This window comes from Pedobacter sp. Bi27 (assembly GCF_918698255.1).
In the GTDB taxonomy this organism is placed as follows: domain Bacteria; phylum Bacteroidota; class Bacteroidia; order Sphingobacteriales; family Sphingobacteriaceae; genus Pedobacter.
This window is the reverse complement of the sequence record NZ_CAKKMW010000001.1, coordinates 57,672-288,357: the sequence shown is the minus strand read 5'-3', so window position 1 is coordinate 288,357 and position 230,686 is coordinate 57,672. Positions and strand designations below refer to the sequence as shown.

The window sequence follows — 230,686 nt, the reverse complement described above, 5'->3', positions numbered from 1 at the left end:
TTATTGCCAATGTTAATGAATGGCCAGGTTACTGTAAAAGATGTCTATGAAAGAGTAGAAGAGGAGTTAGGTATGGTTGCGGAAGAAGAGGTAAATTATAATGTAAAAACTGAATAAATTAAATTGTTACGAAAAAATTTAGAATAAAATCTGTGTCAATTTTCTTTTCAAAGGATGAAAATTACGAGCTAATTTTTGAAATTGCTCCAGCTGATAAAAATCAAGTAGCAGATTTTGATCTTTTGAAAGCGGATTTAGAAGCCATAAAAAACGAAAAAGAAAAATTGTCTATACAACATAATGCTACACTCATTTACTGTAGTTATAATAGAGTCGATAATTATAGTATTTATTTTATAAATCCACTTTTAAGGTCTCTTGAAGACATCAATTGGGTTGACGACATTCCTGTTTCGGGAGGCATTACTACTTTTAAGTCTAATAAATTCGACAAACCAATAAAAATAGATGTTAAGTTTACTTTTATTGGGGGTGATGTGAGAAGTGAGTTTGAAATTAGTGATGTTTCTTTAATGCGATTTAAAGATTGATCTAAAAATTAAAATGAGAGATACATGATCTTATAGAATTGTAACAAACTTGAGATAACTCACTAATGCCATTGGTAACTATAGACTAAACTATATTAGTATTAACAAATTAAAATCAATTGACGCTCAATATAAATAACAAAATTAATGCTTTCCTTCATAGTGAAGAGGCATTTAATATACTTAATTGTAAAGATTTCTATTTCCAAAATGGACAAGACTCACTCAGAAAATTTTTAGATTACGAACTCACAGAAGACTTAAAAGATTATTTAAATCAAAACGTCAAAGAGTATGAAGAATTAAAAGATTTCTTTGAAAATTCTCCGGATCTGCAAGATTTTGGCAAACTTTTATTTTCTTTGATTAGTTACTGCGATTCCAATGCTTATAGAAAAAAAGAACTCAATCAATATCCTGATAAAAGAGTATTGGCATTTGCTTTCGTAAGAATGAATAATTGGGTCGAACAACTTTTATCCTATAAGTTTGGTTTACCTATTCCAGATGGTTCTCCAAAAAATGCTATTGAATATCTAATAAATCCTGCAGATAATTTCACTATGCTAAGTGAAAACCATAGAGAGCAGCTTTCGGAGAATCTATTTAATAAGAAGTACAGCAAAACTGCATTTAAAGAAGAAGTCTTTAAATATTTCGAAGCATTAGCGCTTCAACCTAGCAACTCTCAGAATTATTCTCATTTGTTAAGCAGGCTTTGTTATCAAATAGAAACAGAATGGAAGCGGAGTATAATTGGTATCGTTTCTCCTGATAGGACTGGTTGGCAAGAAGATGCAATTAATATTACTAAAGAAGGAAACTATATTGCTTTGTGGAATCATAAACGACCTAACGGAACTGATGATACTTTAAAAGGCCTTAGGCACTGTATTTATGATAAAGGATATTTTGAAATATTCTACACATCAAACTACAACGTAAATTATGTTGCTGAAATTGTTGATTTTGTTTCGAACCAAAAAGAGTTACATAACGCTAAATGGCTGGATAAGTTTGGTAATGTTGAATGGTATCATGATAATTTTGCAGAATATAATGATAAAAAAAAGTACGCACGTTGGATTTATTTGGCTAAAAGAATTTATAAGGTTGAAGCTGAAAGTTTAACAAACTATAAATTTTATAAAGGTAATAATTATCCAAGTGTTGGAGGCCAATCGCCAATTGTTTCTATTAATCGTGCTTTAGTATTAAAAAATCAAAAAGAAATGGAAGATAAAATAAACCTTCTTAAATATAAAAAACAGATAATTTTACAAGGTCCTCCGGGAACAGGTAAGACAAAATTAGCAAAGAAGCTTGCTAGTGAATTAATTGGTACAAAACCAACGATTGCCCTTGATTGGCAAAAATTCATTAGAGGTTTAGATGAAAATCAAAAAATTAAGTCAATACATAAGGATGTATTTTATACTATTAGAAATGTAGTAAATAATGATGTTACTCTATCATTTCCTAGTACTAGCGACGAGATAATATCATATGATAAAATAAAATCTATTTATGATTTAAAAAGCTGGAATAATAATAATTCATTAAATCATAAAGACTTAGGGGCTGTTTCTTTAGCAAAAGCATTGTTTGAAAAATATAACTTTTCTGGTGATATATATTCATCAAATGAACAACTAAAAATAGTTCAGTTTCATCCATCTTACACATATGAAGATTTTGTTAGAGGGGTAAGTGCCGAATCCAACGGAGCGAGCATTGAATATAAAAACGTTAATAGAACTTTAGGGTTATTTGCTAAGGAAGCGCTTTTAAATTTTTTGGATAGTAAAAAATCCAAATCACGTTTAAAAAGTGATTTAACTTTTAATGAGAAATTTAACTCGTTCAAGACCTCAGTCATTAGTAGTTTGGCAGAAGGGAAATACTTTAAAATTCCAAATACTACAGCTCAAATTATCGATGTTGATGATATCCAATTCAAATATACTTTTAGTACTAATCCTAGTTACAATTATTCATTGTTGTTTTCTGATTTCTTTAAATTATATGAATTAGGGGGAGATTTTAAAACATCTTCTGACATAACAAGATTAGAATCTCATTTGACCAGACTTTCAGTCGGAACATATTATTTCCATCTTTATAAACTTATAGAAAGTCAATCGGAGATTGTTGAGGATATTGAAGTTCCACCACTTGAAAATTATGTGTTAATCATAGATGAAATCAATAGGGCCAACTTATCATCTGTATTGGGTGAATTAATTTACGCATTGGAATATCGTGGCGAAGCGGTGGAAAGCATGTACGCAATAGACGGTAATAATAAATTAATATTACCTCCAAATCTTTATATCATTGGCACAATGAATACAGCTGATAGAAGCGTAGGACACATTGATTATGCAATTAGAAGAAGATTCGCTTTCGTGGATGTATTGCCAAAGGATTTGACAATGGAGGAGGGGATAGTATTTAAAGAAGATATATTTAAACAGGTAACTAGTTTGTTTATAAATAATTACGATCCTGAGATTGATTACAGCAGTGATTTTGCAGTTATCGAAAAATCAGTCTATTTAACTGCTGATTTTGAGCCCAAGGATGTTTGGTTAGGACATTCGTACTTTATTCAGCAATATGAAAAGGACCAAAATGGAGATGATGACCTAAGTAAGCCTATAGATTTTAGTTTAAGAATTAACTATGAAATAAAGCCTATTCTAGAGGAATATATCAAAGATGGCATTTTAAAAGAGACAGCGAGAGAAGTTATTATGAATCTAGCTTAATCGAAAACGGATGCTTAAGATCTCTGAACATTTCGAATATTATTATAGTGACCATATCAATACGCTACATAAATTGGCTAATTGGGAAAGCTATTATGACCTAGAGGATAAAACTGACGTAATTTTTTTCGATCCAGAAGAGCAATACGCTTGCGTTTCCTTAAGATTGAGGAAAGAAAATGAGCAGCATCAATGTTCAATTACATCATCCTATTATATCGGTTTAGATAAGTTTTCAAAATTTAAACTACCAGTTTATATCCAACCGAAACTTAATAATGAAGATTATCAACTAAACTATATTCAAATGCTTCTAGAGGCATTGAAAGAGCCAGAAAATTTTGAACATTTGGAAGGTTTGCTATTGGTTAAGTTTGATGATCCGTGGATTGAAATAGAAAATGAGCTTTTGCCAGAACTAACACCATTTTTAATTGCACAGTTTTTAGCAACAGTTAAGTTATTAGTTAAAAAAGGGTTAAAGAAATCTTATTATCATAAAACAGAAAGTCTTTCTGGCAGGATTAAGGGTAAGGTTTTGATTGGTAGACAGGTCAAAGAGAATATCTTGAAAAACAGGTTAACCCGAACCATTTGCCAATATCAAGAGTTTGGATTTGATACGGAAGTTAATCAATTCTTAAAATATGTTTTAAGTTTATTACCGCGGCATTTCGGTGATTTTGATGTAAAAGGAAATATCAGATTAAATCTAGAGGAAATATGGCGTTTTTGCCAAGCTGGTTTTCAGCAAGTAAGCAAAGGAACATTTACTAAATTACTATATAAAGAGAATAACCCTTTTTATAAACAGTACAATTTAGCTATACAATTGGGTAATCAAATATTAGCGTTACAAGACTACAATATATCAAGAAATGCTAGTCAAACTATTTGTAAGCATCCGCCATTTTGGATAGATATGAGCAAATTATTTGAACTTTATGTGTTTAAGGAATTAAGAGTGAAGTTTAAAGATGATAATGCTGTACTTTATCATCAAAAATATCATAAACAAGAACTAGATTTTATTATTAATGCTAACGGCTTTAAAGTTGTAGTGGATGCAAAATATAAGCCCAGGTATGCAAATGGTAATCCGAATATTGAGGATGCTAGGCAGTTGTCTGGTTATACCAGATTAAATAAAGTATACGAAGAGTTAAAGATTAATGATAATTCATTAATACCTGCTTATCTTATCTATCCTTCAAATTTACCAGCGATTGTTGAAAAAAATAGTTCAGAAACTAAAGATGTTTTTGAGGAACCAGCAGAAGCATCTGATCAACTGCTAAAAGGCAAAGTCAGAAAGTCTACTATGTATAGAGAGCTGTATTTACAACAAATTAGTTTGCCAGTTATCTAATAATGCTTTGCAAAATCTTCTTCAGTTATTACTGAGTAAATCTCCTTAAAAAAATTAACCGAGTATATTGCATTTTAGTTCAATTCAGTGCTGGGATTGACTAGCGCCTTCTTCTTCAAGTTAGTCGAAGAGCTGCCTATTTATCATTTGACTTAGAAAAATCCAGTAAATCAGATACCGATATTTTTAAATGGTCAGCAATCAATTTAAGGCTGCTGATAGAAACGTTAGTTTCAGCTCTTTCAATACGACCTATTTGCCTAGTATCAATTCCGGTTAACTCTGTTAGCTTCTCCTGTGTGATTTTTCTAAGATCACGGATTTCCACAATGCGTTTTCCAATTTTGACTAAATACTCTTGATCCCGATATTGTTTTCCCACAACGCAAAATCCACATATTATTGAAAAAATATTAGGACTTATTTGTCCTTTTGTTTTAGAGTTATTATATTTGATTAATTAATAAAGAGTTATAAATAAGAGTTTTGCAGCTCCACATCTCAGGCCGTTGATGCAAAACAGTAGATTTATAGCCCATTCTTGTGTAGTTTATGCTATTTTAGCATTTCTAAATGAGAGTGGGTTTCTGCTGTAATTCCATATCAACGTAAGGCCTGAGAAACTTTAAGGAGCTATGGTAGGTAGAAGCCCACTTTTATATTTTACCCCAACAAGACTCGTAGAACCATACGAGTATGATGAATAAACCAATTACAATTGCAGGGAAACCACTTTCGCAGTTTTACAAACTGCCTTTTGAAAAAGGGAGCAGGGTATTAAGGTTAGAGGTGCTTGAACTGCACAGCACATTTAAGGTGCGTAAAAACCCTAACCTGATAGAAAAAAAAATGCTTTCTTTTAAGCAGGGTTTGTTAACTGTTAATGTTAAATTGGAAAATGAGGCTCCAGAAAGGGTTTACATTCGGGTAGCATACGATCATCTGCTGGTGAGCTGTAGTGTAGATACTGATGAAACGTACCTGGGGCGTTATGCTTACCACACCTTGCGGGCCATGCTGTGGACGGGCTGCCTTGATTTTAAGGAATATTACTGGCCCGAATGTTTTGGGGTGAATACCGAGCGATCTAAATATGTAGATCTTATTAAGAAACCTAACGGACCGCAGATTAGATTAAAGAAAAAGTTTATCGGTTTATTTAGGCCTGGTGATTATTTTCCGGAGGTTAAGGAGCGGGTGCTTGTGCCGCGGGCAACAGGGGCTAAACACACCGTTGCTGATTTGGCACCGATGGGTGTTGGCTATTGTTTTGCCAATACAGATCTGCAGAATTTCCACAGCAACCATTATCCTTTTCTTATTCCTTATGTTTATGCTGCCACTGCTTACCTGAAAACGGTAAAATCGTACAAAAGTTTCGTGTTTAATGCGCAAGATGTGGAGGGGATAAATGTATCGGCACAACAGCAAGAGCTGAACAGCATTTGCTTTGCCATGAAGCAGCTAGCTTCAATACGTTTCAGTGCATACACTGCGCTACCCGAAACCGTGGCCGAAATTAGCAGGATTAATGAGGCTAACCACCTCGAAATTTTTAAGCTATGGAACATGGCCTTACCATTATTGGTACAGCAACCTTTTACGCATTACCTATATACGTATGGCATGCGGAATGTTGCGGGCAAACCAGTAAGGAGGGATATGAAATTGGCTTTTTTCTCGATTGATATTCCTGTTTTAAGCTTTGTATTAAGGGATAAGGGAGATTATTACGAACTGCAGCTTAGGCTTAAGGTGAAAGGGAAGCTGTTGAAATTAAGTAACGATAGCTTTGGGCTGTTTTTGGTTTGCGATCGGGTTAAAACGTATTTGTGGTATTTGCTTGGATCGGAAATGGATTATAGATTGGTGTGGTTCTTTAGTAAGGTAAATTTTAGGGTACAGGTACCGAAAGGGTATTATAAAGCGCATTTTGAGAGGTATGTTGAGGGGATTGAGCGGTGTTATGTGGTTAAGAGGGTTTAATGGCGGGTGTTTGGTTTTTGCAGTATCTCTAATACGGTCGTCATTCCCGCGCAGGCGGGAACCTTAAAGCGGTCGCTATTCTTTACCTCAGGCTCGGGGCTTGCCTCGGCTCACCGCCGCCGAGGGGCTCTTACTTTTGGCTTGATCCAAAAGTAACAAAAGATCAAGGCTTGGAACTGATGTCGGATAAGCTAGTCGAAACTTTATTTGCAACAGCGGCTAGGAACGAAGAAAAATCGTTCTTGCCTCTGTTTTGGTTCTTCGGGTCAGGGAAAGATTGTGCACAAGTTTCAACTGCTTCTCCTTCCATCATTTCCTAGGCCGGATAGCAGGGTGCAGATCGCATGGTGCACACTGCAGGGTGCGGTAATTTGTTTTTTAGTCCTTTCCCTTTCAGGGGAAAGGTGCCGATAGGCGGATAGGGGTTTAAGGCGCTCGCTATTATACGGTCGTCATTCCCGCGCAGGCGGGAACCTTAAAGCGGTCGCTATTCTTTGCCGCTGGCTCAGGCTTGCCTCGGCTCACCGCCGCCGAGGGGCTCTTACTTTTGGCTTGATCCAAAAGTAACAAACCTGAGCGCAGCGAAAGCATGCCTACCTTTAAAACAACAAACACTAAGGCATAACTGAAAGGCTTGGAACTGATGTCGGATAAATTCGTCAAAGCTTTTTTAGTCGTCAGCACAAGCCCCCGATGAAGGATTGGGGAGGGCGTGCTGCCTCTGGTTAGTGGTAGGTTGAGAGGAGGTGCTAAAGCTTTAACGTTTTCTCCTTCCATCATTTCCTAGGCCGGATAGCATGGTGCGAATAGCAAGGGGCATATTGCAGGGTGCGGTAATTTGTTTTTTAGTCCTTTCCCTTTCAGGGAAAAGGTGCCGATAGGCGGATAGGGGGCTAAGGCGCTCGCTATAATACGGTCGTCATTCTCGCGCATGCGGGAATCTTAAAGCACTTGTTATGTTGTTGACATTGCACTGTTTTGCCCTTCGCGCAGTCTTGCCTCGGCTCACCGCCGCCGAGTGGCTCTTACTTTTTCCTTGATGAAAAAGTAACAAACCTGAGCGCAGCGAAAGCATGCCTACCTTTAAAACAACAAACACTAAGGCATAACTGAAAGGCTTGGAACTGATGTCGGATAAATTCGTTAAAGCTTTTTGGGTCGCCAGCACAAGTCCCCGATGAAGGATCGGGGAGAGCGTGCTGCCTCGGGGTAGTGGTAGGTTGAAAGGAGGTGCTAAAGCTTTAACGTTTTCTCCTTCCATCATTTCCTAGGCCGGATAGCGAGGTGCAGATAGCATGGCGCACACTGCAGGGGGAGGTAATTTGTCTTTTAGCCCTTTCCCTTTCAGGGGAAAGGTGCCGCTAGGCGGATAGGGGTTTAAGGCGCTCGCTATAATACGGTCGTCATTGCGAGGCACGAAGCAATCTTAATGCGCTTGCTATTTTTTTCTTACCCCTTGCTGGGGCTTGCCTCGGCTCACCGCCGCCGAGGGGGCTCTTTCTTTTGGCTTGGCCCAAAAGAAACAAAAACCCAAGGCTTGCATCTTTTCTTGTAAAAACCTACGGAAATCTTTATTGCGGCAGTATCGAGGCTCTTACCCTGGCTTATCCCATCGCACCCGCTTGATCCTGCCTTGGGCTGTGGGGTTATGAGGGGAAGTGCACAGATTTCCGTGCTTTTTCCTGCGAAAATCTGCTAGGCCGTATAGCAGGGTGCAGATCGCATGGGGCATATTGCAGGGTGCGGTAGTTTGTTTTTTAGTCCTTTCCCTTTCAGGGGAAAGGTGCCGTTAGGCGGATAGGGGTTTAAGGCGCTAAAATTAACGCTTGTAATCGCGTTCTTTGCGAAAAACTTTGCACCCTTTGCGGTTAAATATTAGCTTAATCTTTACAACGAATCTAAAAAATCTAAATACAAAGGAACGCTTTCTTCTATCCATTTTTTCGACGTGTTATGCTCCATTCCATAATATGCAAATGGGGGTTGGTAATCGGCTTTTACATATTGGAAGGAGAGTTCGTACGGACGGGTTAATTCTGCTAATGTATATTTATATTTTTCTGATGGACGCAGTTCGTGTTCTTCAACGCCTAATGAAATGGCCAGGGCAATTTTCTTTCCAGACAATTTATAACCGCTTTTGCTGCCATAAGCCCATCCATGAGTAAGTACTTCATCCATCCATTTTTTTAAAAGTGAGGGGCAATTGAACCAATAATAGGGGAATTGGAATACGATTTTATCATGTTGTTCAACCAGCTTTTGTTCTGCCAATACATCAATTTTTTCATCTGGATAGGCCTCATACAGTTGATGGACTACATATTTATCGGGGTATTTATTTAATTCTTCAATCCACCGTTTGTTGATTGCGGAACTTTTAATATCGGGATGGGTTACAACGATTAGTGTTTTCATTTTTACGGATTTTGATGATTATAAAGCGCAAAAATAGATGCATAACCGCTTATTTTGTAAATTAGCAACCAATTGTAAGGTACTATAAAAAATGTAAGCATGTCTAAAATCAAGGAAACCTCAACCAACTACGCAAACAAACAAGCTCTAGCTGATGAGTGTTTAGAAGTTTATACGGCCAACATTATTGGCGGTCAATGGGCTTTAGCGATCTGTTCGTGGTTAATGAACGGTAAACTCAGATTTGGAGAGTTAAAAAAAAATCTGCCCAATATTACCGAGCGAATGCTCACCTTACAGCTACGTAAATTAGAGGCAGCTAAAATTGTTAAGCGAACCATATACGCCGAGGTTCCGCTACGGGTGGAATACGAACTAACCGAAATTGGCCTCGAATTGAGGCCAATCATTAATGCACTCGAAAGTTGGGGTGTAAAACATAAAAGTCTGTTAGGGGAGTAGCTCGCCTGGTTTATTTAAGGTCAGCATCCAAAACTTAATGCTTATCTCTTTTATTCGAAGCGCATACCCCGAGGGGTGAAGCGGAAGGTTGAGAACGATAGGCGGATAGGGGTTTAAGGCGCTTGCTATAAAACGGTCGTCATTGCGAGGTACGAAGCAATCTTAATGCGCTCGCTATTTTCTTGGCCCTTGCTCAGGCTTGCCTCGGCTCACCGCCGCCGAGGGGCTCTTACTTTTTCCTTGATGAAAAAGTAACAAAAAATCAAGGCTCGCATCTTTTCTTGTAAAAACCTACGGAAATCTTAATCGCGGCAGCATCGAGGCTCTTACCCTTGCTTATTCCTAACGCTCCCGCTTTGATCCTGCCTTGGGCTGTGGGGTAATGAGGGGAGGTACAAAGATTTCCGTGCTTTTTCCGGCGAAAATCTGCTAGGCCGGATAGCATGGTGCGGATAGCATGGGGCAGTGGACTTATTGCGTTCTTTCAATCGCGGTCAATTCATCATCGTTGTATTTTTCTCTGGTTTTTTGTCATCCTGAGCGGAGTCGAAGGACCTTCTTCCATCATCTGCTAGGCCGGATAGCAGGGAGCATATTGCAGGGTGCGGTAATTTGTTTTTTAGTCCTTTCCCTTTCGGGGGGAAGGTGCCGATAGGCGGATAGGGGTTCTGTGCCCCTCTGTGTTTTACTTTGTGTCCTCTGTGGTTAAATTGCCTTCTGTGGTTAACCCTTTAGCTTTCACCGATTTCAAAAACACAAACCCCACCACGCCCGATAGGATCGAAGCCGTTAAAATTGCAAACTTTGCTTCCGAAACATGGAGCACTTCGCTAAAAGAGAGCAGCGCAATAAAGATCGACATGGTAAAACCGATCCCCGCCAGCATACCCAGGCCTAAGATGTGTTTCCAACCTGCTCCGGTGGGTAAATCGGCCCATTTCAGTTTCACGGCTAACCAGCTGAAAAAGGTTACGCCAATGGTTTTACCCACGAATAAACCTACGATAATGCCCAGTCCGAGAGGGGAAACCAGTCCGGCGAGCATTTCTTTTTGAAAAGTGATATTGGTATTGGCTAATGCAAAAATGGGCATAATGATGTAGTTTACCGGCGTGGTTAAAAAATGTTCCAGTTTTTCAAGTGGCGATTCTTCATCCGTTTCGTTAGTAGGGATGGTGAAAGCCAACAGTACCCCTGCAATGGTGGCATGGATGCCAGAGTGGTGAATGAAATACCAAAGGAATATGCTTGGAATGAGGTAAAATGCCAGTTTCTTTACGCCGAAATAATTCATCAGTCCTAAAAGAACAAGGATGCCTCCGGCCATGGCCAGGTATTCGAAATGAATCTGGTTAGTATAAAAGATTGCGATGACCAGGATGGCACCAAGATCATCGACAATGGCTAAAGCGGCCAGGAATATTTTTAAACTGGTGGGTACACTTTTACCGAGCATGGCAATAATGGCAAGGGCAAAGGCGATATCGGTTGCCATGGGGATGCCCCAGCCTGATGCCGAGCTTTCTCCTTTGTTAAACAGGCTATAAATTAAGGCAGGGACGAGCATGCCGCCGAGCGCTGCAATTACGGGTAAGGCTGCGCTTTTAACGGAAGATAATTCTCCTTCGAGCAGTTCGCGTTTGATTTCGAGCCCTACGAGCAGGAAAAATATAGCCATTAAGGCGTCGTTTATCCAGGCTAAAATGCTGTAGTTCACTTCACCAAAGCCTAATTTGATTGCTAAAAATGCTTCGAAACTTTCTTTTGAAGCGGTGTTGGCGATGAGTAAGGAAATTGCCACGCAGATCAACAATAAAAAACCACCTACTTGTCCGGAGCGAAAGAAACGCTGAAATACTTCTAGATTGATTAGTTTAGCCATAGGGGTAAAAATAGTGAAATAAGGGGGAAAGGGGGTGGTTTTTGTGAGGAAATTTGTTATTTAACGTGGTCGTCATTCCCGCGTATGCGGGAACCTTAAAGCAGTCGCTATTCTTGCCCTTCGCGCGGGCTTGCCTCGGCTCACCGCCGCCGAGGGGCTCTTTCTTTTCTCTTGATAGAAAAGAAACAAAAGATCAAGGCTTGGAACTGATGTCGGATAAATTCGTCAAAGCTTTTTTGGTCGCCAGCACAAGCCCCCGATGAAGAATCGGGGAGGGCGTGCTGCCTCGGGGTAGTGGTAGGTTGAAAGGAAGTGCTAAAGCTTTAACGTTTTCTCCTTCCATCATTTCCTATGCCGGATAGCAGGGAGCAGATCGCATGGTGCACACTGCAGAGTGCGGTAATTTGTCTTTTAGCCCTTTCCCTTTCAGGGGAAAGGTGCCGATAGGCGGATAGGGGGCTAGACGCTCGCTATAACACAGTTCAAAGATTTCTCCATTTCGCTATGCTCCAGTCGAAATGACGATAATTCTTCTAAAATAAAAAGCTGCAGATCCTTCGGTCTGCAGCTTTTCGTTTTGTTGCATTAAGATCCCCGCATGCGCGAGGATGACGACAGTCGCTTTAATTAAGGTTTCTTGCCAATATTTACCCTGATATTCACTTCAAAATCGCCATCGGTATAACCACTAATTGCGGAAGTTGCGGTGTTGTAATAAGCCATAAAATAAAAGGTCGATTTGTAGTTCATGCCGAAACCAAAGGTGGCGTTTTGGGTATTGTGGTACATGGCCATTGCGTATAACTTATCGTTAGCAAAATTTGCATTTAAACCGGCATCCCATAGGTTATCGTAATTTTTAATACCCCTGAAAACACCTTTGGGTTCGAGGCTGATTCCGTTTATACCTGATCCCAGCATGAACTTATAACTCACCGCCGAATAAAACGTGGGTTTGTCGGCAAAGTTTAAATCGTCTTTTCTGAAAACGGAACGCATGTTCGGTACGGCACCTTCAACGGTTAATCCCTTCGAGGTATAAGAGATCCCGAAATCGCCATCTACATAATAACCGCGATCGTTAAAACGGGCGATGGAAGGGTCGTTAATATCGCTGTTTCTTACGCTGCTTAAATCCAGTTTATCCTGACTGGCACCAAAAGAGATTCCGAAGTTTAATTTCTGGTCGTCGCTGTTTAGCGGAAGGTGATAAGCAAAGGTTCCAACGGCTTTAGTGCGTTGGATACCACCCGATTTCTCGTTGTAGATGTTTACGCCCCAACCCACTTTGTTCACCTGTTGATCTAAGGTTACACTCTGGGTAATGGGGGCACCTGGAATGTTAGACCATTGCTTGCGGAAACTTCCGTTGATGTTAAAACCTTCGTTTATACCAGCCATTGAGGGGTTAACAAGGTAACGGTTCTGAAAATATTGTGCATTGAGTGGAAGGATCTGCGCTTTAACCGAACCTAAAAATAATGTGCCTGCAGCAAATAGAAACGTTACGCGACGCATTTGCTTTATGTTTTTTGTAATTGCTCTCATGTCTGTAATTAGTCTCTAATGATGTTGATATAACCTTTAAAAGTACCTGTGCTGTTACCCAAATCGATGATGTAGTAATAGGTACCCTCGCTTAACGGACTGCCGTTTATGGTTCCGTCCCAATCGTTGGCATAGGTATGTTTGGTGTATAAAATCCGTCCGGCCTTATCAAATATCTTCAAGGTATTGTTTGGATAATAATCGATGTTCTTCACGATGAATTTATCGTTATAACCATCGCCATTAGGCGTAACTACAGTACTGGCTTCTAGTTTATAATCGTCCATTACGGTAATGGCAATGCTTTGATCGCTCACACAGCCACTTGCATTGCTTACGATTACTTTATAGGTGCCGCTTTGTTTCGGTCGGATGGTAAGCGCTGAAGTGCTTTGTCCGCTAACGATATCCGAGCCTGTCCAGCTGTATTGCGTACCGCCGGTAGCCGTTAAAACGATGGCATCGCCTTTAGAAATCGATAAACCTTTGTTGCTGCTGATAGAAACTACAGGTAAAGCGTTTACCGTTACCGTGGCTGTTCCGGTTTGCGTTTGGGTAGCATAGGCATCGGTCACGCTTACTAAATTGTAGGTAAATGTACCTGTTGCGCTGGTTGGCACACTAACCGTTGCAGTAGTTGAGCTTGTGCTTACCGTACGGTTACTGCCGCCATTTACCGTATAAGTAAAGGTATAAGGTGCTGTGCCGACTGAACCTGTGAAGGTAATATTTGGTGATGAACCGAAGTTACATACGGATGTATTGCCTGCAATGGTGGCTACTGGTAAAGGACGAACTGTTACCGTGGTTGAAACATTTTGTGCCTGTGCACTAAAAGCATCGGCAATGTTGGTGATGGTGTAAACGAATGTGCCCACCACATTGGTTGGTGCCGTTACTGTTGCGGTATTGCTTGTTGCCCTCAACGTTTGGCTGTTACCGCCATTGATATTATAAGTGAATGTAAAGGGGGCTGTACCTGCAGTTGCCCTAAAGGTAATAACCGGAGCAGTGGCGTTTTGTGGAACAGCAACACTGGCACTTATTGCGGCAACCGGTTTGGCGTTTATATGAAGATTGGCAGCATTGTAGTTGATGGTGTAATTGCTACTTAAAGCCAGCGTTCCCTGCTGAATGGCATAATCGCCTGCGGTTTCGCCCGGCACACGGCTTAATGCTCCTGTAAAAGCATCGGTGCCGATTAATGCAGGGCTGGAAACATAGGTAAATGCGGGATCAGCTGTTCCTTCTAGCTTGGTTTTGGCATCTGCCGTTACCGTAATGCCTTTAGGGGCAATGGTTAATACCTGTTGTTTGGCAACTGCCGGGTTAAAGAAAGTATCGCCAGGTTGATTGGCTGTAATGGTTACCGTACCTGCTTTTACAATGTGGATATCGTTATTGCTGATGGTGGCAATATTGGTATCGCTACTGGTATATTCGATGTTAATGGCCGTATTGTCGCTCGTAGCCCCTGCAACCAAATCAGGGTCGCCATAAGTAGCGGTTCTGGTAGCGGTAAAGGTAATGTTCTGGTCTTTCTTAACGGTTGCATCATCCCTGGTGTACCAGATGGGGGAGGTAATGATCCGGCTTCCGTCTGCCTCTACAATATCAGCATAATAATAGCCTGTGGCCAGGTTGGCCAGGGCATTGTCGGTATAGGTTAAACTTGCGGTTGCACTGGTGGTTAATTCTACCGGGTTGATGCCGCTTCCAGGTGTTCCGTATAAAATTTTAATACTTGTTACCGCACTTGTAGTAATCGAACTCACCGAGAGCTGTGGCGCACCAGCGGTTTTAAAGACACTGCCTACCGGTTGTTTGTTGATGGTGAATACGACTTTCGCGGCCGAATCTTCAGAAGCGTAAAAACGCATCTTTTTAATGGCATCCAATAAATCGTTCTCGGTAAGGGCAGGAGCCAATACCACCAACCGCGCACGGGTGTGTTTACCAAAGGTTAAATTGTGGTTATCATGATCGATGGTTGCACCAAGGTGATAACCCTTAGCCAGCATGCGGTTATAATAGCTTAAATAACTCATTGAGCTGGCGGGATCGGAATAGGTAACATTGGTCGAAAATGCAGGACCACTTTCTAAGGCCGCACCTACAATAGCACTATCTGCACTTAAATCGTAAGTTGCAGAGATGTTATTGTAATCTGTTGTATTGGGGTGAGCCAAAGTAGCTACGGCATTTAAACCATGGCGGTTAATGATCCTGAATAAACCCGCTGGCCCAGTATAAGTGCTTTTAGGTACATAAATCTGGTTTTCGCCGGGCTCCCAGCCGATCAGTGAATCGATACCGTACACAATTACGTGTCCGCCGCCACTGATTACGCCCCACTCCATACCGTGCAAAGCAACAAAAGTAGAAGTGGTTGCATTTTTGGCTGCAATGATACCCGGTTGCCAGTTGGCTAAAGACATGCCGGCCTGTGTATGGTTATGCTCTGATATCCCAAGGAAATCGAGGTTCATCGCCGTTTTGGCAAAAGCATAATCATCCTCTGGTTTTTTTGTTAAATCGTCTTTGTTTCCGTCAGAATAACTGCTGTGACTGTGTAAGTTACCATAATAGAAATTGAGTTTGTTTACATCAAGGATGCCGGTTTTAAAGTTTCCTAAAAGCGGCTGTGTGGTTAAATATAAAGGGCCACCGCTGCAGGCACTGTTTACCGCATAAGTGAAAAAGTAATAATTGGTGTTCTGGGTTAAACCATTTCTGATAAATGAAGTGCCCGTTCCTCTTTTCACCACGATACCACCACCTAAAGCATCGCCTACATTATAAACCGTTTGGTTTACCGGTGCTGCGGTTAAGGTGTTGCTGGTACTCATCACCACCAGGTATTCATCAGTTGCGCTGGCGGCGGTGAAAGAAGCCTGGATAAAGTTATAGTTGGAAGAAGTAATGGTAAAACCCGTAGGCTGTGCCGTTGGAGTGGCACAAGGCAATAAGGTTTTAGTAGTTTGTGCTGCGGTTAAAATATTGGTGGTTAAATATTTCGGTCCGCCGGTACAAGAAAGATTGTTTAATGGAACAATAAAATAGTTATAATTAGTAGAACTGTTTAAATTGTTATCGGTAAAAGTATTGCTCACAATTTTATTGATTACCGTGCCTCCACCAAAAGAAGAACCAATGGCATAAGCGGTACCATCAACCGGAAGTGCGCTTAAGGTGGCATTTAAACTTCTGATGATTAGGTATTCGTTGGCATCGGCCGATTTAGTGAAAGTAGCGGTGATGCTGCCTGTGGTTACGGCGCTAAAAACCAAAGCGGTCGCGGGGCTGCCTGGTGCGGCGCAGGCAGGTAAGTTAGGTGGAAAATGTACACCCAATCTATTGGCATCGTCATCATCAATGGCATTTTGGACGGTGGCCAATGGTGTTCTGGTCCAATCGTCGTCTACATAAGTTGGGCTAGGGGCCGTTACATTCAAACTTCTTACATAAGAAACATCTTTAGCGTTAACACCCTGACCGAAGGCATCGATAATGTTGTTATTGGCATCTAAAAGGGCCACACCATCGTTACCGTTAAAGTTGATTACGGTGTTGCTGTTTAATATGGCACTGGCAGGACTTAGGTAAGGTACTTCAGTATTGCTGTTACCCGTATTGCCCAAAAGTACGGAGCCGTGGGCCGGGATGGTGAAGTTTAAATTTACTGTTTGCGAAGGTGTACCCGTGATGTTGATGTTACCCGCATCGCCCGAAATATTGTATAAAGCTAATTTTAACTGTGGTGATGCAGTATTGATCGGGGCATTGCTCAGGTTGGTTAATTCGATCCACTTGTTTACAGAGGTGCCTTCGTAATATTGACTGATGATTACGGGTGCGCTTACCAAAGGAGGATTGGCCGTGGTAGCATCAACCGTGGCAACTGTGGTTTGTAAATTGCCTGCTGCATCCTGTGCCACAACATATAAGGTATAACCGGTACCGATTGTTAAACCGGTGATGGATGCACTGGCATCGGTGTTGGCCGTATTGGCAAATGATCCCGATTTTAAAGCTGCAGATCCGCTTCCATCCTGTGCGGCTTTCACCTGTGCAGGTGTTGGGGCAGTACCGCCAGTAAGCGCTAGCACATAATAAGTGGTACCTGCTTCGTTAATGTTGTTTGCAAAAACTACCGAGGTAGTGGTAACCGTTGTTGTTTTGGGGTAAGTGGCTGCCGTTACCGGTGGGGTAACGTCGCCTACAATACCAGTACCTGTAAGGGCAACATTTATAAGATTTGCTCCGGTACTCGAAATTTGGACGTTGCTTGAAGATGGGCCAGTAACCGTTGGACTATAGCGTACGTAAACCGTTGGCGAAGCCGAAACTTCGGCAACACTGTAGGCTACAGTTGTGCTGAAAGTGCTATTATCTTTGGATACTGTAAAAGGTAAAGTTGTGCTAACGTTGGTATTTGCTGTGGTATTGCTGCCGCTTAGGGTGAAGCTCTGCGCAGTAGAATTTGTTGCAATACTTTGGTTGCCAAATGCCAAACTGGTTGGCGATGCTGATAAAACCGGTGTAGTGGACCCACCGCTTTTCGGTGTGATGCTAAAATTGTCGATCGTGTAAATACCGTCGCTTCCTGAATCATCAGTATCTGTCCAACGGATATAAAGTGTGGTACCATTTGTCCAGGTAATGGCGGTGATACTTCCCGAAATAGCCGTTTGATTTGCAGGTAGGTTTCCATCAATACCAGCCGCTGCGGTAGTTGTGGTTAACTTTTCGTTAAGGTCCATGCTACTAAGTGGTAGCCAGGTGGCCGATGCATCGGCAATGCTTGTGGCATTGAAACTGTATTCGAAATTTAGTTTTTCGTTAACCGTTGCTGTTGAGCCGCTTCTCCACTGTTCCATCACACCCGATAAATCGATTGAAGTGACAGTTGCGCCGGTGTTATTCTGGAATCCGGCACCAAATCTTGGTACCAACGAACCAGAAGCCAGACTTCCTAACGATCGGTCAGCCGCTCCGGCTGTTCCTGTGTTGTAGGCAGCACCGGCATTTGACGAAGCGGTGTAAACCGTTAATGTTAAGGCTGAACCAACGGCTACGCCGCTTGTGCCACTGGCTTTAACGGCGCTCCATCCGGCAACTGTTGAAGTTCCGGTTGCAGTCATGCCATCAAAATTTTCTAATCTAGCTGTATTTATTGTCGTTAGTGAGACTTGGGCAGATAAATAATTGGAGAAAATCAGAAAAAATAAAATGAGAAGTAAAGGTCTTTTCATATAATAAGTTTTGTTTACAACAAATGTATATGCAAAAGCCTTATAATCAGATTAACTTAATGTTAATTTGGGCGATTGTGGAAAAATAAACATAATAAGGAATAATTTTTTGATTGGGATGACGTTGATATGCTTTTTTTTGGCGTTTTGGTTTAAAGATTCGACTTACTATCATTGACAGATACTAAAAATCGGCAACATCTCGACCGGAGCGATTGATACGGCAGTAACTTGGTCATTTTTGCTGCTAAATAATTTTCTATCATCCTGAGGCACGAAGGATCTTTTGCCGAAAGATTCTTCACTGCGTTCAGAATGACAATTGTAGGTTTTGCCCTAGGCTTGGGCTTGCCTCGGCTCACCGCTATAATACGGTCGTCATTCCCGCGCAGGCGGGAACCTTAAAGCGGTCGCTATGTTGTTGCCCTCCACGCTGTCTTGCCTCGGCTCACCGCCGCCGAAGGGGCTCTTTCTTTTGGCTTGGCCCAAAAGAAACAAAAACCCAAGGCTGGGAACTGATGTCGGATAAATTCGTTAAAGCTTTTTTGGTCGCCAGCACAAGCCCCCGATGAAGGATCGGGGAGGGCGTGCTGCCTCGGGGTAGTGGATGGTTGAAAGGAGGTGCAAAAGCTTTAACGTTTTCTCCTTCCATCATTTCCGAGGCCGGATAGCATGATGCAGATCACCTGGAGCACATTGCAGGGTGCGGTAATTTGTTCTTTTAGTCCAATCCCTTCGGGTGAAAGGCGCCGATAGGCGGATAGGTGTTTAAGGCGTTCGCTATAATACGATCGTCATTCCCGCGCAGGCGGGAACCTTAATGCTTTGCTGTTCTGCTGTCCTTTTCTATTTTGCCCCTTGCTCGGGCTTGCCTCGGCTCACCGCCGCCGAGGGGCTCTTACTTTTGGCTTGGCCCAAAAGTAACAAAAACCCAAGGCTCGCATCCTTTCTTGTAAAAAACTACGGAAATCTTAATTGCGGCAGTATCGAGGCTCTTACCTTGGCTTATCCCATCGCACCCGCTTGATCCTGCCTTGGCTTGTGGGTTAATGATGGGGAGTGCGCAGATTTCCGTGCTTTTTCCTGCGAAAATCTGCCAGGCCGGATAGCATGATGCAGATCGCATGGCGCACATTGCAGGGCGCGATAATTTGTTTTTTTAGCCCTTTCACTTTCAGGGGAAAGGTGCCGATAGGCGGATAGGGGTTTAAGGCGCTCGCTATAATACGATCGTCATTGCGAGGAGGAACGACGAAGCAATCTTAATGCGCTCGCTAGGAATTGTGCGCCATTTTATTTTGCTTTGTCATCCTGAGGCACGAAGGATCTTTTACTGAAAGATTCTTCACTGCGTTCAGAATGACAATTGTAGGTTTGCCCTAGGCTTGGGCTTGCCTCGGTTAGCCACCGAAGGGCTTTTACTTTTTCCTTGATGAAAAAGTAACAAACCTGAGCACAGCGAAAGCATGCCTGCCGTTAAAAACAACAAACGCAAAGGCATAACTGAAAGGCTTACATCTTTTCTTGTAAAAACCTACGGAAATCTTTATTGCGGCAGTATCCAGGCTATTACCCCTTGCTAATCCTAGCGCACCCGCTTGATCCTGCCTTGGCTTGCGGGTTAATGATGGGGAGTGCGCAGATTTCCGTGCTTTTTCCTGCGAAAATCTGCCAGGCCGGATAGCATGATGCAGATCGCATGAAGTACATTGCAGGGTGCGGTAATTTGTTCTTTTAGTCCAATCCCTTCGGGTGAAAGTTGCCGATAGGCGGATAGGGGTAAGGTGCTCGCTATAGTCGCTCGCATCCGATAGCTATCGGATCCCGCGCAGGTGGGAATCGCTACAAATACTCTTCAATATTTCCTTTACCCTCACGGATCACCTCGAACTCGCCTGTGGTACAATCGATTACTGTAGAGGCATCGTTATCGCCGTAACCGCCGTCGATTACCAGATCAACCAGGTCTTCATATTTTTCGTGGATCAATTCCGGGTCGGTAGAATATTCGATTACATCATCGTCATCCTTTATTGAAGTAGATAGGATGGGGTTACCCAATTCTTTTACAATACAACGGGCAATGTTGTTATCGGGTACACGGATACCCACTGTTTTTTTATTGGAACTTAATAATTTGGGTACGTTGTTGTTCGCATTAAAAATAAAGGTAAACGGACCCGGTAGTGCTTTTTTTAACACCCTGAAAGTGGTATTGTCAATTGGTTTAATATAATCGGAAATGTGTTTTAAATCGTGACAGATGAAAGAGAAATTGGCCTTCTCAGGTTTGATACCACGTATTCTGCAGATTTTTTCGATCGCTTTCGGGTTGGTGATATCGCAGCCCAAACCATAAATGGTATCGGTTGGATAGATGATCAAACCACCTTTCTTCAACACTTCAACAACTTGTTCAATGGCTCTTTCGTTCGGGTTTTCTGGATAGATCTTAATAAGCATAGCGTAAAAATAACAAATTAATGGTGTCAGTTGTTTAATAATCCTAATCTTTGTACCAACAAAACATACGCTAATCTATTATTATGAGAAAAGCTTTCGTTGCGATTGCCGCATTTTTAATTGCCCTAACCATTATGCTGGGCCTTTACCATCCGTTTTTATGGTGGACATTCATCTTCACTGGTCCTTTTGTAATTCTTGGTATTTACGATTTGTATCAGCCCAAGCATAGTATTGTAAGAAATTACCCGGTTTTTGGCCGTTTAAGGTACTTTATGGAAGAATTGAGGCCAAAAGTTTACCAGTACTTTGTAGAAAGTGATACCAACGGTACGCCTTATAACAGGTTAAACCGCTCATTAATTTATCAACGCGCTAAAAAGGATAACGATACCATTCCATTCGGAACGCAGTTAAATGTTTACGATAATGGCTACGAATGGTTAAGCCATAGTATTGCCGCCATTTCTCACCACGAATTAAATTTGGATCCACGTGTTATCGTTGGTGGACCAGATTGTAAAAAACCTTACTCTGCGAGTATTTATAATATATCGGCCATGAGTTTTGGCTCCTTAAGTCAGAATGCTATTCTGGCTTTAAACGGTGGTGCTAAAATGGGCAATTTTGCACACAATACCGGTGAAGGTGGAATCAGCGATTATCACCGTCAGCCAGGAGGCGATTTAATCTGGCAGATTGGTACCGGTTATTTCGGTTGCCGTAATGGCGATGGTACCTTTAATTACGATGCTTATGCAGAAAGGGCAAAAACCGACCAGGTAAAAATGATCGAAATTAAACTTTCACAAGGTGCTAAACCTGGGCATGGTGGTATGCTGCCTGCAAAAAAGGTAACGCCAGAGGTAGCCAGGATCCGTTTAGTGCCCGAAGGTAAAGATGTATTGTCGCCACCTGCTCACTCGGCATTTAATACCCCGATCGGTCTGTTGGAGTTTGTGAAGAAACTCCGCGATTTATCGGATGGTAAACCAGTAGGATTTAAACTTTGTATCGGTCGTAAAAGCGAATTTTACGCCATTTGTAAAGCCATGGTAGAAACCGGTATTTATCCTGATTTTATTACCGTTGATGGTGGTGAGGGCGGAACAGGTGCTGCTCCACAGGAATTTTCGAATTCGGTAGGCATGCCATTGCGCGAAGGTGTGGCTTTTGTGTACGATGTTTTGAATGGTTTTGATCTGAAAAAACACATTAAAATTATCGCCTCGGGTAAAGTGGCAACAGGTTTCGATCTGGTTAAAAATATCGCCCTGGGTGCCGATATGTGTAATGCTGCCCGTGGAATGATGTTCGCTTTAGGCTGTATTCAGGCTTTAGAATGTAACAGCAATACCTGCCCAACAGGCGTAGCTACACAAGATCAGAGTTTAATGAAAGGTCTTGTGGTAGAAGATAAAACCGTTCGGGTTAAAAACTTCCACAACTTAACCGTGGCCAGTGCTGTAGAATTATTGGGCGCTGCGGGTTTAAGAGAAACGCATCAATTAAGCAGGGCGTATATCAACAGGCGGGTGAGTCCGAGTGTAATGCAGAGTTATTTAGAGAGTTTTCCATATATCCCGGCAGGCAGTTTGTTAAAAACGCCTTATCCAACGCGTTACGAACTGGGCATGGCGCTGAGCACTTCGGCCAGTTTTGCCCCAACCGATTATAAGGTTTCGGCGGTAGATTATGCACATGCCAATCCGTACGGAGATAGTATGCATGATGACGGGCGATAAATCTGGGGATGACTTCCGAAGTTTTAATAGGTTGAGCGTCGGCAGAACTTCGTAAATCTAGCATATGGCAACTCATTAGTTTTTTGGAAAGCAAGGGCAGTGGTATTTAGGCTTGTTTAGTCCTGCTTTTTGCTTCTGCCGATGAAAAATCGGTATCCGCGTCAATCAGGTTTAGGTGGCCAGAAATGAAGAGGTATTAACGGGTAAATCACCAAACGTTCCTACGGAACGAAACCGCCAATTGTACAATTGGCTACCCATGAGGCGTCCCACTGGGACGATTTTTCAAAATTCTTGATTTGTTTAGCTTACATTAATTCGGTTGTGTTCACACTGTGAGGGCATCGTCATTGCGAGAAGGCTTTTTCAGCCGACGAAGAAATCTTTATAGGACGATTACTAGCATGAAAGATTGCTTCGTCGTTCCTCCTCGCAATGACGACCCTTATATTGAAGTCTGTAAGGTGTTTTATCTCAGGGGCTTAAGAATACAAAATAGCATGATAGATACTGAAACAAGTTCAGTATGACGGGATTCGTTCCCTCGATCGTCACCCTGAGTTTATCTCAGGGTCTTAATAACGCAAAAAAAAGAAGTCAAGTTTTTAAAACTTGACTTCTTTTTTTTGCGTTATTTGTTTTCCCTAAACCCTCTTAAAACTCTGCGTTTTTCGGGAACCTTGGGAAAGCAATTACATCACGGATGTTGGTCATTCCGGTTACAAACAATACCAAACGTTCGAAACCTAAACCAAAACCCGAGTGCGGGGCTGATCCAAAACGGCGGGTATCTAAATACCACCAAAGTTCTTCCTGTGGAATGTTTAAATCTTCCATACGTTTAGTTAAACGGTCTAAACGTTCCTCACGTTGCGATCCGCCAATCATTTCGCCAATACCCGGGAATAAGATATCCATCGCTGCAACAGTTTGTCTGCCTTCAGCATCAGGCTCATTCTGGCGCATGTAGAACGATTTAATATCAGCAGGATAATCTGTTAAGATTACCGGTTTTTTAAAGTGTTTTTCTACCAGATAACGTTCGTGCTCACTTTGTAAGTCTGCACCCCATTCATCAATCAGGTATTTAAATTGTTTCTTCTGGTTTGGTTTAGAAGATTTTAAAATCCTGATCGCCTCCGTATAGGTTAAACGCTCAAATTCGTTGGCCAAGCAGAAATCCAATTTCTCCAACAAGCTAAATTCACTGCGCTCGTTCTGCGGTTTTTGTTTGTCCTCTTCGGCCAAACGGGTATTTAAGAATTCCAATTCATCCTTGCAGTTATCTAAAGCATATTTAATTACATACTTCATCATATCTTCTGCAAGCTGCATGTTGTCTTCTAAATCGGCAAAGGCAACTTCAGGCTCAATCATCCAGAACTCGGCCAGGTGACGTGTAGTATTTGAGTTTTCTGCCCTAAAAGTTGGGCCGAAAGTATAAATCTGTCCGAAAGCCATTGCTGCCAACTCGCCTTCCAATTGACCAGATACAGTTAAGTTGGTTGCACGGGCAAAGAAATCCTGCGAGAAATCTACCTTACCATCATCTGTACGTGGTGTATTGTCGAAATCTAAAGTGGTTACCTTAAACATTTCGCCGGCACCTTCTGCATCACTTGCGGTAATTACAGGCGTGTGCATGTACACAAAACCACGTTCGTTGTAGAATTGGTGAATGGCAAATGCCAAAGCATGACGTACTTTAAAAACGGCATTAAAAGTATTGGTACGGAAACGCAGGTGTGCAATTTCACGTAAAAACTCTAAACTGTGTTTTTTTGGTTGCAACGGGAATTTTTCAGGATCGCTATCACCCAAAATTTCTAAAGTTGCTGCCTTAATCTCAACGGTTTGACCTTTACCAAGCGATTCGATCAATTTACCTGTTGCAGAAATGGCTGCACCGGTAGTTATTCTTTTTAACAGCTCATCAGGTAAATTATTAAAATCGATCACAACCTGGATATTGCTCATGCAAGATCCGTCATTTAATGCAATAAACTGATTATTACGGAAAGTTCTAACCCATCCCATAACCGTTACTTCTGTGTCAAATGCTGTCGACTTTAATAAATCTTTAATTTGCTGTCTCTTAATCATATTGTTATTTGTAAAAGGCGCAAATTTAGAAAAAAACTTTATCAGTTGGCAGTTTTCAGTACACAGTTTTCAGTTTTTTAGCATTAAGCAACTACCAACTGAAAACTACCTATTGTTGTTTCAAATAAATTCTCATCCTCAAATGATTTTAATATCAAAATTAATTTTACCATATTCAATCTATATTAACTTATTTTTTAGTTGATTGTTGAATTCGTTTTAATGTTAAAGAGGCCTCATGAATAAATTTGATATTGATAAACAAACCTTAACCGACTTAAATATATTTGAGGCTTATGGCCTGGATAAAAGTGTTTTTTCTTTATTCAATTTTACTTCGACAATTAAAGGCAACGATAAACTGATCGAAATTTTCAGAACACCATCAACAGATATTAAGATAATCAATGAACGGCAGAGGGTAATAAAATATCTTTCAAACTACTCAGGCGATTTAAGTTTAGATCGTACCAATATGGATTTTGTGGAAAGCTACCTGACACAAAATTCTAAAATCAAGTCTTATTCCAGAATATCTGCATTAACTAAATTTGTACATTATTTCTTTTCTCCCAATCAGGGCTATTATTTAAAAGAGAAAGGTGTAAAAGAAATCATTTATTTGCTTAAAAAGCTGAGCGGAGTTTTTGCGGGATTGAATGATCAGGATAAACCTGAGCTGGCTAAAGAATTTGATGAAGTTGTGATTATCTTATTTAAACAAGAATTAGTTAAAAACATTGTTGAACGTAAGGAAAAGAAGATCAGCATATTCGAATTAGAAGAACTTGATTTTATTTTTAAGAAAATTGAACTGAAAACAATCAGGAAGTTTTTAGATATCATCTATCAGGTAGATGCTTATTTTTCTATTGTTCTGGCCGCCAGAAAGTTTAATTTAACCCTGCCGAATGTCAATCGTAAAGCACGTCATTTTTACATCTGTGGCGTTTTTCATCCTTTTTTAAGTAATCCTGTTGCTAATGACATTGAATTCGGAACCGAGAAGAATGTCTGCTTTCTTACGGGAAGTAACATGGCTGGAAAATCTACTTTTTTAAAGTCTGTAGGTATATCCGTTTATTTAGCGCATTTAGGGCTTCCGGTTCCTGCAAAGTACATGGAAACAGGTATTTGGCAAGGGCTAATATCGACTATAAATTTGCCCGATAACTTAAATCAGGGATATAGTCATTTTTACAATGAGGTTTTAAGGGTAAAACATGTTGCGGAGAAGATTAAAACCGCTAAAAATATTTTCGTGATTTTTGATGAGCTGTTTAGGGGTACAAATGTAAAAGACGCTTTTGATGGCTCTTTAGCTATAATTAAATCATTTTCTAAAATAGAAGATTGTTATTTCATGATTTCAACCCATATTATTGAGGTTGCCGAAATGCTGAAAGATAATAAAAACATCATGTTCAAATATCTCTTTACCGAAATGAAAGACAACAAACCTACATTTACTTATAACCTGATGGATGGGATTACCGATGAACGAATAGGGATGTGGATTATTGAAAACGAAAAAATCGATGAAATTTTAAACAGTAGAGATTTGAAATAGATCTCTACTGCTTTTATTCCTGATGATTTGAAACTGTTAACTGCCAACTGCAAACTGAAAACTGCCTACTGTTGTTGTTGCTGCTGTTGTTGCTGAATGGCTTCCATATATTGCTGATAGCTGTTTTGTGTTCTTGCAGTGGTTATTGTTCCAGATGGTTTAGTGTAATTCACTTCTTTTGGCTGGAAATAAGTTTCATTATCATTAAAATCTTCATCATTATAACCTACTGAAACGTTAACTTCCATAATATGCTCGAAACCACCTTTGTAAACCCCTTTTACAGGGGAGCAATCGGTAAAATTGCGGCCTACTGCCAGGCGTACATGGTTTTCGTTGGCAATGCAGTTATTGGTGGGGTCTAAGCCCAGCCAGCCGTACTCGGGTAAATATGCCTCGGCCCAGGCATGCGTTGCGCCTTCACCCCGCATGCCATCTCTATTGGGGCAGATGTAACCGCTCACATATCTGGCAGGAATCCCGGTTAAACGCAACATGGCTGTTAATACATGGGCGAAATCCTGACAAACACCTGCCTTGATGTTTAAAATTTCATCAATAGTAGTGTCAACTGCAGTTACCCCTTTAATGTATTCGAAATTGTTGAATACATGAGCGCAGTATTTTATTGCGGTTTGATAGGGGGTATCTTCAGCATCTTTAATCTTTAGCGCTGTTTCTTTCAGGTGGCTAATGCCCTCGAAACTTTCTTGTCGCAAGTAATCGATATATGGCACTTCGAATTTTAGAACGTTTAAACTGTTCCACTGCTCGCTGCTAAACATATCGTCTTGCGGCAATGGCTTCGGGAAGGTTTCTACACTTACTTTGGAGAAAATTTTCAGCTGGGTATGCGGTTCATTTTGGGTAAATGTGCCCACTTCATTGCCGTAATAATCGATAAAAATTTCAATTTCCGGGCTTCCGGAGATATTCAGGTCGTGTTTAACCACCTTTTGAAAATCATCCTTAATCGGAAATAAAATAATCTGATTTGCACTGTCCCGAACAGGCAATTCGTATTTATAATTGGTGATATGTTTGATTTTGAAAATTGGCATATTGGTTTTTATTATTATAGGTTACCACAGATGAAAAATCAAAAAAGGAAATAGTATCTGTGTTGATCTGTGCTCATCTGTGGTTGAAAATTTATGAATTTGCGAAATAATATTCATTTAACAGGTTTCCGATGCCGAAAAGTTCAGCTCTGATCTCTGTAAGGTAATGGTGCAGCTGCTCTTCGTTCATGGTATTTACCGAGCTATAGGTAATCATACTTTTTAAACGCCCAATTTTAAAAGATAAGTTGTTGTAATGTTCGATATTGCTTTCGCTCTTTAACCGGTTAAAATACCTTTCAATATTGTTCATGGCGTACAGTACCGACCGTGGAAAATCATTGTTGAGCATCACTAATTCGATGATGTTTTTTGCATCGAAACCTTGCCTGTAAGTTTTTAGGTATAACTCATAACCACCTAATGAGAGCAATAAATGTTTCCAGTAGGATATATCCGTCAGCAGATCTGGATTGCTGCTTATCGAGCTGAATTTAATGTCGAGAATATCGACTGACTGTATGCTTCTCTCCAGGTGTTTGCCAATATTCATAAAACTCCTGCTTTCTCCGCGCTCCATCACACTGTCGGCAGTTCCGTTGTATAACATTACCTGTTTAATCAAGACATCGAAGGCTGTAACAGGATCATCCTTTTGTACGTACCACAATAATTTCTCATCTTTTACCGCATGGTAATATTCGTTTAAACTCTGCCATAAATCTTTAGGGATATGTTCCTGAACACTCCGCGCATTTTCCCGGGCCAGGGTAACGATGTTTAAAATTGAATTTTGATTCTCGCGGTTTAACAAGAGGTATTCTATCACGGCACGGCTATCATGCTGGATATTCAATAATTCATTTTCGTCATCTGAAGAAAAAATCCTGATTACGGGCTTCCAGGTAAATTCCTGTATGGTATCTTGTGAGGAAGCATAATTTGTTTTTAACATGCGCAGCATACCATCGCTGCGCTCAACATATCTGCTTAGCCAATATAAGCTTGATGCAACTCTACTTAACATATTTCTGTATTCTAAGAAGTTAAAACCCATGTATCTTTACTGCCGCCACCCTGCGAACTGTTTACCACCAGCGAACCTTCTTTTAAAGCTACCCTGGTTAAGCCACCCGGCACAATTGAAATGCCATCTGGTCCGTTTAAAGCGAAAGGGCGAAGATCGATTCTGCGTGGAGCCAGTTTTCCGTTGATAAAACAGGGGGCAGAAGACAGGCTTATGGTAGGTTGGGCAATAAAATTGCGAGGATCTTTCAATACTTCGATTTTATATTCGTCTGTTTCCTGCTCGCTGGCAGCGTGGCCCATTAACATGCCGTATCCGCCACTTCCATTGGTTTTTTTAATGACCATCGTATTGATGTTTGCAAAAACATAGTCGAGTTCATCTTTATTGCTGAGCTGGTAGGTGGGTACATTCTTGAGTATGGGTTCTTCGTTCAGGTAATACCTGATCATATCTGGTACATAAGTATAAACGGCTTTGTCGTCGGCTACACCGTTGCCTATTGCATTAATAATGGCTACATTACCTTTGCGATAGGCACCCATTAGGCCTGCAACGCCAAGTACGCTGTTCGGATTAAAAACCAGTGGATCAAGATAGTCGTCATCTACACGGCGATAAATCACATCAACCTGCTGCAGGCCAGTAGTGGTTTTCATAAATACCTTTTGATTTTTAACCACCAGATCACGTCCTTCTACCAGTTCTACCCCCATTAAGCGGGCCAGGGTAGTGTGTTCGTAATACGCAGAATTATACATGCCCGGGCTCAACAGTACAATTGTTGGGTTAGAAACAGCTCTGGGAGAGAGGCTCATTAAATTTTTATATAATATGGCAGGGTATTCGGTTACACTTCTTACGCCGCACTGCGGAATAAGGTCGGGGAATAATCTTTTGGTAATTTCTCTGTTCTCGAGCATATAACTCACCCCAGAAGGTGTACGCAGGTTGTCTTCTAATACATAAAATGTTCCATCGTGATCTCTTATTAAGTCTATTCCGGCTATATGGATATAGATATCGTGTAATACGTTAACATTGTGCATTTCTCTTAAAAAATGCGGACAAGAATAAATTACATTTATGGGTACAATCTGGTCTTTTAGGATAAATTGATTGCTATAAATGTCTTTTAGAAAAAGATTAAGCGCTTTTAGGCGTTGTTTTATTCCTTTTTCTATAAAACTCCACTCTGTTGAGGTGATAATTCTTGGGATAATATCAAAAGGAAAGATTTTTTCGATCCCTTCGCCGCTATCATATACCGTAAAGGTGATACCCTGGCTCATGAACAGCTTTTTGGCCAATTCTTCCTTTTTGTTCAGGTTCTCGAGAGATTCTTTAGAGAAATTGTTGATGAAGTTTGAATAATGATCCCGGTAATGATCGCCATTTAGGAACATTTCATCATAAGTTTTGGGATGATTTAAGTAATTTTTTATAAAATCTTCTATCATTTTGCTTAAATATTTCTTTAAATTATGATTTTGTAAGGAAAAAACTAATGTTTTTGTGTTAAAAATTAATTTTTTATATGATTTATATCTATTTAGTTTGTTTTTTGTGTCTTTATTTTAGTGTTTTATCTATTTTTTATTAAAATATTTAAAATTTTTAATAAAAATACTTGCTAATATGAATAAAGTTTGTACTTTTGTAATGCTCGTTAATTATTATTATATATTTGGTTTAAAAAAAGCGCTGGCAACGGCGCTTTTTTTACAAAAAGCATTAAGACTTATTCATAATCAACATAAACTAAACATCCTAAACCAATAAGCTCCAGTTTTGCTGGAGCTTTTCTTTTTATTATCGGTTGTTAATCTCGATCCGATCGTAATCGGATGAAACATAGTAAATGGAGCGTTCTCAGAGAAAGTCGTAATCGCGAGAAGGCTTTTTTCAGCCGACGAAGCAATCTTATAACTATGGATTGTAGCGATCGTTGTAAGATTGCTTTGTCGTTCCTCCTCGCAATGACGACCCCTCGTTTGGATTCTAAGTGCATAAAAAAAGCTATCCTGATTTAATCGGGATAGCTTTTCAATATATGTTTTGTTGTTGTTATTCTTCCGAATAGGTGATTTTGTTCACATGTTTATCAATTTCCCATCTTCCTGTGCCTTCTTCGCCAATCACTTCGAACAATTCTAATGCCCTGCGGGCTTTGTATTCTTCTTCGCGTTGCTCTTTCAAGAACCAGTTTAAGAATTCCATCGTTACAAAATCCTGCTCTTTATGGCATTTAGAAGCCAGGTTTTTAAAACTTTGGGTAATGGCGATTTCTGCTTCTAAAGCATCTTCGAAAACTTCTCTAAATCCGGCAAATTCGGTTTTGATGCCAGAAACTTCCGGAGATATTGCGTTTCCGCCCATATCCAGAACATATTTGAACAATTTAAGCTGGTGTACTCTTTCTTCTTCAGATTGCTTTAAGAAATAATCTGCTGAAAAGTCGAATCCATTTTGGTCACACCAAGATGACATTGATAAATATAGTGATGAAGAGTGAGCTTCTTTTTTGATCTGTTGATTTAATAATGTTTCGATATCCTGTGATATTAAACATTTGATGCGCATTAAGTCTTTCATAATTTTCTTTGCTTAACTAATGATACAAAGGTAACATCAAATTAACCATATTGTGTGATTTATTTGCTATATGAAATTAGTCTAAATTGCTGATAATTAGTTATTTGTAATCAGTTTAAATAAGAAGCGAGGATGGAACGGATAGCGGAATAACGCCAAACGGATAGTGCTTGAGGATCAGAAGGATAAAGCTCGGTTTTTAGTTGGCAATTTTCAGTTGGTAGTTTTCAGCGAATTAAATCTATGCAAATAACTGAGGATTAAAGAATGAGACAGTATATTAAAAATTTTCCTCGTGATCGTCACCCTGAGGATTAATTTATTGTATAAAAATCAGTATTAATTAATGACAGGGGATTGAACGAAGTGATAGGCCGCGAAGAATCGTCATTGCGAGAAGGCTTTTTCAGTCGACGAAGCAATCTCACAACGATCGCTACTAGCGTGCGCATTAAGATTATTCATTTTTTCAGTTGTTTTAAAGGCGTTCATGAGCTCACTTTCGTTCGGTTATCTTCGTTCCTCGCAATGACGACCCTTCTTAAGAGATCTGTCATTGGTAGTTTATCTCAGGATCTTTCCAGTATGACGAACTGAATAGAATTGAGCGAAAAAAGGATGTAATTAATACAATACAGTTTCAGTTGGCAATTTTCAGTTTGTAGTTTGATGTAAGCAGTTAACCAGTTTAGGCAATTAACCTATTAACCAATCTGAACTTACCAATGAACTAATTGCTAATGAACAACTGAACTAATGACTAATGAACCACTAAACTAATGACTAATAAACCAATCTATAAAGGCAGTCGCTGATGAGGTGATTTAGTTTAAACATGGTAAAAGTACCTTGCAACAAATCTTTTAAAGCGATAATTTCTAAAGCACTTAATAAATAGATGTGTTCACAACCATTAAAAGTAACCAGTTCGAAATCGGCTTTGTGGGTGTTTAAAAGGAGTGCTTCAATATCAATATCTTCCACAACCTTTTTTAATTTTTGAAGCGACAGGCAATTAAAGCGAGCAAATTTGCCGCCAAAATCTACATAAAAGCAGTTTAATTTATCTGATTGATAAATAGAACCATGGGTATTTGAGAATACGTTAACCAGTTCGTTAATATCGATACACGCTTTTTCCATCGGTTACAAAAATTGGCATTATTTAGATTAAATACAAATAAAAACGAAAAAAAAATTTGGAAGCGCAGGGCGTGGAGCGTTTGGCGGTACAAAAACGATATTGGGAAGGTTATTTATTTGATCTTAAAGACCATATGATGGTATAGTCCGCCCATAAATTGTTTGTCATTTTGAATAACAAAGCCCATATTCTGGTAAAGCTTTAATGCCCGGTTATTGTTTTGTTCTACCAATAAGCCGATGTGGTGGTGGCCAAGTTGTTCAGCCCAATCCATTCCTGCTTTAATGAGCTGTTTTCCTATTCCCTTTCCCTGAGTATTTGGATTAACACTAATGGTGTCGAGGTAAAATTCCCCGCTTTGCGTCTCGGTACCTTGATCGGTGTTGTTTGCCTGGTAATGCTCAGCCAGGTATGCTAAAAATGGCTGGCGGAGCTGTAGGAGTTTTCCTCCATTGTAGGCATTTAAAGATCCTAGAATTTTGCCCTCATCTTCAAAAACCAAGGTGTTTTCGTAACTGTATTGGTTGTGCTCTTGTTGGAAGAAATGTTTAAAGATCCGATTAATGATTTCATCATCTTCAACATTGGTTAATTTCTTCGCCAGCTTGCCCATTGCCTGAATAATCAGTGGTACAACTTCTTCTGCATCTGTGGGCCTGGCTGGTCTGATCATTTAAATATCGCTTAGGTTAAAAGTTTCTTCCACGCGGATTCCTTTTTCTGTTCTTTGTAAAGTGCAGCATTCGTTAATTGGATCGTGTTCAAGATATAAGATGTAGTTGTTGTTTATGGCTTCCTCTAAAAAGGCTTGTTTCTCGGTCAAGGTTTTTAACGGAAACATATCATAAGCCATTACATAAGGTAGCGGAAGGTGCCCAACTGAAGGTAAAAGATCGGCCATATACACAATGGTTTTTCCCTTGTAACTGATTTTAGGCAACATCATGGCATCGGTATGGCCATAGGCGAAACTGATATTGATATTTTTTTGCCATTCGATATTTTCTTTTTCATCAATAAATTTAAGCTGTCCGCTTTCCTGGATCGGCAGAATGTTTTCTTTTAAAAAAGAAGCTTTTTCCCTCGGATTTGGCGCTACTGCCCATTGCCAATGTTTTTCATTACTCCAATAATGTGCATTTTTAAAGGCTGGTATCAGTTTCTCGTTTTCTCTTACTATTGCCCCACCAACATGATCAAAATGAAGGTGTGTGAGGAAAACATCAGTAATATCGGCCGTACTGAAACCCAATTGCGCCAGCGATTTTTCCATCGAATCATCCCCATGCAGGTAATAATGACTGAAAAACTTTTCATCCTGTTTATTTCCAATTCCGGTATCCACTAAAATCAATTGATTACTTTCTTCAATTAATAGGCAACGCATGGCCCAGGTGCAAAGATTATTCGCATCAGCAGGGTTTGTTTTTTGCCAGATGGCCTTGGGTACAACGCCGAACATGGCGCCGCCATCTAATTTAAATAAGCCTGTGTTTATGGTGTGGAGTTTCATTTTTAGTATCAAGTAGTTAGTATCAAGTATCAAGACTGGAATTGGTTAAAAATACAAAAACCCTTCAGCTTTAACTAAAGGGTTTTTGTAAATGATATTGGTTTTACTTATCGATGTGGCACCTTATGCCTTCCACCTTTACCATCTACCTTATAAGTGTATCACTTCTCCGTATGCATCAGCTGCAGCTTCCATTATGGCTTCGCTCATGGTAGGGTGAGGGTGAACAGATTTAATCATTTCGTGACCAGTAGTTTCTAATTTACGGGCAACTACGATTTCGGCGATCATTTCGGTAACGTTTGCACCGATCATGTGTGCGCCTAATAATTCTCCGTATTTAGCATCGAAAATTAATTTTACAAAACCATCTTTAGCACCAGCAGCACTTGCTTTACCTGATGCAGAGAATGGGAATTTACCAATTTTTAACTCGTAACCAGCTGCTTTTGCTGCCTTTTCGGTATAACCTACTGAAGCAATTTCCGGGGTGCAATAAGTACATCCCGGGATGTTATTGTAATCTAATGGCTCGGCGTGCTGACCAGCAATTTTCTCTACACAGATAATGCCTTCTGCAGAAGCCACGTGGGCAAGTGCCTGACCGCCTACAACATCGCCAATTGCATAGTAACCTTTAACTGAAGTATTGTAGAATTCGTCGGTAACGATTTTGCCTTTCTCCGTTTTGATACCGGTTTCTTCTAAACCAATGTTTTCGATGTTGGCTACAATACCTGCTGCCGAAAGTACGATGTCGGCCTCAATAGTTTGCATGCCCGAAGCTGTTTTAACAGAAACTTTACAGCCTGCACCGCTGGTATCAACAGATTCTACGCTAGCTGATGTCATGACATCGATACCTACTTTTTTCAGGCTGCGCAACAATTGTTTAGAAACGTCTTCGTCTTCAACCGGAACAACGTTATCCATAAATTCTACGATGGTTACTTTTGTACCCATAGTAGCGTAGAAATAAGCAAATTCTACACCGATAGCACCAGAACCTACTACTACCATGCTTTTTGGTAGTTCAGGAAGTACCATTGCCTGGCGGTAGCCAATAATTTTTTTGCCATCTTGTTTCAGGTTAGGTAATTCTCTTGAACGGGCACCTGTAGCAATGATGATATTTTTAGCACTTAGTTCTTGTTGAGAACCATCTGCACCTTTAACTTCTAATTTGTTTCCTGGTTTTACTTTACCAGTTCCCATAATGACGTCAATTTTATTTTTTTTCATTAAAAATTGAACGCCTTTACTCATGCCATCCGCTACACCACGGCTGCGTTTTACCACAGCAGCAAAATCTGCGGTTGCACCGGCAGTAGTAATTCCGTAATCAGCAGCATGATTAATATATTCGAAAACCTGAGCACTTTTTAAAAGTGCTTTAGTAGGGATACAGCCCCAGTTTAAACAAATACCACCTAATGATTCACGCTCAACAATTGCAACTTTTAGTCCCAATTGAGAAGCTCTGATTGCAGCTACGTAACCACCTGGGCCGCTGCCTAAAACAATAACGTCGTAATTCATCTGTTTTTTAATCTATTTTAAAGAGATTTGTTTTTAATTGTTTGTATTATCTGTAATCGTGTGGCTTCATCCCATAATCGTGGCTGCCTACATCCGGATTACAAAAAGTTAAAGGATCTTCATCCTGCAACAATCGTTCAAAACTAAAAAAAAAATGTCAATTGCTGAGCTCAATGTTGAGATAACAGTTAAAATTTACAATGATTGAATATTGTTTTAACCGTTCTGTTTAAAAATGATAAATACAATCAGGTGGATTTACAGAATAATGTATGGATAAGGTGGCAAAAAGTTAAATAACAACGATGTTTATGGCTTAAAAAATGTTGTTAACATGTGTTATTTGAAAAATACCAATGTTAACTTAGGTTTTCTGCTTAAATTATAATCAACTGATGATTTCATTATTAAATATTTAGTTTTATAAACAATGTATTGATAAACTGAAAGTTATTAGCACTGCAATATGTGTTAAATGTTGAAAAGTTTTGCCTGACTTAATAATTATTTAACATTGGATGTTAAAATGTGTTAAATTTTATTGGGTACATTTGCGGCATAATATCCCTATTAGATTTATTATTCAACAACAAAAACATTTAAAAAACAAAGTATGAAGAAATCTTTACTTTTAAGATTAGTACTGGTTATTGTTGCATTTGTAGGTTTTACCGTTGGTGCAAATGCGCAGGTAACCTCATCATCAATGACAGGAACAATTAAGGATGCCAAAGGCGCCTTACCTGGGGCAAGTGTTAAAGCAACACATACACCAACTGGTACAGTATATTCTGTGTCAACAAATAATGATGGCCGTTTTGTAATTAATAACATGCGTGTAGGTGGCCCTTATATTTTCGAAATCAGTTTTGTTGGCTATCAACCAGAAAAAGTAACTGGAGCAATGTTAAAGTTAGGTGAGCCTTACTTATTAAACCTTGTTTTAAGTGAAAATGGTAAACAACTACAAGAAATTGTGGTTGCTGGAAAAAGAGATGCCGTATTTAGCAGTAAGAAAGTAGGTGCTTCTACCAACGTTAGTAAGGATCAAATTCAAAACTTACCATCTTTATCACGTTCATTACAAGACTTTACACGTTTAACACCGCAAGCTAATGGTAATTCATTTGGTGGTATTAATAATCGTTTTAATGGTTTAACTATTGATGGAGCTGTAAATAATGATGCTTTTGGTTTAGGAAGTACTGGTGCTCCAGGTGGTCAGGCAAATACACAACCGATTTCTTTGGACGCGATTCAAGAACTTCAGATTGTTTTAGCTCCATTTGACGTTACAAATAGTAATGCAATTGGTGGTGGTGTTAATGCTGTTACCCGTTCTGGATCAAATACAGTAGAAGGTTCAGCTTATTTTTTTGGTAGAAATCAAAACACAATTGGTAAAAGTGTTGATGGTACAAATACCAAAGCATTACCTTTCCATAATTTTACGTACGGTGCAAGAATAGGTGCTCCGATTATTAAAGATAAGTTATTTTTATTTGTGAGTGCTGAAAGACAGAGTATCGTTCAACCAACCACTTTTAACTCAGGTGATGTAGGTGCGGTTTCTACAGCTGAGCTTTTAAGAATCGCTAAAGTTGCTAAAGATCGTTACGGCTATGATGCTGGTGGTATTGATGCATTTGATGCAGAGACTAGAAGTGATAAATTATTTGCACGTTTAGATTGGAATATCAATTCAAAGAACCAATTAACTTTGCGTCATAACTACATTAAAGCTTATGATGATAACATTTCGAGAAGTGCAACATCTTTCCGATTTGCAAGTAACCTATATCGCTTTAATGACCAACAAAATAATTCAGTACTAGAATTAAGAAGTGCTATTTCAAGTACTTTATCTAATAATTTAATTATTGGTTATTCTAGAATTAGAGATACAAGGGCTACTGTTGGCGATTTATTCCCTCAAATCAGAATCAATGGTTTAGGTACTGGTAGTCAGTCTGCTGCACTTGGTTCAGAGGCTTCTTCAACAGCAAATGAATTGGATCAGGATATTTTTGAATTTACTGATAACTTTAAAATTTTTGCAAACAAACATACTTTCACTATTGGTACACACAATGAGTTTTATAAAATCAGAAACTTATTTGTAAATAATTTAGCTGGAAGTTATGCATGGAATAACTTGGCAGATTTTGAAGCTAATACAAAACCTTCTGCTGCTACTAGTACTTCAAAGATTCCTGGAGATCCAAGACCTGCAGCTAAATTTAGCGCTGCTCAGTTAGGATTTTATTTCCAGGATGAAATAGATGCCTTTAAAGGTTTTAAATTAATTGCTGGTTTAAGAGTTGACGTACCGTTAATTTTTGATACTCCATTAGCTAACCCTGATGTTGTAGCTACTTTCCCTAATTACAAAACCGATCAGGTTCCTAGCGGTCAAATACTTGTTTCTCCACGTTTGAGTTTCAACTGGGATTTAACAGGAGATCGTTCGGTTCAATTGAGAGGTGGTGGTGGACTATTAACAAGTCGTGCTCCATTTGTATGGATATCTAATCAATTCTCAGGAAATGGTATGTTAACCAGTTCCGTTAGTGCACCGATTGGAACAGGTACCTTTATTCCAGATGTAAACAACCAATCAGCTGCTGGTGGTGTTGCTGGTACAACTTCACAAATTAGTTTAATTGATAATAATTTTAAATTACCTCAGGTTTTTAGAGCCAATTTAGCAGTTGATTTTAAAATACCTGGTGGAATTCAGGCAACTATTGAAGGGTTGTATTCTTCAACGGTTAACAATATTTCATATAAAAACTTAAATATGAAACCTTCTGTTGCCCCAATCAACCCGTCTTTATCTGGTGGTGCTGATACCCGTCCTCTTTTTGTTAATACAACAGCAGGTAGGGTAAATGGAGCAAAATTTACTGAGGTTTATTTATTACAGAATACAAGAAGTGGTTCTGCTTATAACATAACTGCTCAGTTGCAAAAATCATTTGACTTTGGATTATATACTTCAATTGCCTATACTTATGGAAAATCACAAGATATTAATTCAGGTTTTAGTAGTACCGCAAGCTCTGGCTTTGGAGGTGTATTGATTTCTGGTGATCCTCAAAATCCACCATTAGCTTACTCTAATTATGATCTTCGTCATAGAGTGGTAGGTGCATTAAATTATTCGATTAAATACGGCAGAAATAAAGCTTCAGCGACTACTTTCTCATTATTTTATGTAGGTAAGTCTGGAACCCCATTCTCTTATATTTATAATGGAGATTTAAATGGTGACAATTCAATTTCATCTGGTAACCCAAGTAATGATTTGATTTTTGTACCTCGTACACAAGCTGATATCAAATTGGTTACTATACCTGCAGTTACTACTGGTTCTAATCCTACCCCAGCAATATCTCCTGCAGAACAATGGGCAGCCTTAGATAACTATATTAATAATGATCCTTATTTAAGTAAAATTAGAGGCCAGTATTCTGAGCGTAATGTTGCAAGGATGCCTTGGGAACACCAATTTGATGTTCGTATTATGCAAGATTTAGGTATTGTGTTTAAAGGCACTAAAAATTCGTTACAGCTTTCTGTAGACATTATAAACGTAGGCAATCTGATCAATAAAGATTGGGGAAAATCTTACTTTATTAATAATACAGCCTATTCGCTTATTAACTATGCTCCTGCGAATGGTGGCGGTTTTACATTTAGAGCGCCAACTGGTGGTGTTCCTTATGCATTGTCTTCTTTTCTTTCAAGATGGCAAGGACAAGTTGGAATTCGTTATAACTTTAACTAATAGCAAAATACATAGATAACAAAAAATCCCCGATCATTTGATCAGGGATTTTTTGTTATCTATGGACTTTTTTTTAAATGCTATTTATTATATTTTAGAATCTGTTTAATCCGGTAAACTTCTATGGTGATTAATAGAATTTTTTATTGTAGCGTTTATTAACCATGATACGTTTTTGTTATAAAACTAAATAATATGAAAAATCTCATCTATTTAATGCTCTTGTTTTTATGTTTTACCTCTTGTAAAAAGCTAACGGTAAAAGAAGAAAAAACATTTTATGAAATTAATGTGCCCAAATCTGATGGATATCTTACCAGTGCGATACGCGTTACCCTCATGGTAGATGGCAAAGCAGATATAGTGCCAGGTGGCGATGTAGCATATAGAGGTACTTACAAAATCAAGGGTAAAAAGCTTACTGTTACAGCAGAAAAGGAATATGAATTTGCAATCACCTCTGAGACAGAAATTAAGTATGGTGAACGGATTTTGAGGTTACAATAGTGCATATAGATACTTAGATGTTTTTACAAATCCGCGGTCATTCGATCGGGGATTTTTTATTTATATCAACTTCTGAAGTATTTATAAATTCAGATTGTTTAATCTATTGTTTTTTTAATCTTTGCAGGCACACCCGCAATCATCACATGCGGCGGAACATCTTTTGTAACGCAAGCTCCGGCGGCTACATAGGCTCCCTTTCCAATGGTTATGCCTGGAATTATTGTTGCTCCCGCACCTATAAAAACGCCTTCGTTAATGTTTACGTTTCCGGCAATGGTTACGCCGGGAGAAATGGTCACATAGTCTTCTAGTATGCAATCGTGACTGATGTTGCAGTTGGAATTAACAATACAGTGGTTACCGATACGCACATTTGCATTGATTACACAGCCTGGGGCAATACAGTTGCCGTGGCCAATTTTAATAGATGGACTGATGTAGTTGTGTTGATGGATAATATTAATGAATTGATAGCCTTTGTTTTCTAATGGTTCAATAATAGATTTTCTTTCATAAGTGCCTATTGCACCAATTAATGCAATATTTAAAGCAGCAGGATGTTTTTCTAAAAAAGATGGTAAGGAAATAACTGGCATGGCTATATTTGGATGGTTAATGGCATTATCCAGGTTTATTACGTATCCTGCTAATTGATATTCGTTATTGCCGTTAAAATACTCGCTCAGCTCTGTAGCATGTTTGCCTGCACCAAGAAGATATACATTGATCATAACGTTATTCCTGTTTGGAGTGATTTATTTAAAGTCAATATACATTTATCTCAGCAAAATTAAATGATGTACCGTAAACTTAATAATGTGTCGATACGGTAGCTAGTGTGTATTAGATTAAATTATGTCTTAGCGATGTTTTTTATTATAACTAAAACCATTTCTGCCAAAAAATGATTTTAATATTAGTCTATTTATTTAAAACTAATATTTAAAACAATGAGCACTTCGAAACAGACCCATGATCATGCTACAATAAAAGCCTGGGCAGAGGAACATGGCGGTGTACCGGCAATAGTTGCAGATACAGCAGAAACCAAAGGTGGTGGCATTTTAAGGATTCATTTCCCAAAGCATAGCGACAGTTCTTCAGACCTAAAGGAGACAGATTGGGATACCTTTTTTAAAACCTTTGATGACAACAAACTCGATTTTTTGTATCAGGATAAAAAAGCAGATGGAGAGGAGAGTACCTTCCATAAATTTGTAGAACGTGAGTAATAAATAAAGGCTGCTGAATTTAATTTTCAGCAGCCTTTTTAAATTGTATCTCAAAACTTAGTTATAAACGAAAGTTCCTTTTTCGCTTTCGATAGTCACTTGTTTTTGATCGCCTTTTTCTACGCGACCGATAATCTGTGCATCGATATTAAAGCTTTTTGATATTTCGATAATGCTTTCGGCAATCTCCTGAGGAACATATAATTCCATGCGGTGCCCCATATTAAATACCTTATACATTTCTTTCCAATCGGTACCCGATTGTTCCTGAATCAATTTAAATAGGGTAGGGATAGGAAATAAGTTATTCTTGATGACGTGGATATCATCATTGATGAAATGTAATACCTTGGTTTGTGCACCACCACTGCAATGTACAATACCATTAATCTGACTGCGATGACTTTCTAAAATCTTTTTGATTACAGGTGCATAGGTACGCGTAGGGGATAAAACCAATTTACCTACCGTAGTTTGGCCAAATCCTTCAATAGCTATTTCTTCTGTTAATTGTTTTTTTCCGGAGAAAACCAGATCAAATGGAACAGCCGGATCGAAACTTTCAGGGTAACTGTTGGCTACTGTTTTATCGAAAACATCATGACGGGCAGAGGTTAATCCGTTCGATCCCATACCACCATTGTATTCGGTTTCGTAAGTGGCTTGTCCGGATGAGGCTAGTGCCACAATTACGTCGCCTGGCTGAATATTATCGTTGCTGATGATATCTTCCCGCTTTAATCTACAGGTTACCGTAGAATCGACGATAATGGTCCTCACTAAGTCGCCAACATCGGCAGTTTCGCCGCCGGTAGAATAAATCGAGATGCCTTGTTCGCGCAGATCGGCCAAGATTTCTTCTGTACCGTTAATTACAGCAGCAATCACTTCGCCCGGGATCAGGTTTTTATTCCTTCCAATGGTTGAGGATAACAAAATGTTATCGGTAGCACCAACACAGATTAAATCATCGATATTCATGATGATGGCATCTTGTGCAATACCTTTCCAAACCGAGATATCTCCGGTTTCTTTCCAGTATACGTAAGCTAAAGAAGATTTGGTACCTGCGCCGTCTGCATGCATGATATTGCAATATTCCTCGTCACCACCTAAAATGTCAGGGATGATTTTGCAGAATGCTTTAGGGAAAATTCCTTTATCTATGTTTTTGATGGCATTGTGCACATCTTCTTTTGAGGCAGAAACGCCACGTTGATTGTACCTGTTATCACTCATGTTGGCGCAAAGATAAGGTTTTAAGGGGAAAGACTAAAGCTAAATACTTAAGGTTTTTTATGGCCAAACGGCAAGGCTTTTTTACCACCTTAGGCACCTGAGTTTGTTTACCACGAAGGCACAAAGCGCACAAAGATTTAAGGTGTAAAAGGTAGGGATTCGTTTTTTTTTGAAAGCGAAGGTTGGTCTTTGGCGGCTTGCAGCCCCGCTTTTCCTGCTGCCGTTAAAGGTGGAATAAATAGGAGATTTAACTTAATAAAACGGCATCCGTACAATCGGGCTTAGGTAAAGCGGGTAGGTTCTTCGTTGCGGTTTTTTCCTTGCACAAGCCTGGTTTAAAAAAACCTGATTGGATGGATGCTGTAAACGATGCATTGAAAATCTTGCGAAAACTTTACAGCAGGAAGGAAAGCAGGGCCTGGTTAACCGATGAGCACTGGTATTGCTTTCAAAAAAAAGCCTTTGCCAACGTAAAGCAATTTCGATTAGATCCTGAACCAAGTTCAGGAGGACGCTTTGGTGGGGATAATAGTAGCTAATTAAGAGGTTTTGAAGTGAACGTTCGTATTCCATGGCAGCTTTCAGCCCCGCTTTTCCTCCTGCCGTTTTAAATTTTGAGAATTAAAAAACTGTCGATTAAAACGGCATCCGTACAATCGGGCTTAGGTACAGCGGGAGGTTCTTCGTGGGCGGATTTTTTCCTTGCACAGGCCTGGTTTAAATAAACCTGATTGGATGGATGCTGTAAACGATGCATTGAAAATCTTGCGAAAATTTTACAGCAGGAAGGAAAGCAGGGCTGGATTAATCGATGAGCACTGGTATTGCTTTCAAAAAAAAGTTGACAGTTGTCAATTGCCAGTTAAGCCATTTAAAACAATTAACCGTTCTAATAACCAATGAACTAAAAGAAAAGGGCGTAAAGTTAAACCTTACGCCCTACACCTTAAACCTTACGGCTTAAAATCTATTTCATGAATAATAATTCTCTGAATTTTGGTAAAGGCCAAACGCTATCGTCAACAATCTGCTCTAATTTATCAGCGTGGTAACGGATGATATCGAAGTAAGATTTAACTTTCTCATCGTAAGCAATCGCTTTCTCGCGGGTATCTTCGATTTTGTTGGTTAATTTACGTTCTTCTAACATCGCATCGATATTGGTTTTGACAATTTCTAAATGCTCTGATAATTTTTTAACGATATCGATAGAAACTTTGCTATCTACACCAATTGCTTTTAATCCTTGTACGTTTTCGATTAAAGAGTTTTGGTAAGCAATTGCAGCTGGGATAATGGCCGTGTTAGCCACTTCGCCCATTACACGTGCTTCGATCTGTAGTTTTTTATAGAAGTTTTCTAACATGATTTCATGACGGGCATGGATCTCACGTGCGCTATAGATACCTGTTGTTGCAAATAACTCAGCAGATTTTTCAGTTAAATAAGCATCTAAAGCTTTTGGTGTAGTTTTGATGTTTGATAAACCGCGTGCTGCAGCTTCATCTTCCCACTCCTGGCTATAACCATTGCCTTCAAAACGGATGTTTTTAGATTCTTTGATGTATTTTTTGATCACGGTTAATAAAGCGATGTCCTTTTTATCACCTTTTTTGATCAATTTATCAACTTCAGCTTTAAATTTAACCAATTGCTCAGCCATAATCGCGTTTAAGATCGTCATTGGTGCAGAAGAGTTTGCTGAAGATCCAACAGCTCTAAGCTCAAATTTGTTACCTGTAAATGCGAAAGGAGAAGTACGGTTACGGTCGGTATTATCTAATAAAATCTGAGGGATTTTAGGAATACCTAACCAAAGTGCGTTATCTTCTTTGATTTTTTTGCTGATACGTGAGTGCTCAATCTCATCTAATACATCGTTCAACTGAGAACCTAAGAAGATAGAGATAATTGCAGGTGGCGCTTCGTTAGCGCCTAAACGGTGATCGTTGCTTACTGATGCAATACTTGCACGTAATAAATCGGCATGCTCGCTAACGGCTTTAATTGTGTTTACAAAGAAAGCAAGGAACATTAAGTTGTTTTTAGGTGTTTTACCTGGTGCCAACAAGTTTTTACCTGTATCGGTAATTAACGACCAGTTGTTGTGTTTACCTGATCCGTTGATACCTGCGTATGGTTTTTCGTGTAACAATACACGGAAATGGTGACGACGGGCAACTTTTTCCATCAAATCCATCAATAATTGATTGTGATCGATAGCCAGGTTGATTTCTTCATAAATCGGTGCGCACTCGAACTGAGATGGTGCAACCTCATTGTGACGGGTTTTTAAAGGAATACCTAATTTTAAAGCTTCATTTTCGAAATCTACCATGTAGCTGAAAACACGCTCAGGGATAGAACCGAAATAATGATCTTCTAATTGTTGGCCTTTAGCAGACATGTGTCCGAATAAAGCACGGCCTGTTAATAATAAATCGGGACGGGCATTGAACAATGACTCATCAACCAAGAAATATTCTTGTTCGATACCTAAAGATGCATTTACTTTAGTAATGCTTTTATCGAAATATTGGCAAACATCAACAGCAGCTTTATCAAGCGCAGCTAATGCTTTTAATAAAGGTGCTTTATAATCCAAGGCTTCTCCGGTATAAGATACGAATACTGTAGGGATACATAGTGTTTTACCTGCTTTGCTTTCCATGATAAAAGCTGGAGAAGAAGGATCCCAAGCAGTATAACCACGAGCTTCGAAAGTATTACGGATACCACCGTTAGGAAAACTAGAAGCATCTGGCTCTTGTTGAACTAAAGCACTACCTGCAAATTTCTCGATAGCACCATCGCCACTTGGCTCAAAAAATGAATCATGTTTTTCAGCAGTTGTGCCAGTTAATGGCTGGAACCAGTGCGTGTAGTGCGTTGCGCCAGCGCTCATTGCCCAAGCTTTCATAGCTGTAGCAATTTGGTTAGCATCGTCAGAATTGATTAATTCACCTTGGTTGATAGATGAAATTAATTTTTCATACACGTCCTTAGATAAGAAATCTCTCATTTTTTTCTTATCAAATACATTCGAGCCGTAAAAATCAGAAATTTTCGCCGAAGGAGATTTAACTTCTGGTGAAATTCTGTTTTGAGCCTCTTTTAATGCGATGGTTCTTAAGCTTTTCATTAATTTGTTATGTTTTTTGTCAAAAATAGTATATTTTATTAATTCTCGTAAAAGAATCGTATTATTTTTATCAATTTTATTGAAAATGAAATAAAAAAATGTTTTTCAGATGAAAAATTTCATTTTTTGTAAAGAAAATAGATTTTTTAAATGTTTTATGGAATTGCTGATTTTGCCGCATCATGCTATAAAACTAAAAGCTATGTTCAACTCTTTAATTAACGTATACAAAACCGAGTGGCTCGATCTTGTATTTGCAGACCGCAACAAAAATTATGGTGCTTATGAATTAAGGTCTAAATCTTCATCGATTATGACAAGAGCACTTTTCGTATCTGGTAGTCTATTCTTATTGTTGTGTTTTTCTCCTTTGATTTATGCAAAACTGTTTCCGAAAGATGTAATTGTTGATACCGTTACAACAGTTACCGAGACAACTTTGCCTGATCAAATTCATCAGATGAAAAAAGACGAACCTAAACCCGAGAAAAAACCTGAACCTGCAAAAGCCGATCCGGTAAAGGTTAAAACAATAGCGCTTCCATCGCAAGTGGTGGTGGTTAATAAAACAGAGCTTCCCCCTCCTCCGACAGTTGATGATATAAAATTAGCAGTGATCAGCACTAAGACACAGGATGGAGTAGTTGCGCCTGCTGCAATAGTAACCGACAATAAAGGTAAAGGTAGTGGTGATGGTTCAGGAACTGCTAAAGAAGGTACAGGAACACCCGAAGATAAAGAGATTTATTTAGGCGCTGATGAGTACCCTGAATTTACCGGTGGTACCAAAGCGTGGTCTAAATATATGGAACGTAATTTAAGGTATCCTTCAAGGGCACAGGAAGAAGGTGCTGGAGGAAAAGTATTTGTAAGCTTTGTCGTAGAGAAAGATGGTTCGATTACCGATGTATCTGTAATTAAAGGGATTGGGTTTGGTTGTGATGAGGAAGCCATTAAAGTTATAAAAAAATCACCGCTATGGAAACCAGGGAAAAATAAAGGAGTTCCGGTGCGTGTAAGGTATAATATGGCGATTAATTTTCAGATGATGTAAGCGGGATGGATGATGTAAAACGAATAATGGGGGATGCTTTCTAAGCTGCATGATAGATGCTGAATCAAGTTCAGTATGACGATACTGCCCTCCATAGGAGTCCGTTGGACAGAATGACATCTCTTTTTAATAATTAAATGATTTTTCTATTAATGCGCTTATAGAAAAATGTGAGGTTGGGTAAATTGAAACGGTTTGGGCGGTGTCCAGGCCGTTTTTTTTATTTTAATATCGTAAGATTGTCATTCTGAACGCAGTGAAGAATCCTTCAGCTATGGAAAGCTTACTATTATTGTTTTCCATTTCAACGCCACGAAAATTAAAGCAAGTAGCTATCTGTTAGAGATTCTTCATGCCTCAGCGTGACAATTTATATGATTTATTTGTACCTGAGCTTAGGTGTTCAGTGACTAATTAGCATGATAGATGCTGAAATAAATCCGATAGCTATCGGATCAGCATGACGATCCAACTATAGAATGATGATTAACAAAAAAAAGGATGATGGTTTTAATTCCATCATCCTTTTATACTTTCCATCAGTTTCTTATCCCTTGTTTTCAATCCACTTGCGTGCATTTACGAAGGCTTCCATCCACGGCGAAACTTCGTCTTTACGGCCTTGTGGGTAATTTGCCCAGTGCCATTGGAACAATGAACGCTCAATGTGTGGCATCATGACCAGGTGGCGACCAGTTTCATCACATAACATTGCGGTGTTGTAATCTGAGCCATTGGGGCTAGCCGGATAAGTTTCGTAAGCATATTTAGCTACGATTTTATATTTGTCTTCTGCGTACGGCAATGAGAATCTTCCTTCGCCATGCGATACCCAAACACCTAAAGTGCTTCCGGCCAGGGTAGATAACATGACAGAATTGTTTTCTTGTAAGGTTAACGATGTGAAAATACTTTCGTGCTTACCACTCTTGTTGTGGAGCATTTTAGGTTTTTCTTCGTGGTCTTTATTAATTAAGCCCAACTCTACAAATAACTGGCAACCATTACAAACCCCAACTGATAAGGTATCAGGACGGGTAAAGAATTTTTCTAATGCTACCCTTGCTTTTTCGTTGTATAAAAATGCACCTGCCCAACCTTTCGCCGATCCTAAAACATCAGAGTTAGAGAAACCGCCAACTGCACCTATAAACTGGATGTCTTCTAAAGTTTCTCTTCCGGTAATTAAATCGGTCATGTGTACGTCTTTCACATCAAAACCCGCCAAATACATGGCATTGGCCAGTTCGCGCTCAGAATTACTTCCTTTTTCGCGGATAATGGCTGCTTTTGGTCGTGGTTTAGTCGGATCGATTACAGGTTTCTTTCCATCAAATTGTAATGGAAAAGTGTAATTTAATACGTGGTTTTTATAATTGTCGAAACGTTCTTTCGCTAATCCGTTTCCGGTTTGTTTACTGTCTAATAAGTACGAAGTTTTGAACCAAACATCACGTAAATGGTCGATATCAAAGCTGAAGCGATCAGTAGCATTTTTAACTTCCAGTTTAGCCGATTGGGTAACCTCACCAATTTTATGGAAAGCAACGCCGGTTTGTGCAAAGGTATCTTCAACCGAAGCATCAGCCTGGAATACAATACCAATGTTCTCTGCAAATAATACTTTAATGCTATCTGCTTCTGCCAGTGAAGACAAATCGATCGAAGCGCCCAAATCGCGGTCGGCAAAACACATTTCCAATAGGGTTGTGATTAAACCACCGCTACCAATATCGTGACCTGCCTGGATTTTGTCAGCTTTGATTAATTGCTGAAGGGTATTAAAAGCTGTTTTAAATTGATCAGCACCTTTAACATCAGGTGTTTCTGTGCCGATTTTGTTTAAAATCTGTGCAAAAGATGAACCACCTAATTTATAGGTATCATTAGAAAGGTTGATGTAATAAATTGATCCACCGTTTTTTTGAAGCACCGGCTCAACCACTTTGGTAATATCATCGCAATTTGCTCCGGCAGAAATAATTACTGTTCCCGGTGCAATTACATCACCATCTTTGTATTTCTGTTTCATCGATAACGAATCTTTTCCGGTTGGGATATTGATTCCTAAATCGATGGCAAAATCAGAACAAGCTTTTACTGCTGTATATAAACGGGCATCTTCGCCTTCGTTTTTACAGGCCCACATCCAGTTGGCAGAAAGTGAAACACTTTTTAAGCCATCTTTTAGCGGTGCCCAAACGATATTCGAAAGTGATTCTGCAATCGCATTGCGGCTACCCGCTGCAGGATCGATCAAGGCCGAAAGTGGTGCATGGCCAACTGAAGTGGCTATACCTTCTTTCCCCTGAAAATCTAAAGCCATTACACCACAGTTGTTTAAAGGCAATTGTAGTGGGCCTGCACATTGTTGTTTGGCTACACGGCCACCCACACAACGGTCTACTTTATTGGTTAACCAATCTTTAGCTGCAACCGCTTCCAATTGAAGCACCTGTTCTAAGTAGTTGTTTAATTCGTTGTTGTTATATGTTACAGCTTCATATTTACGATCGATGGTTTGATCGTCCATTACGATTTTTGGTGAACTGCCAAACATGGCGGCCAATTCAAAATCCATAGGTTTTAAACCTGTTGTTGCAGATTTAAAGGTAAAACGGTGATCGCCGGTTACTTTACCTACGGTGTACATAGGTGAGCGTTCGCGGTCTGCTATTTTTTGTAAGGTTTCGATATGCTCGTTGCCGATCACCAAACCCATTCTTTCCTGCGATTCGTTTCCGATAATTTCTTTGGCCGAAAGGGTAGGGTCGCCCACTGGCAATTTATCAAGATCTATTAATCCACCAGTTTCTTCAACCAGCTCTGATAAACAGTTTAAGTGACCGCCTGCACCGTGATCGTGGATAGAGATAATCGAATTGTGATCGCTTTCTACCATACCACGCACCGCATTTGCAGCACGTTTTTGCATTTCAGGATTTGACCGCTGGATGGCATTTAATTCGATGCCGCTTCCGTGCTGACCAGTATCTGCGGATGAAACGGCTGCACCGCCCATCCCGATCCTATAATTTTCTCCACCTAGAATAACGATGTTATCGCCTTCTTTTGGTTTAAGTTTTTGCGCCTGACTGGCTTTGCCGTAACCGATACCACCTGCAAGCATAATTACTTTATCGAAACCCAGTTTTCTGGAATCTTCTTCATGTTCGAAAGTTAAAACCGAACCCGTAATTAGCGGTTGACCGAATTTATTTCCAAAATCTGTGGCACCATTAGATGCTTTGATCAGGATATCCATCGGGGTTTGGTACAACCATGCTCTTTCTTCAACACCTTTTTCCCATGGGCGATTATCCTCTAAACGCGAAAGCGCAGTCATGTAAACGGCAGTTCCTGCTAAAGGCAAAGAACCTTGTCCACCTGCTAAACGGTCTCTGATTTCGCCACCCGAACCTGTTGCTGCGCCATTAAAAGGCTCAACAGTGGTGGGGAAATTATGGGTTTCTGCTTTTAATGAGATTACCGATTCAAAATCGCTTGTCGTATAATAATCTGGCTCATCGGCACGTTTAGGTGCAAATTGTTGCACTTTCGGGCCTTTGATAAAAGCTACGTTATCTTTATAGGCCGAAACAATATCATTAGGATTTTCTTCTGATGTTTTGCGGATCAGCTTAAATAAAGAAGTAGGTTGCTCTACGCCATCGATTACAAATTTACCATTGAAAATTTTATGGCGGCAGTGTTCCGAATTCACTTGGGAGAAACCAAAAACTTCAGAATCGGTTAGCGGTCTTTCTAATTTTTGCGCTAAAGTATTTAAATACTCAACTTCTTCATCGCTTAAAGAAAGCCCTTCTTGTTTGTTGTAAGCCGCAATATCGGTGATTTCTAAAATCGGTTCAGGTTTGATATTGATGGTATATACCTCTTGATCGAGCTTGTCGTATTTTTGAGAAAGCATCGGGTCGTAATCCGCAAAACTTTCGTCAACCTGCTTAAATTCTTCAATCCTGATGATTCCCTGCATGTCCATGTTTTGGGTAATCTCTACTGCGTTGGTACTCCATGGAGTAATCATTGCTGCTCTTGGCCCAACGAAAAAGCCTGTTAGCGCTTTTTCTTGCGAGATTTTGGCACCGCCAAATAACCATTCAAGTTTAGTAATATCAGTGGTAGAAAGCGCTTTGTCTGTTTGTAGAACAAAAATCGCCTGCGATTGACTAAGGAAGAAATGAATCATGCTTTTTTTTTGAAGTTGCAAAAATAGCTTTTTTATATGAAAAAACTGGTGTGATTACAGGATTGAATGAGAGAATTTTGAATGATTGAATGTCAAAATATAATGATCGAATGAGAGAATTATTAAATGAGAGAATGGCTGATGATAGAATGAGTGAATTTTGAATGAGAGAATGTTGAAATAATTATTGGTTGATTCAATTATAGAATGTGCAAATTTGCCTAAACGCTAACTCACTCATTTACTCATTCAAAATTCAGTTATTATTTATGCTTCGCATCCACCACATTGCCATTATCTGTTCAGATTATGAAAAATCGAAAGATTTTTATGTGAATAAATTAGGTTTTACCGTTTTGGCAGAGGTTTACCGGGCTGAAAGGAAATCGTATAAATTAGATCTTGCGGTAAATGGTGTATATCAGATCGAGCTGTTTTCTTTCGAAAACCCTCCTGCAAGGCCATCGCGGCCAGAGGCTCAGGGTTTACGTCATTTAGCTTTTGAGGTTGATGATATAGAAAAAGAGATTTCGCGTTTAAATGATCATGGCATTATTACCGAACCGATCCGTATTGATGAGTTTACCGATAAACGCTTTACTTTTTTTGCTGATCCTGATGGTTTGCCTTTAGAGTTGTACGAAATTTAGGATGAGTATTTTCAAGTTCAAACAGTTTGAAGTCGACCAAACGGGTTGCGCCATGAGGATCAACACGGATGGTGTTTTAATTGCGGCGATGGTAAATCACGAAAAACCTAAAAGTATATTGGATATTGGAACGGGAACCGGTGTAATTGCCTTGATGTTGGCTCAACGTTTTCCGGAAGCAAATATACAAGCTGTAGAAATTGATGAACAGGCCGCACAAACTGCTGGAAAGAATTTTCAATTATCTGTTTTCAGTGAGCGGTTAACCATTAACCACACAACAATTGAACAATATAACTATGCTCAGCAATTCGATCTGATTGTCTCTAATCCACCCTTTTTTGTAAACGATTTAAAAAGTGAGGCATTTAGAAAAGGAATAGCCCGGCATGCAGATAAAGACTTTTTTAGCATGCTCATTAAAAAAACGAGTGGGTTATTGGCCGATGAAGGTATGATTTGGTTAATCCTTCCGGTAAAACAAGCTGATGAGGTTATTGGTAATGCTGCACATTATAATTTATCGCTTGCAGAGCGGATACATATTCATTCTGATCAAAGCAAACCAACCTTTAGGCAAGTGATCTGTTTAAAAAAAGGTAAAGCGGTTTTGAAGGAAAATGATTTTTATATTTATGAATCGTTAAAAGCGCATACAGCTGCTTATAAAGAATTGCTGAAGGATTTTTTTCTGGCCTTTTAGCTTATGGTTTTTGGATGGATGGCGGGGTAGGGAACAATGGTAACATTGTATAATCGCTGTCGTGTTTTTTTATAATATTTAATCACCATTTTTAAAAGATTTGTCAACCCTTTGAGGATTTGTTTTAGCGAAAAGTGGTCGAAAGATTTTGCCAGTCCTGTAAATTAAGGGGCACAATTAAGTTTACATAATGAAAAAAATAGGATTAATTTCTGATACACACGGTTTTTTAGATGATGCGGTTTTTAAACACTTCGACGGGGTAGATGAAATTTGGCATGCCGGAGATTTTGGCCCTAATGTAGCCGAGCCTTTGGCGGCGTTTAAACCTTTGCGTGGCGTGTTCGGAAATATAGATGATAGTGCAATTAGAGCGGAGTTTCCAGAGCAAAATCGATTTAGCTGCGAAAGGGTTGATGTTTGGATGACGCATATAGGTGGATATCCAGGAAGATACTCATCTTGTGTTAAGCCTGAAATATACACTAACCCTCCGAAATTATTCATTACAGGGCATTCACATATTTTGAAAGTAATGTTCGATGAAAAAATAAAATGTCTGCATATAAACCCCGGTGCGGCGGGAAAACACGGTTGGCACAAAGTGAGAACCCTCATTCGTTTTTGCATATCTGATGAAAATATTCATACCTTAGAGGTTATAGAGTTATCGGGTAGATAATGTAAAATTTACACTAAGTATGGTTTGTGGCGTTAAAACACTAGGACAATTTATTATAGAAAAACAAGCAGATTTCCCATATGCTAAAGGAGAGCTTTCGAGGTTGTTAAGGGATATTGGTATAGCTGCAAAAATTGTAAACCGCGAAATTAATAAAGCTGGTTTGGTTGATATTTTAGGCGATATGGGAACCACCAATATTCAGGGTGAGGAACAAAAAAAGCTAGATGTTTATGCTGATGAACAGTTTATTGCTGCGTTAACCAGTGGTGGCGAATGCTGTATTGTTGCTACCGAGGAAGAAGATGATATTATTCATATCGAATCGCCGGTTTCTCAAAATGCCAAGTATATCGTCTGTATCGATCCTTTAGATGGTTCATCCAATACCGATGTAAATGTTGCTGTAGGGACAATTTTCTCTATTTATCGCAGAAAATCGGTTGATGGCAGAGCCAGTATAACGGATGTGTTGCAAAAAGGTACAGAACAGGTGGCGGCGGGCTACATTATTTATGGTTCATCTACCATGTTGGTTTATACCACAGGGAAGGGCGTTAATGGTTTTACATTAGACCCCTCTATTGGTGAATTTTGCCTTTCTCACCCCCAGATGAAAATACCTGAAACAGGTTATATGTATTCTGTAAACGAAGGCAATTATGTTCATTTTCCTGATGGCGTTAAAAAGTACATCAAATATTGTCAGGTAGAGGATGAGGCCACTAAACGCCCCTATACTTCACGTTATATTGGTTCTATGGTTGGCGACATCCACCGGAATTTAATTAAGGGTGGGATTTATATTTACCCAACCACTTCGCGCTCACCTAATGGGAAATTAAGATTATTGTACGAGTGTAACCCGATGTCTTTTATTATTGAGCAGGCTGGGGGCAAAGCCAGCACAGGTTTTGAGCGTATACTCGAAATTGAACCTACAGAATTGCATCAGCGAGTTCCGATTTTTATCGGGTCAAAACATATGGTAGAAAAGGCTGAAGAAATGATGTTGTTGTATACAGCAAAATCAATCTCGATTGATGCCAATGTAGAAACGAAACTAGAGAATTTAAATGTAGTTGGCGGAATTGATTAAGATTGGTTATATCTTACTTCTCTCTGCTTCAAAAAAAGTATCTATAGCCAGGTTTTGTTTGTCTTGTGACGCAAAAACAGCTAAACGGTCGCAACGCTCATTCTCAGGATGATCGTTGTGGCCTTTAATCCAGATGAATTTCACTTTGTGAAGTTTATACAGTTCCAGGAATCTCAACCACAGGTCTTTGTTCTTTTTATCCTTAAAATTTTTGGTTACCCAGCCAAAAACCCATTTCTTCTCCACAGCATCTACTACATATTTCGAATCGGAGTAAACGGTTACTTGTTGATTTAGGCTTTTTAACGCCTCTAATCCTTTTATTACAGCCAATAGTTCCATGCGGTTATTGGTGGTCATTCTAAAGCCGCCACTTAATTCCTTATAGTGCTGTCCTGCCCTTAAAATTGTACCCCAACCACCTGGTCCTGGGTTTCCGCTAGCTGCTCCGTCTGTATAAATTTCGATCATAAACGCCGTAAAGTTATGTTTTTAGGTTCAAAATAGCTTGTTTTATCTGCTTCTGAAATTTTTTTTCGATTTCAAATAATTGAATGTTAAGGAATTAAAAATTAGTTGTAAAAACTTTGAAAAAAATATTTGCAAGAAATATTAAAAGTCGTACTTTTGTGACACTAAAAAATACGGTGGCTGTAGCTCAGTTGGTTAGAGTATTGGTTTGTGGTGCCGAGGGTCGTGGGTTCGAGCCCCATCAGCCACCCGTAATGGGACAAAGACATTTTCGAATGATTTTGTCCCTTTTTTTTGCTCCTAATTCTTTGTTTCTCAGTAGATATGTTCAGCAGTTTCATTGACTAAATTGTTCGATATCATTCTCCATTGTTACCTTTTTTCAGGAAAAAGGCAATTAACTAAGTATCTTTTACCTTCACCCTGTCCGGATTACTTACAAAAATCTCACGCTTAAATCTTATTCCATCTTGTACATAAGAGACCGCAACAAGTCCTCTGTTTAGATCGAGCTCCTTCCGGTAGTTAGAATACCTTTTGTTGGATTTAAAATCAAATCGAAGATCGCCTTTGTCTGGTAACAACCATAAGGCTTGCCTCCCGAGCCAGGGCCTTAGCTCGACGAGAGGGATAGGTTAGCATGGTTTAGTTATAAATTCCATAGCATAGCTTTGTCTTATCTGATTGCATATTTGAAATTATCCAGTATTACCTCTCCTTTTCCTGCAGAAATAAATCCAGGTCTCAATGCAAAAAAACCACCATATTTGTTGTGGTTTAAGCCTGATACATCCAAGTCAGATTGAAGCGCTATCCAACTTTTGCCATCTTTGCTGGCTAGCATGTCACATCTGTTGCGTTTGTTTACAATTTTAAGATAAAAACGCTCTCCAAACCGGCTAGCCTTGTTTGATTTTTTACCTGCATTTTCATAGACGATAAAATTCTTTCCATCGGAAGCGATGCCAGCAAAAGCTTTCTCATTGTAAAACAAAATCAGTCCGCCTGTACTTCCTCCTTTTAAAGTGACCTCGACCTGGGTTTCATAGCTTGTATCCGGAGCAGTAGTTAGCAAAAGTTGTGCATCCGCAGGACTTATACCTTTAGCTTTTAAATAAAGGCTACTATTTTTCAACTCAATAGCATTCGAATCATAACCTTTCCAGGCCATCCATTGCAATCCAAGCGTCTTTTTATTGAAATTATCTGATAGCGTAAAGCCTGATGAAAGTACTTTTTCTTTTGTTCCAGAGTATATCTTTCCTTTTGCTGTTTTGAACCAACCATCTGTTGTCCATTCAATGGGTTCAATTAGTGTTTGCCGGCCAAGGGTATGGTATCCATTTTCATAGGCATGATACACGATCCACCAATTTCCTTTTACGTCGTCAATCAATGTTCCATGTCCTTTAGACCACCATTTTTCATCTGATGAATAAGTATGTACTATCGGATTATATGGTGAGTTTTCCCAAGGACCCTGAATGCTTTTTGAGCGCGCAACTATAACCATATGGCTCGTTGCAGGACCTGCTGTGCCACCTTCGGCTGTTACCATGTAGAAATAACTGCCTTTTTTTAAAATCTTTGGAGATTCAAGGCACTTGCATTCAGTAATCCAGCTTTTAGGATATTCCCATCCTTTATAAACTTCTTTCAATGTGTCAGTGACAGAAAGCCCATCGGTCGCCAGGGGAGCCATACGACCTTCATTAACGAACAAATAACGTTTGCCGTCCTCGCCTACTGCATGGCTTGGATCAATAAAGGGGACTTTTAAATCAATCGGTTTACTCCAGGGGCCTCGTATATCATTTGCCCATATTACCCAGTTGGTTCCGCTAGCCGGAAAATATATATAATATTTACCGTTGTGTTTCAGCAGATCGGGCGCCATGGCAGAACCAACCAGGTCTGGCATGGCTCGTGTTATTGGTTTCCAGTTAAACAAGTCTTTCGAATGCCATATTAAAAATCCAGGAGAATAGGTAAAGGGAGAATGGGTCATATAAAAATCGTCTCCATCACGCATAATACTTGGGTCGGGATAATCACCTCTTAAAATAGCTTTTGGGTATTCTTGTGCAAGCACACAAAATGTAAGCCTTGCAAATACCAGTAAAAGAGTGATCTTTTTGAAGAAATTAGGTGCAGTCATATTTATTTTATAAAAGTCTTTGTTTAAAGTTTCAACCCCCAATGAACGGCAAGCTTTTTGGCTTCCTTTTTGGTAAGATGAATAACGGCCGCATGTTTAGGCGACGTGAAATTTGTTGTTTTCATTACGCCTTCGTTGAAATGCCCCAGATCTTTAAAATTCACAAAATCTGAAGTTTCGCTAAAACCGAAATTATGCGGATTGATGCCATAAATATCGTACATCAACACATATTTATCAGATCCAATACGCTTCCAAACGTTAGGAGCTTCGCAGGCTTTGGGTTCAGGATCATACCACTTAGCATCGTATACATAGCCAGTATTGATCGAATCGGATACCGCCTGTTTAATACCGGCACCTACATCATGGGGTACATAAAACATATGATATTTATTACCCACCTTGGTAATATCCGCATCGATATAAGACACCTCTTTAGGATATTCAAACAGAAGTTTCGGCCTGGCTTCCATTTTTGTGAACTCATTGTTCATGTACGAATAGTAAACCTTGTCTTTACCATCGCCGAAACGCATGGTAAAATAGATCATCATTTTTTTCTTCTCCTCATCGTAAATGGTTTCCGGAGCCCAGGCACAGCCAATTTCTTCTAATCCGGGAAAAGCCTGATCTACACGCAAAATTGTTCTTGACCAGTGTATGAGGTCGGTTGACTTCATTAAAACCAAAGAGCGATTATTGCCCCATCCGTATTGATTACCATCCCGCTCCCATTCAGTATCACGAAGGCCTGCTTTTTTAGCAAAAACATGCAGGTCAGTCAAGGCCAGGTAGAATGCTCCATCCGGTCCGCGAGTTATATGAGGATCGCGGATTCCTTTTTGAAGTGCGATAGTATCACCTGCGATTACAGGTTTGCCCTTGTTAACATCTGTAAATGTGTAGCCGTCTGGGCTGAGTGCCATGTGTAAGCCATGCGTGTCGTCTTTAAAGTAAACCATCAGATAGGAACTCATATCCTTTTCCTGAGTAACTTTGGTCTTTTTCTGAGCGGAAGCTGCGCCAGCAATTAGCAACAAGGTTATAAATCCAAATTTCATAAATAATATCTATTTCAAACGGTTAAGCGTTCTGCGATTATAATGGAGCTTTAAACGGCATATTTAGCTTCCTTAAGTTGTTTGGCGGCGCTTTTTTTTATGTACCTAGCAACTTCCCTACAAGTAAATAATCGTTTTATTTTGTGAACTTTAAAAATTCCATCCGCTTATTAATTAAAGACGCACTTATTTGAGTTATATACTCTAATTTCAAAAAAAACAAATATGCCTTAGTAGGATAGGGAATATGTGACTCGTCCTGCTATAGCTTGTCGTTTTTGAGTTATAATACTAGAATTAGTTTACATCTTCTAAGTGTTGTAGTCAGATTTTCAAACGTTTTTTAAATACTGTAAATAAATCCGCTACCTTTTATCTAGCGATTTGATGACTGTCAGATCATCGGCGGTGGCAGAAAAGTTTAGCTATCGGCGAACACTATATTCTAAAAATGATAACTGTTTTTTCTTCGCTGAAATCTGACTTATGTTATTCTTTATTGCATGTCATTCTTCCGGTTGTATTTGCTTTTATAAAATATTAATTTATATTTGTTAACGTACACGATTCGTTTAAAGCCGCTTTTCCCCGTCGTTTCTTCATTAATCAACCTTATTTAAAACAAATTACGTTCAATTTACGTGTACGTTAACGTTTTTTTTGACTTTTTTAAATATCTACCGATAAGCATACCATCCAAAATAGATTTAACAACAACCTAAAACCAAAAACAATGAAAAAGAAAAATTTAAAATCCCTAATACTGGCGCTGGCAGTGTTGGTAACCGCTGCTTGCAGCAAGCAAAAAGAAATCCCATTAAGTACTAGCGACGAGGACCTAAAAGTATCTGGTGTGAATATGCTTGCAGGTAGCCAGGCGCTAGTCACTAATCCCGACAAAGTAGTAATCGGTTATGTGCCTGGCTGGGTAAGTAGCGTTTCTAACTTGGCCAATTCGATAGATTTCGGTATTGTAACCCACGTTAACCTCGCTTTTTTTGCACCCAGTTCCAGTGGCGGTATGATGGCCAATGGGCAACCCTTGTTTAGCGATTTTACTGCTGCAGAAATTAACGCGGTAGTAAGCAAGGCACATGCAGAGGGAAGAAAAGTACTGGCTTCGATAGGTGGGGGAGATCCGGATACAGCTGCCGGTGATATTGCCGTGCAGTTCCGCGTTGCCAACCGTACCAACTTTATCAACAACCTTGCTTCTTTTGCTACCTATTTCAATCTCGACGGCATAGACATCGATGTGGAGGGGTCAACGCTAAATCAGATCAAAGCAGAACAAAACTTTGCCCCTTTTGTGGCGGCATTGAGGGCCAAGATAAACCCGCTTGGCAAACTGGTTACCGCGGCAACCGCTGCATTTAATGGTGGAGAAATCCCAAGTTCTTCCTATGCCTATCTGGATCTGATCAGTATTATGTCTTATGATAATGGATGGGGCGGCACCTCGAACCACTCTTCATATGATGCGGCCATCCAACATATCAATAAGTTTCTCACGCTTGGCGTTCCTGCTTCCAAATTGGTATTGGGCGTTCCCTTTTACGGTTATAAACCTACTGTGGGTGCTGGCTACAAATCCTGGGCGCAATTAATTGCCGATTACGGCGCTTCGGCGGTAGCCTATGTAGATACCTACGATGGCTATAAATACAATTGTATCACCGCTATAGAAGCGAAAACGAAATATGCAGCCCAAAATATAAAAGGGGTAATGATCTGGGAACTATCACAGGATGTTACCGGAACGTATAGCCTGCTGCAGGCCGTAGGAAGGAAAATTAATACACCGGCTCCCTAACTCAATTCAAGGTATGCTTATCTTATATGCCAGAAACCGTTTTTGCGGTTCCTGGCATAATTAAGGCACTTATATAACCTCATAACCCTCAGTGTAATCCAAACTTTATCAGGTTATTATTCAATTTCTTCTATGCCACTGATTTTTTAATTTACTATCCGTTAACGTTAACATTTTAGCGCTTATACCATTGTTCTGTTCTTTAATTATCTCTACATTTGTTAGGGATGAAAAAACAAGCTGAAAATAGCACGGGCATAAGAGAGATAGCAAAACGTGCCAACGTTTCTATCGGAACCGTTGATCGGGTGATCAACAACAGGTTAGGGGTTTCGGCGAAAACGAAGGAAAAGATCCAAAAAATTATCGAAGAGCTTGATTACCAGCCCAACATTATGGCACGGATGCTTGCCTCAAAAAAAGTAATTAAAATTGCTGCTTTAATCCCATCCGTTTCCAATGAAACCGGCTATTGGAACGCTCCGTTGAAGGGAATAAACCAGGCTGCTTCAGAAATCAGGAATTTCGGAGTGATGGTTGAGCATTACTTCTTCGATCAAAATGCCAAACAAACTTTCATCAACCAGGCAGATATTATCCTTAAAAAAGGTTATGACGGACTGCTATTGGCGCCCATGTTCGAAAAAGAATCGATTAATTTCTTGGCGCGTTGCAGACAACACAATATTCCATTCGTCTTAATCAATTCGGATCTGGCCAATCAGGCTAACATAGCATACATCGGTCCAGACCTCTTTCAAAGTGGATACCTGGCCGCCCACTTGTCTAAATACCTCATTTCCCCGTCACAGCGGGTACTATTGGTTAACATCTCTAGGGAGATTGACCTGCACCATCACCTTTTAAAAAAAGAGGAAGGTTTCAGGGCCTACTTTGAAAAAGAAAATATAGTAGTTGATATAGATAAAATTGATGTAAACGAAACCGACTATAACTCCCTTCAAAAAATCTTAAAACAGCAATTCGAAAAAAACAGGCCCAATCTGGTTTTCGTGACCAACTCCAGGGTATCGTCTGTAGCGAAGTTTTTTAACGAATACAAAATTAAAGATGTAAAGCTAATGGGATATGATTTTCTAGAAGAAAATATAACCCACCTGAAAAATGGTACCATTGATTTTCTGATCTGCCAAAAGCCGCAGGAGCAGGGTTACAAAGGGGTGATGTCTATCTATCAGCACCTGTTGCAGGCCACGGTAGAAAGCGTACAATATATGCCAATCGACATCATTACCAAAGAAAACTACATTTACTATAAAAACTAGCTATAATTTTTTTATAAAAAAAATGGCTGTAAAATTTGCTTTTGAAATAATATTCAATATATTCGTGTACGTTAACGAAATAGGTAAACGAAAATGTTCATAGGAGTTTAAAACCCTTCTATGTTTTTTTTGACCAAAGAACGTGTACGTTAACGGTGAATACTGACGGTAACCAATTATAAACGCATCCCTATCGTAAAACATTTTAGTACAGCTGGCTTATGGGTATCGCGCAGCCCGAGAAAATAGCTATTTTAATTTTGAAGAACCACAACAACTAAACATTTTTAAACCAACAAACTATTAAAATGAAACGACTTTTACAAATGACCAGGGTTTTTCTCGGTTTCATTTTCCTGTTTCTGTTAGTGACCTTTCCCAAAACCATGTTTGGGCAAACAGGGGCATTTAATGTAACCGGGATAATTTCCGATGAACATAACTTCGCATTGCCGAATGTTAGTGTGCTGAATAAAAAGACCAAACAGGTGGTCAACACTAATGCGTCTGGTGGATACTCGGTGAGGGCCAGCAATGGGGATACCATTCAGGTAAGTAGCGTGGGTTTGGCTACCCAGTTCTTTGTGGCACGCGACTCCAAAAAACGGGTTGATCTCCGGCTAAGAGAAGATGTAACCACTTTGAATACCGTCGAGGTAAGAACCGCTCTCGGTATCAAGCGCAGCGAAAGAGAACTCGGTTATGCCGTTACACAGGTTAACGGAGATGATATTAATAAGGCCAAAGAAACGAATGTAATCAATTCGCTTGCAGGTAAGGTGGCCGGATTGGTTATTACAAGTACTGCTGGTGGTCCGGCAGGTTCATCAAGGGTTGTACTCAGGGGTTCAACAAGTATTACAGGAAATAACCAGCCTTTGTATGTAATAGATGGTATCCCGATGGACAATTCTAATTACGGCCAGGTAGGGACCGATCAATTCGGCGGCGGGGTAGATATGGGAGATGCAATTTCTGCAATCAATCCTGATGATGTGGAATCGGTAACGGTACTGAAAGGCCCCGCAGCAACGGCACTTTACGGAAGTTTGGCCGGTAACGGTGTAATCTTAATTACGACCAAAAAAGGTGCTAACAGCAAAGAGCTCGGGATAGATTTTAACAGTACCAACTCGATAGAAACACAATTAACGAAATATGATGATGTCCAATATTTATACGGACAGGGAAGAAACCAGTTATTACCGGTTGATCAGGCTTCGGCTTTCAATAGTCTTTTCATCAATTTCGGTCCACGCTTGGATCCAGGAATCAATCTGGTGGGTTTCGACGGTGTAAGCAGGCCTTATGCGCTGGTTAAAGATAACATTCAGAACTTTTTCCGCACAGGTTCATCCTTTAATAATACAATAGCCCTGAGCAGTTCTACAGATAAATCGAACTTCAGGTTTTCTGCAGCAGACTTGCGGTATAAGGATATTGTGCCAACAAGTGACATCAAAAGAAATACTTATACTTTTTCGGGACGTTCGAAATTCGGCGACAAGTTCTCGCTTGATGTACGGGCAACTTATATGAACGAGAAAGTGAACAACAGGGCCGGACTGGGCGATTCTCCTTCCAATATCGGCATGAACTTCAATGGTCTGGCCAATAATATAGATCAAGAACTGTTTAAAACAAACTACAAAACAGCGCAGGGCGATTATGTTGATTGGGGCGGTGGCCAATTCCGTATCAATCCTTATTGGGTAATCCAGGAAATGTATAACAAGACGACTAAAGAGCGGCTTACCGGATCGTTAAACGCAACCTATCAGTTTACCAAGAGTTTTAGTTTAAATGCTAAAGCAGCAACTGATGTTACGTTTCTGGACTATGAAAGCTATAGGCCAAAAACGACACCCGGGGCATTGGGCGGACAGCTTGATCAGGTTAACCAACGTTACACGACCAATCAGGTAGAAGCTTTGGCAAGTTATACCAGGCAGATTGGCAAAGACTTTAACATCTCCGCACGCTTAGGTGGAAGCATCAATAACCGCATTCGGAAAGGCACCACATCTGCTTTCTCAAATATGATTGTTTTAGACGCCATCAGTGCCAGTAGTTATTTAGATAAATCGGTGATTCCCAACGATATTCCGCGTACCATCAGGTCTGTTTACGGACTTATAACGGTAGGTTTTAAAAAATATCTTTATCTAGACGCTACCGTAAGAAGAGATCAATCTTCAACCTTGCCCGAGCATAACAATACTTACACTTATCCATCACTTTCTACCAGCTTTGTATTTACCGATGCTTTTAAAATTAATAGTAACATTTTATCGTTCGGTAAGTTAAGGGCATCGGTAGCAGAGGTTGGAAATGATACTGATCCTTTCTTATTGGATTTGTACTATTCACTTAATCAGCTTCCTTTTAACGGGGCATTGAATGGCAAAATTTCGTCCCGGGTGATTCCACCGATCGACTTGAAACCAACCAGAACGAGGTCTTTCGAAATTGGTACCAACCTGAAGTTTTTTAAAAACAAAGTTAATTTTGATGCGGCTTACTATAGTTCAAAATCAAGAGACCAGATCAACATCGTACCTGCTGCGTTCTCATCAGGCTATCCACAACAGCTGATAAACGCGGGCGTAATCGCCAATCATGGGATCGAATTATTGGTTTCGGCAAGTCCGCTGTCTGATAAAAGCAGAATCAAGTGGGACATCAGTGTCAACTTCGCCAGAAACGTAAGTAAAGTAGCGTCTTTGTCTGACCGGGTAGGCGAATACCTCTCGCTATCAGAGGCGCGTTGGGCAGGCTTACGGGTGGTAGCCAAACCTGGAGAGCAGTACGGAACTTTAATGGGATACGATTTTATGAGAGACCCGGATGGCAACGTGATCTTAAACTCTACCAACCTGTTGCCCATTATCGATCCTAAAATGAAGGTTCTGGGCAAGGGGGTATTTGATTGGACCGGCGGGGTAACCAGTCGGATTTCTTATCGAAACTTCAGTTTGAACGCCAGCTTTGATGTGAAATACGGTGCAGATCTATTTTCTATGACCAATCTATTTATGCATGCCAGAGGCTCTGCAACAGCAACCTTAGCGGGAAGAGACGAGTGGATCTTATCTGAAGAAAACCGTTTGGCCGCTAAAAAAACCGCTGCAGAATGGGCCTCGGAAGGAAAAGTAAGGGGATTTGTGCCACAAGGCGTAATCAATACCGGTACTGCGGCTAATCCGGTTTACACGGCGAATACAAGAGCTATGGATCCGACACTGTACTGGACAACCTTTGCTACCGACGGTTCTAATATTGCAACACCATTTGTTTATAAGGCTACTTATGTGAAGGTGAGGGACCTGACGCTTACCTATACTTTATCACAGGCATTGAATAAAAAGCTGGGACTGAAAGGCTCGTCGCTAGGCCTGGTGGCAAGAAATCCTTTTATCATCTATAAGGATGTACCCAATGTAGATCCTGATTCCAATTACAATAACAGCAATGGCCAGGGCCTGGAATATGGTTCACTTCCCACCCGGAGAGGTTGGGGTTTTAACCTCAATGTTAAATTCTAAAGATGTCGATCATGAAACAAAAAATAACATATATAGTAATGCTCCTGCTGATCCTGACTTCACTGGGGTGCAAGAAATTTGGTGACCTGAATGTAGACCCTACCAGATCATCTAATTTAGATCCTGCCAGTCAGCTGATGTACACCCAGGTATATTTTTCGGGCGATTTGGGCATACAGGAGCGCACAAACTATTTTATGCTCATCCCGATGATGCAGCAGTTTGCAGGTGCTTTTAATATGAGTTTTGGTGCGGTGTACAAGAAAACGCCTTCTTACCTCTGGCGGATGTTCGATGAGAGCTATCAAAACGATGTGGTTAACATTGTTGATGCGGTAGAACGCAGCAAAGGGGTGGCCAACCAAACCAACCTCAACGCCATGTGCCGGATCATGAAGGTGTATATCTTCGCCCGGTTGACTGACACCTATGGTGATATCCCTTATTTTGAGGCAGGGAAAGGATCTACCGGGCAGATCAGGCCGAAGTTTGACGCGCAGAAAGATATTTATTACGATTTCTTTAAGGAATTGGCCGAAGCGTCTGCCCAGTTAGATGCGGCTAAAGATAGGGTGCCCAACGAGTATTTTTACAAAGGCAATATCTCCGCCTGGAAAAAGTTCGCCAATTCACTCCGGTTGCGTTTGGCCCTTCGCCTGGCGAAGAGAGATCCGGAGAAGGCCAAAGCTGAAATCCAGGCAGCTTATGCCGGCGGTGTTTTCACAAGCAATGCCGATATCTGTATGACCAGGCATGAGAATGTTCCCAACAGTTATCAGGATCCACGCCCGAACGGAATTTCAGCAGCCTGGAACAGTAAAAATGAAATGGGCCGTGTAGTAAACACCTTCTTAAATGCATTAACGGTTACCAATGATCCGCGTGTAAACCATCTGATTAAATGTTACCGCGAATTCAATCCGGTAGCCCCGACCAGATTCCTGGAGCGGGAAGATATTACCGCACAGGTAAGAGCTAAAATAGGCTTGGTAGGCGCAATCCCGGGCCGTTATAACTCTGATGATGTGTTAAGCACCACTGCCATTACATTGGCAAACGGCACATCTTACACACCCAGAAGCATAGACCTTAAGCCACAGTTAAACCATAACTTACTGAGAAACGATGCACCATTCTTCCACATTACGTATGCTGAGGTAGAACTGCTATTGGCCGATGCGACACAGCGTTTCGGTTTGAACTTAGGTGGCACTGCACAAGAGCACTACTACAAAGGCGTGGAGGCAGCCATGCAACAGCTTAGCTTATATCCAGGTGGTCCGGTGGTAACGGCAACCGAAATCAACAACTTCAAGACCGCCAATCCCTTAGTTGTGGGCAGAGAATTAGAGCAGATTAATACTCAGTTGTGGATTGCCTTGTTGTTAAATGGAAACGAAACCTATGCCAACTGGCGCAGAAGCGGATTTCCGGTATTGGTACCGTCGCCTACTACCGAATCGGTATCACAAACCATACCCAGAAGATTTGAATATCCACTATCCGAGAAACAGCAGAATGCCGCTAATGTAGAAGCCGCGATTAAAATTATCGGTACAGACGATTGGACCAAACGCGTTTGGTGGGATCAGGAATAATAAACATCATTAATAATGATCGTAGAAAATTTAAAGAGATGAAAAAAATAAAATTATTAATATACGCCTTATTTGCTGTGGCCCTCTTTTTTGGTTGTAAAGAAAACGAGGTAGCCCAACAGGAAAAGGACTATGATTATGTGCCAAGAATTATTGGCGGAGACATTGCATCTATTTTCCCAACTCCCAATGCAACCCAAGTATTGGAACCGGGAGAAATTATTACATTCAATACACTGCAATTTACGCCTGCAGGAAAGGTGCAAGTGCTTTGGAAGGTAAACGACAAACAAGTAGCTACTGGCGAAAAATATGCTTTCACGGCTACAGCCGCTGGCGATTATCGCATAAAAGTAGAAGCCACTTATAACGGAACCACGGTAAGCCGGTTTAAAGATGTGTTTGTATTGGCTGCTGCTGGAACGGCATTTACGCCTAAAAGCTACACCAAGGTGGTGATGTCGTACCTGGGGGAGAATGGCGATATCAGCAACATGAACTGGAATAATGTAACACATGTTACCTTCAAGGCGGGCTTAATTAATGCTGCCGGATTGTTGGATGTTTCTAAAGGAGAAACGGGCAGGAAATCGCAGGAAATTGTGACCAAGGCACACCTGGCTGGTGTTCCGGTGCTACTGGGCATTAGTGCCACACTTTCGGCGAACGGCTGGAATATTTATGACAGTAATACTTTTGGTTCGGCATTGAAGAATGCAACTCAGCGTACCGCACTGGCACAGGCCGTTAAAGATTACCTGGCCTTACGAAACATGGACGGGGTAGATGTAATGATGGCCGATGTGGGCAATACCGTAGAAGCAACTACAACAGCTAACATGGCTGCAACGATAACTTTTATCAATGAGTTGCGCAATGCATTGGGCACTTCCAAAATCATTACCCTCACTGTACCGGTAAATTACACACACAGTAACTACACGGCTGCAAGTCTGACCAATGTAAACTGGGTTCATGTTCGTGCTTTTGAAAGCGGTTTAAATACCGGTACGGGCAAGCCATTGGGCAATCCTTCAGGCTACGATTACATGGTAAGCAGTGCCAATGTTTGGAAAGCTAAACTGCCGCTTAATAAAATCGTAGTAGGCATCCCGGCTATGGGATTAAGGTACACCGCAGTTGATGCCAATGGCAACAATGCGAGCTTTACCTCATTCAACTATATTGCCTATAAAGATATTCTGGCTTTATATCCTACAGCTTTCGATAAGGAGAAAGTAGATTTGACACCGGCTCCCTTGGCAATTTATTTCAACGGCGTGCCATTGGTTACCCAAAAAGCAAATTTCATTAAAACAAGCGACTTTTTGGGTGCCTATATCTGGCAGGGAGATTTTGATGTATCAGGAAACAATTCTTTAACCCAGGCGGTTTACAATACCCTTAAATAATACCCAGTTGGGCCAGCGCTGGTAAATGATTGGCGCTGGTTCCAGAAAAAAGCACATAATAACTTTTGCAAAAGCTATACAAATGATTTACAGCAATAACAAAAAATGGATCTGTGGCTTAATGCTTTTGGTCCTGGCCACCGTTAACCCCTTGCATGCCCAGTTTAAAGTAATCGGTTACATCTGGTCGCGGGCAAATATGGTGAAAGACCTGAAGAAAGTTGATCTGGGGAAAATAACACATCTCAATATTGCTTTCATCAACCCCGGTCCAGACGGAGTTTTTAAAGATGTACCTGGCTTAGATACGGTAGTACAAATGGCACATCAGCGGAATATCAAAGTGCTGTTATCTTGTGGTGGGGGAAGCAGCCATGCTTATTACGCCAAATTATTGGGAGATGAGCATAGGAAAGCTTTGGTTACCAACTTTATTGCTGTGCTGGATAAATATAACCTCGATGGCATTGATGTTGATTTGGAGGGGGACGACATTGATGCCAACTACGAGGCTTTTGTTGTTGGGTTAAAAAAACAACTGAACAAAAGAAAGAAGCTCTTATCAGCTGCTGTGGCCTGGTGGACCAGAGACCGGATAACTAATTTAGCTTTAGCGCAGTTTGATTTTATCAATATTATGGCCTATGACAAAACCGGTCCCTGGAAACCTGAAGTGCCCGGGCAACACGCACCAATATCTTACGCGATGGATCATCTGGATTATTGGCATAAGGAGCGGGGTATGAAAAAGACGAGTCTTAACCTCGGACTTCCATTTTACGGTTATGGTTTTGGTGAGTTACCAGGTAAAGACAGGACCTTTAGGCAAATGTCCTGGCAAGATGTGCAGGCGAAATATACTGAACGGATGGATTACGACGAAATTGTCTTACCAGAAAATGGTGGCACAATTTATTACAACGGAAAAAACACCATTAAAGACAAAACTATATTGGCTACAAAAGACGGTGGTGGAGTAATGATCTGGCAACTCTTATACGATAGCCAAAATGAAAACTCGCTACTGAGCCTCATTGATAAAACCCATAGAGAAGCCCTGAAGTAAAAAATATCCATATGAAGAAAATATTGAATTTGCTCTGCATGCTCCTTTTTGTGTTGGTATCATGCAAGGGCAAGCAAACGGCAGCGCCGCAAGAAGGGCAGCTACCTGTAAATAAAGACAATCCGTTTGTTATTAACGGAAGGTTAAAGGTAGTGGGAACCACGCTCATGAACCAGCAGGGGAAAGCCATCCAATTGAGGGGCATGAGTACCCACGGCCTGCAATATAGGGGTAATTGCTATAATGACCAGTCGCTCGATCTGTTGACCAACAATTGGGGTGCCGACATTTTGCGTATTTCCATGTATATTCAGGAGGGAGGCTATGAAACCAAACCAGAACATTTTACACAGTTTGTAGATGACCTGGTTGAAAAATGTTATCAAAGGGGAGTTTATGCACTTATTGATTGGCATATGTTGCATCCGGGCGATCCAAATGCCAACACGGCAATGGCCAAAACATTTTTCGAACACGTATCCAAAAAACATGCAGCCAAAGGGAATGTGCTTTACGAAATCTGCAATGAACCCAATAGCGATAAGTATCCGGTTACCTGGCAACTGATTAGAAATTATGCGGAACAGATTATTCCGATTATTCGCAATAACGATCCCGGATCTATCGTGATTGTAGGCACTCCGGAATTTGCCTCAAGGCCCGACCATGTAATTGGCAAGACATTAAACTTTAACAATATCATGTACACCATGCATTTTTATGCCGCTGACCAAAACAAACCCAGTCAGGATGCCCGCATGGGCTTTGTACAGGCTGCACTTGATGGGGGAATTCCGGTTTTTGTAACCGAATTTGGCACCCAGGATGGATGGGGTGATGGAGAAAATGATTTCATAAAGTCGCAGCAATGGCTCAGATTTCTTGCAGATCGAAAAATATCATGGGTGAACTGGAACTTTTCTGATAGTCCGCGCAGTGGCGCAGCCTGGAAAACAGGCACCTGCCCGGATGGCCCATGGACCGATGAGAACCTCAAAGAGGCTGGCAAGTGGATCAGAACACAGTTGAGCAGTCCGCCAGATAGCTGGAAGTAAAAGATAATGGAGAGAAAATGATATCTTGAGTAATAAAATATTGAAAGTGAACAAGAGGATAAATAAAACAAAGTGGGTTTTTGCATTGGTTTGGCTCATTGCTACCAGTTATGCCTATGCCCAAACATCTGAGCAGAGGAATGACTTTGCCATTAAGGGTTTTCATCTTGATTTAAGGATCCAGGTGATGAAGATGCCCGCCTTAAAGGAATTTGCGCTTCGGCTCAGCAAAAACGGTATCAATACCCTGGTGATGGAATGGGAGGGAACCTACCCATTCGAAAAACATGCGGTTATTGCCAACAAGTACGCCTATAGCAGAGCTGAAGTGAAATCGTTTATTACCTATTGTGATTCATTAAAAATTGATGTGATACCACTGCAACAAAGTTTTGGCCACGTCGAATACATCCTTAAAAATTACAGGTACAAGGCGTTGAGGGAAGATCAGAAAGATTACTCACAGGTAAACCCGATGAAGGAAGCGCTTTGTAAAGCCTTGTTCACTGATTTATATACAGACCTCATCAGTACCCATAAATCTAAATATTTTCACATTGGTGGAGATGAAACTTATCTGTTAGGCAAATCACCAGAATCTAAGCGCAAAGCAGATTCACTTGGTATGGGCAGGTTATATGGCGACTATATCAAAATGCTGTGTGAGCTTGTGGTGAGTCTGGGGAAAAAACCAGTAGTATGGGCAGACATCGCCCTTAAATATCCTGATGCCTTAAAATCATTGCCAAAGGAAACCATCTTTATCGACTGGAATTATGGTTGGGAGTTAGACCGATTTGGCGACCATGAGAAGCTGATGAAGAGCGGCTTCGAAATTTGGGGATCTCCGGCATTGAGAAGTAGCCCGGATAACTATTTTTTAACCGATTGGGAAAAGCATTTCAATAACATGAAAGTTTTTATCCCTCAAGGCAGAGCGCTCGGCTACAAAGGAATGATCATGACATCGTGGTCTACTTCCGGCATCTATTCGCCAATTGCCGAGTCGCATAGTGATATTATGGATCTCCATGCGATCAGACGGGTGTATCCACTTTCGGGTTTTAACCTTTTGGTTGATGCATTTTTTAAGGCCCTTTCAAGTAAGCAAGCAATTGCACCTGCTGATTTTGTAGCCAACTATGCCGCCGATAAATACGGCCTGTCAGCATCAGAGGCGAAACAGTTCTGGAATGCATTAAAACTAGCCCCCTACGAGGTAAATCAAGGAAAAGTAAGTAAGCAAGGTTTTACGGTTAAGCAACTCAGGGATAGTGCTAGGTATGTATTAAATGCGTTCAGATCTTTTAAAGTTAATAAAGGCCAAAAGGAATATGCACATTATGTGCTCATGGCCAATATCCGGTACAATTACCTGGTTTGTATGGAGGTTGAAAGCGAACTAAACAGGCAAGGTTTTGATAAAAAGCAGGCGGGAACGCTATTAAAGCAATTGCTCGAACTAAACGTATCAGAAGTCAATGCGGAATTTGCCAGGTTAAACAGCCATTTTTTGTATGATATGGAAATTGCAGAAGAAGGTCGATTGCGGAATTTCAGGTATTTAGACCTGCTTGCCCGGTTACAGAAAATTAACAACACACCTTAATATCTTTATATGTCATTACAAAACAGCCCAATTCAGGTGTCTTCGCTTACCAGGAAGGATATGTTGGTTTCAATTTCGATCATTGGCCTGCTATTCTTCATTTTTGGCTTTGTAACCTGGATCAACGCCATCCTTATTCCATTTTTCAAGATTGCTTGTGAGCTGAACAACTTTGAATCTTACCTTGTTGCATTTGCCTTTTATATTGCCTATCTGGTTATGTCGCTACCTGCAGGCTATCTGCTTAAAAAAATCGGGTTCAAGAAAGGCATGATGTGTGGTTTTTGGGTGATGGCCTTAGGCGCTATGTTGTTTATACCCGCCGGGCTAACCAGAACATACCCGCTATTTTTGAGTGGACTTTTTACCCTTGGCATTGGCCTTGCCATCTTACAAACTGCCGCAAACCCCTATATCACTATCCTCGGTCCGCAGGATAGCGCCGCACAGCGCTTCAGTATAATGGGTATATGCAATAAAATGGCTGGAATATTAGCGCCTTTACTCTTTGCAGCGGTAATTCTGCGGCCAGAAACAGATAACGAACTGTTTAGAAAGGTAGCATTGATGGTCGGTACTGAAAAAGAAGTTATGCTCAACGAAATTATTGGACGTGTGGTGATACCCTATGCCGTAGTTTCCCTGGTATTGTTATTGCTCGGATTTTTGGTGCGCTATTCTCCCTTGCCCGAAATAGATACCGAACACGAAGACTCGCACATTGCCGTTGATAATGCCGATAAGAAAAGCATTTTTGACTTTCCACACTTAGTGTTCGGTGCGGTTGCCATATTTTTCCACGTTGGTTCTCAGGTGATCGCTGTTGATAGTATTGTGAACTATGCCTCACATCAGGGGATGGCTTTTATGGAGGCCAAAACATTCCCTTCTTACACGCTTACGGCAACTATTATAGGTTACTTGTTGGGTATCTCCTTTATTCCGAAGCTTGTTTCGCAGCTTACCGCCCTAAAAGTGTGTACGGTGCTCGGATTGATACTCAGCCTGTGCATTCTAGCTTTCGAAAGAAGAGTAGCCTTTTTTGGTCATCATACCGACATCTCGGTTTGGTTTATTGTGTCGCTAGGTTTTGCAAACTCTATGATCTGGGCCGGCGTTTGGCCACTTGCGCTCAACAACCTGGGGCGTTTCATTAAAACAGGTGCTTCCCTCCTCATTATGGGGTTATGCGGCAATGCCATCATGCCATTGCTATATGGCTATTGGGCAGATCAGCATAGTTTACGCGAAGCCTATTGGGTATTGCTGCCTTGTTACACTTACCTCATTTTCTACGCTTTTTATGCGTACCGGCTTAAAGACTGGAAATTTACAACGAACTAATTTATGAACTATACTAAAATATACAATGGCAATATCATTACCCCATCTGGCTTAATTAAGGACGGGACGGTAGTAATTGCCGGAAATAAAATTGAGGAAGTAACAACCGATAACGTTTCCGTTCCCAATGCCCTGGAAATTGACGCCAAAGGGAAATATGTTGCTCCAGGCTTTATTGATATGCATGTGCATGGTGGTGGTGGGCACGATTTTATGGACAATACACTGGAAGCATTCCTTGAAATTGCACGCACCCATGCCAGGTTCGGAACCACCTCGATGATGCCGACGACATTGAGCTGCGAAAAACAAGATTTATTGGCGACCATTGCTGCTTACGAAAAAGCACATCCATTAAATACTGATGGAGCCCAGTTTGTGGGCTTGCATATAGAAGGCCCTTATTTTGCGATGAGCCAAAAAGGCGCCCAGGATCCGAAATACATCAGAAATCCCGATCCTGTCGAATATCTCGAAATACTATCTTCCACCGGGGTGATCAAAAGGTGGAGTGCCGCGCCTGAATTGCCTGGAGCGCTACAGTTCGCCGAAGCACTAAAAGCAAAAAACATTCTTGCTGCAATTGCCCATACCGATGCTATTTACGAAGATGTAATAAAAGCATATGAAGTTGGATTTACCCATGCAACCCACTTTTATTCGTGCATGTCTGGTGTATCCCGTAGAAATGCCTACCGCTATGCCGGAGTGATAGAAAGTGCCTATCTCATCGATAATATGACGGTGGAGATTATTGTTGACGGCAGACATCTGCCCATACCTTTATTAAAACTGGTGTACAAAATCAAAGGAGCCGAAAATACTGCATTGATCACCGATGCGATGCGTGCAGCAGGTACAGGCGCAGACAAAAGTATTCTGGGTAGCCTCAAAAGTGGGATGGAAGTGATTATAGAAGATGGGGTGGCCAAACTGGTTGATCGTAGCGCTTTTGCCGGTAGTGTGGCAACAGCTGATCAGTTGGTTAGAAACATGATCAATCTGGCAGATATTCCATTGTTCGATGCGGTTAAGATGAGCGCTGAAACTCCCGCCAGAATTTTAGGTATCGATGACTTTAAAGGTTCACTTACCAAGGGGAAGGATGCTGATATTGTGATATTTGATCAGGATATTAACATAGACACCACTATTGTAAACGGTAAAATAGTTTATAGTGCATCACAACCGCCAGCCACAGTTCTTCATCTACCATAAAACAAACTATTTATATCGAAATACCCCGTGAACAAGCTAGAAATCCCCTATATTAAAACCTCAGACTTCACTACGGCAGATGAGCTGGTGTTGGCCGTACAGCAACTGCAGCGCATGCCGATATCATACAGTCCATGGCCAGAATTTAAAAGCGACACCAAGGCCAATTTTGTCATTGCCCATAATACCGATGCGATAATTCTATGGTACCAAATTGAAGAACGTTATCTTATCGCCGACGAACTGAACAATGGAAATATCCATAACGACAGTTGTGTAGAGTTTTTTATTGCTTTTGATAACGACAAGGCGTACTATAACCTTGAGTTTAATTGTTTGGGCGCTACCAAGATCGGTTATGGTAACAGGCGGAGCGGTCGTGAACTGCTTCCTGCAGAAGTAATCGGTAAAATAAGCTTCTCCTCCAGGATCAATTCAAAACTGGGTAAGAAGCAGGAAGGGTTCGACTGGGAAATTGTTCTCATTATCCCCAAAGAAATATTTGTTCATCACACCATCAGCTCATTTAACCTGTTAAAAGCAAAGGGAAACTTTTATAAATGTGGCGATGGACTACCAGAGCCTCATTTTTTAACATGGAATATGGTTACAGGCACTAAGCCGAACTTTCATAAAACAGATTGCTTTGGAGCGTTGGAATTTGCGCAGGGGGGCTAAATAATCCCACACGCATGCCTGGTAGTAAAAAGCCCTCTTTAGCTATTAAAGGCGGCTTTTTTTGGTAATCTTACTTATATGCTTTTACAGCCGTTCCGCCCAAGCTTGTTAAAAGCTTTTATCGCAAGTTGTTAGTGTATGGAGAACTATAGATATACTCCGTAAATTTATACTTTGACATAGATTTTCCGTTTATCCAAAACCCAACACACTAACCACATTAACAACATATAGGCAAGGGCAAATGCCAGTGATGCATTTTTAGGCTCCATTGCTGACAGAAATAGGTTGCGGTAGGCTGATGATGCTATCGATAACCGACCGAGCTGTATCATGTACAGTACTTTTAACACCATCCAGGAGATGATGTAAATGAAAAGCGGATTTTTACCAAATACGGCAAAGAAGTATGTCCACTTGCGCAGGTTGGCCAGTTCAATGAACACAATAAGCACAGCAAGGATTAAGAGGTCTAAGCCGACCGTTAAAAGAACGTAAGAACTGGTCCAGATTGCTTTATTGATTGGGAAGGAGGCGTTCCAGACCATCGAAACTGCGACTAAGACTGCGCCGATAATAGTTGTTTTGATGACCTTGCTTTTTGTTGTTCCTGGGCTTTGCACAAAAAGCCCGATCAGATAGCCGGCCAACACGTTTACTGTAGCAGGTAAAGTGCTCAACAAGCCTTCGGGTTCAAAGGGGATGCCAAAACCTTGATAAAGATTCTTGGCGTTAAACAGCAATAGGTCTACCGTTCTCACTAAATTGCCCTGCAGGCTATATGGATCGTTTGGATTACCTAGATAAAGCACCGCCCAATAGCCGAGCAGGGTACATATACTTAAAATGATAATCCCTTTTTTATGGAGATAGTGGATCACAATGCTCGCTAATAAGTAACAAACCGCTATTCTTTGCAGCACGCCCCAGAGCCTTACATCAAGAGGGCTGATGAAAATGAGTTTGCCTTCTTCGATTTTAAAGGAAGGAAAGTATAACAGCAAGAAGCCGATCAGGAAGATAATGGCGCTTCTTTTCAGTACTTTTTTATAGAACTCCGCAGTGCTTACTGCCCCGATTGCTTTCTTGGTAAAACTCATGGAATTACCTACAGCAAATAAAAATGTGGGAAAGACCAGGTCGGTTAGCGTAAAGCCGTGCCATTCTGCATGCCTGAAAGGTGCGTATATATCGTTCCAGCTCCCTGGATTGTTTACAGTGATCATCAATGCAACGGTCATTCCCCTGAGTACATCTAAGGGCAGGTTACGTTGCTTATTACTCATAACGTTTGTCATAATTCTCTTTTTGGTTTACTGTTCTTTCAGGTGTAAGTTAGGTAAATATAAATATTTTCGTGTACGTACACGAAAATATTTGCTACATTAGCAAAAAAGATGTTAATCTAATTTGTTTACTATGTCATTATCTATAGAAAATACCATTGATGTGAGGGTTTACGAATCACGTAAAACAATGGGGGCGGCTGCTGCCGAACGGTTTGCCAGGGAGGTAGACCACCTGCTGTCGTCAAAAAAAGAAATTAATGTGATTTTTGCGGCCGCACCATCGCAAAATGAATTTTTAAATTGCCTGTATGATTGTAATTTGAATTGGAGTAAAATAAATGCCTTTCATATGGATGAATACATTGGCCTGCCATCAGATGCTTCACAAGGCTTTGGTAACTTTTTAAGGGAACGTTTGTTCGGAAAGTTTAAGTTTAAATCTGTTAACTATTTAAACAGTAATGCCCAAAACCTTCAGGTAGAATGCATGAGGTACACCGAGCTTCTGGCGCAATATCCTGTAGATATTGTTTGTATGGGGATAGGCGAGAATGGACATTTAGCCTTTAACGATCCGCCTGTAGCAGATTTTAATGATATCCATGCCGTTAAAGTTGTAGAACTTGATCAGGACTGCAGGACGCAGCAGGTAAATGATGGCTGTTTCGAGCATATCGGTCAGGTTCCTACACACGCCTTAACTTTGACTATCCCCAGCTTAATGAAAGCAGATTTCATAAATTGCGTCGTTCCAGGAAGTGCAAAGGCGATGGCAGTTAAAAATACCCTCGAAGAACAGGTAGATACGAAATATCCGGCTACCGTCATGCAGCGGCACCCAAATGTGGTTTTGTTTTTGGATTACGAAAGTAGTAGTTTATTGGCAAAAGCTTGGAAGATTACCAATAGAAAGTGAAGGGGTGATACTTTCTGGAGATCGCCTTCACTTTTCCTTTGATATTTTGCATTGCTGTTAGTATTTATTTGTCCAATTTGTTTTTCTAAAAATTCAGGATAGTGGTCGCCTACCAATGTAATTCTATTACTGTTGAGTGTTTTTTTGTAGATGCACAGGTAAAAGCGTCAACTGGGAAATTGATATGAGATTTTATCCAGGAAGGATATCACTGCTTATCGTTTTTTACTTCGCACTAGAGGTTTGTCTGGAAAGCCTATATTTCAATGGTGATACTTTCATATATCTAGTAAAAAGACGTGAGAAATAATATTGATCATCATAGCCCAGTTAAGTAGCAATATCTTTCACCTTAATTTCTGTAGTAAGCAATAGCAAGCAAGCTTCTTGTAATTTTAAATGGATAAAATAATCTAATGGTGACATGCTGGTGTGTTAACTCACTACGGGTCCAAAGCTTTTCACCGTTTCATCTGGCCATCATACCAATCAAGGTATCTGTGCCTTTCTTGATTTTCTTTTGGTTCTGATTTTTTTCTTTTTGTCTACGACTGTTGGAATTATCTTTTCTCGTTCTTTTCGCAAAACAAAATCACTAGTGTCCGGTATAAACTGAAATACATAATTAACCACAAAAAATTTTTGGTCTAAATGATGGATAGTGATGAAAAAAGAATGGGAATGGGGCCACAAACTATCCTATTTTGTGGTAAAGATTTTTAAAATGTGCTTTAGGTGATATAATGATCAGCATTTCATTATTTGCTGCTTCTTTTTTTAGTTACTTATGATCTTCAGATTTGCCACTTAATCATAACAGCTTATGTTATTCCAGCCCGGCGCTAAAGTCGATTCCAAAATTAAAATCCAGAAGTTCTGTTGGATGGATTTTTAAACCTATTGCCAATCTCAATAATGTAATAAAACTTGGACTGGTTTCTCCATTTTCATATTTAATAATATCTCCGGTATTAACCCCGCTTCTCTTGTAAAATTCGCGATAAGAAAGTTCCTGTTTCTCTTTTAAAGATTTTAAGTGCTGACCGAATCTTTTCAGCATTATTTTTTCTTTCTCACTAATCATTTTATTGCTAATAAAAATATAATTGGCAATGTCTTTTATATTTTATTTAAAATCGTCATGTAATTACTTGACATTAAGCTTTTTTTTATTTACATTTACGTAATAAAAAAATAAAACCAGTAAGGTAAAATTAAGAGTCTTGCAACCTCAAATCTCACGCCGTTGGAGCAGGACAGCAGATTTTATCCCATTTCTTATAGCGGAATTGCTATCTTTAGCTTTCCAAAATAAGAGTGGGCTTCTGCTGTAATTCCATTTCAACGTAAGGCGTGAGAAACATTATGAGGTTATGGTTTGGGAAGCCCACTTTTTCCTCTCTCCGCCAAGACTCATAACATACGATTATGAGCAGACAAAAAATAAGTTGGATTAACTGGTTGGTACTTACTGAGGTGAGTATGCTCCAATATGTTGTTTTAATTGTTCATCATTTCCAAGCATTTTTATACCAATCTCTATTAACTTGTCCGTTTGATCGGCTTTATGCCTTGAAGCCCAAGAACCCTGAATAGTTTTTTGGATGGGGCAGGTTGACCTTTATGGTTCAAGATAAAATAGGTTCTTAATAATGATGACCTGCCTCATTTTTTGTTGCTTGGAGCTTAGGCCTGGTTTATTGGGATGTTTTTTGCCCATCTTTCCTCTATTTTTTGTGTTTTAAAGAATAAACGGATTTGCCGTAGTGGGATTGGAATATCTGGATTTTTGAGCCAGGGTGGGAGTTTTTCTGCCACTTAGCCTCTTCCACAATTGGGTACTTTGGGCGACTGCCTTTGATCAATTTTTAGTTTAGCATTTTTAATCCTGTTATATGAAGACCAATAGTAGTTATTTGCCGTTTTTTTTTCTCTGTTGGGCTTTTTTATATAGCTCATTGGCGGTATGGAGCTTTTGGCCTATAGGTCGTAGCAGGCAGGGACTGATTAATAAAAATAAGTATGAGTCCGGGCAGGTACCGCGGAATATAGGCGGAGTGAAGTCGGGGCCGGATGATTTGACATGTTTCTGTTGTATTTATGGCAATGTGAGCTTGGTTATATATTCTTACATTGATTTTATTTCACCTTCGCTCCAAAATCCTATCAAAAATATTATTAAAGGTCCGGAATAGATCTGTCTTAGCAGCCGAGGTTTTTCAATTCTTGCAAAAATCAGGTTGCCATATTACTGTAAAGTAGTCAAACTTTGCGCTTGCTTTAATCAACTAACAATTTCTCCTAACCATCAATTCATGACCTTGTCTGATTATAATTCTAGAAACCTTTCTTTGAAAACAGCTCAACAGGTGCTGGAATCATTTTATGAACACTATAATGTTGATAAAATAAAGCTGACGTTGTTGGAGTCGTTTCAGGGTTATGCCTTGAATGAGAAGAAGGGTTTCCTGGAGCTTAAAATCAGTGAGCAGGAAGTTAGTGATGTTTTCGATAGCCTGATCGATTTGGTCACGGCTGTGCGGACGCTGATGGAGCAGGGGAAGATTGAAGGAGTAAGGGCATAGGAGCTACTTTACGGTTCAATTTCTAATTTTTTTACGTTTTAAATCAATCAAAATGAAGCTTAAATTATGCTTCCTGCTACTGCTATGCCCAGTTTTTTGGGTGCATGCCCAGGATAAAAATACATCTGTTACCAGTGTGGCTGCGTCTGCGGATCATCGGGGGATTTCTATCGGTCAGCAGGTGCCGGATGTACTGATAAGGAATGTTTCCGGTCTTAATGGGGCGGGTCAGAATTTGGCAGTCTTGCCGCTTTCTGCTTTTAAAGGCAAACTGGTGATCCTGGATTTCTGGGCAACCTGGTGCTCGCCCTGTATCGCCATGATCCCTAAAATGGAGGCTTTGCAAGAAGAGTTTAAAGGGCGTGTCCAGTTCCTCCCGGTAGCTTATCAGTCCTTTAAAGAGGTAGATGCCTTTTATAAAAAGCTGCAGCAGCAAACTGGTAACGCTTTCTCGCTGCCGATGGTTACAGCAGATACGACACTGGTCCGGCTTTTTCCCCATCAAACGCTCCCACATTATGTATGGATAGGTGGTGATGGTGTAGTAAAGGCCATTACCGACCGTGAGGCTGTGTCTGCTGAAAATATCAATTCCTTATTAGCAGTAGGGTCGCTGGAGCTGAAGGTCAAAAAGGACGAGAAAATGCTATATGATACCAGTAAGTCTTTATTTTTCGAGGGAGCGGATTTCGATAACGGTATTTTTCGATCTCAGCTTTCAGGTTATATCACCAATATCGGCCGTGGGATCTATAAAGACGTAGAGGTAGAGGCAGGCGGACCAGTGAGACGCATTACCGGACGTAACCTGACCATTCCTGAATTGTTCCGAATAGCCTATAAAAAAGGGAAAAAAGAAACGGTGCTGGAAGATGGACTTTCGAAAGCATTTGAGCCTGGAAAATTAACCGGCGCAAATTTTATGGACTGGCTGAAGCAGGGCAGGGCATATTGTTATGAGCTTATGGTCAATCAACAATCCAGTGATCGGACATATGCACTGATGCAGGATCAGTTAAAGGGATTTTTCCCCGATTACCTGGTGGGGCTGGAGAAACGGAAAGTAAAGGTACTGGCTCTGGTGCGTACCTCTTCGAAAGATAAACTCCGCACCTCTGGCGGGCAGCCCACGGTTAACCTTGATGGCTTTGGGTGCAAAATGACCAGTTGCTTTCTCGCTGTTTTCATAGACCGGTTGAAGATTCCTTTTCAGGCGAGCCCACTTCCGGTGATTGACCAGACCGGATATACAGGAATGGTGGACCTTGAGCTCACTGCAAATATGAGCAGTATCGAGCAGGTCAATAAAGCCCTCGCCCGCTATGATCTGCGCTTTGTCGAAAAACCTGCAGAGATCGAAATGCTCATTATCCGTAAACGCTAAACACAAATTTTAGTTATGAAGAAAATTATTATACTATACCTCGCCATGCTGTTTCTGCTTTACAGTCTACCGCTCAATGCCCAGCAGCCAACAAACGAAATAAAGGGTAAGGTTGTGGCGGCGGGCGGACGCATTCCCTTGTTTGGGGCCACTGTTAAACTTAAAGAGTCAGGGGTCATGGTGCTGACTGATGAGGGGGGCGATTTTACTTTAAAAACGGGCCTTTCGAAAGTGACCCTGCAAGTGTCCTACCTTGGCTACGAGCAAGCCAGCCTTAGTGTATCGGCTGGTGATCAACCGCTCGTCATTATACTGACTGCCATAGAAGCACAGTTAAAGGAGGTTGTCGTTTCCACAGGTTATCAGACCCTTCCGGCCGAAAGGGCTACTGGTTCTTTTGTTCAGGTCGATAATAAACTGCTCAGCCGGAGGGTGAGTACAGGCGTGCTAGACCGGTTGGAAGATGTTACTCCGGGCCTGCTTTTCAACAAAGGCAGGTCGGCAGGGGCAGGCCTGATCAGTGTTCGCGGGCAGAATACCATATATGGGAATTCCAGTCCATTGATCGTACTGGATAACTTTCCATATGATGGTGATATCAATAACATCAACCCCAATGACGTAGAGAGCATCTCGGTGCTCAAGGATGCTGCGGCGGCTTCCATCTGGGGTTCCCGTGCCGGAAACGGCGTGATTGTCATCACAACTAAAAAAGGACGTTATAGCCAACCCCTGAAAATAGGTTTCAATGCCAACGCCACGATCGGTGATAAACCGGATGTTTTTTATCAGCCCAGGATGTCTGCTGCGGATTTTATTGGCATCGAAAAAGCGCTTTTTGATAAGGGCTTTTACCAAAATGCCGAAACGGGTTTCAATAATCCGGCGATTACGCCGGTAGTGGAACTGCTGATTGCCCGCAGGGACGGTAAAATCACTGCCGGTCAGGCTGATGCACAGATTAGTGCTTTGGCTTCAAACGATGTGCGGAGTGATTTTGAGCACTATTTTTACCGTAAAAGTGTTAACCAGCAATATGCCCTGAACTTCAGCGGTGGCAGCGAAATCCAGCGCTTTAACCTGTCGGGAGGGTATGACCATAACCATGATAACCTGGTGGGAAACAGTTTTGATCGCTATACTTTCAATGGCGGACAGTCCATCAACTTACTGAATAAAAAACTGGAGATAACGACTGGATTTTATTATACCCAGAGCAATACCACAGCCAACAATCCCGGGACAAGCCTGATTGGACTCAACACAGGTAACGGCCCTTCGCTATATCCCTATGCCAGGCTTGCCGATGCTGTGGGAAATCCCATCGCCATAACCCACGACTACCGTCAGGGATTTATTCAGGCTGCGCAGCAGCGCGGACTGCTCGACTGGAGCTATAAACCCTTGGAAGAAATCTTTTTGGCGGATAAAACCCGAAAACTGATAGATTACCGGCTGAATTTTGGCGCCAGTTATAAAATCAAGCCTTATCTTTCACTGTCACTATTGTATCAGTATGGCCAGAGCATCGCTAACGGCCGGAACCTTCGGAGCGAAAAAACCTATTTTACCCGGAACCTGATCAATAATTTTTCGGCAGTTGATGCTAATGGGAGACTCTCTTACGCTATTCCGCGTGGCGCGATTCTAGATATGGACGAGCTCACTGCTACCAGTCAGAGCATTAGAGGGCAGTTGAATTTTAACCGTCAATGGAATGATAAACATAACCTCACGGCATTTGCCGGGTATGAACTCCGTGATTTCCACACGGTGGGCAACAGCAACCGATCATATGGTTATGATGACAGCCATGCGATCGCTCTAGGGGTAGATTACGTTACACTGTTTCCACAGTTTGCCATCGCTGGTTCTTCGACAGCCATTCCTTTTTATAACAGCATGACCGACCTGACCGACCGGAATATTTCTTATTATTCGAATGCGGCATATACTTACCTTGACCGCTATACCCTGTCTGCCAGTGCGAGGCTCGACCGGAGTAACCTGTTCGGGGTGAAAACCAATCAACAGGGGGTGCCCCTTTATTCGGCGGGCCTCGCCTGGAATATTGATAAAGAGCCTTTTTATAACCTGGATTGGCTTCCCTATTTAAAAATGAGGCTGACCTACGGCTACAATGGAAACGTGAATAAAAGCCTTTCTGCCTTTACAACTGCGCTGTACCTGACAGGCAATGTTATCAATACCACCTACGCGCAGGTCATCAACCCGCCGAACCCCGAGCTGAGGTGGGAGCGTATACGCCTGATCAATATGGGGATTGATTTTGCAACTAAGAATAACCGGATCAGCGGCACGGTAGAGCCTTACTTAAAACGGGGCATGGATCTGATCGGGGATATCGCCTTTGCACCCTCATCGGGCATCACCACCTTCCGGGGCAATACGGCAAATACCCGTGGAACAGGAATCGACCTTAGTGTAAACAGCCGGAATTTGGTCGGTGAATTGGGTTGGCAGACCAGTTTCTTTTTTAGCCATGTCAAGGATCAGGTTATAGATTACGCCCTGCGGCAACCGGCAAGTAGATATGCACAGTTTTCCGACAGCGAGGTTTATCCTTTACAGGGAAAACCCTTTTACGCGGTATACAGTTATGCCTTTGCAGGTCTGGACGCCCAGAACGGCGACCCTCAGGGTTACATCGGTGGCAAAATAAGCAAAGATTATGGGCAGCTATTGTCTTCGGCGACTGCGGATAACCTGATTTACAGTGGCCCTGCCCGTCCGGTTAACTATGGCGCCCTGCGTAATACATTCACTTATAGGCAGTTTTCCCTTTCTGCAAACATCAGCTATCGCCTGGGTTACTATTTTAGGCAACCGGGCATTTTGTACTCCAGCATCCTTTCCGGACAGGGTTACTTCCAGGGGAGGTACAGTGAGCGATGGCAGAAGCCTGGGGATGAACTGATCACGACCGTCCCATCAATGCCTGCCGGCATCAACGCCGCAAGGGACAGTTTTTATAATTTGTCAACTGCAACTGTCCAAAAGGCTGATAATATCCGCTTGCAGGATATCAGCCTTTCTTACGAATTTGGTAAAAACGTACTGCAGCATCTTGCACTTAGTAAACTGCAGGTCTATCTCTATGCCAATAACATCGGGATCATCTGGAAGTCGACCAAAACCGGTTTTGACCCGGATTATCCCGTCTTTGACTATCCGCCGGCCCGCACGGTCGCACTTGGCATTAAAGCTGATTTTTAAATGTTAATCACGAAACTGAATATTATGAAACCATTATTTTTGCTCATGGCCCTATTGCTCTTCGGCCTGCTTTTTACTTCCTGCCAAAAGGAATTCCTAGACAAAAAGCCAGATAAGGCGCTGCTCATTCCTACTACCGTGGATGATTTTAATGCCTTGATGGACAACCTGACCGTATTCAACATCAGTCCCGCGCTGCAGGAAATTTCAGCTGATGACTTTTACGCTACAGATGCCGACGTGGCTGGGTTTACCTCTGTGATCCAGAAAAACAGCTATTTATGGTCCGCAGATATTTATCAGAACCAATCTTGTACAGACTGGAACCGTCCTTATCAGCAGATCTTTTATGCCAATATCATACTGGACGGACTTCAGGAGCCTGAAGGGGCTGGAGGATCAAAGACCGACTGGAACACCACAAAAGGCAGTGCGCTTTTTCACCGGGCATTTGCCTTTTATAACCTGGTGCAGCTGTTTTCCAAAACCTATGACAAGAACACCGCCGGCGTAGATCCGGGGATACCCCTGCGCCTCACTGCAGATGTGAATGCAAAGGTTGGAAGGGCTAGCGTGCAGCAGGTATATGACCAGTTGATTGGTGATCTGCTGGAGGCAGAAAAGTTATTGCCACAAACGACCCGGTTTAAAAATCGTCCTTCCAAAGCTGCAGCAGATGCACTACTGGCGCGGGTGTACCTGAACATGGAAAATTATGAACAGGCCGGTAAATATGCGGCAGCATCGCTTGCGTTGAACCGTTCCTTGCTGGATTATAATACCATCAGCCTGAGTGCAACCAATCCATTTCCTTCTTCTCCAACAGTAGACAATCCTGAGGTAATATTTTATGATATGCTTGTAGCCCATGGATTTACCTCCTCCACCAGGACCACGGTTGCTGATGAGTTATACCAGCTCTATGCAGACAAGGACCTGAGAAAAAGCATATTTTTTGCAGGCAGCGCTCCCTTTTATTTCAAAGGACGGTATACCGGATTCCGCCTGCAGCTGTTTGGCGGATTGTGTGTGGATGAAATGTACCTCATCCGCGCCGAATCACTGGCGAGGATGGGCAGTTTTGCCGAGGCCATGAAAGAGTTGAATACCCTGCTGGTCACGCGCTGGACCAAAGGCACCTACCAGCCCCTCTCTGCTGCCGATGCGGAGAGTGCCCTAAAGATTGTTCTTCTGGAAAGGCGTAAGGAGCTTGTCTTTCGTGGACTTCGTTGGGGAGATCTCAAGCGGCTCAATAAAGATCCACGCTTTGCTAAAACTATAGTCCGGACGGTTTCAGGGCAGGTATTCACATTGATCGCTGGTGATAAACGTTATGTGCTGCCCATTCCGGCCGAAGAAATTTCTGCCAGCGGTATGGCGCAGAATGAACGGTAAATAAAAAAGCAACCGGCGCGATGCCGGTTGCTGGTTAAAAGGGTGAACAAGATGCTACTGAGCAAAAGTACCAACCTCTTCGTCAAGGTAGCCGCTTGGATTGATGTTGGGATTTTGGCCTTGAGGATAAGTGCGGGTACAGGTTAGGTCCGACTCTATACAATTGTAGTTGCCGGTTACCTCTACATACGTGCTTCCATTCAAACCCCATTTAACATTGGCTTTTTGAGCAGTAGATGCTACTGCTATGCCTGTTCCAAGTAGGAATGCGATAGCAGCTAAGTTTAATTTGATCCTTTTCATAGGAAACGAATGCTTTATTACATCAAAAAACATTCAGAAAAACTTTAGTGAATAAATGATGCTTACTCTGTTCGCAGGTTTTCAGCTTGCCCTGTTTGGCTGTTGGTCATGTTGTTGACCTTATTTAATTCCTTCGGTTCGAAAGTATAGAGATATAAAGCGAGAAGGTTTAGGATCAGAAAAATACTGTTGAATATAAGATGTGCGGTCCAGCCCATTTGGTTCAGAATGCCTCCACATGAACAGGGAACCCTGTCCCAGAAATGGAGCATGACCATGGCAATGTAGGATGTGAAGGCCAGCAGCAGTACAGCTGAAAATAACAGACCAGATATGATGGTCCGCTTGAAACATAGCAGCAGCGCAGTGATGATTTCTGTAGGGATCAAAAAATACAATAGGAAATCAGCAAGCCAGCTGGGAAAAGACTGGTTGTGAAGCTGCTGGTCAAAGTCTGAAAAAGTAAAGAACTTGCTCAAAGCAGCATATACAAATAGCAGTACGAGCAGTGGTGGAACGGTTGATTTTAAAATTGCCTTCATGGTAAAAGAATTATAGAAACAAATTAATGGCGAATAGAAAAGCCAAAACAGTATGAGATGGGTATTATACCCTTTAAAGCGACGAAGAGATGAAAGAAGATAAGTCAACGATGTACCGGTTTTTACCGCAGTTGTTTTTACGGGCACCGTACTATAGCTTTACAGGCTATGATCTCTCGCGGGTGCCGGAAGTATTGCAGGAACAGGCTTTTCGCAATGCAGTTTTTTTGGCGAGCGCCGGGTTTTATGCCTTACTTGAAAAAAAGGAATTTGATTTCGATAAATTATCAGATAAGGAAAAACATACCCTTTATAAGTATTATAACCGGATGTGCTTCAGACCAACCCCTTTTGGAAGCTTCTCCTCCTTCACTTTACTCCAATGGGGAAGCGGTGGCCAGGTCAGGCTTGCGGGAAGCGACGAGTCGGTACTTCATCTATTGCCTGACCAGAATTTTTTGAGAAAATTGAAAAATAGGGCGGAGGCTGATCTGTCAGACGGATTGATGGTCAACCCTGCGTTGTACCGGTTTAATGACGTTTTCCGCTACACCAAATCATCTTTAGATGATAAGGGCCGATTTAGCTTTTCCCTGGAAGGGATTGCAGCCGTAAAATTCAATATACAGCTATTTTCATTTTTATCTTCAAAAAAGGCTTCCAAAAATATCCTCTTGAGGTGGATTATGGCGCACGGTGAGTGCTCAGCTGCAGAAGCGGAAGAATACATCCAGTTTCTCCTTGACGCCGGTGCGGTTTTCAATGGCACTCAGGGCAAAGTGATCAGTAATGAGGTCATGGAAAACTCCTTTGGCTTACCTGGCTGGAATGACTTCTGGAAAAATTACACAATGATTCCTTTATCGGGTGACGCATCCCTGTCGGCTTTGGCCGGGAATATCGGGGAAATAGCAAAGGAAAATAAACCTATTGGTCAGCCATTTTATGCGGCCCTAGAAAGGCCGAACAAAACTGGGGGACCAGATATTGCTGAACAGGTGGAACTCTCCAAAGCTGTCCATGTGCTGCAGTTATTGGCAAATGCTGAACAGCCTGCTGATCTGTCGCGTTTTATCCGTGATTTCCGTACCCGCTTTGATCAGGAAAGGGTACCTTTGCTGACGGCCTTAGATCCCGATGGAGGACTGCATTATGGCGAGATGGAACCCTCCATGCCTGATCAGGATATCCTGGAGAATATTCCTTTCCCTGAGCCGGAAGAAGAAAACAGGACGCTTGGATGGCATGCCTCCCAGCAGTTTATCTTCAAACTCTGGATAGGGGACACCCTACGCGATCCCTGGTCGCCCCTGCAGATCAGCGAAGATGATTTGATTAAACTGGAAAATCATAAAAAAGCAGTATTGCCTTTGCCCCAGACGCAGGCGCTCATGTACCGGTCGACTGGAGAGCACCTGATCATCGAAAGCTCGGGCGGAGTTACTGCCGCATCGCTGATTGGAAGGTTTTCATGCTTTAGTGATCTGGTACACCAATTTTGCCGCGAGCTTGCCGCAAAGGAGACTTCCTCAAATCCCGAAGTTGTTTTTGCTGACATTGCCCAGCAGTCTGATAGCCATGTGGATAATATCAATCGTCGTAAGCCGATTTATTCACACGAGATACCCTTGAACGTATTTCCCACACAATCGGACGAAAAGCTCATACTTCCAAGCGAAGTCATGCTTTCTCTTAAAGGCGGTGAATTGATATTGGAGTCTTCTAAGCTTAACTGGGGATTTCGCTAAAAGTGTGCACCAGTTTTCATTCCAAACTGTACACCCCGCTTTTTACCATCCGGTCTTGATGGAATCGTAAAGACTGAGCCAAATATATTAAATCCTCCCAGATTCCTTCCCTTCATTTTCCAATCTATCTTTCCTGCATTTGATCAACCAATCCTCCACAGAAGATGGTTTTGCAACAAAAACGGCCTTCCAGAACAAGATTTACAGCAAATCAACCCGCTTTTAAAAACACATTAGAATAAGAAATATAATTTTTGATTTTAAGGCTATTAGAACATCTCCGTTTCGATTTCTCTAGGCGAAACAATCATTGAATCCACCCCCGCTTTTCAGAAGCTTAAAACCGCTTAAAATGAGCCGAGTGGCCACTTTCAAGCGAAATCTAGTGAACAATATAGGCCGAAAAAGATGGCCACGATGGATGAAAACCAGTGGCCACTTTTAGCGGAACCCCCACCCAGAACAATCTTTGCACCATTTTTAGCTAATTCCATGGCGATGGCTTTGCCCATTCCGCTGCTTGCGCCTGTAATGGCTATAACTTTTCCTTTAATATTTTGCATTGCTTTTGGTTTTTACTTGTCTATTTGTTTTTCTAAAAATTCGGGATAGCGGTCGCCAACAAGTGTAATTTCATTGACTGTTGTGTCAATTTTGGTGAGTTCATCGGCTGTTAGTGCAATATTTATACTGCCGATGTTTTCTTCTAAACGATGCAGTTTGGTAGTTCCGGGGATGGGTGCGATCCAAGGCTTTTGCGCTAAGAGCCAGGCCAAAGCCAGTTGTCCGGTCGTAACATTTTTTTGTTTGGCAATTTCAGAAAGTGCTTCTACTAAAACCAGATTGGCCTTTATATTTTCTTCGCTGAAACGGGGAATAATATTTCTGCGGTCGATAGCCTCTAATTTTTTGTTGATGATGCCCGTGAGAAAGCCTTTGCCCAAAGGACTGAAGGGAACGAAACCAATCCCCAATTCTTCCAATGTTGGTATGATTTCATCTTCAGGCTCGCGCCAAAACAAAGAGTATTCGCTTTGCAATGCTGATACAGGTTGTACTGAATGCGCTTTCCGGATCGTTTTAGTACTTGCTTCCGATAAACCGAAATATTTCACTTTGCCCTCTTGTATCAGGTCTTTTACTGTCCCTGCAACATCTTCTATCGGGACATTAGGGTCGACTCTGTGCTGATAAAGCAGGTCAATGTAATCTGTCTTTAATCGTTTTAGAGATGCTTCGGTAACTGCTCTGATCGTTTCGGGTCTGCTGTCTAATCCTACTGCAGGTCTGGCATCTTTACAACCGAATTTTGTAGCTATCACCACGTCTTTTCTATAAGGCTGTAATGCATCGCCAACAAGTTCTTCATTGGTGTAAGGTCCGTAAGCTTCTGCGGTATCAAAAAATGTAATCCCGCTTTCAACTGCGTTGTGCAGTAGCGTTATGGCATCTTTTTTATCAAGACCTTTGCCATCCAGGAAATTTAAACCCATACAGCCAAAGCCCAATGCGGAAACTTCTAGTCCACTATTTCCTAATTTTCTCTTTTGCATAATTCTTTTTTGATTGTTTCTAACATTGAATAAATCTCATTACAAAACTCCTGATTGTCGTTCTGTAAAAAGTAGCCCAATTGGTAATTGTTGTAGTCAGATTGGCAATCGTTTTAAATGCTGCAATAAGTCCTATACCTTAATCTAGAGATTTGATGGCTGTCAGACCATCAGCGGATAACTCAAAGTCAGATACATTGAAATTTTCGTTTGCCCTTTCACAGGGTAAAAGGGCAAATTGAATATTTGGGATTGATATATTTTTTGATGCTTATGGCATTAGATTTTTCAGGGATTAGTTGCTGTTCAGAAAATTTGATCACTGGCAGACGGTTTTCAGTCTTTGCAAAGCTATCGGCAATGTATTTTCCCTTCATGGTAATAAATCATCTTGAATACTGATATTTATCAGTTTCAGTCGACTGGATTTATTTGGAACTTTGGGGGACAGTTTTATGGCCTTGCTTTAAATTGCTTTCCAATCCTAGAAGGTTTTACCATTTATGATTTTAAACCGGCCATATCACTTCTCTTTAGCGGGTATGTCATGGAGCGTAATTTATTTGGGCGCGATCAGATTTCATTATAATGCTTAGACACTTAGGACCAAAAAGAACATATGAGCATAATCTCAGATTGGCAAGCTTGTTAGGCATGACTGCTGGTTTTGTCAACGCTGAAGGCTATCTTGGATTTAACATTCTTACCACAAACGTAACAGGACATGCTGCACTTTTTGCTGAGAGGATAGCCTTTCAGGATTGGGGAACAGCACACATTATCGCGTTGTGGATGATGCTTTTTCTTGCTGGTGCATTTATTTCAGGCCTGATCTTGTCCTTTATGGGGCTTAACCAACGTTACGCTTGCTCAATTCCCATTCTCATCGAGATCGGTGTACTGCTGTTTTCAGCATTTTGCGGGGGAAGCTACGATAGGACACTTTTCTCAAAGGAGTTATTTGCCGGAAGTCTTCTTTTTGCCATGGGAATGCAGAATTCACTGGTGTCCATGGTGTCCGGTTCTGTCGTAAGGACTACCCACCTTACGGGTACTTTTACTGACCTGGGGATAGAACTGGCACAGGCGCTGCGTAATAAAGGGCAGGAGCGTAAGACTGTAAAATTAAAGATCAGGCTTCGGCTTGCTATTATTTTTTTCTTCATGGCAGGGGCAATTACAGGAGCTTATCTTTTCAAACATTTTGGATTCCCTTCTTTTTTTGCCCCGGTTGCAATTCTTGTTTCCGTATTGCTTTATGACTTATTCAGGATCAGGGCCAAAAGGTATTATAACAGGACCGCAAGCGCGGTGAAAAGGAGGATCGGACCACATCCCTAGATTAACTGCCAACACAGCTGGAGGCGACTGGGCAAAAATATATTGAATTTACATTGCACAGTCAAACTGATAATTATCATTTTTCTCCATGATATTTTGTCGGAAAAAATAGCTCATTACCCTATAATTTTGTTTCCGGGTTTGTTAAAGGACCTGTATGGCCATGAATTGAAGTATCTCTGGGCGTGTTCGATAAATAAGCTTCTTCCCATTGGTGCCTTATCGGTCAGTCAACAGGGCATTTTAATGAACGAGAATATCAATATTGGAAGTATTGTTTTAAACAGCTATATGGAAGAAATACCTAAGGATATCCTGCGCAGCTGTATGGACAGTTTATCGTATTGGGATATGTGGTGGTCTACCCGATAAAAAGAATTAAGCAAATGATTGGAATTCCATTACCGGTATCATATGGCCACAAAGTTTATACACTATATGTTATTTCATATGTGACTTCGTTGTTGCTGGAAAGTGAGATTTCGGTGGATATACTTCTTGAAGGTAAGAACCACAGACTGATCCTTGACCAAGGGTGTGTATGGAGGCAGCAGATTGATAAGGGAAGTATACAGATTGAGCCTGGCCTTTTGGGCAGGCTAACGCAGATCATAGAATCCCGATGGCTCGGAAAATTAAAACATTCAAGATAGATGGTGAGGGCGTTTTAGCTTATGCTTAACCCAGGAGCCTGGAATGCAGATTTGGCAATAGCCTTGTATGGCTATCTGTCGGAACCAATTAAGATTAAGACGGAACGTGATAAATAAAATTTTCGAGGACGATCAAACATTCGATTGGCTCTACCCGGAGCATTTTCAACTGATGTCCAAAAAACAATGGACCCCAATAAGTATAGCGCAGCAGTCTGCTGGGTTTCTTGCCCTTCCAGGTTCAAAAGTGCTCGATATCGGTAGTGGTATCGGAAAATTCTGCCTCATAGCAGCAAGGCAGCATCCTGCAACCATGTTTTTCGGAGTAGAACAGCGGCAGGAACTGGTGCATCATGCAAATGTTGCGATGGAATTTCTCAGACTGGATAACCTGGAATTTATCCATGCCAATATGACCCAGATAAACTTTAAGGCCTTCGACCATTTTTATTTCTATAATTCTTTTTTCGAAAATGTGGATTTTATAGGGAGGATCGACGATTCTGTAGAAACCTCGTTGGCTTTATATAAGTATTATACACAGTACCTAAGCGCAAATCTGGATAGGATGCCACGAGGGACCCGGTTGGTTAGCTTTCAGGGTTCTGGCAAGGAAGTGCCTGAAAATTTCACTTTAGTCAAGAGTACTTTTAACGGTCTTTTAAATATGTATGTCAAAAGCACCTGATTGCTCATCCCGATTTTGTGCTTCTTATTACCGAATCAATAAATAAATGGTAAATACCTACTTTGATCATGATATTCATTTTGATTATCTATATCCCGATCATATCCAACAACTTTCCAAGGTTCACTGGACACCGCTTGACATTGCAAGAAAAGCATCTGAATTTCTTTCATATCCTGCCCATAAAGTGATGGATATCGGCTGCGGCGTTGGCAAATTCTGTCTGACTGCGGCGTTTTTTAATCCCAACACATTTTTTTATGGTATAGACCAGAGAAGGGACCTTATCAGATATGCAAATGAAACGAAGGAAAATCTTAATCTTTCTAACGTTGATTTCATTCATGGTAACATAACCGATGTAGACCTCAAGGAATACAAGAGCCTTTACTTTTTCAATTCCTTTTATGAGAACCTCAATACAGAAGGTGGGATTGACTCTACCGTTAACAGGAATTATGATCTTTACCGTTTTTATAGCCAGCTGCTTTATAAGAAACTCGAGGCACAGCCAAAAGGCTGTAGGTTGGTTACTTATCATACCGTAACAGGGCAAATCCCTCCTTCCTATAAGGCCACTGCCCAGTGCTATCATCCTGAGCTCAAAATGTATATCAAAGGATAATTTTGACTTTAATGCACTCACTTTACGGAGATATGTCTGAAAAACATTACGTTGGCCTGGTTAAAAAAGGAAATCCAAAGGAAAGCACTAAAATAAAGTTGATCTGGGATTGTGCCCAGAGATAGTCCTTGGGAGGAAAAACTGCATTTAATGAATAATATAAGTCGTACCTTTATATATGAGCTTATCAGGAATTTTCCCCATTGATAAATGGAACTTCAGTACGCACTCGATATTAAATGTGCTGACCGAAGAGGAGTATCGGTTCCTGATTTCAGGACAGGCTGAACAGAAATATGGAAAAGGAGAGGTGGTTTTCAGGGAAGGAGTTGTACCTTCGGGGATCTACTTTATCCATAAGGGTAAGGTGAAAAAGTATAAAGTGGATCATAGTGGGAGAGAGCAGATCATATACGTTGCTAACCAGGGAGAGTTCATTGGTTACCATGCCGTACTCTCCGAAGAGCGGTATCCTGATTCGGCTGCTACTATAGAGGAGAGCGTTCTTAGCTTTATACCTAAAGAAGATTTTCTTCAGGTGCTGAACAATTCGCCCCTGCTCACCTCACGTATGTTAAAGGCACTAAGCCATGAATACACAGTATTGGCGAACAGTATTTCTGTTTTTTCGCAGCGTTCGGCCATAGAACGGCTTGCCATAGCGCTCATTTTTCTCAGAGAAAAGTATAAACACGACCTTAACACCGATGGAGAGATTCTGATCAATATCTCAAGACATGACCTGGCTAACCTTGCCGGGCTGGCAAAGGAGAATGTGATCCGGCTCCTCAAAGAACTAAAGTCGGAAGATATCCTTTATACAGATGGCAGGAAAATCTGGATTAAGAACATTGAAAAACTCATTGCCCGATCCAACTATCGTTAGCATGGTTTATCATTCATAGGAATCATGTCATGGCAACCAGGATTTTGATCAACTATAATAATGCTTTTCATCATCGTCATCTTTGGTTTTTTCGGTAGATATTTATCATTAACCCCTGAGATATTGTATTTAGGAAGCTGTCCTTGGTATCTTATCTTTCATTAGTGGATCGGTCTATGTACTTCTCTGAGTAGATTAGTAGAGGGCATATTCAGTAGGCCAGGGCTGGGAATTGCCATCAGCTGCAATAAATTGGCGATGAATATATTTCCTGTACTCTCTTTTTTGATCATCTCTTTGAGCCTCACTTGTTGCTGTGCCTGTTCATATACTCGCCATAGCTGATTGCTATAGCTTCCATCATGTACGATTTTTTCCAAAGCGGCGGAAAAGATTGCGGTAAAAAGGGTGAGTCCGATCGCAATTGGGCCACCGATGAGGCCTATTGCCCTGATGTTGATGCCGTTCAATGGTGCAGAGAAGGGGAGCAGGTTTTTTAGATAGGCGGAGATTCTGATCGCATTAATCAGCACGCCTAGTTCTACCCCTGCGGCCACTACCGATGCTGCCAGTACGTTCGCTTTGATCTGCCTGGCGGGAATGCCTGCAAGTGCCTCTTCCAGAAAACGGTCCGGGATGCGTGTTCCGCCCAGCTTGAAATAATCGTTCAACAAGGGAAGCCTTCCCGGATTTGTTTTCAGATCTTCCTTTATCCAATTGTTGTAATCCTCAATGGCATCAAGAGCGGCACTGATCCTGTTCTGTCTAATGTGTTCACGAAGCAAATCCACGAAGTGCTTATGCGCCGGACTGGCGATTTGCTTGTCACACTGTTCTTCGAGCGAGGGAAGCATGGCAAGAAAAATCGCCACCGTCTTTTCACGGAACTCCCGCTTTTCATCCTGCGAGCGCATCCAAACAAAGAGCTCCTGACGGGTAATATGCCCTTGGGGAAGGCCTAGGTTTTGGCGGCTGGCGGTTGAGTCAAATCCTTGGTTGATAAGGCGCTGAAAGGCATCAGTGAGCATGGAGGTATACATGGCGCTAAAACCCAGTACGCCCTGCATTGTGGCCGTGGTTAGCGAGAGCATTTTTACGCGGCCTGTTTGTTTTACCTGGTCTGCTGTTCTGCGCATGTTGAGCACCTCACTATAAAGCTTGAATGCCTCCTGTTGCGAGTCAGCTACTATGACTACTGCATCGCAGATGAAGTTTCCCAGGATTTCACGGGTGCCGTTATCGGGATAACTAGGGTTGAAGCGTGCTGAGACGGGGTAAACGCCAGAGCGTGAGGTGTCAATGGTTCCTTTCAATAAAAAATAATCGTCCGGAACATTCAAAAATTCCCGCCCATATCTTTTGGAATAATATTCAGATCGCCTCAGTGTAGCACTGTCTAGCTGAAACCTGAACTCTGGCAAGGGCAGTGGATTCCCTCGAAAAATAATCATGTCGCACATGATGAGGGTATTGGTTGAAAAAACGATAGGATCAGCAATAGTAATTGGACCGTAGATGACCTGTGGAGACTGAATGATAATTGGCTGTTGAGGTTTTTTGTCTTTGTTTTCCATGGTTTTATATTTGCTTTAGTGATGTGGTAGTAAGTTTATGGTTGTCCCGTTTCCTGGTAGAAAATGATAATGATCTTTGCCATAAAGTCTCCTGCTGTTAAATCTTGAATGATTGGGACGCTGGTATACCGGTTAAATACACGATAATGGTAGCTGAGCTGACTGTATTATGCCAACTGCATTTCATCATACTGTAATACCTGTGTATATTGGTGGATTTTGCCATCATTTTGGTAATTTAAATAAACTACTGTAGGGATTTGCTGACGATGACGGTATAAATATAGATATTTTCGCTGAGTTAACAACCTGTGTGTTTGGTGAGTTGATCATTAAACAGCTAGATGCAGTTTTTAGTACTTGGCTACGCACGCAGAATGAGCGCTGTTACGGAAGCAGCTTGGTTACGCCTGTTATTGAGTTAATTTATGTTGAACACCAACGTGAAATTTGGGTAGATCAATTTTTTTCATTACGGTTGTGTAAAGCGTGTCGCTCTTCCTTTAAATAGCAAAGAGGTGAGGGGGTTGGTAGGAAAATACTAAATCCAACTTATGAACTATCCGGATAACTTTTATATGGTGGAAAATAGAATAACAGCATGTAGCTTAAAAAAAGATATCTGTTTTTACGAAAAAAAGATTCTATTTAATTAGATTTGAAGTGTATCCAAAGAAATACTTCCCGCTGACAGGGAGCTTTTAATGCCTTACTAAATGACCCGGATTGCTCTAATTTTTATTTTTCTTCTCACTTTTTCAAATATCGCTCACGCTCAGGAGAGTTTTATTGGAGATATTAACTACCAATTGCTGGAAAAGTATGTTGATCTTGCGCTGAAAAATTACCCCAAGCGCAAAATGTATAAAGCCAGTGAACTCAGCGCAAAAGCAAAAATTGGCGTTGCAAAGGCAACCTATCTGGATGCCTTTACCGCATCTTATAATTATAGCCCAAATAACGCTGCCAGGTATAATACAACAAATCCCTATACGCTGAACGGAATACAGTTCGGGATCTATTTTAATTTGGGGATTTTATTCCGTACACCAGCCCTGGTGCGCCAGGCCAAAGAGGAACATAATGAGAAGTTCTATCAGGCTCAGGAGTACGATATCCTGCTGAAATCCGAAGTTAAAAAAACATATTTTGAATATCTTCGTGAGGCTGCCGATTTAAGGGTTAAAGCGCAGACCTATATCGACAATAAAGCGTCGAGCGATGGTCTTCGGTACAAATTTGAGAAAGGTGAATCGACTTTGGACGATTATACCAAAGCCAAAACCTTAACCTCCTATGCTAACTCTGAAAGATTGCTTGCAGAGCTAAATCTCTTAAAAGCGAAAGAATCTCTTGAAGCATTGATTGGCGAAGTTTTGGAAAATGTGAAATAAGATAGAATGAACATAAAGAAATCCTTAGAAACAGTTAACAGATACAGGTGGATTATCATCTTGATTTTTATTTTTACAATGATTTCAGGTTTTTTCTTTCTGAGAAACCTGCCAAAAGACTATAAATCCGAAGCCAAACTCTCAACAGGTCTACTTGATCCATCGAGGCAGCTGGCGCCTGATAATGCCAGCTATACCGGGCCTGATATCATTATAAAACTTAACCAGCAGTTTTCTACCATCATGGACATCATGAGGATGCCCAAAAATATCAGCCTGCTTTCTTATCGGTTGATATTGCATGACCTCAAGGACGAAAAAGGTTCGTTCAAGCCATGGAGCGAGGAAATTAAGACATTAACCGATGCGCAAAGACAAGAGGCCATTGCCACTTATGAAACCCGCTTGAACAAGCGGCAGGTACTCACACCGCTTGATAATGGTAACATTAAGCTTTATCAGATCGTAACTTCGATGGGTTATGATGAGAAGAGTCTCAATAAAAAACTGGATATAAACCACGAACAGAACAGCGATTTTATCTCTGTAGCCTTTACCTCCAACAATACCCTGCTTTCTGTTTTTGTTGTAAATACCCTCTCGAAAGATTTTATCAATAATTACAGCCTGGAGCAAATCGGGAATAAAAATACAGCTATTCTTGTACTCGATTCTTTGCTGAAGAAAAAAGAGGCAATTATGAACGACAGGATACGGCAGTTGAAAGACTATAAAATCCGTAACGGCGTGCTAAACCTGGATAAACAATCTCAGATCGTTTATCAGCAGATTACTGATAATGAGAACAAGAAAAACCAGGCCCTGATTGATAAACAGGCCGCACAAGCTGCATTAAAAAGCGTTAATGAAAAATTGGCGAGCCGAACCAGCGATAAGTACCTGGGAGCTGAAGTAATTGAGGATAACCGCGCGATTATCAGCTTAAAAAATAAAATCCTGGCAGCAGAAGATCACTATTTGCGCAATGGGTATAAACCGGCAGATAAAAAAACTGTAGATTCACTACAACTCTTGCTCAGTTCAAGATTAGTCCAATCGAATGACCAGTATGTAAGCGATCCGCTTATTGCCAAACAAAGCCTGGTTCAGCGTCGTATTTCGCTAGGTGTGGAGATTGAAAAGGCGACAGCGGGCATAAGCGATATCGATAGGGAACTGGCCAAGCTTAATGCAAAATTTACCGGTATGGTTCCTTTTGATGCGGGCGTACAAAATCACGAACAAAAAGCCGATGTAGCAACAAAGGAATATCTGGAAATACTGGCACGTTATAACCAAACGAGCCTGGATAAGAATATCGGGTTGCGCCTGCAATTGGTACAAGAGGGGATACCAACACTTCCCGAATCATCAAAAAAACTGATATATATGGCCATGAGCGCTATTGCCAGTTTAGCAATCTGTTTTTGTACACTATTTTTGATATCTGTTTTAGATCGTTCAGTTAATAATAGTGCAGAACTAAAGGAGGCTTTACCTGCAAAGCTTATTGGTGAGTTGGATTATATTAGGCCCGATAACGATAATATAGCTAAAATATGGGGAGGCCAGCATTCCGAAAGCGAATATCAGGCTTTTAAGAACCAGCTGCGGGCCCTGCGTTTTGAGCTCGATAACAAGCTTTTTAGCGGTAACCAAAAAGTATTGGGCATTACAGGCTTTGGCTCAGCGCAAGCCCAGGCATTTACCATATTAAATTTAGCATACGCTTTTGGGCAAATGAATAAAAAAGTATTATTGATTGGAGATCAGGAGCTGGCGCCAGCGCTACAGCGGTTAAAAGTGCCTGTAGATCAATCAATAAGAGCGATATTGCAGGGAGCAGATGTTACTGAAAGCGGACCTTTTTCATTCGTGAAAAATGATCTTGACGGTCAGTCTTTACTTGAAATAAGAGACCGGGAAGCACTTTCTGGGATTTTTGGTTCGATCAGGGATCGCTTCGATTTAACCATTGTAGTGCTTGATCCACTGGGTGATGGTGCAGCGAACCGCGAATGGATGTCCTTTGTTGCACTATACGCTGCAGTATTTGTAGCCGGATCAGCATTGCATGATAAAGAGAAAGCGGCACTTGCTGCATTAAATGAGGATGAAAAGTTTGCTGGCTGGGTAATTACCGGGGTAAAACAAAAATAGGCAGCCCTATGCTCAAAAATTTAAACGCATATATTGCTGACCATAAAAAAAAGATTATATTTTTTATAATCTCCCTGTGTCTTTCAGTCCTGGTGGCAGCCTCTACCTATTCATTTGGGATTTTAGGGCCATTGGCCGTATTGGCTATTGCGGCGCTGGGCATTTTTATGGTCAGCCTTTTCCGAGATCCCCGTACGGGTGTTTGGGTATATCTGGGCTACTGTTTTATCCTGGGCTTTTTGGTGAAATATTTTCTGAATATTCCGGTTGGTCTTGCCCTCGACGGGCTGTTGATCCTCACCTGGGCAAGTATACTGGTTCATGTAAAAAGATTCGATTGGGACCGGCTGAAAAATGAGCATGTTTTGTTTTCATTGGTATGGTTTGTTATAAGCTTTTTACAACTTCTAAACCCATACGGAGCCAGCTTTACCGGCTGGTTTAATGAGCTTAGGTTTGCAGCGCTTAGCTGGTTGCTGGTTGCACCATTTGTATTTCTGTTGTTTAACAGGAAAGCCGATCTGAACCGCTTTATCATTGCAATATTGCTGTTTTCTCTTGTTGCTACGCTTTACGGTATGAAACAGCTTTATTTAGGCCTGTTGAACGGAGAGCAGTTGTGGTTAAATGCAGGCAATGCCGGTACGCACATCATTAACGGCAAGCTCAGGGTATTTTCTATGTATTCGGATGCGGGCCAGTTCGGTGCCTCGCAGGCAATTATGGCCGTTATTGCGCTAACGCTTGCTGCAGGACCCTTCAGTTTTATGAAAAAAATAATTTTTGCGCTCTTTGCACTGGTTTTTCTATATGGTATGGCTATATCGGGTACCAGGGGTGCTTTGTTCGCATTGGCGGCCGGACTATTTTCTGCCCTTTTTTTAAGCAGGAATTTCAAGGTGTTAATTTTAGGCGTGGTCTGTTGTGCGGCAGGTTTTGGGGTGTTAAAGTATACCACTATCGGCGATCATATTTTCCAGGTTAACCGCTTAAGGAGTGCACTTAATCCGAAAGATGCTTCATTAGCCGTTAGGCTTGATAACCAAGATAAATTAAAAAAACTCCTCGAAGATGTGCCCTTTGGCGCAGGTCTTGGCATGAGCGGAATGAACGGTACCACTTACAATGCTGGTAAGCCCATAGCCAGTATACCACCCGATAGTTATTGGGTGAAAGTTTGGGTAATGTACGGGGTGGTGGGTTTAGTTATCTGGTTTGCGCTTACCAGTTATATTATCGGCAAATGTGGCGGGATTGCCTGGAAAATCCGCGATCCGAGGCTAAGGGTAAAGATGATTGCCCTTACCGCTGGTACCGTGGCCTGTTTTATCTGCAGTTATGGCAATGAGGTAATGAATGGGATCCCTTCATCTATAATTATGTTTATGTCCTGGTCTTTCATCTTCATTGCACCAGAACTTGATGAACAGCAAATGCGACTAGAATCGGATGGAACAGATATATAAAATTATACACCTGCTGTTATGGGTTTTGGCGGTTTACCTGTCATTTAATTGCCTGTACCTGGTAATTTTTGCGCTTGCTGGGCTTTTCCCTTTGGCGGGTGTACAAAAATATGCTACCAGCTATAAAAAAATAGCCGTGCTGTTTCCTACCTATCATGCAGATGAGGTGATAATCGAAAGTGTAAGTGCTGCACTTGAACATGACTACAAAGGGGAGTTCGAAATTATAATAATTGCCGATGGATTAAAGCCTGATACAATTAAGCAGCTCGAAGTAATGGGAGCGGAGGTAATTGAGGTGTTTTTTGAGAAAAGCACTAAAGGCAAAGCCCTTTTATATGCAATTGAAAAGCTTAAAAATCGCGGCTTTGATATTGCTGTAGTGCTTGATGTTGATAATTTAATGGGACCATATTGCCTGGAGGCGGTTAATAGCTCATTTCAACACGGGCATAAAGTTATTCAGTTGCACCGCACCGCAAAAAACCTCGATACCAGTTTTGCTTTTCTGGATGCCTGTAATGAAGAGATAAACAATCACATTTACCGCAAGGGGCAGGCAGTGCTAGGACTTTCACCTGCGCTTATCGGATCAGGAATGGCCTTCGATTACAGCTATTTTTATATCTTATTAAAAAATGTGGGGGATACCGTTGGTGAAGATAAAAAAATGGATTTCCTTATTGCCGGCGACAAGACTAATGTAACCTATTTGAATGATATTTTTGTTTACGACGAGAAGGTAAGCAGCGCCAGTGTATTTACCACCCAAAGAACCAGGTGGATTGCATCTCAGATTGAGTTTTTGCGTATATATACCATACCCGGAATAAAACAACTGCTTAAAGGAAACATAGAATTTTTTAATAAGACGGTACAAACGATGTTAATGCCGCGCATATTATTACTGGGACTGCTGTTTGTCATGGCCCTTCAGTCTTTTTTTAATCCCTTGGGACCAGGAAAAATATTATGGCTAACTTTATTCTTTAGCATATGTGTTACACTGCTGATTTCAGTACCGATACGATTTTACAGGGATAAAAGGCTTTATCTTGCCATCTGGCAAATACCAAGGGCAATGGTTGGAATGGTTATCGCACTGTTTAGCATTGGGAAAGTTAAAAAATCCAATTTAGCAACGCCTCATCAAAATACAAGTGCCGGGAAAAGTAAAACTTAAACTATGCCGATATTATTATTGATCATTACCGGTGCAATTGCCGGCATCTTTGGGTTTATTAAAGGAATAAAAACACCTAAACAAAAAACATAATCCAATGGCTATTCTAAATAACAGGGACATTATCATTGTGGGGCAACAGCCCTGGGATATTCCTATTGGTAGCAATTGTAAGGATTTAGCGCTGGAGTTTAGTAAAAACAACCGTGTATTGTATGTTAATGCACCATTAGATCGAAAAACAAGTGTATTGCAGCGCGATACAGAAGGCGTAAAAAAAAGATTGCGCGTTATTGCTGGTAAAGAAGAAGCTTTGACAGAAGTATCGGCAAACCTTTGGGTGTATAATCCTCAGATTATCATAGAATCTGTAAACTGGATCAGATTCAGGGGGCTGTTCAGGTGGTTAAATAAAATCAACAATACCCGGTTCGCCAGATCGATCTGCGGTGCGGTTGCTCAGCTTGGCCTTAAAAATTTTATCCTGTTTAATGATAACGATATTTTTCGGAGCTTTCACCTAAAAGAGCTTTTGAAGCCCGATTTAAGCGTTTATTACTCGAGAGATAATGTTGTAGCCACGCCATACTGGATGCGGCATGGTACTTATATGGAGCCCGAGCTGATTGCAAAAAGTGACCTTTGTGTAGCCAATTCGGTTTATTTGGCAGGCTATTGCAGAAAATATAATCCGAATTCATTTTACGTTGGGCAGGGCTGCGATTTAGCGCTTTTTAGTAATGATGAGGTGCTGGAAATACCATCAGATCTTTCCGCTATCAAAAAGCCGGTTTTGGGCTATGTTGGCGCCTTGTTATCCATAAGGCTCGACGAAAAGATCCTGCTATACCTGGCAAAAGAAAGGCCAGACTGGAGTATGGTACTTGTAGGGCCACAGGATGAAGATTTTAGCAGGAGCGAGCTCCATAAGCTAAACAATGTGTTTTTTCTGGGCCCGAAAAAGCCAGAAATGCTGGCTGCATATATTAAGGGTTTCGATGTTTGCCTTAACCCCCAGGTGATCAATCCACTTACAATAGGTAATTATCCCCGTAAAATTGATGAGTATCTGGCAATGGGTAAACCTACACTGGCTACCAGAACCGAAGCGATGGATTTCTTTGCAGATCACGTTTATTTGGCATCGACGAAGGAAGAATACCTGCAATTGGCTGAAAAAGCGCTTGCTGAGGACAGTCTGGAGCTGGCCCGTGAGCGGATTGATTTTGCCGGAACACATACCTGGGAGGCCAATGCCCGGGAAATCTATAAGGCCATAAATGCTGTAGAAAGTGGTTTGGCAACATCTACGGTGGTGTAATACTGAATCTCCCCAGCTTGTTCATTAAGATTGTAAATATTTAAGTCAGATATGCCGTCGACCTCAATTATCACCGTTAATTTCCATCAACCGACAGTAACTATAGCCTTACTGGAGTCTATCAATAGGTCTTATCGTGCAGAAGACACTGAGGTTATACTGGTAGATAATGGCGCAGATCAAGACCAGGCGCATATATATGCACCCTATTTTGGAAATATCCACTATATCCGTTCTGTTGAAAACCTCGGTTTCGCAGGGGGCAACAATCTGGGAATCAGGCATGCCAAAGGCGATTACATTCTGCTGCTGAACAACGATACCGAAATACCGGCAGGCTGTCTGGAAACCATGCATGCCGAATTTGATGCCAATGAAAAAATAGGATTGTTATCGCCCTTATTGCTTTATTTCGAGCAGAAGGACCTGGTTCAGTATGCCGGTTTTACCCCCTTAAATTACCTAACGGGCAGAAATGCCTATGTTGGTCAGTTTGAACGTAACCATGGGCAGTTCCTGAAGAGCTATAGCACCGCTTTCTGCCATGGAGCGGCGGTGATGTGCCGCAGGCAGGATCTGTTGAATGCCGGACTAATGGATGAAAATTATTTTCTCTATTACGAAGAACTCGACTGGTGTGAAAAATTCAGACGGATAGGCAAAGAGGTCTGGTTTACCGGAAAGACCCACGTTTACCATAAGGAATCTGTTAGTGTGGGAAAGGAAAGTCCGCTCAAGGTATATTTTATGACCAGAAACAGAATGCTGTTTATCAGAAAAAACACGGGTTGGATAACCACTTTGTTCTTCTCGCTGTATTTTTGTTTTATCGCCTGCCCAAAAGCAGTATTGATTTATCTTGCCAAGGGAAGACAAGATTTGGTAAAACAGGTGCTCAGGGGGCTTTGGTGGAACTTTACGCACAAAAAGCACAGTAAAAAACTGGGACTGGTATTGCCTGGTAATGGCTCATCTTAATCTTTTCAGGCTGGCAGAAACAGCATATCTCCCAAGTAAAATTGCTGATCTGAGAAAACCTATGCCCTCGCTTTCCCTGAATATTTTCCAGGTATAACCAATTGCTTTGAGTTTGTTAGATGAAACCGAATTTTGTCTTACCCGGTAATAGGCAAGCGGTTGGTTAATGCCATAGCCCTGTCTGCACTGTTTTAGCAGTTTGAGTAAAAAGATCCAGTCTTCGTGGCCTGCAGGGCTAAACTTTAAGTCGCCAATGGCACTTTTTAACATCATAGAAGTCGAAAATATCACCACGTTATGGGCAAGCAGCGCATTATAATCTACTGCCTGTGGAGCCGGAATCTGACCTGAAACTACTTTTCCCTGTTCGTTAATGCGTTTGTAGGCGCAGAACGTAAGGGGCAGAAGTTCCTTTTCCATATAGGATACCTGTCGGCTAAGCTTATCTTTAAGCCAGATATCATCACTATCAAGAAATGCGACGTACTTGCCTTTCGCTTCTGCCAAACCGATATTTCTGGCATTCGATACTCCTCCATTCTCCTTTAAGGCTATCAGCCGGATACCATTGTGCCGGCTGGCAAATGCTTCAACTATCTGGCAGGTATCATCGGTAGAGCGATCATCTACAACAATCAGTTCCCAGTTTGTATAGCTCTGGGCAATTACAGTATTGAGGGTTTCTGTTATAAAAGCTGCTGAATTATAGCATGGGGTAACAATTGATACAAGCGGGTCCAATCTCTTTAGGTTATGTTTTTTTCGTTTGACCAAAATAGCTAAATTTTTTATGATAATATATTAGGGCACCGATGATATTCAAATAAAACCATTACTTTAGGGCAGCTATTGATATGGATAGAAGACGTTTTGTTGTTAACCTGGTCTCCAACTTTTTTAGTGCACTTTCTGGTGTAGGGATTTCTTTCTTTCTTACACCTTATATTGTGGCGCACCTGGGTAAAGAGGCTTATGGTTTCTTCCCCCTTTCCAATAACTTTGTGATGTATGCAGGGATTATTACAACTGCACTAAATTCCATGTCGAGCCGGTATATCACCATCAGCCTCGAAAAAAAAGACGTCAAAGAAGTGAATGTTTATTTCAACTCCATCTTGTTTGGCAATATGTTGATATCACTTGGTTTCATTGTATTGAGCGCGCTATTCTGTCTGTTCATCAATAATATACTCGATATTCCGCCCGGCCTTTTTGATGATGTTCGGTTGCTGTTTGTATTCATTTTTTTTAGCCTGGTGATCAATGTCTCTTCAGCGGTTTTTTCAGTCGCAGCTTTTGCCGTCAACAGATTCGATAAGCTCGCCTATATCAATATTATATCCAATGTGGTGAAACTTTGCGCAGTGGCGTTCCTGTTTTATCTTTTTAAGCCTAAAATTTATTTTCTGGGACTGGTAACGGTATTAACAGCAATTTACATATGTTTTGCAAATTACAGGCTTACCAAAAGACTCCTCCCTGAAGTGGTGATTGACAGGTCGCTTTTCTCCTGGAGTGCGCTTTCACTGATCGCGGGCTTCGGTATGTGGAATTCTATTATTGCCCTGTCGAATGTAATCAATACCCAACTGGATTTATTAATTGCAAACCACTTTTTTGGTGCCTCGGGAATGGGTTTCCTTTCATTAACCAAGTTCATACCCAATGCAATTTATATCCTGCTCGGAATTGTTGTGCCCATATTTCTACCCGAAATGCTAAAAGCCTATGCTCAGGAAGATATGGGAAAACTTAAAAGCACCCTCAACTTATCGTTTAAGGCTATTTTTATGGTTGTACTGTTGCCCTTGGCTGTATTTTTTGTTTATGGTGGCGATTTTTTCCGGCTATGGCTGCCAGGCCAGGATTCCACCGCGCTCCACCTGCTTTCGGTGATTACGCTATTGCCCTTCATCATTCATGGAACAGTAGAAACAGTACATCATGTTTTTATCATCACCAATAAGTTGAGAATTGCATCAATCTGGGGTATTTTTATTGCCGTGCTGAATTTTGTAATGGTGATTTTACTTTGCCTGTACAGCAGCCTGGGGATATATGCCATTCCGGTGGCGGCAGCAATAAGCGGCGCGTTTAGTCACCTTACTTTCACACCCATTTACGCCGCACATTGCCTGAAAGAGAAAAGGAGCTATTTCTTTTTTAAGATTGTTAGGGGATTAGCAGGTTTTACGTTGCTGGTTGCGGTAACTTATGGCTGGAGAAGTATCGGTTTGATTACGGTTACATCCTGGTTTACCTTTATCATGAATTGTATGCTAATCGGGCTGATTTTGCTTTTGATTACGCTATTTATGCAGTTTGATCGGGTTACGCTAACCCAAGGTTACAGGAAGATTCTAAATAAAATGAAGCTATGATACCTAAAATAATCCACTATTGCTGGTTTGGTAAAGGAGAAAAGCCTGAGCTTGTGATCAATTGCCTGGCTTCCTGGCAGAAATACCTTCCCGATTATCGCATTGTAGAGTGGAACGAGGAAAATTTTGATGTAAACAGTTACCAATACTGTGCGGAGGCTTATCTCGAGCGTAAATTTGCTTTTGTTTCTGATGTTTGCCGCTTATATGCTTTGAAAAATATGGGAGGCATTTATTTCGACACAGATGTGGAGCTTTTAAAACCACTGGATGAGGCAATGCTTGGCAATTTAGCCTTTACAGGATTTGAAGATAATCTTTTACTTTCATCAGCAATTATGGGAAGCATCAGGGATGGCAAATGGGTGAATGATTTACTTGCTTATTACGACAACAGGAGTTTTTACCTGGCAAACGGAAAGCCAGACACCATGCCGAATACCGAAAGCATCACAGCATTTATGAAAGCAGGAAAAGGATTGCAGTTAAATAATTCCTTTCAGCAGCTTGATGGCTATTGCACCATTTATCCCAGTGAGTTTTTTAGCCCGAAAAGCTGGAAAACACTGAAACTGAAAATTACGGCAAATACCTATAGCATCCATCATTTCGCAGCCTCGTGGATTTCTGGTGCTGATTATAGTCTTGTGGGTAAACTATCGAACCAGCTGTTAGGGAAAAGAGTATCGGATTTTCTATCTAAAATATACAGAAAGCTCCTAGGGCGCTGAGAGCCACACGGAGGATTGCTTGAATTGCTCAATCTGTTCCTGTCAGAATTGGTTTACTGACTATTTCTGATCACAATTTCTTCCCTGAGTTCGGCCATTACCCGGTTAAGCACATCGTTTACCTCCGCAATCATTTCTGCTAGTTTAGGAGCTGGGATACTTCCCTCATCCACTGCTTCAATTTCCCTTATGATACGCTGAAGCGGTATAATGGCCAGATGATCAATGGTGGATTTGAGTTTGTGGGCAAGTTTAGATAACTGTTCAAGGTCACCATCGGCGCTAGCCTGATTGAGCTGTTTTAACGCGTCGGGTATCTGTCCGCAAAACATTTCGATCATTTTGGTTACAAAATCCTCGCGCCCCTTGCTGATCACACGTAGCCCGTCAAGGTTATACAATGGTAAATCAATTTCAGGAGCAATAACCTGGCTTGCCGTTTTTTGAATCCAGTTATCAATCACGCCAATCAGCAGTTCTTCGTTTATTGGCTTGGTAATATAGTCGTCCATCCCGGCGGCCAAACATTTCTCTCTTTCACCTTCAATGGCCGATGCCGTGAGTGCAATGATTACGCCCGTATATCCGCCTGCCCTGAGGGTTTTGGTCGTATCATAACCGTTAAGGACAGGCATCTGTATATCCATCAGAATGATATCATAAGCCTCTTCATTTAACATGTCGAGGGCTATTTCGCCATTTTCGGCAATCATTACCTGCGGGCCATAGGCTAATAAAACCGTACTAGCCACCAGTCTGTTCATTTCGTTGTCGTCCACAATCAGGATTTTGCGCCCTGCAAATAAATCTTCGTTGTGGGTAATCTTTGTTTCGGCAGGTACATCGGTTGTTTTACCTTTTTCGAGTTTAATAACAAAGGAAATCTCTGAGCCCTGGCCTTTCTCGCTTTTTACATTGAAATATCCGCCCATTTGCGAGACCAGTTTTTGCGAAATACTCATGCCTAAACCTGTGCCACCATATTCGCGTGTTACAGATTCATATTCCTGGCTAAAATTATCGAACAGACGGCTTAAAAATTCAGGATCCATTCCAATCCCGGTATCTTTCACCAAAACTTCAATTTCCTGGTAAGTCTCGCTATCCTCCCTTACAATAGCTGTTAACAGCACTGAACCTTTTTCGGTAAATTTAATGGCATTGGTCATTAAATTAAGCACAACCTGGGTTATCCGGTAAGGGTCGCCAACCAGTACAGGCGATATTTCGATATCCGCTGGCGGAAGGTAATGGATTTCCAGTCCGCGTTTTATGGCCTTGTGCGTAACCACCTGCATTACCTCACTAAATACCATTGGTAAGCTAAAGCCAATTTGTTCCAGATTGAGTTTTCCTGCATCCATCTTAGAGAGGTCTAAAATGTCATCAATAATGACCAGGAGACTTTTTGAAGCGGTTTGTACCGTTTGAATATAGTAATCCTGTTCTTCGGTAAGCGTGGTTTTGGAAAGCAGGTTGGTCATGCTGATAATGGCATTCATAGGAGTTCTGATTTCATGGCTCATATTGGCCAAAAACATTGCCTTGATGGTGGCTACCCGCTCAGCATCTTTCCTGGCTGTAATCAGTTCCTGCTCAAAGCTTTTGTGATCGCTTACATCAAAACAGATGCTTATCCAACCTGTATTTTCATTTCTTTCATTGTAATTTACCGCACGGCCGGCCAACCATAGTCTTTGGTTGCCTTGGGCATCAGTAAACACAATCTCATGCAATGCTGCGTCTGCTTCTTCCGAATCCTCATCTTTATAAGCTGCTGAAAAAAAATCGTTGCCAAAAAGTACATCAGGCATTTGCTGGTACATGTTATCCAGCGTATAGCCAGACAAGGCACAGAAACGTTTATTGGCATACTGTATTCTGCCAGCAACATCCATCTCTATAAAGCCAAAGCCCATATTTCCGAGGATCCTGTCGAAATGGTGGGCGTTGAGCAAAGGATATGTATCCGCAGTAGCACTGTTTTTTCCATTTATCTCACCAAGCCCATTTTGTTGGATATAGTCTGCCCCGGCAAAAAATAACAGTTCCTGTTCGGCAGATTTTTCCCAGCACCCTTTTATTTTTCCACCTGTATGTCTCGGGCTGATGAGAAGCGGTTCGCCCAAGGGAAATTGTCCTTTACCGTTTAATTCATGAAGTTCAAAATAATCAAACAAGTTTCCGTTCTGACAATCGGCATAAATATTTTTCAGTTTATCGCCAATATGCAATATCTTCATATCGCTATCCAACAGGATAAAATAAGGGAAAAGCCTGTTCAATTGTGCGGGATCAAGGGATAAGGAAAAGCTGTTCATCAAGATAGATTTAATAACAGGTTAAATTTATAAAAAAATAATCCGCTAATACAGCACATGAGCAATTTAGTATCTAAAAGCCCGATTGTTGTTATTAATACACTGGTTACGACCAGGTAGGGCTATACGTACAAAGGGTTAACTGCTTTTTTATACAGTAGATTTATCGCCTTTTTTAAAATGTATGGCTCGTTTACAGCGTTTTATTTATTCTTTCAACGTTTGGGAAAATAATAGGGATTAATCTGATTTTTTTTTATAATTGTACAACGACATTGATATCATCAAATTCAGACTACTGTCATTTAAATTTCGGTTTCCATTTTTGACTGTAAAACTGACAATAATGATAGTAGAGAAAACCGTTTTCGTCTAGAATTATTTAACTATTATCTTTTCTAAACCGGTTTTTATAGAAAATCAATGCGTTGCAATAAGTCCCTATCATGACCCAAACCAATAACCCCAAAACTCGTTTACTCTTGGTTGAGGATGATGAGTTTATGCAAGCAATACTTGAGGAGATCCTCACAGCAAACTACCAGATTGATATACGGCCTGATGGCCTCAGTGCATTAACTTTCCTGCAGAGTGGCAACATTCCCGACCTTATTATTTCTGATTTGAATACGCCGAACATGAACGGCCTTGAATTAATTGAACAGTTAAAAGTGAGCGACTTTTTCCATTCCTTGCCGATTATGATCTTATCGGGCGAGGAGAGCTCGGATAAAAGGATCAAATGCCTGGATGCAGGGGCAGATGACTTTGTGATTAAGCCCTTTAACCCGGCAGAACTCGAGGCAAGGATTAAAATGGTACTAAGGCGCGCAGGTAAAAATCTTTCGTAATGGAGTATGCGGTGAAGCCCGACCAAATGAATAAGCCGGTAATTGCCCTTGTAGGTTTTGAAAGGGATTTTCAGCACATTGATTTTGATGCATGCAATTTTGACGATATACAAATCGTTCGTTTTGAAAATGGATTAAGGCTTGTACAGGAATGGACGGAGCAGCAGTTAAATGTTACAGCTGTTATTTCTAATAGCGAAATTTTGTCGGACGGTGGGCTTTCCCTGCTCGAAACACTAAAAAAAAGCCAAGTGCCTTCAGTTCCCTTTCTTCTGGTTGTAAGGTATTTTAATTCAAATTTAAGGATATTGGCCTTAACGGCTGGGGTTTCTGATGTTTTTAGGCTGCCTATAGAAAAAGAACGCCTCGAAAAACGGCTTGTATTCCTCGTTAATAACTGGGGTTCACTTAACCGTGAGGTAAAAATAACCAGCAGACCAGTGTATCACATCGGTTTTGCCAAGCGCTTGTTTGATGTTTTTTTTGCCGGATTAGCCCTGATCTTGCTGTTTCCCTTATTATTACTGGTAGCAATATCAATATGGGTAGAATCCAAAGGTCCGGTATTTTACTATTCGTTAAGAAGCGGCACGGGGTTCAAAGTTTTTCGTTTTTATAAATTCAGGTCAATGTACGTGAATGCAGATCAAAAGATTAAAGACCTGAAACATTTGAACCAATACGATGTTGACCAGGAAAAAAAAGAAACCCGCAAAACAGATTTTACACTCTGCAGCTCCTGCATGTCACAGGGGAAATGCCAGTATCCTGTTTATGCTGATGGAGCCCAGTGGTGTGAAAAGGATGGTGTATATCTGAGTTCGCAAAAAAGCGGATCAGCGTTTTTTAAAATCGCCAACGATCCGAGGGTTACCCGGGTTGGTAATTTTATCCGGAATACCAGCATAGATGAATTGCCACAGCTTTGGAATGTAATAAAGGGCGATATGAGTATTGTGGGTAACAGGCCATTGCCCATTTATGAAGCCGAGAAACTAACTACAGATAAATATGTGCTAAGGTTTGCCGCACCGGCCGGGATAACAGGTTTATGGCAGGTAGAAAAACGCGGAAGGGGTGAAATGAGTGAGGAAGAACGGCTAATACTCGATAACACTTACGCCTTGAAGCAGAGTTTCTGGAACGATATCAGGCTTATTTTAAAAACTATACCGGCACTTTTTCAGAAAGAAAACGTATAGCGGTAAACAAAGCCGGATGGGGAATAGACAATGGGCCAATTTGCCCAGTTGTAAATAAAAATAAACCCATAAAAAGAAAACCGGATGTGCTATACCTGTTATTTTTTTCTGATATTTAAGGACTAACCCATTAATAAGCCCTGTGGCTCTAGCCTCACAGAGGCGTTGGTGCGGTTAGCCGCTGAGAGAAAAGATTGATTAGCTATGCTAATCTGTGGCCGTTGAAAAAAATAAAATATTGGAATGCAAGAAGATCTAACCGCACGTTTAAGGAAATCCTACAGTTACGAAATAATAGGGAAGGGCCGGGAAAGTGATTTCGACAGGATTAGCGAGATGGCTGCCTTAACTTGTGAAAGCAAGATTTCGTTAATTTCCTTTTCAGATGGCACCAACCTGTGGTGTAAAACCGTTAAGGGCCTCAATGCTAAAGCGGTTAAGGTTGTTTTGCCCTTGTGTAACTATCCTTTGGTTTTAAGCCAAACGCTGATCATTGCAGATATTCTCGATGATGAACGTTTTAATGGGCATCTGGAGGTCGTTAATGGAGAAAAAATAAGGTTTTACGCAGCATACCCGATAAGGGATAATAACGGCATTGTTCTGGGATCTTTAACGGTGATGGATATGGTGCCAAAAAAAATTACAACAACCCAGCAAAAGTTGCTTTCGCTGCTGGTAGAAGAAATCAGCGTACTCATTCACGAACGTGTAAAAAAGACTGAAGACAAGAATATAGGCCTGCTTTTCGAACATTCAGACGATCTTATCTGTATCCTGGATAAGGATTTGAAATTTAAGCGGATGAATACCAGTTTCGATATCAAAATGGGATGGACAGAACAGGAGCTCAGGCAAAAAACACTGCTCGATATTGTTCCGGCAGCTGAACTCGAACAAGCCGGCAGAATCTGGAAAAATCTGATAAGCCGTAAGCAGGAAGAGGATCCTACCCATCAGGTGGCCATGAAGGATGGAGGATTCAGGATGATTGAATGGACAGCTACAGTTGAGGAAAGGGATGGTGATGTATTCGCAATTGGTAGGGATGTAACTGCCGAAATGGAAAAGAACCATGCCTTAAAAGTCAGTGAACAAAAATTAAAGGCATTTTTTGAAAGCTCTCAAGGCCTCATGTGTACGCACGATATTCATGGAAACCTGATTTCGCTGAATCCTTCCGGGGCCAGGTCGCTCGGTTACAGAAGATCAGAATTGATTGAAAAAAGTCTTTTCGATATCATTCCCGCAGAAAGACATACTCATCTGCGCCAGTATCTGTTCGATATAGTTGAAAAGGGGCAATCGACGGGTTATATGATCATAAGGCGTAAATCGGGCGAGGAGCGCTTATGGTTGTATTCAAATATTTTGCAAAAAGACCTTCAGGGCGAACCTTATATAGTTGGGAATGCGGTAGATATTACAGACCAGAAAAAACTGGAGGCCGATCTGATACATATAAAGGATCTGCTCGAAGAAACCAGCGGTTTGGCAAGAATTGGGGGGTGGGAGCTGAATCTCAAAGATCAGCAGCTACATTGGTCAAAAATAACGCGCGAAATCCATGGCGTACCCGATGGATTTATCCCTACGACAGATAATGCCATCGCTTTTTATGAGCCCGGCCCAAATAGAAACCGGATCTTGCAAGCTATGGATGAATGCCTGAACAGCGGGAAGGAATGGGATGAGGAACTTCAGATCGTCGATTTTAATGGTCGTAATATCTGGGTGAGGGCTATTGGCAAAGCAGAAATTGCAAATGGAGTTCCGGTAAGGATATATGGTACTATACAGGATATTGATGAGCAGAAACGTGCTCAGCTTGCGGTTGCCGAATCTAAAAAACTGCTTGATGAGGTACTTTCGGCCGCTACTGGGGTAAGTATCATTGCGACAGACCTCGATGGAACAATTACAGTATTTAATGAAGGCTCTGAACGCATGCTGGGATATACAGCTGAAGAAATGGTCGGAAAACAGACGCCGATCATGTTTCATGACGAGCGGGAAGTTTCGGAGATTTGTGCTGATTTCAGCGCTGCTACAGAAGACGAAGTAACTGGATTCGGTTTTTATGCACAGTGTGCAGATAGTCCAGAAAGGGAAAGAATTTTTACTTTTATTACGAAGGATGCTAAAAGGGTGAGAGTATCATTATCTATTACCTCAATCAAAAGCAGTAATGGCGATACGATTGGATATTTAGGGATATCAATCGATATTACTCAGAAAGAAGCGATTCAGCAGGAACTTGCCCTGGAAAAGGCATTGTTGATTGCTTTTATTGAGAATGCACCTGCATCGGTGGCCATGGTTGATAATAACATGAAGTTTTTAATTGCGAGCCGCACATGGATAAAAGCTTATACCCAGATTGAAGGCGATATAAAAGGTTATTCCTATTACGAGGTATTTCCCGAGCTTTCTCAGGAACGTAAAGATGTGCATCAGGAAGTTCTAAGAGGCAGAACAATCAAAAAAGATGAAGATACTTATGTAAATCCGATAACTAACGACTTAAAGCATATTGCCTGGGAGATGACCCCTTGGTACAAAGCCGATAAAACTATCGGTGGAATGATGATCTTTACGCACGACATCTCAGCAGCAGTGCAGCATCGGCAGGAACTGACCGCGGCACGGTTGCGGGCAGATATTGCCAATTTTGCAAAATCAGAATTCCTGGCCAATATGAGCCATGAGATCAGAACGCCGCTTAACGGTGTAATCGGCTTTACCGATCTGGTCTTGAAAACCCAGCTGAACAGCACGCAGCAGCAGTATCTTAAAATAGTACACCAGTCGGCCAATTCCTTATTGGGAATCATTAACGATATCCTTGATTTCTCCAAAATCGAGGCTGGCAAGTTTGAACTTGATATAGATCGGTGCGATTTGTACGATCTTGCCTGGCAGGCCAGCGATATCACCAATTATCAGATCCATACCAAAAACCTGGAGATGTTGTTGAATCTTCATCCCGACCTGCCGCGGTTTATATGGGCCGATGCGCTGCGGTTGAAACAGGTATTAATTAATTTGTTGGGCAATGCGGCAAAATTTACAACAGAAGGTGAAATAGAACTTAAAATTGAATCACTGCAAAGCGAGGGCGACAATCATTTGTTGAGGTTCTCTGTCAGAGATACCGGTATCGGAATTGCCAAAAGCAAACAAGTAAAGATTTTTGAGGCATTCTCGCAAGAAGATTCCTCAACAACAAAGAAATATGGCGGAACAGGACTGGGGCTCACCATTTCCAATAAACTGCTGAACATGATGGATAGCCAGCTTCGGTTGGAGAGCGAACCGGGCGTAGGAAGTACCTTCTATTTCGATGTAAACCTGCGGTATGAACAAGGCGACCTGATTGAATGGATGGAAATGGGAAGTATCAGCAGGGTACTCATTGTAGATGATAACAATAACAACAGACAGATATTGACTGATATGCTTGTGCTGAAAAATATTGTATCTGACCAGGCAAAAAATGGTTTTGAAGCACTGCAATTACTGGCTGCAGGGCAAGCTTATGATGCCATTTTACTGGATTATCACATGGAGTATATGGATGGCCTTGAAACTGCTGCCAAAATCAGGGAAAATTTTCCTTCCGCTGATGGAGGCGAGATCCCGTTAATCCTTTTACACAGCTCATCTGATGATGGAAAGATCATCAAAGGCTGTAACGATCTTCATATCGATAACAGGTTACTTAAGCCGATCAAAATGAACGATCTTTATCTTGCCCTGACAAGAATAAGGACACGGGAAGCATCTTATCAAAACAGGCAGGATACTACACTCATGGACTCAATAGAAAGTCATGCATACCGGTTTCTAATCGTCGAGGATAATGCTGTTAACAGGTTTTTGACCCGATCTCTGCTGGAAAAACTGTATCCGAAAAGTGTTATAATGGAGGCAGAAAACGGTGTATTGGGCATTAGCCTTTTTCAGCAAGAAACTTTTGATCTTATTTTTATGGATATTCAGATGCCTGAAATGAACGGATATGAATCTGCCAGGAAAATAAGATCGCTGGAAGAGCATACCAGGGTTCCTATTATTGCGCTTACAGCTGCAAACGTGAAGGGCGAGCGGGAAAAAAGTATGGCTGCAGGGATGGATGATTTTATTACCAAACCAGTTTTAGAAGAACATATAGCAACCATACTTAATAAGTGGCTAGTGAAGCCAGTAAATTCGCTTAACAGCAAATTAAGGGATGGCGGTGCAAAAAAAAAACATTTTAATATTGCTAAGCTGAATCGTTACTTTAACGGCGATCGTATAAAACTGGGAAAGATCATTGGCATAACCATTGGACAGCTTCATGCTGCGGCAGGCCAGTTGAATAAAGATATCCAACCAGAGGATTATGATATGCTTATTTCCCTGGCGCATAAGCTATATGGAATGTCTACTTCTGCGGGACTGGAAAACCTGGCCGATATAAGCGGAAGACTTCAGACTATTTCATTTTATGAATTTGCAGCTATCTTAGCATTGGTAGAAGAACTAAAAGTAGGCATTGACGAGCTTATTCCAGTATTGGAAGTATATGTTCAATAAGCAAGTTGCATTACCATTGATAAGTTAGATAATTAAGGCGGAGCTAGCGGTATCGTTTAGCTATATGGGTACCTGATTGCTTTCTTGCCGGTTAGAATAGTCATTGGCAGCGTAAAAATTTTTAACTGAAATCATAGGCAGGGAATGTCGTGTGGCAAATAAAGAAATGCTGTTATCCCAGATAGGAAGTGTAAAATGGGGGACAGGACTATAAGTCCAGATCCCCATTTTACACCTCCATCGCGGATGCGGAGCTGTCGGCGTCAGGTAGACATTAATGCAGCATACCTGCGGCACCTAAATCTTTTATTGGATAAGGGCCGCCCCAAGCAGCCCTGCGTATTACTTGACAGACATTTTAAAGGAAGGAGGAATCGATGATTCTGCTGATGCCCATAATTTATTAGGATGTTTACCCATCGTCAGTTCCAGTTTTCCGCCTTTCATTAAATCCTCATGGGAAAACCATGACTTGTTCCATACCTGTCCGTTCAATTTCGCAGACTGGATATATTTGTTTTCCGGTGCATAATTTAAGCATAACACTTCGAATTTTTTACCATTTCCTATATCCAGTTTTACACTGGAAAACATCGGGCTACCGATAACGTACATAGGCAGACCCGGAGTGATGGGGTAAAAACCCATTTGGGAAAAAACGACGAATGAAGTTAATCCACCTCCATCCTCATCACCCGGGATCCCCATCAAATCGTTACGGAACCATTGAGCAAGTAAACTGCGTACACGTTTCTGGGTCCGCCAGGGCTGACCGGCATAATTATACAGATAGGGAATATGCATGGCAGGTTCGTTGCCCATTGAAAACTGTCCAACATTACCGGTATGATCGGGTAACTGGGAATAAAAATCAAACCTGCTTTTTCCCAGTGGAGTATTGTACATTTTCTCGAGCTCATCAACAAAAGCCTGTTTTCCGCCTATCATCTCTACTAAATCGCCTAAATTATGCAGGACATCCCAGCGGTAAAGCCAGCCATTGTTTTCATCATACGTTTCCCTTGCTCCAAGTCCTCCTGAAAACCGGTAATCCAAAGGCTGGATAAATTTGCCGTCAATATCCTTTGGGTGAAAGAATCTCGTGTCTGGGTTAAATACGGTATGGTAGCTTTTACTCTTCTCTAAAAAATATTTAGCCTCATCTGTTTTGCCGAGTTGCTGAGCGATGTTGCCCAGGCACCATTCATCGTAAACGGTACCTAAAGTAACTGCTATGGGCTGGCGCTTTTCAAAACCATGAACCTCTGGTGCGGTTTCCTTTTCTCCTGGCGGCAATGCCGGAAAGTATCCTTTGTCTTTGAAAAACTGATCCAGGACACCAGCTTTTTTTCCCGACCAGGGTGATAGCGTTTTTTCGGTAATGCCAGCCTTACAATACTGATAAGCCTGCTCAAGGTTAAAACTTCTCAAGCCTTTATTATAGGCATCGATTATGGTGGCCACGCCATGATTGCTGTTCATTCTGCGGCTATCGCCGGTAACTTCAGGAAAAGTTGGCATCCAATGGTCGTCCATTTGCTGGGCCATACGCAGGTAGGAATTAATCATATTGCCTTCCATTTTTGGCTCGATTATCACACGTAGTGGGTGTGTTGCCCTGTAAGTATCCCAGATCCAATCATCGGTAAAAAAAGGAATCCCGTTATCATCGTGGACTTTTCCATCAAAGGCACTGAAATACCGACCATCTTCAGATAAACTGATCATGCGCTCATATGTGCGGTAGAGCGAGGTATAAAAAATGGTTTTAGCCGTTTCATCTGTTCCCTCTATAGCAATTTTCCCAAGGGTTTGGTTCCATATATTTTTTCCATTCTGTGCTACTTTATCTAACTGATAATCCTTTATTTCCCTATTAAGGTTTCGCTTTGCCTGCTCTACACTGATAAATGATATGCCGTAACGTGCTTTGATCTGCCTGGTATTGGCCGGATATTTTAGTATCAGATAAGCGTTCTGACCTGAAGCAGATTGATCCTGTGCGTCTATCTGACCGTTCTTTTGTTTGCCGGCAGCAATGGGTGATAGGTCAGTCTGGAAATAAATATAGACTTTGGTGTTATTGCTCAACTCCTGGAAACCGCTGACCACATTTTCTTTCACCGTAAGTTCCCCATTTCTGGTATTTAGAATCAGATAAGCAGGGCCAGATTTCGAAAAGTTAATGGAGTAGATTCCCGATTGATGCGAGGGCGCAAACTGGATATTAATGTCATAGTCATCCAGATCTACCTCATAATAATAGGGTTTAATGGTTTCGTTATCGTAACCATAAGCCATGGTCGCTTTAATGTTTTTCAGATCTCCCTGAAACGGGCTTAAATTAAAGGCTGAACTTCCCCTATGGCTGGTAATGACCAGCGGTAAACCATGTATCGTATTGGATGTGAAATTATCCCGCTCGGGATAAACCCTCAACAGACTGTTGGGTAAATGAACAGTAGGATAGGTGGGAACAAGCAAATGGCTAATATTCCCGATATAGGGGTTTACATAATCGACCGGCTGTTTTTTCTGTTGTGCAGTGGCTAGACTGGTAAATAATGTGAAAGCGTAAGCGCAGCTTAATAAAGCGCAGAAGTATTTTTTCATGTTTTTTTTGTAAAACCAACAAGCTTAGTATTACTTGAGTCCGCTGTTTTTACCCTAATTTAGAAGCTAAACAATATTTGACTGTGGGGTATTTGATTAAGAGAGCAAGTTAGTAAAACGATTTATTAAATTGTTATCAATTTTATCCTTTTTGGTATTTCTCATCTTTGGACGGCTTTTCCGTTGTCTATCTTTAGCATAAAAGGTTGCTGATTAAAGCGGAACATCCATTTTAGTGCTGAAGGTTTAACCAACGCTATGCACTCAAAACTAAGAAACATCTCTATGCTAATCCAGCTGATTAAATAGCCTATAGTGCAGAATAATGACCTAAATTAAGACGCTAAATTTAAATCTTACTAACCAAAATAATAACCTTATGAGAACTTTTAAACCAGTTATTCTGGCGCTTGCCTGCGCCACGGTAATGCAGTATGGCTGCAAGAAACAAGCAACAACGGAAACCTCAGCAGAAAAAACTGATAAAGCCTTGCTGCAGCAAAACACCGCATCAGGAGGAGTACAAATTATGTCTGTGCTTTTTAATGGTGATGCCTCCAACGGATCGGCCAACGTATGGAAAGACATTAACATTGAAGGTACAGGAACGGTGACTACCGTAAATGATGAGACAGGCACACTAACCTGGAAATTTTTAAAGCCTGCTAACAGCCATAGGACAGAAGGGCATGGTGCCAAAAATTATGAAGCACAGGATGGGGATGAAATATACATTGGCTGGACCAGTAAAATCTATATGCCCACTACACTAAAAACGGAGGCCATATTTCAATGGAAATCCTATCCAACTACCGGATCGCTACAAAATCATCCATTGATGCTCAGAACCAAATCAGGAAACCTCGAATTGCAGCATTTCGACGATAACCACGTGGCCACAGTACCATGGTCTACCACCCTGGCCGTTAACACCTGGCTTAAATTCGTTATCAGGATGAAAGTATCCAGAGATCCTGCAGTGGGCTATATTGAATTCTGGTACAATGGCGTTAAACAGACTCTTGCAAATGGTAGTCAGCGGTTATATTGCAGAACTTTAGATGTTGATTACTGTGATCCGAAATGGGGTGTATATGGTGGCGATTCTTCGCAGGCAACGCATTTTGTTAAAAAAATAAGAATCGGTACAACTTATGCCGATGCAGCTCAGTAAAATCAATGTAAGAAAAGGCAAGCGCTAGGCTTGTCTTTTCTTATCCTCCTTTAGTCGGTTTTGGCAATTACGCCAATTATGAGTTCATCTCCACTTTGTAGGCTTCGAATATTGACCGTCGTAGTAAAAGTAGTAAGACAGATTAAGTTCAGCATTTTCGTCATCGGTAAAAAAATGATTTTATCTAGTTGTTTATCGTGGTTTAAGCTTCGGCAGGTCTTTAGTACAGAGGGTTTAAAAAAAGCAATCGGCTTATACTTGATTGATACAAATAATGTTAAATCGATGCATATTAGTCAATCATATTTAAAGGATATTAAACAAAATTGGCTTAGTTTTAAATATGAGGTTGGCAGCTGATGTCAATTTTGTTGACTAAATGGATAATTCCGATTAAAAAAAAACGATGAATTATGACGTAGTTGCAGATTAAAATATAATGCGGACTCCGTTATTTTATAAACAGAAAGTAAGAGATAGGCAATGCTGTTTATCTATAATTTTTGCAGGCTGTATTAGTTTTGAAGCTTTTTTAAGCAATGGCCGAATAAACCGGTCCTAACCAAATATTTATCATATCCTGATATGGAGATCATCAGTAATAAAAAAAATGTTTTAATTTTTAAGTTAGTTGTTTGCTTGATATGCCTTGGTGTTACAAGGATTAACGCTCAAAAAAATACTTCCAGACCATTAAAACTTTGGTACAATCAGCCAGCCGGGGTTTGGGAAGAGGCGCTGCCTTTAGGCAACGGAAAAATGGGTGCCATGGTATTCGGAAATGTGCAGCGGGAACGGTTACAGCTAAACGAAAGTACGCTATGGTCTGGTTATCCTGACCCTGGAAATAACCCTGATGGGCCAGTTCTGCTACCTCAGGTAAGGAAAGCAATGTTCGAAGGTGATTATCTAAAAGCTACGTCACTATGGAGCAAAATGCAGGGACCATATTCGGCAAGATATCTCCCTATGGGTGATTTGTTTTTGGATTTTGACCATAAAAATACGGCTTTTACAAATTACTACCGCGAACTTGATCTTGTTAATGCGGTATCGTTGGTAAAATATACCGTAGACGGAATTAATTATACCCGGCAGACTTATATGAGTTATCCCGATCAGGTATTGGTGATGAAGATAACGGCAAATAAGGCAAATTCAATTAGTTTCAGTGCTGGTTTAACGAGCAAACTGAAATATACTGTTGCAAGCGCAGATCAACACCAGTTGATTTTGAACGGTAAAGCGCCAAAATATGTGGCAGCAAGAGATTATGATCCGCAACAGGTGGTGTACGATGAAAAAGAAGGAATGAATTTTCAGATCAGGCTGAAGGTGGCAAATGTTGGTGGAACCGTGAAAAGTACTCCTTCTGCTTTAACGGTAAGCAAGGCAACAGAAGTGGTGATCTACCTAACAGGTACAACAAGTTTTAACGGTTTTAATAAGTCGGCAGGTTTAGCAGGTAAAGATCCATCGGCACAAACGCGCTCAAATATGAACAAGGCCATTAAAAAAGGCAGTTCGCGGCTTTATACCAACCATGTAAGTGATTATCAAAACCTTTTTAACCGGGTAAAATTTGAATTGGGAAATGCTGATCTGAAATCGGACCAGTTGCCAACGAACGAACGGTTGCTGCGTTTTAAGAACAGCCCAGTTCCCGATCAAAATCTGCTGACACTCTATTATCAGTATGGAAGGTACCTGTTAATTTCAAGCTCAAGAAAAGGCGGTCAGGCTACAAACCTGCAAGGCCTCTGGAATGATCTGGTGCAGCCGCCCTGGGGCAGTAACTATACCACCAACATCAATACACAAATGAATTACTGGCTGGCAGAAAACACCAATCTTACCGAGTGTAATGAGCCCTTATTTAATCTCATCAAAAACCTTTCGGTTAATGGGGCAGCAACAGCCAATGTAAATTATAACATCAGTAAAGGGTGGGTAGCGCATCACAATTCGGATATCTGGGCCAAAACCTCTCCGGTTGGTGCCTTTGATAAAGAGGAGCGGGAAATGCCCAGAAAAACCTGCTGGCCCATGGCCGGAGCCTGGCTAAGCACCCACCTGTTTGAACATTATCGTTACACCAATGATACCCTTTTCTTGGAGAAAACAGGATATCCTTTAATGAAAGGTGCAGCAGAATTTATGTTGGAATGGTTAATAACGGATCCTAAAACGGGCTATCTGGTTACCAATCCTTCCACTTCTCCCGAGAATGTAGTTAAAATAAAGGACAAAGCCTATCAATTGAGTATTGCCTCTACAATGGATATGTCGATTATCCGGGAACTTTTTGAACAGTGCATACAGGCCTCGCAGGTTTTGAAAAACGATTATGCGTTTGCAGAGCAACTTAAGCAGGCTAAAGACAGGTTATATCCTTATCAGATTGGGCAATACGGACAGTTGCAGGAATGGTTTCAGGATTGGGATGATCCTAAAGATCAGCACAGACACATTTCTCAGCTTTACGGGCTTTACCCTGCCGGACAGATCAATGTTTATGAAAACCCGGCACTTTCATCGGCAGCAAAACAGTCTTTATTGCATCGTGGAGATGTGAGTACAGGTTGGTCTATGGCATGGAAAACAAACTGGTGGGCGAGGCTGCAGGATGGTAATCATGCTTATCAGGTACTGCTATCGGCATTAAATTATATTGATCCACTTTCGCCAAAAGGACAGATGAGCGGTGGCGGAGCCTATCCAAATCTTTTTGACGCACATCCTCCTTTTCAGATCGACGGTAATTTTGGAGCTACCGCCGGGATGACAGAGATGTTGCTGCAGAGCCATTATGGCGAACTGGTTTTGCTTCCTGCACTGCCTGATGCATGGCTATCGGGAAAAATATCGGGAATTAAAGCAAGAGGAGATTACAATGTAGGAATACAATGGGCCAACGGGATACTCAAAAGGGCATCCATTAAAGCAAACAGAACCGGAAAATGTAAAATCAGGACATTTACGAAAATTAAGATTAACAATTCGGATGCAGCCCCCCGAACAGACGGTATTGAAAATGTTGTGGAAACGCAATACCTTAACCATAGCAAAACAGCCTTGCAGCCACTCAATTTAAAGCAGAGTTATGTTTATGAGCTCAACGTTAAAAAAGGAGAGACCTATTTAATCACTTCTGCTGATTAATTAAGTAGCCATTGCGTACAGTCCTAAAAGTGGATTAATTTATTTTTTGTTACCCGATTTCATGCAAAGATTTTGCATTCATTAGCGGTGCTATTCCAATTTATTTTTCTTTGCTGAGCTTGTTTTGTGGTAAATATTTGTTTTTCAGTCGATTAAGTTGTTTTGCTGCTCTGTTCGCCGCACCAGATCCGTTTAAAAGCTATTTTGACATCATCATTAACAGGCAATTTAAAAATTATATTCTGGGTTAACCATGCAATTTTAGCGCCAGGCATGTCTGGAAGGGATAAATATAGCCATTTTCATTAGGAAAGGATTTTTGAGTGCGGAAAAGATATTTGCCAAAATAGTTGACTAATTCGCCAATTCTTGCGCCAACTATTTCTTGTTTTATCCTTTAATTGCAGTAACCAAATATAAAACTAAAACGTATGAGTAACAGAAATTACCCAGGTTTTGAGAACCATTGGCGTTTTTTTACAAGTCATTTGTTAAACGTCAGCCATCGGGCCGTTCGGCCTGTCTCTCCAGTCTACTTTCCACTAACTTTTAATTCAGCGGTATGAAAAGAAAATTTACAAGATTTTTCTCTGCGCATTTAATGCTGCTTAAGGTAGCCATATTTGCGTGTTTGCTCACTTTGATCAACACTGATCTTTCTGCCCAGGGACAAACTAAGGTTTCGGGAACTGTAAAAGACCGTAGCGGGGCAGCCCTGCCAGGGGTAACGGTTCGGGTAAAAGATCAAACCGGTGGCGTATCGACTGATAATAACGGGAAGTTTACCATTTCTGTAGTCCCGAATGCCATTCTTCAGTTTAACATGATCGGGTATACAACCATTGAAAGGAAGGTTGGCGAAGGAGCAATGAACATTGTGCTGGAAGACGCATCAAGCGCGTTAGACGATGTGGTTGTAATCGGTTTTGGTGGTAAAGTTAAAAGAAGCGACCTAAGTTCTGCGGTTTCTTCTGTTTCGGCCAAAGATATCCAGGAGCGGCAGCCTGTAGACCTTTTGAATGCTTTACAGGGAAAAGCATCAGGCGTAACCGTCACTACCGATGGTGGTCCTGGCGGTGAAGGAACGGTTCAGATTAGAGGAGTTACTACTTTAAACGGTGGTGCAGGCCCGCTTTATGTGGTTGATGGTGTAATTACAGACAATGGCCGAAACATTAATCCATTGGATATTGCAGGCATCGAAATACTCAAAGATGCAGCTTCTGCTTCTATTTATGGGGCACAGGCCGCAAATGGGGTAATTTTAATTACCACAAAAAAAGGTATTGAAGGTAAACCCCGCGTTGATGTGCAGTATACACACTTGTTTGGTAAGCTGGCACATAAACTCCCTCAGAGCAACTCTGAAGAGGTTAGGGCCTTTAGAAGGCTGCAAAATGGGGGATTGATCACCGCTGGTTCAAATACAGATTCATTAAACGTTTCTTTTAATTCAGATAATGACCTTCAGGATCTGTTGTTGGGTAATACCGGCCAGCGCAACCAGGTAAATGCGAGTTTGGCAGGAGCCTCTAAAACCTTTAATTATTATTCAAGTGTTAATTATATCGATGATAAATCGATCGTGATCAACAGTTTTGCCAAATCACTTCAAACCAGGTTAAATATCTCCTATCAGGCACTGCCAAAACTGAAGTATACTTCCAATTTCTCGCTCTATTATCAAACCAAGAATGAAATACCCATTGCAAGAACGGTAAATGTTATTTTCGACAGGCCGGCAAACTCACTGATCTATTATCCCGATGGCGCATTAACAAGTTACATTGCCTCGAAGCGGAATCCTGTTGCAAATGCAATGTACGAAATCAATAAAACCGAAACCTATTCGGCACAGATCAACAACCAGCTGGATTTTGATATTACCAAGCATATTAAATGGACCACACTTTTTAACCTGGCTTACGAAAATCCACAGTATACATTTTTTGCGCCACGTTATGTAAGTCCAAACCGGAATACAAACAACGGTATAAATGAACTGACCAAAAATTTCAGATACGAAGCACAAACCTATTTTAACTATAACCAGAAGTTTAAAGACCATACCCTAAGTGCAACATTGGGTGCAAATGCCATACGTAGAACGCAAAGTGTATTTCATCTGGAATACCTGAATGCAGCAAGTGAAGAAATTACCGTTACACTGCCAGCTTATCTTACGGGCTCTAAAACCTATACCACGGGCACGGCCAATACCAACCAGGCTATTTTTGCCAGGGTAAACTATGATTATAAGAGCAGGTATTATGCAAGTGCGGTGTACCGGAATGATGGTTCTTCGCGTTTTGGCCCGGAGAACAAACGCGGATCCTTTTATTCAGGATCGATGGCCTGGCGTTTTTCAGCAGAAAAGTTTATGGACTGGTCTAAATCATTTCTTGATGATGCCAAAATCCGTGCGAGTTATGGCCGGGTGGGTAACGATCAGATCGAGGATTATGGTGCAATTACAAAAGTACAGTTTGAGGGAAATTATAATGGGGTAGGTGGCGCAGCCTATAATACTTCGATAGGCAACAGCCTGATTAAATGGGAAACAGGAATCCAGAAAAATCTAGGCTTGGATCTTACATTTTTGAAAGGAAGATTAAACTTTACCGGCGAACTTTATGAAAAAGAATCGAAAGACCTATTATACCAGCGCCAGCTGGTTAAAGAAACCGGCTTTTCAACCGTTATCGTTAACCTTGGTTCAATTGTTAATAAAGGGATAGAATTTACCGTTTCCGGTACGCCGATTTCGAAAAAGAATTTTTCGTGGAACATAGATGCTAATATTTATTTCGAAAGGGGCACAATCAAAGAACTGGCAGGCGGTGTTCCGTTTATTGCAGGTAACAAGTGGTATGTTCAGGAGGGTGGAAAAATCGGTGATTTTTATGGCTGGAAAAACCTGGGCGTTTACCAATGGAACGAATCGAATGCCTATAACGATAGCTGGGATAAATTGACCGTGGTATTGGGTGCAGATAACAAACCTGTGTATGTGAATGGAAAACCACAATACACTTTAAACGGCCAGCCGTACAGTGGAACGGTTCATAACCTATACGATCCTTCAGGTAAACTTGTTGGCGGAGATACGGAATGGGCAAATATAAAAAGAGACAGTTTAATAGATGACGGAGATCGCCATGTGATCGGCAATGCCCAACCTAAGTTTAATATTGGTTTTGGTAATACATTTAACTACAAAAGATTTTCGTTGAATGTGCTGTTTAATGCATCTATAGGTGGAGATATCTACAATACCCTGTTGTATAATGCTAACAATCCATCCAATACCGGCCCTGGCAATCCTGATGTGCTGTATAATTCGTGGCAGAAACCTGGCGATATTGCAAAATATCCATATTATCCGAACAGACCTTCAAGAGGCAATTTAAAGGCGAACGGTAACAGTGCCTATCTGGAAAGCCGTTCCTTTATCAGGCTTGCGAGTATGAGGTTTGCCTATAGCATGGATCCTGCGCTTGCAAAACGGGTTTACCTAAAAGGGGTAACTGCATTTATATATGGTACAAATTTGTTAACCTGGACAAACTACAAGGGCTATGATCCTGAATTTAGCACTTCTAACCCTTTAACCCCTGGTGATGACACAGGAAAGTACCCTAAAAGAAGAGAACTTGGATTTGGTTTAAACATCAGTTTATAATAAGGATATGAAAACAATAAAATATACCTGTATTTTCATGCTATTGCTCGCTATGGGCAGTTGCAAAAAATATCTTACAGAGGCGCCTGTTTCGCAGGTGTCGAGCGATAAATTCTATAAATCTAAATATGATATTGATGCGGCTATGGCCGGGATGTATTCTGCTTTTCAGCTCACCATGGTGGGCGAATCGCAGTTTAACGATCGCTATCATTATTGGGGCGAATTCAGGGCCGATAATTTCGACCGTTTTCTCTCTTACACCAATACTTATACTACGGAAATTGCCCTTAATGCCCTTACCACAGATAATCCGTATGCAGATTGGTCAAGGCTTTATACTGTGATCGCCAGGGCGAACAGTAACATCAAATACATCCCTGGTGTACCCGCTTTAGATAACAATGTTACCCAGGCAATTGTGAATGCTAACCTTGCACAATCGTATGCCATAAGGGCGATAGCTTATTTTTACCTGGTAAGGGTTTGGGGCGATGCGCCGGTTTGGTTGGAACCTTACGAAGATAGCCAGGTTGCCGCAGAGCGGGAAAGAACCAAAGCATCCCAAATTCTCGACGATGTGATCATCAAGGATTTAAAAACAGCTTATGACCTAACGGTTAAAAATCAGAATGCATCAGTATACTATATGAATGAAGGAGCTATTTGTGCAGCCCTGGCAGATGCCTATATGTGGAAAAAAGACTATACCAATGCCATTCTTTGGATAAACAACCTATTTAAAGCAAAAAACCCAAAAGGTGCACTTTATACCGGTACATCCGATGCCAACCTGGAACCAACAGCCAGCTGGAAAAGTATATTTACTGCTCCTGCTGCGAGCATAGAAACCATCTGGTCTATCCACTGGGATTTTACCACAAACAGTTGCGCCTGCATGCAGATATCTTATTCGCCCAATAACAGGCAGATGCAGCTCGATCCACTTTTGTACGCCAGTTACTTTTTGCCTCAGACTCAACCTGTTCATACCAACGATATCAGGCCTAAACAAACACTGGATGTATATGCTGTTGCTAATCCGGCCCTAAACAACCGCGATCGTTTCCTTAAATTTTATCCAAGCCCTTCAAACCCTGTTGGGGCAATACCTACTACAGAATTAAACCTGTATTACAATCAGAATACTCCGGTTTATTTACCAATGTACCGGTTATCTGATATTTACTTGCTTTATGCCGAAGCGCTCAACGGAAACAACGATTTGCCGAACGCACTTAAATATTTAAATTTTGTGAGGAAAAGGGCAAATGTAGATCAGTATCTGGCAACCGATATTAAGGTAAATGCTAAAGCAGCAATGGAAAATGCAATTTTAGAAGAGCGCCAGTACGAACTCATCGGCGAAGGTAAACGCTGGTTCGACCTGGTAAGAACAAACAAAGTGAAAGAAGTTATGGATCCGGTGTTAAAAGACCGCCAGCTTAGAAATGGCAACACTGATATTGTAGGTTTTACTGATGTGCGCCGTTCTTATTGGCCATTGAGCAGGGCAGTAATGAATTCCAATAAAAAACTGGTACAGAACCCTGGTTATGGCGAGTAATGGTTAATTTTTAACAGTGGGCCTGTCTATAACAGCAGGCCGTAAATAATATAGAAATGAAAGTTTTTAAGAATAGCATGTTGCCATCAATTTTATTGATTTTGATCGCGATTAGCCAAAGTGGCTGTGGAAAAATGTTCGGTTTGGAACGTCAGAAAGATTACGATTATGTAAAGAAAACGCTTGATCCCAATATTGGTGTATCGGCCCGTAAGTTTCTGGAAGACAGGGCGTCAGGTACGGGCATGGCAAACGATCCGACTGATACCGTTTTTAAGTATATGAAGCTGGGCCTCGAGTATGCAGGTATAGACCTTGCAGAATATGAAAAGAATGATCGTACTTTCCTGTTCCTGCATAACCTTGGGGTTAGGGTACTACCAACGAAAGTAACCAATGGCGTAACGGTAACAACCAGCAACATACCAACAGCAGGTTTGTGGTTCGATTATCCAATTGTTACTGGTATCAATCCCACCACAGGCCTACCTATAACCAAGCCTGCAACCAAATGGAGCGATTACCCGAAAGAAGATGTAAAGAATTATTTCTTATACCTGATAGGCCAGGGCAAGTATAATTTCGATAATCTCAATGCCAATAATGTCCCTGTAAAATCAATTCTTCCCGCAAATGCGGTGTTGTCCAAATCATCAATGTTGGGTTATGCCAACAATGGCAAGGGCTTTGACGAAAATGGCATTTTTTATCTGAAAATATTGAATAACAGCGATCAGGCACCAATTGTGCATAACAACAGAACCAATGACCGCAGTGCTGGTTATGTGGCTACCAATGGCATTGTACACGTTTTTGGGGCATCGATGGCACCCTCATTGTAACCTGTGGAAGACCGACCGGGCATAAAATATGTGCCCGGTTTTTATTGTTTTCTACCATAACCTATACCGCAAAAAGAATATACCCAGCGGAGGTTCCAACTGCATGTATTTAGCATCAACATCGCCATGAAATTGATCAGATTGTTACTTTTTACCGTATTGCTATTAAACCTGCATTTTAGTTTAAATGCTCAGGGAATCACCTGGACACCAGTAGCGCCTGGTGTATGGAAAGGCGTATTTGGTATTCCCGAACCTTATGATCTTTTAAAAGCTTCGGGTGCTAAACCAAATCAAGAATCTTTAGGCAGATTAGGGGATGCTATGTTTCCTTTCTCTGATCAACCCATAACAGCACAGCTTAACGATGGCAAAACTTATTTAAGAATCCCGCTTGACAAAACCGAGCAACTTTACGGTTTCGGATTAAATTTTCAAACCATACACCAGCGGGGAAAGATCTTGGAACTGCATGTAGATCATTATGGTGGGAAAGATAATGGCAGAACGCATGCTCCGGTACCTTTTTATGTTTCATCAAACGGATACGGCGTTTTTATCAATTCGGCACGATACCTTAAAGTATGGGCAGGTACTGCAATGAGGAAAGACAGTAAAAATTTTCCCATACCAAAGGATAGAAATTCTGATAAAAGCTGGTCATCCCGAAACAACGGCGATGAGGTAGAAATTTTAGTTCCGGCGGCTGGTGTAGAAATTTACGTTTTTGCTGGGCCTAAACCGTTGGATGCTGTTAAAAGATATAATTTATTTAACGGCGGCGGCTATTTACCACCGCGTTGGGGGCTCGGTTTTACACAAAGGGTAATGACCCGTTCAACTGCTGCCGACGTAGAAAAAGAGGTAAATAGTTTTGAAGAAAAGGGCTATCCCTTAGATTTTGTAGGCCTCGAGCCTGGCTGGCAAAGTAAAGCTTATCCAGGCAGTTTTTTATGGGATAAGAGCAGGTTCACTAATCCGGGTGCTTTTGTGAAAAATATGTTGGCCAAAGGGATCAGGCTGAATCTTTGGATTAACCCTTACGTTTCGCCGGATGCACCATTTTATAAAGATATTAGGCCCCTAACAGCTTCGCATACCGTATGGTTGGGTGAAGTACCCGATTTTACTTTACCAAAAGCACAGCAGCTTTTTTTTGATCAGCTGCAAAAAGACCAGGTAGCTATCGGAATAAGTGGATATAAAATTGATGAAGTTGACGGATATGATTATTATTTATGGCCAGATGTGGCCACTTTCCCTTCGGGTACCAGTGCCGAGCAGATGCGGCAAACTTACGGGTTATTAATGCAGCGTTACTCGGCAGAAATGTTCAGAAAAAGCAACAAACGTACCTATGGCTTAGTCAGGGCATCAAACGGCGGAGGAACCTCATTCCCTTACGTAATTTATAATGATTATTATAATCATGAAGATTTTATTACCGCACTCATTAACAGTGGTTTTGCCGGTGTACTGTGGACACCCGAGGTAAGGGCTTCCAAAACCGGCGAAGAATGGTTAAGAAGGTTCCAGTCTAATGTTTTTTCGCCTATGGCCATGATTAATGCCTGGGCAAGCGGAACAAAACCCTGGACTTACCCCGATGTAGAAAAACAGGTAAAAGAATATGCTTTATTAAGGATGAGGATGATGCCTTATTGGTACAGCGAATCTGCAAAATACCATTTTGAAGGTATACCCCCATTTAGAGGAATGAATTTGGAAGATGGTTTTAAGCAAGAGGCAAAAGCAGAAGCGGGTAGTGCTAATTTAGAAGAAAATCCTTACGCAGAAGCGATTGCCAAGGAAATAAAAGACCAATACATGGCAGGTGAATATTTATTGGTTGCCCCAATGTTTACCGGACAAACCCAACGGAAAGTGATATTGCCAAAGGGTAAATGGTACGATTTTTACACGGGCGCTTTTGTTGGCGATGGGCAGGTGATTACCGCAAGCCCTGGCCTGGATAAAATACCGGTATACGTTAAAGATGGAGGAATTATACCCATGATGCCTGCTTTATTGCATGCACCAAAATTAGGCGAAAAAGTAGATTTAGAAATCCGTCACTATGGAGAAAAAGCCAGTGAATATAATTTGTATGATGATGATGGGGAGACTTTTGACTTTGAAAAAGGAGCTTTTACCTGGAGAAAAATTAAAGTTGAAAGACTGAGGAACGGTAAGTTAAAGGGAAGCATCTCTGCACCTGAAAAAGGAAAACCCAATACCATTGGTAAAGTAAGTTTTACGTTTATGACTAAATAACATGATGCTAAAAATTAAATATGCGCTGTTTTTATGCTTTGTTTTTGCTTTTCAGGCTAAAGCGGATGATGCCTATACTGCTGATGCGGCTAAAGTGCTGAAAAAGCAAATTTTACAAGAAGCAAAATGGGCTTTAGTGCAGGTGCCAATAACAGTTACTGCACAAAGTTCTCCACGAAGTGCAGGTGGCAAACACGATTACTTTTCGGAAGGCGATTACTGGTGGCCAGATCCAAACAACGCAAAAGCGCCTTATATTCAAAAAGATGGGCTAACCAATCCCGATAATTTTGTTGCCCATCGCCATGCACTGATCCGTTTCAGTAAAATTATCGGCGCCCTGGCATCAGCTTATAAAATTACGGGAGATGAAAAGTATGTTAAACATGCACTTCTACATTTAAAAGCATGGTTTGTAAACACAGAAACGTTAATGAACCCCAATCTGTTGTTTGCACAAGCCATACAAGGAAGATTTACCGGGCGGGGAATTGGCATTATAGACACCATACAATTGATGGAGGTTGCGCAAGGCGTTTTAGTGATGCAAGATTCAAAAGCCGCAGATAGCAAGGCATTGGCAGCTATAAAAAAATGGTTCGCTGAATATTTAACCTGGTTGACTACACATCAATATGGTAAAGATGAAATGAACGCCGAAAACAATCACGGAACCTGCTGGACCATGCAAGTGGCTTCATTTGCCAGGCTTACCAAAAATAAAGCGCTACTTAATTTTTGTAGAGAACGTTACCAAACGGTGCATTTACCTAACCAAATGGCAGCAGATGGCAGTTTCCCGAGAGAAACTAAACGTACCAAACCATTTGGCTATTCGCTCTTTAATTTAGATGCGATGGCTACACTTTGTCAAATCTTATCCGATAACGAAACCAATTTATGGACTTTTCAACTGACAGATGGGAGAAGTATAAAAAAAGGAATTGAATATCTCTATCCTTTTGTGAATGACAAATCGCTATGGCCTTTTCAAAAAGATGTAATGCATTGGGAAAACTGGCCGGTTGCCCAACCCTTCTTACTATTTGGCGCAAATGCCTATCAAAATGAAGCCTGGTTTAAAACCTGGAAAAAATTAGATCATCAACCAAAAGATGAAGAGGTAATTAGGAACTTACCCATTAGAAACCCATTAATATGGATGTAATGAAGAAACTATTTATTCTTTCAACCCTGGTATTTGGCCATTTTTTTGCATTTGCTCAGGTAAATGGCGATGAGGATAAAGACATGTTTAATCAGGCGAAAGACCGCGATCTAAAGGCAGTTGATGAAGCGGTTAATACCTGGTATTTAGCTTCTATGAAAACACATGTGCAGCGCATAAAATGGTGGAGAGACGCTAAGTTTGGCATGTTTATACATTGGGGCGTATATTCTTTGCCTGCCGGAGAATGGAAAGGCAAAAAGGTGAGCGGTTATGCAGAACACTTAATGCGCAAGGAAAAAATATCGAAAAAAGCGTATTTAGAAGTTGCCCATCAGTTTAACCCAGTTCTTTTTGATGCAGATAAATGGATTTTAGACGCTAAAAAAGCAGGAATGAATTATTTTATCATTACGGCAAAACATCATGATGGCTTTGCCATGTACGATTCAAAAGTTTCGGATTTCAATATCGTGGCTCAAACGCCATTTAAAAGAGATCCAATGGCCGAATTAGCGGCGGCAGCCAAAAAACACGGAATGAAGTTTGGCTTTTACTATTCACATGCTTTTGACTGGGAACATCCTGATGCGCCCGGCAACGATTGGGAATACAAGAATCCGGGCGGAGATTTAGGTTTATATGGTGGTGTAAATTGGTATGTAGCGCATCCGGAGTTATTGCCAAAGGCAATAAAATATGTGGATGAAAAAGCAATCCCACAAATTAAAGAATTGCTTTCCAGGTACCATCCCGATATTTTATGGTTTGATACACCACAAAAATTGCCGCTTTCCGAAAACATCAGGATTTTAAAAGCCATTAGAGAGACAGATCCAAATGTAGTGGTAAATGGGAGGTTGGTAAGAAGTGCAAGTGCCAATTTTGGAGATTATAAAAATACTGCAGACAGGCCAGCCGAATTTTATCCGGTAGAAGGAGATTGGGAAGCTATTCCAACCACAAACGAATCGTATGGATATAGTAAATATGATAATTCACATAAAACGTCAGATTTTTTCATTCAACTTTTAGCTAAAGCAGCCGCTCGCAATGGTAATTTACTCTTAAATATGGGGCCAAAGGGCGATGGTACTTTTGACGCTAAAGATTCACAGATACTTTCAGGAATTGAAAAATGGGTAGCTAAAAATGCCGAAAGTATTTACAAAACCCATAAAACGATAATGCCCTTACAAAGTTGGGGTGTAACTACACAAAGTGAAAATAAGTTGTATTTACATGTATTTGATTGGCCTAAAGATGGAAAATTATATGTGGGAGGCTTAAAATCTAAAATGGATAAGGTTTATTTTTTAACCGATGTTAAAAAACACACATTAATCACGCAAGCTCTTGGTGATGGCGATTTCTATATCAATGTGCCAAAAAAAGCACCTGATACCGCTAATACCGTAATTGTTGTGGCTTTAAACGGACAACTAAAAGCCGATAATTTACATTATGTGAGTACAAATACCGCTGTAACCAGATTATTGGCCTTTGATGCCGATTTAAGTAACGGATTTAAGTTTGGAGATGGAAAAACCGATCGTTTTTATGTAGAAGGATGGGAGAAAATGGGGCAGACAGTCAAATGGGATTTTAGAACATCGTTTCCACAAAAATTTAAAATTATCATTAAATATTTAGCTGATAAAGACGCTGAAGGAAGCTATAATTTTAAGATTGATCAACAGGAAGTTAAACAAAATGTACTAACCAGCGATAAAGTGATCTCACAAAATATTGGAGAAATACAATTAGCCAAAGGAATACATCACATCAATATAAATCCAGATAGCATTTCAAAGAATGAATTAATGAAACTTTTAGAAGTTCAGTTAATTCCTATAAATTAATTACGATGAAACTTAAATACAGTATTGCCACAATCATTTTATTAGCCACACAAACCTGTGTTTTTGCACAAAAAGTAAATGTTAAAAAAGCATTTAAACAGGCTGCTGCTCAAACCAAATTAATGTTGCAGGAAGTGGAAAAAGCTGTCGACGCTGCCAAACCAGAACTAATTTCGCCAAGGACATTAGACAATGGAAAGCTAAAATTGGTGGCGAGCAGAGATTGGACAAGCGGATTTTTTCCGGGGGTACTTTGGTATTTGGATGAGTATTATAAAACCGATGAATGGAAAGCAGCGGCCAGAAAGTTTACCACCCTTATAGAAAAAGAAAAAACCAATGGCACCACGCATGATATGGGTTTTAAGGTTTTTTGCAGCGTAGGTAATGCATTTCGCCTAACTGGAAGTGCCCATGATAAAGCGGTAATTATTGAAGCTGCAAAAACTTTGGCCACCCGCTTTAACCCTAAAACAGGCGTGATATTATCCTGGGACCACAGCAGGGATAAATGGGTAAACCCTGTAATTATTGATAACATGATGAATTTAGAACTGTTATTTGAAGCGACGAAACTAACCGGAGATTCATCTTTCCATAAAATTGCGGTAAGCCATGCTAATACCACCATGAAAAATCATTTTCGCCCCGATTTCAGCTCGTATCATGTAATCGATTACGACCCAAATACAGGTGCTGTGCTGAAAAAGAATACCCATCAAGGTTATAGTCATGAATCTGCCTGGGCCCGCGGACAAGCATGGGGTTTATATGGTTATACCATGTGCTATCGTTACACTAAAAATCCAATTTACTTAAAACAGGCAGATAGTATAGCAAAATTTATTTTCGACCATCCAAATATGCCGAAAGATTTAGTGCCCTATTGGGATTTTAATGCACCTCAAATCCCGAACGAGCCAAGAGATGCATCAGCTGCTGCTGTTATGGCTTCAGGCTTATATGAATTAAGCAGATACAGCAATCAAGGAAGTGATTATTATGAAAAAGCAAACCAGATTTTAAAAAGTTTAAGTACAGACTACATTGCGCCGATTGGAACGGCCAAAGGTTTTATCTTATTGCACAGCACAGGCTCAAAACCATCGAATAGCGAGGTAGATGTGCCACTAAACTATGCCGATTATTATTATTTAGAAGCACTGCTAAGGTATAAAAACTATAAAAGATAGCTGTCCAACGAATTACCGATTAAATAACCAAATAACCTACAATATGAAACTCAATTTTTGCCTAACGGCTATCCTCATCGGATGCTCGATCTACGGATCTGCGAAAGATTACAAAATAAGCACAGCGGCTGAGTTGGCTGCTTTAAAGCTGTTACCAGGTGATAAGGTAATCGTTAAAAATGGCGAATGGACAAATCAGCAAATGGTTTTTAGAGGTAATGGCACACAGCAAAATCCTATTAAGCTAATCGCAGAGCAGGGTGGTCAAGTATTTTTTACGGGTGCATCATCACTAAAAATTGATGGAACCTGGCTAATCACCGATGGTTTATCTTTCAAAAATGGTTTTACAAAAGGTGAAGATGTGATTGTTTTTTCAGAAAAGTCTGCTAATTGCCGTTTAACAAATTCTTCCATTATTGGTTACAATCCGCCTGATAAGGCCACTGAATATACATTTGCTTCATTGTACGGCGAGCATAACAGGGTAGATCATTGTTTTTTTGAAGGTAAAACTAATCAGGGTCCAACGCTTGTGGTGTGGTTGTCTGATAAACCAAATTACCACCAGATTGACCATAATTATTTTGGCCCTCGGCCGGATATTGGTGGAAATGGTGGAGAAACCATTCGAATTGGTACCAGCACCTGGTCGTTTCATGATTCATTTACAAAGGTTGATGCAAACATTTTTGCCCATTGTAACGGTGAAACAGAGATTGTTTCTGTAAAATCTTGCAGAAACACAATTTCCAATAACCTGTTTTTTGAAAGCGTGGGTACGCTAACCTTGCGCCATGGCAATTACAATGAAGTATTTGGAAATATTTTTATCGGGAATAAAATTGCAAATACTGGGGGGATCCGTGTCATTGGTGAAAACCATAAAGTACACCATAATTATTTGCAAGGATTAACTGGTACCGGCTTAAGAGCTGCCATTTCTGTAATGGATGGCCTTCCTAATCCAATTTTGGTAAGCCATTGGCAGGTAAAAAATGCGGAGATTACAGCTAATACCATTGTAGATTGTAAAGAGGCTTTTTCAATAGGCGCTGGAAAAAATGCCGATCGAATATTAGCTCCACAAAAAGTAGTCATTACCGATAATCTGGTAAAAGCAGATATCAAGCCGGTAAGTTGGGTAGATAAAGCAGCTGATGTAACTTTTAGTGGAAATATGCTGGATGCAAAATCAGCCCCACAAGATCTTGAAAAAGGTTTTAATGTGGTAGATGCGGAATTTGAAAAACAAGGAGGTATCTGGAGCGTAAAAAGTAAGAAAGCAGGAGCAAATCTAAATAGTAGCCAACTTTCCATCTTAAAAACAAAGAATATTGGCCCAAACTGGTTTAAACCGGTGCAAGCAATGGTGGTAAAATAAACCAAATTAATAACGATAGTTTGGTTATTGCATTTTAAAAACAAAGCTTTATAATTTCATTTCTTAATAAAACAGTATGATAAAGAAAATCAGCTTCTTGCTTTTGATATTTGCGTTTTCTGCTCCTATTGCCAAAGCTCAGCAAGCATTATCAAAAGATAAAAAAAAAATGGAATGGTGGCGGGAGGCCCGTTTTGGAATGTTCATCCATTTTGGCGTATATGCCCAGTTGGCAGGAGAATATAATGGACACCAGCAAGCCCGTGGTGGTGCCGAATGGATTATGAACAGGATGAAAGTACCTGTTGCCGAATATAAAGCAATAGCGAAACAATTTAATCCAGTAAAATTCGATGCTGACCAATGGGTTAAAATGGCCAAAAATGCCGGAATGAAGTACCTGATCATTACGGCTAAACACCATGATGGTTTTGCTTTATTTGATTCGAAAGCAAGCGATTGGGATATTGTTGATGCCACGCCTTATAAAAAGGATTTATTAAAACCATTGGCTGCGGCCTGTAAAAAGTATGGCATCAAATTGGGTTTTTATTATTCTCAGGCACAGGATTGGGGCAATGCAGGAGGCTCGGTAGCCAGAAAATTGATGGCCGAGGGTTGGCCAAATCCTGATAGCACTAAAATAAACAGTTATACCCAGGAACATAAAGGGCATTGGGATCCGGCACAGGAAACATCGACTTTTGCACAATATATTGACAGGGTTGCCGTGCCCCAGGTAAAAGAGTTGATGAGTAACTACGGAGATGTTGCCGTATTATGGTGGGATACCCCAACCAACATGACAGACGAGGCTGCTTTAAAGTTACAGGAACAATTAAAATTGCAACCCAACATCATCACAAACGACAGGTTAAAGCGGCCCAACTTTCCTGGTGATACTAAAACACCTGAACAGAAAATCCCTAATTTAAGCGAACTTGATGGCAAAGATTGGGAAACCTGTATGACGATGAACGGAACCTGGGGCTTTAGAAACTCCGATACCAACTGGAAATCGTCAACTACTTTAATTCGTAATTTGGTTGATATTGCATCAAAAGGTGGTAATTATTTATTAAACGTTGGTCCAAAACCCGATGGCTCTTTTCCGGAAGCAAGTGTAGAGCGGCTAAAAGATTTAGGTGGCTGGATGAAAACATACAGCGAAGCCATATACGCAACTCAGGCAAGCCCTATTCCGGATCAAACCTGGGGCAGGATAACCCGAAAAGACCTTAAAAATGGAAATACTACCTTATATTTTTCTGTTTTTGATTGGCCAAAAAATGGAGAATTGGTCGTGAAAGGTCTAAAAAATGGGGTGGTTTCTGCGCAGTTGTTAAACAGCAAAAATGAAGTAAGCTGGACAAAAGCAGCCGATGAAATGATCTTTAAACTTCCAATATCGGCTCCAAATGAAGTAGCAAGTGTAATTAAGGTTGAGGTGAAAGGCAATATGCAAACCTGGTTTGGCGAATTAGGTAAAGAGAAAATGAAAACCGGATCAATAGATTAATGATATGATGAGGATTTTAAGCTGTTTAATTTTATCTGTTGCCTATTTTACGCCTGCAAAAGCGCAAAAAGTAACACCACTTTGGCAAGATTTTATAACTGCCAAAGCACAAGGCAAAACACCAATTTTACCCGATTTTTCGTATGCCGGCTATCATTTTTCTGAAAAAGAAATCCCATCCCTTTCTGGTAAACAGGTATTTAATGTACTCGATTTTGGTGCTAAACCCAATGATAATCTATATGATGATGATGCTATTCAAAAAACGATAGACGCCGCTGAAAAAAATGCGGATGGTGGCGTGGTTTTCTTCCCGGCCGGTAAATTTTTATTGGCAAAAGATAATGATAGTACCAAGCAGATTCGAATTTCTAAAAGCAATATTATTTTAAAAGGAAGTGGCAGCGGATTAGGGGGGACAGAAATTTATCAGGATAAAATGAGAATTAATGGCAGGCAAATTTTGTTTAAACCTGCTGCGAATGCTCAAAATAGATTAACAGCAATTACCAAAAATGCAGAACGCGAAAGTTTCTGGGTAGAAGTGGAAAATACGGCCTCGCTAAAAATAGGAATGGATGTTGTTTTAAAGCACAGGAGTGAAGAATTCACAAAATTGTACTTCTCACCACTGGAACTAAAACCACAATGGACAAGGTTATTTGGCAAAGATGGTGGAATGTTGATCAATGAGATTCATACTATCGAAAAAATTGAGGGTAACAGGGTGAAATTTAAAAATCCGATCCATTTTGACCTTATTTTAGTAAAGAGTGCTCCTTTTGAACTGTTAAATTATAATTCGATTGAGGAATGCGGTATAGAAGATATCAGATTTACCAGTAACTGGAAAACTTACCCTGAAGCGTTTGTTCACCACAAAAATGCGATACACGATTATGCCTATGAAGCGGTAGGTATGGAGTATGTTAAAAATAGCTGGGTGCGGAATTGCGAGTTCCAGGATTGGAATGAAGGCTTATTCATCCGTTCAGGCTATCAGGTTAGTATACTGAACGTAAATTCCACAGGTAAGAAAGGTCACGCTTCTGTTCATGCCCGTACCGGTTACGGCGTTTTAATCAAAAATTGCAATTTCAATGATGCGCAGCATCATGGTGCAGGAACAGGTTATAGTGCTGTAAATACAGTAATTACACAATGTACTTTGGGTACAGACCAAAATATCGATATCCATTCTGGACAACCTTTTGCAACTTTGTATGATGATATTCAGGGTGGGGTTTTTTACAACCTGGGAGGCCCTGAGCCTGGTCATCCACATCATGCTAAATATTTGGTGTTATGGAATTTTAGGCATCAGTCTGCGAAAGAGCAACATTATAATTTTTGGGATTTGGTTAGAAGACGGAATTATTCGATTGCGCTACCTTTTTTAGCGGGCTTCCAATCTAATGGGAAAGTTACTTTTGAAAATGTGGGAATCAATGAATCCCAAGGACATGAAGTATTGCCACGATCTTTGTTCGAAGCGCAACTTCAATTGCGATTAACAGGTAAGAATATTGCCGAATAACGGGTTTAAGTTATTTATAATGAGCTGTAAGAAAAAATAGCTAAAGCAAGGGTTGCTACCGGATAGTTAATTTTGAAAAATTAAACCATTGGAGGCTGTTTCTGGCTTTAACTGATTTGAAATATATACATCATGAAAAAAAATATTACCGTAATCTTAGGCTTGCTAATTGGCTTTCCTTTTATAGGTTTTTCTCAATCTGCTGATTTAAAAAAATGGCCTAAAGGCGTTTCATCAGAAGAAATAGGCACAAAAGTGGCTGCCAGATTTGTAGCCACTCCGCACACCAATTTTAACAAATCAACTCCACCTAGGGTAATCACCTATGCAGAAAGCTGTGCCTGGTATGGTGCTTTAAAATTTGCTAAAGCATCAGCCGACCGTAGATTGAAAAATGACCTGATCAAAAGGTTTGAACCGATGTTCAAGGAAGAAGCTGGCATGATCCCACCGGTAACCAATGTAGATTATGCGGTTTTTGGATCCATACCACTTCAGCTTTTTATACAAACAGGCGATAAAAAATATAAGGAAATGGGGCAAAGCATTGCCGATAAACAATGGGCTATGCCAGATTCTGGCGTAAAAGTTAGTCCGGTCCAACTAGCAGCTTTTAAAAATGGTTATACCTGGCACACGCGGATGTGGATAGATGATATGTTTATGATTACGGCACTACAGGCCCAGGCTTACCGGGCTACGAAGGATGAAAAATATATCAACAGAGCGGCTAAGGAAATGGTATTGTACCTGGATTCACTTCAGAAACCAAATGGCTTATTCTATCATGCACCGGATGTTCCTTTCTTTTGGGCGCGGGGCAATGGATGGATGGCAGCGGGCATGGCCGAAATATTAAGCTCCCTGCCGGCAAACAATCCCGATCGCCCGCGCATTATAAAAGGCTATCAAGCCATGATGAGCGCTTTATTGGCCTACCAGGCGCCATCGGGTATGTGGAGGCAATTGATAGATGAGCCTTCATCGTGGGAGGAGAGTTCATCAACCGGAATGTTTGCTTATGCCATGGTGGTGGGCGTGAAAAAAGGTTGGCTAAACAAAGAGAAATATGCACCGGCCGCAAGAAAAGCCTGGCTGGGCCTTGTATCTTGCCTAGACGAAAATGGTGATGTGAAGGATGTGTGTGAAGGCACCAATAAGAAAAACGATAAACAATACTACCTCGACCGTAAAAGGATAGTAGGCGATATGCACGGGCAGGCGCCTATTTTGTGGACTGCAGCAGCTTTGATAGATTAGTAGTTTTTGACCCTACGTTGCAAGAATTTATTTTTTGAATTCAATATACCGTCGCTTATGCAGGCGCTTGCTGAATGAGTTATTATTGATAAATACATAAATTTTCTTCGGGATGGGGTAGCTTCCTTTACCCGAAGAAAATACATGAGATCTGTAGATCGTGATAATGGAAAGTTAGTTAATTGGTGTGTTGAGAAATGAATTCACGCTGATAACTTAACGGACTTTTTCCTGTAGTGATTTTGAAATATTTATGAAAACTGGCCATGTTGTTAAACCCACTTTCATAGCACAACTGTTTAATGTTGAGTTTGTTCTCGATTAATAGTCTGCAGGCATGGCCAACCTTTATTTCGGTGAGAAACCGTGAGTATGTTTTGCCGGTTTTAGATTTAAAGTACCTGCAGAATGAATTTGGACTGATTACAGCTACATTTGCAATTTCTTCCAGGTGTATTTTTCTCCTGAAATTTTCAAGCGTGAAATTGTATATCGCATTGATCTTGATGTTTGCCGTCTCGTCGTAATCCTGCTTAAAGCCGATAGATGAAAGTTTAACCGTATGGTTGCAGTTGGCGATCAGGTTGAGCGCTTCCATCAGTAGTATGATACGGGCCGATCCTTCTGATGCCAGCATTTTTTCCAATAGGTCTGCTACTTTTGTCTTAATTTTGCCGTTCACCTGCAGGCCCCTTCTGCTGCTTTCGAGCAATGATTTAATCGCTTTGTTTTCAGGTAGGTTAAGGAATTGATCTCCCCAAAAGTTCTCGCTGAAATGTGCCACGCGCACGTCTGCACGTGCTTTCGACTGGTCTTTGAAATAACTATCGTCAAATCTCCAGTAATGAGCCAGATGAGGTCCCACCAGTACAATATCTCCTGATCTAAAACTTTTAATGTTGTCGCCGATAAATTGCGTTCCAACGCCTTTTTTGAGGTGGATGAGCTCAATTTCCGGATGATAGTGCCATTTGTTGTTCATGTGCGGAATCAGGTCTCTTCTTACACTAAAAGATTGTGTAGGCGCTGTTGAAACTTTTAGTAATTGCGGTTTCATATCTGATTTTATGTTTTGGTTAGTCTCTTAAATATACTACAAAATTAGATGTCGTTTAATGCTTGTGCCAATATTGTTGAGTGATTGGGTAATATTTCCCTGTTATGCGATATTATTTTTACACGAGCTATTATCATGGCATTAATTAACCACTTGAGGTATTCCGGTTACAATTTTTTAGGCTATGTTGATAAGGGCTAATTGCAAAAAGAATAGTAATTGTAACTAAAGTCCATTAAATATTTTGCCACTTAAATATAGCCTGAAATCCTTAATCCTGCCTGTTTCCATATCCTGCCGTGGCAATACCTTAATGCCGGTAATGGCCGTTTGTGCACCCAAATCAATTACAACCTGATGTGGATGTTTTGGACTGTTATCTTTCCATTGGCTATGCCAGATACTGGTATATTGAAGATCGAATACATTTTCTGATTTACCATCCTGGCTTTTTAGTTCCTCACTGTCTACATATACCACTTTCCATAAGTTCCTTGGAATTTGCTGGCCATTTCCGTCTAAAACTTCCAACTCCGCGAGTGCTGTATAAGCATCGTCGGCAAAGTTGTTTAATGCCTCAAGGGCAATATATCTACCGTTTTTTAAAGGAAAATTAAAGGTTTGCCATGAAGCGGAATTTTGCATTGTTCCACTATAAATCAATTGGTCAGAGTTGTTTCCAAATTGCTGCCCGGCTTTGCGGTGATTGCTGCTGATGGCTTTCACCTCAGTAAGGCTATCAAGAATCGGTTTTTCTAATCCCTGCAGGCGTGCTGCAACGGGGCGATGAAGATCGAGCACCACCACCTCGTTCTTTCCTGAATTTAGCCATACCCCCGGAACATACATGGTTTGAGTAGGCCCGATATTCCAGTAGCGGCCCAGGCAATGGCCATTAATCCATATCACACCTTTTTTGAACCAGCGCATATCCAGGTAAAAATCATTTTTGTTTTTAGCCGTAAAACTGCCCTTATAAAAAGCCGGTTCGTTTAGTTTTCCTGCTGTGCCGATTGGTTGATATTTAAATGGAGGATTTCCCTCACCTAAGGGAATGGAATAATGTTTCCACCCCTTTAACTGAACTTTTGATGTATGAGTGGTCCGATAAACTTCGCCCAGTAAACCTTTACGGTCGTGCATATATTCGCCGAAATTTACGCGGCCCATGGCTTCTACCAGTATCCGAAGCCTGCTGTTCTTTGCAAATGCGGGTAGATCGATACTGTGCTCATTTTTCATTCTGTTCAATACGCCAATCAGTTTCTGATCCAGGTATACTTCCGCATAATCATGAACTTCGCCAAGGTCGAGCGTGCTTTTCGCTCCGGCTGGCAGGGTGGTTTCGTAAGCCACCATTCCATATCCCTGGCCCAGATCTTCCATATTTAAGGTCGTGTCGGCCAATTTAGGTTTGCCCAGTTGTGCAAAGATAGGGGCAACCCCTGTTAAGTTAAATGGTGCAATCTGCTGTACCGGTATTGCGGGAGGTACTTCTGGCAAAACTTCTCCTGGTTGCAGATACTTTTTAAGCATATCCCGCAATGCATAGAATTTAGCATTAGCCGATCCGTTTTCACTAATGGGTGCGTCGTAATCGTAACTGGAAGTTTCTGGTGCATATGGTTGGCAGTTGGCTCCTGCCCATAAGCCGAACGAAGTTCCGCCATGGATCATATAGATGCTGAATGAAGCCTGCTGTTGGAGCATATATTCCAGTTCTTTCACCATGCGGTCTGCCGAACCGGTATGGTGCGCATTGCCCCATGAATCGAACCATCCGGGGTAATATTCGCCACACATTAAAGGTCCTTCAGGCTGAACCTCGCGCAAAGCTTTAAAACCCGCTTCAGGGTTGCTTCCGAAGTTTACCACAGCGAAAAGATCTTTCTGCACATCGTTCTTTAGCTGAACCACCCCGTCGCAGGTGAAAAACGGAACGTCGAATTTAGCTTCCTTCAGGTAATCCCTAAGTGTTAATAGGTAATCTTTATCGTTTCCGTAACTGCCATATTCGTTCTCTACCTGTACCATCAGGATAGGGCCACCGTGGGTAATTTGCAAGGGGCTTAATACCCGTCCAACTTCTTGCAGGTATAAACGGCTGCGCTCCAGGTAGTAGGGATCCTGTGTACGCAGTTTAATGTCTTTCTTTTGCAACAGCCACCACGGAAAACCACCAAACTCCCATTCGGCACAAGAGTAAGGGCCAGGGCGTAAAATTACATATAATCCTTCCTGCTGTGCTATTTTACAGAATTCTGCTGCATCTGCCTGACCCTCCCAATTGAATTTGCCTGGTGTAGTTTCGTGGAAGTTCCAGAACAAATAAGCACAAACGGTATTCAAGCCAACGGCCTTCACCATTTTTAAACGCTGCCTCCAGTAAGCTTTCGGGATCCTGGCAAAATGCAGTTCGCCACAACGGATCACATAAGGCTTACCATTAAGGATAAAAGATGCTGTACTGATTTTAAAAGGTGCCGATGTTTCCTGTTGGGCTAAAACCGATTGGAAATAGAATGCGGATAGTATAAAAAAAAATAAACCGACTAGCTGCTTTTTCATGATTGGGTGATGTTTAAACAAACATTTAGCACAATGCTAATCAAAAAAAGAATAAATAAAATAAGTAAAAATTACGCATTCGATTGCGGTATATAAAACAATCGATTGTGTAATTTTTAGGCCCGTTCAGCCCATATTCCGCACAGCTTTTTACCATTTATTTTAATTAGTTTCGGTCTTTTTGAAATAAAAAACCGAATAATTTTATGCGAAAATTTACCTGCTTACTTTTGTTTTTAATACCGTTAAATCTTTTGGCCCAGCCGTTCAGGTCTGTTCAGGAGTTGGTCAAGCGAAGAACACCATGGTTAGCAGACCGGGTGGTTTTTAAGCAGTTAAAAATCGATCAGAAGGACGTGTTTGAGTTAAACAGTACTGGCAATAAACTAGTCATCAGTGCATCTGGTCCCAATGCTGCAGCAGTTGGATTGAACTGGTATTTAAAATACTACTGTAACCGCTCCATGTCGCACATGGGCGATAACCTTTCGGCAGTATACCCAATACCCCAGGTAAAGAAAAGTGTACGCGTTGAGGCCCCTGCAAAATACCGTTATGCCTTAAACTATTGTACCTATAATTATACCATGAGCTTTTATGATTGGAAAGACTGGGAACATGAGCTCGATTGGATGGCTTTAAATGGTGTTAACCTGATGCTTACCGTAAACGGTATGGAAGCAGTATGGCAAAAAACGCTGAAACAAATTGGATATACTGACCAGGAGATTAATGATTTTTTAGTGGGACCTGCATATACCGCGTGGTGGCTTATGGGAAACATTCAGGGTTGGGGAGGCCCAATGCCTCAAAGTGAGATAGATGGCCGTAAGGCGCTGCAGCAGAAAATGATGGCTAGAATGAAAGAACTGGGAATAGCACCGGTATTACAAGGTTTTTATGGGATGGTTCCGGGCTCTTTGAAAGATAAAAGTAAAGCACAGATCATCGACCAAAAAACCTGGGGTGCATTTAAACGGCCGGATATTTTGGTTCCTAACAGCCCTGACTTCTCCAGGATAGCAGGAATATATTACAAGGAAGTTCAGAAAACATACGGAAAAGACATCCGTTTTTTTGCAGGAGATCCTTTCCACGAAGGTGGAATTACTGCGGGCATAGATTTAAAGGTGGCAGGCAGATCCATTCAACAGGAAATGCAGAAGAGTTTCCCAGGATCGATCTGGGTGCTCCAAGGCTGGCAGGATAATCCGAAGCAGCAAATGCTTGATGGGTTAGATAAGCCGCATGTGCTGGTACAGGAGCTGTTTGGCGAATTCACCAATAATTGGGAGAAGAGAAAAGGTTACGATTCTACACCATTTATCTGGAGTGTAGTGAACAATTTTGGGGAAAGACCAGGTTTGTACGGAAAGCTGCAACGCTTTGCAGACGAGGTAGACAGGATCAGAAAAGGCCCTTACAATGAAGTATTAAAAGGGGTAGGGATTATGCCTGAAGGGCTGAATAACAACCCTCCTGTATATGATCTGATGTTGGAGCTGGGTTGGCGAAATGAACATGTTGAGGTTAAAAACTGGTTGAGCGGTTATACCAAATATCGTTATGGAAAATCAAATCCTCACATTGATCAAGCCTGGCAGGGTTTTCTCGAAACCATTTACCAAAGTATTCCGGGTTACCAGGAAGGTGCAAGTGAATCTATATTCTGCGTGCGGCCAACGCTTGATGCAAAAGCGGTTTCCCGCTGGGGTACCAGGGTACGAACCTACGACCTGGTGAAATTTAAGGAGGCAGCCCTGCAATTCGCAAAAGCTGCACCAGAATTTAAACATTCCAACACTTACCAGATCGATCTGATCAATATCTTAAGGCAGGTATTGGCCAATGATGGAGAACAGGTTTTTCAAGACATGGCAAAGGCTTACAATGAGAAAAATACCGAACAGTTTACTAAAGTTTCTGCTCAGTTTCTGGATATGATCCGTTTAACTGACGACCTTTTATCTGCCCACCCATATTATCAGTTAAATACTTACAAAACTCAGGCATTAAACCTGGGGAAAACAAGCGAAGAGAAAAAGCTGAATATCCACAATGCGATGATGCTGATTACTTATTGGGGAGAGAATAATACGGCCGAAGATAACCTGCGTGATTATGCGTATAAGGAATGGGGAGGATTAATGAAGGATTATTACCTGGTGAGGTGGGAAATGTACCTCAAATATTTACAAAACCAGCTTCAGGGTAAAAACATGCAGGCTCCCGACTTTTTTTGGTGGGAGCGTGCATGGGTAGAGCGAAATTTGGAAATCAAAAAGGATGATGTAACTAAGCCTTTATATCAGGTAGTTGCTGAAATTCTAAGATCGAAAACAGCCGCTCAATAAACTGATGAGGTTGATCACTAACAATATTCCTGCTGTCTAAAATCACAACAGGAATATTGTATCTTTTTAACTGATCGAGCTGTTTTGAGGGCACTTTAGGCTTGCAGAGTGCAATCAGAATACCATCTACCCGCAGGTTTGTCATGTTTTCCAGGATTTGCCTTTCCTGATCAGGGTTCTTAAATGACTGACCAAAAATAACATTGTAATTTTTTTTGTGCGAATAACGTTCCATTTTGCTCAGTATGGAACAGTAAAAAGGATCTGCAATATCCGGAAGCACAACGCCTACGGTAAAGGTTTTTCCCTGTTTCAGGAATATTGCATTTTGATTGGGGTGATAATTTAGCTCTTCCGCAATTTTATTTACCCTCATTGTAGTAACAAGGCCAATACTTGGGTGGCCTTTAAGCGCTCTCGATACCGTTGAAGGATTAATCTTCAGGCGTCTGGCTATATCTTTGATGGTAGGGATCTTTTCCATTTCTTTAGGCGGTTAGCGTAAAACTTTGAGTTGACGATTTTTAAGGTTGAATGCGTATCCTGACCGCTGGATTTTTTCCAGGTCTGGAAATCACTGATTGGATTGCCATTGGTGCTGTTCCAGATCCATTGCGGCTGTGTGGTGCTAAAATAGCTATTATGGTCAATGAGGTTATGACTTCCCGTTGAGGTGTATTTGTGAACAAGGAGATCCTGAGGGCCGGCATAAACAAGGTTGTATTTGATCACGTTGCTATCACAGTGTTCAGTCAGCCTGATTTCGCCCTCTATTTCTCCGAATGCCCCCAACACGCGGTTGTTCTGAAACAGCGTATTGTTCAATATGAAGCAGTTTTTAGTTCCGGAGATGGTATAATTTAAATAATCGCCCAGGTAAATACCGGTGCGATAACAATTATAAACCAGGTTGTTCCTAACTGTTGTGGTTCTTGTGGGGTAAATATTGCTTTCACTAACCAGACCGATTCCTCTGTCGCTTTCATAAACAATATTGTTTTCGATCAGGGTATTGGCCCCGCCACACACATAAATAGAGATTGCGCCATATCGGTCGGCTCCCCAAGTTTCAGGCGTTTTGGTCATGGTGTTATGGTGAAAAATATTATTGCTGATGATTCCGTTGCGGGCATAGTTTGTCGCAACAGCCCCGCGAGGGTTAAGGCCATCGCCGCCGGCTACAATAACGCCAATGTTTTCTGTATCATATACTTTATTGTTGCTGAACGTGAAGCCCTCTATATTTCCGGCAAGGGTTACATTTTCACTTGTTCCGGTTTGGGTATCGTGAACGGTACAACCGGTAATAGATAGGTTTGACATGGGGATGGTGCCGTTTCCGATGGCGAGTATGGCATGTCCGCTTCTGCCCTGGGCAAGTGTAGTATTGTTTTTGATGTTATAAATGCTGCAATTTTTAATGGTGATGTGCTGGCCACTGCCGTAAATCGCAATGCCTTGAGGATCTGTGTTGACCAAGGAACTATGTAGGTTACAAATGTCAAAACCATCGATAATTACCCAACTCACATTATTGATCGTAACCAAAGCCTGCCATCCGGTAACCGCAATTTTGCTGCCATCGATAACCGGTTTTTCTTTTGGATAACTTTGAAGGCTGATGGTTTTGCCTGGCGTGCCTGATCTGGGAAATTTCACTTGCTGATGGTAAGTACCAGCCCTTACTACTACCTGATCGCCGGGCGCGGCTTGATTTAATGCCACATTAATGGTTTGGAAGGGTGCGTTAATCGTCCCGATATTGCTATCTGAGCCATTAACCGATACATAATATTTATGGGGCTTCTTTTTGGTTTGCAGTGCAGCAGCAAACGTTTTATTAGCACAGACCAGCGTCTGTGCTAATAAAAACAGGCCCAGGAAACAATAAAATTTCATATGCTTATTTTGAAATTACCTCGTGAACTAAATTATTCTGAAATGATTTTTCTGATCCTGTTGTTGTTTTTGTCCAATACATAAACGGTTCCGTTTTTATCTACTGCAACACCGCCAGGTGCACTGAAAGATGCCTGCTGTCCAAATCCGTCCGTATATCCGGCTACACTACTCCCTGCAAAGGTGCTCACCTGATAAGTATTCGCTTGTACCAATCGGATACTTTGATCAGGATTGCTGGTGCTGCCACCACCGGTTCCATTGCCGGCAACGTAAATATTATCGCTGCCATCTATAGCAATGCCCCATGGGTAAGCAAATTGAGCCGATTTAGGGTCGCCATTTAAATAACCTATTTTATCCTGTTGGCCCGCAACAATGCTTCCTTGCCAGGTACCCGCATTGAACTTTCTGATCACCTGATCGCCATGCGCAGATACAAATAAATTACCAGCATGGTCAAATTTAATCCCCGCAGGATAATTGAGACCGGAGATGATTTCTTTGGTGCTGCCTTGTGCATCGATCTGGTAAACGCTTCCTGGGCTGGAACAGCTTGCATAGAAAAGCTTACCGCTGCTTTTGTCAAAAGCAACGCTCCAGGGCGCCTGACTACCAAAACCCCATGTTTTAGCCTGTCCATCCGGGCTGATCATCCTGATGTCCCAGTTGCCGGGATCTACACAATAGATGTTTCCACTGCCATCAATGGCGAGGTCGTATGGCAAAGAGAAATTTGCAGCGGTGCCTTTGCCATCCGCATAGCCCGCAAGGGCCGGATTGCCTGCAAAGGTGCTCACATTTCCTTCCGGATCGATTTTGCGAATACAATGGTTACCTGGATCAGCTACATAAACATTGAGTTGATCGTCTACCACAATGCCTGAACTTCTGTACCAATTTTGACCGGAAAAGTTGAAAGAGGCATCTGTTCCCTTACCGTTGGCAAATCCTGCGTTACCAGAACCGGCAAGGGTGGTTACAGTTCTTGTGTATTCATAGTTAAAAATGGCCTGACTTAAAATTTCCTTATTTTCTATCTTCACTTTTATCAGGCCAGATTTTGATTTTTTTGGCACCACCACCATAATCTGTGTGGCGCTGGCTCCAATTACTTTGAGGGGCAAGTCGTTTAAAACCACAGAGATTTTAGAAACGTCAGCAGTAAAATTAGTTCCGGTAATGAGTATTTCCGTGCCACCGCCACCTTTTTTGGGAATAAAATCTGAAATAGCAATCGGTGAAGACGGATCAAAGCCATCGGTTTTATTTTTTTTGCAGCTTGTAACAAGGAGCAAAATACAGATTGTGCAGCTTAACAAGTGCGAACGTTCTGCTATGATATGGATGAATTTTTTCATTTAATTCTTTCTTAAATACATTAATGCTTTAGTTACCAACCTGGATTTTGTACCAGGGCCCTATCACGGTCGAGCTGATACTGAGAAATAGGGAAGAGGTACATTTTGTTCTCCCAGGCTCTTTTTTGAAATAAGGTACGTTTGTAAAAGGAGGTAAAACCAAATCCAAGTCCACCGTCGTCTTCATTCACATTCATGGTGTAGATCGTTTGGTTTTCGGCAGCGCCGAGTAGCAGTCTTCTAATCAGGGTATAATACCTGTCGCCTTCGAAGCACAACTCTACCTGTCTTTCTTTAAGGATGTATTTTCTCATGAGCTCTTTGTTTCCAACTGCATTAGGATATACAGTTTCAATTCCCGGTAGGCCTGCTCTGGTCCTTACCAGGTTTATGGTCTGGACAATTTCGGGATTGGAAGGATCGTACTCGTTTAAAGCTTCGGCATAATTGAGTAGAATCTCCGCATAACGCATAATGATGAAGGGCCTGTAATTGGTAGCATCCTGCCTGATGTTATCAGCCGGGCTGATGTTTTTTAGAAAATTGTAACCGGTGATGTTATTGGTAATTCCGGTGGCTTTAGCGCCGGCTTTACCTGAATAATAGAATTCTATACGTCCGGTACCGTCAACATTGCCAGCTGAAGAATAATAGTTCTTATCATCAACAGTAGGGGCGGGCAACACCGGGCGGCCATTGTATTGGATGTACGCATAAAAACGGGCCTCCCTGTTGGCATACATATTCCATTGGCCTTTTTTATGTCCCCAGCTCTGATCACTGTTATTTTCTGCAAAACCAGTTTCGTTATATTGAGATAATGGATCATCAATGGAGCGGCCATTGTTCATATAGAAGGCGTCAACTACGTTTTGAGTGGCATTATACAGATTGATCCCCCCTGGATTTGGTGAGGATGCTTTGGTGTATCCCCAATAGTTCCACGAATTTCTGGAGAACAGGATTTCGCTGTTCCAATTGGCCAGGAAAAGATCGCGTACAGAAAAATATGGATCAAACCTGGTACCACCGTTATCCAGATTGGTGAATAACTTATAAGCATTGAGGTTCATCACCGCTTTCGCAGCATCTGCAGCAATTTTCCATTTATTTGGATCATAGGAGGTAGGCGCGAGCGCTTTCCCATCCTGATTTTTTAGCGAGCTGAACGCCGGGTTTCCATTCCACAGCGGACTGGCGGCCCAGAGTGCAAGTTGCGATTTTACTGCCAGACAAGACCCCTTTGACGGCCGACCATAGTTGCTGGAGGAAGCCCAGCTTACCGGCAGATCAACGGCTGCTTCATCCATTAACTGGTTCACATAGTCTTTGCATTCATCAAAAGTATTTCGTGGATATTTATTAAAATCTTCATCCAGTGCAAGCGCGGTTGTTAATCTTACCACCGGCCCGTACTGTTTAAGTAATTGCCAATAAAACCAGCCCCTTAAGAACTTTGACTCTGCTTTATACTGAGTTTTTAAAGCCGAACTCAGCTGCGATTCGGGTACACGTCCAACGTTGGCCTCGAAAATAAAAGTTGATCTGATGCCGGTATAGTAATGGTCCCAATGGTCATAGTAGGCATTTACCGGGCTCCAGTTTCCTGCAACCATCTGTCTTACATTTGTACCCGGGATAGAAACAGATGCTTCATCGCTGATGCCAATATGCGCAAAGTCGATTTCGAGCACCGCACCATAAATGTTGTAGAGGTAAGACTCTGCATTTGCGCGGTTGCTCCAAAGGATCTCTGAAGTGAGGAGGTTATCTGGTTTTTCGTCCAGGTGTTTGCATGCGGATAATATACTTGTTAAGAATAATGTCCCTGTTGCTATAATGATTAAATATTTTCTTTTCATCAGAATATTTTTTAATGCTATAATTGATCAATAAGTCTTTTTAAAGTGATGCTTTCAGCCCCAGTGCAAATGTTCTTAAGGGAGGATATCCTGCCGCATTGGCGCCAAGTTCCGGGTCCCACAATTTAAATTTGGAGAAAGTAAGCAAGTTCTGCCCTGTTAAATACAGGTATACCGACTTAATCGAGGCCCTTGTAAGCAAAGCATCCGAAAACCGGTAGCCCAAGGTGGCTTGTTTTAGGCGGACAAAGCTCCCATCTTTAGACCACCAGGTGCTGGGCTGATAATTATTGCTGTTCTGATTGGAAATCCCCAGTCTGGGATAATAGGAATCCTGTCTCGGGTTTTCAACAGTCCACCTGTTTTCCAGACTGGCTAGCATACCCGAAGGATATTGCCCCATGCCTGTAAAAGGTACAACGCCTGCACCAGTTGCTCCATCGCCGGTAACAGCCGAGCCGTTTGCCATAAAAGATACACCCGAAATGCCCTGGAAGAAAAGAGAAAGATCTACACCTTTATAACCTACTGTAAATCCTGATCCGTAAAGAATGGTTGGAACGTCTGATTTACCGGTATATACCCTGTCGAAGCTGTTAATTACCCCATCATTGTTCACATCTTTGTACTTAATGTCTCCCGGCTTTAAATTTGCTCCAAACTGGCTCGCACTGGCGGCGATCTGCTGGGTGGAGGTGAACAGCCCCTCAGCAATGTACATCAGGTTGTCTCCCAATTTCTGTCCGGTTGCCTGCTGATAGGCATACAGTTGTTTTGGTTCATCCCGTTCAACGATCTTATTGTTGTTATAGGTGAAATTCCCATAAAGTCGAAGCGATACATTTCCAATTTTCTCATTGTATTCCACATTGGCATCTACCCCCTGATTATTCATCTCCCCTAAATTGGCAAATACAGTTCCGGTTACACCCAGAATGCCCGAGAGTGAGCTCCTGGCAATCAGAATGTTTTTTCTTCTTTCTTTGTACAGGTCTACGGTGATGTTGAGCTTATTGAACAAACCGATTTCAACACCAAAATTGTCTTTGGTTGCCTTTTCCCAGGTAAGGTTTTCTACACCGAACACGGTTTCAGTCACCCCATTAAATATGGTTCCATTAAAGCCTAAACCTATAGAACTTCCCGAGCCATATTGGCTTATATAAGGGAACCTTCTCAAACCGGCTGCATTAACACCGATCTGGTCATTTCCTACAATTCCATGAGAACCTCTAACTTTCAGCAGGTTCACAGTAGCGGATTGGTTTTTAAAAAAGGGTTCGTTCGAAATCACCCAACCCCCTGAAACAGAAGGAAAAAATCCAAACCTTTTGCCAGGCTCAAAATTCTCTGAACCGGTGTAACCTGCATCAAATTCGAGCAGATAACGGTCTGCATAATCATAAGTTACCCTGAAAGCCATACCCTGGTTTTTGTAAGGGATAGAAGAAATTACATCTCCTGCCGAGCTAACTACCCTGGTACGCATGTTATATAAAAATAAACCGCCAACATGATGATGGCCAAACCTGCGGTCGTAAGTAATATTGGTTTCCAGGTACATTTTTTTCTCTGCACTTGAAGATTGTGAGTAACCCAGAAACTGTTCTCCAACCCTTGATTGGTTAAGGATCAGGTTGCCATCAGCATCTCTTGAGCTGGCCAGGAAAAGGTTGTTTCTTCCCGTTCGCCTATTATCGTTTTCACTGTACGAATCAAAGGAGAACCTGGCCATTGCACTCAGTCCAGGTGTAAAACGGTCTAATTTCTGATTGATGGAAAAAATGGATTGTATAGTGGGACGGAATTCTGTTGCGTAACCCGAATTTTGAATTTCGTTGAGCGGATTGCTTCCTCCATTGTTAAACGGGCCAGCCCACGATCCATCGGGATATTGGATAGGGAAAGCGATAGGCGGGGTTAAATAGGCATTATACCAGATTTTACTTGCTGATAAACCCGGGTATCTGCTGCTCACCAACATCGCGTCTAAATTCATCGATAATAAGGTTGTGGGGCTCAGGTCGATATCGAGGTTGGTCCTGAAATCATACCTTTTAAAATTTAAATTTGGATTATAGCCATTTTGTTTGGTCACTTTATAACTGCCATCCTGATTGTAAAAAGAGGCAGAAACATAGTACCTCACGCTTTGAGAGCCTCCGCTTACATTTAAATTGGTATTAAAACCTGGAGCCCAGTTTTTATAGGTTGATTTGATCCAGTTTACATTAGGGTAGAGGTACGGATCCAGGCCACTTGCCGTTTTCTGGATAATTTCTTCTGAATATACAGGTTGATTGCCATCATTAATATTGGCTTCATTGTAGAGCCTCATCCAGGAAACACCATCCAGCATTTGTGGAGTTTTGGTGAGACCAGACATAGAGGCTTCGGTTTTGATTGAAATCAATGGCTTTCCGGCAGTACCCCGTTTGGTATTGATAATAAGGACTCCATTGGCTCCCCTGGCACCGTAAACTGCAGTAGCCGAAGCATCTTTAAGTAAGGAAATACTTTGGATGTCTTCCGGATCGATGTTGTTGTAAGATCCTCCAAAGGAGCTGTTTACATCATCCCTTTGTACGCCGTCAATAATAATCAGTGGTTCTGTATTTCCTGTAAAAGTTCCTATGCCTCTGATGGTAAAAGAAGCGTTGTCGTATCCTGGTTCGCCGCTTCGCTGCATAGAGATAACCCCCGCAACTTTACCAGCCAAAGAGTTGGAAAGTGAACGGTTAGGGGTCTGCATATCCGACATATTGATCGTGCTAACTGCGCCTGTAATGGTTACCTTTTTTTGTTTTCCATAACCAACTACTACTACATCTTCCAGGGATTTGTCTTCTTCCGTCAGGTTGATGCTGAGCTCTGTCTGTTCGCCCAAAAATACTTCTTTGGTGATAAAGCCTACGATCTGGATGACCAGTGTTTCATTTTTATCCGCCTGGATTTTAAAATTTCCATTCGAATCTGTAGCGGTTGCTTTTTTAGTTCCTTTAATCATTACGGTTGCCCCCGGAATAGGGTTTCCTTTTAAATCGGTTACTTTACCCCGTATTTCCTGACTGCTGAAAATGCTGCTCAGTTTGTCAACAGCCCTGTCGAGAAGTGAACTTTCTTTTTCTTTGATCAGGATGGTTTTTCCATCAATAACATAGACCAGGGGAAGGTTATTGAGGATTTTTTTTACTGCGGTTTCCAGTTCCTCATTCTCAATAGAAATGGTAATGGGATTGATTCCGTTGAGGACTTTTCTGTCGAATAGAAAATTATATCCACTTTGATTATGGATTTTTTCTAATGCACTTTTTAATGATATCCGGCGTTCATTAAGGGTAATGCGCTGGCCGAAGCTTGCCGCACTTACCTGCATTAGTGTGAAAAGGAGTATGATGGTGGTTAGGCGCATAATCATCCATATTTTACGGATATAACGGTCTGTTATACCCGATTTGCTGGCATAAAATCTATACATTTTGTTATATTTGGTTTGTGCAGTGGCCGCTCAGGTCAAATTGTGGGCAACTGCAGGTTTTGGTTAGTAATTTTTATTAACTGGATGCCAGTAATTATCGGGGGTGTGTCCAGCACCCCTGGTGATTTGGCATAATCGGGTAGTAATTATTTCATCACTGTTACCCTCCTTCCTTCGATTTTGAAACGGACATCACCAACAGTTTCTATCCATTTCAGTACTTCCGATAACTTACTTTTTCTCGATACTAATCCATCCAGAATAGGTGTTGTACCTATTTTTAAGCCAGGTTCATAAACAACATCCACATTGTACCATCTTGCAATCTTGCGCATGGCCGAATTCAGATCTTCTCCGTCGAATATGAAGTTGTCGTTTTTCCATCCCAATGTTTCTTCAGTATTCACCAACCGTGAGGTTATCGTACCTTCAGCATCAATAGAAACCTGTTGACTAGGTTTTAACAAGACAGTTTTTACGTTCTGAGCATTTTTTAAACTTTGAATTTGCATGCTTCCTTCTACCAGGGTTGTTTTGATTAGAGGTTCATCAGCATAGCAATTGATGTTAAATGATGTTCCAAGATCTTCGGCAACCTGGCCTGCGCTCATTACACGGAAGGGCTGTTTGGCATTATGTGTAACCTGGAAATAAGCTTCTCCGGTTAATTCTACCCGGCGGTCTTTCTGGCCGGCAAAGCTGGAAAGGAATTTTAATGAGGATGCAGCATTTAACCAAACTTTGGTTCCATCAGCGAGGGTGATTTGGTACTGTCCGCCCTTAGGGGTGGCTAGTACCAGTTGCTGCGCTGCTACCTCCGTTGAGCTGATTCCGTTTATATCGGTTCCATCGTTATATTCCAGTCCGGATTTATCAACCACTACGCCGCCTGTTAAATTTTTTAGATCAATTTTTTGGCCGTTTGCCAGCGTTACAGTGGCTTTGTTGCTGCCGGGTTGAATATCGTGAAGCGCCAGATTGTAATCCGTGCGTTGGCTATGCAGGTAATAATAAAGCCCGACAGTTACCATGACCAGCAGCGATGCTGCAATTAAAAGTTTTTGGCTTAATGTGCTGAACTTTCTTTCGGCTGGCAGGGTACTGGTCATCTTTTTAATTATGAACAGGTCTTCAAGTAGTTCCTCTTCGGTTAAACCCAGGGGAAGATCTTTATTCCATTGGGTATACCAACTCTCTAAAAAATTGATTTCTTCAGGTGTACAGTTACCTGCCTGTTTCTTTTGTAAAAGCGCGTTAATTTCCTCTTTTTGCATCATTCTTAGACGGCGAAGGAGCGTACCTTCCGCATTCAGAGGTTAAAGACGAAGCAGAATAGCCTAGGGGGTAAAGAAATTTAAAAAAAATCAGAGGGAGAGAAACAACATAGATCCAAGCCTGGTACGCAATACTCTTAGTGCATTGTTTATTGTCGTTTTTACAGTTTGTTCGGACAGGTTTAACACTTTGGCGATTTCCTGATGACTTAAGAAGTTTTTCCTGCTCAGTTCGAATATTTGGCGCGTGCGGGGAGGAAGGTTAGCAATTTCCTGATCTATAATGGCCTTTAGCTGGTTTTGCCGGACGAGGTAATCGGTAGTAACCAAACCATTTTCTGCAAAATCTTGAATAGATTGAATATATGTTTTCTTTAACTTTTGCTTTGCCAGTAAGTCGAATATTTTGTTTCTCACTGAAGTATAAAGGTATCCGGAAAGGGTAGATTTAAAAGTAATTTCCTCGCGTTTTATCCATAATGTGGTAAAGAGTTCGTGAACCAAATCCCTGCATTCTTCTCTTAACTGAAGCCGTTTAAATGCATGAATGTAAAGGGCAGCGTGGTAACGGTGATAAATTTCAGCATAGGCCAGCTGATCACCTGACTTAAGTAAGGCTGTTAGTTCCTGATCATTATAGTGTTTATAGGGCATTCGGTTTGGAATGCACTAACATACATAAATAATGAATATGGTCAAAAACTATAATTCTATCTGGTTTTGTAGAGAAAGGAGATTAATTCTTGTTGTTCTATAGTGCTGTTGGCATTTCGATGCAGTCACCTTTATCCTCAGCGAGCTCATCATACGCTGTCATCTTAGTGCCTAATTCGGCGATTTCCTTCAAATCAGCTATGAATTTATTGCTAATTTGAACCTTTGTCGACCCAAGTGGAACCAGGTCTTTTCAGAAGATTTTCGTCCCATTTTTTTTGCTCTTAACTCTTTGTTTAAAAATCTACCTATAAATCCCCATAGCTATCCTAATATTTACAAACCACTATAGGTTATTAATTCAAGCAGAAAAGTTTGGACTTGAAATAATGTTTTGATATTTTAGGACTATTCTAACCATTAATGTAACAGATGTCGTCCGCCCGCTTGTATCGCGTAATTAATTTATTTAGTATTATCATTTACAGTAGAATTATAGGGATCCCCGCGTTGTTCACATTATTAATTTGCTTCGCTCAGACGATTCAGGCGCAGCAAACTGTACAAATTCAGGATAATTCACCACATACAATGCTTTCGTTTGGTCAGATTGATGTTTTGGAAGATCCTAAAGCTACATTGAATATTAGACAGATAATAAGTGAAAAATTTCAGCATAGATTCCGTTCAAATACTTTTAGAATCCCTAAAAATGACAATACAGGGTCAGCTTATTGGTATCGGTTTAAAATCAGTCATAATCAGGAGAGCTCAAAACAATGGATACTTGAGTTTTTTGATCAGTCAATAAGCGAGTTGACATTATATGCACCTGATGAATCGGGTAACTACAAGGCAAATTATTATGGGACTAATTATGATTTTTCTAATAGAGGATACGACCATAAAAATTTCATATATGATTTAAATAACCATACTGATCAAATCTTCACTTATTATCTTCGAATCAAATCACCGCATTCAGTAAGCACGATTATTGTCTTGCGGGATCTGAGATGGTTTGTCAGCTACGCTTTGGGAGAATATTTGTTATTTGGGCTTTTTTATGGGATGATAGCGGTATTTTGCCTGTATAACCTTTTGATGTACTTTGCTGTAAAGGGTAAACAGTATTTATTTTATGTGCTGTATAACTTGAGTATCGGTACGTATGAAATGTGCAATGATGGTATAGCCTTCCAATATCTCTGGCCTACAAATCCTCATATCAATGTTTATGGATTTGGCGTTTCGCTTTTTTTGAGTAGCATTTTCGGTTTATTATTTACTAGTAATTTCTTATATCTCAAGTCAAAATCACCATTTTTTTATAAGTTGGTGTTAATTACCATTCTTTTAAGAGGCATCTTCTTTATCGCTTGCCTGATTTATACCCCTTTATTTAATTTCAAGATTATTGAATTTATTCCTCTCCTAGTTGCTTTCAGCGCCGGAATTTCTGTACTCTCATCTGGCTACAGGCCGGCGAGCTTTTTAGTTTTTGGTTATGGATTTCTGGTTGCAGGTTTTCTGCTCAAGATCTTACTGCTTTTGAAATGGATTCCTTATGGCACCCTTAGCTATTACAGTCTAAGTATCTGCTTTATTATTGAAATGATATTGGTTTCCTTCGCGATAGGAAATGCGATACGCACACTCAGAAAGAAAAAAAGCAGGGTACAAAAAAGGATTATTGAACAGCTTAGAATAAATGATGACTTACACCAAACCCTAAATGAACAACTCCAGGTTCTTGTTAATGAACGTACACAGGAGATTCAGCAAAAGACCGTAACCATCGAAAGACAAAATGCAGAGATCTCAGTGATGAACCATTTACTGAAAAAAGATATTTCTGAACTTCATCTTAATATAGAGAAAGTTACCCGCGCAAGAGTGATGCAAAAGGGATTGGATTTTGAGGAATTCAGCAGGATATATCCAGATAAGGATAGTTGTTTTAGATACCTTTCCGAACTGAAATGGAGTCATGGATATGCCTGTAGGCGGTGTCAGAACACGCAACACTCTACAGGTCAAACCTCATTCAGTAGAAGATGTACCAAGTGCGGTTATGATGAATCAGCAATTGCCCATACCATCCTGCAGAATTCAAAAATACCAATAAACAAGGCATTGTATATGTTTATTCTGATCTATACCTCTAAGGGTACCATCTCTTCCTATAAGTTATCCGAGATTTTAAACATTCGCCAAAGCACCTGCTGGACTTATAATTCGAAAATGCAAAAGCTTTTGCTTGATAAAAAAGCTTTGATTAAGAAAAATTCAGATGGGGATTGGGGAAAGCTGCTTTTGGATTCAGCAATTGTGTAATCATATTGATTGTTAAAGCAAGCAGCATACCATCCAAATTTTAATGGTGTTTTAGTTGATACATTCGAATCAGAAAATTACTTCTTTTCCATCCCGCAGTTAAAGATTGTATTGCATATCTAAAAACCCATTGATATAAATGACAGCTTTAACATTTTGCTTAAAATGAAATAAGTTTACTTAGCCTACGCGGTCTGAAAAATTTGTGCATTTATCGCTATCACCTAAATACGATACCCTATAATATATTTTTTGCCACAATTTCAACCTCATTCCTTATGCGGTATATAAATTCTAAATTATAGTCAAATAAATTAAATGAGCCAGTTATGCTTATTGATCAGCGCGATTGATACAGCATCAGCTTTCCAAAAGCCGTATAGCATTTATTATTCTGAAAAAAAATAACGAATAAAGGATGTTGCTCAGCCGTATTAATCAAAAATAAGCATACTTGAAATGGAAACGATGGAGCGCTTTTATGAAGCGATATCATTGTTGCTATATCGTATTACAAATTAACATAACTATCTATTTAATAGATAGTTATGTATTTTTTTTGTTTGGAAAATGAAATATTTAGAATAGGTTTGTGTCATCCAATTATTCTAAACCAAATATAAAATGAGAAAAACCATTACCTTACTAATTGCATTGGTTTGCTTTGTATTTACGCTGTGTTTTGGACAAAGCATAGCTGTGAAGGGAACCATTAAAGACAAAGCCGGGGTAGGTCTGCCAGGCATTTCTGTGAAAGTGAAGAATGCTCAGACAGCTGTATCCTCCGGAGCTGACGGAAGCTTTTTAATATCAGTTATGCCTAATGCAACGCTTGTTTTTTCTGCCGTGGGATTCACCACGCAAGAAATTTCAGTTGGCCAGAGAACAAGCATTTCTGTGACTTTAAATGAAGAATCCAAAAGCCTGACAGATGTTGTCGTAATAGGCTATGGTACCACAACAAAACGTGATGCTACCGGCGCCATTTCCAGCGTAAAAGCAACCCAGCTTGAAAATGAAAATCCACAAAGTATAGCAGATGTACTAAAAGGTAATATTCCTGGATTGTCTGTTGGACTTAGTTCAAGTGCCAAGGGTGGTGGAGACTTACTGGTAAGGGGGAAGTCGACCTTAAGTGCAGGAACCTCACCACTTATTGTCTTGGATGGTGTAATTTACAATGGGCAGCTCGCTGATATTAATCCAAATGATATTGATGGAATAGACGTTTTAAAAGACGCAAGTTCTCTTGCGGTTTACGGAGCTAAAGCTGCAACAGGTGTTATTGCGGTAACGACAAAAAAGGGCAGAGGTGATTCTCCAACCATTACTTTTAATACCAATGTTGGTCTTGCCCAGGTAGCTAAAAACATGCGGCCTTACCAGGATGAAGCATTTTTGTCATGGAGAGGTGATGTGTTGCGGAGCGGTGCCACAACCCCGGAATATTTGTATAACGATCCTAGAAATCTCCCCGAAGGCGTTAACCTCACCCAATGGATGAATGGGCAAACTGGTGATCCTGTTGATTTATGGCTCAACAGACTTGGCCTTGTTGCAAATGAGAAGGCAAATTACCTTGCCGGAAAAACAATTAACTGGTATGATGATATCTTTAGAACTGGTTTCCGTCAGGATCATACCCTTTCTTTGAGCGGTAAGAAGCAAGAAATTTCCTACTATATGTCTTTAAACTATCAAAAAAACCAGAATGTTATAGAAGGTGGTGATTATACCGCAATCAGAGGAAGGATAAATCTTGAAGGCGAAGCAGCCAAATGGTTAACCCTGGGTATGAACGTCCAATTCGCCGATAGAGATGAAGCCAGAACAGGAGACGGATCAACCGAGGCAGATTGGGCTCAGATATTAAACTTGTCACCTTATGGAGATAAATACCTTTCAAACGGGCAATTAAGGCGCATTCCAACAGATGATAGCGGTTTAAATGCCAGAAATCCTTTTTTAAGTATGACATACAATGAACGCATGAATAAGCAAAATACAATTTTTGCAAGCGTTTATGGACGTGTAAAATTGCCTTTCGGAATCACCTATCAACTGAATTTTAGTCCAGGTCTGGATTTCTATAGAACATTCGATTATCGATCTTCCAGAAACCCGGATGTAGTAACTCCCGGAGGATCTGCAACACGAGCTAATGAAACCCGATACAACTGGCAGGTGGATAATTTACTTAAATGGAACAAAACCTTCTCCAACATTCACAACCTGGATGTAACACTATTGGCAAATGCTGAAAAATACCAGACCTGGTGGACACAAGCTTCAAATGAAGGCTTCGTTCCCAGTGACGTGCTAAGTTATCATAATCTTTCGAGCGGTATCAAACCGGTAACAAATAGTGAAGATAAAGTATATACAGGAGATGCATTGATGGCAAGAATAAATTATAGTTTATTGAGCCGTTATATATTAACCCTTTCGGTTCGTAGAGATGGTTATTCCGTTTTTGGCGTAAACTTCAAACGCGCTACCTTCCCGGCAGCAGCATTAGCATGGGTATTTACAGATGAAGCGTTCATGAAAAATCAGAAGTGGTTAAGCTATGGGAAGCTTCGTCTGTCGTATGGTATTAATGGTAACCGTGATTTACGTAACCCTGATAACGGAACTGTTGATCCATATGCTGCACTTGCTCAGTTAACGAGTGGTAAATACCAAACTGTAAATGGTAGTGGTGCTGCCTCAGATGTGAACACCGTTCAGATTGGGGCGAAAATGGCCAATTCAGACTTAAAGTGGGAAGAAACTACCGCGATGAATGCTGGTTTTGATTTTTCAATTCTTAACGATCGCATTAGCGGTTCTATTGATGCCTATAACAAGAAAACGAGTGATTTATTAGTTAGACAGACATTGCCGAATGTTAGCGGCTATTCTAATGTTTATTCAAACCTTGCCCGTATCAATAATCGTGGAGGAGAACTAAATCTGAATAGTAAAAATCTTATTAATGGTCCTGTTAAATGGAATACCAATTTCAATTTTTCCTTCAACAGAAATAAAATTGTTGCCCTTGCCTTGCCAACGGACGACCCTGGAAATGGATGGTTTATAGGTAAAGATATCGACATCATATGGGATTATAATATTCAGGGTGTATGGCAGCAAAGTGAAATGGCCGAAGCCGCTAAATTTACAAAGGCAGCCATTAAACCCGGCGACTTTAAGTTGGAAGATGTTGACGGAGATTATGCCTATTCTGATAATGACAAAAAGTTTTTAGGTTACCGTACACCACGCTATTTCTTCGCCATGAGAAATGAATTCAATATTTTCAAAAATTTTGATTTTTCATTTCAATTGCTTGCCAACTGGGGGCAGCTTAAACAATATAATTCAGCAAAAAACCAACCTGGTAGCGTAGGATTTGCCCGCTCATCATCGTATGTTTTACCGTATTGGACTCCCGCAAACCCAATAAACGATTATGCCAGACTAAATTCTGGATCCAGTGGAACAAGCTATAATGTGTATTGGGATAACTCTTTCATACGCTTAAATACCGTAGCCATATCTTATTCGATACCATCAGATTTGCTTACTAAACTTCGTGTAAAAAGCGCTAAAATTTATGCCAATGTAAATAATGCAGGCTACTATGCGCCAACATGGACATTTTGGGATCCGCAAAATAATGGTCCTACGCCAAGATACTACACTTTAGGTCTTAATGTGAATTTATAACTTAAATGAAAATGAAAAAAATAAATCAAAATATATCCATCCTATTTGCTTTCGCTGCATTACTGGGCTTTGCTGGATGTAAAAAAGCATATCTGGATTCAAAGCAACTCTCCGCTTATGCACCAGAAAATCTAAACAACCTTACCGCTATGAAAGCCGCACTTAATGGTCTTGGATTGGCTACGCGAAGAGAGTTTTTTGGCGATTCTGCTCCACTACTAACAGAATCGATTTTTTCAGATGTTGCTGTGGATGGAACAACCGATAAAAACACACCCGCTCAGGATTTAATTTCTAGGATCACTCCGGATGCCAATCTTAACAGCGATGACTTCAACAAAATAGGCTGGTACTGGGATAATGAATTTGTTGCGGTACGGCAAGCTAATACAATCATTTCAAACATTGATAAACCAACATATACATCTGAAGCTGAAAAAAATCTGATTTTAGGATCAGCATATTTTTACCGGGCTTATTATTACTACAGACTTGTTCATCAGTTCGGCGATGTACCATTGCTTTTAAATGATCTGGAATTTCCAAAAGCAGATTTTTATTCCACAAAAAGAGAAGTAATCCTAGGCAAAATGAAAACAGATCTTGAATTTGCCCAAACCTGGGTTACCGATGGAGGCAATAAGGGGGATGTAACCAAAGGTGCTGTTAGCCATTTGCTAACTAAAGTAAATCTGGCACTTGGTAAATTTGATGATGCAATTGCTTCAGCTTCTAATGTAATTTCTGGTGGGAAATATGGTATGATGACCACGCGCTTTGGAAGCACCGCTTCTGATTTGACAAAAAATGTAGTCTGGGATTTGCACCGAATGGATAATAAATCGCTTACTACCAATAGGGAAGCACTATTTTTAGTGATTGATAGAGAAGCTTTTGCTGGTTTTACAGCCTTGGGTTCACAACTGATGAGAAACACCGTTCCCGCCTGGCATTTTGCAAACGTCAAAACACCATCAGGAGCGACCGCAATTGTGGATTTGGTTACCGCAGAAATTCCACTGACCAGAATGTACGGTAGAGGAATTGGCCGATACCGCGGTACGCCTTACAGCACAAAATACATCTGGACCGATAATACCGATTACCGACATGCAAAAGGCATGTGGATGGATATGACAGATTTAGTGTACAATAACCCGGCATTGAAAACCTCAACAAATGCTGCGGATAGAGCCTTATATGGTCAGCCTCTGCAAATGTATTCGGATGCAAATATCAAACAACGTTTCACAAATGGTGCACTTGATACCATTCGTCACTGGTTTGGGTGGCCACATTATAAAGTTTTCATCAATTCTACCAACGCGTTAGCAAATGACCCATACTGGACACCACCCCGCGGAACAAATACCGATTGGTACGTATTCCGTTTGGCAGAAACCTATCTACTTAGGGCAGAAGCTTATTATTGGAAAGGTGAACTTGGATTGGCTATGGCCGACTTAAACGTAGTGAGAAGCCGAGCTAATGCAACGTTGTTAACAAATGCTTCACAAATAACAATAGGAACCATTTTGGATGAGCGTGCCCGTGAATTGTTTTGGGAAGAGCCCCGCAAAACAGAACTTACCCGTATTGCATATATTTTTGCACAAACAGGTAAGCCGGCTTATAACGGTAAGAGTTATAGCCTTGCTACTTTTTCTGATAATAATTTTATGTACGACAGGATTATAGAAAAAAATGATTTTTATAAAAATCAGGTGCCAACATTACAAGGTGTAAACTACAAAATTGCACCTTATCACGTTTTATGGCCTGTTCCGGCAAGTGCACAACGGTTTAACACTGAAGGCAGGATTAACCAGAATAAAGGCTATGCAGGATATGATCAGAATGTACCCGCATTGGATAAGGTACCCTAATAGAAGATAAAGACCGTGTAAGAATATACTTGGTTTTGATTAGAATGGGCAGCCCCTTAAACAAGGACTGCTCTTTTCCTGACCCGTATGAAATCAAAATATTTTAAGTACATATATAAATTAATAAGAAACTAAAGCAAAACGATGCACATGGCTGTCCAGGACAGTAAAGCACGAATAAGAAATATCTAACCAGATTTAAACCTAAAACCAAATTAAAATGAGTGTTAAAATTATAATATCTAAATCAACTGGTATGGCCATGTTGATTTTTTTCAGCGTTATTCTAGGCTGTTCGAAAGATTCTTCAGAGACAAACCAGGGCATTGTTACCTCGGAAAAACTTTTGGTAAATAAAAGTATGGCAGCGGCTGCCGCTCAAGCTTATCCAAGCAACATCAATACCAGTTTTAATCATCCCGATGGTTCATATTCTTACAGTGAAGCAAGTAGCGATTTCGGCATGGCTGCACTGACGGGCTGGAACGAAGACCGTGCCTACATATCAGGTGGGTGGGCCAGAGCAACCTTGGCTCCAAACTCCGTGTCCAACGGACTTATCGCTGGCGCGGACCTATCTGATGGTTCTGCATATGAGGCCACATTTAAGGTTCGTTTTCATAGTCAGTTCGATTGGAGTAGGGGCGGAAAGGTAGGATTTGGCTTTCTTATAGGAGAAGGCAATACAGGCTGTGACATTCCCACCGATGGAAATGGAGGAAGTCTGCGATTAATGTGGTACAATAATGGTAACAGAGTCTATTTTCAACCTTATGTTTATCATAGAGATATGGCTGGTCCCTGTGGAGATACCTTTGGAAGATCTTATCCAACAAGCGGAAGCCTTGTCAAAGGAAATACCTATACGGTACATCTTTATGTGAAAAGTAATACCGGATCTACTAAAAATGGTTGGGTACAGGTACTTATAAATGGTGCAACAGTATTAGATCAGTCTATTCGCTGGACGACAAACGATGCAGAGCGCCTAATTAAGCGACTATCCTTCCATAATTTCAGGGGTGGAAAGGACGTTGTTGTCTGGGGTTCCAGTCAGACTAGTTATATTTACTTTGATGATTTAGTAGTAAACAAAATTCAATAGCATTTTGATGGTGAAGCTTGATAACCACCATCAAAATCATTAAAACAATAAGACCGCAAGCAAAAAAAATAATTTGTTTATTATTATATATGAAAAAAATAGCCAGATATCTTATTGTCCTCAGTTTCTTGTTATCATCCGATATAGCATTTGCACAAAAATCAATGCGGTTATATGCTGGCTGGGAATTTCTTAAACAGGATTTAGGAGGGGTCTGGGAAGCGGTCCGACCTGTGGGCTTGGGAAATCCTGAATCCGTTCCATTATGGGAAAAGGTGAATTTACCGCATTGCGTTAATGCTACAGATGCGGTAGACCCTGATGTGAACTATTACCAGGGCCCCGCATGGTACCGCACAAAGCTTAAAATCGAAAATCCTTATCAAAATGGTAGAACCATTTTGCATTTCGAAGGTGCTGGTCAAAAGACAGAAGTTTATGTTTACACTACAAAAGTTGCAGCTCACCTCGGTGGTTACGATGAATGGACGGTTGACATTACAGATGCGGTTGCCGCATTTCAAAAAGAGGAAGTTTACCAAAAGCAGTTTAACGGGCAGGTGCCAGTTTCTATCCGTACGGATAATTCAAGAGATTTGGAAATGATTCCTTCCGATCTATCAGACTTTAATGTTTATGGAGGAATTTATCGCTATTTAAACTTGGTTTATGTTCCGCCACTCTCTGTTGAAAAAATGTTTGCTAAAGCTGAAGTAGATGCCCACGGGAAATTGGGTAAATTAAATGTAAGCGGAAGATTTTACGATCCTATGGGCCTAAAAAATGCTACTATCCATCTTAAATTAATCGATCCAAGAGGAAAGGTTGTTGCACAGCAGGAAAAAAAGCTTAATAATTTAAATGGCGATACTGAATTATGGAGCTTGCAGATCAATAAACCGCAATTATGGTCGACAGATAAACCCTTGCAGTATCGCCTGCTTTATGATCTCGTTTCATCCACAGGCAGTTATAAAAGTGAAGATAAAATAGGTTTTAGAAATATCAATTTCGTAGAGAAAGGTCCGTTTAATTTAAACGGAAAACGGTTACTGTTGCGTGGTACCCATCGGCACGAAGACCATGCAGGTGTTGCGGCAGCAATGAGCGAGGAAATGATTCGCACAGAGATGCAGATGATGAAGGATATGGGCGTTAATTTTATCCGACTGGGGCATTATCAGCAATCGAGAATTGTGTTGAACCTTTGCGATAGTTTGGGCATTTTGGTTTGGGAAGAAATCCCTTGGTGTCGGGGTGGTTTAGGCGGCGAAACTTATAAACAACAGGCCAGAAAGATGCTTACAAATATGATTGAGCAACATTATAACCATCCTTCCATTATTATCTGGGGCTTGGGAAATGAAAACGATTGGCCGGGAGATTTTGCTGAATTTAATAAAGAAAAAATCAGAACCTTTATGAAAGAACTTAATGGACGCTCCCACAAACTTGATTCATCCAGGTATACAGCAATCCGGCGATGCGATTTTTGTGCCGATATAGTTGATGTATATTCTCCATCCATTTGGGCGGGTTGGTACCGTGGTGCCTATACTGATTATAAAAAGGTTTCTCAAGATGAATTTGCTAAAGTTAAGCGCTTTTTACATGTAGAATGGGGAGGTGATAGCCATGCCATGCGACATTCGGAAAATCCTGATAAAGCCCTAAGTAAAATTAAAACCGGTGAAAGCGCTGATGAGCGGGCAGGTGATGCTTCATTATTTGGGGGTGCCGCAAGAATATCCAAAGATGGCGATTGGAGTGAATCCTACATCACCAATTTGATTGATTGGCACCTTAAAGAACAGGAAAACATGCCTTGGCTAAGTGGTTCGGCATACTGGCCATTCAAAGATTTTTCTACCCCTGTTCGTCCTGATAATCCGGTACCTTACATGAACCAGAAGGGTGTTGTAGAAAGAGATTTTACTAAGAAGGAGGCTTATTATGTTTTTCAATCGTATTGGACCGATAAGCCAATGGTTCATATTTATGGGCATAGCTGGCCAGTACGATGGGGTGATGAGGGAGAGGAAAAAATGGTAAAAGTTTATGCTAATTGTACGGAAGCAGAAATATTTCTGAACGGAAAAAGCTTTGGGATAAAGAAAAGAAACAGCCAGGATTTTCCCGCTGCGGGTTTACGTTGGAACCTTCCGTTTCTTAAAGGAGAAAATACAGTTAAAGTTGTAGCTAAAAAAGGTAAGGTTACCGTAAGCGACGAGATAAAATTTATCTATCAAACAGAGAAATGGACTAAAGCCGCTAAAATGACCCTAACCAAAATAAATGAGGAGGCAGATGTTGCAATCTTGGAGGTTAAGCTTTTTGATGAAGCTGGAATACAGTGTCTGGATGCAACAAATTGGGTAAATTTTGGGTTAACGGGTGATGGAAGATTAATTGATGATTTGGGAACATCTTCCGGTTCGAGAAAAGTGCAGGCTTACAATGGCAGAGCAATTATCAAAGTAAAATTAAATAAAGGCAAAAGTGTTGCATCGGTGAGATCAGAAGGCATGCCAACCATTTTTGAAACATTATAAGTTATGAGAAGAGCATTGGTTATTTTAATGTTTATTATTTTTTATATCGCAGGGACGGCATTTTCTGTCAATATTTTGAATAAGGGAAAGCTGCCTGCTGATATTAAGAAACAAACTATTGCGTTGCTTAAAAAGCAAATTTTAAATCAGGCAAAATGGGCAATGGAACAAGAGCCGATTACTATTACCGCATCATTTTCGCCGAGAAGTGCTGGCGGCAAACATGATTTTTTTTCGGAAGCAGATTACTTCTGGCCCGACCCGAAAAATCCGGATGGACCTTATATCAACCGAGATGGATTAACGAACCCGGATAATTTTGTCGGGCATAGAAAAGCCATGATTCGTTTTAGTAAAATCATCGGTGCACTGGCGTCAGCCTATAAAATAACAGGCAATGAAAGTTATGTAAAGCATGCGGTTAAACATTTTCAGGCATGGTTTATAAATCCTGAAACCTTAATGAATCCAAATCTTTTATTTGCTCAAGCAGTAAAGGGTAGATTTACCGGAAGAAATTATGGTATTATCGATACCATTCATTTAATGGAAGTTGCTCAAGGTGCTTTGGTGATGGAAAACGCAAAGGCATTTGATAAATCTATCTCCATTGGAATTAAAAAATGGTTTGCCAATTATACGCTGTGGCTGAATACCTCCAAACCAGGTATACAAGAAAAAACAGTTAAAAATAATCATGCCACGTGCTGGGCGATGCAAGTGGCATCTTTCGCTAAATTGTGTAAAGATGAGTCAATGCTCGATTCGTTGCGCATTAGTTATAAAACCATCTTACTGCCCAATCAAATGGCTACAGATGGTAGTTTTCCTTTAGAAATGGTGAGAACAAAACCCTATGGATATTCAATTTTTAACCTCGATGCGATGGTGATGCTCTGCCAGATTTTGTCCGTTCCAAATGATGATCTTTGGAGTTTTACAACAGCAGATGGAAAATCGATCCGCAAAGGTCTGGATTATCTTTATCCTTTTATAGCCGAAAAAAATAAATGGCCTTTAAAAGCCGATGTAATGTATTGGGAAAACTGGCCTGTTGCACAACCCTTTTTAATTTTCGGAGCGGTTCAGTTCAATCAGCATGAATGGTATTCCACCTGGGAAAAACTAGACCATGCACCTCAGGTAGAAGAAGTCATTAGGAATTTACCCGTTCGCAATCCTTTAATATGGTTATAAATATGAATTTAAAAATTAAGATAACGTTATATTGTATGTTATTAGCTGGCTCAGCAAATGCTCAAAAAGTTAACGTAAATCAAGCTTTTGCTGCAGCGGCAAAACAAACTGATGTTTTGGTTAAAAATGTTGATTCGGCGCGTCTGGTTAAACCCAGTCTGGTATCTCCAAGAACTGTAGAAAAGGGGCAGTTTAAAATGGTAGCATCGCGAGATTGGACAAGTGGATTTTTTCCGGCAGAACTCTGGTATTTTTATGAATACACAAAAGATAAAAAGTGGCTTGACCTTGCTAAGAAATATACTGCAGATATCAAGAAAGAGCAATACAATCGTGGTACTCACGATTTGGGTTTTATGATTTACTGCCCGTTTGGAAATGGCTATCGCTTAACAAAAGATACCGCTTACAAGGGCGTTATTATTCAGGCGGCTAAATCGCTTTCTACCAGATTTAACAAAACTGCAGGTGTGCTAAAATCATGGGATCATAATGGTGATAAATGGAAATATCCGGTAATTATTGATAATATGATGAATCTTGAATTGCTGTTTGAAGCGACCAAAATGACGGGTGATTCATCCTTTTATAAAATCGCTGTGTCCCATGCAGATAATACGATTAAAAATCACTTCCGACCAGATTTTAGTTCTTATCACGTAGTTGATTATGATACACTCAAGACTGGAAATATACTTCAGAAAATAACGGCACAGGGTTATGCAAACGAATCGGCATGGGCCCGTGGTCAGGCATGGGCTTTATATGGATACACGCTATGTTTTCGCGAAACAAAAAACGATAAATACTTATCTCAGGCAGATGGAATTGCGGGTTTTATACTGAATAACGAAATTACACCTGCAGACGGTATTCCGTATTGGGATTACAACGACCCTGATATTCCAAATGTTTCCCGGGATGCTTCCGCTGCAGCAATCACCGCTTCTGCACTTTATGAGCTCGCAAAATATAGTGTAAAAGGCAAAAAATATAAAGCCTCAGCTGATAAAATTTTATCCAGCCTGAACACAAAATATACAAGTAAATTTGGTAATAATTATGGCTTCATTCTCGAACATAGTACTGGGCATCTTCCGGCAAAATCAGAAATTGATGTACCCATAAATTATGCAGATTATTATTATCTGGAAGCGCTTTTGAGGAGTAAGTAATAGGAGAAAAACTATTGGGTTTCGCAATATTGTACTTATCATTTCTGGTTGCAATGCGGCAAGAATGATCTCCTAATACATGCATTATGAAGTTATCAAGAAATGCATTAAGTATATAATGATTTAAAGGACAATGAAAAAAAATATAAGCCTCCTATTAGTGTTCGCGACCACATTTGGTGCAGTGGCGCAGCACAAAAAAAGTGTTGGAGCAACCGGTAAACCCCTTCAGGGATATGTGCTTGGAAATAAAAAAGTTGTGGTTTACACCACAGCGAGCAAATCTGATTATCGCATCAGCAAAACTGAAACATTAAATTTTGCAGAGAATAGACAACCCTTTGAAACGGAACCAACAATTTTCGTTGATCCCAACATCAGATATCAAACTTTGGTAGGCATTGGCGGCGCATTGACTGATGCCTCTGCAGAAACATTTGCCAAACTTTCCAGTAAAAACCAACAAGAACTGCTTACTGCCTATTACGATAAAGATAAAGGTATAGGTTACACCTTGGCCCGTACAAATATTGCGAGCTGTGATTTCTCCAACGGAAGTTATACTTATGTTCAGGATAATGATAAAGATTTAAAAACTTTTAGCATTGCTCACGATAAGGAGTTTAAAATTCCCTTAATTAAAATGGCAACTGCGGCTGCCGGGGGTAAATTATCATTATACGTGAGTCCTTGGTCACCACCTGCCTGGATGAAAGACAACAACAGTCTGATTCAAGGAGGACATTTATTGCCCAAATATCGCCAAAGTTGGGCAAATCATTATGTAAAGTTTATTAAAGCTTACGAAGCGATGGGTATTCCAGTTTGGGGTCTCTCGGTTCAAAACGAGCCAATGGCTAAACAGAGATGGGAATCCTGTGTGTATATTGCAGAAGAGGAGCGTGATTTTATAAAAAACTTCTTAGGCCCTACACTCCATAAATCAGGTCTATCTTCTAAGAAACTGATTGCCTGGGATCATAACCGCGATCAAATTTTTCAAAGAGCAACTACCATTTTAAATGATAAGGATGCTGCGAAATACGTTTGGGGTATTGGTTTCCACTGGTATGAAACGTGGACCGGAAGTGACATGCAGTTTGGAAATGTAAGGCAGACACATGAAGCCTATCCGGATAAAGCGCTAATTTTTACCGAGGGATGTAAAGAAAAGTATGATGTAAAGAAGTTGGATGATTGGACTTTAGGCGAGCGCTATGGCTATTCAATGATCAATGACTTTAATGCCGGAACTGCAGCGTGGACGGACTGGAATATTCTTTTAGATGAAAACGGTGGCCCAAACCATGTAGGGAATTTTTGTTTTGCCCCGGTACATGCCGATACTAAGAAGGATAAATTAATCTATACCAATGCCTACTATTACATCGGGCATTTTTCAAAATTCATCCGTCCCGGAGCCAGAAGAATTGCCACAGCATCCAGTCGTGATCTTCTGCAAACGACCTCTTTTTTGAATACAGATGGAAAACTTGTTGTGGTTGTGATGAATCAATCAGATGAAAAAATCAAGTATAGCCTATGGATAAAAGGTCAGGCAGCTACAACCACCAGCTTGCCGCATTCCATAGCCACATTGATAGTTGAATAATAGGAGGACTAATTGCTTTTTTCTACATTGGAGTGGTGATATGTCTATTTTGTATTCATTGTTTCTTGATGTAACAGAAGTTAGCTTTGGCTAAAAAAGCTAAGTACTAATAAAAAAAATAGTATCGGGGAGAATAAAATGGAATAGGAATTTAAATTACTCAGCGATATTTAAAATCCACTTTTTTAGTATGAATTTCCTTGATTTTCATTATTGTAGCTTATTAAAGCAACCTATCCGTTATTGGCTATTTAAGGGAAGCCGATTAGGAGAAACGCCGTATTTCTTTTTGAAAATAAAGGAAAAATGGGAGAGGTCTTCAAAGCCGACTTCGAGGTAAATCTCGCTGGGTTTTTTCTTTTTCTCGGTCAGGTGGTAATAGGCCAGTTCCAGTCTTTTATCAGTCAGCCACTTCTGGGGCGTGGTATGGAACAGTTTTTTAAAATCCCTGTTGAAGGTGGACAGGCTACGGCCGGTCAGGTAGCCCAGTTTTTCCAGGGGCATGTTGAACATGAAGTTGCGCTGCATGAAATCGATCAGGTCGATCTTGCCCGGAACATCAAAGTTGGCAAGAACACTATCTATACTGGGATCGATCAGCCGTAGGATGTTGATCGCTTCTTCAATTTTGAGGGTGGCCAGGCTTTCCGGGAACTCACTTTCCACATCAAAATAGGGGATCAGGGAAGCCAGACAGCTTTCCAGTAGCGGGTGGTTGCTGAAACGGTATATTTTCTGCTGGGGCTGTGTTTTCTTGTTGTGCTCGGTTTTTTCATAGAACTTTTTTAACCGCTCGGTAGATAAATGCATTACCACGGTTTTATGCGGCAGGCCGTTTTTCGGATAGTTGATGATTGTAGCCAGTTCGTTCCTTGGGATCAGAAAAATATCGCCCGTTTTAAAACTAAAAGTGGATTCTGCCTGTATGATCTTGGTTTCACCGGAAATGAACCATACAAGCATATGGTCATCAAACATCAGGTCGGATTTGAACAGCTTATCTTCGTAGCTGGAAAGCTTGATGTCCTTGGTCAGGTATTTGGATATATGTTCCATTGTGATAAAGTTATTGGTTTTTCATTACATTCCATGAGATGCAATGGCCGCCATCGACAGATACGCTGAGCCAGTGATAATCACCTATGCTCCGTTTTCTTTCAGCTGTTTAACAGCAGCATAGCCGATGCCGCTGTTTCCGTCGGTAATCAGGGCGGTTTTCCTTTTAAGTTTTTCATGGCCTAGTTCACGTTGAATTTAATTCCTGTCATTTCCTCGGTCAAGTCCCATAGCTTTTTAGCACTGCTTTCATCCAATGAATAGTCCATTACGCCACTTTGGTGCAGTTTAGCATCAGTTTGAATGGAAGGATTTTCTGACAGCAGTTCGGCGATATCGGCATCTTCGCAGTAAACACCTCCTATGTTGTTGAGCTGTGGACTGGTGGCGGCCCAAATGGATGTTGCAGCACCCTGTTGAATGGTTTTCAGACTGGCCAATATTTCTGGGCGCATATCGCCGTTTTCATCAAAAAAGCCCATTTGTTTGAACAGTTCCATATCGGCATCCCTGGCTAGTTCTGTTCCAGCGATCGATCCGGGGTGTAAGGAGTAGGCCCTTACCTGATGCGCTTTTGCGCGGTTATCTAATTCGAGCGCGAAAAGGTTGCTGGCAGTTTTTGATTGTCCATATCCAAGGAGCGTTTGATATTCCCTGTGCTCGAAATTGGGATCATCGAAATTAAAGGGTGCCATGTGGTGACCCAATGAAGAAACGTTAACTACGCGTGCCCCATGAGCATCTTTAAGTGCTGGCCATAATCTTGCAACCAGTTGAAACTGTCCAAAGTAATTGGTGGATAGCTGTGATTCGAAACCACGGCTGTCTCTTTGCAAAGGCACCCACATGATTCCTGCATTATTGATGAGTATGTGCAGTGGTCTGCCTGATGCCAGAAATTTTTCAGCAAACGCATCGATAGTGTCAGGTCTGGCAAGATCCATTATTTCGATTTCCACGTTAGGAATGCCTTGGAGGTTTTTCCTTGCTTTTTCGATGTCCCTTGCCGGTACGATCACGGTTGCACCCGCTGAGGCCAGTACTTTTGTGGTTTCCAGACCGATGCCGGCGTTGCCACCGGTCACGATGGCGATCTTTCCTTTAAGGTCAATGCCTTTGATGACTACTGCTGCTGTTGAGGTAGCGCTAAAACCTGACCCCAGTGGGTGTTGTAACGCGCCTTGATAATTGTTTTTTTCCATTTTGTTTTTGATTAAATGTTATAGGACAAATGTAGGCGGTTACTCAAAGGTGGATTTTGTTTAGCGTGTCAATTTACTTTGTTTATAAGGTCAGTTTTTTTGAGCGCGTCGGATTTATGATCGATAGGGGGATTAATGCTTATTGTCTGCTGATTTTTTCGATGATGATGAAGTTCATAAAATCAATATCTTCCTAGGGTTAGGTGCCATGGGAATTCCTGTGACAGGAAGAAAAATTGAAGTCAACCCTGTATCTGTCAGGTTATTGGAGGGGTATATCCGAGAAAAATTTTGTACAGCATAAATAGAAGCTGTATTTTTATAAGTACCAACAGCAAAAAAATGAGAATCGAAGAGTATATACCGACCGAATTACTGAGACCTTTCATCAAGGCATACAGAATTGTTGAAAGTGAAATGGAAATGACAAATAGGATTTTGCCGGGAACCTCGCTTGTTGTTGCTTTTCGTTACAAGGGACAGGTCAGTTACCTATCAGACGATAGAGAAGAACTTTTGCCTGCTTCAACTATTTCTGGTTTAAGAAAATCGGTAAGGCTCATCCACTATTTACAAGATTCTGCTACCATAGTTGTTCAGTTTAAAGAGACAGGAGCTAAAGCATTTTTTAACGAACCGCTCTATGAACTCTTTGAAGAAAGTATTTCTCTTGATGCTTTCATTAAGAGAGATACAATTGAAATTATTGAAGAACAATTAGGCGAAGCTCAAAACAATATTCAGAGGATTGCCATCATTGAGCAGTTTTTATTATCGCGATTAGACAGCTATAAACCTGACAGATTAATCTCAGCAGCGGTAGAAATAATTCATTCAACAAGGGGTGCAATCAGAATAAAAGAATTAGCAGACACGCTTTATATCAGTAATGACGCTTTTGAAAAGAGGTTTAGAAAAACAGTTGGCACATCGCCAAAACAATTCTCCTCTATTATAAGGATGGAGGCAATTGTGAGGCAGAAACAACAATCAGAAAGCCTGGCAGGCATAGCTTATAACGCAGGATATTACGACCAACCTCATTTCAATAAAGACTTTAAACTGTTTACGGGGCAAACACCATCAGCGTTCTATAAATCGCCTAACTTTTGGTAATTCAATGATTTTTTACAATGATTTGGCTTGAGTTGTTCTGAAATTTGAAGTATAAAAATATAACCGATGACTTCAATACTCAGAATAACCTTCGCATTATGCACCGTAATGATGTGCAAGCAAAATAGCTTTTCCCAAGTTACTAACAGGTCACCAGAAAAATCAAACAAAATGGATAATATTAAACAAAAGGGGCTCATTTATTTCCTCTACGATACGGTATTTTTAAAAAAACGGTATGAGAAGTTATCAGAAATAATTTCGCCAGATTATATAAACCAGTTTGGAGCCAAGGGTGCCACTGGCTTTCAAGAAACAATATTTGAGTTAACAAAAGCATTTCCAGATGCTCAATGGGAAGTAAAAGAGATAATTGCTGATGGAAATAAAGTAGTAGTAAAACAAAAATTTAGTGGGACTCATAAAAATCAATTTCAGAATATTCCGCCAACCAATAAAACTGTTTCTGTTGACGGAATAGTAACCTATGAATTTAAAAATGGCAAAATAACTGGAAGTCAGATACAAACGGACCGCTTAGGGTTTTTACAACAGTTGGGTGTCTTACCCATCGACCTCACAAATTTATCCAATAAAAAAGAAAATCGTAATGAGGTATACTTCGTTGATAAGTTTTCAGTTCCCAAAGTATCAGTTGAAGAGTTTGTAGAGAGAATGAATTATAACAGGGTGTTTATAAAAACTTTGCCAGGCTTTATAAGTGATCAGGTTTTCGAACGAAAAGACAGTGAGGGTAATTTGGTCATTATAACAATTGCCGCTTGGGAAAATCAGGACAAACTGGATCGAGCGAAAACAACCGTACAAACAGAATATAAGCGAATAGCATTTAATCCTGTTGAATTTTACCAGCGATTAAATATAAAAATGGAAAGAGGACAATATTCAAAATTTAAAGAGTGAGAAAGGTGCAAAGATAAATGCAATGTGCCAGATGATCGAAACCACTTTGATGGAATTGAACGGTGAAGAAATTTCTGGCAACATCATCTCAAAAAAAGGCATTATCGATTGATTACTATTTATCCCTGCATTCTACGCTATTTGCAGGCTCAACTTTAACCAACTTTTGGTATAAAGATGTATCTCGCAATTTTTTTAGAAGTTGTTATAACTCAATTTCTCCATTCCTCAGCTAATTCGTTTAGACTTTAAAAATTAAAGTAAGTTAATATAGTGTTTACATGGGGCGAGTAGCTTTGCCTGCATTCTAAGGGACCAAGAATATAAACTAAAACGGTTTAGGGCCGATTACTAATTTTTAATTAACATGAAAAAACCTTTACTGCTTAAGCGGAAGTTTTTGCTATGCGCGTCATTGGCAAGTCTATTATCCGGTGTAATCTCAGTACCTGCAAATGCGGCGATTTATTGGGGTAATGCAGTCCATTCCATAAAAAAGCAAGGCACAGGAACCATCAGCGGTAGGGTCGTTGATGAAAAGGGCGACCCACTTCCGGGTGCGAGTATCCTCATCAAGGAATTAAACAAAGTTGTGCAGAGCAAACCCGATGGTAGCTTTAGCGTAAATGTTCCTGATGGAACCTATAATATCCAGGTAAGTTTCATTTCTTACACTGCTGTAACCCTAAATAAAGTTGTGGTGAAAAGCAACGAAACAACCACGCTGAATGTAACCCTTAAAGGCGAGACTGGAAGTTTAAACGAGGTGATTGTTGTGGGCTATGGCACGCAAAAGAGAGAAAATGCAACTGGTGCGGTTGATCAGATTACGTCAAAGAGCATTGAGAACAGACCGATTACCAATCTTACACAGGGGCTTCAGGGACTTCTTCCTAATCTAAATCTGAAAATGATGGACGGTAAGCCTACACAGTCACCAAGCTATAATATCAGGGGTACAACTTCCATCGGCCAGGGAGGTAATGCGCTGATCCTTATTGATGGTTTTGAGGGAGATCCGAGTTTGCTTAACCCTAACGACGTTGAAAGTGTCTCTATCTTAAAGGACGCTGCTTCTGCGGCCATTTATGGCGCAAGGGGTGTTTTTGGGGTTGTGCTGATCACGACTAAAAAAGCGGAGAAAGGACGCACCAGTGTTTCATATTCATCCAACTATGCAATAAAAAGCCCATTACAGGTTCCCGATTATGTAACTGATGGTTACACCTGGGCAAAAATGTTTGCCGAAGCTTTTGTAAATGGTGATGGTGCTTTTCCTCAAAATGCAAATAAAACCCAGAAATTCTCGCAGGCATATCTTGATGAGTTTAAGAAAAGAGCAGAATCTGGTCAGCCTTACAATCAGATCGAGGTTAATCCAACTACCGGAGAATACATTTATTATGGTAGCACCGATTATTATGCCGAACTGTATAAAAGAAATACTGCTGCCTTTGAAAATAATTTGTCGGTAAGTGGCGGTAGTGATAAAGCTTCGTTTCTGGTTTCAGGCCGTTTCTTAAATCAAGGTGGGTTGTTTAGATACAATAGCGATGATTACGACATGAAAAATATCCGGGCAAGAGGTTCTGTTCAGGTTTTTCCATGGCTGAGTATCGAAAACAATGCCGATTACTCGGTAATGAATTACCACAATCCAATTAATGTGGGTGAAGGTGGTGGTATCTGGCGGAATATTGCCGATGAAGGAAAACCAACAATGCCTTTATTTAATCCTGATGGATCATTAACGTTTGCTTCTGCGTATACCGTAGGTGATTTTATTTACGGGAAGAACGGGATTGATACCCGACGCCAGGTTTTTAGGAATATTACAGGCTTAAGGAGTAATTTCTTAAATAATAAATTGAGGATAAATGCTGATTTTACTTTTCGTAATACCAACAACGATATCGAACAAAAAAGGGTACAGGTGCCTTATAGCAATGTACGCGGGGTAACTGCCTACGTGGGTACAACCACGAATGATCTGTTGTTCGATAAGCGCGAAACCAATTACCTTGCCACCAATATTTATGCGGAGTTCGAAAACCGTTTCGGGGCCGATCATTATTTAAAAGTAATGGCAGGTTACAACTATGAGCAATCTACTTATAACCGTGTTGCCATTCAGCGTAATGGGATTATTTTTGAAGACGCCACAGACCTTAACCTTGCTTTGGGCCAATCAATTAATACAGGTGGAGGTTACGAACAGTGGGCAATTTTGGGTGGATTTTCCAGATTAAATTACGCTTTTAAAGATCGTTATCTGGTAGAGGTGAATGCACGTTATGATGGGTCTTCGAAATTCCCTTCCGATCAGCGTTATGGATTTTTTCCGTCAGTTTCAGCAGGATGGAGGATCAATAAAGAGCCTTTTTGGAAAGTATCCGATAAGTTTATTTCCGATTTAAAATTAAGAGCTTCTTATGGATCTCTTGGAAATGGTAATATTGCCTCCTACGCATTTCAGGAAATCTTCAACATCAGCCAATCAGGTGTTATCCTGAATGGTGTTAAACCACAAACAACCAAGATTCCGGCAGTATTGCCAGATGGCTTAACCTGGGAAACCTCTACCACGACCAACTTGGGTTTAGATCTGACCATGCTTTCAGGACGTTTGACTTTCACAGGAGATGCTTATATCCGTAAAACTACTGACATGTTTACTTTTGGCCTTACCCCACCAGCAGTGTTTGGTGCCGATGTGCCCAAAGGCAACTACGCAGACTTAACAACCCGAGGCTGGGAAGTTTCAATTGGTTGGAATGATCGGATCGGAAGATCAGACAAACCCTTTAGGTATAATGTGAGGCTAACCCTTTCTGATAATAAGACCAAGATCGATAAGTACAATAATCCAGATAAGTTATTGAGCGATTACTATGAGGGGCAGACTTTGGGAGAAATTTGGGGTTATGAAACCGAAGGTTTCTTTATTGATGATGCCGATATAGCAGCTCACGCCAAACAGGATCCGCAGATGAGGGCATCTCCAAGCGGTAAATGGTTCGCTGGCGATATTAAACTTAAAGACCTGAATGGAGATGGTCTCATCAATGTAGGCGAGAACAAGGTAGGTAAATCTGGAGATAGAAAAATCATTGGAAACTCAGCACCGCGATATCTTTATGGCATTAATCTGGGTGCAGATTGGCATAATATCTCATTTTCTGTCTTCTTCCAGGGGGTAGGCAAACAGCAATGGTATCCAAGCACAGAAACAGAAATGTTCTGGGGGCAGTATAACAGACCATACAATAACATACCAACTTTTCATTTGGGCAACATGTGGACACCAGAGCATACTGATGCCTATTTCCCAAGAACGATGTCGAGGGCTGCATCGAGCAATACCAACCGTACACTGGGCGTGGCGCAAACGAAGTACCTCCAGAATGTGGCTTACTTAAGGATGAAAAATCTTCAGGTTGGATATAATCTGCCAAGCAAATGGATAAATAAGATCGGTGCACGTAGTGTGAAGGTGTTTTTCTCAGGTGAAAACCTATTTACCTATTCACCGATGTACAAAATTGTAAAACATACCATCGATGTTGAAAATGCGGTGCCTTCAGATCAGGACTTGAATCCGAACAGTACAAATGGTGATGGTTATAACTACCCTTTAATGAAGTCTTATTCTTTTGGATTAAACATTGGTTTTTAGGCTATTGATTAAAAATAATAGAAATGATGAAAAAACAATATATCTGGATTCTTTTAGCCTGCCTGGCTTTGGCGGCCTGCAAAAAATTAGATCAGCAACCAGAATCTACAGCCACTAAAAAAGCGGTTTTCGGTACAGAGAACGGACTTAAATTATATACCAATTCCTTTTATGGTATGGATTTTCTTCCCAAAAATTCTACCAGCCAGGATGCCATGTCCGATTATCTTGCGGTTAAATCTGTGCCTGATTTTATCCGGCAGGGTGGTTTTGCCGCCAATAATAGCTCTGGCTGGACCTGGAGAGATTTAAGGAACATTAATTATTTTATAGAAAACTGTAACGATCCTGCTGTATCGCCAACAGTTCGCAACAACTATCTAGGCATAGCACGTTATTTCCGTGCTTATTTTTATATGGAAAAGGTAAAGCGTTTTGGCGATGTACCCTGGATTAACAAGCCTTTAGATATTGATGACCCGGCATTAAATGCAGGCAGAAATAAAAGAGAACTGGTGATGGACTCTGTACTGGCTGATATCAATTTTGCCTGTGCCAACATTCTGGCTACCAATGATCCCAGTCGCACCACAATTACCAAATGGGTCGCCTATGCTTACAAATCGCGGATCTGTCTTTTTGAGGGCACGTATAGGAAATATCATACGGAGCTAAGTTTGGGTGCAACGGCAAACAAATGGCTGGAAGATGCTGCCTCAGCTGCAGATGAGATTATCAAAAAGGGTGGTTATTCACTCAATACAGCAGGAGGTGCAGGGGCATCTTATCGTCAGGTATTTACCAGCAATACGCCCTTGATAAATGAAGTGCTCCAAGCTGCTGTTGCAGATGTTAACCTTGGTGTATTAAATGAGGCCAATTGGTGGTGGACTAGTGGTACATATGGTGCAAAAGCAAGTTTTACCCGAACCTTTATTAATACCTTCCTAAAACTGGATGGCACGCCATATACCAATGATCCGGCCTACAGTACTATGCTTTTTAAGGATGAGGTGAAAAATCGTGATTTAAGATTGAAACAGACCATCCGCTCAGGCGATTATAAAAGAATAAGTAGTGGACAACAGGTACCCGCGCCACCGGTTTTCTCTTATACCTTTACCGGTTATCAGCCGATCAAATACACACTTGATGATACTTACTTTGATGCAGGTGCACTAAATACCAATGCAATTCCATTGTTTCGTTATGCAGAAGTGCTGCTAAATTATGCGGAGGCAAAAGCCGAGTTAGGCACGCTAACAGATGCGGAATGGGCTTTAACTATTGGTGCACTACGATCGAGAGCGGGAATTACCGGAGGTTTAAATATCAAGCCAACCTTTGCCGATCCATATTTAATTGCCAATTATTTTCCTGGAATTACTGATGCTACTTTGTTGGAAATCAGGAGAGAAAGGGGTATTGAGCTTAGTTTAGAAGGACTGCGTTATGCTGATTTACTGAGGTGGAAAAGAGGCCCCTTGATGGAACAGGAATGGAACGGTTTCTACGTGCCAGCTTTAAATACCCCTATGGATTTAAATGAAGATGGCATTCTGGATGTTGCATTTTATCAGGGTACGCGCCCAACACCTGGAGTGGCTGGCGTAACTTATGTTGATGTTTCTGCAACTATTGGTAGCGCTGCCAATTCGCAATTGTTAAAGAACGGCAGTAATGGCGAACTCACCTGGATGAAAGAAATCTCACGGAAATGGAATGAGCGAAATTATTATTATCCAATTCCTTTAAGCGATCTTCAACGAAACCCTAACCTGAAACAAAACCCAGGTTGGGAATAATTACTGATTTACAGATAAATAAAGATGAAAATAAAATTATTATTACCTGCAACCTTGTTATCCTTTACAACATTGATGGTGAAGGCGCAGCAAATTACCATTGGTACCTTTAATATCCGTTATGATAATCCTTCCGATTCAGGCAACCTATGGGTAAACAGGGCACCTATTGTTTCCAACCTTATCCGCTTTCATAAGTTCGATGTACTTGGAATTCAGGAAGGTTTAAAGAACCAGTTGGATGATATCTCTAATGCACTTCCAGAATATGCACGATATGGCAAAGGAAGAGATGATGGCAAGGATGGCGGGGAGCATTCTGCTATTTTTTACCGTAAAGACCGTTTTAAACTACTTAAAAGTGGCGACTTCTGGTTATCTGAAACTCCTGATCAACCGGGGAAAGGATGGGACGCCACGTGTTGCAATAGAATTTGCTCGTGGGTGTTCCTCGAAGATGTGAAAACCAAAAAGAAGTTTTACACCTTTAATGTGCATTACGATCACCAAGGGGTTATTGCCCGCAAAGAGAGCAGTAAACTGATATTAAAAAAGATTGCTGAAATTGCCGGCACTACACCAACATTGTTAACTGGCGATTTAAATGGGGGAAGAGACAGCGAATGGTATCAAAGCATCGCAACTTCAGGTGTTTTATCAGATACACATTCAAAAGTTAAGTTTCCGTATGCCAATAACTCATCTTCAAATGGCTTCCGTACGCCACGTGGGCAAACTGTAATTGATCATATTTTTATGAGTAAACAATTTACAGCAACCAGGTGGGGTATTTTGACTGATACCTATTTTGGTAAATTCCCTTCAGATCATTTTCCGGTATTGGCCGAGATTGAGCTGAAATAGTAAACTTATTTGCGGCTGCGCTGCGGCCTAATAATGTAAAAAGGATCTCTTGGATAATTGTTCAAGAGATCCTTCTTTTATGTCTTAAAATTCTCACGATAATTTAACCGCTTTCCTTTATCTTTGCCGCGAATTTAATATTCCCAATCGTGATTAATGTAAATAACATCTCCGTTTCATTTGGCGGAACCACCCTTTTTAGCGATGTAACCTTTTCGATAAACGAGAACGATAAAATCGCCTTAATGGGTAAAAATGGTGCGGGCAAGTCGACCATTTTAAAAATCATTGCAGATGTAGCTAAACCTACTTCTGGTAGCGTAACAGGCCCGAAAGAAGCTGTGATTGCGTATTTGCCACAACATTTGCTCACTCATGACAATGTTACTGTTTTTGAGGAGACTATGAAAGCTTTTGCCGAGGTAAACCAGATGCAAAAAGAACTTGATGAGCTGAATGAACAACTTACTATCCGTACCGATTACGAAAGTGACGACTATATGAAGCTTATTGAGCGGGTATCGGAGCTAAGTGAGCAATTTTATTCGATTGAAGAAACCAATTACGATGCAGAAGTAGAGAAAGTGTTAAAAGGTTTGGGTTTCGAGCGTAAAGACTTTACCCGCCAAACTTCTGAATTTTCTGGCGGATGGCGCATGCGTATCGAATTGGCCAAAATTTTATTAAAGAAACCTGATCTTATTTTACTGGATGAGCCTACCAATCACATGGATATCGAAAGTATTCAATGGCTGGAAGATTTTCTGATCAATTCGGCAAAGGCGGTGATGGTAATCTCCCACGATCGTACCTTTGTAGATAATATTACCAACCGTACTATTGAGGTAACCATGGGCAGGATATACGATTATAAAGCCAAATACACCCATTACCTCCAACTGCGTGCCGAGCGCCGTGTACACCAATTGAAAGCCTACGAAGAACAACAACGTTTTATTGCCGACAACCAGGAATTTATCGATCGCTTTAGGGGAACCTATTCTAAAACCTTACAGGTACAATCGCGTGTAAAAATGCTGGAGAAACTAGAAGTAATCGAGATCGATGAAGTGGATACTTCGGCATTACGATTAAAGTTTCCTCCATCACCACGTTCAGGTCAGTACCCGGTAATGGTCGAAGAGTTGACTAAAACTTACGGCGATCATGTTGTTTTTGAAAAAGCATCTATGGTGATCGAACGAGGAGAAAAAGTGGCTTTTGTTGGTAAAAACGGCGAAGGTAAATCGACTATGATTAAAGCCATTATGGGTGAGATTGATTTTGAAGGTGGTTTAAAAGTAGGGCACAATGCTAAGATTGGCTATTTTGCGCAAAATCAGGCTGCATTGCTGGATGAAAACCTAACGGTATTCGAAACCATTGATCAAATTCCATTAAGCGACGGCTCAATAAAAATCAAAGACCTTTTAGGCGCCTTTATGTTCAGTGGCGATGATACCACAAAAAAGGTTAAGGTACTTTCTGGTGGTGAGAAAACCCGTTTGGCCATGATTAAATTGTTGTTAGAACCCGTAAATGTATTGATCCTGGATGAGCCTACCAACCATTTGGATATGAAAACCAAAGATATTATTAAAGACGCGTTGAAAGATTTTGATGGTACTTTGATTTTGGTATCGCATGACCGTGATTTCTTAGATGGATTAGTTCAGAAAGTATTTGAATTTGGCAATAAACGTGTTCGTGAACACTTTGAAGATATTAAAGGATTCTTAGCTTATAAGAAAATGAATAGCCTGAAGGAAATAGAGCAAAGTTAAACGTATTTCCAATACTAAATTTTTAAAAGCAGTTCTAAAAAAGAGCTGCTTTTTTGTTTTAACAGATTTTGGATTTTAAAGCAATGTAGCTTTGATGATTTTATTTTACTTAAATTCTTACCTTTAATTCTACCTACTATGATGAATAAATGAAAAACATTGTTGTTTTAATTGGCTTACTACTTACTTTCGGATTGGCCAAAGCCCAATCTAATCGTGAAGATCTCGAAATGAACTGGCCTAAAGGTGAAGAACGGGAGCTTGACGAAAAATTATCCTCAACCCAGACCGATTTCTCTCGTCGTCGTCAAAAATGGAACCTGAAGGGCGGTGCTAAAGAAAAATGGCAAGAAATGGTAACGATACTTAGTGAAGATATCACCAAAAATACCATAAGCTTCGATAGTATTAATGCCTTCTTTGATCCATCAAAAACAAAAGGCGCCATTATTAAGTTCTTGAAAGAAAAGAAGGATGGCCCATTTCCTTATAAACTGATCAGTATTGAAAGCGAGAATATTAAATCCAAGCAAATACCTACTTCTACTCTTGTTTATATTATAGATGGTAAAACTTGCAGGCATACTGTCTTCGTTTCGATGATAACCTCAAGGTTTCCGGCAGATTTCCTTAAACAATGGTCAGAGGTGTTGTTAAACAGCAAGGTTATTCCGTCTAAGGCAGGAAACTTTGAGTATACGGATGATGCAGTTTTTGACGTCAAGGAGATAAATGGAAGCAAGACATTTTTAGTTAAGGCCAATTTTAGATCAGTTCAGGAACAACACCTGCTTAAGGGACAGTCTGTTAAAGTTGTTTTAGATGATCTTCCAGAAACCAGCCTTTCTGGTAAAATATTAGAGATTGGCGGATTGAAAAACAACTCGGCCCTGATCTCTCCCAATACCGCGACTGGGAAATTTGTAAAAATGATTGAGCGATTTCCTGTTGTGATTAGTGTAGAAATCCCCTCGGCAACTGAAGATAAGTTTAAAACTGGGATGAGCTGTACAGTTAAAGTGGCTACAGCGCCGTAAAAGTGAAATCTAAAATTGAAATAGATGCGCCTATGGAAAACAGGTTTGAGGAAATGTTGAGCGAATATAACCTGAATAAAGAAAACAGTATTTTACCTCTTTTGGATGATTTTAGAGATGAGGATGAGGTTCGCGCTATTGTATGAGGGTTTTACAAACCTATCCTGACCTGAAAAAAGAAGACTGGATGATTGGGATTGAAGGAGGAGATTACATTTACAGTTTTGAGGGCAATTTTATTTTTATCACGGATGATATCTGGAGTTTTAATTTAATTGCAACGCAGCCCGTATTGGAATTGCTGGCAGGGAAAATGCGAATGCTGAAGCAATCAGAGCTTTGAAAAAGGTAGCATAAGCTAAGGGAAAAAGGTTGTCTTAAAAACTTTTCCCTTTTTAAGCAAATCAATAATTTCTTCATTCGTATTATCTATTAAAATACCTGAACACTTTATTCAGAAATAAGACTACTGTTTAATACTAATTGAAGCTTTTAGTGGGATTTCTAAATTTTTTATGGCACCAATTGGAGCAACCTTAATTGATCTGTTTCCTTTGGATAGGTAGAAATAATAAATACTATTTGTGGCGATCAAATAAATGTCTTCAGATTCGCCGTTCGAATAATTCAGCTTGCGGTCGTATTCGAGTTCGTTATTGCGGATGTGTTTTGATAAGTTTTTCCCTTGTCCAAGTCCAATCCCCAAAAACAGTGATAGTAGTCCGATAGCAAAAATAATAGTGAAAAGTTTTGAAAAATGGTTTTCTACTTCCTCTTCACTAAGTGTTTCAGGGTTTTTTAGGCCAGAAAGACGTTGAGCCCACTTTTTATTCCTACGCCTTACCAGGTAGGTTGGATAGGCATAGGATAATAGAATAAAGCCTGTTGTAACAACCAACACTACCGGATGAGATGTTAGTGTTGCCACCGGACTGATCAATACATCCATAATTGTGGTGTACTTTAAAATGTTTATACCAATCTGATGGTAAAAAATGCTTTCTTTTAGTATTCCCATCACCACAAGGAACAGGTAACCATATGGCAATAGTTTTTGCAAGTTTTCAGAGAGTTTCATTTGCTAATGATGTTATTTAGTCTAGAGGTAGGCTTTGTTTTGAATGCAAAATAGAAAAAATAACTGTCTCTATTGGTTGTTTGTATAATAAGCAAAATTATTGGCCAGAATAATTTAATTTAAAGCTCCAAGCTCCTGTCATTTATTGAACTGAGGACGGAACAAGGGCAACAATTTCTTCTGTTGTGGTTTCTACCTGGCTAACATCTGTTTGGGTGGCAGCAAAACGATCGATAGTTAAATTTGGTGCTTTGCCCATAACCAGCGTGTGGCGATTGGTATTGCCTTTGAGTTTTAATGTACTATTGTCGAGAATTTGAGTATATAGGCCCTCACTACTGGTATCGATATCGGCAAAGGCATTTCCCTTAAGAATGATCTGGAGAAATTTAGTATTGAGCTTTGTTTCTGTTTTTACTATAGCATTTTCATCAGCCTCAATGCGATAGATGTCGTTTACATAAATAACAAGTTTACACTTCTCTTTATCGAGGCTGGTAATGCGTAGTACCTCGCCCTGCTGGGTAACTTTCACATTTCCGGTGTTATCATCTGCAAAAGATATTCCAATCGCGGGCCGCTGTACCAACATCACTTCTACATTTCCCTTTATCACAATCTTTCTAAAGTTTTGAATGTTGTAAAGCATCGTCGTGTTTTTTTCTGTAGCCTTTAAGTTGTTCGGAAGGGCAGCCGTTAAGGTAATTACTGCTAATGCAATAACGATTAGCGTTTTAATTGAAGTTTTCATCGTATTTTTTATTTAAATGTTAAAATTTATTAAGCTTATGGGTGGTGCACTATTTAAAATCAGCTTGCACCAACATTATTCAGTTTCGTGGTTAACCAAGCAGGTGCCAAAAAGCAAATGTCATCTTAATCGCTTTGTAAGGGCTATTTTTGCTTATTACCCGTTTAAGCATGTTCATTTCCGAACAGTAGTTGTGCGGCAGCGAACAGTTTATGCGTATTAGCAGGTAATTGCTATTTCAATTGTTTATTAGGGCACATGTAAGATTATATTCATTATTTTAGTAAAAGTTAAAGTATATTGAATCAGTCGTTTTGAATAGAAATCACGATGTCAGTAAAAATTAATCGGCAAACACAGCAAAAACTTCAGCAGTTATTGGTCATTATTCTGGCTTGGGTAATGGCTGGGATGGTAATTGCCATTTTTGAAGACCTTGTGCTGCATACCCGAAATTCTTTAGGGCCTGCACCAGGCTATACCTTAATTTCTTCAATTGTACTAAATGCAGTTATTGGCTTGTTTGGTGCACTTTTAGGAGGAAGTTTACTCGTGTTTTTTGTAAATGTAAAATATAACGATAAGCCTTATGGTTATACCCTCTTAATTGTTGCCGGATCGTTTTTAGGCGTTATTTTGATTGTAAACGAGATACTGAGCCTCTATGAATTGGGCGATTCTAAAAGATTTTTAAAAAACGGATTGGTGTGGGCCTTTGTGGTTTCCATAACGCAGTTGCTGCTGCAAATAAACAGTAAGTTTGGGCAAGGTATTTTCTGGGATATTATCAGTGGAAAATACAATACACCTAAAGAAGAATCAAGGATCTTTATGTTTCTCGACTTAAATTCATCAACCTCAATCGCCGAAAGCCTCGGAGATAAAAAATACCACGAATTATTAAAAGATATCTTTATCGATATTACCAATCCTATTTTAGAAAATAGGGGAGAAATATACCAATATGTGGGTGATGAAGTGGTAATTGCCTGGCGGTATGATGAAGGGTTAAGAAACAATAAATGCATCAATTGTTTTTTTGATATCAAAGCGCATCTGTTACTTCTGAGGGATAAGTACATTGGAAAGTATGGTTTAATACCTGCTTTTAAAGCAGGTATTCATTGCGGAAAGATTATAGCAGGCGAAGTGGGGATTATAAAACGCGATATTACCTATTCTGGAGATGTACTGAATACCACTTCAAGAATTCAGAATATGTGCAAGGAGTTTAACCAGGAGATGCTGGTTTCGATAGCGCTAATTGAAGAACTACAGTTAACAGATCATTATACCACGCAAATGTTAGGTGCAATTAAGCTCCGCGGAAAGGAAAAAGAAATGCAGCTTGTAGCTGTACAGCCTGTTTAATACACCCAAAGCATAAAAAATATGCGCAAAACATATTATATTTTATGAGCCTATAAATTATTAGTATGTCAGTCTGAGCGGAGTCGAAGACCCGTTTTTGATATATTAAAAGCAATCGACTCCACTACCATTGACGTTATTTTGCAAATAATTATTAATCAACATTTTAACAAATTTCGCATTTCCATCCAGCTAGGCCATAGTACGGTATCCCCGTTCTACTTAAATCCGGCCTAACAAATTTTTCGGGCCGCACTATCCAAGCCAACGTACACGCTTCGAAAGAAAAATTTTCAGCCGGCATTTTTTGTTTTTTCATGAGCTTTTATGTTTTCAAGGGCATTCAAGCTAGCTACGCTGGTCTTTTGATGCCAAAAAGAAAGAGCCCTTCGGCGGCGGTGAGCCGAGGCAAGACTGCGCCGTAGACCAAGAGAAAACAATTGTACGTCACTCATATTGATTTTAAACAATTAATTATCCCTACCATTGACAGATCTTTTAAGAAGGGTCGTCATTGCGAGGCACGAAGCAATCTTAAAGCGCTCGCTACTAGCGATAGTTGTAAGATTGCTTCGTCGGCTGAAAAAGCCTTCTCGCAATGACGATAATCTGAGGAGATTTAATTTTTTAAATTCTTCTGTCATTAATATTGATTTTTATACAATAAATTACCCCTCAGTGTGACAAAAATATTAGATAAGTAAAAATAATTGCGTCAAATTTAAACAGGCTCTATATATACTGTAATAATTTCTTTACTAAAAAAGCAGGACAGAGCAGGTTGCTTCTTTTTTTTAATTGTGATAGATTGGCTTGATTAACCATTTATAAACCCTATATGTTTTGTCCCATTGGGAGCAATGATATAGTTTAAGCCATGTAATATGTTTACCAATCCGATTAAAACTTCGGGATTTAAAATATTATTTCTTTGTTCTGCGATATGCGCTGGCATACCAGCTTCTGCTCAATATGTAGAACATAAAGGGAATGATGTTACTTCGCCGCTACATCTGTTAAAACCGGCCTATGTTACACCTTATGGTGAAACAAAAATGGCAGATATTAAAGTATCGCTGGATCGCGTTTTTAACTACCTGGATAAAACGACTCCTTTCGAACTGATAGATAAGGCTTCGGGAAAAGTGGTTTCGGATTTAAAAAAAGCAGATTCCACTTCGATATTTAAACCGGGAGACTATCGTTTAACAAGTTACGAATGGGGTGTTACCTATACGGGGATGTTGGAGGTTGCTACTGCAACAGGAGATCAAAAATTTAAAGATTATACCATCAAGCGGGTTAATTTTTTGGCAAATGTTGTTTCTGCTTATCAAAAACATTTAAAAACAAATAAAGGGGTAGTAACGCCCGTTCGTTCGGTAATAGATCCACATGCACTGGATGATGCAGGTTCTATTGCTGCTGCAATGATTAAGGCGCAACGAACAGGAGAGGTGAAAGCCGATCTCCGCCCGGTTATCGATCATTATTTAAATTACATCATGACCAAAGAGTTCCGTTTGAAAGATGGTACATTGGCCAGGAACAGGCCGCAACCCAATACGTTATGGCTTGATGATCTCTACATGAGCCTGCCTGCAATTGCGCAGATGGGCGTATTAACTGGCGATACGAAATATTTTGACGAAGCGGTGAAACAATACAGATTGTTTGCCGAACGGATGTTTAATCCAGAAAAAGGATTGTATATGCATGGCTGGGTTCAGGATATGGATCCCCATCCGCAGTTTCATTGGGCGAGAGCCAACGGTTGGGCACTTATGACCAAAATAGAACTGCTGGATGCCTTGCCTGTAAACCATCCAGGTAGACCCTATATTTTGCAAATGTTAAAAGCACATGTAAAAGGTTTGGCAGCTTTGCAGGATGGGACAGGTTTTTGGCATCAGCTTTTAGATCGTAACGATTCTTATTTGGAAACTTCTGCTACCGCTATTTATAGTTATTGCATTGCCCGTGCAGTAAACAAAGGCTGGCTTGACGCCAAAGCTTATGGCCCTATGGCGCTGTTGGCCTGGAATGCCGTGAGCACTAAAATAAATGCAAACGGTCAGGTAGAAGGTACCTGTGTAGGTACGGGCATGGGCTTCGATCCTGCGTTTTACTATTATAGGCCTGTAAATGTTTTTGCGGCACATAGCTATGGCCCGGTGCTTTTAGCAGGAGCAGAAACTTATCGTTTGTTACAAGCGCACCCTTTCGTAATAAACGATAGTTCGGTACAGATGTACAAATAGTCAGCACCGCATTTAACCAAAATAAAGATGAAATATACATCCTGTTCATTTCTTATTGCCGTTTTTACCTGCATTTTAGTATTTAACCATTACGCTGGCTACGCACAGATAGGAAAACGTTTTCCTTCAGAAAGAAAAGTTGTTAAAGATCCCGTTACGGGTGTTGTACTTACTTTTCTAACCAGTAGGCCGGCAGGAGATTCGAAGATTTATCAGACACATAACCAGTGGACTGCTGATGGACGATGGCTGATATTCCGATCGGGCAGGGTTAAGGGAGAAGCAATGGCGGTAAATGAGCAGACGGGAGATCTTGTTCAGGTTACCGAAGGTGGCTACACCGGAATGTTGAATGTGGCCAGAAAATCGATGAAACTATATTTTATGCGGAATATTGATTCGGGCAAACACATAGGAGGCGCAGTAAAAATTATAGAGGTAGATCTGGCTAAGGTATTTGCCGATAGTAAATCTGGTAAAATGAAACCTGTATCGACTTATGAACGTGTTTGTGGAACCACACCCGAAGAAATTGGTGCTGGTGGCGATATGGCGCTTGATGGCGACGAAGACTGGGCCTATTTCAGGGTGGGTAAAGAAGAAGCGGCTAAACATCTCGCAGCAGGAATTAAACTGGAACCAAACTTTGGACCGCGGAAAATGGGCGCTGGCCCATCGGGTATAGCAGGGATGAATATCCATACGGGCGAAATCAAATATGTAATTTCCGTTCCTTTTCAAATAGGGCATATACAGACCAATCCCTGGCTTGCCGGCGAAATTGTTTTTTGCTGGGAAACCGGCGGGAAATCGCCACAGCGCACCTGGACCGTATTGGCTGATGGAACAGGCTTACGGCCACTATATCCAGAGGCCGATTATGAATGGGTTACCCACGAAGCCATAATTTCGCGTGATGAGGTAGCCATGGCCATAATGGGGCACAGGCCTATACCTGGAACTGGTGCTGTATCTGTCCCACAAACTAAAGTGAGCGGTGCCAATCCCGGACAAGAAAATGCCTGGGGACCATCAGGCACCCGCGAAAAACCTACCGGGCTGGCCATTGTAAATTTAAGAACAAGGGAAATGAGAATTGAAGGGCAAACATCAACTGGTAGTGGGCTTTGGCATGTAAGCGGTTCTCCAGACGGAAAGTGGGCCGTTGGCGATGATTTTTCGAGAAGCATTTATCTGATTAATAGAAAAACACATGAAATGAAACTGCTCTCGGCAGGACATAAGCAAACAGCTGCAGATCATCCGCATCCTACAATGAGCACTGATGGTAAAAAAATCGAAATCCAGTCAGCAATGTTATCTGAAGACAACCGATCCATGAATATCTGTGTGATTGCTATCCCAGAAGGATGGATGAATATCAAATAACTTTAAACCAAACAACATTACATGCTGCTGCGAATTGCAGGATAGCCCTCTTATTTTGTATTATTTGTTGTACTGTTAATGTTTTTTTTGAACAGTAATGCTGTTGTTTAATTTTTTTTAAAGGCAATAAGACTTGCTTAAAACGATTTAGGTATGCTGAAGATCGATATTATCTTTTTATGATAATATTTTATAGTAAGAAGACAGGATAGTACAGGATGGGAATTTTGTTCTGCCTCTATATATTTAAGAAATAATTCACTAACCAAATAACTTTTTAACCAACTATTTAATTAACGAACGTTAATACGATTCTATGCAGTAAAAATCTACTCACCCTTTAAGTCAGTTTTTGCATTTTTTAATTTCTAATTGATTTAGATCCATAGCTTTTTATTGTCCAGTATTTTAATGGCCGTTTATCCAATGAAATTGCTATGAGTAAAATTTTACAAAAATTTTTAATCGTTAATTTGGCGGTTATATTCATTCTCAGCGCTTGCCGGAAAAAAGAATTTGATGAGTTCTATGGCCGTCCTGAAACATTAGCCGATCCGATTTATCAACAACTTCAGGCCAAAGGGAATTTTACCAGATTTTTAGATTGTATAGATAAATCGGGCTATAAAGAAACCTTAAGCAAAGCAGGTTCGTGGACGGTTTTTGCACCAACAGATGCAGCTTTTGCTACCTACATGACCGAAAACAACTTAACCGAGATAAATGCAACGCTGGCTTCGGCAATTGTACGTTATTCAATGACCTATGATGGAGAGAAAGTAGAACGTTTAAGCGATAATTTAACGGCAAAAGGTTTTGTTAAAAATGTTGGTTTTAGGCGACGTACCGTTTATTACGATTTTGTTTACGATGGCGTAGACAATGACGGTAAAGCGATAAAGGTAATTGCGGGTAACCGAAACGGAACTTATTTGCCAACCGATTTTAACAATAAAAACCTACCCTATTTTCTTGCCCCCTTCGTCTCTTTTGCAGGCATTAGCGCTTTAGACTATAATTATTTTTATCCCAATACCGAGTATACCGGAAAAAATGTTGGCCCTGGGAAAATTATCGAACAAGATATAGTAGCTGAAAATGGCGTAATCCACATCGTAGATAAAGTGCTTACCCCGCCACAAAGTATTGATCAGTATATAGGTGCTAAAGCACAGTATGGTGCCTTCAAATCCCTTTTGGATAAATATGTAAGCTATAATGTGAACACTGATATTACCCATCGTTATCAGGTGTTAACGGGTAAAAGTGATAATGTTTTCGTTAAAAACTATAGCATATTGCTTGGTTTTTCGCCTAATAACGAAAATTACCTGAAAGAAGATGCCAACGATGCACAGATTGGCATGTATACCATTTTTGCACCAACTGATGACGCGGTTGAGGCCTATGCAAAAGTGCTGTTAAAATATTATGCAAAAAACAGGTTACAGCCAGGAAACTACAAAGCACAGCTGAACGAGCTATTTTCTTTAAGATCCGATATTATCAGGGATTTTATCAATTCCCACTTATATAGAACTACGGTATGGCCAAGCAAGTTTAATACGGTTAACAGCTTTTTGGGTGAAGCCACTAAACTTACGCCTGCAAACGTTGTAGACAAGCAGTTTTTAAGTAATGGATTGTTTTATGGCGTAAACGCTGCCCAAAATGCCAATGTATTTTCAACCGTGTATGGGAAGGTAAATTTAGATCCTACCTATTACATCATGAAACAGGCACTTGATGTATTGGGTTATGCTATTCCGATTAAAACGGCCTCATTAAAATACATTGTTATTCCAATTCCCGATGCCACCCTGGTAAGTTTAGGGTTTTCATACGATCCCTTTTATCCTTCGTCGCCAATTAGGGGCGACCTCAATATCTTAAGACGACTCTTGCAAACGCATATTATCCCACTGGGCGACCGTGCCGTACCAAATTTTGCCACAACGGCTGGTATTTTAGAAACTTCGGGTGGTGAATACATTAAATATAACAACGGTTTTTTCTCTTCAGCTGGTACAGAAGATTTACCCGCAGTTGCCGATAAAAGTATTAAGATCGATTCGGTTGCCACAGCTGTTAATGGAGCTGATGCCTATGCTGCCAAAGTACTGATGTATACTATACTTCCGGTAAGCAAGCATATCGAAAAATATGGTACACTAACAACCGATCCTTATTATTCTTTCTTTCAATACCTTAAAAATAACGTTACGCTTTATACAGCTGCTACAGGCGCAATTCAAGGGGTTACCGATGGAAGCTCATACACCGTTTTCATTCCAACAAATTCGGCTATACAAGCTGCCGTAACCGCAGGATTATTACCAAAACTAGCCAGCGGAGCGCCAAATTATGCGCCAACAGATGCCGGAGATATTAGCAAGGTGGCCAAATTTATCCAATACCATATTATTAAAAGTACAGTAGCAAGCGACGGACAGAAAACTGGTTCTTTTGAAAGTTTGCTTAAAAATGACTCGGGAGATGCAGCCAAGGTTACTGTATTTACCAATACCACTAATACACTCACACTAAGAGATGTAACCAATACTTCTGTGAATGTTTTGCTGGGTACAACCGATAGAAGCAACGTGTTATCTAACAGAACGGTGATTCACCAAATCAATTCTTATTTAAAATATCAATTCTAAACCGAGATGACTAAAAGATATAATTATAGTTTTTTTATTTTACTATGCTGTTTGTTGGTATCGTCCCTAACCTATGCACAACAAATTAACTATGTAAAGGGTAAGGTAATTGATAAAAAAGATAAGCAGCCCATTATTGGTGCATCTGTTGTAATTGTTGATAAAGACAAAAGGGTAATTAAAGGCGTTTCGACAGATATTGATGGAAACTATTCTTTGCCTGTAGCAGATAAAACCTATAGGATCTCGGTTTCATATATTGGTTATAGGTCTTCAGCACCTGTTAATATCGATAAAGCAGTAATTAATTTCCAATTGGAACCTTCTGAAAATCAGATGGATGAAGTTCAGATTGTTTCAAGAGCCAAAACGAACAACGGAAGTGGAATGACGATCGATAAACGTGATCAGACTTCGGCTACGGTTACCATTGATGCCAAAGAACTCGAAGACCTACAATCGGCATCAATCGATCAGGCTTTGCAAGGCCGCATGGCGGGGGTTGACATAACCGCCAGTACGGGTGATCCGGGCGCGCCGATGCAGATCCGTATCCGCGGTACATCTTCCATTAATGGCGCAACCGATCCTTTAATTGTATTGGATGGTATGCCTTATGATATTACTATTCCATCTGATTTTAACTTTGCCACCTCTGATGAGAACAATTATGGTCAGTTATTAAATATTGCCCCATCTGATATTAAAGAAATTAGCGTGCTAAAAGATGCTGCGGCCACAGCCGTTTGGGGATCGAGAGCGGCAAACGGTGTATTGATCATTACCACAAAAAGAGGTTCAATTGGTCCGCCAGCTATTTCATATAACTTTAAAGGTTCGTATTCTAAACAGCCAAGTCCGATCCCGATGTTGGATGGCAACCAGTATTCATCACTCGTTTTGGAAGAATATTATAATGCGGGTCGTCAGTTTTCCACTTCAGAATTTGCAAAGCAATTTCAATATGATCCGAACGATCCTTATAATTACTATAATTACAGCAACAATACCGATTGGTTATCAGCCATTACGAGGGTAGGTTACCTTCAAGATCATAACCTGTCTATTTCTGGTGGTGGTGAAAAAGCCAGATACCGTGCTTCGGTAAATTATTTTAACCAAACAGGTACTACCATTGGCACAGATTTAAACCGTGTTTCGGCAAGGGTGAATTTAGATTATATGGTGTCGAACAAAATCAGGTTCAGTTCTGATATTTCTTATACACATATTGACCAGAATGGGCTTTTTACGCAGAATGTTAGAGATGTAGCTTATACCAAAATGCCTAACCAGAGCATTTACGAGTACGATGAATATGGAAATTTAACTTCAAACTTTTTCAGTCCTGCGGCAACCGCACAAGGCTTATTCTTATATAACTTCGATACTAAAAAGGTAACCGGAACTTTTAACCCTTTGGCGATGGCATCAGCAGGTAGTAACCACCAATTGGGTGAACGGATTACACCAAAATTTAGTTTACAGTACGAAATTCTGCCAAGTGTGTTACGCCTGAATGGAAGTTTTATGGTAAATATTAACAATACCAAGGTAAAAACCTTCCTTCCACAGATTGCAACAGGCCGCCCTTATACCGAATCGGTTGTCAATACGGCTTCAGATGCGGATGGCGATTCATTCACCATGAATACCAGTATGACATTGGCTTATACGCCTAAACTGAACGACAGACACGATATCATAGGTTTTTTACGCTTCGATAGTGAAGATAGCCGCAGAACCGGGCAGTACTTGTTTTCTACCAATACGGCATCATCGTATTTATCCGATCCTTCTGTTGATAGCCGTACCAATTACACAGGTTCTGCATCATCGTCTTTAGGACAAACCAGGTCAGTTGGCTTATTGGCTAACGTTCAATACAAATTTTTAGACCGTTATATCATTAATGGTAGCATCAGGGGTGACGGTAATTCCAGGTTCGGTGCCGCTAACCGATATGGTATTTTTCCTTCAGTTTCTGGCCGTTGGCGGATATCTGGCGAACCTTTTATGAAGAAGGCCAATAAATATGTAGATGATTTTAGTTTAAGGGCCAGTTACGGTAAAAGTGGTAATGTGCCGCGTAACGATTATTCTTATTTTAATATTTACCAAAATTATGGTTTTAGTTACCTGGATAATGCCGGGGTATATTCTACCAATATGGAATTAACCGATTTAAGATGGGAAACTGTTACACAGTCCAACCTCGGTATTACCTTAAACCTCTTTAAAAATTTAAACCTCGATTTCGATTTATACCGTAAACGTACAACAGATCTGTTTTATCCGGGTTTACAGGTAGCAAGTTATAACGGTTATGGAGGGGTTGATATGAATGTGGGCACTATGGATAATCAGGGCTGGGAAGTAAACCTGAATGCTGCCGTGATCAAAAAGAAAAAGATAAGATTAGATCTTTCTTTCAATATCGCGCACAACGAAAACGTAATCCGTGAGGTTTCGCCGCTATACCCTCGAGAAAACAAAGGTAGGGTAACCAGCAACAATGTGTACAAAGTGTTTGTTCAGGAAAATAATCCTTTCGGGTCGTTTTATGGCTTCAAATTTAAAGGTGTATATCCTGATAAAAACGCAACTGTTGCATTGGATGAGAGTGGAAACCAGATTGTTGGGCCGAACGGCGATAAAATTTATATGCGTTTTGCTTATCCATCTATCGATTATGTTTTCCAGCCGGGCGATGCCATGTATGAAGATATTAACCATGATGGAAACATCGATTATAAAGATATTGTGTACCTAGGTAATGGTAACCCAAAACTAACAGGGGGATTTGGATCTAACCTAACCATCAACGGAAACCTTCGTTTAGGTTTTAACTTTACTTTTCGTACCGGATACGATATTATTAACGGTACTAAGATTAACACCACCAATATGTATGGTTTTAATAATCAAAGTACAGCGGTATTGCGCAGGTGGAAAAAAGAGGGCGATGTTACTGATATGCCAAGAGCCATGTACGCTACAGGTTATAACTTTTTAGGCTCCGACCGCTATATTGAAGACGGATCATTTTTAAGATTGAGCTCGGTGGTTTTGAAGTACGATTTTGGCAAAACCTTTATGAAGAGATTGGGCATGAAGTCGCTTACCACCAATCTTACCGTTCAGAATATCTTAACATTTACTAAATATACTGGTCAGGACCCAGAGGTGCCGATTAAGTTAAACGGGTCTAACACAGTGATAGATAATTCTACCACGCCGCCAATTAAGACAATTACTTTCGGTTTAACTGCTAACTTTTAATTCAAAACTGATGAAAAATATTTTATATAGCACTTGTTTGGTAATGATGCTGGTGATGAGCAGCTCTTGCAACAAATGGCTCGATCTTAAACCTAGAGATGGAATTACCAGACAAGAGTTCTGGAAAACGAAAGAAGATGTTTTAGCAGCAGTTTCTGGTTGTTATACCTCATTACTAGCGCCTCCTCCGGGTATTGGTGATAAATCTTTATTGGAGTACATGTTTATGTACGGTGAGCTTAGGGCAGATATGATTGCAGGCGGGCCTAGTATTACAACAGAAGAAACGGATATTATTAATGTAAATATTACCCAGGATAATACAACAGCAAGATGGGCAGCCTTTTACCGTACCATTAACTATTGCAATACGGTGCTCGATTTTGCGCCTGGCGTTAAAGCTACAGATCCCACTTTTACCGATGCAGCATTGAACGGTTATGTGGCAGAAGCACTTACGCTAAGAAGCCTGATGTATTTTTACCTGTTGCGTACCTTTAGAGATGTACCCTTAAAATTAACTGCCACTGTAAAAGATACCGATTTACAGGATCTGCCCAAAACAAAACAGGCTGATATTTTAAAACAAATTGTTGCCGACTTAAAAAAAGCAGAGCAAGGAGCGGTTACCACTTATGGTAGCACAAGGTTTGATAAGGGTAGGGTGACCAAATTTACCGTAAATGCTTTGTTAGCCGATGTGTACCTATGGATGGAAGATTATCCGAACTGTATTACCGAGTGTAATAAAATCATCAGTTCGCAAAGATTTGCCCTGGTTGGTGCAGGTTCGGGCTGGTACAATAATGTGTTTTTTAAAGGTTCATCCATAGAAACCATATTTGAATTTGACCAGGCGATTGAAAACCCGTTTTATACTTTACTGGTAAATCCCAGACGACGTTTTATCGGTTCCCCGTTTTTGAGTACCGAAATCTTTATTCCAGATGACGTTGATCCGGATAATAACTATGATATCAGACCTGACTCTTATTATAATGCAGCCTTTACCATTCAAAAATATGGCACGGAAAATCCTTCTTACGTAAAATGGCAGGCATACCGTTATTCAGATATCATGATGATTAAAGCCGAAGCTTTGGCCTTAACCGGAGGCGGTGTAGAAGCTTTGGCGCTGGTTGATGAACTGAGATTAAGGCGTAATGCTGTAAATGCGACGAAAGTGACTGTAGACCCGTCAGAAACTGAAGCTTTATGCGATTATATTTTGGCTGAACGCGCCAGAGAATTTGCTTTTGAAGGCAAAAGATGGTTCGATCTTTTACGCCACGCCAAACGCAATAACTATAGTCGCATCGATATTTTGTTAGATCTTGCAGCCAAAACAGTATCACCTACGCTTCAACAATCGGCTATTACTAAATTTAGAGATCCCAATAGCCATTACTTGCCGATTTATCAAAGTGAGTTATTTACAGATCCTAATCTCGTACAAAATCCATTTTACACTAAATAGAATAAGTGATATGAAAGTGAAATTAGACATCCGCAACATTACCTATTTGGTTATACTCAGCGCATTTATAATCTTTGTGATTAATGCCTGTAAAAGAGAAAGTTTAACATTAAGTACTACTGATGATGTAAACATTACCGGATTTTTGGAGAAAAATCCAGAAAAATTTTCTCTGTTTACCCAAATCTTAGAAAGGTCGGGTACAAAAGGTTATTTAGCAGCATATGGTAAATACACCATGTTTACTCCTGATAATAATGCGGTTAACGATTGGTTGAAAAGTTTAAATAAAACAGCAGTCGACCAATTATCAGCCGCAGAACTTAAAGACGTTGTTCGTTTCCACGTTTTGCCAGATACCGTTGCTACAGGCAAATTCACCGACGGGAAGTTAACCCAGATCACCCTTTATGGTCAGTATTTGCAAACTGGTGTTACTTTCAAAGATGGTGTAAGTAGTTTTATCATTAACAAACAGGCGCTCATTACCCAGTCGAATGTTCGGGTTGGGAATGGTATTATCCATGTTATCGATCATGTTTTAATACCATCAACCAAAACATTGGCAGCAAGTATAGAAACGAATAACAGGTATAGTATTTTTACGCAAGCCTTAAAAGAAACCGGATTCTATGATTCGTTGAATTATGTGCAATCCGTTATTCCTGATACTACACGTCGTTTTCAAACTGTAATTCTCGAATCCGATTCGGCAATACAAGCTGCTGGTTTTAGTAATTATGCGGCCTTAAAAGCCAAACTTTCAAAAACAGGTAATCCGAAAAGCCATACTGATAGTTTGTGGATGTATGTAGCTTACCATATTTCAACAGGAGCAAGTTATACACCCGATATTGTTTCTTCGCCTTCATTGGCAACATTGGTGCCTAGTGAAATTGTAACCACCAAATTAGTGGGAACCAAAATTTTATTAAATGATGATGAGTTTAATGGTGTGATAGAACCCGGAGTAGAAGTAAACAGAACTTTTAGTAATGTTACTACTTCGAATGGGGTTTTACATGAATCGAAAGGTTTTTACAAAATTAAACCAAGGGTGCCTACGGGTGTTTTCTTCGATATAGGCGATCAGCCAGAATTAAAATTATTAGCAGCCTGGCGGGCCCCTGGACAAACTATTCAGCTTTTACAAAACGGAAAATTGATTACAGCAGGTATAAGGCTTGATGCTTACCGGTCAAACACAATTGGTCCTGTTTATGCTGTTTCCTCAACGCCAATTGGTGCATCTGATGGGAGGAGTTATGCCAACAGGGATGTAATTCAGTTTAACCCAACCACAAGTAATACCGCGCGTTCTATCTGGATGGAAATCAGGACCCCTATGCTGGTAAAAGGTAAATACAAAGTTTGGATCTGTCATACCTACAACGTCTCCGGACCGCTTACGCAGGTTGGGGTAGATGTGGGCACAACACAAGAGCAATTATTGCCGAATTTGGTCGATTTTGCCCAAACATTAGGTAGTTCTGGTGTGCCTACCGCCAATGCTGCCTTGCCTTCTGCAGATGGATTAATGTTAACCAACGGCTTTAAACGCTATATGGCTACCACTGCAGACGTTAATCAGGATGGTGTAAGAGGCATACAGCCCATATCAGTTAATAACCAATGGTCGGTTATGGTCGGGAAATTGGCTGGTGTAGTCGATATCAAAACGACTGATAGACACTGGGTTAGGTTTACTACACTACGTGGTAATGGATCCGGAATTATGAATATGGATATGATTCACTTTATTCCGATTGATGATGATCAGAACTATCCAAGATTTAGTCCGTCGGGCCTGATTTATAAACGCCCATAACTAATTGAGCTATAGAACTAATAATATAAATAATGACTAGAAAATATATAATATATGTTGCCCTGCTCAGTATCAGTGCAGTTTTATATTCCTGTAAAGATAACCTGGAACTGCATAACGAGCTTACCAATGTAGATAACAGTTTAGATCTTGCACAAAAGCTCGATGCCCAGGCTAACCTTAGTGTTTTTAACGGTTATGTTAAAACTACAGGTTATGATAAGGTGCTTGCAGGCGCGCAAAATTATACGGTTTGGGCACCAACCAATCAGGCTTTAGCCAGTTTAGATGCAGCAATTGTTTCGGATCCTGCAAAATTAAAAGATTTTGTGGCCAACCATATTGCATTATCTACTTTCCCGTTAAACAAAGAGGGCGATACCACAAGGTTGAAACTGCTTAATAATAAATTTGGTGTTTTTACCAGCACTAAATTTGAAGAAGGCATTGTTTCTGCTGCTGGCCAGTTCGTAAAAAATGGGGTATTGTATACCGTAGATCAGGCTGTTCCAACCAAACAGAATATTTGGGATTATATGCTCAACAGTACTGATGGTGCTTTGCAAAAAAACTATATTAATAATCTGTCGATTACCGTTATCGATACCGCAAATGCTACTGTTATTGGTTATAATGCATTGGGAAACCCAATTTTTGCCCCCAATCCGCCAATGATATCCAGAAATACTTACTGGGTAAATGTAGCCGATCTGAGAGACGAAAGCCAGCAATACACTTATTTTATACTACAGGATGCTGCTTTTACAGCCGAATCAGCAAAACTTTCAACCTATTATCCAAGTATAAATCCGAATTTGAATGCTTCCTACTTCTTGGTAAAAGATTTAACCGTTAAAGGTGTTTACCCGATTGAAAAGTTACCAGATACACTGATTTCTTTACAAGGCGTAAAAGTGCCAGTTAATAAGGCTAATATTATCCGTTCGTATAGGGCCAGTAACGGGATGGTGCATGTGGTAAATGCACTGCCTTTCCGTTTAAAAGATAAAATACCCGAATTTAAAATCGAAGGTGAAAAACCACAAGCCATTAGTGCTGCACGTACGCTTTTATACCGCACAAAACTCGATAATTTAGGGAAAACCTTTAACGATATCGAGGTTTATGATCATAAATATGCCGAATTTGGTGTGTTTTATACCAAAGCCAATTTACCTGTGGTAAAATATAAAGTTTACGCAAGGGCTATTTCTGGTTTGCCTGGCGACCCACAGGTGGCGGCATTTACACAGCGTTACTTCTTTTTTAACCCCGCCACAGTAAGTTATACTTTGTTTTATACCCATCTGGTAAATCCCTTAACCTATAACGAAACCTACTTAGGAGAATACACTCCAGCACAGTTTGGCAATTTTCAGGTGAGGTTAACCGCTGCAAACAGTACGAATGTAAATGTGAGTACGCTCATGTTGGATTATCTACGCTTCGAACCAGTTTTACCTTAATTATGAATCTTGCTTTCAAAAAAAATACTATGTATAATTTTACAACGATAAAAAAAGTTTGGGGCATATTGCTTTGCTTACTGGTGTTTGGCTTAGCTGCCCAGGCACAGGAAGTAGATTCGATGAAAACCGAAACAGATACCACTACCGTAAAAGTAAAGGCCCGCGCAGTTAGGGGCGAAAAAATAAAGGGAGTTGTGCTCGATGGGAATACCAATAAGCCTTTAGTGGGTATTAATATCACGGTTACTGGTTTTAATGCCGCCATTACCGACGAAAAAGGAAGGTTTACTGTAGTCGTACCCGATTATAAGGCCAGCATTATTATTTCGGGCAATGGTTTCCAAACCAAAGTGCTACCGGTTTATAAAGACAAGGAAATCAGAACCAAACTTTACCCTTTATCATTTGCTTCGGTTTATAACGAGGTAGTTACGCCGATGGGTACGGTTTCTCAGGCACGCGCAATACCTGCCATCAGTAACGTGAGTTTGCAAGGTAACTGGGCCAGCAATTCTGAAAGTGTAATGAGTTACGTTCAGGGCAGGGCAGCAGGGGTTAAAGTAACCAGACGCTCAGGAACACCTGGTGTAGGTGCCGATGTGCTCATCAGAGGGTTTAACTCTTTGTATGCTACAAATCAGCCTTTATATGTGGTTGATGGAATGATTTTCGATGCCAATAATTACGGTACTTCGCTGATTAAGGGGCATGTTAACAACCCACTTCAATTTATCGATGTTCGGGATATTGAAAACATCAGTATTATTAAAGATGCAGCTTCGGCAGCTACTTATGGAGTGAAGGCAGCAAATGGAGTGGTGTTAATTACCACTAACCGTGCACACGATCTGGCTACCAATATCGATTTTTCTGGTTACGCAGGTTTCAATTTCAAGCCTAAAAACTTACCTGTAATGGGTGCTTCTGATTATAGGTTATATCTTTCTGATATTTTAAAAAGTCAGGGGTTAAGCAATAGTGCCATTGCCGCAAAACCTTATATGAACGACAGTCCAACCAATCCCGATTATTTTAAATACCACAATGAAACGAATTGGCAGAATGAAGTATTAAAAAGCAGTTTCGATCAGAACTATTTTTTAAAGGTAACCGGTGGCGATAATATTGCGAAGTATGCACTTTCCGCTGCTTATGCAAGGGATAGGGGCGTAATTGATAGCACTGATAATTTAAAATACAGTACGCGCTTTAATAGTGATTTAAACCTGACTAAAAAACTGCAGGGAAGCACCAGTTTATCTTTTACCTATACCGAACAGCGTTTAAAAGACCAGGGAGTTGCTCCTGTAACCAACCCACTGTTTCTAGCTTTGGTTAAATCGCCTTTTATGGCCAGAAATGAAATAAATTCGACTGGGGCAGTTTCACCAAATTTAGCGGATTACGATACTTTACAGGTAAGTAATCCAAGAGCTTTAATTGAGAAAGGACAAAATTTAAAAAAGGCTTATCGATTTTATGGAAACATCAATTTCGATTTTACTTTCAACAAAAACTTTAAAATATCTAACCTAAGTGGTGTAACTTACGATAAAACACAGGAAACGCTTTTTATTCCAAGAAAAGGGGTAACCAACGATACGCTTTCCAATTATGTAGGCGATAGCCGTTTGGGTACACAGGTAGGAAGGTTTTTTAATGTGTTTAACGATCTGCGTTTAACCTACGATCAATCTTTTGGCTCATATAGTAAATTACATGCAATTGTAGGTACACGTTATTCGCAGAGCGAAAGCGAACAGGACTATGCTTTGGGTTTTAATTCTGCAACAGATGAGTTGATCAGCATTGGGAATAGTAATGCCGCTTTTAGAACATTTGGCGGTGATATTGGGAAATGGCGTACGCTGAACAATTACTTGTCTGCCAATTATAGCTATGCCGATAAATACCTGGTTAATTTCTCAATGGCTGTTGATGGTTCTTCGCGCTTTGGTGCAAAGGCCGGTCAGGGTTTCTTAAACTTCGATGATGGTTTGAGGATTAATGGAAGCCGTTATGCCGTTTTACCCGCCCTTGGTGCTGCCTGGGTAATCTCTTCAGAGAAATTTATGCGCAATTTACACCGCGTTGACCTGCTGAAATTAAGAATGAGCTATGGTTTAGTTGGAAATGATGATGTTGGGAATTATACCGCCAGAAAATATTATACCTCTCAAAATGTATTGGGCATTAGGGGTATCGTAACCGGCAATTTTGCTAACCCCAATCTACAATGGGAAACCGTACACAAGTTTAATACTGGTATAGATGGCTCCTTTTTTAGTGAGCGTCTAAGCATCAGCTTAGATTATTGGAGAAACAGCACTAAAAATATGCTAAGCTATCAATTGCTGAGTGTTGTTACGGGTACTGCTTCTTTTATCAATAACAATGGTGGCATGCAGACAAATGGTTTAGATTTGTCCTTAAACGGTCGGATTCTAAATGAAAAATTAAAATGGGATGCGGGTTTAACCATCGGTACATCAACCAATAAAATTACCAGTTTACCCGATGGAAATTCAGTTATAACCAGTTATGCAGGTGGTGCTTACATCAGCCAGGTTGGGCAGTCGGCCAATCAGTTTTATGGTTATAAAACCAATGGTGTTTTTGCGACCAATGCAGAGGCCGCTGCCTCAGGTTTATCTAGCCGCAATAGTTTGGGAGCACTTGTACCATTTACAGGGGGGGATGTAAAGTTTACCGATAGCAATGGCGATAAGATTATTGACGATGCAGACCGCACCGTTATTGGTAATCCTAATCCGAATTTATTTGGAAGCTTTAACAATACCTTCACTTACAAAAACTGGAGTTTAGATGCTTTAATCACTTTTGTTAGCGGTAACGATGTTTACAATTATACCAGGGCACAGCTAGAATCTGGAAGTACTTATTACAACCAAACACCAAATATTGGCAACAGGTGGAAAGGTGATGGACAAGTTACGTCGGTACCAAAAGCTACTTATGGCGATCCGGTAGGGAATGCCCGTTTTTCTGACCGCTGGATAGAAGATGGCTCCTATTTACGTTTGCGAACCGTTAATGTAACCTATAATGTACCCTTAAAACTGAAAGCCATTAAGTACGCAAAAATTTATGCTACGGCTAATAACCTGTTTACTGTAACCAATTATTTAGGCTACGATCCGGAATTTAGTAATTCCGGAAGTTTATTTAGCCAGGGCGTAGATACCACCCTTGAGCCCCAGTTCAGGTCGTTTCAGCTAGGTGTTAGAGTTGGATTATAATTAAGAAAGATATACTCATGAAAATGAACTTAAATAAAAAAATTGCATCCCTTTTACTGTTGGGTATTTTATCGGCAGGTTCGTGGTCTTGCAAAAAAATGCTTGACGTACCAACCGAAGATAAATTGGATAGTGTAAATGCTTTTAAAACAGTGTCAGATGCAGATGCGGCGGTTATCGGTATTTACGGCCAATTTTTGGGCCTGGAAAAACTGTATATCCTGCAGAACGAACTGCGTGGAGATTTAATGGATGTTACCTCCAGATCAAGTACTGATCTGCAGGAGTTATCATCACATACCGAAACAAAAAACAATCAATATGTTGATCCAAGACCTTATTATCAGGTGATTGTGAATTGTAACGATGTGCTCAAAAACTTTAAAATGATGGTCGATGATCGCCGGATGAGTGTTGATGATTACAACAAACGCTATTCAGATATTGCCACGTTAAGGAGCTGGATTTATCTGCACCTGGGCATTCAATATGGTAGTGTACCATATATTACCGATGCGATAGAAACGGTAGATGATTTGAAAAACCTGGCCAATTATCCGAAAACGCCGTTTGATCAGCTGTTGGATAAATTAATTGCTTTTAACGAAAGCCTGCCATATAAGGAAGCTTATGCTTATCCAACAGGCACATCATTATTGGTAACCATTGATGCTAATAGTACCCAAAAACTGTTTGCATCAAAAGCTTTCCTGTTGGGCGATCTTTACTTATGGAAAGGCAATTATATTAAAGCAGCCGAAAATTATGCCAAGCTGATGAACGCCGAAAATGGCAATGCGAATGATAACTTTAGGTTTAACTTTTACAAAATCAATAACTCCGGTGATGTGGCTTATGCCAATTTAGCCGTTCTGTTTAGCAGAAGCGGGCAAGATCCTACTAGTTTAATCAATAGTTTAGATGCTGGCTGGCGTGCTATTTTTGCCTTGCCAACCACTTCGAGCCCATGGAGCACCGAGTGGTTATGGGCCATGCCTTATAATACCGCCTTTAAACCTGTAAACCCAATGATTGATTTGTGTTCGCCGTTTAAAAGCTATCAAATAAAACCTTCGCAGGCTATAAAAGACTTGTGGAATAGCCAGGTTACCACTAGCGGTGTTCCTTTCGATCCGAGGAGCAAATTATCGTTCAATGCTTCGGCCATGGGCGAAGAAATTACCAAATTAACTGATAACGGTGGGAAATGGGGCATTTATCGTGCATCACTATTACACCTGCGTTTTTCGGAAGCTGCCAATAGAGATGGACAGACCAAATTAGGCTGGGCATTGTTAAACACGGGGATCAGAAATACTTATTATGTAGGTACCATTACTGCCGGAGCACAGGCCCCGGTTTCGGTAGCGGAGTTAAACACCATGATTACCCCTTATCCGCAGACCTCACCTTATTATTTCGATGCCAGAAAAAATAACGATGTTTCGGGTACCTGGTACCGTAATTGTGGAATTAGAGGTAGGGCAGTTGTAAATGCGATCGATGTAAGCTACCAGACGGATATGATAGGCTTAGAAGGCAAATTAATTGATGAGGCCGCATTGGAGCTTGCTTTTGAAGGTAACCGCTGGCCTGATTTGGTCCGTATTGCCCGCAGACAGAACAACCCGGCCTTTTTAGCAGATCGCATTTACCAAAAACTGTTAAAAGCAGGCAACCCTAATGCAAGCCTCGCCAGACAAAAATTAATGGATCCGGCCAACTGGTATTTGCCGTTTGATTGGAAATAGAAAAATATAATAGGAGGTTGCATCATAATGGCAATTTCACCTCAAATGCTGTCATGTTGTCCAAAGGACTCCTGTGGAGAGCTTGTCGAAACACCTCAAAAATTACTTAACAGGCCCTTCGACAGGCTATCCATTGACGGATCTCTTAAGAAAAGTCGTCATTGCGAGGAACGAAGATAACCGAACGAAACGAGCTCATGAATGCCTTTAAAAACAACTGCAAAAATGAATAATCTTAATGCGCACGCTAGTAGCGATCGTTGTAAGATTGCTTCGTCGGCTGAAAAAGCCTTCTCGCAATGACGATTCCTCGCAGCTAACAATAGGATAAAACCTCTTGTCATTTATATTGATTTTTATAAAATAAATTATCCCTCAGGATGACAAAACTATATTTTTGGATACAATCTCTTATTCCTTTTAAAAGGCTTCGAGGCCCAAAATCTGTGCCTTGTACGCTGCAGGAAGAATTAAGTTTCTTAACGGTTTGTTCACCTTCAGTTTCCTGCTTATTTTATATAAAGTAAGTATTGGTTTAATGGGTTTCCCTTCCCCCAGTTTAAGCAATTTATTCACTTTAAATGGAACGATGAGTGCTTGAATTTTTCGCATTAATAAATACCTCAGCGCACCCAGGTGTTTTTTGTACTGATCATAAAGATCATGAGAAAAACAGCTATAAATTAAATTTTCCTGTAGCTGTTGTTCATGCATCATTTGCCAGGCCGCAAAACTACCAGGAAGTCCATTTATTTTCATGCGGCATCCAACTCGATGGAAAGTAGTAAATATTTCTTCTTTTTCTGTTAAAGTGAGTTTTCTTTCCAGTACCTCGAAAGCACGGATTGAATAGTCAATCAGCATAAATAATACATCTCTATAGGCCCAATCTGGAATTTTAGCGTTTCTTCCAGCTTCAACATGCTGATGGATCATGGTAATCTGATCTATCGCTGCATTAGCTTCAGTTAAAGTGGAAAATACGATTTTTTGCGCATAGGCAACAGTAGAAAACAATCTCCCTAATGGATCTTTAGGCAGTTTGCCTGTAAAATATAGCCAATCAACAGCTTTATTCAGGCTAAATTCTGCTGCGGCACCGGCAAAAATAAAAAGCACAACATCTGTGTTGCCCCATATTTTCCTTACGATAGAATGTTTATCTACAAAGTCCATAATCCATAATGCTCTTCTAATATTTCAATTTTTTTGATGTTGATGCGGCATAGTATCAGCGGGATAACGCCAATGATGCCAAAAGAACAATCTATCATTTGCCAAAATACTGGGATGTGGCGGATATTTCCGGCAATTAAGGCCAATGGAATAACCGAGATACAACAGATGATACCAAAGTCAATTATCCATTTGTTTTTGATCGGATCTTTTAATGGGCCGATAAAAAGCACAGCCAACATAATATGTGCAAAAGCCAGCCAATCGGTGCCATAACTTAAAAATGTATAACGTAAGTTGGTCGCTTTAAGGGCCTGATAAACCGATTCAATCCAGTTTTGAAGACAACTTGGTAAAATTGTACTGTATTTAACCAGATAAGCCATTTCGGTTTCTAACGGAAAAGCAGTTAATCCGCTTATTGCCAATCCTACAATGATTGTGCAGACGTATATTTTGGAATGTAACCTTAAATTTTTTTCTTCCGTATTCATAGCTCACTAGTTAAATAATGGTGATTTGTAAGTAATTGTAATCCTGCTGATAATACAATAAAATCCAGGGGACGAAACTTTGTGCTAAAGTATTGCGGAGCAAGCAAGCCTGATGGGTTAAATTGATTCATATCTCTATGTTTTGTAAAGTGCTTTGTATTTCAAAGTAAAAGCTAAAAACTGAATATTCCAAAAAAATATGGAAGATTTTTGCGACTGGATATTTTCGGCTCTTGTTTTGGGCTTGGAAATTGGAGATCCGCCGGGCATTAAAAATGCGAAAAGGGCGATTATTTACCTTGGCTTTGCATCGAATTCTAGTATAATTTAAAAAGCAAAAGAGCCAGCATCGCGCTGGCGCTCTTGTTATCATTAACTAAACTAAATCAACGCACTGCTGTTAGCAGTTGTTTCATTCGTTAAACAAATATCCGTCGCATTGACAATTAAAACGAAGGTGGCTGATAAATACGGAAAATGTCCTGTTGAATAGGCTTTTTCGGAATTTAATTCTGTTAGTCGTTTTAATTATACTTTTTGTCAAAATTTTGTTCTTTTTTTTGTGCTCCCCTTAACGTTTTAACAGAGAGTATTGATATATTTGGGTATTCATTATAAACTGAGCCTAGAAAAGAAATAAATAGACTAACCACTATAATGGAATTATACACCCCTGACCAAACAGATAAAGATATTTTAACACTATTACAGAAGGATGCAAGGCTAACCTATAAGGAACTGGCCGCTATGTTGCATTTGTCAAAATCGCCCATTCAGGAACGGGTAAAACGCTTAGAACGTTTAGGGTTCATTTCTTCGGTAGTGGCATTGATTGATCCCAATAAATTCGAGAACTGTATGATATGTTATCTACAGGTTCAGCTTACCAATCATTCTGTTAATGCCTTCCGGTTATTTCAGCAGGAGGTAAGCAAACTCGATGAAGTATTGGAGTGTTACCATACTACCGGAGGCTTCGATTTTATGTTAAAAGTTGTAGCAAAAAATATGGTCGCTTACAACGATTTTCTAATCAATAAATTCGGCCGTTTGGATAATATAGGTACCCTTAATAGCTCGCTTGTAATTACGCAGGCTAAACGCGAAACCGCTTTACCCGTATAGCAAGATCATAAAGTTTATAAATCAAAAAAGCACCCCAATTTTAATCTGGATTGCTTTTTTGGTTTATAGTAGCTTATATCGCTACATTGATCTGTACATTGATGTTACCACGGGTAGCTTTAGAGTACGGACAGGTTTGGTGAGCAGCTTCAACCACTGTTTTTGCTTCTTCGTAGGTAAGCCCGGGTAAAACCACATTTAACCTTGCCTGAAGATTAAAACCACTATCGGCCAAAGCCAGATCAACTTCTGCATCAATTGCAGCATCTGCTGGAAGTACGATTTTAAGTTGGGGAGCATTGTGTTTCATTGCACCAATAAAACATGCAGCCCAGCCAGCGGCAAATAATTGCTCAGGGTTGGTCCCTTTTCCTGTACTGCCAGGAGATGATAGTGCGGTGTCAAGCGCTCCATCGCTACTTTTTGCGAAGCCCTCACGGCCACCGCTTACATGAACTTTTCCAGTATAAAGCACTTTGTTGATCACTACATTTAACGTATTTGCTGATTCGATTACATTTTGATTTTCCATTTTTTTTTAAATTTATTGTGATTGTTAAAATTATTAGAAGAATATTTTAGTTTTTTTTTACGCCATCATTGCTGCCTGGATAATGGCATCTGCAAATACCTTAGGTGCTTCCTGAGGAAGATTGTGCCCAATGCCTCCACTAAGATTATAGTGCACGTATTTACCTTTAAACTTAGCTGCATAATGATCTGGATTGCCATGCGGTGCACCATTTGCATCACCTTCGAGTGTAATGCTTGGAACCGTTATGGCTGGGAATGTGGCTAATATTTTTTCATATTTATCATATTTTACTTCCCCTTCGGCCAGCCCCAATCTCCACCTGTAGTTATGAATTACAATGGCAACATGATCTGGATTATCCAGTTCAACTCCCGACTTTTCGAAAACGGCATCAGTAAATTTCCATTCTGGAGAAGCGCTTTGCCAGATCAGTTTGGCAAAATCTTTTCGGTTAGCTTCATATCCTAAACGGCCACGTTCAGTTGCAAAGTAGAACTGATACCACCATGATAACTCAGCTTTTGGTAACAATGGTTTTTGGTTTAGCTCCTGGCTTCCAATGAGGTATCCGCTTACCGAAACCATTGCTTTACAACGTTCTGGCCACAAGGCAGCCATAATATTGGCCGTTCTTGCTCCCCAATCAAAGCCACCAATTACTGCTTTATCTATTCTTAAGGCATCCATCAAAGCAATAATATCTGCAGCAATAGCCGATTGTTGTCCATTTCTCGGTGTTTTTGCCGAAAGAAACTGGGTGCTCCCATGGCCACGAAGGTGCGGAACGATTACCCGATATCCTTCTGCAGAAAGTAGCGCAGCCACATCGGTATAACTGTGAATTGTATAAGGCCATCCATGTAACAGTATAACTGGTTCGCCATCTGCAGGTCCGCTCTCTGCATAACCCATGTTTAACACGCCGGCATTAATCTGTTTTATGTTATTTAAGGATGTATTGCTGTGCGTTTTATTATAGCTTGATTTGGTTTTGGTAATCCCTTTGGCGTTCAAAAGGTTTAACCCACCAAGTTCTGCAGCGGCTACGGTTAACGCTGCTAAGCTTAAAAAGCGCCGGCGGCTATAATTGTTTTGATTTTCCATTTGCTAAAATTTGTTGATCATTAATATTTTACTCCGTTAGGTATGTCAAAATTAATGCGGATGGAAAGGAGAGATTAGTGTTTTCGGGATGAAATAGACAAAATAGGTTTTGACTTATACATTGTTAGCCCTGAGTAAGACTTTAATTGAATTCAAAGGAATGGGTCTCATTTTGTGCCGGCTATCGTGTTAATACATTTTCTATTGTTAGCCTTTATGCGTTTGTTAATTACGTTTACGAAACACGGATCTTACCGAAATAAAAACACAATTCTTGTGCTGATTTAAACCTGGCATTGTCTACTTAAGCGCCGAATCTGTCTGGTTCAGGCTTAAAATTGCTTAATTATAAGATTTACGTGGTTACTTTAGGGAAAAAAGAAGAGATACATGTGGTGCAGCCATCATATTTAAAAAAATATTATTTTTGATTATCCCAACCCACCTAATTAGCCTGGCTAAAAACTGATATGACCAAAAACCCTTTAAAGATTTCGCCTGCCATTATCTGGGTAAGTTCCATTTTTCTTGGAGTTTTATCTTCTGTTCCGCAAATAGCAGAACATCATTTTAATGCAGCCGAAGCGGCAGTTAATGCTGGTATTACCTCGATATTTGCTTTGTTGATGTGGTATTTGAATATTTACATGCTATCGCGAAAGAGCAGTAGGCCAAACAAACAGGGGATTTCCTACTCCAGGTTATTTAAAAGCCTTTTAATTGGTGTTGGTGTTATGCTTTGCCTGGCGTGGATTCAGCAATTGATCCTTTCGCACATTAATTTCGGTCCGGTGATGTTGATGGTTGAAGTAAGGGGAATATTGATCAATTTAATTTTTTATATGTTCCTTCATCTGTTGCAACAAAATTACGAAAATCAACAGGTGAATATGGAATTGGAGAAAATCAAAAGCGATAGTTTGGGCGCGCAGTACGAATTGCTGAAGCAGCAGGTTAATCCTCATTTTCTTTTTAATAGCCTCAATACACTAAAGGCTATGGTAGAAATCGGCGATGAAGAGGCTGTCGATTTTATCCTTAAGCTTTCTAATTTTTATCGATATACCCTCGAGAGCCGTAAATTAGACCTGATTCACGTTTCGGAAGAAATGGAAATACTCAATGCGTACCTGTTTTTACAACAGGCAAGGTTTGATGGTGGTTTTAGTTTTACTTCCACATTAAATGAAGAAATATTGCACACCTTAATTCCTCCCTTTACGCTGCAGCTGTTAATCGAAAACTGTATCAAGCATAATGTAGTTTCGCTGGATAAACCTTTGCGCATCAGCTTGTATGCCGAAAATGGACAAATTGTTTTGGAAAACCCTATCCGTTTAAAAACCGCCGATAACAACTCGTTGGGGGTTGGACTAAAAAATATCACGTTGCGCTACCAGCATCTTCTCGAAAAGCCAATCGAGATTATTAACGATGGCCAAATTTTTAAAATTAAACTCCCATTAATTCATGAACATCATCATCATTGAGGATGAGCTGAAAACAGCTAAATCACTCGAAAATATAATTTTGAGCCTAAGGCCCGACGTGAAAATAGTAGGGCAGTACCAGAGCATCGAAGGATCGGTAAAAGCGCTGTTAGAACAGCCACAGCCCGATTTGATATTTATGGATATTCAATTGGCAGATGGATTATGTTTTGAAATATTTAAACAGGTTAAAGTAAACAGTCCCATTGTGTTTTGCACGGCCTTCGATGAGTACTCCTTAGAAGCTTTTAAGCGTAATGGAATAGATTATGTGTTAAAACCATTTTCCAAAACAGATATTCAGGAGGCCTTTCAAAAGGTAGACGGCCTTCAGAATTTTTTTCAGCAAAAAGTAATTCCCGATTTAAGCAATTTATTGACAAAATTGAGCAGCCCCGCCGGGAAAGAGAGCTTTTTAGTGTTTAAAAACCAGAAATATACCACTGTTCAAACTGAGAATATTGCTTTCTTTTACATCAGAAATGATGCTTCAACCATTATGTGCTTCGATAAACAAGAGTTTGCATTAAGTCAATCTCTTGATCAGATTACAGCATTGGTATCATCTAAACAGTTCTTCAGGGTTAACCGCCAATATTTAGTGAACTTTAAAGCCATTAAAGAAATAGAACATTATTTCTTAAGAAAATTGTTTGTTAAACTGGTGATTGAAACTCCAGATAAGTTGCTGATTAATAAGGAAAAAACACCTGCTTTTCTTTCCTGGATGGAAGATAGGTAAAGAAAAATCAATATTTATCTGTTATTAGTAACAAGCTTGGCCAGAAACGGATATCCGTTTCTGGCCTTTTTTGCTTAAGGCGTGCTCGTAGCTAATTTGTCTTATTTATCGGCTTCCTGTCTAGCTCTTCCACCAATTTGTCCGGTTCAGCTATTTTTCACCTAATTTCAGGCATACTATCCGCTTATTTTTGATAAAAAAAGAATAGAAATTATGAAAACACTAAAAAGACTAGCGATCGTAAATGTGGTCATTGTGGCAGTAATAGCACTTAGCGCATTTATTTGGGTAGGATCTGCACAAGAAAAAAAAGTGGAGCAGCCCGCTAACGGGAAAAGCTTTGCCGTTTTGGAATTATTTACGTCTGAAGGATGTTCGAGCTGTCCGCCAGCAGAAGAACTGTTGGCCAAAATAGAGAAAGAGTCTAATGGGAAACCGGTGTATGTGCTTGGATATCATGTCGATTATTTTGATAACTTAGGTTGGAAGGATGTTTTTGGAAGTCCGGAAAATACAAAAAGACAAAAAAAATATAGTGCTTGGTTAAACGCACAGGTTTATACCCCTCAATTGGTTATTAACGGCGCTCAGGAATTTATAGGCTCTAATGAAAACGACGTGAGAAATGCCATCGATAAACAGCTTCTGAATAAAAAGTATACAGCCAGTTTAGCCTTCGATACGAAAAGAGATGCGGATGTACTGAAAATAAATTACGAAGCCAAAGATACTCAGGCTAGCGACGATCTTCTTTTTGCGCTGGTACAAAAGGGCGGCAACACCGATATACAGCGTGGGGAGAATGCAGGACTTAAATTATTTCACGTCCAAATTGTAAGAAAAACCTTAACACTGTCTCTAAAGGATGCAAAATCTGGAACCGCAGTATTAAATATTCCTAAAAGCAGCAGTACTGAAAAATGGGAAGTAATCGGAATGGTTCAGCATAAAACAACAGGCGCAATTTCAGCAGTAAATGCATCAACAACTTTTTAATCATAATATCATCATGGAAAATCATCAAAATACCACAACCAACAGTTTATTAGTTGGATTGGCAACCTTAATGTCGACACTTTTTCTGGTTAGCCCTCCATTTGAAAAAAATCCACAGCAATGTGAAATGGTGCAAAGCATCGGGAAGAAAAAACACAAAGGACTGGAGAATGAGCCAGTTGTATAACATAAATCTGGTTGCAAATTCATAAGCAATGTTTATTAGTTAGGAGGTCGCCATATATTTGGCGACTTTTTTATTTAAAAACAATTTGCACTGTGCTTTAGCATCAAACAAAGAGATTAGCAACGCATTCAAAGCCTTGGATATTTAGCTGTTGTATAGATTACAGACGCTGTATCAGGTAAAATTCTCACCAATAAAAAAGGCGCTACTAGCGCCCTTTATGTTAAAACTGATTTAATTAGAACTATTCGAACCTTAAATAGCAGTTAAATTAGAATAGTGGGTAGGATAAAGTTTTTGGAACATCAGGTAGGTTATTGTAACGATACCAAAGGCTATAATGGCATCAATAGTGGCTAGCGGACCGATCACAATTAGTTTTGAGCAGAATGCAAAAATGATATCAAAGAATACGCCTGCAAATACCCATTCTTTTAACCGTAACCATCTGTTGGGGATCAGTAGAACCACAATTCCGGCTAATTTAGCAACACCAAGTACATAAATAAAGTACGCTGGATAGCCCAGTTGTAATGTAATGTCCCAAACAATAGGGTTTTTTGTGAGTTCACAAACTCCGCTGGTACCAAACCATAACGAAGTTAGTGAGGCGCCGATCCAATAAATGGTTTTTGTTGTTTTAAGTGTCATAATATTTTTTTTAAGTTGCCCAAAAATGTTGCATAAAAATTCCAAAAACCAGTTGAATGGATCTGAACCAGACAAATTAAATCCTGAGTTAGACAATTGAATGAATTTGTTTTTAAACACTAGTTTGTGATGCATTTTAACTTAAAAAGGCCTACTAATAAATGTGTAGATCAAAGTCAGATATTTGTTACGGATAAAATCCTCCTGAATATTTACTTTAGTTTCGATATTGGGTATTCGTTTACGGTTTATTGATCATATCCACCAATATTTATAGAATTGAAATCAAATTACCATAATTAATCAACTATGTCGAATCGAAACCACGCAGCCGATACTACTGGAGCCTTAACAGATGCCGGGATAAGCCCGGATAAGAAAACATTTTTACAATCACTCACCGAAGATTGGTGGGCTGTTATATTGGGAACGATTATTATTGCCACTGTACTTTATTTAAGCAACAATGGTACTGTAATAAGTTTACCTGCATTTAAATGGGCAACCAGTGAAGACCTCTTGGGTAAAATATTATCAGCATCCAACTTATTGTTAATTGTTGAAATGGGGGCAGTTTTTCTGGCCTTAGCTTCGGTAGCGATAGGTTTATCTGGAGGCAGTGTTGCGCGGTTTGCTGGCGGTTTTGCACTCATCTATTTTTTAGCTATCGTTTCTTTTATTATCGGAGGCAATAAAAGTGTATCCTATTTTGGGTTAGAATATGTGGTATTTGCGCTGCTTATCGGTATCGCATTGGGCAACCTGATCAAGTTGCCATCTTGGCTAAAAGAAGCAGTACGGTCTGAATTTTATATTAAGACAGGTTTGGTAATATTAGGAACCACTATTTTATCGGCCGATCTGATCAAAGCGGGTTTACCGGGTATAATACAGGCCGTTATTGTTGTTACTGTAGTTTGGTTTTTTTCGATGTGGTTAAGCCGCAAGTTAAAAGTAGATGATGAATTTGGTGTAATATTGGCCTCAGCCGTATCTATTTGTGGTGTTTCTGCAGCAATTGTTGCTGCAGGAGCTATTAATGGTGATAAACGTAAATTATCTTATGTAACTACTTTGGTATTGATTATGGCTATCCCGATGATGATTATTCTGCCTTGGGCAGTAAAGTATTTTCATATACCTGAGGTGATTGGTGGGGCATGGCTGGGTGGTACCTTAGATACAACGGCAACCGTAACTGCTGCAGGCGATTTGGTTGGACCAATAGCCGTTAAAGCAGGTGTTATAGCCAAGTTTTCGCAAAATGTTTTTATTGGTGTTGCTGCTTTTTTTATCGCTATATGGTGGGCCTATAAAAAACCTAAAGGTGAAGATGGTGTACCCTTCAAAGCAGAACGCCCTGGGTTGAAAATTGTGTGGGAGCGATTTCCGAAATTTGTACTGGGTTTTGTTGCAGCATCTTTGGTGTTTTCTTTTCTGTTATCGCCCACAACCGCAAAAAGTGTTGGACCAACCTTAAACGGCTTACGTACAGTGTGGTTTGCAATCGCTTTTATTTCAATCGGTATGGAAGCTAAATTTTCATCACTGGTAAAACTTCAGGGCGGTAAACCAGCATTTACATTTGTTACAGCACAAATATTTAACATATTTTGGACCCTCTTATGGTCGTATATTTTATTTGGCGGATATCTATTTCCTATACCTGATTTTAAATAAACGAAGAATTAGGTTTTACGCTATCATTCACAGATTCCTATAGAAAGGTCGTCATTGCGAGGAACGAAGCAATCTTAATGCGCACGCTGGTAGCGATCGTTGTAAGATTGCTTCGTCGGCTGAAAAAGCCTTCTCGCAATGACGATTCTTCGCAGCCAAAACTACAAAAAAAAACAGCTCTGTAATATTTGAATTTTATACAATAAATTAACTCTCAGACTGACAATACTCGGCTCACGGTCAATAATCAGCAATAGTGATATAACTTCTTTCCGCAAAAAAAAAGCGACATAACTGTCGCTTTTTTTATTTCATTATTTTGCCAATGCAGCAGTTTGCACAGCATTTGTATCTGGGCTAGTCATTTCTGTACTTCCATTTATTCCGTTTTCTTCAGGATCTGTGATTTTGCTGATACAAAACTTAATGATTAGATTTTATATTATCTTTAAGGGAGAATTCTCAGGCACTCACCAACAAGTTGTTCAGTTAATTAGGAGAATGGGAACCTGAGACTTCATTTTTTGACCAAATCGTTTAAATAATAATATGAGAAGTACAAAATTTAGCTATCTGGCTTTTTTTATCTGCCTGGTTTATACCGGTTTTTGTGGTTTTATTTCTGATAAGCAGGTATATCCGCGTTTAGGGATTGTATCTGGTTTAACGCAGGATAGTTTAGCTTATGCCTCTGGTTTTAAAATGATTGGCGAATCTGTTCCGAAGATGCTTTCACCTGCATTAACAGATGATCAGTTTCGTGCCAACGTGATAAAGATTAAAGCTGCAAAATGTAAAGTATTAACCTGTAACCTTTTCTATCCGGCGAGTATAAAAATAGCTGGCCCGGAGGTAGATGAAGCAAAGGTTTTAACTTATACCGAAACTGTTCTTTCAAGAGCTCAACAAGCAGGGATCAAGTTTATTGTTTTGGGCAGCTCGGGTGCAAGGAGCATTCCGGCTGATTATAATGTCGTTAAGGCAAAATCAGATTTTATCAGCCTGGGCAAAAAACTAGCGCAAATTGCCGGGAAATATAAGGTTACAATTTTGCTGGAAAATCTAGAAACCACCGAAACTAACTTCATCACCTCGTTAAAATCAGCTGCAGAAATTGTAAGGGAGATTGATCATCCAAATTTCAGGCTTAATGCTGATATATTTCACATGATGCGTGAAGGAGAGTCCCCAAATGAAATTATTGAGGCCGGAACATTAATTGCATTTTCTGAGGTTGCCGAAAAACAAAACAGGTCGTTGCCAGGTGTTATGGGCGACGATTTTAAGCCTTATTTAAGAGCCTTGCACAAAATAAACTATAAAGGTTTCATCTTTATGGAAGGAAGTATCAAAAATGCTGCTGTAGAAATGCCGCTTGCTTTCAAATATCTTTCTGCCCAGATTGCAGAAGTGTATTCGGAAAAGAAAGCAGATTAATTATTGTTCTTTTCTACTGAAATAAGATATATAAATGTTGTTATTTTGACAATAATACCAGCGATTGCACATTTGATTTTTCTGCAGCTTTATCAATATTTGGTAAACGCATTTTTGCAACGTTGGTCTCGACGGTTAAAGATGGATTTTCACTTTTAGTAAGTGCGGCTATGTCTCTTACAGTACTCGATAACATTTTAAGTGTAAGCATAAATTGACGGTCGATATTCCTGATCTTCTGAAAATCAACATTTGGATTAAAATGTTCGGTATTCGACCGCTCACTTTGATTAAACTGGATGCTGTCTAAAAGAACCAATTTGTCTGTAATCTGGTTCAATACTTCGTCCGAAAGATTTAATCCTTGTATGCCTATTACCCTATTGTTTTTTATGTAATAATCTAAGCCATTAAAGCTAATGAGGGTTAAGTTATTCCTGTTGATGATGTATTCTGCCTTTGGAAGGCTGTTTTTCGAACGGTTTTTATTGTATGCACTGCGCTGAGTAGCTAAACGTTCAATCATATCGTTTCCGTTCAATCTATCTACATTCTCGAAAATATCAGCTAGTTTTGTTGGCTTGTTTTGAGCAAGAACATGAATTGATAAGCAAGATAATGAAGTGATTACAAGGAATACAAGAGCGGATAATTTGGTGCTTTTCATGCCGCAAAGATATATGTATAATCGCTAAAATTAAATTTTTTGTATGTTTAATATTACGTTTTTAAGGTGTTTTTGATTTTTTTTGATGATAAAAATCAATTTTTTATTTAACAGGTATTTAATAATTAAAAAACATGCGCAATTCTTTGGCTTAGGAGATTGAACTTTATGAAGAAGATTCTCAATTAAGTTTTTAATTCTGTGCTTAAGAAATAGTTCTATACTTTTGGGTTCACGATAGATAGTATTACCTCATTATTGATGATCGAACTCGACTTTTTCTTTAATCTGCCTAATGGCGATATCATGCATTTTCAGCTTATCCAGCTTTCGAGAAGTGAGCCGTGGACTGTTCTTGACCATAAACAGGTATTGGAAAGGATAACAAAAGAAGATGGGAAATGGAAAACATTGCTAGGCAGTTCCCTATCTGAAGAACTTATACAAAACATCGGACTGTTTATTGATCGGCAGCAATATCAAAATTTGCCTATCGAGATTAAATTGAGATGGCCAAAGCTTATTGAGGAAATTATAGTGAATTCAGATGCTGAATATATTGTAGTCTGCAAGCCCTTTGTAAATTTCAGATCATTTGAAAAAATGTTTGAAAAATTTGTGCCTGCCATGATAAAGGATGAGTGGGCAATCAATTTTAAAGTTTACAGCCACGATTTTGGCGAAGATTTTATAAAGAAACTTAGCCGCAAGGAAGAAAAATCCAGTTATCAACCTATTCAGAAATGGTAATCTTGCATTGGAAATCCAGATTTTACCTCATGTTAACTATTGAGTATTTAACACAATGTTAATACTGGGTTTATGTGCTATCGTACTTTTGTTGTGTAAATATTTGGTTAGTATTATACAAGTTTAGTTAGTTGATAAGGAAAGGCCTCAATGGATATTGTGGCCTTTTTGATTTTAATATTGCTTATCAGTATCAAATTAAAAGTTGGTATTCCTACTAAGGTTTCGATACGCTCTTAAAAAACTTAATTACAACTGAGCTTGCTTCCTGTGGGTAAACGTGCCCTCCGAGATGTCGGTAGAGTACCACTGGTGTTTTTGTATCTGAAGGATAAAATGTGGCATAGGGGGCATATGGCTCTCCTGTTTTGTTACACCTGTTAATTTTTAAAATCTTATTGCACATCGCCCTTTGCCATTCTGGTTTTACCAATGGATCTTGTTCGCCCATAATATGCATTGCGGGCATAGGTTTAAGCACATTAACTATCCGACCTCCTACAGCAGCTGATGGGGCAACAGCAGCAAATATATCACTTCGGGTTGCCCAAAGTAAATACGTAAATGCACCGCCATTAGAGTGACCGGTTGCATAAATATGCTGATTATCTATGCGGTAATCTTGTCGGAGCGTTTTTAGCATCGCATCGAAAAAATGAAGGTCACGGTCATTCATATCGCCTGGTGCTTTCTGCCAGCCAGGTAGTTTACCTGCTGCGTCTGTTAATTGTCCAGGGGTATTCAATCCTTGCGGACATATTATAATTGCCTCTGGCCACAGTTTTTCAAAACCTCTGCTTCTAAACATATTTCCCATAGCACCGCCATGTCCGTGAAAAACAAAAACGATTGGTGTGGCTTTTACTTTTGCGCTGTTCGGGATGTAAACCATTGCCTCGCGCGTTGTGTCGCTTATCTTCCAACGCATTATTTTTACATCCTGATAGGTTGAATTTGGTGAGGCATTAGATAGAAGTAGAAATATTACGGATAAAATCCCAAGTGAAGTTATTTTGCTACAGAACCCTTTCGGTTTATTGAACATACATTTAGGACAACCGATAGCCAATTAGGTTTAAAACAATATTAATTTTCCTTAATTAGAACTACTATGGTTGCTAAGTTTGGTTGAGATTGCTATTAGGATGTTAATTCTGCAGTGTTAACTAAATGTATTTTTGTTGCAGCAAGTCCTCTTGCTGTAAGCTCTATTTCAAAAGAAATTTCATCATTGAGCCTGATTTCTTCCTGGAGTTCCATTAAAAAGAATTGAATTTTCTGTTCATTTTCATCTTTAATAATGCCATGTCCACTATTTTGATCTACATAGCATATTGTACCCTTTCTCATTTTTTATCTGTTTTGTTAAGATTTACACTTAATTCTTCAATGAAGATTTATTTAAATATTAGAACGTCAATTAGGAAGGTTTAATATAGTAATAATTTCGTTACATTAAGTTGGAAAAATCGATAAATATTTCTTGATGGTGAAAATGTGGAAGGGTTTCTTATTGGGCCAATTTAATTGCTAAAGAGGGATAGTTTGTTCAGCTTTTTTATCTTCAGATTCCATTATTAATGCGTTTAAGGAAATACTTATGCTTACAATATAGAAGCCTTCTTCGTTAATTCCTGCAGTTATTTCAGCATTTTGGTGATAAGCGTATTTTAATCGGTTACGGATATTGTCCATTCCTGAGCCAAAGCCTACCTTGCTTTGTACTAATCTGGGTAAATTTCGGCTTTCGATACGCAGTTTGTCATCAAAGGTGTAAACATCTATAGTGGCCTTATTTTCTATGTCATTAAGATTCCCGTGTTTAAACATGTTTTCCAAAATAGTAAGCAAAACAAGCGGAATTAATTTGATTTCATCAAGATCAGGGCCGCTAGCAAGCTCAATATAAATTGCACCTTGCGTAATGCGGTGCAAACCAATCAGGTTTTCGCATTGTGCAATCTCTTCACTTAAATATACATAGCCTTCATTATGTTGGGTATTGGCAGCAAAACGCATCATATCTGAAAGATAAAGCATTACCTTGGCGTCTTCCGGAGAGTAAGTGCTTAGTTTCTGGTGTACAAACTCAAATGTATTAAAGAGCAGATGTGGGTTAATCTGTGCTTTCATGAAAGCATTCTTAGACATAGCTAGTTCCTTATCCATTTTTTCCTTATCAATAAGCATTTGAAAACGCTGTTTTTCGATACGGGATTTTTCTGCTTTTTCTTTGATGAACCGTTTTAAGAAATAGTAACCTGTAGAAAAAAGAAGGAAAAATGAACCCCTATAAAGTACCCTGGATATTCTGATCCTAAAACTTGGCAATTTACCCGGTAAAATATTGGTATAAGTATTTAATAGGATATCTACTCCGGTAACTATGCCCAAATAAGTCAGGATTGCGAGGATAACCACGAGAGGAACCTTCCATACCGCTCCGCTAGGGAACTCTGTTGCTTTTTCTAACAGTAAAGGATAAGTGTAAAATAAGGTCATATTAATCAAGTAGTGAATAGCATAATTGCCGAACGTTCCTAAGATACCTGCAAAATAAAGCACCATCAGCGTTTCCCAAATGATAAATATAGTCCATGCAATTATGTGTATCCGGTAAGTATGCAGCCAGTTTCGTAACATACTGTTGCTCCATTTTAAACTATTCATAAAGACTTATTTACTATTTGTGTAACGATTAAAGTTATAGCGTGTTCTCGCAGCTAGTTTTCAAAAAAAAAATATGGAAACTCAAAAATTAGCTAAAAGAACACTTTTTGTATTTAAAAAAAGATATAATGGAAAAATAAATGAACCAACAAGTACTTCCGAACCGACCACTTCAGGAGTTACGACCACTTCCGTTATAGTTTAATACTATTCTTTTCATCAGTAGCCGTTATTTTTTACGGCTACTGATAATTAGCCTTTCAGAAATAAAATTTTTAAATTCATTATAATATATATCTCCAACGGTAAAATTTATGTGGTTATTCATAGTAATCCGATTACCATCCACATACAAAATCTTATCAATAGCAACAATATAACCACGGTGTAACTGTATAAAACCTTTCTTAATGCTAAGCTGTTCCCGAACATCTTTTAGGCTTAAATAAGCAATAATTACTTTTTCTACGGTATGTATTTTAATGTAATTGTGGAAACTTTCAAAAGCAATAATATCTTCATATTTAACCATTACCGCGCGGTGTTCCTCTTCTTTGTTTTTAACCAGAAAGTAATCTTCGTTGGCACCACCGGTCATTTCCTGTCCAAAAAGTCGGGTAATGGTTGTGGCAAATTTGGCGTAACTATATGGTTTAAGCAAATAAGCATCTCCTGCAGCTTCAAAAGCATCAAAAGCGTATTCCTGGTGTGAAGTAGTGAAGATGAGCTTTCTGGTTCTAAAGCGGATGGCCTTCGCCAGTTCCAGGCCGGAAATCTGGGGCATTTCCACATCCATAAAAATTACATCGACTGTGTCTGAGTTGGCTAGCTCTCTTAAAGCAGTAACTGGATCAGTATATTGCTGGACGAGTCGCATGTTCGGGGTATCCTCAATATATTTTTGTAGCCCCGCTAAGGAACTGAACTGGTCGTCTATGGCTATGCACTTAATCATCTTCAAAAATCTGTTTCTCTTATAACGAAATTACGCCTTTTCGTACCGAAAAGGGTACTATCTGTACGGATTAATTTAAAGTCTTTTCTTATTTACTAATTTAACGCAAAAATGTGTCAATTAAGTTTAAAAGATGCAGGCAATAGCTATAATCCATAAAAATATTCTAGAATACCGGTAAAGAAATATACTCCGCCTTTAATGGTTTTGCTAATCGAATTACAAGTTTTAATCAAGCTAAGAGCGCAGATTTGTACGTTTTGTTACAATAACATATATACTTCTACATCCCTGTAGTGCCTGTTGTCTGACTGGTTTCACTTTGCACAGATTCCTTGCGTAATACCCACTTGTACCGATTAGTGTTGGTTAAACGTCATATATATTCAGATAAACCAGACTTGGCTTTATTAAGGATATTTTTGCAGCATAGATTTTATTCCTATTAATTTATGGCTGATCACTTATTGAAAAATATACGTTATTCCGTTCTCGATCTTGCAACCGTGTTAGATGGTTTTACTGCTGCAGATACCTTTAAAACAAGCCTCGATTTAGCTAAACAGTCTGAAACTTTAGGTTATACACGTTACTGGTTTGCCGAACACCATAACATGGCTGGTGTTGCCAGTTCGGCAACAGCTGTGCTTATTGGTTATATTGCTGGTGGCACCGATAGCATCCGCGTAGGCTCTGGAGGCATTATGCTACCCAATCATGCACCTTTAATTGTTGCCGAGCAATTTGGTACTTTGGCCTCTCTTTATCCCAACCGTATCGATCTGGGCTTGGGCAGGGCGCCCGGAACCGATCAGGTTACGGCAATGGCCATCCGCGGCGAAAATTTTAGTGCTGTTCATAGTTTCCCCAGGGATATTGAGAAACTACAGCAGTTTTTCTCTGCGAATAATAATCGTGCGAGTGTAAGGGCCATTCCGGGAGAAGGATTGGATATCCCGATCTGGATTTTAGGTTCGAGCACCGATAGTGCACGCTTAGCAGCAGAAAAAGGTCTCCCTTATGCTTTTGCCAGTCATTTTGCACCAGCTTATTTCGAACAAGCCATCGCAATTTATAGAAATAACTTTAAGCCCTCCCCATTTTTACAAGAACCTTATGTAATGGCCTGTGTAAATGTGGTTGCTGCTGATACCGATGCAGAAGCTGAACGTTTATCAAGCTCGGTAAAGCGGATGTTCCTGGGTGTAATTACAGGTAAAAGAGAATTGTTAAAGCCCGCAGTTGATGATATCAATCAATATTGGGACCAGTTGGAAAAAGAAGCTGTAGAACAAATGTTGTATTATTCTTTTATTGGTAGTGCCGAAACCATTAATGGAAATTTAGAAGCTTTTGTTGCAAAATTTGGCGTAAACGAGATCATGAGCACCTCGCATATTTACGATCATCAGGCAAAATTGCATTCGAATAGAATTTTTGCAGGGTTGTTTGGGTAATTGTAGCGTACAAATCAATCATGTTCCTGTTGATAGCTGATTTACGCAGGACCTATTGCATTTTGCCATTAATCAGTTAAGAACATTAAGATTTTCGTAGATCAGATCCTGCGATCGTCTCCTGAACTTGTTTCAGGATCTATCCAACTTGGTTATTCTCTGCCACGGAAGCACAGATTTGCACGGAATTAAACTTATCCTTTTTGCTTTCAGCTTTAGTCTTTCCTACCATTAAGCAGTTAAGGGCATTAAGACTCTGCTGTAAATCATCAGCGGCAATCTTTTTAAATCTGCAGGAACTCAATCGCATCATGTTTCCCGCGGAAATCACTGATCACCGCAGAATTCTGTCTATTTCCCATCTTACATTCCTCATCATTCATCATCTACTCTTTAAGATTTGTTAATACTAAGGGAATATTGGGCCCTTAGCTTTGCGCTTTATAAAGCGGCATCCCTTGAACAATTCATTATTTTCATCTTTGCAACTTGGCGACCACCGGGCTATGGAGGAAATCTACCAGACCTACTGGGAGAATGTTTTTGATGTGGCGTTTAAAAAAACGGGTGATGAGGCATTGGCACAGGATATTACACAGGAAATTTTCATATCCCTCTGGGAGAACCGAACAGCAATTAACCTAACAGGAAGCCTCGGTGCCTATCTTTATGGTGCTGTAAAATATAAGGTGATTAATTATTTCAGGTCAGGCAGCATTAAAGAATATCACCAAACTGCACTTAAAGCACTAATGGATGAGCAGCATATTGCAGCAGCTGATGATAAACTGATTTTAAAAGAGCTTCATTTAGAAGTTGATGCCGCCATTGCACTTTTACCCGTAAAAATGCAATTGGTATTCTCGATGAGCCGAAAACAGGAAAAATCCATCAAAGAAATAGCTTCAGAACTTGATGTTTCGGTTCAGACAGTAAAAAACCAGATTTCTGCAGCGCTAAAATTGCTCAAAAAAAGCCTTTCCTATATCCTGCTCATTGCGGCTTTAATCGGCTTAACATAAAGTTAATTTATAGATAACATTCTTGGTTAGTACCGATCTGCTTTTCAACTGACATGTATTTAAATGACAGAAGAACAGGCAAAGGAACTGCTGCAGAAATATCTCAATAAGCAGGCAAGTCCGCAAGAGCAAAAAAAAGTTGAAGAATGGTATGCCACGCTCGATCAGGAAAATATTGAATTGGCGGCCGACCGGAAAGCAGCAATAGGAGAGCAGATGCTTGTTCACCTTCAGGACGCAATGCGTCAAAAACCAAAAGGTAGCCAAGTATTCAAACTTCAGCCTTTCATCAGGATTGCTGCCACCGTACTCATCATCATTACACTGGGAATAAGCATTTGGAAACTCAATATTCCAGTGAAGCCTGAAAATCAGGTTACCATAGTTACCGGAAGTACAGAACGGAAGCACATTACCTTATCAGATGGTTCAGTGGTTTTGTTAGGTCCGTCTGCAAAACTCTGTTATCCTAAAACATTCGCTTCAAACAACCGCCAGATTGCATTAAAAGAGGGTGAAGCTTTTTTTGATATTACCCATCAGGAAAAAAGACCGTTTACGGTACATACTGCATCTGGGGTCGACATTCGCGTGTTGGGCACCTCTTTCAAGGTTAAGTCGTATCAGGCCAGCAAACACATCGAAGTTGCCGTAATTACCGGAAAGGTTGCCGTAAGCAACAAAAAAGTAAATCTGGGCACATTGATTAAAGATGAGTTTTTAATCTATGATAAAACTGCCGGGCGAGCTGACATTGGCAAAAGTAAATCTGCAACCTATATCGAGCTCGCTTTTGATGGAGCAAGCTTAGAACAGGTAATCAGCAAACTCCAATATGCCTACAGCATTAAAATTTTGCTAAATGACAACGCTTTGGCCAAACTTAAAACCACTGCTTCTTTCAGTAGCAAACAATCGCCTGAAGAGATTTTAGATATCATCTGCAGCCTGCACCACCTAAAATTCAACGGATCAAAAAATCATAAAACATTTAATATATACAGATGAGATGAGCAGGTAATATAGAAATACTTAGCGGTGCCAGTTAGACTGGCCACCGTAATCTTTCTTTCCGGCCAAAGGGCCAGCGTAATTAAAAGCTTTAAAAAAACAAATCAAACAAATGAAACCAACCTCCGCTAAGAGGACATCAGCTCTTTATAAGATCATGAAATACTCATGTTTAACATTTTCAATTCTCTGCATATTTTGCAGCTCAATCCTGGCCTCGGCTGGTATGGCACAAAAGTTAGAGAAAACTACAGTCAGTATTACGCTAAACAAAGGCCGTAAGATGACCGAAATTATCAAAGAAATTGAGTCGCGCACCGGACTTAGCTTTGTTTACAATCCAGATCAGCTGCAACAAAAAAACATGTTTGTAAGTGGCGATTTTACCAAAGAGCCTGTAAGGTCACTATTGGATAAGCTAGGATTACAGGTTTTAGAAAAAGGCGAATATGTAATTTTGAACAACGCCATTCAGAATAAGCCAGACCGGATTATCACTGGAGTTGTGCGCGATTCAACAGGTTTGGTGCTGCCCGGTGTTTCGGTGAAGGTACTGGGCACGCAAAGTGGCACCGTAACCGATGGAAACGGTGCTTACCGCGTTGAAGTAGGCGCTGACGCTGTGTTATCATTCTCTATGATCGGTTACCGTACCAAAGAAGTAAAAGTAGGCGAAAACCAGGTCATTAATATGGTGTTGAGCGAAGAACGTTCAATGCTTGCCGATGTGGTGGTAGTAGGTTATGGAACACAGAAGAAAGAAACCTTAACAGGTGCAATCAGCATTGTTGGGTTGGATAAGCTTTCTTCGCGCTCATTAAATAGTGTAGGAGAGGTATTGGCTGGAAAATCACCAGGTGTAATTGTAACTAACGAGGGTGGAGATCCAACTTCTGCTCCACGCATTAATATCCGCGGTGCGGGAGGGATTAACGGAGAAAATGTATTGTATGTAATCGATGGGTCTATATTTTCAGGTACACCACAGCTTAATCCTAACGATATCGAATCTATTTCGGTATTAAAGGATGCATCTGCGGCAATTTACGGCGCCAGGGCATCAGGAGGTGTGGTATTGGTCACAACTAAAAAAGGAAAGAGCGGTAAAATGCAGATTAGTTTCGATGCCAAACTTGGACAACAAAGCGCATGGAAGAAATTAGAGCCATTAAATGCTCAGCAACGCGCACAGGTGGCCGCAACTGCTGCCAAAAACGGTGGTACAACCATATTACCAGCTTTTGATATTTCGAAATATCCTGATGGACAGATTACCCGCACCAACTGGATGGACGAGGTTTTTAGAGATGGATTGTTACAGGATTACAATGCCGCAATAAACGGTGGTAGCGAAAAATCTAATTATTACCTAAGTTTCAATTACCGTAATGCAGAAGGCATTGTATTAAATACCAAAACTAAGCGCTATAACTTCAGGATCAATACCGAGCATGAAGTAACCAATTGGTTAAAAGTTGGCGAAAACCTTTCGTATAGCAGTACCAACGGTAATGGTGCAAATACCAGCAGCGATTACACTGGTGCCTTACTTTCGGCTATCTATTATCCAACCAACGGAACGCCATATAATGCCGACGGCAGTTTTGCCGGTTTACCAGGCGGACAGTATGCTGGTGATTATGGCGATATTGTTAATCCAGTTGCCGATCTGCAACGTATTGATATAAACAATCCTGTAAATGTGCTTGTGGTTAACCCTTATGCCAATATTAAATTAGCAAAGGGCTTAACTTTCAGATCTAACTTAAGCATCACTAAAACCGATGCTGCATTTAAAAGCTTTACGCCAAAAAGGCCCGAGGTAGGAAAACCGGTATTAAGCAATAGTTTACAGGAAAGCAGCAGTCGTGCCAACGATTTTCTTGCTGAGCAGGTTTTAAGTTATAAAGCAACCTTTGGTAGTCACCAACTAGATCTTACCGGTGGTTATTCTTTCCAGAAAACTAAAAGCAATAGCTTGTCAGCTTCAGGAGCAGGTTTTGACGACGAATCGCCTCAATACAGATACCTGGTTAACGCAACAGTTATCCAGCCGTCGGTTAGCGGGATGTACGAACAGGCACTTTCTTCATTATTTTTAAGGGCGAATTATAATTACAAAGAAAAATATTTATTGTCGCTAATCGGCCGTCGTGATGGATCATCGCTGTTAAGTAAAAATAACAGGACGAAAAACTACGGATCAGCTTCCTTCGGTTGGGTGGTAAGCAAAGAAGATTTTCTTAAAGATGCAAC

Annotated in this window: 161 protein-coding genes, 1 tRNA gene and 1 pseudogene (2 of these 163 only partly in view); 104 read left to right on the top strand and 59 right to left on the bottom strand. The window is 40.4% G+C overall.

Going from position 1 to position 230,686, the window contains the following annotated elements:
- The 4 genes from LQ227_RS00955 to LQ227_RS00940 all read left to right on the top strand — a co-directional run.
- On the top strand, positions 1-117 hold the end of the coding sequence (locus LQ227_RS00955) for a restriction endonuclease subunit S (protein ID WP_230147844.1). Its footprint begins 1,275 nt before the window's first position; 117 of the gene's 1,392 nt are visible here — the last part of the coding sequence; its start codon lies off the left edge, out of view; its stop codon occupies positions 115-117.
- Between the two features lie 35 nt (positions 118-152).
- A complete protein-coding gene (locus LQ227_RS00950) occupies positions 153-551 on the top strand; it encodes a hypothetical protein (protein ID WP_230147842.1) in 399 nt (132 codons plus the stop codon).
- Positions 552-670: 119 nt separating this feature from the next.
- Positions 671-3,322: an AAA family ATPase gene (locus LQ227_RS00945; RefSeq protein ID WP_230147840.1), complete on the top strand. Its 2,652-nt coding sequence runs from the start codon at positions 671-673 to the stop codon at positions 3,320-3,322.
- 10 nt (positions 3,323-3,332) lie between these two features.
- A complete protein-coding gene (locus LQ227_RS00940; RefSeq protein ID WP_230147837.1) occupies positions 3,333-4,691 on the top strand; it encodes an McrC family protein in 1,359 nt (452 codons plus the stop codon).
- Between the two features lie 136 nt (positions 4,692-4,827).
- Here the strand turns inward: LQ227_RS00940 and LQ227_RS00935 are convergent, their stop codons facing one another.
- The gene (locus tag LQ227_RS00935; protein ID WP_230147835.1) at positions 4,828-5,073 is read right to left on the bottom strand and encodes a helix-turn-helix domain-containing protein; all 246 of its coding nucleotides are present in this window, start codon (positions 5,071-5,073) and stop codon (positions 4,828-4,830) included.
- Positions 5,074-5,387: 314 nt separating this feature from the next.
- On the opposite strand from LQ227_RS00935, the gene LQ227_RS00930 reads away from it, so the two are divergent.
- Complete coding sequence (locus LQ227_RS00930; RefSeq protein WP_230147833.1) at positions 5,388-6,677, top strand: hypothetical protein; 1,290 nt, start codon at positions 5,388-5,390, stop codon at positions 6,675-6,677.
- Positions 6,678-7,118: 441 nt separating this feature from the next.
- Here LQ227_RS00930 and LQ227_RS00925 read toward each other — a convergent pair whose 3' ends face one another.
- From LQ227_RS00925 to LQ227_RS00915, 3 genes are all read right to left on the bottom strand, one after another.
- Positions 7,119-7,457, bottom strand: a complete 339-nt coding sequence (locus LQ227_RS00925; protein ID WP_230147831.1) for a hypothetical protein — start codon at positions 7,455-7,457, stop codon at positions 7,119-7,121.
- A 139-nt stretch (positions 7,458-7,596) separates the two neighbouring features.
- Positions 7,597-7,941: a hypothetical protein gene (locus LQ227_RS00920; protein WP_230147829.1), complete on the bottom strand. Its 345-nt coding sequence runs from the start codon at positions 7,939-7,941 to the stop codon at positions 7,597-7,599.
- A gap of 623 nt (positions 7,942-8,564) precedes the next feature.
- The gene (locus LQ227_RS00915) at positions 8,565-9,095 is read right to left on the bottom strand and encodes an NAD(P)H-dependent oxidoreductase (RefSeq protein ID WP_230147827.1); all 531 of its coding nucleotides are present in this window, start codon (positions 9,093-9,095) and stop codon (positions 8,565-8,567) included.
- Between the two features lie 99 nt (positions 9,096-9,194).
- On the opposite strand from LQ227_RS00915, the gene LQ227_RS00910 reads away from it, so the two are divergent.
- Entirely contained in the window at positions 9,195-9,557 is a 363-nt protein-coding gene (locus tag LQ227_RS00910; protein WP_230147825.1) for a helix-turn-helix domain-containing protein, read from the top strand.
- A 685-nt stretch (positions 9,558-10,242) separates the two neighbouring features.
- On the opposite strand, the gene nhaA is transcribed toward LQ227_RS00910, so the two are convergent.
- The 4 genes from nhaA to LQ227_RS00890 all read right to left on the bottom strand — a co-directional run bounded on the left by nhaA (position 10,243) and on the right by LQ227_RS00890 (position 20,705).
- Positions 10,243-11,439, bottom strand: a complete 1,197-nt coding sequence (nhaA, locus tag LQ227_RS00905) for a Na+/H+ antiporter NhaA (RefSeq protein WP_230147823.1) — start codon at positions 11,437-11,439, stop codon at positions 10,243-10,245.
- Between the two features lie 627 nt (positions 11,440-12,066).
- Positions 12,067-12,957 carry a type IX secretion system membrane protein PorP/SprF gene (locus tag LQ227_RS00900; RefSeq protein WP_230147821.1) on the bottom strand — a complete coding sequence of 297 codons (891 nt, stop codon included), beginning with the start codon at positions 12,955-12,957 and terminating at the stop codon, positions 12,067-12,069.
- 38 nt (positions 12,958-12,995) lie between these two features.
- Positions 12,996-18,242 carry a CehA/McbA family metallohydrolase gene (locus LQ227_RS00895; protein ID WP_230147819.1) on the bottom strand — a complete coding sequence of 1,749 codons (5,247 nt, stop codon included), beginning with the start codon at positions 18,240-18,242 and terminating at the stop codon, positions 12,996-12,998.
- Between the two features lie 1,842 nt (positions 18,243-20,084).
- Positions 20,085-20,705, bottom strand: a complete 621-nt coding sequence (locus tag LQ227_RS00890; RefSeq protein ID WP_029275823.1) for an L-threonylcarbamoyladenylate synthase — start codon at positions 20,703-20,705, stop codon at positions 20,085-20,087.
- Between the two features lie 83 nt (positions 20,706-20,788).
- On the opposite strand from LQ227_RS00890, the gene LQ227_RS00885 reads away from it, so the two are divergent.
- On the top strand, positions 20,789-22,450 hold the full coding sequence (locus LQ227_RS00885) for an FMN-binding glutamate synthase family protein (protein WP_230144121.1): 1,662 nt from the start codon (positions 20,789-20,791) through the stop codon (positions 22,448-22,450).
- Positions 22,451-23,104: 654 nt separating this feature from the next.
- On the opposite strand, the gene asnS is transcribed toward LQ227_RS00885, so the two are convergent.
- On the bottom strand, positions 23,105-24,553 hold the full coding sequence (gene asnS / locus LQ227_RS00880) for an asparagine--tRNA ligase (RefSeq protein ID WP_230144122.1): 1,449 nt from the start codon (positions 24,551-24,553) through the stop codon (positions 23,105-23,107).
- Between the two features lie 238 nt (positions 24,554-24,791).
- Between asnS and LQ227_RS00875 the strand changes: the two genes are divergently transcribed.
- Positions 24,792-26,123: a hypothetical protein gene (locus tag LQ227_RS00875; RefSeq protein WP_230144123.1), complete on the top strand. Its 1,332-nt coding sequence runs from the start codon at positions 24,792-24,794 to the stop codon at positions 26,121-26,123.
- A gap of 65 nt (positions 26,124-26,188) precedes the next feature.
- Here LQ227_RS00875 and LQ227_RS00870 read toward each other — a convergent pair whose 3' ends face one another.
- The 8 genes from LQ227_RS00870 to lpdA form a co-directional block, all read right to left on the bottom strand.
- Positions 26,189-27,184: a transglutaminase family protein gene (locus LQ227_RS00870; protein ID WP_230144124.1), complete on the bottom strand. Its 996-nt coding sequence runs from the start codon at positions 27,182-27,184 to the stop codon at positions 26,189-26,191.
- Positions 27,185-27,275: 91 nt separating this feature from the next.
- The gene (locus LQ227_RS00865; RefSeq protein ID WP_230147817.1) at positions 27,276-28,211 is read right to left on the bottom strand and encodes an alpha-E domain-containing protein; all 936 of its coding nucleotides are present in this window, start codon (positions 28,209-28,211) and stop codon (positions 27,276-27,278) included.
- A gap of 11 nt (positions 28,212-28,222) precedes the next feature.
- Positions 28,223-29,671, bottom strand: coding sequence for a circularly permuted type 2 ATP-grasp protein (locus tag LQ227_RS00860; protein WP_230147816.1), 1,449 nt, complete (start codon positions 29,669-29,671; stop codon positions 28,223-28,225).
- Positions 29,672-30,278: 607 nt separating this feature from the next.
- Positions 30,279-30,806: a ferritin gene (locus LQ227_RS00855; RefSeq protein ID WP_057934873.1), complete on the bottom strand. Its 528-nt coding sequence runs from the start codon at positions 30,804-30,806 to the stop codon at positions 30,279-30,281.
- A 783-nt stretch (positions 30,807-31,589) separates the two neighbouring features.
- Entirely contained in the window at positions 31,590-31,949 is a 360-nt protein-coding gene (locus LQ227_RS00850) for a hypothetical protein (protein WP_029275814.1), read from the bottom strand.
- Between the two features lie 113 nt (positions 31,950-32,062).
- A complete protein-coding gene (locus tag LQ227_RS00845; protein ID WP_230147813.1) occupies positions 32,063-32,623 on the bottom strand; it encodes a GNAT family N-acetyltransferase in 561 nt (186 codons plus the stop codon).
- Positions 32,624-33,463 (bottom strand): MBL fold metallo-hydrolase, encoded by an 840-nt coding sequence (locus tag LQ227_RS00840; protein ID WP_230147811.1) that lies wholly within the window; start codon positions 33,461-33,463, stop codon positions 32,624-32,626.
- 150 nt (positions 33,464-33,613) lie between these two features.
- Entirely contained in the window at positions 33,614-35,002 is a 1,389-nt protein-coding gene (gene lpdA, locus LQ227_RS00835) for a dihydrolipoyl dehydrogenase (RefSeq protein WP_029275810.1), read from the bottom strand.
- Between the two features lie 613 nt (positions 35,003-35,615).
- On the opposite strand from lpdA, the gene LQ227_RS00830 reads away from it, so the two are divergent.
- Together LQ227_RS00830 and LQ227_RS00825 are read left to right on the top strand one after the other, a co-directional pair.
- A complete protein-coding gene (locus LQ227_RS00830) occupies positions 35,616-38,792 on the top strand; it encodes a carboxypeptidase regulatory-like domain-containing protein (RefSeq protein ID WP_230144129.1) in 3,177 nt (1,058 codons plus the stop codon).
- Between the two features lie 195 nt (positions 38,793-38,987).
- Entirely contained in the window at positions 38,988-39,299 is a 312-nt protein-coding gene (locus tag LQ227_RS00825; RefSeq protein ID WP_230144130.1) for a hypothetical protein, read from the top strand.
- 98 nt (positions 39,300-39,397) lie between these two features.
- Here LQ227_RS00825 and LQ227_RS00820 read toward each other — a convergent pair whose 3' ends face one another.
- The gene (locus tag LQ227_RS00820) at positions 39,398-40,033 is read right to left on the bottom strand and encodes an acetyltransferase (RefSeq protein ID WP_230147810.1); all 636 of its coding nucleotides are present in this window, start codon (positions 40,031-40,033) and stop codon (positions 39,398-39,400) included.
- Between the two features lie 219 nt (positions 40,034-40,252).
- Here LQ227_RS00820 and LQ227_RS00815 point away from each other — a divergent pair, with 219 nt between their 5' ends.
- The gene (locus LQ227_RS00815) at positions 40,253-40,534 is read left to right on the top strand and encodes a hypothetical protein (RefSeq protein WP_230144132.1); all 282 of its coding nucleotides are present in this window, start codon (positions 40,253-40,255) and stop codon (positions 40,532-40,534) included.
- Between the two features lie 57 nt (positions 40,535-40,591).
- Here the strand turns inward: LQ227_RS00815 and LQ227_RS00810 are convergent, their stop codons facing one another.
- Positions 40,592-41,773, bottom strand: a complete 1,182-nt coding sequence (locus LQ227_RS00810; RefSeq protein WP_230144133.1) for an AIR synthase related protein — start codon at positions 41,771-41,773, stop codon at positions 40,592-40,594.
- 353 nt (positions 41,774-42,126) lie between these two features.
- On the opposite strand from LQ227_RS00810, the gene LQ227_RS00805 reads away from it, so the two are divergent.
- A complete protein-coding gene (locus LQ227_RS00805) occupies positions 42,127-42,312 on the top strand; it encodes a hypothetical protein (protein WP_230144134.1) in 186 nt (61 codons plus the stop codon).
- A 428-nt stretch (positions 42,313-42,740) separates the two neighbouring features.
- Here the strand turns inward: LQ227_RS00805 and LQ227_RS00800 are convergent, their stop codons facing one another.
- Positions 42,741-44,915 (bottom strand): glutamine synthetase III, encoded by a 2,175-nt coding sequence (locus LQ227_RS00800; RefSeq protein WP_230144135.1) that lies wholly within the window; start codon positions 44,913-44,915, stop codon positions 42,741-42,743.
- Positions 44,916-45,117: 202 nt separating this feature from the next.
- On the opposite strand from LQ227_RS00800, the gene LQ227_RS00795 reads away from it, so the two are divergent.
- Positions 45,118-45,969, top strand: a complete 852-nt coding sequence (locus LQ227_RS00795) for an energy transducer TonB (RefSeq protein ID WP_230144136.1) — start codon at positions 45,118-45,120, stop codon at positions 45,967-45,969.
- 547 nt (positions 45,970-46,516) lie between these two features.
- Here the strand turns inward: LQ227_RS00795 and purL are convergent.
- Positions 46,517-50,215 carry a phosphoribosylformylglycinamidine synthase gene (gene purL, locus LQ227_RS00790; RefSeq protein WP_256450240.1) on the bottom strand — a complete coding sequence of 1,233 codons (3,699 nt, stop codon included), beginning with the start codon at positions 50,213-50,215 and terminating at the stop codon, positions 46,517-46,519.
- Between the two features lie 233 nt (positions 50,216-50,448).
- On the opposite strand from purL, the gene LQ227_RS00785 reads away from it, so the two are divergent.
- From LQ227_RS00785 to fbp, 4 genes are all read left to right on the top strand, one after another.
- Complete coding sequence (locus tag LQ227_RS00785; RefSeq protein WP_230144138.1) at positions 50,449-50,829, top strand: VOC family protein; 381 nt, start codon at positions 50,449-50,451, stop codon at positions 50,827-50,829.
- Position 50,830: 1 nt separating this feature from the next.
- A complete protein-coding gene (locus LQ227_RS00780) occupies positions 50,831-51,532 on the top strand; it encodes a tRNA1(Val) (adenine(37)-N6)-methyltransferase (protein WP_256449126.1) in 702 nt (233 codons plus the stop codon).
- A 190-nt stretch (positions 51,533-51,722) separates the two neighbouring features.
- Entirely contained in the window at positions 51,723-52,214 is a 492-nt protein-coding gene (locus tag LQ227_RS00775) for a metallophosphoesterase (RefSeq protein WP_230147806.1), read from the top strand.
- Between the two features lie 19 nt (positions 52,215-52,233).
- Positions 52,234-53,313: a class 1 fructose-bisphosphatase gene (fbp, locus tag LQ227_RS00770; protein WP_230144141.1), complete on the top strand. Its 1,080-nt coding sequence runs from the start codon at positions 52,234-52,236 to the stop codon at positions 53,311-53,313.
- A 6-nt stretch (positions 53,314-53,319) separates the two neighbouring features.
- Here the strand turns inward: fbp and rnhA are convergent, their stop codons facing one another.
- Positions 53,320-53,784 (bottom strand): ribonuclease HI, encoded by a 465-nt coding sequence (rnhA, locus tag LQ227_RS00765; protein WP_057934856.1) that lies wholly within the window; start codon positions 53,782-53,784, stop codon positions 53,320-53,322.
- A gap of 176 nt (positions 53,785-53,960) precedes the next feature.
- Between rnhA and LQ227_RS00760 the strand changes: the two genes are divergently transcribed.
- A tRNA-His gene (locus LQ227_RS00760) sits at positions 53,961-54,034 on the top strand.
- Between the two features lie 151 nt (positions 54,035-54,185).
- On the opposite strand, the gene LQ227_RS25610 is transcribed toward LQ227_RS00760, so the two are convergent.
- The 3 genes from LQ227_RS25610 to LQ227_RS00750 form a co-directional block, all read right to left on the bottom strand.
- The gene (locus tag LQ227_RS25610; RefSeq protein WP_371823026.1) at positions 54,186-54,368 is read right to left on the bottom strand and encodes a glycoside hydrolase N-terminal domain-containing protein; all 183 of its coding nucleotides are present in this window, start codon (positions 54,366-54,368) and stop codon (positions 54,186-54,188) included.
- Between the two features lie 92 nt (positions 54,369-54,460).
- A complete protein-coding gene (locus LQ227_RS00755) occupies positions 54,461-55,942 on the bottom strand; it encodes a family 43 glycosylhydrolase (RefSeq protein WP_230144142.1) in 1,482 nt (493 codons plus the stop codon).
- Positions 55,943-55,965: 23 nt separating this feature from the next.
- A complete protein-coding gene (locus LQ227_RS00750; RefSeq protein WP_230147805.1) occupies positions 55,966-57,006 on the bottom strand; it encodes a glycoside hydrolase family 43 protein in 1,041 nt (346 codons plus the stop codon).
- A gap of 733 nt (positions 57,007-57,739) precedes the next feature.
- Between LQ227_RS00750 and LQ227_RS00745 the strand changes: the two genes are divergently transcribed.
- From LQ227_RS00745 to LQ227_RS00695, 11 genes are all read left to right on the top strand, one after another.
- Entirely contained in the window at positions 57,740-58,819 is a 1,080-nt protein-coding gene (locus LQ227_RS00745) for a glycosyl hydrolase family 18 protein (protein ID WP_230147802.1), read from the top strand.
- A 227-nt stretch (positions 58,820-59,046) separates the two neighbouring features.
- Positions 59,047-60,105, top strand: coding sequence for a LacI family DNA-binding transcriptional regulator (locus LQ227_RS00740; protein ID WP_230144145.1), 1,059 nt, complete (start codon positions 59,047-59,049; stop codon positions 60,103-60,105).
- 308 nt (positions 60,106-60,413) lie between these two features.
- Entirely contained in the window at positions 60,414-63,650 is a 3,237-nt protein-coding gene (locus LQ227_RS00735) for a SusC/RagA family TonB-linked outer membrane protein (protein WP_230147800.1), read from the top strand.
- An 11-nt stretch (positions 63,651-63,661) separates the two neighbouring features.
- Positions 63,662-65,248, top strand: a complete 1,587-nt coding sequence (locus tag LQ227_RS00730; protein ID WP_230147799.1) for a SusD/RagB family nutrient-binding outer membrane lipoprotein — start codon at positions 63,662-63,664, stop codon at positions 65,246-65,248.
- 38 nt (positions 65,249-65,286) lie between these two features.
- Positions 65,287-66,660 carry a glycosyl hydrolase family 18 protein gene (locus LQ227_RS00725; protein WP_230147797.1) on the top strand — a complete coding sequence of 458 codons (1,374 nt, stop codon included), beginning with the start codon at positions 65,287-65,289 and terminating at the stop codon, positions 66,658-66,660.
- Positions 66,661-66,742: 82 nt separating this feature from the next.
- Positions 66,743-67,726 (top strand): glycosyl hydrolase family 18 protein, encoded by a 984-nt coding sequence (locus LQ227_RS00720; protein WP_230147795.1) that lies wholly within the window; start codon positions 66,743-66,745, stop codon positions 67,724-67,726.
- 11 nt (positions 67,727-67,737) lie between these two features.
- Positions 67,738-68,781, top strand: coding sequence for a glycoside hydrolase family 5 protein (locus LQ227_RS00715; RefSeq protein ID WP_230144150.1), 1,044 nt, complete (start codon positions 67,738-67,740; stop codon positions 68,779-68,781).
- Between the two features lie 46 nt (positions 68,782-68,827).
- Positions 68,828-70,390, top strand: a complete 1,563-nt coding sequence (locus tag LQ227_RS00710; RefSeq protein ID WP_230147793.1) for a beta-N-acetylhexosaminidase — start codon at positions 68,828-68,830, stop codon at positions 70,388-70,390.
- 9 nt (positions 70,391-70,399) lie between these two features.
- Complete coding sequence (locus LQ227_RS00705; RefSeq protein WP_230144152.1) at positions 70,400-71,734, top strand: sugar MFS transporter; 1,335 nt, start codon at positions 70,400-70,402, stop codon at positions 71,732-71,734.
- A gap of 3 nt (positions 71,735-71,737) precedes the next feature.
- Positions 71,738-72,952: an N-acetylglucosamine-6-phosphate deacetylase gene (nagA, locus tag LQ227_RS00700; RefSeq protein WP_230144153.1), complete on the top strand. Its 1,215-nt coding sequence runs from the start codon at positions 71,738-71,740 to the stop codon at positions 72,950-72,952.
- Between the two features lie 27 nt (positions 72,953-72,979).
- On the top strand, positions 72,980-73,630 hold the full coding sequence (locus LQ227_RS00695) for a carbohydrate-binding family 9-like protein (RefSeq protein ID WP_230144154.1): 651 nt from the start codon (positions 72,980-72,982) through the stop codon (positions 73,628-73,630).
- Positions 73,631-73,797: 167 nt separating this feature from the next.
- On the opposite strand, the gene LQ227_RS00690 is transcribed toward LQ227_RS00695, so the two are convergent.
- Positions 73,798-74,916: an acyltransferase family protein gene (locus tag LQ227_RS00690; protein WP_230144155.1), complete on the bottom strand. Its 1,119-nt coding sequence runs from the start codon at positions 74,914-74,916 to the stop codon at positions 73,798-73,800.
- A 133-nt stretch (positions 74,917-75,049) separates the two neighbouring features.
- Between LQ227_RS00690 and LQ227_RS00685 the strand changes: the two genes are divergently transcribed.
- Complete coding sequence (locus LQ227_RS00685; protein WP_230147791.1) at positions 75,050-75,835, top strand: glucosamine-6-phosphate deaminase; 786 nt, start codon at positions 75,050-75,052, stop codon at positions 75,833-75,835.
- Positions 75,836-76,060: 225 nt separating this feature from the next.
- Here the strand turns inward: LQ227_RS00685 and LQ227_RS25605 are convergent, their stop codons facing one another.
- Together LQ227_RS25605 and LQ227_RS00680 are read right to left on the bottom strand one after the other, a co-directional pair.
- Positions 76,061-76,165 carry an AraC family transcriptional regulator gene (locus LQ227_RS25605; protein ID WP_371823033.1) on the bottom strand — a complete coding sequence of 35 codons (105 nt, stop codon included), beginning with the start codon at positions 76,163-76,165 and terminating at the stop codon, positions 76,061-76,063.
- A 496-nt stretch (positions 76,166-76,661) separates the two neighbouring features.
- Positions 76,662-76,895 (bottom strand): helix-turn-helix domain-containing protein, encoded by a 234-nt coding sequence (locus LQ227_RS00680; RefSeq protein ID WP_230144157.1) that lies wholly within the window; start codon positions 76,893-76,895, stop codon positions 76,662-76,664.
- A 1,255-nt stretch (positions 76,896-78,150) separates the two neighbouring features.
- Here LQ227_RS00680 and LQ227_RS00675 point away from each other — a divergent pair.
- Genes LQ227_RS00675 through LQ227_RS00660 form a run of 4 tightly spaced genes read left to right on the top strand, consistent with a single transcriptional unit; the run spans position 78,151 to position 84,436 of the window.
- Positions 78,151-78,420 (top strand): hypothetical protein, encoded by a 270-nt coding sequence (locus tag LQ227_RS00675; RefSeq protein ID WP_230147789.1) that lies wholly within the window; start codon positions 78,151-78,153, stop codon positions 78,418-78,420.
- A gap of 52 nt (positions 78,421-78,472) precedes the next feature.
- Positions 78,473-79,804 (top strand): TlpA disulfide reductase family protein, encoded by a 1,332-nt coding sequence (locus LQ227_RS00670; RefSeq protein WP_230147788.1) that lies wholly within the window; start codon positions 78,473-78,475, stop codon positions 79,802-79,804.
- A 15-nt stretch (positions 79,805-79,819) separates the two neighbouring features.
- Positions 79,820-83,041 carry a SusC/RagA family TonB-linked outer membrane protein gene (locus tag LQ227_RS00665; RefSeq protein WP_230147786.1) on the top strand — a complete coding sequence of 1,074 codons (3,222 nt, stop codon included), beginning with the start codon at positions 79,820-79,822 and terminating at the stop codon, positions 83,039-83,041.
- A gap of 24 nt (positions 83,042-83,065) precedes the next feature.
- Positions 83,066-84,436 carry a RagB/SusD family nutrient uptake outer membrane protein gene (locus LQ227_RS00660; RefSeq protein ID WP_230144161.1) on the top strand — a complete coding sequence of 457 codons (1,371 nt, stop codon included), beginning with the start codon at positions 83,066-83,068 and terminating at the stop codon, positions 84,434-84,436.
- Positions 84,437-84,490: 54 nt separating this feature from the next.
- Here the strand turns inward: LQ227_RS00660 and LQ227_RS00655 are convergent, their stop codons facing one another.
- Positions 84,491-84,739: a DUF6520 family protein gene (locus LQ227_RS00655; protein WP_230144162.1), complete on the bottom strand. Its 249-nt coding sequence runs from the start codon at positions 84,737-84,739 to the stop codon at positions 84,491-84,493.
- 62 nt (positions 84,740-84,801) lie between these two features.
- Positions 84,802-85,281: a MauE/DoxX family redox-associated membrane protein gene (locus tag LQ227_RS00650; RefSeq protein ID WP_230144163.1), complete on the bottom strand. Its 480-nt coding sequence runs from the start codon at positions 85,279-85,281 to the stop codon at positions 84,802-84,804.
- Between the two features lie 89 nt (positions 85,282-85,370).
- Between LQ227_RS00650 and LQ227_RS00645 the strand changes: the two genes are divergently transcribed.
- The gene (locus tag LQ227_RS00645) at positions 85,371-87,029 is read left to right on the top strand and encodes a lantibiotic dehydratase (RefSeq protein ID WP_230147783.1); all 1,659 of its coding nucleotides are present in this window, start codon (positions 85,371-85,373) and stop codon (positions 87,027-87,029) included.
- A 443-nt stretch (positions 87,030-87,472) separates the two neighbouring features.
- Here LQ227_RS00645 and LQ227_RS25600 read toward each other — a convergent pair.
- Both LQ227_RS25600 and LQ227_RS00635 read right to left on the bottom strand, forming a co-directional pair.
- Positions 87,473-87,592 (bottom strand): annotated as a pseudogene (locus LQ227_RS25600) (SDR family NAD(P)-dependent oxidoreductase); the annotation flags it as partial.
- A 12-nt stretch (positions 87,593-87,604) separates the two neighbouring features.
- Complete coding sequence (locus tag LQ227_RS00635) at positions 87,605-88,582, bottom strand: aldo/keto reductase (protein WP_230144173.1); 978 nt, start codon at positions 88,580-88,582, stop codon at positions 87,605-87,607.
- A 588-nt stretch (positions 88,583-89,170) separates the two neighbouring features.
- Here LQ227_RS00635 and LQ227_RS00630 point away from each other — a divergent pair.
- The 5 genes from LQ227_RS00630 to LQ227_RS00615 all read left to right on the top strand — a co-directional run bounded on the left by LQ227_RS00630 (position 89,171) and on the right by LQ227_RS00615 (position 92,775).
- Positions 89,171-89,923 carry a YoaK family protein gene (locus LQ227_RS00630; RefSeq protein ID WP_230144174.1) on the top strand — a complete coding sequence of 251 codons (753 nt, stop codon included), beginning with the start codon at positions 89,171-89,173 and terminating at the stop codon, positions 89,921-89,923.
- Positions 89,924-90,169: 246 nt separating this feature from the next.
- Positions 90,170-90,295 carry a hypothetical protein gene (locus tag LQ227_RS25560; protein WP_256449124.1) on the top strand — a complete coding sequence of 42 codons (126 nt, stop codon included), beginning with the start codon at positions 90,170-90,172 and terminating at the stop codon, positions 90,293-90,295.
- A 453-nt stretch (positions 90,296-90,748) separates the two neighbouring features.
- Positions 90,749-91,264 carry a class I SAM-dependent methyltransferase gene (locus tag LQ227_RS00625; RefSeq protein ID WP_230144175.1) on the top strand — a complete coding sequence of 172 codons (516 nt, stop codon included), beginning with the start codon at positions 90,749-90,751 and terminating at the stop codon, positions 91,262-91,264.
- A 46-nt stretch (positions 91,265-91,310) separates the two neighbouring features.
- Positions 91,311-91,889, top strand: coding sequence for a methyltransferase domain-containing protein (locus tag LQ227_RS00620; protein WP_230147781.1), 579 nt, complete (start codon positions 91,311-91,313; stop codon positions 91,887-91,889).
- Between the two features lie 178 nt (positions 91,890-92,067).
- Positions 92,068-92,775 carry a Crp/Fnr family transcriptional regulator gene (locus tag LQ227_RS00615; protein WP_230144177.1) on the top strand — a complete coding sequence of 236 codons (708 nt, stop codon included), beginning with the start codon at positions 92,068-92,070 and terminating at the stop codon, positions 92,773-92,775.
- A gap of 161 nt (positions 92,776-92,936) precedes the next feature.
- Here the strand turns inward: LQ227_RS00615 and LQ227_RS00610 are convergent, their stop codons facing one another.
- Complete coding sequence (locus LQ227_RS00610) at positions 92,937-94,349, bottom strand: hypothetical protein (RefSeq protein ID WP_230147778.1); 1,413 nt, start codon at positions 94,347-94,349, stop codon at positions 92,937-92,939.
- A 716-nt stretch (positions 94,350-95,065) separates the two neighbouring features.
- Between LQ227_RS00610 and LQ227_RS00605 the strand changes: the two genes are divergently transcribed.
- The 6 genes from LQ227_RS00605 to LQ227_RS00580 all read left to right on the top strand — a co-directional run bounded on the left by LQ227_RS00605 (position 95,066) and on the right by LQ227_RS00580 (position 102,851).
- Positions 95,066-95,743: a TolC family protein gene (locus LQ227_RS00605; protein ID WP_230147777.1), complete on the top strand. Its 678-nt coding sequence runs from the start codon at positions 95,066-95,068 to the stop codon at positions 95,741-95,743.
- A 6-nt stretch (positions 95,744-95,749) separates the two neighbouring features.
- Positions 95,750-97,903 (top strand): hypothetical protein, encoded by a 2,154-nt coding sequence (locus tag LQ227_RS00600; protein WP_230147776.1) that lies wholly within the window; start codon positions 95,750-95,752, stop codon positions 97,901-97,903.
- Between the two features lie 8 nt (positions 97,904-97,911).
- Complete coding sequence (locus LQ227_RS00595; protein ID WP_230144181.1) at positions 97,912-99,369, top strand: O-antigen ligase family protein; 1,458 nt, start codon at positions 97,912-97,914, stop codon at positions 99,367-99,369.
- Positions 99,353-100,552, top strand: a complete 1,200-nt coding sequence (locus LQ227_RS00590; RefSeq protein WP_230147775.1) for a glycosyltransferase family 2 protein — start codon at positions 99,353-99,355, stop codon at positions 100,550-100,552. Before LQ227_RS00595 ends, LQ227_RS00590 begins: the two co-directional genes overlap by 17 nt.
- A 97-nt stretch (positions 100,553-100,649) precedes the next feature.
- On the top strand, positions 100,650-101,873 hold the full coding sequence (locus LQ227_RS00585) for a glycosyltransferase (protein WP_230144183.1): 1,224 nt from the start codon (positions 100,650-100,652) through the stop codon (positions 101,871-101,873).
- A gap of 51 nt (positions 101,874-101,924) precedes the next feature.
- Positions 101,925-102,851, top strand: coding sequence for a glycosyltransferase family 2 protein (locus LQ227_RS00580; protein WP_230144184.1), 927 nt, complete (start codon positions 101,925-101,927; stop codon positions 102,849-102,851).
- Here the strand turns inward: LQ227_RS00580 and LQ227_RS00575 are convergent.
- Positions 102,843-103,592, bottom strand: coding sequence for a glycosyltransferase family 2 protein (locus tag LQ227_RS00575; protein ID WP_230144185.1), 750 nt, complete (start codon positions 103,590-103,592; stop codon positions 102,843-102,845). The genes LQ227_RS00580 and LQ227_RS00575 overlap by 9 nt on opposite strands.
- A gap of 113 nt (positions 103,593-103,705) precedes the next feature.
- Here LQ227_RS00575 and LQ227_RS00570 point away from each other — a divergent pair, with 113 nt between their 5' ends.
- Together LQ227_RS00570 and LQ227_RS00565 are read left to right on the top strand one after the other, a co-directional pair.
- A complete protein-coding gene (locus LQ227_RS00570) occupies positions 103,706-105,232 on the top strand; it encodes a lipopolysaccharide biosynthesis protein (RefSeq protein WP_230147774.1) in 1,527 nt (508 codons plus the stop codon).
- The gene (locus tag LQ227_RS00565; protein ID WP_230147773.1) at positions 105,229-105,963 is read left to right on the top strand and encodes a glycosyltransferase family 32 protein; all 735 of its coding nucleotides are present in this window, start codon (positions 105,229-105,231) and stop codon (positions 105,961-105,963) included. Before LQ227_RS00570 ends, LQ227_RS00565 begins: the two co-directional genes overlap by 4 nt.
- Before the next feature lie 53 nt (positions 105,964-106,016).
- Here the strand turns inward: LQ227_RS00565 and LQ227_RS00560 are convergent, their stop codons facing one another.
- The gene (locus LQ227_RS00560) at positions 106,017-108,284 is read right to left on the bottom strand and encodes an ATP-binding protein (protein ID WP_230147771.1); all 2,268 of its coding nucleotides are present in this window, start codon (positions 108,282-108,284) and stop codon (positions 106,017-106,019) included.
- Positions 108,285-108,730: 446 nt separating this feature from the next.
- Between LQ227_RS00560 and LQ227_RS00555 the strand changes: the two genes are divergently transcribed.
- The 3 genes from LQ227_RS00555 to LQ227_RS00545 all read left to right on the top strand — a co-directional run bounded on the left by LQ227_RS00555 (position 108,731) and on the right by LQ227_RS00545 (position 114,918).
- Positions 108,731-109,135 carry a response regulator transcription factor gene (locus LQ227_RS00555; RefSeq protein ID WP_175634355.1) on the top strand — a complete coding sequence of 135 codons (405 nt, stop codon included), beginning with the start codon at positions 108,731-108,733 and terminating at the stop codon, positions 109,133-109,135.
- A complete protein-coding gene (locus LQ227_RS00550) occupies positions 109,135-110,337 on the top strand; it encodes a sugar transferase (RefSeq protein WP_230144189.1) in 1,203 nt (400 codons plus the stop codon). The genes LQ227_RS00555 and LQ227_RS00550 overlap by 1 nt, the downstream gene beginning before the upstream one ends.
- 243 nt (positions 110,338-110,580) lie before the next feature.
- Positions 110,581-114,918 carry a PAS domain S-box protein gene (locus tag LQ227_RS00545; protein WP_230147769.1) on the top strand — a complete coding sequence of 1,446 codons (4,338 nt, stop codon included), beginning with the start codon at positions 110,581-110,583 and terminating at the stop codon, positions 114,916-114,918.
- 342 nt (positions 114,919-115,260) lie between these two features.
- Here LQ227_RS00545 and LQ227_RS00540 read toward each other — a convergent pair whose 3' ends face one another.
- Positions 115,261-117,531 carry a GH92 family glycosyl hydrolase gene (locus LQ227_RS00540; RefSeq protein WP_230144191.1) on the bottom strand — a complete coding sequence of 757 codons (2,271 nt, stop codon included), beginning with the start codon at positions 117,529-117,531 and terminating at the stop codon, positions 115,261-115,263.
- Positions 117,532-117,910: 379 nt separating this feature from the next.
- Between LQ227_RS00540 and LQ227_RS00535 the strand changes: the two genes are divergently transcribed.
- From LQ227_RS00535 to LQ227_RS00475, 13 genes are all read left to right on the top strand, one after another.
- Positions 117,911-118,705 carry a heparin lyase I family protein gene (locus LQ227_RS00535; protein WP_230147767.1) on the top strand — a complete coding sequence of 265 codons (795 nt, stop codon included), beginning with the start codon at positions 117,911-117,913 and terminating at the stop codon, positions 118,703-118,705.
- Positions 118,706-119,290: 585 nt separating this feature from the next.
- Positions 119,291-121,867: a glycoside hydrolase N-terminal domain-containing protein gene (locus tag LQ227_RS00530; protein WP_230147765.1), complete on the top strand. Its 2,577-nt coding sequence runs from the start codon at positions 119,291-119,293 to the stop codon at positions 121,865-121,867.
- A 562-nt stretch (positions 121,868-122,429) separates the two neighbouring features.
- Complete coding sequence (locus LQ227_RS00525) at positions 122,430-125,549, top strand: SusC/RagA family TonB-linked outer membrane protein (protein WP_230147763.1); 3,120 nt, start codon at positions 122,430-122,432, stop codon at positions 125,547-125,549.
- A gap of 7 nt (positions 125,550-125,556) precedes the next feature.
- The gene (locus LQ227_RS00520) at positions 125,557-127,116 is read left to right on the top strand and encodes a RagB/SusD family nutrient uptake outer membrane protein (RefSeq protein WP_230144195.1); all 1,560 of its coding nucleotides are present in this window, start codon (positions 125,557-125,559) and stop codon (positions 127,114-127,116) included.
- Between the two features lie 56 nt (positions 127,117-127,172).
- Positions 127,173-127,958, top strand: a complete 786-nt coding sequence (locus LQ227_RS00515; RefSeq protein WP_230147761.1) for a hypothetical protein — start codon at positions 127,173-127,175, stop codon at positions 127,956-127,958.
- Between the two features lie 126 nt (positions 127,959-128,084).
- Entirely contained in the window at positions 128,085-130,232 is a 2,148-nt protein-coding gene (locus tag LQ227_RS00510) for a TIM-barrel domain-containing protein (protein WP_230147759.1), read from the top strand.
- A 1-nt stretch (position 130,233) separates the two neighbouring features.
- Positions 130,234-131,400 (top strand): alginate lyase family protein, encoded by a 1,167-nt coding sequence (locus LQ227_RS00505; protein WP_371824736.1) that lies wholly within the window; start codon positions 130,234-130,236, stop codon positions 131,398-131,400.
- Positions 131,400-133,262, top strand: coding sequence for an alpha-L-fucosidase (locus LQ227_RS00500; RefSeq protein ID WP_230147757.1), 1,863 nt, complete (start codon positions 131,400-131,402; stop codon positions 133,260-133,262). Before LQ227_RS00505 ends, LQ227_RS00500 begins: the two co-directional genes overlap by 1 nt.
- 5 nt (positions 133,263-133,267) lie before the next feature.
- On the top strand, positions 133,268-134,455 hold the full coding sequence (locus LQ227_RS00495; protein WP_230147755.1) for a glycoside hydrolase family 88 protein: 1,188 nt from the start codon (positions 133,268-133,270) through the stop codon (positions 134,453-134,455).
- 43 nt (positions 134,456-134,498) lie between these two features.
- The gene (locus tag LQ227_RS00490; protein WP_230147754.1) at positions 134,499-135,839 is read left to right on the top strand and encodes a polysaccharide lyase 6 family protein; all 1,341 of its coding nucleotides are present in this window, start codon (positions 134,499-134,501) and stop codon (positions 135,837-135,839) included.
- A 76-nt stretch (positions 135,840-135,915) separates the two neighbouring features.
- A complete protein-coding gene (locus LQ227_RS00485) occupies positions 135,916-137,358 on the top strand; it encodes an alpha-L-fucosidase (protein WP_230144202.1) in 1,443 nt (480 codons plus the stop codon).
- A gap of 4 nt (positions 137,359-137,362) precedes the next feature.
- On the top strand, positions 137,363-138,895 hold the full coding sequence (locus LQ227_RS00480; protein ID WP_230147753.1) for a DUF4955 domain-containing protein: 1,533 nt from the start codon (positions 137,363-137,365) through the stop codon (positions 138,893-138,895).
- A 132-nt stretch (positions 138,896-139,027) separates the two neighbouring features.
- Positions 139,028-140,155 (top strand): glycoside hydrolase family 105 protein, encoded by a 1,128-nt coding sequence (locus tag LQ227_RS00475; RefSeq protein ID WP_230147752.1) that lies wholly within the window; start codon positions 139,028-139,030, stop codon positions 140,153-140,155.
- 178 nt (positions 140,156-140,333) lie between these two features.
- On the opposite strand, the gene LQ227_RS00470 is transcribed toward LQ227_RS00475, so the two are convergent.
- Complete coding sequence (locus tag LQ227_RS00470; protein WP_230144205.1) at positions 140,334-141,212, bottom strand: AraC family transcriptional regulator; 879 nt, start codon at positions 141,210-141,212, stop codon at positions 140,334-140,336.
- 225 nt (positions 141,213-141,437) lie between these two features.
- Positions 141,438-143,780 (bottom strand): beta-galactosidase, encoded by a 2,343-nt coding sequence (locus LQ227_RS00465; protein ID WP_230144206.1) that lies wholly within the window; start codon positions 143,778-143,780, stop codon positions 141,438-141,440.
- A 206-nt stretch (positions 143,781-143,986) separates the two neighbouring features.
- On the opposite strand from LQ227_RS00465, the gene LQ227_RS00460 reads away from it, so the two are divergent.
- A complete protein-coding gene (locus LQ227_RS00460; RefSeq protein WP_230147751.1) occupies positions 143,987-146,134 on the top strand; it encodes an alpha-N-acetylglucosaminidase in 2,148 nt (715 codons plus the stop codon).
- Here LQ227_RS00460 and LQ227_RS00455 read toward each other — a convergent pair.
- From LQ227_RS00455 to LQ227_RS00425, 7 genes are all read right to left on the bottom strand, one after another.
- Positions 146,076-146,618, bottom strand: coding sequence for a LacI family DNA-binding transcriptional regulator (locus LQ227_RS00455; protein ID WP_230144208.1), 543 nt, complete (start codon positions 146,616-146,618; stop codon positions 146,076-146,078). The genes LQ227_RS00460 and LQ227_RS00455 overlap by 59 nt on opposite strands.
- Complete coding sequence (locus LQ227_RS00450) at positions 146,588-148,033, bottom strand: right-handed parallel beta-helix repeat-containing protein (RefSeq protein WP_230147750.1); 1,446 nt, start codon at positions 148,031-148,033, stop codon at positions 146,588-146,590. The genes LQ227_RS00455 and LQ227_RS00450 overlap by 31 nt, the downstream gene beginning before the upstream one ends.
- Positions 148,034-148,065: 32 nt before the next feature.
- On the bottom strand, positions 148,066-149,394 hold the full coding sequence (locus LQ227_RS00445; RefSeq protein ID WP_230144210.1) for an IPT/TIG domain-containing protein: 1,329 nt from the start codon (positions 149,392-149,394) through the stop codon (positions 148,066-148,068).
- A 32-nt stretch (positions 149,395-149,426) separates the two neighbouring features.
- Entirely contained in the window at positions 149,427-151,256 is a 1,830-nt protein-coding gene (locus tag LQ227_RS00440; protein WP_230144211.1) for a RagB/SusD family nutrient uptake outer membrane protein, read from the bottom strand.
- Positions 151,257-151,296: 40 nt separating this feature from the next.
- Positions 151,297-154,734, bottom strand: coding sequence for a TonB-dependent receptor (locus tag LQ227_RS00435; protein WP_230147749.1), 3,438 nt, complete (start codon positions 154,732-154,734; stop codon positions 151,297-151,299).
- 146 nt (positions 154,735-154,880) lie between these two features.
- Positions 154,881-156,011: a FecR family protein gene (locus LQ227_RS00430; RefSeq protein WP_230147747.1), complete on the bottom strand. Its 1,131-nt coding sequence runs from the start codon at positions 156,009-156,011 to the stop codon at positions 154,881-154,883.
- A gap of 87 nt (positions 156,012-156,098) precedes the next feature.
- On the bottom strand, positions 156,099-156,662 hold the full coding sequence (locus LQ227_RS00425; protein WP_230147746.1) for an RNA polymerase sigma factor: 564 nt from the start codon (positions 156,660-156,662) through the stop codon (positions 156,099-156,101).
- 510 nt (positions 156,663-157,172) lie between these two features.
- Here LQ227_RS00425 and LQ227_RS00420 point away from each other — a divergent pair.
- The 8 genes from LQ227_RS00420 to LQ227_RS00385 all read left to right on the top strand — a co-directional run bounded on the left by LQ227_RS00420 (position 157,173) and on the right by LQ227_RS00385 (position 172,237).
- The gene (locus LQ227_RS00420; protein WP_230147745.1) at positions 157,173-158,999 is read left to right on the top strand and encodes a 7TM diverse intracellular signaling domain-containing protein; all 1,827 of its coding nucleotides are present in this window, start codon (positions 157,173-157,175) and stop codon (positions 158,997-158,999) included.
- A gap of 624 nt (positions 159,000-159,623) precedes the next feature.
- The gene (locus tag LQ227_RS00415; protein WP_230147744.1) at positions 159,624-162,710 is read left to right on the top strand and encodes a SusC/RagA family TonB-linked outer membrane protein; all 3,087 of its coding nucleotides are present in this window, start codon (positions 159,624-159,626) and stop codon (positions 162,708-162,710) included.
- An 11-nt stretch (positions 162,711-162,721) separates the two neighbouring features.
- Entirely contained in the window at positions 162,722-164,596 is a 1,875-nt protein-coding gene (locus tag LQ227_RS00410) for a RagB/SusD family nutrient uptake outer membrane protein (protein ID WP_230147743.1), read from the top strand.
- Positions 164,597-164,816: 220 nt separating this feature from the next.
- The gene (locus tag LQ227_RS00405; RefSeq protein ID WP_230147742.1) at positions 164,817-165,701 is read left to right on the top strand and encodes a polysaccharide lyase; all 885 of its coding nucleotides are present in this window, start codon (positions 164,817-164,819) and stop codon (positions 165,699-165,701) included.
- Between the two features lie 89 nt (positions 165,702-165,790).
- Positions 165,791-168,253 carry a glycoside hydrolase family 2 TIM barrel-domain containing protein gene (locus LQ227_RS00400; protein WP_230147741.1) on the top strand — a complete coding sequence of 821 codons (2,463 nt, stop codon included), beginning with the start codon at positions 165,791-165,793 and terminating at the stop codon, positions 168,251-168,253.
- 3 nt (positions 168,254-168,256) lie between these two features.
- The gene (locus LQ227_RS00395; RefSeq protein WP_230147739.1) at positions 168,257-169,450 is read left to right on the top strand and encodes an alginate lyase family protein; all 1,194 of its coding nucleotides are present in this window, start codon (positions 168,257-168,259) and stop codon (positions 169,448-169,450) included.
- A gap of 2 nt (positions 169,451-169,452) precedes the next feature.
- Positions 169,453-170,625, top strand: a complete 1,173-nt coding sequence (locus LQ227_RS00390; protein ID WP_230147737.1) for a glycoside hydrolase family 88 protein — start codon at positions 169,453-169,455, stop codon at positions 170,623-170,625.
- Positions 170,626-170,758: 133 nt separating this feature from the next.
- Entirely contained in the window at positions 170,759-172,237 is a 1,479-nt protein-coding gene (locus tag LQ227_RS00385) for a glycoside hydrolase family 30 beta sandwich domain-containing protein (protein WP_230147735.1), read from the top strand.
- A 240-nt stretch (positions 172,238-172,477) separates the two neighbouring features.
- On the opposite strand, the gene LQ227_RS00380 is transcribed toward LQ227_RS00385, so the two are convergent.
- Both LQ227_RS00380 and LQ227_RS00375 read right to left on the bottom strand, forming a co-directional pair.
- Complete coding sequence (locus LQ227_RS00380; protein ID WP_230147733.1) at positions 172,478-173,293, bottom strand: AraC family transcriptional regulator; 816 nt, start codon at positions 173,291-173,293, stop codon at positions 172,478-172,480.
- Between the two features lie 182 nt (positions 173,294-173,475).
- On the bottom strand, positions 173,476-174,495 hold the full coding sequence (locus LQ227_RS00375) for an SDR family NAD(P)-dependent oxidoreductase (RefSeq protein WP_230147731.1): 1,020 nt from the start codon (positions 174,493-174,495) through the stop codon (positions 173,476-173,478).
- 342 nt (positions 174,496-174,837) lie between these two features.
- Here LQ227_RS00375 and LQ227_RS00370 point away from each other — a divergent pair, with 342 nt between their 5' ends.
- The 9 genes from LQ227_RS00370 to LQ227_RS00330 all read left to right on the top strand — a co-directional run bounded on the left by LQ227_RS00370 (position 174,838) and on the right by LQ227_RS00330 (position 186,044).
- Positions 174,838-175,611, top strand: a complete 774-nt coding sequence (locus LQ227_RS00370) for an AraC family transcriptional regulator (protein ID WP_230147729.1) — start codon at positions 174,838-174,840, stop codon at positions 175,609-175,611.
- A gap of 171 nt (positions 175,612-175,782) precedes the next feature.
- Positions 175,783-176,535 carry an ester cyclase gene (locus tag LQ227_RS00365; RefSeq protein WP_230147727.1) on the top strand — a complete coding sequence of 251 codons (753 nt, stop codon included), beginning with the start codon at positions 175,783-175,785 and terminating at the stop codon, positions 176,533-176,535.
- Positions 176,536-176,902: 367 nt separating this feature from the next.
- Positions 176,903-180,211 (top strand): TonB-dependent receptor, encoded by a 3,309-nt coding sequence (locus LQ227_RS00360; RefSeq protein WP_230147725.1) that lies wholly within the window; start codon positions 176,903-176,905, stop codon positions 180,209-180,211.
- 23 nt (positions 180,212-180,234) lie between these two features.
- A complete protein-coding gene (locus tag LQ227_RS00355) occupies positions 180,235-182,016 on the top strand; it encodes a RagB/SusD family nutrient uptake outer membrane protein (protein ID WP_230147723.1) in 1,782 nt (593 codons plus the stop codon).
- 24 nt (positions 182,017-182,040) lie between these two features.
- On the top strand, positions 182,041-182,880 hold the full coding sequence (locus LQ227_RS00350; protein ID WP_230144230.1) for an endonuclease/exonuclease/phosphatase family protein: 840 nt from the start codon (positions 182,041-182,043) through the stop codon (positions 182,878-182,880).
- A 149-nt stretch (positions 182,881-183,029) separates the two neighbouring features.
- Positions 183,030-184,664: an ABC-F family ATP-binding cassette domain-containing protein gene (locus LQ227_RS00345; protein WP_230144231.1), complete on the top strand. Its 1,635-nt coding sequence runs from the start codon at positions 183,030-183,032 to the stop codon at positions 184,662-184,664.
- A gap of 149 nt (positions 184,665-184,813) precedes the next feature.
- Complete coding sequence (locus LQ227_RS00340) at positions 184,814-185,701, top strand: hypothetical protein (protein WP_230144232.1); 888 nt, start codon at positions 184,814-184,816, stop codon at positions 185,699-185,701.
- 2 nt (positions 185,702-185,703) lie between these two features.
- Complete coding sequence (locus tag LQ227_RS00335) at positions 185,704-185,847, top strand: hypothetical protein (RefSeq protein ID WP_230147721.1); 144 nt, start codon at positions 185,704-185,706, stop codon at positions 185,845-185,847.
- Positions 185,844-186,044, top strand: a complete 201-nt coding sequence (locus tag LQ227_RS00330) for a hypothetical protein (protein WP_230147719.1) — start codon at positions 185,844-185,846, stop codon at positions 186,042-186,044. Before LQ227_RS00335 ends, LQ227_RS00330 begins: the two co-directional genes overlap by 4 nt.
- A gap of 123 nt (positions 186,045-186,167) precedes the next feature.
- On the opposite strand, the gene LQ227_RS00325 is transcribed toward LQ227_RS00330, so the two are convergent.
- Complete coding sequence (locus tag LQ227_RS00325) at positions 186,168-186,779, bottom strand: hypothetical protein (RefSeq protein WP_230144234.1); 612 nt, start codon at positions 186,777-186,779, stop codon at positions 186,168-186,170.
- 142 nt (positions 186,780-186,921) lie between these two features.
- Positions 186,922-187,530, bottom strand: coding sequence for a GIN domain-containing protein (locus LQ227_RS00320; protein ID WP_230147717.1), 609 nt, complete (start codon positions 187,528-187,530; stop codon positions 186,922-186,924).
- 330 nt (positions 187,531-187,860) lie between these two features.
- On the opposite strand from LQ227_RS00320, the gene LQ227_RS00315 reads away from it, so the two are divergent.
- From LQ227_RS00315 to LQ227_RS00270, 10 genes are all read left to right on the top strand, one after another.
- Positions 187,861-188,901 carry an adenylate/guanylate cyclase domain-containing protein gene (locus tag LQ227_RS00315; protein WP_230144236.1) on the top strand — a complete coding sequence of 347 codons (1,041 nt, stop codon included), beginning with the start codon at positions 187,861-187,863 and terminating at the stop codon, positions 188,899-188,901.
- Between the two features lie 884 nt (positions 188,902-189,785).
- Positions 189,786-191,162: a glycoside hydrolase family 105 protein gene (locus LQ227_RS00310; RefSeq protein WP_230144237.1), complete on the top strand. Its 1,377-nt coding sequence runs from the start codon at positions 189,786-189,788 to the stop codon at positions 191,160-191,162.
- A gap of 27 nt (positions 191,163-191,189) precedes the next feature.
- The gene (locus tag LQ227_RS00305; RefSeq protein ID WP_230147715.1) at positions 191,190-192,551 is read left to right on the top strand and encodes a hypothetical protein; all 1,362 of its coding nucleotides are present in this window, start codon (positions 191,190-191,192) and stop codon (positions 192,549-192,551) included.
- A gap of 437 nt (positions 192,552-192,988) precedes the next feature.
- The gene (locus LQ227_RS00300) at positions 192,989-195,214 is read left to right on the top strand and encodes a fasciclin domain-containing protein (RefSeq protein ID WP_230147713.1); all 2,226 of its coding nucleotides are present in this window, start codon (positions 192,989-192,991) and stop codon (positions 195,212-195,214) included.
- Between the two features lie 6 nt (positions 195,215-195,220).
- Positions 195,221-198,496, top strand: a complete 3,276-nt coding sequence (locus LQ227_RS00295; RefSeq protein ID WP_230147711.1) for a SusC/RagA family TonB-linked outer membrane protein — start codon at positions 195,221-195,223, stop codon at positions 198,494-198,496.
- A 10-nt stretch (positions 198,497-198,506) separates the two neighbouring features.
- Complete coding sequence (locus tag LQ227_RS00290; RefSeq protein ID WP_230144241.1) at positions 198,507-199,973, top strand: RagB/SusD family nutrient uptake outer membrane protein; 1,467 nt, start codon at positions 198,507-198,509, stop codon at positions 199,971-199,973.
- 10 nt (positions 199,974-199,983) lie between these two features.
- Entirely contained in the window at positions 199,984-201,801 is a 1,818-nt protein-coding gene (locus LQ227_RS00285; RefSeq protein ID WP_230144242.1) for a fasciclin domain-containing protein, read from the top strand.
- 32 nt (positions 201,802-201,833) lie between these two features.
- On the top strand, positions 201,834-203,267 hold the full coding sequence (locus tag LQ227_RS00280; RefSeq protein WP_230147709.1) for a fasciclin domain-containing protein: 1,434 nt from the start codon (positions 201,834-201,836) through the stop codon (positions 203,265-203,267).
- A gap of 29 nt (positions 203,268-203,296) precedes the next feature.
- Positions 203,297-206,530, top strand: coding sequence for a SusC/RagA family TonB-linked outer membrane protein (locus tag LQ227_RS00275; protein WP_230147707.1), 3,234 nt, complete (start codon positions 203,297-203,299; stop codon positions 206,528-206,530).
- Between the two features lie 23 nt (positions 206,531-206,553).
- Entirely contained in the window at positions 206,554-208,281 is a 1,728-nt protein-coding gene (locus LQ227_RS00270) for a RagB/SusD family nutrient uptake outer membrane protein (protein ID WP_230147705.1), read from the top strand.
- A gap of 420 nt (positions 208,282-208,701) precedes the next feature.
- On the opposite strand, the gene LQ227_RS00265 is transcribed toward LQ227_RS00270, so the two are convergent.
- Together LQ227_RS00265 and LQ227_RS00260 are read right to left on the bottom strand one after the other, a co-directional pair.
- Positions 208,702-209,457, bottom strand: a complete 756-nt coding sequence (locus LQ227_RS00265) for an oxygenase MpaB family protein (RefSeq protein ID WP_230147703.1) — start codon at positions 209,455-209,457, stop codon at positions 208,702-208,704.
- Positions 209,445-209,951 (bottom strand): hypothetical protein, encoded by a 507-nt coding sequence (locus tag LQ227_RS00260; RefSeq protein ID WP_230147701.1) that lies wholly within the window; start codon positions 209,949-209,951, stop codon positions 209,445-209,447. Before LQ227_RS00260 ends, LQ227_RS00265 begins: the two co-directional genes overlap by 13 nt.
- A 657-nt stretch (positions 209,952-210,608) precedes the next feature.
- On the opposite strand from LQ227_RS00260, the gene LQ227_RS00255 reads away from it, so the two are divergent.
- On the top strand, positions 210,609-211,076 hold the full coding sequence (locus LQ227_RS00255; protein WP_230144248.1) for an Lrp/AsnC family transcriptional regulator: 468 nt from the start codon (positions 210,609-210,611) through the stop codon (positions 211,074-211,076).
- 73 nt (positions 211,077-211,149) lie between these two features.
- Here the strand turns inward: LQ227_RS00255 and LQ227_RS00250 are convergent, their stop codons facing one another.
- Together LQ227_RS00250 and LQ227_RS00245 are read right to left on the bottom strand one after the other, a co-directional pair.
- Complete coding sequence (locus LQ227_RS00250; RefSeq protein WP_230147699.1) at positions 211,150-211,608, bottom strand: organic hydroperoxide resistance protein; 459 nt, start codon at positions 211,606-211,608, stop codon at positions 211,150-211,152.
- A gap of 57 nt (positions 211,609-211,665) precedes the next feature.
- Complete coding sequence (locus LQ227_RS00245) at positions 211,666-212,715, bottom strand: alpha/beta fold hydrolase (protein WP_230147697.1); 1,050 nt, start codon at positions 212,713-212,715, stop codon at positions 211,666-211,668.
- 470 nt (positions 212,716-213,185) lie between these two features.
- Here LQ227_RS00245 and LQ227_RS00240 point away from each other — a divergent pair, with 470 nt between their 5' ends.
- The 4 genes from LQ227_RS00240 to LQ227_RS00225 all read left to right on the top strand — a co-directional run bounded on the left by LQ227_RS00240 (position 213,186) and on the right by LQ227_RS00225 (position 216,130).
- Positions 213,186-214,205 (top strand): sensor histidine kinase, encoded by a 1,020-nt coding sequence (locus LQ227_RS00240; RefSeq protein ID WP_230147695.1) that lies wholly within the window; start codon positions 213,186-213,188, stop codon positions 214,203-214,205.
- Positions 214,186-214,947 carry a LytTR family DNA-binding domain-containing protein gene (locus tag LQ227_RS00235; protein ID WP_230147693.1) on the top strand — a complete coding sequence of 254 codons (762 nt, stop codon included), beginning with the start codon at positions 214,186-214,188 and terminating at the stop codon, positions 214,945-214,947. Before LQ227_RS00240 ends, LQ227_RS00235 begins: the two co-directional genes overlap by 20 nt.
- A 213-nt stretch (positions 214,948-215,160) precedes the next feature.
- A complete protein-coding gene (locus tag LQ227_RS00230) occupies positions 215,161-215,943 on the top strand; it encodes a thioredoxin family protein (protein ID WP_230147691.1) in 783 nt (260 codons plus the stop codon).
- A 13-nt stretch (positions 215,944-215,956) separates the two neighbouring features.
- Complete coding sequence (locus tag LQ227_RS00225) at positions 215,957-216,130, top strand: hypothetical protein (protein ID WP_230147689.1); 174 nt, start codon at positions 215,957-215,959, stop codon at positions 216,128-216,130.
- Between the two features lie 255 nt (positions 216,131-216,385).
- Here LQ227_RS00225 and LQ227_RS00220 read toward each other — a convergent pair whose 3' ends face one another.
- Positions 216,386-216,781, bottom strand: a complete 396-nt coding sequence (locus LQ227_RS00220) for a DoxX family protein (protein WP_230147687.1) — start codon at positions 216,779-216,781, stop codon at positions 216,386-216,388.
- Between the two features lie 309 nt (positions 216,782-217,090).
- On the opposite strand from LQ227_RS00220, the gene LQ227_RS00215 reads away from it, so the two are divergent.
- Positions 217,091-218,461, top strand: coding sequence for a YeiH family protein (locus LQ227_RS00215; RefSeq protein ID WP_230147685.1), 1,371 nt, complete (start codon positions 217,091-217,093; stop codon positions 218,459-218,461).
- 549 nt (positions 218,462-219,010) lie between these two features.
- Positions 219,011-219,898: a sugar phosphate isomerase/epimerase gene (locus LQ227_RS00210; RefSeq protein ID WP_230144257.1), complete on the top strand. Its 888-nt coding sequence runs from the start codon at positions 219,011-219,013 to the stop codon at positions 219,896-219,898.
- 40 nt (positions 219,899-219,938) lie between these two features.
- Here LQ227_RS00210 and LQ227_RS00205 read toward each other — a convergent pair whose 3' ends face one another.
- Positions 219,939-220,565 carry a hypothetical protein gene (locus tag LQ227_RS00205; RefSeq protein ID WP_230144258.1) on the bottom strand — a complete coding sequence of 209 codons (627 nt, stop codon included), beginning with the start codon at positions 220,563-220,565 and terminating at the stop codon, positions 219,939-219,941.
- A 261-nt stretch (positions 220,566-220,826) separates the two neighbouring features.
- On the opposite strand from LQ227_RS00205, the gene LQ227_RS00200 reads away from it, so the two are divergent.
- Positions 220,827-221,315 carry a hypothetical protein gene (locus LQ227_RS00200; RefSeq protein ID WP_230144259.1) on the top strand — a complete coding sequence of 163 codons (489 nt, stop codon included), beginning with the start codon at positions 220,827-220,829 and terminating at the stop codon, positions 221,313-221,315.
- A 217-nt stretch (positions 221,316-221,532) separates the two neighbouring features.
- Here the strand turns inward: LQ227_RS00200 and LQ227_RS00195 are convergent, their stop codons facing one another.
- From LQ227_RS00195 to LQ227_RS00180, 4 genes are all read right to left on the bottom strand, one after another.
- Positions 221,533-222,360 (bottom strand): PHB depolymerase family esterase, encoded by an 828-nt coding sequence (locus LQ227_RS00195; protein WP_230144260.1) that lies wholly within the window; start codon positions 222,358-222,360, stop codon positions 221,533-221,535.
- Between the two features lie 95 nt (positions 222,361-222,455).
- Positions 222,456-222,665 (bottom strand): cold shock domain-containing protein, encoded by a 210-nt coding sequence (locus tag LQ227_RS00190; RefSeq protein ID WP_215126053.1) that lies wholly within the window; start codon positions 222,663-222,665, stop codon positions 222,456-222,458.
- Positions 222,666-222,845: 180 nt separating this feature from the next.
- Positions 222,846-223,985 (bottom strand): sensor histidine kinase, encoded by a 1,140-nt coding sequence (locus tag LQ227_RS00185; protein WP_230147683.1) that lies wholly within the window; start codon positions 223,983-223,985, stop codon positions 222,846-222,848.
- Between the two features lie 229 nt (positions 223,986-224,214).
- Positions 224,215-224,940: a LytTR family DNA-binding domain-containing protein gene (locus LQ227_RS00180; RefSeq protein ID WP_230144262.1), complete on the bottom strand. Its 726-nt coding sequence runs from the start codon at positions 224,938-224,940 to the stop codon at positions 224,215-224,217.
- Between the two features lie 452 nt (positions 224,941-225,392).
- Between LQ227_RS00180 and LQ227_RS00175 the strand changes: the two genes are divergently transcribed.
- The 4 genes from LQ227_RS00175 to LQ227_RS00160 all read left to right on the top strand — a co-directional run.
- Positions 225,393-226,397 (top strand): LLM class flavin-dependent oxidoreductase, encoded by a 1,005-nt coding sequence (locus tag LQ227_RS00175; RefSeq protein WP_230144263.1) that lies wholly within the window; start codon positions 225,393-225,395, stop codon positions 226,395-226,397.
- A 458-nt stretch (positions 226,398-226,855) separates the two neighbouring features.
- Positions 226,856-227,419, top strand: coding sequence for an RNA polymerase sigma factor (locus tag LQ227_RS00170; RefSeq protein WP_230144264.1), 564 nt, complete (start codon positions 226,856-226,858; stop codon positions 227,417-227,419).
- A 63-nt stretch (positions 227,420-227,482) separates the two neighbouring features.
- The gene (locus LQ227_RS00165; protein ID WP_230147681.1) at positions 227,483-228,427 is read left to right on the top strand and encodes a FecR family protein; all 945 of its coding nucleotides are present in this window, start codon (positions 227,483-227,485) and stop codon (positions 228,425-228,427) included.
- 229 nt (positions 228,428-228,656) lie between these two features.
- Positions 228,657-230,686, top strand: partial view of a TonB-dependent receptor gene (locus tag LQ227_RS00160; RefSeq protein WP_230147679.1) — the 5' portion only. It continues 1,204 nt past the right edge of the window; the window shows 2,030 of its 3,234 coding nt (coding positions 1-2,030); the start codon lies at positions 228,657-228,659; the stop codon falls past the right edge of the window.

Excerpts from the sequence above, each read along its gene's own strand:
- LQ227_RS00570 (WP_230147774.1), top strand. The coding sequence starts at position 103,706 with ATGGATAGAAGACGTTTTGTTGTTAACCTGGTCTCCAACTTTTTTAGT.
- LQ227_RS00325 (WP_230144234.1), bottom strand. The coding sequence starts at position 186,779 with ATGAAACTCTCTGAAAACTTGCAAAAACTATTGCCATATGGTTACCTG.
- LQ227_RS00295 (WP_230147711.1), top strand. The coding sequence starts at position 195,221 with ATGACTAAAAGATATAATTATAGTTTTTTTATTTTACTATGCTGTTTG.
- LQ227_RS00245 (WP_230147697.1), bottom strand. The coding sequence starts at position 212,715 with ATGGAAAATCAAAACAATTATAGCCGCCGGCGCTTTTTAAGCTTAGCA.
- LQ227_RS00510 (WP_230147759.1), top strand. The coding sequence starts at position 128,085 with ATGAAATTGATCAGATTGTTACTTTTTACCGTATTGCTATTAAACCTG.
- LQ227_RS00490 (WP_230147754.1), top strand. The coding sequence starts at position 134,499 with ATGAAACTCAATTTTTGCCTAACGGCTATCCTCATCGGATGCTCGATC.
- LQ227_RS00825 (WP_230144130.1), top strand. The coding sequence starts at position 38,988 with ATGAAAAATCTCATCTATTTAATGCTCTTGTTTTTATGTTTTACCTCT.
- LQ227_RS00250 (WP_230147699.1), bottom strand. The coding sequence starts at position 211,608 with ATGGAAAATCAAAATGTAATCGAATCAGCAAATACGTTAAATGTAGTG.
- LQ227_RS00870 (WP_230144124.1), bottom strand. The coding sequence starts at position 27,184 with ATGCCAATTTTCAAAATCAAACATATCACCAATTATAAATACGAATTG.
- LQ227_RS00920 (WP_230147829.1), bottom strand. The coding sequence starts at position 7,941 with ATGATGGAAGGAGAAAACGTTAAAGCTTTAGCACCTCCTTTCAACCTA.
- LQ227_RS00485 (WP_230144202.1), top strand. The coding sequence starts at position 135,916 with ATGATAAAGAAAATCAGCTTCTTGCTTTTGATATTTGCGTTTTCTGCT.
- LQ227_RS00290 (WP_230144241.1), top strand. The coding sequence starts at position 198,507 with ATGAAAAATATTTTATATAGCACTTGTTTGGTAATGATGCTGGTGATG.
- LQ227_RS00405 (WP_230147742.1), top strand. The coding sequence starts at position 164,817 with ATGAGTGTTAAAATTATAATATCTAAATCAACTGGTATGGCCATGTTG.
- LQ227_RS00715 (WP_230144150.1), top strand. The coding sequence starts at position 67,738 with ATGAAGAAAATATTGAATTTGCTCTGCATGCTCCTTTTTGTGTTGGTA.
- rnhA (WP_057934856.1), bottom strand. The coding sequence starts at position 53,784 with ATGATCGAAATTTATACAGACGGAGCAGCTAGCGGAAACCCAGGACCA.
- LQ227_RS00750 (WP_230147805.1), bottom strand. The coding sequence starts at position 57,006 with ATGAAATTTGGATTTATAACCTTGTTGCTAATTGCTGGCGCAGCTTCC.
- LQ227_RS00735 (WP_230147800.1), top strand. The coding sequence starts at position 60,414 with ATGAAACGACTTTTACAAATGACCAGGGTTTTTCTCGGTTTCATTTTC.
- lpdA (WP_029275810.1), bottom strand. The coding sequence starts at position 35,002 with ATGAATTACGACGTTATTGTTTTAGGCAGCGGCCCAGGTGGTTACGTA.
- LQ227_RS00580 (WP_230144184.1), top strand. The coding sequence starts at position 101,925 with ATGCCGTCGACCTCAATTATCACCGTTAATTTCCATCAACCGACAGTA.
- LQ227_RS00180 (WP_230144262.1), bottom strand. The coding sequence starts at position 224,940 with ATGATTAAGTGCATAGCCATAGACGACCAGTTCAGTTCCTTAGCGGGG.
- LQ227_RS00460 (WP_230147751.1), top strand. The coding sequence starts at position 143,987 with ATGCGAAAATTTACCTGCTTACTTTTGTTTTTAATACCGTTAAATCTT.
- LQ227_RS00230 (WP_230147691.1), top strand. The coding sequence starts at position 215,161 with ATGAAAACACTAAAAAGACTAGCGATCGTAAATGTGGTCATTGTGGCA.
- LQ227_RS00430 (WP_230147747.1), bottom strand. The coding sequence starts at position 156,011 with ATGATGCAAAAAGAGGAAATTAACGCGCTTTTACAAAAGAAACAGGCA.
- LQ227_RS00540 (WP_230144191.1), bottom strand. The coding sequence starts at position 117,531 with ATGAAAAAATACTTCTGCGCTTTATTAAGCTGCGCTTACGCTTTCACA.
- LQ227_RS00190 (WP_215126053.1), bottom strand. The coding sequence starts at position 222,665 with ATGAGAAAGGGTACAATATGCTATGTAGATCAAAATAGTGGACATGGC.
- LQ227_RS00860 (WP_230147816.1), bottom strand. The coding sequence starts at position 29,671 with ATGATAGAAGATTTTATAAAAAATTACTTAAATCATCCCAAAACTTAT.
- LQ227_RS00395 (WP_230147739.1), top strand. The coding sequence starts at position 168,257 with ATGAGAAGAGCATTGGTTATTTTAATGTTTATTATTTTTTATATCGCA.
- LQ227_RS00525 (WP_230147763.1), top strand. The coding sequence starts at position 122,430 with ATGAAAAGAAAATTTACAAGATTTTTCTCTGCGCATTTAATGCTGCTT.
- LQ227_RS00850 (WP_029275814.1), bottom strand. The coding sequence starts at position 31,949 with ATGGAAAAAGCGTGTATCGATATTAACGAACTGGTTAACGTATTCTCA.
- LQ227_RS00775 (WP_230147806.1), top strand. The coding sequence starts at position 51,723 with ATGAAAAAAATAGGATTAATTTCTGATACACACGGTTTTTTAGATGAT.
- LQ227_RS00255 (WP_230144248.1), top strand. The coding sequence starts at position 210,609 with ATGGAATTATACACCCCTGACCAAACAGATAAAGATATTTTAACACTA.
- LQ227_RS00445 (WP_230144210.1), bottom strand. The coding sequence starts at position 149,394 with ATGAAAAAATTCATCCATATCATAGCAGAACGTTCGCACTTGTTAAGC.
- LQ227_RS00725 (WP_230147797.1), top strand. The coding sequence starts at position 65,287 with ATGAAAAAAATAAAATTATTAATATACGCCTTATTTGCTGTGGCCCTC.
- LQ227_RS00645 (WP_230147783.1), top strand. The coding sequence starts at position 85,371 with ATGAAAGAAGATAAGTCAACGATGTACCGGTTTTTACCGCAGTTGTTT.
- LQ227_RS00175 (WP_230144263.1), top strand. The coding sequence starts at position 225,393 with ATGGCTGATCACTTATTGAAAAATATACGTTATTCCGTTCTCGATCTT.
- LQ227_RS00465 (WP_230144206.1), bottom strand. The coding sequence starts at position 143,780 with ATGAAAAAGCAGCTAGTCGGTTTATTTTTTTTTATACTATCCGCATTC.
- LQ227_RS00910 (WP_230147825.1), top strand. The coding sequence starts at position 9,195 with ATGTCTAAAATCAAGGAAACCTCAACCAACTACGCAAACAAACAAGCT.
- LQ227_RS00200 (WP_230144259.1), top strand. The coding sequence starts at position 220,827 with ATGATCGAACTCGACTTTTTCTTTAATCTGCCTAATGGCGATATCATG.
- LQ227_RS25560 (WP_256449124.1), top strand. The coding sequence starts at position 90,170 with ATGAACGAGAATATCAATATTGGAAGTATTGTTTTAAACAGCTATATG.
- LQ227_RS00410 (WP_230147743.1), top strand. The coding sequence starts at position 162,722 with ATGAAAAAAATAAATCAAAATATATCCATCCTATTTGCTTTCGCTGCA.
- LQ227_RS00285 (WP_230144242.1), top strand. The coding sequence starts at position 199,984 with ATGAAAGTGAAATTAGACATCCGCAACATTACCTATTTGGTTATACTC.
- LQ227_RS00560 (WP_230147771.1), bottom strand. The coding sequence starts at position 108,284 with ATGAACAGCTTTTCCTTATCCCTTGATCCCGCACAATTGAACAGGCTT.
- LQ227_RS00555 (WP_175634355.1), top strand. The coding sequence starts at position 108,731 with ATGACCCAAACCAATAACCCCAAAACTCGTTTACTCTTGGTTGAGGAT.
- LQ227_RS00785 (WP_230144138.1), top strand. The coding sequence starts at position 50,449 with ATGCTTCGCATCCACCACATTGCCATTATCTGTTCAGATTATGAAAAA.
- LQ227_RS00895 (WP_230147819.1), bottom strand. The coding sequence starts at position 18,242 with ATGAAAAGACCTTTACTTCTCATTTTATTTTTTCTGATTTTCTCCAAT.
- LQ227_RS00535 (WP_230147767.1), top strand. The coding sequence starts at position 117,911 with ATGAGAACTTTTAAACCAGTTATTCTGGCGCTTGCCTGCGCCACGGTA.
- LQ227_RS00260 (WP_230147701.1), bottom strand. The coding sequence starts at position 209,951 with ATGAATACGGAAGAAAAAAATTTAAGGTTACATTCCAAAATATACGTC.
- LQ227_RS00650 (WP_230144163.1), bottom strand. The coding sequence starts at position 85,281 with ATGAAGGCAATTTTAAAATCAACCGTTCCACCACTGCTCGTACTGCTA.
- LQ227_RS00925 (WP_230147831.1), bottom strand. The coding sequence starts at position 7,457 with ATGATGGAAGGAGAAAACGTTAAAGCTTTAGCACCTCCTCTCAACCTA.
- LQ227_RS00885 (WP_230144121.1), top strand. The coding sequence starts at position 20,789 with ATGAGAAAAGCTTTCGTTGCGATTGCCGCATTTTTAATTGCCCTAACC.
- LQ227_RS00940 (WP_230147837.1), top strand. The coding sequence starts at position 3,333 with ATGCTTAAGATCTCTGAACATTTCGAATATTATTATAGTGACCATATC.
- LQ227_RS00500 (WP_230147757.1), top strand. The coding sequence starts at position 131,400 with ATGAAGAAACTATTTATTCTTTCAACCCTGGTATTTGGCCATTTTTTT.
- LQ227_RS00415 (WP_230147744.1), top strand. The coding sequence starts at position 159,624 with ATGAGAAAAACCATTACCTTACTAATTGCATTGGTTTGCTTTGTATTT.
- LQ227_RS00680 (WP_230144157.1), bottom strand. The coding sequence starts at position 76,895 with ATGCTGAAAAGATTCGGTCAGCACTTAAAATCTTTAAAAGAGAAACAG.
- LQ227_RS00620 (WP_230147781.1), top strand. The coding sequence starts at position 91,311 with ATGGTAAATACCTACTTTGATCATGATATTCATTTTGATTATCTATAT.
- LQ227_RS00380 (WP_230147733.1), bottom strand. The coding sequence starts at position 173,293 with ATGGAACATATATCCAAATACCTGACCAAGGACATCAAGCTTTCCAGC.
- LQ227_RS00915 (WP_230147827.1), bottom strand. The coding sequence starts at position 9,095 with ATGAAAACACTAATCGTTGTAACCCATCCCGATATTAAAAGTTCCGCA.
- LQ227_RS00235 (WP_230147693.1), top strand. The coding sequence starts at position 214,186 with ATGAACATCATCATCATTGAGGATGAGCTGAAAACAGCTAAATCACTC.
- LQ227_RS00740 (WP_230144145.1), top strand. The coding sequence starts at position 59,047 with ATGAAAAAACAAGCTGAAAATAGCACGGGCATAAGAGAGATAGCAAAA.
- LQ227_RS00435 (WP_230147749.1), bottom strand. The coding sequence starts at position 154,734 with ATGTATAGATTTTATGCCAGCAAATCGGGTATAACAGACCGTTATATC.
- LQ227_RS00840 (WP_230147811.1), bottom strand. The coding sequence starts at position 33,463 with ATGAAACTCCACACCATAAACACAGGCTTATTTAAATTAGATGGCGGC.
- LQ227_RS00505 (WP_371824736.1), top strand. The coding sequence starts at position 130,234 with ATGATGCTAAAAATTAAATATGCGCTGTTTTTATGCTTTGTTTTTGCT.
- LQ227_RS00605 (WP_230147777.1), top strand. The coding sequence starts at position 95,066 with ATGACCCGGATTGCTCTAATTTTTATTTTTCTTCTCACTTTTTCAAAT.
- LQ227_RS00780 (WP_256449126.1), top strand. The coding sequence starts at position 50,831 with ATGAGTATTTTCAAGTTCAAACAGTTTGAAGTCGACCAAACGGGTTGC.
- LQ227_RS00520 (WP_230144195.1), top strand. The coding sequence starts at position 125,557 with ATGAAAACAATAAAATATACCTGTATTTTCATGCTATTGCTCGCTATG.
- LQ227_RS00305 (WP_230147715.1), top strand. The coding sequence starts at position 191,190 with ATGAAATATACATCCTGTTCATTTCTTATTGCCGTTTTTACCTGCATT.
- LQ227_RS00355 (WP_230147723.1), top strand. The coding sequence starts at position 180,235 with ATGATGAAAAAACAATATATCTGGATTCTTTTAGCCTGCCTGGCTTTG.
- LQ227_RS00225 (WP_230147689.1), top strand. The coding sequence starts at position 215,957 with ATGGAAAATCATCAAAATACCACAACCAACAGTTTATTAGTTGGATTG.
- LQ227_RS00625 (WP_230144175.1), top strand. The coding sequence starts at position 90,749 with ATGTCCAAAAAACAATGGACCCCAATAAGTATAGCGCAGCAGTCTGCT.
- LQ227_RS00590 (WP_230147775.1), top strand. The coding sequence starts at position 99,353 with ATGGAACAGATATATAAAATTATACACCTGCTGTTATGGGTTTTGGCG.
- LQ227_RS00275 (WP_230147707.1), top strand. The coding sequence starts at position 203,297 with ATGTATAATTTTACAACGATAAAAAAAGTTTGGGGCATATTGCTTTGC.
- LQ227_RS00610 (WP_230147778.1), bottom strand. The coding sequence starts at position 94,349 with ATGGAAAACAAAGACAAAAAACCTCAACAGCCAATTATCATTCAGTCT.
- LQ227_RS00820 (WP_230147810.1), bottom strand. The coding sequence starts at position 40,033 with ATGATCAATGTATATCTTCTTGGTGCAGGCAAACATGCTACAGAGCTG.
- LQ227_RS00315 (WP_230144236.1), top strand. The coding sequence starts at position 187,861 with ATGTCAGTAAAAATTAATCGGCAAACACAGCAAAAACTTCAGCAGTTA.
- LQ227_RS00690 (WP_230144155.1), bottom strand. The coding sequence starts at position 74,916 with ATGAGTAATAAGCAACGTAACCTGCCCTTAGATGTACTCAGGGGAATG.
- LQ227_RS00475 (WP_230147752.1), top strand. The coding sequence starts at position 139,028 with ATGAAAAAAAATATTACCGTAATCTTAGGCTTGCTAATTGGCTTTCCT.
- LQ227_RS00320 (WP_230147717.1), bottom strand. The coding sequence starts at position 187,530 with ATGAAAACTTCAATTAAAACGCTAATCGTTATTGCATTAGCAGTAATT.
- LQ227_RS00795 (WP_230144136.1), top strand. The coding sequence starts at position 45,118 with ATGTTCAACTCTTTAATTAACGTATACAAAACCGAGTGGCTCGATCTT.
- LQ227_RS00830 (WP_230144129.1), top strand. The coding sequence starts at position 35,616 with ATGAAGAAATCTTTACTTTTAAGATTAGTACTGGTTATTGTTGCATTT.
- LQ227_RS00685 (WP_230147791.1), top strand. The coding sequence starts at position 75,050 with ATGTCATTATCTATAGAAAATACCATTGATGTGAGGGTTTACGAATCA.
- LQ227_RS00865 (WP_230147817.1), bottom strand. The coding sequence starts at position 28,211 with ATGTTAAGTAGAGTTGCATCAAGCTTATATTGGCTAAGCAGATATGTT.
- LQ227_RS00455 (WP_230144208.1), bottom strand. The coding sequence starts at position 146,618 with ATGGAAAAGATCCCTACCATCAAAGATATAGCCAGACGCCTGAAGATT.
- LQ227_RS00440 (WP_230144211.1), bottom strand. The coding sequence starts at position 151,256 with ATGAAAAGAAAATATTTAATCATTATAGCAACAGGGACATTATTCTTA.
- LQ227_RS00855 (WP_057934873.1), bottom strand. The coding sequence starts at position 30,806 with ATGAAAGACTTAATGCGCATCAAATGTTTAATATCACAGGATATCGAA.
- LQ227_RS00340 (WP_230144232.1), top strand. The coding sequence starts at position 184,814 with ATGAAAAACATTGTTGTTTTAATTGGCTTACTACTTACTTTCGGATTG.
- LQ227_RS00545 (WP_230147769.1), top strand. The coding sequence starts at position 110,581 with ATGCAAGAAGATCTAACCGCACGTTTAAGGAAATCCTACAGTTACGAA.
- LQ227_RS00210 (WP_230144257.1), top strand. The coding sequence starts at position 219,011 with ATGAGAAGTACAAAATTTAGCTATCTGGCTTTTTTTATCTGCCTGGTT.
- LQ227_RS00370 (WP_230147729.1), top strand. The coding sequence starts at position 174,838 with ATGAGAATCGAAGAGTATATACCGACCGAATTACTGAGACCTTTCATC.
- LQ227_RS00450 (WP_230147750.1), bottom strand. The coding sequence starts at position 148,033 with ATGAAATTTTATTGTTTCCTGGGCCTGTTTTTATTAGCACAGACGCTG.
- LQ227_RS00815 (WP_230144132.1), top strand. The coding sequence starts at position 40,253 with ATGAGCACTTCGAAACAGACCCATGATCATGCTACAATAAAAGCCTGG.
- LQ227_RS00205 (WP_230144258.1), bottom strand. The coding sequence starts at position 220,565 with ATGAAAAGCACCAAATTATCCGCTCTTGTATTCCTTGTAATCACTTCA.
- LQ227_RS00550 (WP_230144189.1), top strand. The coding sequence starts at position 109,135 with ATGGAGTATGCGGTGAAGCCCGACCAAATGAATAAGCCGGTAATTGCC.
- LQ227_RS00900 (WP_230147821.1), bottom strand. The coding sequence starts at position 12,957 with ATGCGTCGCGTAACGTTTCTATTTGCTGCAGGCACATTATTTTTAGGT.
- LQ227_RS00350 (WP_230144230.1), top strand. The coding sequence starts at position 182,041 with ATGAAAATAAAATTATTATTACCTGCAACCTTGTTATCCTTTACAACA.
- LQ227_RS00330 (WP_230147719.1), top strand. The coding sequence starts at position 185,844 with ATGAGGGTTTTACAAACCTATCCTGACCTGAAAAAAGAAGACTGGATG.
- LQ227_RS00375 (WP_230147731.1), bottom strand. The coding sequence starts at position 174,495 with ATGGAAAAAAACAATTATCAAGGCGCGTTACAACACCCACTGGGGTCA.
- LQ227_RS00480 (WP_230147753.1), top strand. The coding sequence starts at position 137,363 with ATGATGAGGATTTTAAGCTGTTTAATTTTATCTGTTGCCTATTTTACG.
- LQ227_RS00495 (WP_230147755.1), top strand. The coding sequence starts at position 133,268 with ATGAAACTTAAATACAGTATTGCCACAATCATTTTATTAGCCACACAA.
- LQ227_RS00745 (WP_230147802.1), top strand. The coding sequence starts at position 57,740 with ATGAAAAAGAAAAATTTAAAATCCCTAATACTGGCGCTGGCAGTGTTG.
- LQ227_RS00400 (WP_230147741.1), top strand. The coding sequence starts at position 165,791 with ATGAAAAAAATAGCCAGATATCTTATTGTCCTCAGTTTCTTGTTATCA.
- LQ227_RS00310 (WP_230144237.1), top strand. The coding sequence starts at position 189,786 with ATGTTTACCAATCCGATTAAAACTTCGGGATTTAAAATATTATTTCTT.
- LQ227_RS00365 (WP_230147727.1), top strand. The coding sequence starts at position 175,783 with ATGGATAATATTAAACAAAAGGGGCTCATTTATTTCCTCTACGATACG.
- LQ227_RS00810 (WP_230144133.1), bottom strand. The coding sequence starts at position 41,773 with ATGAGTGATAACAGGTACAATCAACGTGGCGTTTCTGCCTCAAAAGAA.
- LQ227_RS00595 (WP_230144181.1), top strand. The coding sequence starts at position 97,912 with ATGCTCAAAAATTTAAACGCATATATTGCTGACCATAAAAAAAAGATT.
- LQ227_RS00470 (WP_230144205.1), bottom strand. The coding sequence starts at position 141,212 with ATGAAACCGCAATTACTAAAAGTTTCAACAGCGCCTACACAATCTTTT.
- LQ227_RS00360 (WP_230147725.1), top strand. The coding sequence starts at position 176,903 with ATGAAAAAACCTTTACTGCTTAAGCGGAAGTTTTTGCTATGCGCGTCA.
- LQ227_RS00665 (WP_230147786.1), top strand. The coding sequence starts at position 79,820 with ATGAAGAAAATTATTATACTATACCTCGCCATGCTGTTTCTGCTTTAC.
- LQ227_RS00300 (WP_230147713.1), top strand. The coding sequence starts at position 192,989 with ATGAGTAAAATTTTACAAAAATTTTTAATCGTTAATTTGGCGGTTATA.
- LQ227_RS00675 (WP_230147789.1), top strand. The coding sequence starts at position 78,151 with ATGACCTTGTCTGATTATAATTCTAGAAACCTTTCTTTGAAAACAGCT.
- LQ227_RS00515 (WP_230147761.1), top strand. The coding sequence starts at position 127,173 with ATGAAAGTTTTTAAGAATAGCATGTTGCCATCAATTTTATTGATTTTG.
- LQ227_RS00265 (WP_230147703.1), bottom strand. The coding sequence starts at position 209,457 with ATGGACTTTGTAGATAAACATTCTATCGTAAGGAAAATATGGGGCAAC.
- LQ227_RS00280 (WP_230147709.1), top strand. The coding sequence starts at position 201,834 with ATGACTAGAAAATATATAATATATGTTGCCCTGCTCAGTATCAGTGCA.
- LQ227_RS00385 (WP_230147735.1), top strand. The coding sequence starts at position 170,759 with ATGAAAAAAAATATAAGCCTCCTATTAGTGTTCGCGACCACATTTGGT.
- LQ227_RS00660 (WP_230144161.1), top strand. The coding sequence starts at position 83,066 with ATGAAACCATTATTTTTGCTCATGGCCCTATTGCTCTTCGGCCTGCTT.
- LQ227_RS00195 (WP_230144260.1), bottom strand. The coding sequence starts at position 222,360 with ATGTTCAATAAACCGAAAGGGTTCTGTAGCAAAATAACTTCACTTGGG.
- LQ227_RS00165 (WP_230147681.1), top strand. The coding sequence starts at position 227,483 with ATGACAGAAGAACAGGCAAAGGAACTGCTGCAGAAATATCTCAATAAG.
- asnS (WP_230144122.1), bottom strand. The coding sequence starts at position 24,553 with ATGATTAAGAGACAGCAAATTAAAGATTTATTAAAGTCGACAGCATTT.
- LQ227_RS00215 (WP_230147685.1), top strand. The coding sequence starts at position 217,091 with ATGTCGAATCGAAACCACGCAGCCGATACTACTGGAGCCTTAACAGAT.
- LQ227_RS00805 (WP_230144134.1), top strand. The coding sequence starts at position 42,127 with ATGGATGCTGTAAACGATGCATTGAAAATCTTGCGAAAACTTTACAGC.
- LQ227_RS00630 (WP_230144174.1), top strand. The coding sequence starts at position 89,171 with ATGCTTAGACACTTAGGACCAAAAAGAACATATGAGCATAATCTCAGA.
- LQ227_RS00730 (WP_230147799.1), top strand. The coding sequence starts at position 63,662 with ATGAAACAAAAAATAACATATATAGTAATGCTCCTGCTGATCCTGACT.
- LQ227_RS00615 (WP_230144177.1), top strand. The coding sequence starts at position 92,068 with ATGAGCTTATCAGGAATTTTCCCCATTGATAAATGGAACTTCAGTACG.
- LQ227_RS00890 (WP_029275823.1), bottom strand. The coding sequence starts at position 20,705 with ATGCTTATTAAGATCTATCCAGAAAACCCGAACGAAAGAGCCATTGAA.
- LQ227_RS00270 (WP_230147705.1), top strand. The coding sequence starts at position 206,554 with ATGAACTTAAATAAAAAAATTGCATCCCTTTTACTGTTGGGTATTTTA.
- LQ227_RS00755 (WP_230144142.1), bottom strand. The coding sequence starts at position 55,942 with ATGACTGCACCTAATTTCTTCAAAAAGATCACTCTTTTACTGGTATTT.
- LQ227_RS00930 (WP_230147833.1), top strand. The coding sequence starts at position 5,388 with ATGATGAATAAACCAATTACAATTGCAGGGAAACCACTTTCGCAGTTT.
- nagA (WP_230144153.1), top strand. The coding sequence starts at position 71,738 with ATGAACTATACTAAAATATACAATGGCAATATCATTACCCCATCTGGC.
- LQ227_RS00600 (WP_230147776.1), top strand. The coding sequence starts at position 95,750 with ATGAACATAAAGAAATCCTTAGAAACAGTTAACAGATACAGGTGGATT.
- LQ227_RS00425 (WP_230147746.1), bottom strand. The coding sequence starts at position 156,662 with ATGCCCTATAAACACTATAATGATCAGGAACTAACAGCCTTACTTAAG.
- LQ227_RS00390 (WP_230147737.1), top strand. The coding sequence starts at position 169,453 with ATGAATTTAAAAATTAAGATAACGTTATATTGTATGTTATTAGCTGGC.
- LQ227_RS00585 (WP_230144183.1), top strand. The coding sequence starts at position 100,650 with ATGGCTATTCTAAATAACAGGGACATTATCATTGTGGGGCAACAGCCC.
- LQ227_RS00705 (WP_230144152.1), top strand. The coding sequence starts at position 70,400 with ATGTCATTACAAAACAGCCCAATTCAGGTGTCTTCGCTTACCAGGAAG.
- LQ227_RS00185 (WP_230147683.1), bottom strand. The coding sequence starts at position 223,985 with ATGAATAGTTTAAAATGGAGCAACAGTATGTTACGAAACTGGCTGCAT.
- LQ227_RS00875 (WP_230144123.1), top strand. The coding sequence starts at position 24,792 with ATGAATAAATTTGATATTGATAAACAAACCTTAACCGACTTAAATATA.
- fbp (WP_230144141.1), top strand. The coding sequence starts at position 52,234 with ATGGTTTGTGGCGTTAAAACACTAGGACAATTTATTATAGAAAAACAA.
- LQ227_RS00845 (WP_230147813.1), bottom strand. The coding sequence starts at position 32,623 with ATGATCAGACCAGCCAGGCCCACAGATGCAGAAGAAGTTGTACCACTG.
- LQ227_RS00670 (WP_230147788.1), top strand. The coding sequence starts at position 78,473 with ATGAAGCTTAAATTATGCTTCCTGCTACTGCTATGCCCAGTTTTTTGG.
- nhaA (WP_230147823.1), bottom strand. The coding sequence starts at position 11,439 with ATGGCTAAACTAATCAATCTAGAAGTATTTCAGCGTTTCTTTCGCTCC.
- LQ227_RS00655 (WP_230144162.1), bottom strand. The coding sequence starts at position 84,739 with ATGAAAAGGATCAAATTAAACTTAGCTGCTATCGCATTCCTACTTGGA.
- LQ227_RS00720 (WP_230147795.1), top strand. The coding sequence starts at position 66,743 with ATGATTTACAGCAATAACAAAAAATGGATCTGTGGCTTAATGCTTTTG.
- LQ227_RS00800 (WP_230144135.1), bottom strand. The coding sequence starts at position 44,915 with ATGAAAAGCTTAAGAACCATCGCATTAAAAGAGGCTCAAAACAGAATT.
- LQ227_RS00240 (WP_230147695.1), top strand. The coding sequence starts at position 213,186 with ATGACCAAAAACCCTTTAAAGATTTCGCCTGCCATTATCTGGGTAAGT.
- LQ227_RS00635 (WP_230144173.1), bottom strand. The coding sequence starts at position 88,582 with ATGCAAAAGAGAAAATTAGGAAATAGTGGACTAGAAGTTTCCGCATTG.
- LQ227_RS00220 (WP_230147687.1), bottom strand. The coding sequence starts at position 216,781 with ATGACACTTAAAACAACAAAAACCATTTATTGGATCGGCGCCTCACTA.
- LQ227_RS00530 (WP_230147765.1), top strand. The coding sequence starts at position 119,291 with ATGGAGATCATCAGTAATAAAAAAAATGTTTTAATTTTTAAGTTAGTT.
- LQ227_RS00565 (WP_230147773.1), top strand. The coding sequence starts at position 105,229 with ATGATACCTAAAATAATCCACTATTGCTGGTTTGGTAAAGGAGAAAAG.